The sequence below is a fragment of the Lentzea sp. NPDC004789 genome, from assembly GCF_053601075.1.
In genome coordinates, this window is record NZ_JBSGBE010000016.1 from 1 (window position 1) to 225,245 (window position 225,245).

221 protein-coding genes, 8 tRNA genes and 1 pseudogene (1 of these 230 running past the window's edge) are annotated in these 225,245 nt (G+C 69.3%); 88 read left to right on the forward strand and 142 right to left on the reverse strand.

The genetic code is table 11. From position 1 onward, the window contains the following. Positions 1–304: 304 nt before the first annotated feature. Positions 305–763 carry a nitroreductase family deazaflavin-dependent oxidoreductase gene (locus ACWEIJ_RS30950; RefSeq protein WP_449840782.1) on the reverse strand — a complete coding sequence of 153 codons (459 nt, stop codon included), beginning with the start codon at positions 761–763 and terminating at the stop codon, positions 305–307. 10 nt (positions 764–773) lie between these two features. Between ACWEIJ_RS30950 and ACWEIJ_RS30955 the strand changes: the two genes are divergently transcribed. The 4 genes from ACWEIJ_RS30955 (at position 774) to ACWEIJ_RS30970 (ending at position 5,605) form a co-directional block, all read left to right on the forward strand. After that, positions 774–1,760, forward strand: a complete 987-nt coding sequence (locus tag ACWEIJ_RS30955) for a lycopene cyclase family protein (RefSeq protein ID WP_449840783.1) — start codon at positions 774–776, stop codon at positions 1,758–1,760. Between the two features lie 54 nt (positions 1,761–1,814). After that, the gene (locus tag ACWEIJ_RS30960) at positions 1,815–3,491 is read left to right on the forward strand and encodes an EAL domain-containing protein (RefSeq protein ID WP_449840784.1); all 1,677 of its coding nucleotides are present in this window, start codon (positions 1,815–1,817) and stop codon (positions 3,489–3,491) included. Positions 3,492–3,645: 154 nt separating this feature from the next. Continuing rightward, the gene (locus ACWEIJ_RS30965) at positions 3,646–4,710 is read left to right on the forward strand and encodes a carboxylate-amine ligase (RefSeq protein WP_449840785.1); all 1,065 of its coding nucleotides are present in this window, start codon (positions 3,646–3,648) and stop codon (positions 4,708–4,710) included. Positions 4,711–4,804: 94 nt separating this feature from the next. After that, on the forward strand, positions 4,805–5,605 hold the full coding sequence (locus ACWEIJ_RS30970; protein WP_449840786.1) for an SAM-dependent methyltransferase: 801 nt from the start codon (positions 4,805–4,807) through the stop codon (positions 5,603–5,605). Here ACWEIJ_RS30970 and ACWEIJ_RS30975 read toward each other — a convergent pair. Genes ACWEIJ_RS30975 through ACWEIJ_RS30985 form a run of 3 tightly spaced genes read right to left on the reverse strand, consistent with a single transcriptional unit; the run spans position 5,602 to position 8,740 of the window. Beyond that, complete coding sequence (locus tag ACWEIJ_RS30975) at positions 5,602–6,432, reverse strand: UbiA prenyltransferase family protein (protein ID WP_449840787.1); 831 nt, start codon at positions 6,430–6,432, stop codon at positions 5,602–5,604. The genes ACWEIJ_RS30970 and ACWEIJ_RS30975 overlap by 4 nt on opposite strands. Beyond that, positions 6,420–7,520: a cytochrome P450 gene (locus tag ACWEIJ_RS30980; protein WP_449840788.1), complete on the reverse strand. Its 1,101-nt coding sequence runs from the start codon at positions 7,518–7,520 to the stop codon at positions 6,420–6,422. Before ACWEIJ_RS30980 ends, ACWEIJ_RS30975 begins: the two co-directional genes overlap by 13 nt. Beyond that, positions 7,517–8,740, reverse strand: a complete 1,224-nt coding sequence (locus ACWEIJ_RS30985; RefSeq protein WP_449840789.1) for a hypothetical protein — start codon at positions 8,738–8,740, stop codon at positions 7,517–7,519. The genes ACWEIJ_RS30980 and ACWEIJ_RS30985 overlap by 4 nt, the downstream gene beginning before the upstream one ends. 202 nt (positions 8,741–8,942) lie before the next feature. Between ACWEIJ_RS30985 and ACWEIJ_RS30990 the strand changes: the two genes are divergently transcribed. Beyond that, positions 8,943–9,353, forward strand: coding sequence for a CBS domain-containing protein (locus tag ACWEIJ_RS30990; RefSeq protein ID WP_449840790.1), 411 nt, complete (start codon positions 8,943–8,945; stop codon positions 9,351–9,353). Here ACWEIJ_RS30990 and ACWEIJ_RS30995 read toward each other — a convergent pair. From ACWEIJ_RS30995 to ACWEIJ_RS31060, 14 genes are all read right to left on the reverse strand, one after another. Beyond that, entirely contained in the window at positions 9,344–9,793 is a 450-nt protein-coding gene (locus ACWEIJ_RS30995; protein WP_449840791.1) for an NUDIX domain-containing protein, read from the reverse strand. The genes ACWEIJ_RS30990 and ACWEIJ_RS30995 overlap by 10 nt on opposite strands. Positions 9,794–9,806: 13 nt before the next feature. Continuing rightward, positions 9,807–10,217: a hypothetical protein gene (locus ACWEIJ_RS31000; RefSeq protein ID WP_449840792.1), complete on the reverse strand. Its 411-nt coding sequence runs from the start codon at positions 10,215–10,217 to the stop codon at positions 9,807–9,809. Between the two features lie 70 nt (positions 10,218–10,287). Further along, positions 10,288–10,364: transfer RNA gene (locus ACWEIJ_RS31005), tRNA-Ile, on the reverse strand. Positions 10,365–10,456: 92 nt separating this feature from the next. After that, a tRNA-Leu gene (locus ACWEIJ_RS31010) sits at positions 10,457–10,529 on the reverse strand. Position 10,530: 1 nt separating this feature from the next. Further along, positions 10,531–10,604 (reverse strand) — tRNA-Leu (locus ACWEIJ_RS31015). A 361-nt stretch (positions 10,605–10,965) separates the two neighbouring features. Continuing rightward, positions 10,966–11,574 carry a DUF6966 domain-containing protein gene (locus ACWEIJ_RS31020; protein WP_449840793.1) on the reverse strand — a complete coding sequence of 203 codons (609 nt, stop codon included), beginning with the start codon at positions 11,572–11,574 and terminating at the stop codon, positions 10,966–10,968. Between the two features lie 81 nt (positions 11,575–11,655). Continuing rightward, the gene (locus ACWEIJ_RS31025; RefSeq protein WP_449840794.1) at positions 11,656–12,048 is read right to left on the reverse strand and encodes a metal-sulfur cluster assembly factor; all 393 of its coding nucleotides are present in this window, start codon (positions 12,046–12,048) and stop codon (positions 11,656–11,658) included. Next, the gene (sufU, locus tag ACWEIJ_RS31030; RefSeq protein ID WP_030470337.1) at positions 12,045–12,485 is read right to left on the reverse strand and encodes a Fe-S cluster assembly sulfur transfer protein SufU; all 441 of its coding nucleotides are present in this window, start codon (positions 12,483–12,485) and stop codon (positions 12,045–12,047) included. The genes ACWEIJ_RS31025 and sufU overlap by 4 nt, the downstream gene beginning before the upstream one ends. Next, positions 12,485–13,762, reverse strand: a complete 1,278-nt coding sequence (locus tag ACWEIJ_RS31035; protein WP_449840795.1) for a cysteine desulfurase — start codon at positions 13,760–13,762, stop codon at positions 12,485–12,487. Before ACWEIJ_RS31035 ends, sufU begins: the two co-directional genes overlap by 1 nt. 26 nt (positions 13,763–13,788) lie before the next feature. Next, positions 13,789–14,562, reverse strand: coding sequence for a Fe-S cluster assembly ATPase SufC (gene sufC / locus ACWEIJ_RS31040; RefSeq protein ID WP_449840796.1), 774 nt, complete (start codon positions 14,560–14,562; stop codon positions 13,789–13,791). A 33-nt stretch (positions 14,563–14,595) separates the two neighbouring features. Beyond that, complete coding sequence (locus ACWEIJ_RS31045; RefSeq protein ID WP_449840797.1) at positions 14,596–14,910, reverse strand: non-heme iron oxygenase ferredoxin subunit; 315 nt, start codon at positions 14,908–14,910, stop codon at positions 14,596–14,598. Beyond that, positions 14,907–16,064, reverse strand: coding sequence for a Fe-S cluster assembly protein SufD (sufD, locus tag ACWEIJ_RS31050; RefSeq protein ID WP_449840798.1), 1,158 nt, complete (start codon positions 16,062–16,064; stop codon positions 14,907–14,909). The genes ACWEIJ_RS31045 and sufD overlap by 4 nt, the downstream gene beginning before the upstream one ends. A 1-nt stretch (position 16,065) precedes the next feature. After that, positions 16,066–17,520, reverse strand: a complete 1,455-nt coding sequence (gene sufB / locus ACWEIJ_RS31055) for a Fe-S cluster assembly protein SufB (protein WP_189259062.1) — start codon at positions 17,518–17,520, stop codon at positions 16,066–16,068. Next, the gene (locus tag ACWEIJ_RS31060; protein WP_449840799.1) at positions 17,517–18,215 is read right to left on the reverse strand and encodes a helix-turn-helix transcriptional regulator; all 699 of its coding nucleotides are present in this window, start codon (positions 18,213–18,215) and stop codon (positions 17,517–17,519) included. Before ACWEIJ_RS31060 ends, sufB begins: the two co-directional genes overlap by 4 nt. 124 nt (positions 18,216–18,339) lie before the next feature. On the opposite strand from ACWEIJ_RS31060, the gene mptB reads away from it, so the two are divergent. After that, the gene (gene mptB, locus ACWEIJ_RS31065) at positions 18,340–19,875 is read left to right on the forward strand and encodes a polyprenol phosphomannose-dependent alpha 1,6 mannosyltransferase MptB (protein ID WP_449840800.1); all 1,536 of its coding nucleotides are present in this window, start codon (positions 18,340–18,342) and stop codon (positions 19,873–19,875) included. A gap of 145 nt (positions 19,876–20,020) precedes the next feature. Here mptB and ACWEIJ_RS31070 read toward each other — a convergent pair whose 3' ends face one another. Further along, a complete protein-coding gene (locus ACWEIJ_RS31070) occupies positions 20,021–21,226 on the reverse strand; it encodes a DUF222 domain-containing protein (RefSeq protein ID WP_449840801.1) in 1,206 nt (401 codons plus the stop codon). A 424-nt stretch (positions 21,227–21,650) separates the two neighbouring features. Between ACWEIJ_RS31070 and ACWEIJ_RS31075 the strand changes: the two genes are divergently transcribed. Beyond that, positions 21,651–25,346: a patatin-like protein gene (locus ACWEIJ_RS31075; protein ID WP_449840802.1), complete on the forward strand. Its 3,696-nt coding sequence runs from the start codon at positions 21,651–21,653 to the stop codon at positions 25,344–25,346. On the opposite strand, the gene ACWEIJ_RS31080 is transcribed toward ACWEIJ_RS31075, so the two are convergent. Beyond that, on the reverse strand, positions 25,327–27,312 hold the full coding sequence (locus tag ACWEIJ_RS31080) for a glycosyltransferase (protein WP_449840803.1): 1,986 nt from the start codon (positions 27,310–27,312) through the stop codon (positions 25,327–25,329). The genes ACWEIJ_RS31075 and ACWEIJ_RS31080 overlap by 20 nt on opposite strands. Beyond that, positions 27,309–27,884, reverse strand: coding sequence for a DUF998 domain-containing protein (locus ACWEIJ_RS31085; protein WP_449840804.1), 576 nt, complete (start codon positions 27,882–27,884; stop codon positions 27,309–27,311). Before ACWEIJ_RS31085 ends, ACWEIJ_RS31080 begins: the two co-directional genes overlap by 4 nt. Positions 27,885–28,021: 137 nt before the next feature. Between ACWEIJ_RS31085 and ACWEIJ_RS31090 the strand changes: the two genes are divergently transcribed. Genes ACWEIJ_RS31090 through ACWEIJ_RS31100 form a run of 3 tightly spaced genes read left to right on the forward strand, consistent with a single transcriptional unit; the run spans position 28,022 to position 30,641 of the window. Next, complete coding sequence (locus ACWEIJ_RS31090) at positions 28,022–28,951, forward strand: ABC transporter ATP-binding protein (protein ID WP_449840805.1); 930 nt, start codon at positions 28,022–28,024, stop codon at positions 28,949–28,951. Continuing rightward, on the forward strand, positions 28,948–29,706 hold the full coding sequence (locus tag ACWEIJ_RS31095; protein WP_449840806.1) for an ABC transporter permease: 759 nt from the start codon (positions 28,948–28,950) through the stop codon (positions 29,704–29,706). The genes ACWEIJ_RS31090 and ACWEIJ_RS31095 overlap by 4 nt, the downstream gene beginning before the upstream one ends. Before the next feature lie 20 nt (positions 29,707–29,726). Continuing rightward, on the forward strand, positions 29,727–30,641 hold the full coding sequence (locus ACWEIJ_RS31100; RefSeq protein WP_449840807.1) for a COX15/CtaA family protein: 915 nt from the start codon (positions 29,727–29,729) through the stop codon (positions 30,639–30,641). On the opposite strand, the gene ACWEIJ_RS31105 is transcribed toward ACWEIJ_RS31100, so the two are convergent. After that, the gene (locus tag ACWEIJ_RS31105) at positions 30,620–31,714 is read right to left on the reverse strand and encodes an ankyrin repeat domain-containing protein (protein WP_449840808.1); all 1,095 of its coding nucleotides are present in this window, start codon (positions 31,712–31,714) and stop codon (positions 30,620–30,622) included. The genes ACWEIJ_RS31100 and ACWEIJ_RS31105 overlap by 22 nt on opposite strands. 9 nt (positions 31,715–31,723) lie before the next feature. After that, positions 31,724–32,188 (reverse strand): GbsR/MarR family transcriptional regulator, encoded by a 465-nt coding sequence (locus tag ACWEIJ_RS31110; protein WP_355455660.1) that lies wholly within the window; start codon positions 32,186–32,188, stop codon positions 31,724–31,726. Between the two features lie 126 nt (positions 32,189–32,314). Here ACWEIJ_RS31110 and ACWEIJ_RS31115 point away from each other — a divergent pair, with 126 nt between their 5' ends. From ACWEIJ_RS31115 to ACWEIJ_RS31125, 3 genes are all read left to right on the forward strand, one after another. Next, on the forward strand, positions 32,315–33,871 hold the full coding sequence (locus tag ACWEIJ_RS31115) for a CBM35 domain-containing protein (protein ID WP_449840809.1): 1,557 nt from the start codon (positions 32,315–32,317) through the stop codon (positions 33,869–33,871). Positions 33,872–34,024: 153 nt separating this feature from the next. Beyond that, a complete protein-coding gene (locus tag ACWEIJ_RS31120) occupies positions 34,025–34,615 on the forward strand; it encodes an RNA polymerase sigma factor (protein WP_449840810.1) in 591 nt (196 codons plus the stop codon). Beyond that, positions 34,612–35,151 (forward strand): hypothetical protein, encoded by a 540-nt coding sequence (locus tag ACWEIJ_RS31125; protein WP_449840811.1) that lies wholly within the window; start codon positions 34,612–34,614, stop codon positions 35,149–35,151. The genes ACWEIJ_RS31120 and ACWEIJ_RS31125 overlap by 4 nt, the downstream gene beginning before the upstream one ends. 97 nt (positions 35,152–35,248) lie before the next feature. Here the strand turns inward: ACWEIJ_RS31125 and ACWEIJ_RS31130 are convergent, their stop codons facing one another. The 7 genes from ACWEIJ_RS31130 to ACWEIJ_RS31160 form a co-directional block, all read right to left on the reverse strand. Further along, positions 35,249–35,827: a hypothetical protein gene (locus ACWEIJ_RS31130; protein WP_449840812.1), complete on the reverse strand. Its 579-nt coding sequence runs from the start codon at positions 35,825–35,827 to the stop codon at positions 35,249–35,251. Between the two features lie 516 nt (positions 35,828–36,343). Then, positions 36,344–36,511, reverse strand: coding sequence for a DUF397 domain-containing protein (locus ACWEIJ_RS31135; RefSeq protein WP_449840813.1), 168 nt, complete (start codon positions 36,509–36,511; stop codon positions 36,344–36,346). Then, complete coding sequence (locus ACWEIJ_RS31140; protein WP_449840814.1) at positions 36,508–37,344, reverse strand: helix-turn-helix domain-containing protein; 837 nt, start codon at positions 37,342–37,344, stop codon at positions 36,508–36,510. Before ACWEIJ_RS31140 ends, ACWEIJ_RS31135 begins: the two co-directional genes overlap by 4 nt. 87 nt (positions 37,345–37,431) lie before the next feature. Next, positions 37,432–38,049 carry an ATP-binding protein gene (locus ACWEIJ_RS31145; RefSeq protein ID WP_449840815.1) on the reverse strand — a complete coding sequence of 206 codons (618 nt, stop codon included), beginning with the start codon at positions 38,047–38,049 and terminating at the stop codon, positions 37,432–37,434. Continuing rightward, positions 38,030–38,581: a DUF742 domain-containing protein gene (locus ACWEIJ_RS31150; protein ID WP_449840816.1), complete on the reverse strand. Its 552-nt coding sequence runs from the start codon at positions 38,579–38,581 to the stop codon at positions 38,030–38,032. The genes ACWEIJ_RS31145 and ACWEIJ_RS31150 overlap by 20 nt, the downstream gene beginning before the upstream one ends. A 2-nt stretch (positions 38,582–38,583) precedes the next feature. Further along, complete coding sequence (locus tag ACWEIJ_RS31155; protein WP_449840817.1) at positions 38,584–39,003, reverse strand: roadblock/LC7 domain-containing protein; 420 nt, start codon at positions 39,001–39,003, stop codon at positions 38,584–38,586. Continuing rightward, positions 39,000–41,603, reverse strand: a complete 2,604-nt coding sequence (locus ACWEIJ_RS31160) for a nitrate- and nitrite sensing domain-containing protein (RefSeq protein ID WP_449840818.1) — start codon at positions 41,601–41,603, stop codon at positions 39,000–39,002. Before ACWEIJ_RS31160 ends, ACWEIJ_RS31155 begins: the two co-directional genes overlap by 4 nt. A 332-nt stretch (positions 41,604–41,935) precedes the next feature. Between ACWEIJ_RS31160 and ACWEIJ_RS31165 the strand changes: the two genes are divergently transcribed. Together ACWEIJ_RS31165 and ACWEIJ_RS31170 are read left to right on the forward strand one after the other, a co-directional pair. After that, complete coding sequence (locus ACWEIJ_RS31165) at positions 41,936–42,346, forward strand: DUF485 domain-containing protein (RefSeq protein WP_449840819.1); 411 nt, start codon at positions 41,936–41,938, stop codon at positions 42,344–42,346. Then, positions 42,343–43,920 (forward strand): solute symporter family protein, encoded by a 1,578-nt coding sequence (locus ACWEIJ_RS31170; protein WP_449840820.1) that lies wholly within the window; start codon positions 42,343–42,345, stop codon positions 43,918–43,920. Before ACWEIJ_RS31165 ends, ACWEIJ_RS31170 begins: the two co-directional genes overlap by 4 nt. On the opposite strand, the gene ACWEIJ_RS31175 is transcribed toward ACWEIJ_RS31170, so the two are convergent. The 3 genes from ACWEIJ_RS31175 to ACWEIJ_RS31185 form a co-directional block, all read right to left on the reverse strand. Further along, entirely contained in the window at positions 43,917–44,324 is a 408-nt protein-coding gene (locus ACWEIJ_RS31175; protein WP_449840821.1) for a hypothetical protein, read from the reverse strand. The two genes, ACWEIJ_RS31170 and ACWEIJ_RS31175, sit on opposite strands and share 4 nt — an antisense overlap. Positions 44,325–44,392: 68 nt before the next feature. Further along, positions 44,393–45,232, reverse strand: a complete 840-nt coding sequence (locus tag ACWEIJ_RS31180) for a hypothetical protein (RefSeq protein ID WP_449840822.1) — start codon at positions 45,230–45,232, stop codon at positions 44,393–44,395. Beyond that, the gene (locus ACWEIJ_RS31185) at positions 45,229–45,519 is read right to left on the reverse strand and encodes a hypothetical protein (RefSeq protein ID WP_449840823.1); all 291 of its coding nucleotides are present in this window, start codon (positions 45,517–45,519) and stop codon (positions 45,229–45,231) included. Before ACWEIJ_RS31185 ends, ACWEIJ_RS31180 begins: the two co-directional genes overlap by 4 nt. Positions 45,520–45,555: 36 nt before the next feature. On the opposite strand from ACWEIJ_RS31185, the gene ACWEIJ_RS31190 reads away from it, so the two are divergent. Continuing rightward, on the forward strand, positions 45,556–47,142 hold the full coding sequence (locus tag ACWEIJ_RS31190; RefSeq protein WP_449840824.1) for a DUF885 domain-containing protein: 1,587 nt from the start codon (positions 45,556–45,558) through the stop codon (positions 47,140–47,142). 81 nt (positions 47,143–47,223) lie between these two features. Continuing rightward, on the forward strand, positions 47,224–48,165 hold the full coding sequence (locus ACWEIJ_RS31195; protein ID WP_449840825.1) for a quinone oxidoreductase family protein: 942 nt from the start codon (positions 47,224–47,226) through the stop codon (positions 48,163–48,165). A 48-nt stretch (positions 48,166–48,213) separates the two neighbouring features. Here the strand turns inward: ACWEIJ_RS31195 and ACWEIJ_RS31200 are convergent, their stop codons facing one another. Further along, positions 48,214–48,723 (reverse strand): FKBP-type peptidyl-prolyl cis-trans isomerase, encoded by a 510-nt coding sequence (locus ACWEIJ_RS31200; RefSeq protein ID WP_449840826.1) that lies wholly within the window; start codon positions 48,721–48,723, stop codon positions 48,214–48,216. Positions 48,724–49,010: 287 nt separating this feature from the next. On the opposite strand from ACWEIJ_RS31200, the gene ACWEIJ_RS31205 reads away from it, so the two are divergent. The 3 genes from ACWEIJ_RS31205 (at position 49,011) to ACWEIJ_RS31215 (ending at position 51,376) form a co-directional block, all read left to right on the forward strand. Then, positions 49,011–50,015, forward strand: coding sequence for a hypothetical protein (locus ACWEIJ_RS31205; RefSeq protein ID WP_449840827.1), 1,005 nt, complete (start codon positions 49,011–49,013; stop codon positions 50,013–50,015). Between the two features lie 6 nt (positions 50,016–50,021). Then, the gene (locus ACWEIJ_RS31210; RefSeq protein WP_449840828.1) at positions 50,022–50,669 is read left to right on the forward strand and encodes a hypothetical protein; all 648 of its coding nucleotides are present in this window, start codon (positions 50,022–50,024) and stop codon (positions 50,667–50,669) included. 62 nt (positions 50,670–50,731) lie between these two features. Next, positions 50,732–51,376 (forward strand): HD family phosphohydrolase, encoded by a 645-nt coding sequence (locus ACWEIJ_RS31215; protein WP_449840829.1) that lies wholly within the window; start codon positions 50,732–50,734, stop codon positions 51,374–51,376. A 115-nt stretch (positions 51,377–51,491) separates the two neighbouring features. Here the strand turns inward: ACWEIJ_RS31215 and ACWEIJ_RS31220 are convergent, their stop codons facing one another. Both ACWEIJ_RS31220 and ACWEIJ_RS31225 read right to left on the reverse strand, forming a co-directional pair. Further along, a complete protein-coding gene (locus ACWEIJ_RS31220) occupies positions 51,492–53,483 on the reverse strand; it encodes a hypothetical protein (protein ID WP_449840830.1) in 1,992 nt (663 codons plus the stop codon). Between the two features lie 22 nt (positions 53,484–53,505). Continuing rightward, complete coding sequence (locus tag ACWEIJ_RS31225) at positions 53,506–54,429, reverse strand: heme o synthase (RefSeq protein WP_449840831.1); 924 nt, start codon at positions 54,427–54,429, stop codon at positions 53,506–53,508. A gap of 242 nt (positions 54,430–54,671) precedes the next feature. Between ACWEIJ_RS31225 and tkt the strand changes: the two genes are divergently transcribed. Genes tkt through pgl form a run of 6 tightly spaced genes read left to right on the forward strand, consistent with a single transcriptional unit; the run spans position 54,672 to position 62,822 of the window. After that, positions 54,672–56,762: a transketolase gene (gene tkt, locus ACWEIJ_RS31230; protein WP_449840832.1), complete on the forward strand. Its 2,091-nt coding sequence runs from the start codon at positions 54,672–54,674 to the stop codon at positions 56,760–56,762. Then, entirely contained in the window at positions 56,759–57,871 is a 1,113-nt protein-coding gene (tal, locus tag ACWEIJ_RS31235) for a transaldolase (protein WP_449840833.1), read from the forward strand. The genes tkt and tal overlap by 4 nt, the downstream gene beginning before the upstream one ends. Positions 57,872–57,896: 25 nt before the next feature. Beyond that, positions 57,897–59,483, forward strand: coding sequence for a glucose-6-phosphate isomerase (locus tag ACWEIJ_RS31240; protein WP_449840834.1), 1,587 nt, complete (start codon positions 57,897–57,899; stop codon positions 59,481–59,483). Further along, entirely contained in the window at positions 59,480–61,021 is a 1,542-nt protein-coding gene (zwf, locus tag ACWEIJ_RS31245; protein WP_449840835.1) for a glucose-6-phosphate dehydrogenase, read from the forward strand. Before ACWEIJ_RS31240 ends, zwf begins: the two co-directional genes overlap by 4 nt. After that, positions 61,018–62,046 (forward strand): glucose-6-phosphate dehydrogenase assembly protein OpcA, encoded by a 1,029-nt coding sequence (gene opcA, locus ACWEIJ_RS31250; protein ID WP_449840836.1) that lies wholly within the window; start codon positions 61,018–61,020, stop codon positions 62,044–62,046. The genes zwf and opcA overlap by 4 nt, the downstream gene beginning before the upstream one ends. Next, entirely contained in the window at positions 62,043–62,822 is a 780-nt protein-coding gene (gene pgl / locus ACWEIJ_RS31255; RefSeq protein WP_449840837.1) for a 6-phosphogluconolactonase, read from the forward strand. Before opcA ends, pgl begins: the two co-directional genes overlap by 4 nt. A 21-nt stretch (positions 62,823–62,843) precedes the next feature. Here the strand turns inward: pgl and ACWEIJ_RS31260 are convergent, their stop codons facing one another. After that, positions 62,844–63,254: a hypothetical protein gene (locus ACWEIJ_RS31260; RefSeq protein WP_449840838.1), complete on the reverse strand. Its 411-nt coding sequence runs from the start codon at positions 63,252–63,254 to the stop codon at positions 62,844–62,846. On the opposite strand from ACWEIJ_RS31260, the gene ACWEIJ_RS31265 reads away from it, so the two are divergent. Further along, positions 63,247–66,150 carry a substrate-binding domain-containing protein gene (locus tag ACWEIJ_RS31265; protein ID WP_449840839.1) on the forward strand — a complete coding sequence of 968 codons (2,904 nt, stop codon included), beginning with the start codon at positions 63,247–63,249 and terminating at the stop codon, positions 66,148–66,150. The genes ACWEIJ_RS31260 and ACWEIJ_RS31265 overlap by 8 nt on opposite strands. On the opposite strand, the gene ACWEIJ_RS31270 is transcribed toward ACWEIJ_RS31265, so the two are convergent. Continuing rightward, the gene (locus tag ACWEIJ_RS31270) at positions 66,138–66,527 is read right to left on the reverse strand and encodes a response regulator (protein ID WP_449840840.1); all 390 of its coding nucleotides are present in this window, start codon (positions 66,525–66,527) and stop codon (positions 66,138–66,140) included. The two genes, ACWEIJ_RS31265 and ACWEIJ_RS31270, sit on opposite strands and share 13 nt — an antisense overlap. A 194-nt stretch (positions 66,528–66,721) precedes the next feature. On the opposite strand from ACWEIJ_RS31270, the gene ACWEIJ_RS31275 reads away from it, so the two are divergent. The 3 genes from ACWEIJ_RS31275 to ACWEIJ_RS31285 all read left to right on the forward strand — a co-directional run bounded on the left by ACWEIJ_RS31275 (position 66,722) and on the right by ACWEIJ_RS31285 (position 69,451). Continuing rightward, complete coding sequence (locus ACWEIJ_RS31275) at positions 66,722–67,351, forward strand: DUF4360 domain-containing protein (RefSeq protein WP_449840841.1); 630 nt, start codon at positions 66,722–66,724, stop codon at positions 67,349–67,351. Positions 67,352–67,424: 73 nt separating this feature from the next. Continuing rightward, a complete protein-coding gene (locus tag ACWEIJ_RS31280; RefSeq protein ID WP_449840842.1) occupies positions 67,425–68,054 on the forward strand; it encodes a DUF4360 domain-containing protein in 630 nt (209 codons plus the stop codon). 134 nt (positions 68,055–68,188) lie between these two features. Further along, positions 68,189–69,451, forward strand: a complete 1,263-nt coding sequence (locus ACWEIJ_RS31285; protein ID WP_449840843.1) for a sensor histidine kinase — start codon at positions 68,189–68,191, stop codon at positions 69,449–69,451. On the opposite strand, the gene ACWEIJ_RS31290 is transcribed toward ACWEIJ_RS31285, so the two are convergent. Further along, a complete protein-coding gene (locus ACWEIJ_RS31290) occupies positions 69,448–71,055 on the reverse strand; it encodes a serine/threonine-protein kinase (RefSeq protein ID WP_449840844.1) in 1,608 nt (535 codons plus the stop codon). The genes ACWEIJ_RS31285 and ACWEIJ_RS31290 overlap by 4 nt on opposite strands. Continuing rightward, positions 71,052–71,813 carry a hypothetical protein gene (locus ACWEIJ_RS31295; RefSeq protein WP_449840845.1) on the reverse strand — a complete coding sequence of 254 codons (762 nt, stop codon included), beginning with the start codon at positions 71,811–71,813 and terminating at the stop codon, positions 71,052–71,054. The genes ACWEIJ_RS31290 and ACWEIJ_RS31295 overlap by 4 nt, the downstream gene beginning before the upstream one ends. A 79-nt stretch (positions 71,814–71,892) precedes the next feature. Between ACWEIJ_RS31295 and ACWEIJ_RS31300 the strand changes: the two genes are divergently transcribed. Then, on the forward strand, positions 71,893–72,738 hold the full coding sequence (locus ACWEIJ_RS31300; RefSeq protein ID WP_449840846.1) for a hypothetical protein: 846 nt from the start codon (positions 71,893–71,895) through the stop codon (positions 72,736–72,738). 145 nt (positions 72,739–72,883) lie between these two features. On the opposite strand, the gene ACWEIJ_RS31305 is transcribed toward ACWEIJ_RS31300, so the two are convergent. The 6 genes from ACWEIJ_RS31305 to ACWEIJ_RS31330 all read right to left on the reverse strand — a co-directional run bounded on the left by ACWEIJ_RS31305 (position 72,884) and on the right by ACWEIJ_RS31330 (position 76,965). Further along, positions 72,884–73,228 (reverse strand): RNA polymerase-binding protein RbpA, encoded by a 345-nt coding sequence (locus tag ACWEIJ_RS31305; protein WP_053738343.1) that lies wholly within the window; start codon positions 73,226–73,228, stop codon positions 72,884–72,886. A 65-nt stretch (positions 73,229–73,293) separates the two neighbouring features. Next, positions 73,294–73,539 carry a preprotein translocase subunit SecG gene (gene secG, locus ACWEIJ_RS31310; protein ID WP_355447351.1) on the reverse strand — a complete coding sequence of 82 codons (246 nt, stop codon included), beginning with the start codon at positions 73,537–73,539 and terminating at the stop codon, positions 73,294–73,296. Between the two features lie 95 nt (positions 73,540–73,634). After that, positions 73,635–74,423, reverse strand: a complete 789-nt coding sequence (gene tpiA, locus ACWEIJ_RS31315) for a triose-phosphate isomerase (protein WP_449840847.1) — start codon at positions 74,421–74,423, stop codon at positions 73,635–73,637. Further along, positions 74,423–75,616: a phosphoglycerate kinase gene (locus ACWEIJ_RS31320; RefSeq protein ID WP_449840848.1), complete on the reverse strand. Its 1,194-nt coding sequence runs from the start codon at positions 75,614–75,616 to the stop codon at positions 74,423–74,425. The genes tpiA and ACWEIJ_RS31320 overlap by 1 nt, the downstream gene beginning before the upstream one ends. A 20-nt stretch (positions 75,617–75,636) precedes the next feature. Then, positions 75,637–76,641, reverse strand: coding sequence for a type I glyceraldehyde-3-phosphate dehydrogenase (gene gap, locus ACWEIJ_RS31325; RefSeq protein WP_355447342.1), 1,005 nt, complete (start codon positions 76,639–76,641; stop codon positions 75,637–75,639). A 114-nt stretch (positions 76,642–76,755) separates the two neighbouring features. Continuing rightward, the gene (locus ACWEIJ_RS31330; RefSeq protein WP_449840849.1) at positions 76,756–76,965 is read right to left on the reverse strand and encodes a hypothetical protein; all 210 of its coding nucleotides are present in this window, start codon (positions 76,963–76,965) and stop codon (positions 76,756–76,758) included. Between the two features lie 123 nt (positions 76,966–77,088). Between ACWEIJ_RS31330 and ACWEIJ_RS31335 the strand changes: the two genes are divergently transcribed. Further along, complete coding sequence (locus tag ACWEIJ_RS31335; protein WP_449840850.1) at positions 77,089–79,443, forward strand: ATP-binding protein; 2,355 nt, start codon at positions 77,089–77,091, stop codon at positions 79,441–79,443. A 63-nt stretch (positions 79,444–79,506) separates the two neighbouring features. Here ACWEIJ_RS31335 and ACWEIJ_RS31340 read toward each other — a convergent pair whose 3' ends face one another. The 10 genes from ACWEIJ_RS31340 to ACWEIJ_RS31385 all read right to left on the reverse strand — a co-directional run bounded on the left by ACWEIJ_RS31340 (position 79,507) and on the right by ACWEIJ_RS31385 (position 89,938). After that, positions 79,507–80,886: an FG-GAP-like repeat-containing protein gene (locus ACWEIJ_RS31340; protein WP_449840851.1), complete on the reverse strand. Its 1,380-nt coding sequence runs from the start codon at positions 80,884–80,886 to the stop codon at positions 79,507–79,509. Positions 80,887–80,926: 40 nt separating this feature from the next. Continuing rightward, positions 80,927–82,288, reverse strand: a complete 1,362-nt coding sequence (locus tag ACWEIJ_RS31345; protein WP_449840852.1) for an FG-GAP repeat domain-containing protein — start codon at positions 82,286–82,288, stop codon at positions 80,927–80,929. 172 nt (positions 82,289–82,460) lie between these two features. Next, positions 82,461–83,447, reverse strand: a complete 987-nt coding sequence (gene whiA, locus ACWEIJ_RS31350; RefSeq protein WP_449840853.1) for a DNA-binding protein WhiA — start codon at positions 83,445–83,447, stop codon at positions 82,461–82,463. After that, on the reverse strand, positions 83,438–84,406 hold the full coding sequence (locus tag ACWEIJ_RS31355) for a gluconeogenesis factor YvcK family protein (protein WP_449840998.1): 969 nt from the start codon (positions 84,404–84,406) through the stop codon (positions 83,438–83,440). The genes whiA and ACWEIJ_RS31355 overlap by 10 nt, the downstream gene beginning before the upstream one ends. 5 nt (positions 84,407–84,411) lie before the next feature. Next, positions 84,412–85,269 carry an RNase adapter RapZ gene (gene rapZ / locus ACWEIJ_RS31360; RefSeq protein WP_449840999.1) on the reverse strand — a complete coding sequence of 286 codons (858 nt, stop codon included), beginning with the start codon at positions 85,267–85,269 and terminating at the stop codon, positions 84,412–84,414. A 658-nt stretch (positions 85,270–85,927) separates the two neighbouring features. After that, positions 85,928–86,515 carry an HDIG domain-containing metalloprotein gene (locus tag ACWEIJ_RS31365; RefSeq protein ID WP_449840854.1) on the reverse strand — a complete coding sequence of 196 codons (588 nt, stop codon included), beginning with the start codon at positions 86,513–86,515 and terminating at the stop codon, positions 85,928–85,930. Continuing rightward, positions 86,515–88,425, reverse strand: a complete 1,911-nt coding sequence (uvrC, locus tag ACWEIJ_RS31370) for an excinuclease ABC subunit UvrC (RefSeq protein WP_449840855.1) — start codon at positions 88,423–88,425, stop codon at positions 86,515–86,517. Before uvrC ends, ACWEIJ_RS31365 begins: the two co-directional genes overlap by 1 nt. Before the next feature lie 42 nt (positions 88,426–88,467). Beyond that, entirely contained in the window at positions 88,468–88,929 is a 462-nt protein-coding gene (locus ACWEIJ_RS31375) for a Rieske (2Fe-2S) protein (RefSeq protein WP_449840856.1), read from the reverse strand. 106 nt (positions 88,930–89,035) lie between these two features. Further along, positions 89,036–89,323 (reverse strand): Rieske (2Fe-2S) protein, encoded by a 288-nt coding sequence (locus ACWEIJ_RS31380; RefSeq protein WP_449840857.1) that lies wholly within the window; start codon positions 89,321–89,323, stop codon positions 89,036–89,038. Between the two features lie 120 nt (positions 89,324–89,443). Continuing rightward, on the reverse strand, positions 89,444–89,938 hold the full coding sequence (locus tag ACWEIJ_RS31385) for a hypothetical protein (protein WP_449840858.1): 495 nt from the start codon (positions 89,936–89,938) through the stop codon (positions 89,444–89,446). A gap of 381 nt (positions 89,939–90,319) precedes the next feature. On the opposite strand from ACWEIJ_RS31385, the gene ACWEIJ_RS31390 reads away from it, so the two are divergent. Further along, positions 90,320–91,753: a helix-turn-helix domain-containing protein gene (locus ACWEIJ_RS31390; protein ID WP_449840859.1), complete on the forward strand. Its 1,434-nt coding sequence runs from the start codon at positions 90,320–90,322 to the stop codon at positions 91,751–91,753. Continuing rightward, positions 91,753–92,229 (forward strand): hypothetical protein, encoded by a 477-nt coding sequence (locus ACWEIJ_RS31395; protein ID WP_449840860.1) that lies wholly within the window; start codon positions 91,753–91,755, stop codon positions 92,227–92,229. The genes ACWEIJ_RS31390 and ACWEIJ_RS31395 overlap by 1 nt, the downstream gene beginning before the upstream one ends. Here the strand turns inward: ACWEIJ_RS31395 and ACWEIJ_RS31400 are convergent. Further along, the gene (locus tag ACWEIJ_RS31400; RefSeq protein ID WP_449840861.1) at positions 92,224–93,873 is read right to left on the reverse strand and encodes a BTAD domain-containing putative transcriptional regulator; all 1,650 of its coding nucleotides are present in this window, start codon (positions 93,871–93,873) and stop codon (positions 92,224–92,226) included. The two genes, ACWEIJ_RS31395 and ACWEIJ_RS31400, sit on opposite strands and share 6 nt — an antisense overlap. Positions 93,874–93,923: 50 nt before the next feature. Here ACWEIJ_RS31400 and ACWEIJ_RS31405 point away from each other — a divergent pair, with 50 nt between their 5' ends. From ACWEIJ_RS31405 to ACWEIJ_RS31415, 3 genes are read left to right on the forward strand one after another with little or no spacing between them, the layout of a single operon-like run. Next, a complete protein-coding gene (locus ACWEIJ_RS31405; RefSeq protein WP_449840862.1) occupies positions 93,924–94,796 on the forward strand; it encodes an alpha/beta fold hydrolase in 873 nt (290 codons plus the stop codon). Positions 94,797–94,811: 15 nt separating this feature from the next. Beyond that, a complete protein-coding gene (locus ACWEIJ_RS31410) occupies positions 94,812–95,273 on the forward strand; it encodes a hypothetical protein (RefSeq protein WP_449840863.1) in 462 nt (153 codons plus the stop codon). Further along, positions 95,270–96,130: a hypothetical protein gene (locus tag ACWEIJ_RS31415; RefSeq protein WP_449840864.1), complete on the forward strand. Its 861-nt coding sequence runs from the start codon at positions 95,270–95,272 to the stop codon at positions 96,128–96,130. Before ACWEIJ_RS31410 ends, ACWEIJ_RS31415 begins: the two co-directional genes overlap by 4 nt. A gap of 39 nt (positions 96,131–96,169) precedes the next feature. On the opposite strand, the gene ACWEIJ_RS31420 is transcribed toward ACWEIJ_RS31415, so the two are convergent. Continuing rightward, complete coding sequence (locus ACWEIJ_RS31420; RefSeq protein WP_355447297.1) at positions 96,170–96,361, reverse strand: S1 RNA-binding domain-containing protein; 192 nt, start codon at positions 96,359–96,361, stop codon at positions 96,170–96,172. Between the two features lie 180 nt (positions 96,362–96,541). On the opposite strand from ACWEIJ_RS31420, the gene ACWEIJ_RS31425 reads away from it, so the two are divergent. Both ACWEIJ_RS31425 and ACWEIJ_RS31430 read left to right on the forward strand, forming a co-directional pair. Then, entirely contained in the window at positions 96,542–97,504 is a 963-nt protein-coding gene (locus ACWEIJ_RS31425) for a helix-turn-helix transcriptional regulator (RefSeq protein WP_449840865.1), read from the forward strand. Then, positions 97,501–98,418, forward strand: coding sequence for a sigma-70 family RNA polymerase sigma factor (locus ACWEIJ_RS31430; protein WP_449840866.1), 918 nt, complete (start codon positions 97,501–97,503; stop codon positions 98,416–98,418). Before ACWEIJ_RS31425 ends, ACWEIJ_RS31430 begins: the two co-directional genes overlap by 4 nt. Here the strand turns inward: ACWEIJ_RS31430 and ACWEIJ_RS31435 are convergent. Next, entirely contained in the window at positions 98,378–100,156 is a 1,779-nt protein-coding gene (locus ACWEIJ_RS31435) for a LamG-like jellyroll fold domain-containing protein (RefSeq protein WP_449840867.1), read from the reverse strand. The genes ACWEIJ_RS31430 and ACWEIJ_RS31435 overlap by 41 nt on opposite strands. Before the next feature lie 168 nt (positions 100,157–100,324). Here ACWEIJ_RS31435 and ACWEIJ_RS31440 point away from each other — a divergent pair, with 168 nt between their 5' ends. Further along, the gene (locus ACWEIJ_RS31440; protein WP_449840868.1) at positions 100,325–101,041 is read left to right on the forward strand and encodes a sulfite exporter TauE/SafE family protein; all 717 of its coding nucleotides are present in this window, start codon (positions 100,325–100,327) and stop codon (positions 101,039–101,041) included. Beyond that, entirely contained in the window at positions 101,038–102,006 is a 969-nt protein-coding gene (locus ACWEIJ_RS31445; RefSeq protein ID WP_449840869.1) for a hypothetical protein, read from the forward strand. The genes ACWEIJ_RS31440 and ACWEIJ_RS31445 overlap by 4 nt, the downstream gene beginning before the upstream one ends. On the opposite strand, the gene ACWEIJ_RS31450 is transcribed toward ACWEIJ_RS31445, so the two are convergent. The 6 genes from ACWEIJ_RS31450 to ACWEIJ_RS31475 all read right to left on the reverse strand — a co-directional run bounded on the left by ACWEIJ_RS31450 (position 101,951) and on the right by ACWEIJ_RS31475 (position 109,526). Next, a complete protein-coding gene (locus ACWEIJ_RS31450) occupies positions 101,951–103,564 on the reverse strand; it encodes an alpha/beta hydrolase (protein WP_449840870.1) in 1,614 nt (537 codons plus the stop codon). The genes ACWEIJ_RS31445 and ACWEIJ_RS31450 overlap by 56 nt on opposite strands. 117 nt (positions 103,565–103,681) lie before the next feature. Then, positions 103,682–105,283: an alpha/beta hydrolase gene (locus tag ACWEIJ_RS31455; RefSeq protein WP_449840871.1), complete on the reverse strand. Its 1,602-nt coding sequence runs from the start codon at positions 105,281–105,283 to the stop codon at positions 103,682–103,684. Positions 105,284–105,342: 59 nt separating this feature from the next. Next, complete coding sequence (egtD, locus tag ACWEIJ_RS31460) at positions 105,343–106,314, reverse strand: L-histidine N(alpha)-methyltransferase (protein WP_449840872.1); 972 nt, start codon at positions 106,312–106,314, stop codon at positions 105,343–105,345. Next, on the reverse strand, positions 106,311–107,036 hold the full coding sequence (egtC, locus tag ACWEIJ_RS31465; RefSeq protein WP_449840873.1) for an ergothioneine biosynthesis protein EgtC: 726 nt from the start codon (positions 107,034–107,036) through the stop codon (positions 106,311–106,313). The genes egtD and egtC overlap by 4 nt, the downstream gene beginning before the upstream one ends. 4 nt (positions 107,037–107,040) lie before the next feature. Continuing rightward, positions 107,041–108,330 carry an ergothioneine biosynthesis protein EgtB gene (gene egtB / locus ACWEIJ_RS31470; protein WP_449840874.1) on the reverse strand — a complete coding sequence of 430 codons (1,290 nt, stop codon included), beginning with the start codon at positions 108,328–108,330 and terminating at the stop codon, positions 107,041–107,043. Then, positions 108,327–109,526, reverse strand: a complete 1,200-nt coding sequence (locus ACWEIJ_RS31475; protein ID WP_449840875.1) for a glutamate-cysteine ligase family protein — start codon at positions 109,524–109,526, stop codon at positions 108,327–108,329. Before ACWEIJ_RS31475 ends, egtB begins: the two co-directional genes overlap by 4 nt. 168 nt (positions 109,527–109,694) lie before the next feature. Here ACWEIJ_RS31475 and ACWEIJ_RS31480 point away from each other — a divergent pair, with 168 nt between their 5' ends. Then, positions 109,695–110,252: a hypothetical protein gene (locus tag ACWEIJ_RS31480; RefSeq protein WP_449840876.1), complete on the forward strand. Its 558-nt coding sequence runs from the start codon at positions 109,695–109,697 to the stop codon at positions 110,250–110,252. A 189-nt stretch (positions 110,253–110,441) separates the two neighbouring features. Continuing rightward, entirely contained in the window at positions 110,442–111,806 is a 1,365-nt protein-coding gene (locus ACWEIJ_RS31485) for a S8 family serine peptidase (RefSeq protein WP_449840877.1), read from the forward strand. A gap of 48 nt (positions 111,807–111,854) precedes the next feature. Here ACWEIJ_RS31485 and ACWEIJ_RS31490 read toward each other — a convergent pair whose 3' ends face one another. Continuing rightward, positions 111,855–114,767 (reverse strand): PQQ-dependent sugar dehydrogenase, encoded by a 2,913-nt coding sequence (locus tag ACWEIJ_RS31490; protein WP_449841000.1) that lies wholly within the window; start codon positions 114,765–114,767, stop codon positions 111,855–111,857. A 187-nt stretch (positions 114,768–114,954) separates the two neighbouring features. After that, positions 114,955–115,107 carry a hypothetical protein gene (locus tag ACWEIJ_RS31495; RefSeq protein ID WP_449840878.1) on the reverse strand — a complete coding sequence of 51 codons (153 nt, stop codon included), beginning with the start codon at positions 115,105–115,107 and terminating at the stop codon, positions 114,955–114,957. 156 nt (positions 115,108–115,263) lie between these two features. Between ACWEIJ_RS31495 and ACWEIJ_RS31500 the strand changes: the two genes are divergently transcribed. After that, positions 115,264–115,857, forward strand: a complete 594-nt coding sequence (locus ACWEIJ_RS31500; RefSeq protein ID WP_449840879.1) for a TetR/AcrR family transcriptional regulator — start codon at positions 115,264–115,266, stop codon at positions 115,855–115,857. A gap of 31 nt (positions 115,858–115,888) precedes the next feature. Next, positions 115,889–117,169: a cytochrome P450 gene (locus ACWEIJ_RS31505; protein ID WP_449840880.1), complete on the forward strand. Its 1,281-nt coding sequence runs from the start codon at positions 115,889–115,891 to the stop codon at positions 117,167–117,169. 178 nt (positions 117,170–117,347) lie between these two features. Here ACWEIJ_RS31505 and ACWEIJ_RS31510 read toward each other — a convergent pair whose 3' ends face one another. Further along, positions 117,348–117,689: a hypothetical protein gene (locus tag ACWEIJ_RS31510; RefSeq protein ID WP_449840881.1), complete on the reverse strand. Its 342-nt coding sequence runs from the start codon at positions 117,687–117,689 to the stop codon at positions 117,348–117,350. A gap of 96 nt (positions 117,690–117,785) precedes the next feature. Beyond that, complete coding sequence (locus ACWEIJ_RS31515; protein ID WP_449840882.1) at positions 117,786–119,255, reverse strand: peptide MFS transporter; 1,470 nt, start codon at positions 119,253–119,255, stop codon at positions 117,786–117,788. 149 nt (positions 119,256–119,404) lie between these two features. Between ACWEIJ_RS31515 and ACWEIJ_RS31520 the strand changes: the two genes are divergently transcribed. Both ACWEIJ_RS31520 and ACWEIJ_RS31525 read left to right on the forward strand, forming a co-directional pair. After that, complete coding sequence (locus ACWEIJ_RS31520) at positions 119,405–119,968, forward strand: TIGR03086 family metal-binding protein (protein WP_449840883.1); 564 nt, start codon at positions 119,405–119,407, stop codon at positions 119,966–119,968. 85 nt (positions 119,969–120,053) lie between these two features. After that, the gene (locus ACWEIJ_RS31525) at positions 120,054–120,716 is read left to right on the forward strand and encodes a glycoside hydrolase family 75 protein (protein ID WP_449840884.1); all 663 of its coding nucleotides are present in this window, start codon (positions 120,054–120,056) and stop codon (positions 120,714–120,716) included. Positions 120,717–121,047: 331 nt separating this feature from the next. On the opposite strand, the gene ACWEIJ_RS31530 is transcribed toward ACWEIJ_RS31525, so the two are convergent. Together ACWEIJ_RS31530 and ACWEIJ_RS31535 are read right to left on the reverse strand one after the other, a co-directional pair. Next, entirely contained in the window at positions 121,048–121,509 is a 462-nt protein-coding gene (locus ACWEIJ_RS31530) for a GNAT family N-acetyltransferase (protein WP_449840885.1), read from the reverse strand. Then, the gene (locus ACWEIJ_RS31535; protein ID WP_449840886.1) at positions 121,506–122,006 is read right to left on the reverse strand and encodes a DUF4262 domain-containing protein; all 501 of its coding nucleotides are present in this window, start codon (positions 122,004–122,006) and stop codon (positions 121,506–121,508) included. Before ACWEIJ_RS31535 ends, ACWEIJ_RS31530 begins: the two co-directional genes overlap by 4 nt. Before the next feature lie 113 nt (positions 122,007–122,119). Here ACWEIJ_RS31535 and ACWEIJ_RS31540 point away from each other — a divergent pair, with 113 nt between their 5' ends. Continuing rightward, complete coding sequence (locus ACWEIJ_RS31540) at positions 122,120–122,956, forward strand: helix-turn-helix domain-containing protein (protein WP_449840887.1); 837 nt, start codon at positions 122,120–122,122, stop codon at positions 122,954–122,956. Beyond that, complete coding sequence (locus ACWEIJ_RS31545) at positions 122,956–123,114, forward strand: DUF397 domain-containing protein (RefSeq protein WP_449840888.1); 159 nt, start codon at positions 122,956–122,958, stop codon at positions 123,112–123,114. Before ACWEIJ_RS31540 ends, ACWEIJ_RS31545 begins: the two co-directional genes overlap by 1 nt. Before the next feature lie 54 nt (positions 123,115–123,168). Here ACWEIJ_RS31545 and ACWEIJ_RS31550 read toward each other — a convergent pair whose 3' ends face one another. Both ACWEIJ_RS31550 and pdxT read right to left on the reverse strand, forming a co-directional pair. After that, positions 123,169–123,918, reverse strand: coding sequence for a YebC/PmpR family DNA-binding transcriptional regulator (locus ACWEIJ_RS31550; protein ID WP_449840889.1), 750 nt, complete (start codon positions 123,916–123,918; stop codon positions 123,169–123,171). After that, complete coding sequence (gene pdxT, locus ACWEIJ_RS31555) at positions 123,915–124,547, reverse strand: pyridoxal 5'-phosphate synthase glutaminase subunit PdxT (RefSeq protein WP_449840890.1); 633 nt, start codon at positions 124,545–124,547, stop codon at positions 123,915–123,917. The genes ACWEIJ_RS31550 and pdxT overlap by 4 nt, the downstream gene beginning before the upstream one ends. A gap of 134 nt (positions 124,548–124,681) precedes the next feature. Between pdxT and ACWEIJ_RS31560 the strand changes: the two genes are divergently transcribed. Further along, complete coding sequence (locus ACWEIJ_RS31560; RefSeq protein WP_449840891.1) at positions 124,682–125,677, forward strand: Rieske 2Fe-2S domain-containing protein; 996 nt, start codon at positions 124,682–124,684, stop codon at positions 125,675–125,677. A 57-nt stretch (positions 125,678–125,734) separates the two neighbouring features. Here ACWEIJ_RS31560 and ACWEIJ_RS31565 read toward each other — a convergent pair whose 3' ends face one another. Then, entirely contained in the window at positions 125,735–126,112 is a 378-nt protein-coding gene (locus ACWEIJ_RS31565) for a PPOX class F420-dependent oxidoreductase (protein ID WP_449840892.1), read from the reverse strand. Then, entirely contained in the window at positions 126,109–126,702 is a 594-nt protein-coding gene (locus ACWEIJ_RS31570) for a dihydrofolate reductase family protein (RefSeq protein WP_449840893.1), read from the reverse strand. Before ACWEIJ_RS31570 ends, ACWEIJ_RS31565 begins: the two co-directional genes overlap by 4 nt. A gap of 84 nt (positions 126,703–126,786) precedes the next feature. On the opposite strand from ACWEIJ_RS31570, the gene ACWEIJ_RS31575 reads away from it, so the two are divergent. Next, positions 126,787–127,236 (forward strand): winged helix-turn-helix transcriptional regulator, encoded by a 450-nt coding sequence (locus ACWEIJ_RS31575; RefSeq protein WP_449840894.1) that lies wholly within the window; start codon positions 126,787–126,789, stop codon positions 127,234–127,236. A 63-nt stretch (positions 127,237–127,299) separates the two neighbouring features. Here the strand turns inward: ACWEIJ_RS31575 and ACWEIJ_RS31580 are convergent, their stop codons facing one another. The 3 genes from ACWEIJ_RS31580 to ACWEIJ_RS31590 all read right to left on the reverse strand — a co-directional run bounded on the left by ACWEIJ_RS31580 (position 127,300) and on the right by ACWEIJ_RS31590 (position 130,386). Next, on the reverse strand, positions 127,300–127,596 hold the full coding sequence (locus tag ACWEIJ_RS31580) for a hypothetical protein (protein ID WP_449840895.1): 297 nt from the start codon (positions 127,594–127,596) through the stop codon (positions 127,300–127,302). Positions 127,597–127,717: 121 nt separating this feature from the next. Next, positions 127,718–129,061, reverse strand: a complete 1,344-nt coding sequence (locus ACWEIJ_RS31585) for an amino acid permease (RefSeq protein ID WP_449841001.1) — start codon at positions 129,059–129,061, stop codon at positions 127,718–127,720. A 137-nt stretch (positions 129,062–129,198) separates the two neighbouring features. Beyond that, positions 129,199–130,386: a trans-sulfuration enzyme family protein gene (locus ACWEIJ_RS31590; RefSeq protein ID WP_449840896.1), complete on the reverse strand. Its 1,188-nt coding sequence runs from the start codon at positions 130,384–130,386 to the stop codon at positions 129,199–129,201. A 74-nt stretch (positions 130,387–130,460) separates the two neighbouring features. On the opposite strand from ACWEIJ_RS31590, the gene ACWEIJ_RS31595 reads away from it, so the two are divergent. Further along, a complete protein-coding gene (locus tag ACWEIJ_RS31595; protein ID WP_355447185.1) occupies positions 130,461–130,901 on the forward strand; it encodes an Lrp/AsnC family transcriptional regulator in 441 nt (146 codons plus the stop codon). On the opposite strand, the gene ACWEIJ_RS31600 is transcribed toward ACWEIJ_RS31595, so the two are convergent. The 3 genes from ACWEIJ_RS31600 to ACWEIJ_RS31610 form a co-directional block, all read right to left on the reverse strand. Next, positions 130,898–133,279: a BREX system ATP-binding domain-containing protein gene (locus ACWEIJ_RS31600; RefSeq protein ID WP_449840897.1), complete on the reverse strand. Its 2,382-nt coding sequence runs from the start codon at positions 133,277–133,279 to the stop codon at positions 130,898–130,900. The two genes, ACWEIJ_RS31595 and ACWEIJ_RS31600, sit on opposite strands and share 4 nt — an antisense overlap. A gap of 74 nt (positions 133,280–133,353) precedes the next feature. After that, positions 133,354–133,662 (reverse strand): AzlD domain-containing protein, encoded by a 309-nt coding sequence (locus ACWEIJ_RS31605; RefSeq protein ID WP_449840898.1) that lies wholly within the window; start codon positions 133,660–133,662, stop codon positions 133,354–133,356. Continuing rightward, positions 133,641–134,339, reverse strand: a complete 699-nt coding sequence (locus ACWEIJ_RS31610; protein ID WP_449840899.1) for an AzlC family ABC transporter permease — start codon at positions 134,337–134,339, stop codon at positions 133,641–133,643. The genes ACWEIJ_RS31605 and ACWEIJ_RS31610 overlap by 22 nt, the downstream gene beginning before the upstream one ends. A gap of 57 nt (positions 134,340–134,396) precedes the next feature. On the opposite strand from ACWEIJ_RS31610, the gene ACWEIJ_RS31615 reads away from it, so the two are divergent. From ACWEIJ_RS31615 to ACWEIJ_RS31625, 3 genes are all read left to right on the forward strand, one after another. Further along, positions 134,397–134,951, forward strand: a complete 555-nt coding sequence (locus ACWEIJ_RS31615) for a helix-turn-helix domain-containing protein (RefSeq protein WP_449840900.1) — start codon at positions 134,397–134,399, stop codon at positions 134,949–134,951. Positions 134,952–135,062: 111 nt separating this feature from the next. Then, positions 135,063–137,234, forward strand: coding sequence for an RNA polymerase recycling motor ATPase HelR (gene helR / locus ACWEIJ_RS31620; protein WP_449840901.1), 2,172 nt, complete (start codon positions 135,063–135,065; stop codon positions 137,232–137,234). A 114-nt stretch (positions 137,235–137,348) separates the two neighbouring features. Beyond that, positions 137,349–138,005 carry an LppU/SCO3897 family protein gene (locus tag ACWEIJ_RS31625; RefSeq protein ID WP_449840902.1) on the forward strand — a complete coding sequence of 219 codons (657 nt, stop codon included), beginning with the start codon at positions 137,349–137,351 and terminating at the stop codon, positions 138,003–138,005. A gap of 114 nt (positions 138,006–138,119) precedes the next feature. Here the strand turns inward: ACWEIJ_RS31625 and pdxS are convergent, their stop codons facing one another. Then, positions 138,120–139,013, reverse strand: coding sequence for a pyridoxal 5'-phosphate synthase lyase subunit PdxS (gene pdxS, locus ACWEIJ_RS31630; protein ID WP_449840903.1), 894 nt, complete (start codon positions 139,011–139,013; stop codon positions 138,120–138,122). A 244-nt stretch (positions 139,014–139,257) separates the two neighbouring features. On the opposite strand from pdxS, the gene ACWEIJ_RS31635 reads away from it, so the two are divergent. Beyond that, entirely contained in the window at positions 139,258–141,315 is a 2,058-nt protein-coding gene (locus ACWEIJ_RS31635; protein WP_449840904.1) for an elongation factor G-like protein EF-G2, read from the forward strand. Here the strand turns inward: ACWEIJ_RS31635 and ACWEIJ_RS31640 are convergent. Genes ACWEIJ_RS31640 through ACWEIJ_RS31650 form a run of 3 tightly spaced genes read right to left on the reverse strand, consistent with a single transcriptional unit; the run spans position 141,270 to position 144,694 of the window. Further along, positions 141,270–141,908 carry a class I SAM-dependent methyltransferase gene (locus ACWEIJ_RS31640; protein WP_449840905.1) on the reverse strand — a complete coding sequence of 213 codons (639 nt, stop codon included), beginning with the start codon at positions 141,906–141,908 and terminating at the stop codon, positions 141,270–141,272. The genes ACWEIJ_RS31635 and ACWEIJ_RS31640 overlap by 46 nt on opposite strands. A 9-nt stretch (positions 141,909–141,917) precedes the next feature. Beyond that, positions 141,918–143,399 carry a CoA-acylating methylmalonate-semialdehyde dehydrogenase gene (locus ACWEIJ_RS31645; protein ID WP_449841002.1) on the reverse strand — a complete coding sequence of 494 codons (1,482 nt, stop codon included), beginning with the start codon at positions 143,397–143,399 and terminating at the stop codon, positions 141,918–141,920. An 11-nt stretch (positions 143,400–143,410) separates the two neighbouring features. Beyond that, positions 143,411–144,694, reverse strand: a complete 1,284-nt coding sequence (locus ACWEIJ_RS31650; protein WP_449840906.1) for an aspartate aminotransferase family protein — start codon at positions 144,692–144,694, stop codon at positions 143,411–143,413. A gap of 107 nt (positions 144,695–144,801) precedes the next feature. Here ACWEIJ_RS31650 and ACWEIJ_RS31655 point away from each other — a divergent pair, with 107 nt between their 5' ends. Then, positions 144,802–146,394 carry a PucR family transcriptional regulator gene (locus ACWEIJ_RS31655; RefSeq protein WP_449840907.1) on the forward strand — a complete coding sequence of 531 codons (1,593 nt, stop codon included), beginning with the start codon at positions 144,802–144,804 and terminating at the stop codon, positions 146,392–146,394. A 30-nt stretch (positions 146,395–146,424) separates the two neighbouring features. Here the strand turns inward: ACWEIJ_RS31655 and ACWEIJ_RS31660 are convergent, their stop codons facing one another. Next, on the reverse strand, positions 146,425–146,883 hold the full coding sequence (locus ACWEIJ_RS31660) for a hypothetical protein (RefSeq protein WP_449840908.1): 459 nt from the start codon (positions 146,881–146,883) through the stop codon (positions 146,425–146,427). Positions 146,884–147,010: 127 nt separating this feature from the next. Here ACWEIJ_RS31660 and ACWEIJ_RS31665 point away from each other — a divergent pair, with 127 nt between their 5' ends. Genes ACWEIJ_RS31665 through ACWEIJ_RS31675 form a run of 3 tightly spaced genes read left to right on the forward strand, consistent with a single transcriptional unit; the run spans position 147,011 to position 148,938 of the window. Continuing rightward, positions 147,011–147,718: a MerR family transcriptional regulator gene (locus ACWEIJ_RS31665; RefSeq protein WP_449840909.1), complete on the forward strand. Its 708-nt coding sequence runs from the start codon at positions 147,011–147,013 to the stop codon at positions 147,716–147,718. A 59-nt stretch (positions 147,719–147,777) separates the two neighbouring features. Beyond that, positions 147,778–148,383 (forward strand): class I SAM-dependent methyltransferase, encoded by a 606-nt coding sequence (locus ACWEIJ_RS31670; protein ID WP_449840910.1) that lies wholly within the window; start codon positions 147,778–147,780, stop codon positions 148,381–148,383. A 51-nt stretch (positions 148,384–148,434) separates the two neighbouring features. Continuing rightward, the gene (locus ACWEIJ_RS31675) at positions 148,435–148,938 is read left to right on the forward strand and encodes a hypothetical protein (RefSeq protein WP_449840911.1); all 504 of its coding nucleotides are present in this window, start codon (positions 148,435–148,437) and stop codon (positions 148,936–148,938) included. Here the strand turns inward: ACWEIJ_RS31675 and ACWEIJ_RS31680 are convergent. After that, positions 148,919–149,620 carry a hypothetical protein gene (locus ACWEIJ_RS31680; RefSeq protein ID WP_449840912.1) on the reverse strand — a complete coding sequence of 234 codons (702 nt, stop codon included), beginning with the start codon at positions 149,618–149,620 and terminating at the stop codon, positions 148,919–148,921. The two genes, ACWEIJ_RS31675 and ACWEIJ_RS31680, sit on opposite strands and share 20 nt — an antisense overlap. A 155-nt stretch (positions 149,621–149,775) precedes the next feature. Here ACWEIJ_RS31680 and ACWEIJ_RS31685 point away from each other — a divergent pair, with 155 nt between their 5' ends. Genes ACWEIJ_RS31685 through ACWEIJ_RS31705 form a run of 5 tightly spaced genes read left to right on the forward strand, consistent with a single transcriptional unit; the run spans position 149,776 to position 155,773 of the window. Then, positions 149,776–151,284 carry an NCS1 family nucleobase:cation symporter-1 gene (locus ACWEIJ_RS31685; protein ID WP_449840913.1) on the forward strand — a complete coding sequence of 503 codons (1,509 nt, stop codon included), beginning with the start codon at positions 149,776–149,778 and terminating at the stop codon, positions 151,282–151,284. Continuing rightward, positions 151,281–152,123 carry a nitrilase-related carbon-nitrogen hydrolase gene (locus tag ACWEIJ_RS31690; RefSeq protein WP_355447128.1) on the forward strand — a complete coding sequence of 281 codons (843 nt, stop codon included), beginning with the start codon at positions 151,281–151,283 and terminating at the stop codon, positions 152,121–152,123. The genes ACWEIJ_RS31685 and ACWEIJ_RS31690 overlap by 4 nt, the downstream gene beginning before the upstream one ends. Next, positions 152,120–153,505, forward strand: coding sequence for a dihydropyrimidinase (gene hydA / locus ACWEIJ_RS31695; RefSeq protein ID WP_449840914.1), 1,386 nt, complete (start codon positions 152,120–152,122; stop codon positions 153,503–153,505). Before ACWEIJ_RS31690 ends, hydA begins: the two co-directional genes overlap by 4 nt. 14 nt (positions 153,506–153,519) lie before the next feature. Continuing rightward, positions 153,520–154,512 carry a TIGR03842 family LLM class F420-dependent oxidoreductase gene (locus ACWEIJ_RS31700; RefSeq protein ID WP_449840915.1) on the forward strand — a complete coding sequence of 331 codons (993 nt, stop codon included), beginning with the start codon at positions 153,520–153,522 and terminating at the stop codon, positions 154,510–154,512. 43 nt (positions 154,513–154,555) lie between these two features. After that, the gene (locus ACWEIJ_RS31705; protein ID WP_449840916.1) at positions 154,556–155,773 is read left to right on the forward strand and encodes a DUF4241 domain-containing protein; all 1,218 of its coding nucleotides are present in this window, start codon (positions 154,556–154,558) and stop codon (positions 155,771–155,773) included. 129 nt (positions 155,774–155,902) lie between these two features. On the opposite strand, the gene ACWEIJ_RS31710 is transcribed toward ACWEIJ_RS31705, so the two are convergent. The 8 genes from ACWEIJ_RS31710 to ACWEIJ_RS31745 all read right to left on the reverse strand — a co-directional run bounded on the left by ACWEIJ_RS31710 (position 155,903) and on the right by ACWEIJ_RS31745 (position 164,007). Next, complete coding sequence (locus ACWEIJ_RS31710) at positions 155,903–156,850, reverse strand: NUDIX hydrolase (RefSeq protein ID WP_449840917.1); 948 nt, start codon at positions 156,848–156,850, stop codon at positions 155,903–155,905. Between the two features lie 193 nt (positions 156,851–157,043). Beyond that, positions 157,044–158,156, reverse strand: a complete 1,113-nt coding sequence (locus ACWEIJ_RS31715) for a glycosyltransferase family 4 protein (protein ID WP_449840918.1) — start codon at positions 158,154–158,156, stop codon at positions 157,044–157,046. Next, positions 158,153–159,055, reverse strand: a complete 903-nt coding sequence (locus ACWEIJ_RS31720; RefSeq protein ID WP_449840919.1) for a phosphatidylinositol mannoside acyltransferase — start codon at positions 159,053–159,055, stop codon at positions 158,153–158,155. Before ACWEIJ_RS31720 ends, ACWEIJ_RS31715 begins: the two co-directional genes overlap by 4 nt. Beyond that, complete coding sequence (pgsA, locus tag ACWEIJ_RS31725; protein WP_449840920.1) at positions 159,052–159,654, reverse strand: phosphatidylinositol phosphate synthase; 603 nt, start codon at positions 159,652–159,654, stop codon at positions 159,052–159,054. Before pgsA ends, ACWEIJ_RS31720 begins: the two co-directional genes overlap by 4 nt. A 74-nt stretch (positions 159,655–159,728) precedes the next feature. Beyond that, positions 159,729–160,568: a helix-turn-helix domain-containing protein gene (locus tag ACWEIJ_RS31730; RefSeq protein WP_449840921.1), complete on the reverse strand. Its 840-nt coding sequence runs from the start codon at positions 160,566–160,568 to the stop codon at positions 159,729–159,731. A gap of 306 nt (positions 160,569–160,874) precedes the next feature. Next, positions 160,875–161,423 carry an HIT family protein gene (locus ACWEIJ_RS31735; RefSeq protein ID WP_449840922.1) on the reverse strand — a complete coding sequence of 183 codons (549 nt, stop codon included), beginning with the start codon at positions 161,421–161,423 and terminating at the stop codon, positions 160,875–160,877. After that, complete coding sequence (gene thrS, locus ACWEIJ_RS31740) at positions 161,420–163,426, reverse strand: threonine--tRNA ligase (protein WP_449841003.1); 2,007 nt, start codon at positions 163,424–163,426, stop codon at positions 161,420–161,422. Before thrS ends, ACWEIJ_RS31735 begins: the two co-directional genes overlap by 4 nt. Before the next feature lie 89 nt (positions 163,427–163,515). Beyond that, positions 163,516–164,007 carry a GNAT family N-acetyltransferase gene (locus ACWEIJ_RS31745; protein ID WP_449840923.1) on the reverse strand — a complete coding sequence of 164 codons (492 nt, stop codon included), beginning with the start codon at positions 164,005–164,007 and terminating at the stop codon, positions 163,516–163,518. Between the two features lie 140 nt (positions 164,008–164,147). Here ACWEIJ_RS31745 and ACWEIJ_RS31750 point away from each other — a divergent pair, with 140 nt between their 5' ends. Together ACWEIJ_RS31750 and ACWEIJ_RS31755 are read left to right on the forward strand one after the other, a co-directional pair. Then, positions 164,148–164,462, forward strand: coding sequence for a hypothetical protein (locus ACWEIJ_RS31750; RefSeq protein ID WP_449840924.1), 315 nt, complete (start codon positions 164,148–164,150; stop codon positions 164,460–164,462). Beyond that, the gene (locus tag ACWEIJ_RS31755) at positions 164,459–165,064 is read left to right on the forward strand and encodes a hypothetical protein (protein WP_449840925.1); all 606 of its coding nucleotides are present in this window, start codon (positions 164,459–164,461) and stop codon (positions 165,062–165,064) included. Before ACWEIJ_RS31750 ends, ACWEIJ_RS31755 begins: the two co-directional genes overlap by 4 nt. Before the next feature lie 140 nt (positions 165,065–165,204). Here the strand turns inward: ACWEIJ_RS31755 and ACWEIJ_RS31760 are convergent, their stop codons facing one another. The 6 genes from ACWEIJ_RS31760 to ACWEIJ_RS31785 form a co-directional block, all read right to left on the reverse strand. Continuing rightward, positions 165,205–166,752 (reverse strand): AMP-binding protein, encoded by a 1,548-nt coding sequence (locus ACWEIJ_RS31760; RefSeq protein ID WP_449841004.1) that lies wholly within the window; start codon positions 166,750–166,752, stop codon positions 165,205–165,207. A 245-nt stretch (positions 166,753–166,997) separates the two neighbouring features. Continuing rightward, a complete protein-coding gene (locus tag ACWEIJ_RS31765; protein ID WP_449840926.1) occupies positions 166,998–167,693 on the reverse strand; it encodes a FadR/GntR family transcriptional regulator in 696 nt (231 codons plus the stop codon). Beyond that, positions 167,693–168,460 carry a 3-oxoacyl-ACP reductase gene (locus tag ACWEIJ_RS31770; protein ID WP_109637790.1) on the reverse strand — a complete coding sequence of 256 codons (768 nt, stop codon included), beginning with the start codon at positions 168,458–168,460 and terminating at the stop codon, positions 167,693–167,695. The genes ACWEIJ_RS31765 and ACWEIJ_RS31770 overlap by 1 nt, the downstream gene beginning before the upstream one ends. Before the next feature lie 27 nt (positions 168,461–168,487). Then, a complete protein-coding gene (locus ACWEIJ_RS31775) occupies positions 168,488–169,840 on the reverse strand; it encodes an aldehyde dehydrogenase family protein (protein ID WP_449840927.1) in 1,353 nt (450 codons plus the stop codon). Then, positions 169,837–170,532, reverse strand: a complete 696-nt coding sequence (locus tag ACWEIJ_RS31780; RefSeq protein ID WP_449840928.1) for a gamma-glutamyl-gamma-aminobutyrate hydrolase family protein — start codon at positions 170,530–170,532, stop codon at positions 169,837–169,839. Before ACWEIJ_RS31780 ends, ACWEIJ_RS31775 begins: the two co-directional genes overlap by 4 nt. After that, on the reverse strand, positions 170,519–171,859 hold the full coding sequence (locus tag ACWEIJ_RS31785) for a glutamine synthetase family protein (protein WP_449840929.1): 1,341 nt from the start codon (positions 171,857–171,859) through the stop codon (positions 170,519–170,521). The genes ACWEIJ_RS31780 and ACWEIJ_RS31785 overlap by 14 nt, the downstream gene beginning before the upstream one ends. A 124-nt stretch (positions 171,860–171,983) precedes the next feature. Here ACWEIJ_RS31785 and ACWEIJ_RS31790 point away from each other — a divergent pair, with 124 nt between their 5' ends. From ACWEIJ_RS31790 to ACWEIJ_RS31800, 3 genes are read left to right on the forward strand one after another with little or no spacing between them, the layout of a single operon-like run. Then, positions 171,984–173,519, forward strand: coding sequence for an amino acid permease (locus ACWEIJ_RS31790; protein ID WP_449840930.1), 1,536 nt, complete (start codon positions 171,984–171,986; stop codon positions 173,517–173,519). After that, positions 173,519–174,418 carry an NAD-dependent epimerase/dehydratase family protein gene (locus ACWEIJ_RS31795; RefSeq protein WP_449840931.1) on the forward strand — a complete coding sequence of 300 codons (900 nt, stop codon included), beginning with the start codon at positions 173,519–173,521 and terminating at the stop codon, positions 174,416–174,418. Before ACWEIJ_RS31790 ends, ACWEIJ_RS31795 begins: the two co-directional genes overlap by 1 nt. Next, entirely contained in the window at positions 174,411–175,274 is an 864-nt protein-coding gene (locus ACWEIJ_RS31800) for a 3-hydroxybutyryl-CoA dehydrogenase (RefSeq protein WP_449840932.1), read from the forward strand. Before ACWEIJ_RS31795 ends, ACWEIJ_RS31800 begins: the two co-directional genes overlap by 8 nt. Here the strand turns inward: ACWEIJ_RS31800 and ACWEIJ_RS31805 are convergent, their stop codons facing one another. Beyond that, positions 175,275–176,162 (reverse strand): LysR family transcriptional regulator, encoded by an 888-nt coding sequence (locus ACWEIJ_RS31805; RefSeq protein ID WP_449840933.1) that lies wholly within the window; start codon positions 176,160–176,162, stop codon positions 175,275–175,277. A gap of 71 nt (positions 176,163–176,233) precedes the next feature. Here ACWEIJ_RS31805 and ACWEIJ_RS31810 point away from each other — a divergent pair, with 71 nt between their 5' ends. Further along, positions 176,234–176,638 carry a nuclear transport factor 2 family protein gene (locus ACWEIJ_RS31810; RefSeq protein ID WP_449840934.1) on the forward strand — a complete coding sequence of 135 codons (405 nt, stop codon included), beginning with the start codon at positions 176,234–176,236 and terminating at the stop codon, positions 176,636–176,638. Positions 176,639–176,678: 40 nt separating this feature from the next. Here the strand turns inward: ACWEIJ_RS31810 and ACWEIJ_RS31815 are convergent, their stop codons facing one another. The 6 genes from ACWEIJ_RS31815 to ACWEIJ_RS31840 all read right to left on the reverse strand — a co-directional run bounded on the left by ACWEIJ_RS31815 (position 176,679) and on the right by ACWEIJ_RS31840 (position 181,880). Then, a complete protein-coding gene (locus ACWEIJ_RS31815; RefSeq protein WP_449840935.1) occupies positions 176,679–177,263 on the reverse strand; it encodes a GTP-binding protein in 585 nt (194 codons plus the stop codon). Beyond that, positions 177,244–177,609: a DUF742 domain-containing protein gene (locus ACWEIJ_RS31820; protein ID WP_449840936.1), complete on the reverse strand. Its 366-nt coding sequence runs from the start codon at positions 177,607–177,609 to the stop codon at positions 177,244–177,246. The genes ACWEIJ_RS31815 and ACWEIJ_RS31820 overlap by 20 nt, the downstream gene beginning before the upstream one ends. Beyond that, positions 177,609–178,043, reverse strand: a complete 435-nt coding sequence (locus tag ACWEIJ_RS31825; protein ID WP_045312938.1) for a roadblock/LC7 domain-containing protein — start codon at positions 178,041–178,043, stop codon at positions 177,609–177,611. The genes ACWEIJ_RS31820 and ACWEIJ_RS31825 overlap by 1 nt, the downstream gene beginning before the upstream one ends. Next, positions 178,040–180,370, reverse strand: a complete 2,331-nt coding sequence (locus tag ACWEIJ_RS31830; protein WP_449840937.1) for a nitrate- and nitrite sensing domain-containing protein — start codon at positions 180,368–180,370, stop codon at positions 178,040–178,042. Before ACWEIJ_RS31830 ends, ACWEIJ_RS31825 begins: the two co-directional genes overlap by 4 nt. A gap of 218 nt (positions 180,371–180,588) precedes the next feature. Then, positions 180,589–181,494: a superoxide dismutase gene (locus tag ACWEIJ_RS31835; protein WP_449840938.1), complete on the reverse strand. Its 906-nt coding sequence runs from the start codon at positions 181,492–181,494 to the stop codon at positions 180,589–180,591. An 86-nt stretch (positions 181,495–181,580) separates the two neighbouring features. Then, positions 181,581–181,880 carry an aromatic-ring hydroxylase C-terminal domain-containing protein gene (locus ACWEIJ_RS31840; protein WP_449840939.1) on the reverse strand — a complete coding sequence of 100 codons (300 nt, stop codon included), beginning with the start codon at positions 181,878–181,880 and terminating at the stop codon, positions 181,581–181,583. Here ACWEIJ_RS31840 and ACWEIJ_RS31845 point away from each other — a divergent pair. Continuing rightward, the gene (locus ACWEIJ_RS31845) at positions 181,867–182,181 is read left to right on the forward strand and encodes a TetR/AcrR family transcriptional regulator C-terminal domain-containing protein (protein ID WP_449840940.1); all 315 of its coding nucleotides are present in this window, start codon (positions 181,867–181,869) and stop codon (positions 182,179–182,181) included. The genes ACWEIJ_RS31840 and ACWEIJ_RS31845 overlap by 14 nt on opposite strands. On the opposite strand, the gene ACWEIJ_RS31850 is transcribed toward ACWEIJ_RS31845, so the two are convergent. The 5 genes from ACWEIJ_RS31850 to ACWEIJ_RS31870 all read right to left on the reverse strand — a co-directional run bounded on the left by ACWEIJ_RS31850 (position 182,118) and on the right by ACWEIJ_RS31870 (position 185,958). Then, positions 182,118–182,960 carry a Scr1 family TA system antitoxin-like transcriptional regulator gene (locus ACWEIJ_RS31850; RefSeq protein WP_449840941.1) on the reverse strand — a complete coding sequence of 281 codons (843 nt, stop codon included), beginning with the start codon at positions 182,958–182,960 and terminating at the stop codon, positions 182,118–182,120. The genes ACWEIJ_RS31845 and ACWEIJ_RS31850 overlap by 64 nt on opposite strands. A gap of 120 nt (positions 182,961–183,080) precedes the next feature. Continuing rightward, positions 183,081–183,815 (reverse strand): hypothetical protein, encoded by a 735-nt coding sequence (locus tag ACWEIJ_RS31855; RefSeq protein WP_449840942.1) that lies wholly within the window; start codon positions 183,813–183,815, stop codon positions 183,081–183,083. A 50-nt stretch (positions 183,816–183,865) separates the two neighbouring features. Continuing rightward, the gene (locus ACWEIJ_RS31860; RefSeq protein ID WP_449840943.1) at positions 183,866–184,189 is read right to left on the reverse strand and encodes a hypothetical protein; all 324 of its coding nucleotides are present in this window, start codon (positions 184,187–184,189) and stop codon (positions 183,866–183,868) included. Positions 184,190–184,254: 65 nt separating this feature from the next. Next, on the reverse strand, positions 184,255–184,509 hold the full coding sequence (locus tag ACWEIJ_RS31865; RefSeq protein WP_449840944.1) for a hypothetical protein: 255 nt from the start codon (positions 184,507–184,509) through the stop codon (positions 184,255–184,257). 9 nt (positions 184,510–184,518) lie between these two features. Beyond that, on the reverse strand, positions 184,519–185,958 hold the full coding sequence (locus ACWEIJ_RS31870) for a PucR family transcriptional regulator (RefSeq protein WP_449840945.1): 1,440 nt from the start codon (positions 185,956–185,958) through the stop codon (positions 184,519–184,521). Positions 185,959–186,086: 128 nt separating this feature from the next. On the opposite strand from ACWEIJ_RS31870, the gene uraH reads away from it, so the two are divergent. The 9 genes and pseudogenes from uraH to ACWEIJ_RS31915 form a co-directional block, all read left to right on the forward strand. Then, positions 186,087–186,401: a hydroxyisourate hydrolase gene (gene uraH, locus ACWEIJ_RS31875; protein ID WP_449840946.1), complete on the forward strand. Its 315-nt coding sequence runs from the start codon at positions 186,087–186,089 to the stop codon at positions 186,399–186,401. A gap of 2 nt (positions 186,402–186,403) precedes the next feature. Then, entirely contained in the window at positions 186,404–187,264 is an 861-nt protein-coding gene (locus ACWEIJ_RS31880; protein WP_449840947.1) for an FAD binding domain-containing protein, read from the forward strand. Continuing rightward, entirely contained in the window at positions 187,255–187,716 is a 462-nt protein-coding gene (locus tag ACWEIJ_RS31885; protein ID WP_449840948.1) for a (2Fe-2S)-binding protein, read from the forward strand. Before ACWEIJ_RS31880 ends, ACWEIJ_RS31885 begins: the two co-directional genes overlap by 10 nt. Further along, positions 187,713–189,068 (forward strand): 8-oxoguanine deaminase, encoded by a 1,356-nt coding sequence (locus tag ACWEIJ_RS31890; protein ID WP_449840949.1) that lies wholly within the window; start codon positions 187,713–187,715, stop codon positions 189,066–189,068. Before ACWEIJ_RS31885 ends, ACWEIJ_RS31890 begins: the two co-directional genes overlap by 4 nt. After that, the gene (locus tag ACWEIJ_RS31895; protein WP_449840950.1) at positions 189,065–191,251 is read left to right on the forward strand and encodes a molybdopterin cofactor-binding domain-containing protein; all 2,187 of its coding nucleotides are present in this window, start codon (positions 189,065–189,067) and stop codon (positions 191,249–191,251) included. Before ACWEIJ_RS31890 ends, ACWEIJ_RS31895 begins: the two co-directional genes overlap by 4 nt. Before the next feature lie 19 nt (positions 191,252–191,270). Beyond that, positions 191,271–191,732: a nucleoside deaminase gene (locus ACWEIJ_RS31900; protein WP_449840951.1), complete on the forward strand. Its 462-nt coding sequence runs from the start codon at positions 191,271–191,273 to the stop codon at positions 191,730–191,732. A gap of 95 nt (positions 191,733–191,827) precedes the next feature. Further along, positions 191,828–193,234, forward strand: a complete 1,407-nt coding sequence (locus tag ACWEIJ_RS31905) for an NCS2 family permease (protein WP_449840952.1) — start codon at positions 191,828–191,830, stop codon at positions 193,232–193,234. Positions 193,235–193,287: 53 nt separating this feature from the next. Next, complete coding sequence (locus ACWEIJ_RS31910) at positions 193,288–194,370, forward strand: XdhC family protein (RefSeq protein WP_449840953.1); 1,083 nt, start codon at positions 193,288–193,290, stop codon at positions 194,368–194,370. Further along, positions 194,267–194,584: pseudogene (locus ACWEIJ_RS31915) on the forward strand (allophanate hydrolase-related protein); the annotation flags it as partial. The gene ACWEIJ_RS31910 and the pseudogene ACWEIJ_RS31915, both read left to right, overlap by 104 nt. Positions 194,585–194,653: 69 nt before the next feature. Here the strand turns inward: ACWEIJ_RS31915 and ACWEIJ_RS31920 are convergent. From ACWEIJ_RS31920 to ACWEIJ_RS31940, 5 genes are read right to left on the reverse strand one after another with little or no spacing between them, the layout of a single operon-like run. Beyond that, positions 194,654–195,283, reverse strand: coding sequence for a response regulator (locus tag ACWEIJ_RS31920; protein ID WP_449840954.1), 630 nt, complete (start codon positions 195,281–195,283; stop codon positions 194,654–194,656). Beyond that, on the reverse strand, positions 195,280–195,519 hold the full coding sequence (locus ACWEIJ_RS31925; RefSeq protein ID WP_449840955.1) for a hypothetical protein: 240 nt from the start codon (positions 195,517–195,519) through the stop codon (positions 195,280–195,282). The genes ACWEIJ_RS31920 and ACWEIJ_RS31925 overlap by 4 nt, the downstream gene beginning before the upstream one ends. Continuing rightward, positions 195,516–196,670, reverse strand: a complete 1,155-nt coding sequence (locus ACWEIJ_RS31930) for a sensor histidine kinase (protein WP_449840956.1) — start codon at positions 196,668–196,670, stop codon at positions 195,516–195,518. The genes ACWEIJ_RS31925 and ACWEIJ_RS31930 overlap by 4 nt, the downstream gene beginning before the upstream one ends. Before the next feature lie 9 nt (positions 196,671–196,679). After that, positions 196,680–197,405: an ABC transporter permease gene (locus ACWEIJ_RS31935; RefSeq protein WP_449840957.1), complete on the reverse strand. Its 726-nt coding sequence runs from the start codon at positions 197,403–197,405 to the stop codon at positions 196,680–196,682. Further along, complete coding sequence (locus ACWEIJ_RS31940) at positions 197,389–198,282, reverse strand: ABC transporter ATP-binding protein (protein WP_449840958.1); 894 nt, start codon at positions 198,280–198,282, stop codon at positions 197,389–197,391. Before ACWEIJ_RS31940 ends, ACWEIJ_RS31935 begins: the two co-directional genes overlap by 17 nt. Before the next feature lie 268 nt (positions 198,283–198,550). On the opposite strand from ACWEIJ_RS31940, the gene ACWEIJ_RS31945 reads away from it, so the two are divergent. Both ACWEIJ_RS31945 and ACWEIJ_RS31950 read left to right on the forward strand, forming a co-directional pair. Beyond that, complete coding sequence (locus tag ACWEIJ_RS31945) at positions 198,551–198,784, forward strand: hypothetical protein (RefSeq protein ID WP_449840959.1); 234 nt, start codon at positions 198,551–198,553, stop codon at positions 198,782–198,784. Next, positions 198,781–199,974 carry a hypothetical protein gene (locus ACWEIJ_RS31950; RefSeq protein ID WP_449840960.1) on the forward strand — a complete coding sequence of 398 codons (1,194 nt, stop codon included), beginning with the start codon at positions 198,781–198,783 and terminating at the stop codon, positions 199,972–199,974. Before ACWEIJ_RS31945 ends, ACWEIJ_RS31950 begins: the two co-directional genes overlap by 4 nt. Here ACWEIJ_RS31950 and ACWEIJ_RS31955 read toward each other — a convergent pair. Continuing rightward, a complete protein-coding gene (locus ACWEIJ_RS31955) occupies positions 199,967–200,557 on the reverse strand; it encodes a TetR/AcrR family transcriptional regulator (protein ID WP_449840961.1) in 591 nt (196 codons plus the stop codon). The genes ACWEIJ_RS31950 and ACWEIJ_RS31955 overlap by 8 nt on opposite strands. Before the next feature lie 80 nt (positions 200,558–200,637). Here ACWEIJ_RS31955 and ACWEIJ_RS31960 point away from each other — a divergent pair, with 80 nt between their 5' ends. Continuing rightward, positions 200,638–200,964: an antibiotic biosynthesis monooxygenase family protein gene (locus tag ACWEIJ_RS31960; protein WP_449840962.1), complete on the forward strand. Its 327-nt coding sequence runs from the start codon at positions 200,638–200,640 to the stop codon at positions 200,962–200,964. Positions 200,965–200,967: 3 nt separating this feature from the next. On the opposite strand, the gene ACWEIJ_RS31965 is transcribed toward ACWEIJ_RS31960, so the two are convergent. Then, complete coding sequence (locus tag ACWEIJ_RS31965) at positions 200,968–201,567, reverse strand: DUF305 domain-containing protein (protein WP_449840963.1); 600 nt, start codon at positions 201,565–201,567, stop codon at positions 200,968–200,970. A 170-nt stretch (positions 201,568–201,737) separates the two neighbouring features. On the opposite strand from ACWEIJ_RS31965, the gene ACWEIJ_RS31970 reads away from it, so the two are divergent. Next, a complete protein-coding gene (locus tag ACWEIJ_RS31970) occupies positions 201,738–203,150 on the forward strand; it encodes an LVIVD repeat-containing protein (RefSeq protein ID WP_449840964.1) in 1,413 nt (470 codons plus the stop codon). A gap of 9 nt (positions 203,151–203,159) precedes the next feature. Here ACWEIJ_RS31970 and ACWEIJ_RS31975 read toward each other — a convergent pair whose 3' ends face one another. The 8 genes from ACWEIJ_RS31975 to ACWEIJ_RS32010 form a co-directional block, all read right to left on the reverse strand. Then, on the reverse strand, positions 203,160–204,320 hold the full coding sequence (locus tag ACWEIJ_RS31975) for an MFS transporter (RefSeq protein ID WP_449840965.1): 1,161 nt from the start codon (positions 204,318–204,320) through the stop codon (positions 203,160–203,162). Then, the gene (locus tag ACWEIJ_RS31980; RefSeq protein ID WP_449840966.1) at positions 204,321–204,716 is read right to left on the reverse strand and encodes a VOC family protein; all 396 of its coding nucleotides are present in this window, start codon (positions 204,714–204,716) and stop codon (positions 204,321–204,323) included. A 7-nt stretch (positions 204,717–204,723) separates the two neighbouring features. Continuing rightward, complete coding sequence (locus tag ACWEIJ_RS31985) at positions 204,724–205,833, reverse strand: low temperature requirement protein A (protein ID WP_449840967.1); 1,110 nt, start codon at positions 205,831–205,833, stop codon at positions 204,724–204,726. Then, a complete protein-coding gene (locus ACWEIJ_RS31990; RefSeq protein ID WP_449840968.1) occupies positions 205,830–206,876 on the reverse strand; it encodes an ABC transporter ATP-binding protein in 1,047 nt (348 codons plus the stop codon). Before ACWEIJ_RS31990 ends, ACWEIJ_RS31985 begins: the two co-directional genes overlap by 4 nt. 2 nt (positions 206,877–206,878) lie before the next feature. Beyond that, complete coding sequence (locus ACWEIJ_RS31995) at positions 206,879–207,661, reverse strand: ABC transporter permease (protein WP_449840969.1); 783 nt, start codon at positions 207,659–207,661, stop codon at positions 206,879–206,881. Further along, positions 207,649–208,467, reverse strand: a complete 819-nt coding sequence (locus ACWEIJ_RS32000) for an ABC transporter permease (RefSeq protein ID WP_449840970.1) — start codon at positions 208,465–208,467, stop codon at positions 207,649–207,651. The genes ACWEIJ_RS31995 and ACWEIJ_RS32000 overlap by 13 nt, the downstream gene beginning before the upstream one ends. 95 nt (positions 208,468–208,562) lie before the next feature. After that, positions 208,563–209,684 carry an ABC transporter substrate-binding protein gene (locus ACWEIJ_RS32005; protein ID WP_449840971.1) on the reverse strand — a complete coding sequence of 374 codons (1,122 nt, stop codon included), beginning with the start codon at positions 209,682–209,684 and terminating at the stop codon, positions 208,563–208,565. Positions 209,685–209,773: 89 nt separating this feature from the next. Further along, the gene (locus ACWEIJ_RS32010) at positions 209,774–210,262 is read right to left on the reverse strand and encodes an HAD domain-containing protein (RefSeq protein WP_449840972.1); all 489 of its coding nucleotides are present in this window, start codon (positions 210,260–210,262) and stop codon (positions 209,774–209,776) included. Positions 210,263–210,296: 34 nt separating this feature from the next. Between ACWEIJ_RS32010 and ACWEIJ_RS32015 the strand changes: the two genes are divergently transcribed. Continuing rightward, positions 210,297–211,160 (forward strand): glycosyltransferase family 2 protein, encoded by an 864-nt coding sequence (locus ACWEIJ_RS32015; protein WP_449840973.1) that lies wholly within the window; start codon positions 210,297–210,299, stop codon positions 211,158–211,160. A 9-nt stretch (positions 211,161–211,169) separates the two neighbouring features. On the opposite strand, the gene ACWEIJ_RS32020 is transcribed toward ACWEIJ_RS32015, so the two are convergent. Both ACWEIJ_RS32020 and ACWEIJ_RS32025 read right to left on the reverse strand, forming a co-directional pair. After that, the gene (locus ACWEIJ_RS32020; protein ID WP_449840974.1) at positions 211,170–212,108 is read right to left on the reverse strand and encodes a hypothetical protein; all 939 of its coding nucleotides are present in this window, start codon (positions 212,106–212,108) and stop codon (positions 211,170–211,172) included. An 88-nt stretch (positions 212,109–212,196) separates the two neighbouring features. Continuing rightward, positions 212,197–212,769: a vWA domain-containing protein gene (locus ACWEIJ_RS32025; RefSeq protein ID WP_449840975.1), complete on the reverse strand. Its 573-nt coding sequence runs from the start codon at positions 212,767–212,769 to the stop codon at positions 212,197–212,199. A gap of 150 nt (positions 212,770–212,919) precedes the next feature. Between ACWEIJ_RS32025 and ACWEIJ_RS32030 the strand changes: the two genes are divergently transcribed. Then, positions 212,920–215,802 (forward strand): tetratricopeptide repeat protein, encoded by a 2,883-nt coding sequence (locus tag ACWEIJ_RS32030; RefSeq protein ID WP_449840976.1) that lies wholly within the window; start codon positions 212,920–212,922, stop codon positions 215,800–215,802. On the opposite strand, the gene ACWEIJ_RS32035 is transcribed toward ACWEIJ_RS32030, so the two are convergent. Together ACWEIJ_RS32035 and ACWEIJ_RS32040 are read right to left on the reverse strand one after the other, a co-directional pair. Then, a complete protein-coding gene (locus ACWEIJ_RS32035; protein WP_449840977.1) occupies positions 215,793–216,974 on the reverse strand; it encodes a helix-turn-helix domain-containing protein in 1,182 nt (393 codons plus the stop codon). The two genes, ACWEIJ_RS32030 and ACWEIJ_RS32035, sit on opposite strands and share 10 nt — an antisense overlap. Positions 216,975–217,077: 103 nt before the next feature. After that, positions 217,078–217,248 carry a hypothetical protein gene (locus ACWEIJ_RS32040; protein WP_449840978.1) on the reverse strand — a complete coding sequence of 57 codons (171 nt, stop codon included), beginning with the start codon at positions 217,246–217,248 and terminating at the stop codon, positions 217,078–217,080. 220 nt (positions 217,249–217,468) lie between these two features. On the opposite strand from ACWEIJ_RS32040, the gene ACWEIJ_RS32045 reads away from it, so the two are divergent. Continuing rightward, the gene (locus ACWEIJ_RS32045) at positions 217,469–218,092 is read left to right on the forward strand and encodes a hypothetical protein (protein WP_449840979.1); all 624 of its coding nucleotides are present in this window, start codon (positions 217,469–217,471) and stop codon (positions 218,090–218,092) included. Positions 218,093–218,134: 42 nt separating this feature from the next. Here the strand turns inward: ACWEIJ_RS32045 and ACWEIJ_RS32050 are convergent, their stop codons facing one another. From ACWEIJ_RS32050 to ACWEIJ_RS32095, 10 genes are all read right to left on the reverse strand, one after another. Further along, positions 218,135–221,227: an ATP-binding protein gene (locus ACWEIJ_RS32050; RefSeq protein WP_449840980.1), complete on the reverse strand. Its 3,093-nt coding sequence runs from the start codon at positions 221,225–221,227 to the stop codon at positions 218,135–218,137. Further along, positions 221,224–221,823 (reverse strand): hypothetical protein, encoded by a 600-nt coding sequence (locus ACWEIJ_RS32055; protein WP_449840981.1) that lies wholly within the window; start codon positions 221,821–221,823, stop codon positions 221,224–221,226. The genes ACWEIJ_RS32050 and ACWEIJ_RS32055 overlap by 4 nt, the downstream gene beginning before the upstream one ends. A 13-nt stretch (positions 221,824–221,836) precedes the next feature. Beyond that, positions 221,837–223,453 (reverse strand): tyrosine-protein kinase family protein, encoded by a 1,617-nt coding sequence (locus ACWEIJ_RS32060; RefSeq protein ID WP_449840982.1) that lies wholly within the window; start codon positions 223,451–223,453, stop codon positions 221,837–221,839. A gap of 2 nt (positions 223,454–223,455) precedes the next feature. Beyond that, a complete protein-coding gene (locus tag ACWEIJ_RS32065) occupies positions 223,456–224,046 on the reverse strand; it encodes a TIR domain-containing protein (protein ID WP_449840983.1) in 591 nt (196 codons plus the stop codon). Between the two features lie 161 nt (positions 224,047–224,207). Then, positions 224,208–224,279: transfer RNA gene (locus tag ACWEIJ_RS32070), tRNA-Val, on the reverse strand. Position 224,280: 1 nt separating this feature from the next. Then, a tRNA-Gly gene (locus tag ACWEIJ_RS32075) sits at positions 224,281–224,353 on the reverse strand. A 158-nt stretch (positions 224,354–224,511) separates the two neighbouring features. After that, positions 224,512–224,583, reverse strand: a tRNA-Val gene (locus tag ACWEIJ_RS32080). A gap of 1 nt (position 224,584) precedes the next feature. Beyond that, positions 224,585–224,656, reverse strand: a tRNA-Cys gene (locus ACWEIJ_RS32085). A 42-nt stretch (positions 224,657–224,698) separates the two neighbouring features. Beyond that, positions 224,699–224,771 (reverse strand) — tRNA-Gly (locus ACWEIJ_RS32090). 106 nt (positions 224,772–224,877) lie between these two features. Further along, a protein-coding gene (locus ACWEIJ_RS32095) for an SsgA family sporulation/cell division regulator (RefSeq protein ID WP_030466274.1) crosses the window boundary here: on the reverse strand, positions 224,878–225,245 show its 3' portion. The gene runs 58 nt beyond the window's last position; the window shows 368 of its 426 coding nt (coding positions 59–426); the start codon falls outside the window, past its right edge — the gene reads right to left on this strand; the stop codon is at positions 224,878–224,880.

The window sequence follows — 225,245 nt, forward strand, 5'->3', positions numbered from 1 at the left end:
CTTGCTACTCAAAGGAATACTCCTGACGAGGAGTATTCATATTACTGGCTGTGTTTCGGCACGCTGTTGAGTTCTCAAAGAACACGCGCTCACCGGATCCCAACTCCGTTTCCGGAGTTTTTCACTCGGGGCTTGTGTTGCTGAAGCTTATTTGATGTTTCTCGCCGGTGTCAAATCCGCCCCTGAGAGGCTCTTTGTTCTTCCGGCTTCTGCCAGGCCCGTTCCGGCTTGTTTTCCGGCCCGTGTCGCTCTGACTTGGAGAACATTACACGGGGGTGTTTCGATCTCCAAATCGGGGGGTCACCTAAGCCTCGGAACCACCGCTGACCTGCAGGTTCTCCACTAGGAAGACCGGATGCCGCGACGCCTCCGCCTCGAACGCCGAGACAGGGTCGCCGACGCGTGCGTCGAAGAACGGCCTGGTCACCGGCTCCTTCCGCACGTAAGCCGCCAGCACCGGCGCCGCGACGGCCGCGGAAACCTCCGTCAAACGAACCTGACGTGACCTGCGTCCCGTTCGCACGACCGCTGTGCCGGCCGCCCGTGCGTTGCGCACCCAGTCACGAACCCCGTACGGCGCGACGAACCACTCCTGCCCGTCGTGGCGCATCAGGCGGATGGGGATCGTGCGCTCCAAGCCGCTGCGGCGCCCACGGATCGTCAGCAGCACGTAGTGAGAAGGCGCGATGCCCAGCGAGACGGCGCGTGCGATCACGACGTTGCCGACGCGGCGGATGAGGGTCGATCGGTAGGTCTTGGCCACGGCGTCAATCATGGACCTCGTGTTCGACGTGCTCGTGATCGGCGGCGGCCCGGCAGGCCGCGCCCTGGCCCGCGCCTGCGCACGGGAAGGCCTCGACACCGCGATCGTCGACCGCCATCCCCATCACCTCTACACGGCGACATATGGCGCGTGGGCTGATGAGCTCCCACCACACACACCGACGAAGGCCGTCAGCACGACAGTTCGCGCCTACGCGCGCGAGGAGCACCTGATCCAGCGCACCTACGTGGTCCTCGACAACGCTCATCTGCACGAACTGCCCGAAGCTGTCACCGTGCTGCAACGCCCCGCACCGGCGCGCTACACGTTCAACGCCACAGGCGCGCGCAAGGGCCGTGCGGAGCAGACGGCGGTGGGCACTGTCATCGAGTCGGACGACACCGATACAACGCTGATGGACTGGCGCAACGGCGACACGTTCCTCTACCGGGTCCCGCTCGGCGGCGGTGAAGTCCTCGTCGAGGAGACCTGTCTGGCCCGTCGCCCCGGCATGCCGCTCAGCGAGCTCAGAAGCAGGCTGCACACACGGCTCGAACCGGGCCGACGAGAGGAACGGGTCCGGTTCCCTCTGGACGCACCGCGCGACAAAGGTCTGGCGTTCGGCGCGTCGGCGGGCTTCATCCACCCGGCGACCGGCTACAGCGTGGCCACCTCGCTGCAGCTCGCGCCGAAGGTCGCGCAGGCCGTCAAGGCGGGCGAGAACCCGGCACGCGTCATCTGGTCGAGAAGGGCGCGGGTGGTCCACGGGCTCCGGCGACTGGGCCTGGAAGCACTGCTGAGAATGGACGCCGACGAGAGCAGGGACTTCTTCGAACTGTTCTTCCGGCTGCCCGCTGACCTGCAGAAAGCCTATCTCTCGGGCCGGGAGGACGTCCGCGGGACGACAGCGGCGATGTCCGCCCTGTTCGCCTCGGCGCCACGTCACCTCAAGTGGAAGCTGCTGACCGACCGTGGCGCACCGGCGCCAAAGTGGTGAATTCCCGGTTAACCCGTCTAGCGCGGAGTCATTCGCACCTGCACGATTTGAGACGTGCCCGCATTGCTGGATGACGTCAGGTTCGCCTTCCAGCCGCTGTTCAACCTCAACACCGGCGGCGTTGTCGCGGTAGAGGCGCTGGCCCGCCCCCACGACGGAACTGTGCAGGACCTTCTGCAGGCCGCGTTCCAGGCTCGGCTGCTCAGCAACGCCGACGTCGGTCTCGCCTGTCGCGCGGTCCGCGCGGCGGCCGACTTCGACCTGCTGCTGCCGTTGCACGTGAACCTGCTCGCACTCACCGTGGCCGACAAACCGGAGATCATGTCGCCGCTGCACGGCGCGCTCCGCGAGGTCGGCAGGACGCCGTCGAGCGTCGTGATCGAGGTCGGCGAGCCGTACTCGCGGGCCGGCCGCGCCAGGCTCGCCAGAGGCCTCAAGACCTTGCGGGACAACGGTTTCCGCATCGCGCTCGACTGCGTGGGCGAGGGCGACGTGCCGCTCGGCCTGCTGACCAGCGCCGCACCGGACTTCATCAAGCTCGACCGCGAGATCGTCCGCACGTTGCCGGACGACGCCGCGCGTGGCGCGCTGGTGCGGTCGTTGGTGCACCTCGGCGAGTACACCGGCGGCCAGGTCGTGGCCGAAGGTGTGGAGACCGAGGCGGAGCTGACGTACCTGCGCAAGCTGGGAGTCGGGCACGCGCAGGGCAACCTGCTCGCGCCACCGCAGCGAAGACCGGCGGTGAACGCCCGCATCGCGCCGGAAGCCGTCACGGAGACCGGCGAGATCCGCCGCGGCAACACCGGCCCCAGGGTCACGGACTTCCTGCACCCCGCCACCACGCTGCCCGAGCACGCCACCAGCGAGGAGGTCCGCGAGGTGCTCGCCTCGCAGCCGTCCGTCACCGGTGTGGTGCTCGTCGACGACGAGGGCCGCCCGAAGTGGTCGGTGGACCGCAACCGGTTCCTGCTCGCGGTCACCGGGCCGTACGGACACGCCCTGCACGCCAAGCGCGAGGCGGCACGGCTCGCGGACAAGCCGCACCTCATCGGCACCGAGTCGTCGGCGCTCGACCTGCTCGACGTGGTCGCCCATGCGAACCGTGAGCGCACCAACGACGACCTCATCGTCGTGGACCACAACGAGCGGTGCATGGGTGTTGTGCGCGTTGCGGATGTCGTGCGCGGTGTCGCGGAGCTCAAGGTGGAGCAGGCGGCCGCGCTCAGCCCGCTCACCCGCCTGCCCGGCAGCGACGCGATCGCGAAGGAGGTCGACCGGCGCATCGGGACCGGCGAGATCTTCGCGGTCTGCTGGCTGGACGTGGACGGCTTCAAGCTGGTCAACGACACGGTCGGGTTCGCGGCCGGGGACGACCTGATCCGCGAGATCGGGCACGACCTGGCGGAGCTCGCGCACGCGTTCCCCGGCGTGCAGGTGGGGCACGTCGGCGGTGACGACTTCCTGATCCTCGCCGGGCTCGACGAGACGGTGCCGCTGAGTGCCCGTTTGCTCGACAAGCCGTACACGGCGGAGGGACGACACGTCACCCTCTCTCTTGCGACCCTTATCTGTGCTGCGGGGTCAGTGGGGTCGTATCGCGAGGTGTCGCGATTGCTGGCACCGGTCAAGGAGCACGCGAAGTCGCTCGCCGGGTCGAGCTGGGTCATGGGAAGGCCGGGCAGCGAGCGACGCGACGTGCTGCGCGGTGCCGAGCAACGTGCGGTGAGCTGAGAAGTACAACCGAACGCCTCCTGTGCGACGACCTGATCACTCATAGCATCGAGGTCGCTACTCAGCGCACAGGAGGTTCGGCGTGCAGGTCGGCAGCAGAACTCAATCGGTACCCGCACAACGCACGAGCGCGGACGGCCTCCTCACCGTTGGGGTGGAAGAAGAATTCGTTCTCGTCGAAGCCTCCACGGGCCACCTGGCCAACCGCGCCACCGAGGTGCTCGCCGGCGCCGACCGCTACCAGGTCGACCTGCAGCAGGAAATCGCGCAGTACCAGGTGGAATCGGCCAGCGGCATCTGCACGGACATGGGCGAGCTGCGCGACGAGCTGGCCGTCGCGCGCCGGGCGTTGATCGAACGGGCGGCGCGGCACGACGCGCGGCTCGCCGCGACCGGAACCCCCGTGCTGGGCCTGACGATGCCCACGCCGTTGACGAACTCCCCGCGCTACCACCGGATGGCGCAGGAGATGGGCGCGCTCACCAACGACCTCGCGATCTGCGGCTGTCACGTGCACGTGGGGCTGCCCGACGACGAGTCGAAGATCTTCGTGAGCAACCACCTGCGGCCGTGGCTGCCGACGTTGCTGGCGCTCGGGGCGAACTCGCCCTACTGGCTCGACGCCGACACGGGCTACGCGAGCTGGCGTTACGTGGTCTGGAACCGTTGGCCCACTTCGGGTGCGCCGCCGCACTTCGACTCCGCGGCCGAGTACTACGCGGCCAGGGAGGAGATCGTCGCGAGCGGCGCGGCGATGGACGCGGGGATGCTCTACTGGGACGTCCGGTTGTCCGCCCGCCACCCCACGCTGGAACTCCGCGTGTCCGACGTCGCGCCGACGGTCGAGGAAGCCGTCCTGATGGCCGCCCTGGTGCGCGGGATCGCCGCCACCGCACTGGCTTCCCGCACCGCGCCCGCACCGGTCCCGCCGCACCTGCTGAAGGTCGCCATGTGGCGTGCCGCGCGCGATGGCCTGGAGGGCTTCGGGATCGACCCGGTGACGGGTGCGCCGACACCCGCGTCGACGATCGCGGCGTCGTTGCTGCGGTGGATCCGGCCGGCGCTGGAGTTCTCCGGCGACTACGAGATGGTGAGCGACGGCATCGACCGGTTGCTGCTCGACGGCACGGGCGCGGCACGCCAGCGGAGGGCGTTCGCGCGCCGCGGCCGGCTCGACGACGTCGTGGGATTCCTGGTCGCGCAGACTGCTCCGGTCTGAGAACACGGAAATCCTTCGAGTGATGTTCACTCGATCGGGTACATCTCGCGTCTGCTTGGTGTGCGTCCAAGCCCAAATCCGGTAGTTAGTCCCCGTGGCCACCCCCATCTGGGCACCGGGAGTGAACGGTCCGGAGAAACCCAACACCGCGCGCGTCAGGGACTACTGGCTCGGCGGCACCCACAACACGGAGGCCGACCAGGAACTGGCGGCCCACCTCGTGTCCGCGGCACCGCACCTGCCGTACCTGTGCCGCACGCACCGCTCGTTCCTGGGCCGGATCGTCAGCAGGCTGACCGCGCTGGGGATCCGGCAGTTCCTCGACCTGGGCTCCGGCCTGCCCACCGCCGACAACGTGCACCTCGTCGCGCCCGACGCCCGCGTGGTGTACGTGGAGATCGACCCGGCGGTGGCGAGCGAGGGCCGCGCGATCGTCGCGGGCGACCCGCGGGTCTCGTACCTGTGCGCGGATCTCTGCGAGCCGGAGAAGGTGCTGGACTCGGCGGAGGTCCGCGGCACGCTGGACCTGTCCGAGCCGGTCGCCGTGCTGGTCCTGGACGTGCTGCACTTCGTGCCCGACTCCGCGGAGCCGCACAAGGTGCTGGCCCAGTACATGGACGCGTTGGCGCCCGGCAGCTACCTCGGGCTCTCGCACACCTGCCGCGACCCGTTCATGTTGGCCGCGGTGGGGCTTTTCGGTGCCATGTACGAGGATCAGCCGCTGCCGACGTTCACGTTCCGGTACCCGGAGCAGGTCGTGCAGTTCTTCGACGGCATGGAGATCCTGGCGCCGGGCGTGGTGCCGATCCCGTTGTGGGAACCGGATCCCGACGAGATCCAGGACCGCAACCCGGAGCACTTCCAGGGCTGCGGCGGCCTCGCCCGCAAGGTCTAGGCGAGCAACGGGATCGCGGCCAGCACGACCGTCGACGTCACCGCCATCGACATGCCGTAACGCAGCTGCTGCCGAGCCGTCGGCAGGTCGCGCGCGAGCAGGAACGCCGAGCACGCCGCGACGCCCACCGCGGCCCAGACCACCCCGAACCTGAACCACAGCCCACCGCCGACCAGCAGCAGCCCGCCGAGGGTCAGCTGCGTGGTCGCGTTGACCGCATGCGTTGTGCCGTAAACGACCGCGGGAGTCTTGGAGCCGACGCGCGCGTCACCCGCGCGGTCGGGAACGGCCCACCACAACGCCCTGCCGGTCGCGAGCGCCGCGACACCGGAGAACACCAGCCACACCGCCGGGTCGGCCTGTCCCCCGGCCGCCGCGTAGGCGGTCACGCTCGGCAACAACCCCGCGGCGATCGCCAGCACCACCGGCCCGGAGTAGCCGCGGCGCTTCAACCTGATCGGTTCGAGGTTGTAGGCCAGGTACAGCACCAGGATCAGCCCGACGCCGACCGCCACCCGCCACGACACGGCGATCGCCAGCGCCTCGGCGAAGATCATCTCGAAGATCGCCAGCGCGAGGACCCTGTCCGCGCCGATCTCCTGCACCGCCTGCGCCAGATGGCGTTTCTCCGCGGTGTGGATGTCGTTGCGGACGTCGGCGTAGGCGTTGAGCGGGTTGCCGGAGATGATCGCGACGAAGTTGGCGAGCACCGCGATCACCACGGCGAGGTCGAACCTCGTTGCGTAGCAGGCACCCCAGGCCGCGCAGCACGCGTAGTGCATGCCGAAGGGGTGTTCCAGTCGGTGCAGGTGGGTCAGCGCCGGCAAGTGGCCACCATCGCGAGGCTCGGCGGCGGCGCCATCGCGGCGCCCCGCAACTGGGGTGTGCAGGTCGTGGCGTTGAGGCGGATGCGCCGGTGCCGCAGCAGGGCGGTGACGATCAGCCGGATCTCCAGCAACGCCAGGTCTTTTCCCGGACAGTGGCGCACTCCCCCGCCGAACGGGAAGAACGCGCCCGGTGGTGGTTGCTCGCGGGCCGGGTCGAACGTGTGCGGGTGCGCGTAGGTCGCGGCACGGCGGTGCGCGAGGTAGATGCTCGGCGTGAGCACCATGCCCTCGGCGCTCATCCGGTTGCCGGCCAGCGTCGCCGGCGGGGACAGCCGCAGCGACTCCGTGATCGTCGCGTCGAGCAGGTCGGGGTCGTCGAGGACCTCGTCCGCGAGGCCAGGGGTGCGGTCGATCCAGAACACCGTCCACGCGGTCGCGCTCGCGGTCGTCTCGTGGCCGGCGAAGAGCAACGAGACGACCTGGTCGCGCAGGTCCTCCGGCGGCAGGCAGGCCGCCAGGGCGGGTGGTGGCGCGGTGGTGGCGCGGTGCAGCAGCATCCGGTCGAGGTGCGGGTCGAACCTCGTCGTGCCGGGCGTGAGGTAGCGGTGCGCGAGAGTGCGGACGCGGCTGCCGAGGCGGCGGTCCAGCCAGCGGGTGAACGCGCCGAGCAGCTCCTCGTCGTCGACGCCGAAGACGATGCGGCCGATGATCCTCAGCGTGAGCCCGCGCGTCCACTGGGCGAGCCCGACCGGGTCGCCGCTCGGCAGCTCGGCGATCGAGCGTTCGACCATCTCGTCGATGAGCTCGCGGTAGCGGTTGCCGCGCAACATCGGTGCGAGTGTGCGGCGGTACGCGGTGTGCTCGTCGCCGTCGAGCCAGAGCACGGAACGGTTGCCCAGCAACGGGCTCAGCGTGCGGCTCGGCGGGTGGCGCAGGTCGCGGTCGTGGCGGAACAACGCGGCCATCACGTCCGGGTGCCAGACGAGCCAGCGGCGGTCGGAGAGCTTCACCAGGCCGTCCTCGAAGTCCTCCACCGAGTCCAGGAACGGGAGCAGGTGCAGCGCGAACCTCAGCTCGGTGCGGTTCATCGGCACACCGCGCACGCGAGGTGCATCGCCGCCATGCCTTCCGCCTGCACGATTCGCGTCGGCGTGTAGAGGTCCTTGTCGTGCCACAGCGGTGGATGCGGCCGGTCGCCCCACTCGTGCAGGAACCGCGCGCCGCGGGTCATGGCTTCGCCGACGTCTCGCGTCGAATGGGACAGAATCCTGATGGCGTAGGCGGTTTCCTCGTAGGTGCCGGTCCATCTGCCCCACGAGCCGTCGCTTCGCTGCGTCCCCAGCACCCAGTCGACCGCCTTTTCGTTGCCCCGCAGGGCGTTCGTCACGCACGCGGTCGCGTAGTAGGGCGAGGCGTGCCACTTGTCCCGCCAGCAGCCTTCCGGTTGCTGCATGTCGCGCAGCCACTCCTCCAGTCGCCGGTCTTCGCCGAGTGCCTGCAGCGCGTGGGCGTTCGTGCTGGTGGACGGGGTGCGCTCGTTCGGGAAGCAGGCGAAGTGGCGGGCTTCCCGGTAGCGGCCCAGCGCCTCGGTCGGCCTCGGGCTGTCGCACAACGCGAGCGCGTGCAGTGCGGTGGCGGTGTCGTCGGCGTCGGCGGGAAGCCCTGGACCGCCGGCCGCGCCTTCCTCGGTGAACGCGGCTCTGATCCGCTCGGGCATCGGGTCGGGGACGTCGAGGCCCGCGGACCTCAGCGCGACGATGATCCAGGAACGTTCGAACAGCGGGACCGGAACGCCGGCGGGGACGGGACCGCCGTGTCTGCTTTGGACGGTCTCCAGGTAGTCGAGGCTCGCGCCTCTTCGCGGCCTCTGCAGCCAGACGGCGGTGGCGGCGGGACTGGCCGCGACGATGCCGTTGACGGCTCTGACCTCGGGACGGGGACCGAAGATCTCCAGGGTGTGCCACAGCTTGTCCGGGAGCGGCCGCTGTCTCAGCGCGTGCAACGGGCGCGGGTCGAGCGGGGTGCGCAGCCCGAGTCTCTCGGCGAGCGCGGGCACGATGAGCTCGACGGCGACGGTGTCCGGCAGCTTCAGCGGACGGCTCAACAGCTTGCGGAGTGCCTCCAGACCTCTGCGCGCCGCCGGGTGATCTCCGAGCGCGTCGACCGCGCTGAGCGTCGGGACCAGCGCGTACTCACCCGGCCCTCCCCACGTGCCGTCGGGGTGCTGGGTGTCGATGAGGAAGCGGATCCGGGCGTCGTGCCCGGTGAGCCACGGTGCCAGCGCGACGAGTCTGCCGGTCTCGTACACGGAGGGTGTAACACCGCTCCAAGGATCGTCGGTCAGTTGCGCTAACAGGCTCATCACGGCCCCCGTAGATAGCAACTGCGTAACCTCAGGGCCACAGAGAGTAGCACTCTGGACCGTTGAGCCCGCAAGGGTTTAGGCCGTTCAGCGGACCACCCTGCAGAGTGGTTTAGCCGAGCGGATGCTGTGGGACGGGAGGTGTGTTGTGACGACAGCGCGCGAGATCATGCACCCCGGAGTGCAGTGCGTGGACGAGGACGCGAGCCTCGTCGAGGCCGCTCGGATGATGCGCGACCTCAACGTCGGCTCCCTGCCGATCTGCGGCAGGGACGACCGGTTGCACGGGATCATCACCGACCGCGACATCGTGGTCAGGGCGGTCGCCGCGGGCATGGACCTGGCCACGACCAGAGCCGGCGAGTTCGGCGGCCACGTGCACTGGGTCGACGCTTCGGACTCCCTGGCCCACGTGTTGGAGACCATGGGAGACAACCAGATCCGGCGGCTGCCGGTGATCGAGAACCACCGGTTGGTCGGCATGGTGTCGGAGGCGGATCTGGCCCGGCACCTGCCGGAGGAGCAGCTGGCGGCGTTCGTGGAACGGGTCTACGCCTGACGGCCGTGTTCCAGGTAGCGGGTCTCGCCTGACTCCCTGGCTCGCAGCGCCTGGTCAACGCGCCGGGCGAGTCTGGGGATCAGGCGGGACTGAGCCTGGTCCGGGGTCACGAACTCGCACGACCTGAGCTCGGCCGCCTGGAGGCGGATCGCGGCCGGGTCGGTGATCAGACCGCCCTCGAAGACGAACAGGACGCGGTCGTCGTCGTTGTCGGGCGCCCAGTCGACGACCAGGAGCCTGCCCGGCTGTCGTTGCAGGCCGAGCTCTTCCTCGACTTCGCGCCTGCAGGCCTGCACCGGGGTCTCACCGTGCTCGATGACGCCGCCTGGGATGTCCCAGTTCGGCTTGTAGGTGGGTTCGACGAGCAGGAGACGGCCTGCGTCGTCGAAGAAGAGGCGCCGGCCGCGGAGATCGGTCTGCTGCGGTGATCCACAGCTCACCTTCGCACGGACCTCAGGTCCAGGGGGCGAAGTAGCGGTGGCCTCCGCAGCTCGTCCGGGAGGTGTCGACGAGGCAGACCCGGACCTCGATGTTCTGCGGTCGCCTGATGGGCGACGGCCCCGAGCTGAACGGTTCCGCGTCATCGCAGCGACGCGGCGGCGACGACTTCCACGGTTCGTCCATGAGGCTGTACTCGAGCATGATGTCGAGCCGCGACCCGCCGCAGTTCGAGCGCAGGTCACCGGTGACCTTGTAGGTGTCGTCCGACATGCGCCACACGGCGCCCTTGAACGTCACGTTCTGCCCGTCCGGCCGGTGCTCGGTGGAGAACTCGATGAGCCGCTCGACCTTCGGCCCGGCGTGGGTGGGCACGTCGCAGAGCATCAGGGCGATCGTCACCAGAAGTGTTGTGAGAGTCCGCATGTGCTCGGACGTTAGAAACCAAACGGGCAACCCGCTCGGTCCAGCGAACGCCCTTCACCCGAAGGTGGCGTGGTCGTCCCGCCAGGACTTGAACCTGGGACCTGCCGCGTATCAGACGGACGCTCTCTCCAGCTGAGCTACGGGACGGAGTGGAAGACGAGGGTGTCGAACCCTCCAGGGCGATCTTGCAAGGATCACCTGCGCGCCGGCGCGTCCCCCTTCGATGTTCAGTTGTCGAGTGCCCTCACCAGGATTCGAACCTGGACTGGACGCGTTCTGAGCGCGTTGCCTCTCCCGTTGGGCTACGAGGGCGTGCGGATCCGGGGAGTCGAACCCCGACTGTCATGGCCCTCAACCATGTGCCTCTACCAGTTGGGCTAGATCCGCTTCTTGCGTGCGATATTCAGTCGTGCGGCACCGACGGAAGGAGTCGAACCCTCGGGAAACGGGTTTGGAATCCGTTCCGCTTCCGAAGCTCGTCGGCATTCTCGGGTAGGGCAAAAGAAAAGCCGCCTGGGAATGTCCCCTGGCGGCTCCGAGGTCTTGACCTGCTACGAGGTCATGGCCTGGAACCCCACGCCAGCGCCAGCAGGCAACCGGCGAGGAAGGCGCGAATTCGCCATCCCGCGAGCTGAACCTTGGCAAGCATGTCGTCCTCCGTGTTGATCTCTGTCCGTCTTGCTGCGATCAAGTTATGCGAGCCGCACGAGCGGTCGCAACGCATTTATTCGCGCTCCCAGATAGTGGGTCAGAAGACCGGCTCACAAACATGTTTCCACTGCGAGCTTCCGCACACCGGGCAGTCCGCGCCGAACTTCACGCACCGTTCGAGCCCGCTCGCCCGTGCCGCCACAAAGCGCTCGTACGGCTCACGGGCAACGCGGCTGCCGTCGGTCACCATGCGCGGGATGGCCCAGCTGGACCACGCGTCAGCGGCCACGCGCTCGATCTGGGCTTCCTCGATCGACTTCCGCCCGCAGGCCGTGCACGAGCGCTGGTCCAGCCTCGGCGCGCCGAGGGTGAAGACACCGGCGACCTGCAGGAAGCGGTCCGGGGTCTGTTCGGCGGCCGCCGCCGTCGCCGCGGTGAGGTGGCTCAGCTGCTCGATCGACGTCGCCACCCAGGGGTCGCGGACGAGGGCGCGGTCGTTGAAGGAGCCCATGCCGCCGAAGGCGCCGCGGTGGTGGTCGGTGCGCCGGTGCGCCCGCCAGGTCGCGAGGTCCTCGCGCATCCACGTCTGCCAGTGCGTGTCGCCTGCTTCGCCCAGTGCGTCGACCAGCGCGGCGAGCGCGCGCTCGTACAGCTCGCTCGCCAGGCCCGCGGCGGTGGCCAGCACCGGCGGCGTGTCGTTCGCCATCTGAGCAATATCGCGCAGTGGTGCCGAGACGACAAACGGCGCGCACCCCGAGGGGTGCGCGCCGTTGTGAGCCTGGAGTGCTCAGACGGTGAAGCCCAACGCGCGCAACTGCTCGCGGCCGTCGTCGGTGATCTTCTCCGGGCCCCACGGCGGCATCCACACCCAGTTGATGCGGAAGTCGCTCACGAGACCGCCTCCCGCACCGCCGGTCAGGGCCGCGCGGGTCTGGTCCTCGATGACGTCGGTCAGCGGGCAGGCCGCGGACGTCAGCGTCATGTCGATGGTGGCGATGTTCTCCTCGTCGATGCGGATGTCGTAGACGAGGCCCAGATCGACGACGTTGATGCCGAGCTCCGGGTCGACGACGTCGCGCATGGCCTCTTCCACGTCGTCCAGCGCGGCGACGTCGGCCTTCGGCTCGAAGACCGGCATGCCCTCGGCTCCCCGGACGACCTCTTCAGAACCGGTGCTCATGCTGCTCCCTGGCTTCGTGCTACTGCGTCCTTGAACGCCATCCAGCCCAGCAGCGCGCACTTCACGCGTGCCGGGTACTTCGCGACGCCGGCGAAGGCGATGCCGTCCTCCAGGACGTCCTCGTCGGGCTCCACCTGGCCGCGGCCCTGCATCAGCTCGACGAACGCGTCCATCTTCTTGAACGCCTCGCCCACCGGCTTACCCACGACGAGGTCGGTCAACACCGACGTCGACGCCTGGCTGATCGAGCAGCCCTGGCCGTCGTACGAGACGTCCTGCACCACGTCGTCGACGACGTGCACGCGCAACGTCACCTCGTCACCGCAGGTCGGGTTGACCTGGAACGACTCCGCGTCGTACGGGTCGCGCAGGCCTCGGCCGTGCGGGTTCTTGTAGTGGTCCAGGATGATCTCCTGGTACATCTGCTGCAGCTGCATCAGGCCACCCCGAAGAACTTCTGCGCCTCGCGGACACCGTCCACCAGCGCGTCGACCTCGTCGAGCGTGTTGTACAGGTAGAACGACGCGCGGACGCTGGACTGGGCGTTCAGGCAGCGGTGCAGCGGCCACGCGCAGTGGTGGCCGACGCGGACCGCGATGCCCAGGCTGTCGAGCACCTGGCCGGCGTCGTGCGGGTGGACGCCCTCGATCTCGAACGGCACGGCGCCGCCCCGGTCGACCGCGTCCCGCGGGCCGATCAGCCGGACGCCCTTGATGCCGGAAAGACCTTCCAGCGCGGCAACGGTCAGCGCGTGCTCGTGCGCGTGGATGCGCTCCATGCCGACGACGCTCAGGTAGTCCACCGCGGCACCCAGACCGACGGCCTGGGACGTCATCGGCGAACCGGCCTCGAACCGCTGCGGCGGCGGCGCGAACGTCGAGCCCTCCATCTTCACCAGCTCGATCATCGAGCCGCCGGTGATGAAGGGAGGCAACGCTTCCAGCAGCTCACGACGTCCGTAGAGGACACCGATGCCGGACGGGCCGAGCATCTTGTGGCCGGAGAACGACGCGAAGTCCACGCCCAGCCGGTGGAAGTCCACCGGGCCGTGCGGCACGGACTGGCACGCGTCCAGCACGGTCAGCGCGCCGACCTTCTGCGCCGCGGCGACGAGCACGTCGACCGGGTTGATCACGCCGGTCACGTTCGACTGGTGCGTGAACGCCACGACCTTCGTCCGAGCAGTGATCACGCTGTCCACATCGGACAGGTCGAGACGACCGTCCGGGGTCAGCTTGAACCACTTCAGCGTCGCGCCGGTGCGCTGCGCGAGCTGCTGCCACGGCACGAGGTTCGCGTGGTGCTCCATCTCGGTCACGACGATCTCGTCGCCGGGACCGATGACGAAGCGCGCGGCCTCGGGACCCGAGGTCGCGGCGTTGCCCATCGCGTACGCCACGAGGTTGAAGCCCTCGGTGGCGTTCTTGGTGAAGACCAGCTCGCCGAAGTCGGCGCCGACGAAGTCCGCGATGCGCTGACGCGCACCCTCGTACGCGTCGGTCGCCTCTTCGGCCAGCTGGTGGGCGCCCCTGTGCACAGCCGCGTTGTGCTGCTGCAGGAACGCCTTCTCCGCGTCCAGAACCTGCGTCGGGCGTTGCGAGGTGGCGCCGGAGTCCAGGTAGACCAGGCGCTTCCCGTCACGAACGGTGCGAGACAGGATCGGGAAGTCCGCCCTCAGAGCGGTTACGTCCAGTGGTGCTGCGGTGGTGGTCACAGCGCCTCCTCTCAACACCTGCAACGTCAGGAAAGGGCTGCTGCTTCCGACTTCCCGGTGTACTTCACGTAACCCTCGGACTCGAGCACGTCGGCGAGCTCCGGACCGCCGGACTCGACGATGCGGCCGTTCGCGAACACGTGCACGAAGTCGGGCGAGATGTACTTGAGGATCCGGGTGTAGTGCGTGATCAGCATGACGCCGACCTCGCCGTTCGCCTTGTAGCGGTTGACGCCCTCGGACACGACGCGCAGCGCGTCGACGTCCAGGCCCGAGTCGGTCTCGTCGAGGATCGCGATCTTCGGCTGGAGCAGGCCCAGCTGCAGGATCTCGTGCCGCTTCTTCTCACCGCCGGAGAAGCCCTCGTTCACCGAGCGCTCGGCGAACGCCGGGTCGATGTCGAGGTCGGCCATCGCGCCCTTGACCTCCTTCACCCAGTGGCGGAGGTTCGGGGCCTCACCGCGCACGGCGGTGGCGGCGGTGCGCAGGAAGTTCGACATCGAGACGCCAGGCACCTCGACCGGGTACTGCATCGCGAGGAACAGGCCCGCGCGAGCGCGCTCGTCGACGGACATCTCCAGCACGTCCTCGCCGTCGAGCGTGACCGAGCCCGAGGTGACCTCGTACTTCGGGTGCCCGGCGATCGCGTACGACAGCGTGGACTTGCCGGACCCGTTGGGGCCCATGATGGCGTGGGTCTCGCCCGCCTTGATCGTCAGGTCGACGCCCTTGAGGATCTCCTTGGGGGCGTCCTCGCTGACGACCGAGACGTGCAGGTCCTTGATCTCAAGCGTGGCCATGGCTAGCAACTTCTCCTGGTGGTCCAACTGAAGTCAGTTCGTGGTGACGGTGACGTCGACGAAGACGTCGCCGTCACGGATGTCGACGGCGTAGACGTCGACCGGTTCGGTGGCGGGCAGCGAGGAGGGCTTGCCGGTCTCCAGGTCGAAGCACGACCCGTGCAACCAGCACTCGATCCCCTTGCGGGAGACCTCGCCCTCGCTCAGCGACACCGCCGCGTGTGAGCATTCGTCCGCGAGCGCGTGCACCCGCTCGCCCTTGCGCACCAGCACGATGCCGACGTCGTCGACGCTGGCGGCGAAGGGCTTGCGTTCGTCCAGTTCGGACAGTGCGCACACGCGAATCACGCCCCGACCGCCTCGAGCTCTGCCTCGATGGCGGCCTCGAGGCGCTCGCGCACCTCGGGAACGGCGATCTTCGCGATCAGCTCCTGGAAGAAGCCGCGCACGACGAGACGCCGTGCCTGCTCCTCCGGGATGCCGCGCGCCTGCAGGTAGAACAGCTGCTCGTCGTCGAACCGGCCGGTGGCGCTGGCGTGGCCCGCACCCTCGATCTCGCCGGTCTCGATCTCCAGGTTCGGCACCGAGTCGGCGCGCGCGCCGTCGGTGAGCACCAGGTTGCGGTTGAGCTCGAACGTCTCGGTGCCCTCGGCCGCCACGCGGATCAGCACGTCGCCGATCCACACGGTGTGCGCGCCCTCGCCCTGCAGCGCGCCCTTGTAGACCACGTTGCTGCGGCAGTTCGGCTGCGAGTGGTCGATGAACGGACGGTGCTCCTGGTGCTGACCCGCGTCCGCGAAGTACAGGCCCAGCAGCTCGGCGTCGCCGCCCTTGCCCGCGTACTGCACGACCGGCGTGATGCGCACGGCGTCGCCGCCCAGCGTCACGACCGTGTGCTTGATCGACGCGTCACGACCGAGCTTCACGTGGTGCTGCGAGACGTGCACGGCGTCGTCGGCCCAGTCGTGGATCGCGATCACCTGGAGGTGCGCGCCGTCCGCGACGAGGAACTCGACGTTCTCCGCGTACGCGCCGGAACCGCGGTAGTCCAGGACGACCGTGCCCTCGGCGAACTGCGACGCCTTGACCAGCAGGTGGCCGTAGGCGACCTGCTCGGCACCGGCACCCGTGACGGTGACGGTCGTGGGCTCGGACTTCGCGTCGCCCGGCAGCGTCACGACGGTGGCGTCGGAGAAGGACGAGTACGCCTGGGCCGCGATGCGGTCACCGGGCACACCGGCCTTGCCGAGGCGGTCGTCGTCACGACCGACCGTCTCGACGGTGACACCGGAAGCGGCGTTCACCTCAACGGCGGCCTTGCCGGTCGCCGCAGCGCCGCTGTGAAGGCCGGCGAGACGCTTGAGAGGAGTGAAGCGCCAGATCTCCTCACGGCCACCCGGCACCTCGAACGCGTTCACGTCGTAGGACGTGAAGTGCTCCGCGCGCGAGGCGACGGGAATGACAGCTCCGTGAGAGTGAGGTTGAGTCGACAGGGCGGCCATGTCAGCCGACGGCCCCTTCCATCTGCAGTTCGATCAGGCGGTTCAGTTCGAGGGCGTACTCCATGGGGAGCTCGCGCGCGATGGGCTCGACGAACCCGCGCACGATCATCGCCATGGCCTCGTCCTCGTTGAGGCCGCGCGACATCAGGTAGAACAGCTGGTCCTCGGAGACCTTCGAGACCGTGGCCTCGTGGCCCATCGCGACGTCGTCCTCCCGCACGTCGACGTACGGGTAGGTGTCCGACCGGCTGATCGTGTCGACCAGCAGCGCGTCGCACTTCACCGTCGACTTCGAGTGGTGCGCCCGCTTGTTGACCTGGACCAGGCCGCGGTAGGAGGTGCGGCCACCGCCGCGCGCCACCGACTTCGACACGATCGTCGAGGAGGTGTGCGGCGCCAGGTGGACCATCTTCGCGCCGGCGTCCTGGTGCTGGCCCTCGCCCGCGAACGCGATCGAGAGGACCTCGCCCTTGGCGTGCTCGCCCATCAGGAAGACGGCCGGGTACTTCATGGTCACCTTGGAACCGATGTTGCCGTCGATCCACTCCATGGTCGCGCCCTCTTCGGCCTTGGCGCGCTTGGTGACCAGGTTGTAGACGTTGTTCGACCAGTTCTGGATCGTCGTGTAGCGGCAGCGGCCGCCCTTCTTCACGATGATCTCGACGACGGCCGAGTGCAGCGAGTCGGACGAGTAGATCGGCGCGGTGCAGCCCTCGACGTAGTGCACGTAGGCACCCTCGTCGACGATGATCAGCGTGCGCTCGAACTGGCCCATGTTCTCGGTGTTGATCCGGAAGTAGGCCTGCAGCGGGATCTCGACGTGCACGCCCTTCGGCACGTAGATGAACGAGCCGCCGGACCACACCGCGGAGTTCAGCGCGGAGAACTTGTTGTCACCGGCCGGGATCACCGAGCCGAAGTACTCCTTGAACAGCTCCGGGTGCTCACGCAGACCCGAGTCCGTGTCGAGGAAGATGACGCCCTGCTCCTCGAGGTCCTCGCGGATCTTGTGGTAGACGACCTCGGACTCGTACTGGGCGGCGACACCGGCGACCAGGCGCTGCTTCTCCGCCTCCGGGATGCCCAGCCGGTCGTAGGTGTTCTTGATGTCCTCGGGCAGGTCCTCCCAGCTGGTGGCCTGCTTCTCCGTGGACCGCACGAAGTACTTGATCGAGTCGAAGTCGATCCCAGAGAGGTCGGCGCCCCAGTTCGGCATCGGCTTGAGGTCGAAGAGCTTGAGCGCCTTCAACCGGTACTCGAGCATCCACTCGGGCTCGTCCTTCTTCGCCGAGATGTCGCGGACGACGTCCTCGTTGAGGCCTCGGCGGGCGCTCGCGCCGGCAGTGTCCGAGTCGGCCCAGCCGAACTCGTAGTTGCCGAGAGACGCGATGGTCTCTTCCTGCGTGAGCGGAGACTGCACCGTGGTGGGCGTGCGCTGCTCGGCAGCGGCAGTCATGCGGGCTCCCCTCCATCATCTGGGCTGAGCTTTCCGGCGGAGCCGGGTTTGGGTGGTGAAACGTTCGGGATGTGCGTCGTGCAGACGGCATGGCCGCTTGCGATCGTCGCGAGGCGCTGCACGTGAGAACCGAGGAGATTCGCGAACGTCTCCGTCTCGGTCTCGCACAGCTGGGGGAACTCAGCCGCCACGTGGGCTACCGGGCAGTGGTGCTGGCACAACTGCTCGCCCACGCCGACGTGACGTGCCGACGCAGCGTAGCCCTCCCTGGTCAACGCGGCCGCAAGGGCCTTGGCCCGGTCAGCGGGTGTGGCATGGGCCACGATCGCCGTCCGGTGCCGGTCCACGAGCGCGTCGACACGACTCTGCGCGAACGCCCTGACCGCTTCCTCGCCGCCTGTCTGGGCGAGGAACCTGATCGCGGCGACCGCGAGGTCGTCGTAGGCGTGGCCGAACCGGGCGCGTCCGGCGTCAGTCAGCAGGAAGAGCTTCGCGGGACGGCCACGACCGCGTTGGGTCTGACGCGGAGCGTCCCTCGTGGTCGCCTCGCCGTCCGCGAGCAGTGCGTCGATGTGACGGCGCACGGCCGTGGGGCTGATGCCCAGTTCCTCGGCAACAGCTGCCGCGGTGACCGGACCCTGCTCCAACAGGAGCCTGGCGACAGCGCGCCGAGTCTTGCCGTCGTGCTGCTGCACGGCGTCAAGGTAGGTCTCGGCGTTTTTCACAACACCAGTGTTGCGTATTTAGCCGGAGGTCGCAAAGATCGCGGTCACAGGGTGACCTGACTCACGGCTGAACGTGGCTGGATACGCTGCCCGCATGCCCACTTCCGGCGGAGCCGTGACTCCGGAGAGCGACCTCTTGAACGGTCGAGAGCGTCGCCAGCTGGACATCGTCCGTCGTTGGGGCACCATCGGCGCGCTGCTGCTGACCGTCGGATCGCTCGGCGGTGGCGCCGCGCCCATCTACTCGCCGCTGTACGGCGTGCCCGTCCTCGGCCTTTTCTCGCGGATGCCTTCAGTCGCGATGGGGGTCGTCTGGACCGGCATCTTCATGATCGTGTCCGCCTGGCTGGCGCTCGGCCGGTTCGTGCGACCTGGGCGCGCGCGCCTGGTGTCACGCAGCCAGATGGACCGCACACTGCTGATGTGGACCGTACCGCTGGTCTTCTGCGTGCCGATGTTCTCGCGCGACGTGTATTCGTACTTGGCGCAGAGCGAGATCGCCGCACGCGGGCTGGACCCGTACGTTCTCGGACCGGCGAACGCCCTGGGCGTCGACCACGTCCTGACGCGCGGTGTGCCGAACATCTGGCGCGAGACCCCGGCCCCGTACGGACCGCTGTTCCTGGCGTTCGGCCGGTTCACCGCGATGGTGACCGGCGACCACGTGGTGTCCGGCGTGTTCGTGCACCGGCTGCTGGTGCTGTGCGGCCTGGCGATGATCGTGTGGGCGCTGCCGCGCCTGGCCGCCCGCTTCGGCGTGCCGCCCGTCGGCGCCCTGTGGCTGGGTGCGCTGAACCCGCTGGTGCTGTTCCACATCGTCATCGGCGTGCACAACGACGGCCTGGCCCTGGGCCTGATGCTGGTCGGCCTGGAACTCGCGATGCGCGGGCTCGAACCGTTGAAGTGGTCGTGGATCACCCTGGGCGCGGCGATCATCGTGTGCGGCGCGATGGTGAAGATCCCCGCGATGGCCGCGCTCGGGTTCCTCGGCGTGCTGGTGGCCCGCAAGCTCGGCGGTCAGCTCAAGCACCTGGCGCTGGTGGCCGGGGTGATGGCCGTGATCGCCGGAGTCGGCGTGGTGGCGATCTGCCTCGGCACGGGGTTCGGCTTCGGCTGGATCTCCACGCTGAACGTGGCGTCGACGGTGAAGTCGTGGATGTCGCCGCCGACCGCGCTCGGGTTCCTGGGCGCCGGCACCGGCATCATGCTGGGGCTGGGCAACCACACCGAATCGATGATCGCGCTGACGCGGCTGCTCGGGCAGGGCATCTCCGTGGTGATCACGATGGTGCTGCTGTGGCGCAGCTTCAAGGGGCGGATCAAGGCGATGAACGGACTCGGGGCGGCGCTGGGCGCGATCCTGGTGCTCGGGCCGGTGCTGCAACCCTGGTACGTGCTGTGGGCGGCGCTGCCGTTGGCCACCGCGGTCGTGGGGCCCAAGTTCCGGACGTTCGCGATGGTGACGTCGGCGGTCATCGCGGTGATCCTGCCGCCTACCGGGTCCGCCTTCGACGGGCGGGCTTACACGGTGCCGCAGGCCGTGGCCGGGGCGGTGATCACCTTCGCGGTGTGCGTGCTGATCGCCCGGAAGCGGGTCGGGCCGTTCCTGAAGTCCGATCCTGCTGCCTGATCGCTGACGGGGCCGGGTTGTCTCATCGCCGCTTCGCGACGATTGCGATTGGGGCTTGACTTCGAGCCTCAGGCGCGATGCTTTTCGGCCTTCAAAAGCCGGGCATGAGGAGCCCGGCCGATCCGAAAAGGCCGGGCGGTGGTGGTTACGCGACCGAGTTGATGACGTTGCGTCTCGGCTTCTGGTGCGGATCCAGCCACGCGGGCGCGTAGAACGTCGGTATGCCGTGCACCATTTTCACTTCCCACTCGCTCTGGTGAATGAGCGTGTGGTGGTGGCGGCAGAGCAGCACCGCATTCTTGACCGACGTATCGCCACCGTTCGCCCAGTGATGAATATGGTGCGCGTCGCACTGTTTCGGTGGTCTGCCACAGCCGGGGAACGCGCAACCCTTGTCACGGGCGACCAGGACCCGGCGGATTCCGGCGGGAAAGCTGCGGGTCTTGCGGCCGATGTCCATCGGCTGCGACTTCTCCCCCAGCACCAGCGGAATGATCCCCGCACCGCAGGCCAACTGACGCACCTGCTCAGCCGGTACGCGCTGACCGTTGTCGAGCATGCCCTGACCGAGCTTTCCGGCCAGGTCCTCGTAGCGCATCGTCACCGTCAGCGTCACCGGCTCACCACCGTGCTCGGGCAACTGGTCGGCGCGCAGCATCAGGTCCACCAGCTCCGCGAGCGCATCCCCTTGACGCTCGGCACGCGAGCGCGGGTCCGGGCCTTCCTCGGCCGTGGTGGGGCGGGGCTTGGCCAGCGGATCCAGCAGCGCCTCGTACTTGGCGCCGGTGACCTTGTCCAGCGTCGCCCGGATCTCCAGCTGGTCGCCCTTCCAGCGCATCACATGCTGGTTGACCGGCCGCACCGGTTCGCGGTCACGTGGTTCCGGATCGTTCTGAAGCAGCGCGTAGACCAGCTTCCTGCCCAACCCCCGCAACGCCACCGGATCGTGCTCGCGCGCGAGACCGACCACGGTCTGCTCGATCTCGGCGGGCAGGTCCTTCATGATCTCGGCGACCACCGCGACATGCTCGACCGACAACACACCCTCGGCCGCCGCCAACGCGGTCACCGCAAGCTCCGGCGCGATCTCACTCCCTGTCGGCGTGAGCCCCGACCCCAGCAGCGCGGCATTCGCCACCCACTGCTTGGCGGTATTCCGACTCCACCGCACCGCATGCTGCAACACGCCCGGCAAATCCTTGTAACCGAGTTCACTCGCGGCACCACGCCGGCCCAACTCAGCAATCTTGCGCATCACCGCGTGCTCACGAGCCCGAATCTCCGCCACCTCACCAACGAGACTGCTCAGCAGCTCGCCAGTGGAAAGAAGAGGAAGGTCGGATTCGCTCACGTGCTCTACTCTACCGCAAGATCACGAGACAATAACGGATAAATCCGTACACGAAAGCGTGAACCGCCCGCCCGAACCCTCACGCGAAGGCGAAGCCGAGCCCGAAAAGGCCCAATACCGACCCGGTAAGCGGTGATGACGTGCCCAGCCCACGCGATTGGGGCTTGGCTTTGGATGCGAGGTGCTACCGCGCTCGGATCGGCCGGGCTCTTTTCAGCCCGGCTTTTCAAGGCCGGCCAGCGCCTCGCAAGGGCCCCGAAGTCGAGCCCCAACCGCAATCGTCGCGAAGCGGCGATGACTTGACCCGGCTCGTCATCGGTCCTGAGACGCGACCAGCACACGGCATCCGGACCAGTAACCACATCCCTTCGGCGGACGACTACCTGGGCAGGGGGATGATCGACGCCGGAGGGGGTGGGGTGGCATGACCGAGCAACCCATGTCGCGCGAAGAGGTCCGGTTCGCCGTTGTGCTCAACGGCGGGGTGAGCCTGGCCGTCTGGATGGGCGGCGTCGTGCTGGAACTCGACCGGCTGACCAGGCCGGGCAGTGTGTACCAGCCGCTGCTGGACCTGGTGGGCTGCACCGCGCGGGCCGATGTCATCGCCGGTACGTCGGCCGGGGGCATCAACGGGGCCGCGCTGGCGTTGTCACAGGTCAACAAGAAGGCCGATCTGAGCAGGCTGCGGGATCTGTGGGCCGAGCAGGGACGGATGGAGCAGCTGCTCAGGACGCCGTTCCGGGGTGAGCCGGCCAGTTTGCTCAAGGGGGACGAGTTCTTCCTGCCCAGGTTGCAGGAGGCGCTGGCCCGTCTCACCACGGACTTCGAGCCCACCGAGGCCTACGAGCGACCGATCGACCTGCGGATCACCACCACGCTGCTGGGCGGGGTTCCCACCATCACCTACGACGACCTCGGGCAGCCGCTCACGCAGTCGGTGCACCAGGGCAGTTTCTCGTTCCGGCGCGACCCCTACGACTGGGTGGCGGAGGACACCAGGAACGACTTCACGGCCGACAAGTTGAACGAGCGCGTGCTGCAGCTTGCGCTGGCGGCGCGCAGCAGTGCCAGTTTCCCGTTCGCGTTCGAGCCGAGCTTCATCCCCGTCGGAGGTCAGGCGACGCCGGAGCGGCCGGACATGGCGGATGTCGCGAGCTGGGCCAACGGGGGTGATCGGAGCCGGTTCGCGGTCGACGGCGGGGTGCTGGTCAACACGCCCACGAAGGAGGCGTTGGAGGCCATTGACCGGATGCCGGCGGACGGGCCGGTGCGGCGGGTGATGTTGCTGGTGTTCCCGCACGCGGAGCCGCTCGGGTCGGAGCCGGTGGCGGACACCGTCGCCAAGGCGATGACGACGGTCAGTTCGGGCGCGAAGCTGTTGAGCGCCATGTCGAGTCAGGCCGGTCGCACGTACGTGGAGAAGATCGAGGAGCACAACCGGCGGGCCGCCAGCAGCAGGGGCGGGCGGATGGCGTTGCTGGAACGGCTGAACGCGGGCGGGCAGAACGTCGTCGACGAGGTGTACTCGTTGGCGGACAAGCTCTTCGGGCACTACGAGGACGCCGAGATCCGGCTCGCGGCGCGGCAGGCCGTGGCGCAGCAGTTCGCGTTGCCCAAGGGGAATCCGGCCAACTGGTCGTTCGAACGGGCGCGGCGGGCGGCGGAGAACGCGCAGCGCACGTGGAAGCAGACGCAAGGCGTGCTGCCGTACGTGCCCGGTGTGCGGTTGCCGAGCGTCGTGTGCCGGGAGGACGTGGGCTGGGAGTGGGGCATCGCGATGGCCGAACGCCTTGGTGCGTCGGCGCTCGACCTGCTCAAGCGGCTCGTGTGGGTGGCGCCGGACGGCAAGGCCGACCAGATCGCCAAGGCCCGGCGTGAGCTGCACCAGGTGCGTGCCGAACTGCGCAAGCTCAGGTCCGAGGTCTTCGCGTGGCAGCCGTCGGACTCGCTCGGTGAGGACTACTGGACCGGCCGGCTGGCGAGCTACCACGAGAACATGATCGACGGGCACCTCGGGCTGGACGTCAGGGCGCAGGTCGCCGAGATCGGCCGGATCGTCGGCGAGGCCCAGGAGGTCATGACCGAGCTCGACGAGTACCGGCTCAAGCTCGGCGGGCTCGGCTGCTGGCAGGCGCTGCTGACGCCGGTGGCCACGGCGCAGGAGGCCGGGCTGTCCGCCGCGGAGCGGTCGCTGAGCAGGCTGCTGGCCCTGGAGATCGCGGGCACGTGCCTGTCCGACGACTCCTCCACCGGACTGGACACGCCGGTCGAGCTGGTGCAGGTGTCGCTGCAGACGCGCAACGCGTTCGCCCAGCAGTCGATCACGGCCGACGACAAGGCGGGCGGGGCGTCGCTGGCGCGGTTCTCCGGGTTCCTGAAGCGGTCGTGGCGGGTCAACGACTGGATCTGGGGCCGGCTCGACGGCGCCACCATGCTGTGCCGGGTGCTGTTCGACCCTCGGCGGCTGCGCCGGATGGACATGCTCGGCCGGCCGGACGGTGACCAGCGCACGCCGCAGGAGCGGGCGGAGGCCGTCGTCAACAGCGTGATCAAGACGATGTTCGGGCCCGAGCTGCCGATGCAGGTCGCCGTGTGCGCCGAGGAGGCCAAGCAGGAGCTCGCGGGCATCTACGCGGCGGACCACGAGCTGTCGCCGTCGTCGATGAAGCTCGCCGAGCTGGCCGCGTGGGGTCTGCACTGGCGGATCATCTGCGACGAGCTGCCCCGGCTGCGGGCCGCGATCATCGCCGACCGCGGTGACGGCTCGGACAAGCGCTCACGGGGTGAGCTGTTCCTCGAAGAACACGAGGACCTGTTGCGGCGCCTGGAATATCCGCACGAGCACACGGTCACGCTGGGCATGGCGGCGCTGACCGCGTTCGACCGCGCCGGCATCGGCCGCGAGCCGCTGACCCAGGAAGCCGCGTCCGACCAGATGATCCGCACGGCCGCGACGGCCGCGGCGGTGGCGGTCACGGTCGCCGACTCCGAACGGTCGGGGCTCGCCGCGGTCCGGCCGGTCACCCGCACCATCCGCGGCGCCGCGCTGCTCCCCTACTGGACGATCACCGGCCTGACCAGAGGCGGGAACCTGGCGCAGTTCCTGGGACTGCTCGGTCTCGCGGTCGGTGGCGCGCTGGTCGTGATGGCGTTGTTCGGCGTCCTGCCGACGTGGGCCGCGGGACCGGGCGCCGCGATCGGCGCGGCCTGTCTGCTCGCCGCTTTCGGTTACGCGGCACTGAGAAGCGGCACGATGCTGCACGGTCTGGTGCTGCTGTCACCGGTGATCCCGTTGGCGGCCATCGCAGTCGACCGGTTGCCGGACGACAAGTCGCAGGTCACCACGGGCACGGTCACCATCGCCGGGGTGGCGCTGGTCGTCACCGCGCTGCTGGTCCTGGGCTCGCTGCCCGCGCCCGTCCGCACACCGCTCGCGGTGCTGGCCGGCTTCCGGCCGATGGAGATCATCGAGCGGCGCTGGAAGCAGGTGGCCGTGGTCGCGGTCGCGATGGCGCTGGTCTGGGCGATCTGGCAGTTCGAGCTGCACACCAAGCCCTGGCTGGTGATCCCGACTTCGGTCCTCTGTGGAGCGTTCGGCGTCTACAAGGCGCTCAGCGGGGGCAAGTCGCTGCAACGGTGGCGGCGGGTGGAGGGCGTGTGGGGCACGGAACCGGCCGAGCCGCCGGCCGCCGCGACCGCGGGCTGGGCCGTGGTCTACGGCCTCGGCTACCTCGCGCTCGCCGACGTCCTGCTGCTCATCCGGCCGCACGGCTGGGGCTGGACGACGGTGATCGGCACGGCGCTGGCGTTCGGTCTCACGCTGCTGCTGATCACGTCGTGGTACGTGCCGCGGGTGGAGCGCCACCGGATCAGCCGCCAGCTCGTCACCGAGGCGATTCCGGCGGTCTACCCGGACGACTGCGACATCAAGGCGATGCTGCGCGAACGGCTGGAGGGCCACGCGTCGCTGTACCGGTTCCTCATCGAGGGAGAGGGCGAGCACCCCTCAACGCTCACCCTCTCCCGCAACGGACAGCTCGTCGCGCAGCAGATCGAGCAGAAGCTCAGGCCGTCGACGCCTGGTCCGATCGCCAGGCCGGTCAGGCCGCCAACGCGATGACGGGCGCCGGCAGGCCCATCGCCCGTGCGTACAGGGCCTCGAAGCGCTCCAGGGTCGCCGCCAGCGCGTGGTGCGAGATGATCTCGCCGCTGGCGGCGCCCATCCGCGCCCGCATCGGGGCGTCGTGCACCAGCGTGTGCAGTCGCTGCGCCAGCGCGCTCACGTCACCGGGCTCGAACAGCCAGCCGTTGCGGCCGGGGTGCACGAGGTGCGGCAGCGCCATGGCGTTCGCGGCGATCACCGGCTTGCCCGCGGCCATCGCCTCCATCGTGGCGAGGCTCTGCAGTTCGGCGACACCGGGCATCACGAACAGGTCGGCGCGGGCGTAGGCGTCGAGCAGGTCGTCCTCGGACACGAACCCGTGGAACCTCACCCTGTCCGTGATCTCCAGGTCGCGGGCCAGCAGCTCCCACTCGGCGCGGCAGGTGCCGTCACCGACGATCTCGCCGAACGCGCCGGGCACGCGGGCCAGCGCGCGCAGGAACTCGTCGACGCGCTTCTCCTCGTCCAGCCGCCCGACGAACAACGCCGTGGGACGGTCGTTGTGCACCACGGAACGCTGGTAGCGGGCGATGTCGATGCCGCACGACACCGGCACCGCGCGCTCCGGGAAACCGCTGTCGTGCAACAACTGCACGGCCCGCGGCGTGGGCGCGGTGACGACGTCGGCCCGTCCGAACACGCGGGCCAGGTCGCGGTAGGCGAACTTGCGGGCCATGCCCTGCAGGAACGACGGCACGTGCGCGTGGCTGAACAGGTTCTCCGGCATGAAGTGGTTCGTGGCGAGCGTCGGAATGCCCTGCGCGACAGCGGAGTTCAGCACGAACCGGCCCACCACGAAGTGCGCCTGGACGTGCACGACGTCCGGCTTGAGCGACTTGACCAGCTCGTCGGCTTCGCGAGAGGCCTGCCACGGCAGGCAGAAGCGGAAGTCCGGGTAGAACGGCAGCCGGTGCGAGCGCAGCCGGTGCACCGTCACGCCCTCGATCTCGGTGGCCCGCGGCGAGTCCGGGGCGATCACGTGGACGTCGTGCCCGCGGGACGCGAGGCCGATGGCGAGGCGCTGGGCGAAGCGCGCGGCTCCGTTGACGTCCGGCGGGAACGTGTCGGCGGCGATGACGACGCGCAGCGCGCTGGAGGTGTTCACGGGAAGCTCCGATCGAGTAGAGACACGAGGTTGACGAGCGAGGGCGAACACACCGCTGGCTGCGGCGAGCGCGCAGGCGATCAGCGCGGCACCGGTCCACGGGGACAGGTGCGCGGCCTCGCCGAGGAGGAAGGCGCCGATGCCGACCGCGACCAGCGGGTCCACCACGGTCAGGCAGGCGACGGCGAGATGAGGGGGCCCGCCGGCGTAGGCGTGCTGGACCAGCCAGCCGCCCACGGCGAGCGAAAGAGCGATGGCGAGCACGGACACGAACTGCGCGAACCCGAACCCGCCCTGCTGCACCGCTTGGGAGACGGCTCGCATGAGGACGGACACGTACCCGTACGCGACGCCACCAGCCGAGGCGAACGCCACTGCCCGAACGCGCGCGTTCGTCGTGAGGGCGGCGATCACGCCAGGCACGGCGATCGCGCCGAGGACCACGAACCCAGCCGTGAATTCGGCGTCCGGTGCGATCTGGGTCGCAGTCGCGCTACCGGACGCGAGGAACACGAACGCGCCGACACCCGCGGTCGTGAGCAGGATCGCCGGCAGCTCGCGGAACCGCCGGTCCAGCAACGCGGTCATGCCGATCGCGAGCACGCCGACCGGCTGGACGACGGTGAGCGGCGCCATGCCGAGCGCGGCCGCGTGCACCCCGGCACCCGCGACGAGCAGGGCGAGCCCGCCCAGCCAGCGCGGCTGGGCGAGAACACCGACACGCGCACCGGTCTCGGCGACCGCGTCGTGCTGCAGCCGGGCCGCGAGGGCGAAGCACACGGCGCCGAACACGGCGAGCGTGATGGCCAGCATGGTCATGTCGTGCGCCTCACCTGTAGTGCCGCAATGGCGAAAAGAAGTCCGTAAAGGGACGCGAACAAAACGCGTTCGGTGAGCCCGCGCGCCTCGAATCCGGCGAACGAAACGTGACTCACCAGAAACGCCGCGCTCGACACACCCGCCGTTAATGCGATACCGAACAGAGCCGGAAATTTGCGGGCGATCAGCACTCCGGCCGCCGGCAGCGCCACGAACATGACCGCTCCCGCGTACCGGTGGATGTAGCCGGACATCGACGTCGGTGCCCCCGTCGGGTCGGTCGGGAAGATCGTCGACACCGTGAGCCCCGCGGACCAGACGCCGATCAGCCACTGCGCTGACCTGCCCACACCGCGCAGGTTGACGGCGAGCAACGCCGAAACGGCCGCGAGGCTGAGCGAAGTCGTCGCGAGCCACTCGGTGCCGTTGCGCACGAACACGTAGTCGCTGATCACGTCCGTGATCGGGTTGAGCTGCCCCGCCGACACCACATGCAGGTAGAAAATCGGGACGAGTGAGAACACCAGTCCCCCGACCACCAATCCCCGTCTTTTCTCCCCCAACTCGACCACGCCAGAAGTCTCTTGCGGCCGCGTTGATCAACCAATGGGGAACTCCCCCGAGCGAACCCTGAGGTGTCCCTGACTCCCGGGGGTAGGGCCAGCCCCACCAGGCGGGTGAAACCGGGCACCGCCTAGGCTGACCGTTCGTGAGCCCGAATCCCCAGCCTGCGGTGGAAGTCTCGGGGCTGGTCAAGAGGTACGGCTCGAAGACCGCCGTCGACGGCCTCGACCTCGTCGCGCAGCCCGGCACCGTTCTCGCCCTGCTCGGGCCCAACGGCGCGGGCAAGACGACGACCGTCGAGATCTGCGAGGGCTTCCGCGCGGCCGACGACGGCACCGTGCGCGTGCTCGGACTCGCGCCGGGAGACCAGGCGCTGCGCCCGCGCATCGGCGTGATGCCGCAGGGCGGTGGCGGTTATCCCGGCATCCGCGCCGAGGAGATGCTGAACCTCGTCGCGGCGTGCGCGGCCGACCCGCTGGATCCCAAGTGGCTGATCGAGGTGCTCGGGCTCTCCGGTGCGGTGCGCACGCCGTACAAGAGGCTCTCCGGTGGGCAGCAGCAGCGGCTGTCGCTCGCGTGCGCGTTGATCGGACGCCCTGAGCTGGTGTTCCTGGACGAGCCGACCGCGGGCATGGACCCGCAGGCACGCCGTCTCGTGTGGGACCTCGTGGGCGCTCTCAAGGACGACGGCGTGACCGTGCTGCTGACCACGCACCTGATGGACGAGGCCGAGGCGCTGGCCGACCAGGTCGTCATCATCGACCAGGGCCGCGTCGTGGCGCAGGGAACGCCCACCGAGCTCACCGCGAACCGCGCGGACGACCAGCAACTGCGGTTCCGCGCCCGGCCGGGCCTCGACACGTCGCTGCTGTCCGCCGCGCTGCCGGAGGGGCTGAAGGTGCGCGAGGCCACGCGGGGCCAGTACGTCGTGGAAGGCCTGATCGACCCGCAGGTCGTGTCGACCGTCACGTCGTGGTGCGCGCAGCAGGGCGTGCTGGCCGAGGAGCTGACCGTGGCCAAGCGCAGCCTCGAAGACGTTTTCCTGGAGCTGACCGGCAGGGAGCTGCGTTCGTGACCACCTTCGCTCCCGGCACGTTCAAGCCCGCGCCCGGCCGCGGGTCGCTGGCCCGCATGCTGTTCGTGCACGCCCGCACCGAAGCGCTGCTGACGTTGCGCAACGGCGAGCAGATCCTGTTGACCGTCATCATCCCGATGGCGCTTCTCATCGCGTTGTCGTTGATGTCGGTGATCCCGATGCCGGAACCGCGGGTGGGCTCGGCGGCCGCGCGGATCTTCGCGCTGGCGATCATCTCGTCCGCGTTCACCGGGCAGGCCATCGCGCTCGGGTTCGACCGGCGGTACGGCGTGCTGAAGCGGCTGGCCGCCTCGGCGCTGCCCCGCTGGCTGCTGGTCACCGGGCGGATCTGCGGTGCGCTGGTCGTCGCGGCGATCCAGGTCGCGTTGCTGGCGGTCACGGCGCTGGTGCTGGGCTGGAAGTTCCCGCTGTCCGGGCTGCCGTGGCTGGTGCTGCTGATCGTGCTCGGCACGCTGACGTTCGGCGCGCTCGGCGTGCTGCTGGGCGGGGCGTTGCGCGCGGAGATCGTGCTGGCGCTGGCCAACATCATCTGGTTCGTGCTGCTGATGGTCGGCGGTGTCGCCTTGTCGGTGCCGGTCGGATTCGTGCACCTGCTGCCGTCGGCCGCGCTGGCGCAGGCGATGGAAAGTGCTGTGGTGTACGGCACGGCGCCGGGCGCGGGTCCGGTCGCGGTGCTTCTGGCCTGGGGCGTTGTGGCCGGGGCACTGGCCACCCGGACGACTCGTCTTACCTAGCGAGACCTACCATCAAGGGCGTGTCGAAGCTGACCGCCCTCCTCGTGTCCTGGCAGCGCGCGCTCGCGATTGCCGTCGTCATCGCGCAGGCCGGAATCGCGGTCACCGGGTCGATCGTCCGCGTGACCGGCTCCGGTCTCGGCTGCCCGACCTGGCCCGAGTGCGTCGACGGCAGCGTCGTCCCGGTGCAGCACCCCGAGGTCGCGGCACTGCACCAGTGGGTCGAGTTCGGCAACCGGACGCTGACCGGTGTCGTCGGCGTCATCGCCGGCCTGTGCGTGCTGGCGGCGTGGTTCCACCTGCCGCGGCGCCGGCGGGTGCTCACGCTCTCGCTGATCCAGCTCGGCGGTGTGGCGCTGCAGGCGGTCGTCGGCGGCGTCACGGTGCTCACGGGCCTGGCCTGGTACACCGTGTCCGTCCACTTCATGATCTCGATGGGCCTGGTGTGGCTGGCCGTGCTGCTGGTCAGCTCGTTGCGCGAGGGCGACGGTCCGGCACGGCTGCTGGTGCCCGCGCCGCTGATGAAGCTCCAGGTCGTGATGGCCGCCGTGCTGGGCGCGCTGCTGCTCGCGGGCACCTGGGTCACCGCCGCCGGGCCGCACGCCGGTGACGCCTCCACGCCGCGGCTGGGCATCAAGGTGGCGGCGCTCGCGCAGGTCCACGCGGACCTGCTGTTCCTGTTCCTGGGCCTGCTGATCGCGGTCGGGTTCTTCACCCGCACCCGCGCGTACTGGACGCTCGTCGGTGTGGTGCTCGCCCAGGGCGCGCTCGGCATGATCCAGTACTGGACCGGTGTGCCCGAGGTGCTCGTGTCGCTGCACGTGCTGGGCGCCGGTGCGGTCGTCGTGGCCACGGCGACGTTGTGGACCTCCAGCCGCGAGCGGACCGTCGAGGTCGCCGTGCCCGCCGAAGATCAGGCGCTCAGCAAGGCCTGAGCCTCGTCCTGGGAGTTGTGCCCGGCCCAGTTCGCCGGTGTCGCCTCGTAGTTCGCGTCCTTGACGGTCGGGTCGGCGCCGGCGTCGAGCAGGATCCGGATGACCGGCAGGTGCCCGCGTTCCGCCGCGAGGTGCAGCGCGGTGACGCCCTCGCCGTGCATCGGGCCGCCGAAACCCGTGCGCTGGTTGGGGTTCGCGCCCAGGTCCAGCAACGTGCGGGTGGCGTTCTCCAGGCCGCACCACGCCGCCCACGCGAGCGCCGTGCCGCGGTAGACGTCCGCGTCGATGCGGGCGCCGCGCTTCAGCAGGTCGCCGAACACCTCGACCCGGTCGTTGCGGGCGGCCCACGACAGCGCCTCGTCGAGGACCTCCTGCGGGTCGTTCGTCGGCCACCAGCGCGGAAAACCGCTGTGCGGCCGGTAGTAGCCGCGTTTCGCCTCCGGTTCGGTGGCGAGGTCGAGGTTGCCGAGGCCGGCCGCGGTGCGCAGGTTCGGCGGGTCGACGCCCAGCAGTTCCGCGACGTCCCGGTTGCCCCAGAACAACGCGACGGTCAGCGGAGTACCGCCCTCACCGCGGGCTTCGAGGTCCGTGCGGGCTCCCGCGGCGAGCAGCATCCGCGCCATGGCCGGGAGGTTCACGCAGGCCGCCTGGTGCAGGGCGGTCCAGCCGTGGACGTTCTGGTGGTTCACGTCCGCGCCGTCCTCCAGCAGCACCTGCACGAACCGCTCGTCGCAGGTGGCGGACGCGAGGCCGAGCAGGTCGTTGCCGTTGGTACCGCTGGCTTTCACGAGCCACGGGTCCCGCATCAGGATCGCCTTGAGCTCACCGAGGTCGCGCGTCTCGATCGCCTGGTACGCGCGGGCGAACGGCCGGGGCCTGCGGATGTTGGCCTGCAGCGCCTTCCAGTCCTCACAGCCGTGCGCCTGGGCGAGGACGGTGTGCGCGCCCTCCTCCGTGAGCGGCACGTCGTCGAAGACCTCCAGGGCGCCGGGCGTCCCGTCCCACGCGGAAGCGAGCAGTCCCCTGGCTCGTTCCTCGTAGTACTCGATGTCGTCGCGAAACGGGTGCCACATGCACCCAAGCTACTTGGGCGACGCGGGCCTGCGCTCCCACAAAGCGGGAAGTTCCGCTGAGAGCCAACCGTAGAGGTGGTCGACGGTCCGCAGCCGCATCGCGCGCTCCGGGTCGCCGCTGAGCAGCCGCATGCCGTCGTCGGTGAGCGTCTGCACGCTCGCGATCGCGTTCAGCTTGCGCTGCACGAACTCCGACCAGGCCTTCTCGTTGATCCGGTACTCGGCGGCCTGCCTGCCGCGCCGGGTCCTCTTGGTCACCAGGCCGACGTTGACCAGGTACTTCAGGTTCGTGCTGATCGAGCCGCTGCTGGCTTCGAGCTCCTGGGACAGCTCGGCCGCGGTGCGCTCGACCGGCTGGCAGACCAGCAGGTAACCGAGGATGCGGCCACCGATCAGCGGAATGCCCTCCTCGGCGAAGTGGGCCGCGAACCGCTCGATCCAGGCCGAGAGGCGAGTTTCCCTGCCAACGCTCATCTGAGGCGATTCCTTTCGGTCAACACTGAAACTATCGTAGCGATCTTGTCAACGACTCCCTTGTCATCGGCAGGCAATGAGTTGACACTTGGTGCGCCGCCGCCCGGACGAAGGGCTTGGCTGACCATGATTCGAAGAGCGTTGCTGGCGGCACTGCTGATAGCCGGGATCACTCCGTCCGCGCCCGCCATGGCGTTGGAGAACGGACTGGCCCGCACTCCCCCGATGGGCTTCAACAACTGGAACTCCACCGGCTGCCGGGCCGAGTTCAACGAGGCCATGGTGAAGGGCATCGCGGACATCTTCGTGTCACGCGGCCTGAAGGACGCGGGCTACCAGTACGTGAACCTGGACGACTGCTGGGCCAAGTCCTCCCGTGACTCGAACGGCAACCTCGTGCCCGACCCGGTGCGCTTCCCCAACGGCATCAAGGCCGTCGCGGACTACGTGCACTCGAAGGGCCTGAAGATCGGCATCTACACGTCGGCGGGCACCAAGACGTGCAACACGGCCGGCTTCCCCGGCGGTCTCGGCCACGAGCAGCAGGACGCGAACCTCTTCGCGTCGTGGGGCATCGACTACCTGAAGTACGACAACTGCAACAACCAGGGCGTCGACGCGCAGCAGCGCTACAAGGCGATGCGGGACGCGCTGGCGCGCACCGGCAGGCCGATCGTGTACTCGATCTGCGAGTGGGGCCGCACCGACCCGAAGGTGTGGACCTGGGGCGCGGACGTCGGCAACCTGTGGCGCACCACCGGTGACATCTCCGACAACTGGTCGTCGATGATCGGCAAGGCGCAGGCGAACCGCGCGCTGGCCCAGTACGCGGGGCCGGGTCACTGGAACGACCCGGACATGCTGGAGGTCGGCAACGGCGGCATGACGGCGGTGGAGTACCGCACCCACTTCTCGCTGTGGGCGATCATGGCCGCACCCCTGCTGATCGGCTCCGACCTGCGCAAGGTCAGCGACGACACGTTCACGATCCTGGAGAACAGGGACGTGATCGCGGTCGACCAGGATCCGTTGGGGCGTCAGGGAACCGTGGTCTCGTCAGCTTCCGGCAAGGTCGTCTACTCGAAGGTGCTGGCGAACGGTGACCGCGCCGTGGCGCTGTCCAACGAGACGACGTCGACGGCCACGATCTCGACCACCGCGTCGGCGATCGGCCTCGGCGGCGGCTCGTCCTACACGCTGAAGGACCTGTGGTCGAAGCAGGTGCGGACGGTGCCGGGAACGATCAGCGCGTCCGTGCCGGCGCACGGGACCGTGCTGTACCGGGTGACGCGCGCCGGATCGGTGTCGCGGTACGAGGCCGAGTCCGCGGTGATCTCCGGCGGTGTGGTCGAGTCGAACCACGCCGGCTTCTCCGGGACCGGGTTCGTCAACACCGACAACGCGGCCGGGCCGTACGTCGAGTGGACCGTGAACTCCGCCGCCGGGGGCGCCGCGACGCTGTCCATCGGTTACGCCAACGGCACCACGGTCAACCGGCCGCTGGACGTGGCGGTCAACGGGGTGCTGGTGGGCGATGAGGTGGCGTTCGCCGCGACCGGGGCCTGGACGACCTATGCGGCGGTGCAGCTACCGGTGACGCTGCAAGCCGGGGAGAACAAGATCCGGGTGACGGCGACGACGGCGAACGGCGCGCCGAACCTCGACTACCTCGACGTCGGATAGGCCCTCACCTCGACGAGGAACGCCGGCCACGCGCCTGCCGACACCGGCAGACGCGTGGCCGGCGCCTGGTTCACGACTCGACGGCCCGAGCGCGGCAACGGCATCATCGGGCACCGGGTGGAACTACACCGCGCCGAGCGGACATGAGTTGGCATGGACCCAGTTGAGCCTGCGGAGACCGACGAGTCGCTGTGGCTGCGGACAGCCGCGGGCGACCCGACGGGCATGGGCGCGTTGTTCGAACGCCACGCGGACACCGTCTACAACCACTGCTTCCGGCGGATCGGGGACTGGAGCACGGCCGAGGATCTGACCTCGGTGGTGTTCCTGGAAGCGTGGCGGCAACGGCGCAGGCTGCGGCTGTCGGCGGCCGGATCGGTACTGCCGTGGCTGCTGGGAATCGCGAACAACGTGATGCGCAACCACACGCGGGCGCTGAGGCGGTACGAGCGGGTGCTGGCCCGGTTGCCCGCCGCGGCGACCGAGGTGGACCCCGCCGACGCGGCGGCGCTGCGCGTGGACGCGGAACTGGAGATGGCCACGATCCTGCCTGCCTACCGCCGGTTGCGGCGCGAGGAGCAGGACGTGCTGGCGCTGTGCGTCTGGACCGGCCTGAGCTACGAGGACGCCTCGATCGCCCTGGGCGTCCCCGTCGGCACCATCCGCTCCCGGCTCAACCGGGCTCGCCGGCACCTGCGCGAGCTGCTCGACCGGCCGACCACCTTGGAAAGGGAAATGCGATGACGGACTCCTTCGACCAGATCCCCATGGCACCGCACCGGCGTGCAGCCCGTGGCAGGCACCTCGTGACCGTCGTGGCCGAGCAGTCGACGCCCAGCCGCCGGGGTGTTCTCCGCTGGGCGGTGCCCGGCGCGGTGACCGCCCTGATGCTCACCGGAGGTGTGGCTGTGGCCGCTTACGTGGTGTCCCAGCAGGCCACCGTCCGCGAGCAGGTCCACTGCTACACCGAGGCGAACGTGAACGGCTACCACAGCGACGGGGCAGGCGCGACCGCCGAGGGCAAACCCGCCGACATCGCCGACGAGGCGGTGTCTCTGTGCCGGCAGCTGTGGGAGTTCGGCGTGCTGACCGAGGGTCCTGCCGCGGCGCAGGCGCCCCCGCCGCAGCAGGACCCGAAGGCGGGTCGACCCGCCGTCAAACGGGTCGCGCCCCCACTGGTGGCGTGCGTGGTGTCCGACGGGGTGGCCGGGGTGTTCCCCGGCGACGCGAGCACCTGCGCCCGGCTCAACCTCCCGGAGTTGCGCAAGCTCGACAGATGATTCCCCAGCGGCCGGCCCCGGGGAGCTCCCCAGGGCCGGCCGATTCTCACATCACGCGGCGTTTGCCAATCGCGTTAATCGCTTTGTTCGCAGAGGTCTACGACCAGTAGATGCACTCGGTGCGGTCGCGGTAGGCGCCCATGTCGGCGGAGGAACCGACATAGCCGAGCAGCAGCCCGGTGCAGTTGGAGTTGTCCCACATCCGCTGGTAGCAGTTGTTGTAGCCGGCGAACGAGCGGATGTTGTTGTTCCAGTTGACGCCGCCACTACCGGTGTAGTTCGGCAGCGGGGCGTAGTAGAAGTCGGTGTCCCCGGTGGTCGTGGTGCAGGCGTTCGCACCGGTGAACGTCAACGACGGGGTGCCGTAGTTCTCCCAGTAGTACTCGATGCCGATCACCACGGCCATCGCGCCGGGGCCCGTGGCGTTGATCTCCTGCGTCAGCTTCGCGTCCTGGACCGCGGCCCGCATGTCGGCCGGTGCGTTGGTCACCCGGCCGCCGGTGGCGAAGGAAATCGACTCGGTGGCGGTGTGGAAGCACCTCATCGCGCCGTTGCCCACGGACACGACGCAGTGCTGCGCGTCGCCGGTCGGGGCGGGCTTGCCGCCGCCGGCGGAGGCGGACGGCGCACCCACCACCCAGGCCAGGCCGAACAGCAGCCCGGCGAAAGCGGCCATGATCTTGGTTCTTCGTTTCGCGCTCATAATCCCCACAACTCCTGTGCATTGCACGGCGATGGATACGGGGAAACCACTCGCGGGAATACCGGCGCAAGGTACCGGAAGAATAACGGACCAAACGACTTATTCACTCGTTACGTGGAAAGATCCCCCGTGCTCGACAAACATCCAGCACGGCAAGTATCAACACGGATCGGAAGCCGAGGAATAGGCCAAACAGGTCGAATAAAATCCCAAAATCGCCGTTCCGACAGGGAACCGGGTGCACCCGTGGGATGATCGGGCGTGAATTACCAATAGTGCAGCCGACATGGCCCGGGCGACACGATTAATTCCGCGGTGCACGGATTAGTGCGGAAAGCAGACCCGCAGGCACCGGGGAAGGGTACTTCGACCCGGCCGGGTCCTGAAAACGCGAGGCGGGCGATCAGCGAACGTGCATGACCCGGCCGCGCGGGACCGGGGCGAGGCCCCGCGGCGGCGTCGGGTCGCAACGCGGCGGAGTGGCGCGTCCTAACGGGCGGAATCACCCTTCACCGCAGCGAGGAACGCCGACCACGACCCGGCGGACATCGGCAGGTGCGTCACCGGCGCCTTGCTGTCCCTGACGCCGACGCCGTGCCCCACCTCGACGCAGTTGTCACCGGTGCTGCTGTAGCTGCTCTTGCGCCAGCTGGTCATTGGAGGCCCTCCAAGATGTCGTCGATCACCGCCCTCGATTGTTCACGATCGAGGGCGACGGTCGCGAGGCGCTTCACCCTGTCCTCGTAGAGCGCGACGGTGTCCTTGTCGTCGAAGAACAAGCCGCAGTTCAGGCTCTCGACGTAGACGAGCGGCGGGTATTTGGGGAACCTCATCACCCGGAAGTCACCGGCGACACCCGCGTGGGCGCCGATCGAGCTGGGGACGACGTGGAAGTTGATGTACTTCCGCACCGACATCCTCATCAGGTGGGCCAGCTGCTCGCGCCAGACCTCCTCGCCTCCCACCGGCAGCCGGAGTGCCTGTTCGTGCACGAGGAACGTGAACGTCCGGCCCGGCCTGAGGATCTCCGCCCGCGCGACCCTCGCGGCCACGACCTTCGGGACGTCCTCCTTCTCGTGCGGACCTTCTTCAGCGACAGCATGTGCGTACTCGGTCGTCTGGAGCAGGCCGGGCACGAGGATCATCGACCAGGCGACGATCTCGGTGGCTTCCTTCTCGTGGTTGATGAGGGTGCGGAGCTGGTCGGGCACGCCGTCCTCCGGGAAGAGGAGGAAGCCCTTCTCGCCGGCCTCCAGGAACAACGCCTGCAGGTGCCTGCGCTCCCCCAGCGGGACCCGGCAGTAGGCCAGCAGCACCTCGACCTCGTGCGCGTCGATGCCGCCCTTGCCGTTGACCGCGTCCGAGATCTTCGACTCGTCCCAGTCCAGCTCTTCCGCGAGTTTGCGTTGCGTCAGGCCGGTCTGGGCGATGGCGGCGCGAAGGCCGTTGCCGAACTCGCGGCCCACGACGTTCGACTCTCTTTTGGGCATGCCGAAAAGCTAGGAGGCGCAAGCCTCCCAGCTCCATCGTTTCAGCTCAAAAAGCCCTGAAAGAGGCAGGCTTGGAAAAACTCCAAGTCAGCAGACAGGCGCGAGCGGGGTCGTTTCGTCAGGCCCTGGCCGACGGCGCCACCGGTCGAGCTTCGCATGCTCGGCCAGCGCGATCAACGTCTCGCGCACCGAGAGCCGGATGCGCGGGTCGCAGTTCACGACCGGCACCGCGGCGTCGATGCCCATGCCGCGGATGATCGCCTTCACGTCCGACCGGACGGACGCGTGCACGTTGTTCAACGCCAGCACGTACGGGATCCGGTGGTCCTCGAAGTACCGCATCGCGTCCACGGAGTCGGCCGGGCGCATCACGTCGAACAGCACCACGGCGCCCACGGCACCACGCACCACGTCGTTCCAGCCCGCCCGCGGGTCCTGCCACTGCGGGGCCACGAACAGGTGCAGCGCGAGGCCGGGATCGAGCCACACGCGTCCGAACTGGATGCGCACGAGCTCGGTGACCAAGCCCGCGCGCTCCGGTGGAAGTGCGGTCATCGTGAGGAGATCGTTCTCCACGATGGACCGGATGAAGGTGCTCTTGCCGACACCGAAGCCACCGGCGACGACGACTTTGGCCGAGGTCAGCTCCCGACCGGGAGGCCCAGGGGGCCCGAAGTCGGGAAATCTAGAGCCGACGTAGTCCACTCAGCACTCTCTCCATCAACCCGAGGTCCGGCGTGTCACCGCCCGCGGAAGCGGTCTGGTGCACGTCCACCAGACCTCGTTCCGCCATGTCGCCGAGCAGCACTTTGACGACTCCCAGCGGGAGGCGCATCAGTGCGGCCACCTCCGCGACGGATCGCGGCGAGCGGCACAGCTCGACGACGTGTTGGTGCTCAGCCTGCAACATACCGGCAGACTGCCAACTCTGATCATTGGCGGAGACAAGTGTCTCGATCTCGAGGTTGATGTTGGACCGTGTGCGCCCACCCGTCCAGGCATATGCACGAACGATCGAGGCGTCCTGAGCCTCCACGACGGACGGCTCGAAGACCGGTGCCGCCGGTTGCTGCGGCGGCACAACGGGAGTCGCTTCCCGCGCGGGCGCCTCGGACGCGGTGCGCGCTCGCCTCCTGCCCGAGTCCAGGGTGAACCCGTTCATCAGGTCGGCGAACGTCTGTTCCGCGGGCGGTTCCGCCCGCCTGCGCCGTCGGTGCGCGTCAGCGGCCGAACTCATGATCACCTCACGCTGTGCAGCTGCGCTCGCAGTTCGGGGGTGAGGATCTGGCCCACCTGGTCGACGACCACGGTCATCTCGTAGGCCACTTGACCGACGTCGCTGTCGGGGGCGGCCAGAACCGCCAGACAAGATCCGTCTCGAATGGACATGAGGAGCATGATCCCGTAGTCCATCTCGATCACGGTGCGCAACACTCCGCCGCCCTCGAAACAACGCGAGGCGCTCATCGTCAGTGATGTGACGCCCGCCGCGATCGCGGCCAGCTGGTCGGCGCGGTCCGGCGGCAGACCTGTCGACTTGGTGAGCAGAAGGCCGTCCACCGAGATCACGATGGCGTGCGCGACGCCCGCCACCCGATCGGTGAAGTTCGTGATGAGCCAGCCGAACTGGTCCACCTGACGCGACTGCGGCGTGCTCATGCCTTCTCCCCGTTCCCCAGGCCGTTCCCCCGGCCGTTTCCGTTCCCGTTGCCGCCCAACGGCATCTGGCGGATGCCCGTCTGGTAGCTGGCGAGAAAGCCTCGTGCCCGCTCCGGATCGCGCCTGGGCGCCGCCGCGGGGCGCGTGCCGTGGTCGGAACGTTCCGCGAGATCGGGGAGCAGGTTCTTGCGCGGCGCCCGTTTCGGCAACCCGGCATCCGTCTCACCGGCGTCCGTCGCGGGGTCGCCCGACTGTTCCCAGACGCCTCCCGCAGGCTTCTTGCCGAACCAGGAGGCCGCTACCGAGGGTGACGGCCCGGGCCGGGACGTCGGCTGCGAATGATCACCGTTGACCGGTTCGCCGGAGTTGTGCTCGGCGACGCCGCTTCCGGCGAACCAGGAGGACGTCGTCTCGACCGGAGTCGGCCGCGACTGGTGCTGGGACGGCGGCTGGCGCTGGGACGGCTCGTCGATCGCGGCGCCGCGGAAGGACGTCCACTCGGCCGACTCGCGCTGGTGCTCGATGGCGGGCGCCGGGGCGGGAGGCGCCAGGTTCGGGGTCTTCACGACCACGTGCGGCTGCTTGGCCGGGGCCAGCGCCGGCTTGGGCTGGGGCAGCGCGGCGTGCCGCGGCTGGGCCGGTGCGGCGGGCTCCTCCTGGACGCGGACGAGCTCGGACGGCACGAGCACGAACGCCCGCAGGCCCTCCCGGCCCTCGCCCGGCGCGCGCAGCCGCACGGTGATGCCGTGGCGGGCCGCGAGACGACCGACGACGAACAGACCCATCTGGCGCGATACCGGCACATCATCCTCTGTACCAGAGGAAAGTCGCTCGTTCGCTTCGGTGAGCTCCGCGGGACCCATGCCGATGCCCTGGTCGGCGACCTCGACGAGCACGGAGCCCTGCTGGTCGATCCGCGACCCGATCATGACCTGGGTGGCGGGCGCGGAGAACGCGGTGGCGTTGTCCAGCAGCTCCGCGACGAGGCGGACGAGGTCGCTGGCCGCGTAGCCGACGATCTCCACCGACGGCGTCGACTTCACCACGACGCGCTGGTAGTGCTCGATCTCCGACGCGGCCGCGCGCAGCACGTCGGCCAGCGGCACCGGCTGGTGGAACCGGCGGGCGACGTCGGTGCCGGACAGCACCATCAGGTTCTCGTTGTTGCGGCGCATGCGCGTCGCGAGGTGGTCGAGCTTGAAGAGGTTGGCGAGCTGCTCGGGGTTCTCCTCGTGCCGCTCCAGCTCCTCCATGAGCTTGAGCTGGCGTTCGACGAGGCCCTGCGAGCGGCGCGACAGGTTGACGAAGATGTTCTTCATGCCCGAGCGCAGCGACGACTGCTCGACCGCGGACCGGATGGCCTGCTCGTGCACGGCGTCGAACGCGCGCGCCAGCTGGCCGAACTCCTCGCTGGTGTGCACGGGCACCGGTTCGATCTCGGTGTCGGGCTTGCGGTCGGCGCGGATCGCGGCGACGACCTCCGGCAGGTGGTGGTGGGCCACGTCGAGCGCGGAGTGCCGCAGCTGGGACAGCGAGCGCAGCAGGTAGCGGCCGATGACGAAGCCGAGCGTGCCGGCGATGATCAGCATCGCGAGCAGGATGACCGCGGCGGCGCCCGCCTTGTTGGACGTGTCGTCCTGCAGCGCGGCGGCCGAGTTCGCGAGCTCGTCCTGCAGACCGCGGACGACCTCGTCCATGAGCCTCATGGTGGTGCCGGAGGCCTTGTTCCAGTCGTCGACGTTGATGCCGAACGACGGCGGCGGCTTCGGCTGCCCCGGACGCGTCGTCACCTGGACGCCGTCGGGCTGCGAAAGTGCCCGTTGGGTCAGCACCGTCCGGGTGGCGACGGCGGCGCCGGTGACGGTCTGCTCGTAGTTGCGGCGCTGGTCGGTCGTGCCGATGGCCTGGAAGTCGTTGATGCGGTCCTGCAGCCGGATGTCGGACTGCTCCAGCGACCGGGCCTCGGCGCCGAGCAGCCTGCCCCGGCCGATCCCGGCTAACACGATCGCGTACTGCTGCGAGATCTGCTCCTGCGCGATGACCATGTTGTGCAGCGCCAGCGCGGTGCCGGAGATGACCTGGTCGCCGAACTGGCTGATGAGCGCCTGTTCGAAGTCCAGCAGGGACTTCACGACCGTGGTGTAGCCGATGGTGCCGCTGTTGGGGTCGCCGTCGCCGCCCTGCGTGACCTTCTCCCGCAGGCCCTTCAACGTCTCCAGCTGGTTGCCCAGCTCGGCGAAGCGGTTGCGCGAGACGTCGCTCAGGCCTTCGGTGCGCTCGACGCGGCGGCGCACGGTCGCGGCGGCGCTGTCGGTGGCGCTGATCTGGTTCTGGAAGGCGCCGACACCGGAGCCGCTCGTGGTGCTCTGCGCGGCGAGCGTGCGCTCCTGCTGGACGCTGGAGATCAGCGGCGCGAGATCCGCCCGCAGACGAACCAGGCCCTGCATCTGCACGTAGTTGTTGGACCGGTCGACGTAACCGGAGATCTGCAGTGCGCCCGCGCCGATGGCCACGGCCACCGGCACCAGCAGCACGACGCCGAGCTTGACCGGCAGGCGCCAGTTGCGCCAGTCGCTGATCTTTCTCCACTCGACATTCACGAAATGATCCCCAAGGCGCGCTCGAAGTGCCCCACTATCGGCTACCTCCTGGCCTGGTGAATCCCCGCGACTTGAGACACCCCCAGCTCGATATCGCGATCAGCCGTATCGGGTGTGAGCGGATAGTAGGCCAGAGAGCGTGACGCGACAACGACCTGGGGCGTGTGCGAATGGTCACCGACGGTGACAGCCCACCTCATGGGGTGGTCCTGCGTCTCCTGGGGATTGACTCGCCGCCACGCGTGGTTACGCTGGCGCCCTCCATCCCGGCGCGGTCGCACCTCCGCACAGGCGCGCCGCCGAGTACTCCCCGTGACGAATGCGAGCGGTTGATGACGAAGGCGCTGCCCTCTGTGTCACGCCCGGCGACGCCCGGATTCGCGACCTTTGACACCGATCCTCACTCATTGCTGATCGATGGTGACGGTGAGCCTGATTTCGGTGCCATCCAAACGAGTGAGGATTTTCTTGCGCTGAAGCGGCGGGTGACGCGATTTATTGTCCCCGCAACGCTGCTGTTCCTCGCTTGGTACGTCACTTTCGTATTGCTTTCCGCCTACGCCGCGGACTTCATGAGCACGCCCCTGTTCGGAACGGTGAACGTCGGGTTGACGATGGGGTTCCTCCAGTTCGTCACCACCATCATCATCACGATGGCGTACGCCCGTTACGCCAAGAAGAGGCTCGACCCGCAGGTCGACAAGGTGCGCGAACTCGCCGAAACCGCTGAGGAGCTCGCGTGACCGGGGCGAACACCGCGATCAACCTGTCCGTCTTCGGCATCTTCGTGCTGCTGACGCTCTACATCGTCTACCGCGCCTCCACGCGGAACGTGAGCGCGTCGGACTACTACGCGGCGGGCAGCAGTTTCACCGGCACCCAGAACGGCATCGCACTCTCGGGTGACTTCCTCTCCGCCGCGTCGTTCCTGGGCATCTCCGGCGCGATCGCGGTGAACGGCTACGACGGCTTCCTCTACTCGATCGGCTGGGTCGTCGCCTGGCTGATCGGCCTGATGCTGATCGCGGAACGGCTGCGCAACACCGGCCGCTTCACCATGGGCGACGTCATGGCGTTCCGCATGCGCCAGCGCCCGGTCCGCGCCGCCGCGGCCAACGCGACGCTGGTCATCTCGCTCTTCTACATGATCGCGCAGATGGCCGGCGCCGGCGGTCTCATGGCGTTGCTGCTGGACGTGCACAGCGCCGCGGGCCAGGCGATCATCATCGCCGTCGTGGGCGTCGTTATGGTGCTGTACGTGCTGGTCGGCGGCATGAAGGGCACCACGTGGGTGCAGATCATCAAGGCCGTGCTGCTCCTGCTGTCGGTGTCGCTGCTGACGATCTTCCTGATCGGCAAGTTCGGGTTCGACTTCTCGGCGATGCTCGAGCGCGCGACGCAGAAGTCGCCGCTGGGCGGGGCCGTTCTCTCTCCGGGTGTGAAGTACGGCTCATCGGGGCTGACGAAGCTCGACTTCCTCTCGCTCGCCCTGGCCCTCGTGCTGGGCACCGCGTCTCTGCCGCACGTGCTGATGCGCTTCTACACCGTGCCGAACGCTCGCGAAGCACGTCGGTCGGTCGTCTGGGCCACGTGGCTCATGGCGATCTTCTACTCGTGCACGCTTGTCATCGGTTTCGGCGCGATGGCACTGGTCGGCACCGACAAGATCACCGGTGCCCCCGGTGGCGAGAACTCCGCGGCGCCGCTGCTCGCGTTCCAGGTCGGCGGCACGGTGCTGCTCGGCATCGTGTGCGCGGTGGCGTTCGCCACGATCCTCGCCGTCGTGGCCGGCCTCACGCTGACCGCGTCGGCCTCGTTCGCGCACGACGTGTACGCGAACGTGATCAAGCACGGCGAGGCCGACCCGCGCGACGAGGTCCGGGTCGCCCGCATGACCGCGGTGGGCGTCGGTGTGCTCGCGATCGTCGGCGGCATCGCGGCCAACGGGCAGAACGTCGCCTTCCTGGTCGCGCTCGCCTTCGCACTGGCGGCGTCGGCGAACCTGCCGACGTTGCTCTACTCGATGTTCTGGAAGCGGTTCAACACGCGCGGCACGCTGTGGAGCATCTACGGCGGTCTCACGTCGTGCGTGCTGCTCATCGCCTTCTCCCCGGCGATCTCCGGCTCGAAGTCGTCGGTGTTCCCGGACCTCGACTTCGCGTACTTCCCGCTCTCGAACCCCGGCATCGTGTCGATCCCGCTGTCGTTCCTGGCCGGGTTCCTGGGCACGATCCTCAGCAGGGAGCCCGCGGACCCCGCCAAGCAGGCGGAGATGGAGGTCCGCGGGCTGACCGGCATCGGGTCGGGCCTGCATTAGGGAGCGGCGACCTTCCAGGTGATCTTCACGCGGCCGTCGTCGACCTTCGCGATCTTGGCGAACCCCGCGCGGTCAAGGTTGAGGTCACCGGACTTCGGGCCTTCGGCGACGTCGACGATCAGCACCTTGAGCTTGCCCTTGGGGCCGGTGACCTCGACCGTGACGCCGCAGTTCGGGCTCTTGTCGCCCTTGCCGAACTGCGGGCGGTTGAGGCCGGTGATGAACTGCTTGGGCAGCTTGGGCAGGTGCTCGCTCTTCGGGCAGGCGACGACGTCGAAGTCGGGTTTGTAGTCGTCGGTGAAGGTCGCGAAGCCCTTGTAGGTGGCGGTGCCGAGGTTGCCCGCGTACGGGGGTGCGGCGACGGCCGCCACGGCGAGGACGACTCCGGTGAGCGCTGACAGCACGGTTCCTCCAGGGGAATCGGGGATGGAAAACGTTTTCCGACGCTATCCCCGATTTCCTGGAAGCGGCCTTAACGAGACGCGGTTCGCCTGATTGCCGCACTCAAACGAGATGCGGCGTCTTCACCGGTGTGCTTCAAGCCGAGCGACGGCTCGGTCAGCTCCAGTTCGAGCAGCAGCGGTTCGCCGTCAGGACCCGCGACGACGTCCACGCGGGCGTAGAGGAAGTCCTGGCGCCGCAACGAAAGCAGCTCGGCGGCGGCGGCGAGGGCCTGGTTCGCGAGCTCGACCTGACCACGGTCGGGCTCGATGCCGCGCAGCGTCTCCTCCAGGTACAGACCCGACTCGGCCAGGCCCTGCGTCAGCATCGGTCCTTTGTGGAACGAGTGGGAGTACTCGCCGGCGAAGAACACCAGCGCGGTCTCGCCGTGAGCGTCCACACTGGACTGGTACGGCTGCACGAGTGCTTTGGCGCCAAGGGCTTCGAGGTGCGCCAGGGCCTCGGCGTGGTCGGTGAACCGCGCGGCGCCGCGCGAGCCCGCGCCGATGGCGGGCTTCACCACGAACTCGCCGTCCGGGAAGTGCGGCGTCTCCCCCGGCGCCACGACGGCGGTGGGCACGACGGGGACACCGCGGCCGGCGAGCGCGACCAGGTAGGACTTGTCGGTGTTCCAGCGGACCACCGGCACCGGGTTCGCCAGCGCGGGCACGCTCTCGCACCAGGCGAGGAACTCGTCGAGACGCTCGGGGTAGTCCCAGGTCGCCCGCAGCACCACGAGATCGGCGTCGACGGGCTCGCCCCACGGCTGCCAGACGACGTCGACCCCGTCCCGGTGCAGTGCCTCGACGAGCGCGTCCTCGTCGCCGTCTCCCTCGGGCAGGGCGGCGCAGGACGCGAGGACGACTCTCATGACCGCATCGTGGCCATCTTGCGGCGGTGGGCCGGGCCGATCTTCGTGGCGGCGGTGGTCTCGCGGTCCCATTCGGCCTGCTCGACGTTGTCGGCAGCCTCGACGGCCTTCGTCGCGGCCTCGACGTCCTTCGCCATCACGTCGCCCATGGCGCCGTCCGCGCCGACCAGCACGATCCGCGCGCCGGCACGGCCGATCGGCTCGACGACGGCCCTGACCGCGGTGCCCGGCTTGCCGTGGGCCTTCACGAACTCGGCGATGCGCTTCTGAGTGGTTTGATCAGACACCCCCACACTGTAAAACCAGCGAGTAGGTTCGGTCGGGTGACCACCGACACGCTCGCGTCGTTCCTCTCGTGGTACTTCGACCACCACCCCGCTCACGCCGCCCAGGTCGGCTCGATCGAGCACTACTCGACGTTCGGGGACCTCTCCGCCGCCGCGTTCGAGCAGCGGGCAGGGGAGACGGCCGCGTGGCTCGCGCGGCTGGAGCCGTCGCCCCCCTCGGTGGACCGCGATCTCGCGCTGTCGGTGCTGCGCGGGTCGATCGCGGCGGAGACGTGGCCGGGCTGGCGGCGCGATCCGCACGAGTACTCCGGGATGGTCTTCTTCGGACTGCTCGCCCCGTTCCTGCACCGGTTGCTGCCGGAGGACGAGCTGGTCGCGTCCGTGGTCGCGAAGCTGCGCGAGGTGCCGTCCGTCTTCGCCGCCGCGGAGGCGAACCTCGACGCGTCGCTGGCGTCGCCGCTGGTGGTGCAACGGGCGTTGGGACAGGTGCGGACCGGGCGGTCGTTCGTGCTGGACTCGCTGCCGCGGCAGGTGTCCTCCGAGGACCTGCGCGCACGGCTGGCGGAGGCCGCCGTGCCCGCCGCCGAGGCGTTCGACCGGCACACGGCGTTCCTGGAGGACTTCGCCGTGCGGGCGAGCGGCGACTGGCGGATGGGCGAGAAGCTCTACTCGACCCTGTTGCAGGACAAGGAGATGCTCGGCTACGGCGCGCCCGAGCTGCACCAGCGCGGGCAGGACGCCTACGCCGCGCTGGAGGCCGAGCTGATCGAGCTGGCGGGGTCCCCCGACTGGCGCGCGGTCATGAGCTCGCTGCAGGACGACCACCCGCCGACGCTCGAGGCGATGCGCGCGGAGTACGAGGCGGAGACGTCCAGGGCGCGCGCCGCGCTCGTCGAGCACTCGCTGGTGACGCTGCCGGAGGGCGAGGAGTGCCGCGTGGTGCCGTCGCCCGCGTTCCACCGCGAGGTCCTGTCGGTGGCGAGCTACGTCGGACCGCCCGCCCTGACTTCGTTGCGGGTAGGCCACTTCTTCGTGCCGTTCACGCCGGACGGTGCGACCGCCGAGCAGGTCACGCAGCGGCTGCGCACCAACGCGCGCGCCCAGATCCCGACCATCTCGGTGCACGAGGCCTACCCCGGCCACCACTGGCACGCCGCGTGGGTGGCGGCCCAGGAGGGGGCGCATCCGCTGCGGAAGGTGTTCCGGACGCCGTACTTCTCCGAGGGCTGGGCGCTGTACGCGGAGAAGCTGCTGCGGTCGGTCGGCTACTACACCTCGCGCGCGGCCCTGATGGGCCACGTCGAGGCACGGCTGTTCCGCGCGGCGCGGATGATCGTCGACACGGCGCTGCACTGCGGTGACATGACACCGGCCGAGGCCGAGGCGTTCATGGTGTCGCGGACGGCGCTGACGCCGGGCACCGCCGTCGGCGAGGTGAAGCGGTACTGCGCGGTGCCGACGCAGGCGCCGTCGTACCTGACCGGGGCGCTGGAGATCGACCTGATCCGCGACGACTACCTGGCCGCGGGGCTGGGGTCGGTGCGGGACTTCCACGACCGGATCGCGGGCTCGGGCGCGCTGCCGCTCGGGCTCGCGCGCCGCGTGGCGCTCGGCGAGGATTGAGCGGTGGTTCCCACCTGGTGAGAGGGGGAACATCGAGGTCGCGGCCTGGGTTGACCGGGTTGAGTCGATCAAGGAGGACAGATGCCCAAGGCAGTGGTGGTGCGTTCGGCCGGTGGCCCCGAGGTGCTGGAGTACTCCGACGTGCCGTCGCCGGTGCCCGGTGACGGCGAGCTGCTGGTGCGGGTGGGCGCGGCCGGCGTGAACTACATCGACACCTACCAGCGCAGCGGGCAGTACCAGGTGCCGTTGCCCACCGCGCTGGGGCTGGAGGGCGCGGGCGAGGTCGTCGTGTCCAACTCCCCCGACTTCGCCGTCGGTGACCGGGTGGCGTGGATGTCCGTGCTGGGCAGCTACGCGTCCGAGGTCGTGGTGCCGGCTTCCGCCGCCGTGCGGGTGCCGGACGGCCTGGACGTCGAACTGGCCGCCGCGGCGCTGCTGCAGGGGATCACCGCGCACTACCTCGTCTTCTCGACCTATCCGGTCAAGGAGGGCGACCGGGTGCTCGTGCACGCGGCGGCCGGTGGCGTCGGGTTGCTGCTGACGCAGTGGGCGAAGTCGAAGGGGGCGTTCGTCGTCGCGACCGTGTCGACCGACGAGAAGGAGGCGCTGGCCCGCGAGGCCGGGGCCGACCAGGTCCTGCGGTACGGGGACTTCGCGGCGCAGATCGACAAGGTCGACGTGGTCTACGACGGGGTCGGCAAGGACACGTTCGACCAGTCGCTCGCGTCGCTGAAGCCGCGCGGGCTGCTCGCGTTGTTCGGAGCCTCGTCCGGGCCGGTGCCGCCGGTGGACCCGCAGCGGCTGAACGCCGCCGGGTCGGTGTTCCTGACCCGGCCGTCGACCGGTGCCTACCTGCTCGACCGCGCGGAGTTCGAGTGGCGCGCCGCGGACCTGTTCGGGGCGATCGCCGACGGGACGCTGAACGTGCGGATCGGCGGGCGCTACAAGCTGGAGGAGGCGGCGCAGGCGCACACGGACCTGCAGTCGCGCCGGACCACCGGGAAGCTGCTGCTCCTGCCCTGAGCGCGCGGGTGCGGCCCCCGGACCTCGCGGTCCGGGGGCCGCGCCGTCTCACGCCGCCGGGGTGACCTTCACGCCGTCGATCACGAACACGAGCGTCTCGTTGGCCTTGATGCCCTGACCGCCCTTGCCGTAGCCCTTGGCCGGCGGCACGACGAGCAGGCGGCGGCCCTTCTCCTTGAGCCCGACGATGCCCTCGTTCCAGCCGTCGATGACGGGCGCCTGACCGACGTTCTCCACGTCGAACGGCTGGCCGCGCTCGAAGGAGCTGTCGAGCACCTTCTTGTCCGAGAACGTCGTCAGCTGGTAGTTGACCGTGGCCGTCGTGCCCGCCTTCACCTCGGCGCCGGTGCCCTGCACCAGGTCCTTGATGATGAGCTGGTCGGTGGGCTTGCAGGCGGGGATCTCGACCTTGGGCGCCGCACCGAAGTCGCCGCTGACCTTGAAGTCGTCGGCCTTGCACGGAGTCGACGGGTCGGAGGGCTGGGCCGAGCTGCCGCAGCCCGCGAGGCCGGTGGCCGCTGCGAGCGCCAGGGACGCGATGAGCAGGACGTTGCGCATGGTGGGGCAGCGTATTGGAGAACACCGCCAGTGGGTGCGTTCGGGTAGGTGGGTCACCCTCACCCGACACGTCCGGGGCAGCTCGCGACAGGCCGTCACCGAAGTGCACGGATACGGGCGGTCGAAGCCGCTCAGGGGCGGTTATTCCACTGCTAAATGTCGCACGAATAGCAGCTTCCTTATCTTTTGACCGACGCGTACAGTAACTCCGCGCACTTGATCGGACACCGAGCGCATTCGTCCGTTCGGGTAGCGGCCGATGAGGTGACCCCCAGGAGGTGGGACACGTGTCCGCGGAGGCCGGAGGCATCCGCAGCAACCTGATCCAGGAGTTGTTCTGGACTCGGACCGGGTTGCTCCTCCTCATACTCGTGGTGACGTCGGGAACCAGCCTGGCCATTTCCGGTCAAATGGATTCCGGTACAGCCAGAAACATCCTGACCGCACTGGGCACCGGCACGCTCATATCGGCCGTGGTGAGCTTCACGCAGACGTTGGTCACGTCGAAAGCCGCGCAGAAGGCTCTGCTCGCGCCGGTCGTCGAGGAGAGCCGCAAGGCGCTCAAGGAGCTCAGCGAGCAGTACCGGGCGCTGGACCGGGAGTTCTTCCCCAGCCACGTGTTCGAGCCGACGGCCGAGCCGTCCCCCGTCTTCAACCAGCTGATGATGCAGGACCTGGAGCGGACGCGGCTGTACGGCTTCCGCGGGTTCGCCGGGCGGTACGCGGCGGGCAGAGTTTTGCTGTCGCAGACGGAATGCGAGCTCAGAGCCGTGCTGGCGGACCCGCGCGACGACAACGCGATCAGCGGCCGCGCGCGGTACCTGCTGCGCAACGAGGGCGCGGACGGCGACTACGACGAGATCACCGCACAGCTCAAGGAACAGATCCGCATCGGGCTCGTCGGGCTGTTCGTGGCGCGCAGCCGGTGCAGCAGGATCGACGTCACGATCGTTTCGGATCCACCGCTGGATCGGCTCGAACTGTTCGACGACTGCGCCTGGATCACGCTCTACAGCAACACCGCCGGAGTGCCCCGGCCGTATCCGCGAACCCTCAGGTTCACCGAGAGCTCGTTCCTGTACGCGATGGAACGCGCCGAGTTCCTGCGGATCAGCAATTCCAAGGCCGGGTACCACTTCGTCATCACGCCGGGGACGTCCAGAAACGACTTCCTGGCGTTGTTCGAGAAGATCACCGGCGAGACTCTCACCGACGACGGATACCGCGAACTCGAGGACAAGTTCCACGCATTCCGTCGCGAATTCTCCGCATCCGCTCAGTTGAGGAGCTGATCGATCTTGCTAGCCGAGTTCACCGGGTTGTCCGCGCTCGAGGAGCTCGCCGCTCGGGTGCAGTGCGCCGAATTTCCCGTCGTGGACCACTGGACCGATGTCGGTGAGTGGTTCCGCGAGTGGGCGGCCCGGCCGGAGCTGCGCAAGGAGCTGAGGGCGCACCTGGACGGGCTCACGCCCCAGCAGGCGACCTGGGTGATCGCGCACTCCCGCGAGACCACGACGCACTTCGCGTGGTGCCTGCGCGACCAACAGGACGAGGCGTTCACGTTCTGGCTGCACGAGTACAAACCGCTGTCGGACTGGCGGGCCGGGTACGCGGACTCGGTGCACAACCACCGCTACCACTTCTGCACCACCATCCTGAGCGGCGCGTACCTGCACGAACGCTTCGCCGCCCGGCTCGGCGTCGGCGGGCGCACCGTCATCGGCACGGAGCTCACGAACCGCACCCAGTGCACCGAGGGCACCACGGGCACGTTGCTCGCGCACGAGTTCCACCGCATCCCGCGCGCGGCCGACGGGACGATGACGTTCCTGGTCAAGTCCCGCGCCGTCACGCCGTGGAGCCTCAGCTACGACCCGGACACCGGGATCAGCCACCGGCACGTGCCGGTCGAGGACCGGCTGGAGGATCTGACGAACCACCTGTAGAAGCCCCGCGCGGGCGGGCGTGACACGCCTACCATCAGCCCACCCGGTGGGAGGGGCTGATGATGCGTACGCGCACAACGATTCCGAGGTCGGTCATCGCGGACGTGGAGCAGCGCGTGAGGCGGCTGTGCGAAGACCTGGCCGCGAAGCTGCAGTTCCACGGCTGGCACCACGTGAGCTTCGTCCGCGACAAGGCGGTGCACTTCGCGCGGCGCAACGGCGCCGCGGAGGACATCTGCGAGGTCGCCGCGCTGGTGCACGACCTGAACTACATGGTCCGCCGCAACTCGTTGCCCGCCGACGGCGAGGCACTGCGCAGGAAGATCCTCTTCATCTCCGGTGTCTGCCTCGGCGACATCGAGTGGGTCGAACGGATCGTCGTCGAGGCGGAGATGCGCACCCGCCACCGCGACATCTCGCTGGAGGCCCAGGCGCTGTCGGACGCGGACACGCTGTTCAAGGCACTGCCGGTCACTCCGGTCGTGCTCGCGCACAAGTACCTGCAGGAGAACGGGATCACGCTGCGCGAGCTCGCGCACAAGATCGTGGGCGAGCAGGTGTCCAAGGCCGACGAGGGCTACTACTTCTACGACGCGGAGGCCGCCGCGACCTACTCGAAGTGGGCCGAGACGAACCTCCTGCTGTGGCAGCACATCGTCGAGTCGCTCGACGACCCGTGCGTCGAGGAGCTGCTCACCAGGGTCTAACCGGCCCCGTGCGGACCGGCCGCGAGCTCGGCGGCCGGCGCGGCGAGTGCTCCCGGCACGTCCGCGGTCTCGCACCACCAGGCCGGCTGAACCGCTGGCATCAGCCGCCCGCGGTTCAGCCGGCACGCACGCGCAGATCCGCTCCGCCGTGCAGCGTGTACGCGAGGCCCATGATGTTGCCGCGGCTCAGCATCTCCCAGCGGGTCAGCCGCAGCGCGTCACCCGCGCTGAACCCGGCCGCGAGCCGCGCCAGCACCATGCCGGTCACCCAGCCAGCCATGTCCTGCGGCACGGCCACCTCCGGGCTGATCACCGCCGACGCGCCGCCGTCCACGAACGGGCGCACCAGGCCGGGCATCGGTGACGTGCCCACCACGACCGGCTTGCGCGTGGGCCAGTGCGGACGCGGCCACACGCCCTCGCGGTCCCAGCGTGCGATCTCCTCGGCGTCGAGGAACCCCTCGCGGAAATGCAGGTGCACGACGTCCATGACCTCGTCGGCCAACGCGCGTCCCAGCTCCGAGGGGCTGACATACGCCGACGACACGACCTCGGGCGGAAGCATCGACATCAGCTCGGTCACGTGCCGTTCGGTCAACGCCCGGTCCATGCCCGCGTCGACCGCCATCGACACCTCGAACGGCCGCGGGCGTGCCGACACGAACGGCACCAACGGCCCGACCGGCTGTTCCAGCACACTCGACAGGCCCCAGAAACCGAAGGGGCACAACACGTTCCCGCTGTGGTCGGACACCGGGCAGTGCGCGGGCACCTCTCCCCCGGCCCCGAACGGCCCGAACTGCCCCACCGACGCGCACAGCCGGTACGGCCCGTCGGTGAACGGCAGGTCGTAGATCAACGACCACGGCACCGGGCCGGGCGTCTCCTCGGCGATCATCAGCCCGGCGGGGCGCACCCGCGCCAGCCGCCGGATCCGGTCGGCCAGCGCGCTGTCGCGGAACAGCCGCGAGTACAGCGCCGAGCCCTGCCGGGCGAGCGCGGCGAGATCCGCGCAGAACGCCGGGAAGTCCTTGCCGTACCAGGGATCCAGCCCGGAGGCCACCGGGAACGACCGCGGCAGGTCGCCGGAGTCCAAGCTGATCCACGACGGCACGCCACCGGCGGCGACCAGCGCCCGTTCCCCGAGCACCAGGATCGACGCGACCCGCGACGACAGCGGTTCGAGGTCGGCGAACGTCCGCGACAGCCGCAACCGCGTGATCGCCTCGGCCTCGCCCGCTCCCACCGGCAGCACCACGCGCTGGACGTGCACCGGCACGACACCGGAGTAGATGACCAGCTCACCGCTCCACGGCACGGACGCGTACGGCGTGGTGACCGGGAAGCTCACCCACGGGCTGGAGCCCTCCGCCGGCAGCACGAACGACTCGGCCTGCACGCCACGGCCGTTCATGCCGAGCACGGCCCGCAGCTCCAGGTCGCCCGGCAGGCGGGCCGGGTGCTGCCCGACGTGCACCCACACCTCGTAGTCGGCGCCGGGCCGCAACGCCCCGGCGATGCCTTCGGTGGCGCCTGGAAGCGCGACCACGACGGTGACCGCGCGGTCGTCCGGTGCGGGCGGCTGCGGCAGCGTCGTGTAGCGGACCAGCCGGCGCCGTTCCAGCTCCCGGAACTGCCAGAGGACGTCCTCGACCCGTCCCTCACCGGTGCCGAGGGGCTCGGCGAGCACCACGTGCGGCGCGCTCCACCCGATCAGCACGCAGGCCTGGTCGACGCCGGGCACCCACGTGTGCACGGCGGTGAACAGCACGACCGGCCGGCCGAGACCGCGCAACGCCTGCACGACCGGTGCCGTGTCCCACGAGCGCGTGTCGTGCAACGCCACCACGTCGCCGGGCACGTCGGTGATCGACGGCAGCTCCGCGGCCGACGGGAAGTGCCGCAGATCGAGCACGGCGAACCGAACCACCCGAACGGACGTGGGGACCGCGGTGGAGGCCGCGTGCCCGACCGCGAGCCCGGCGCTGACCTGCGCCCACCCGCCGGGATCGGTCACGACGAGCAACGACTTCGAGGGCGTCAGGGCGGCGACGAACTCCAGCGGCGTGCCTTCGCCACCGGAGACGGTGAACTCAACGGGCGCCACAGCCGTACGCCTGGAAGTGCAGCTAGAACGGCCAGGCAAGCACCGGCAACCCGACCACGGCGTCCACGGCGAGGCCGCAGAAGACGAGCATCAGGTAGAGGTTCGACATGTGGAAGAACTTCATCGTGTTCGTCGACCCGCCGCGGCGAACAACGTTGTGCAGCTTGTGCGCGAAGACCGCGAACCACACGCCCGACACCGCCGCGACGGTCACGTAGATCCAGGACGTGACGGGAGCGAGGGCGAGCGTGCAGACGACGGTGATCCAGCTGTAGATGACGATCTGCCGCGTCACCTGCTGAGCTGTGGCCACCACGGGCAGCATCGGCACACCTGCTCGGGCGTAGTCCTCCTTGAACTTCATCGCGAGCGCCCAGGTGTGTGGCGGAGTCCAGAAGAAGATGACGCCGAACATGACGAGGGCCGGCCACTGCACCGTGCCCGTCACCGCGCTCCAGCCGATGATGACCGGCATGCACCCCGCCATGCCGCCCCAGATGATGTTCTGGGAGGTCCGGCGCTTGAGCACCAGCGTGTAGACGAAGATGTAGAACAGGATGGTCGCCACCGCAAAGGCGGCCGACATGAGGTTGACGAAGATCCACAGGAACGCGAACGAGACGACGCCGAGCACGATGCCGAAGATCAGGGCGTTGCGCGGCGGGATGGCGTTCTGCGCGAGTGGCCGGGCCGTCGTGCGCTTCATGACCGAGTCGATGTCGGCGTCGACGAAGCAGTTGAGGGCATTTGCCGACCCCGCGGCGAGAGTGCCGCCGGTGAGCGTGCAGGCGATCAGCCACAGCGGCGGGAGGCCGTGCTGGGCCAGGAGCATCGCCGGGATCGTGGTGATCAGCAGGAGCTCGATGACCCGCGGCTTGGTGAGAGCCACGTAGGCGCCCACTACCTGACGAGGCGACCTGGCAGGGGCCTCGAGGACGGCACTCATCGTGTGAACGCTCCTCGCATCGCAGAGGTGTGAAAACCAGCGACTGATGGTAACCGCGCAAAGAATTCACAGCCCGTTCGGGTGCTGGTGTGCCTCGGCACACACCCACCTGAGACCTTTCAGAGCAACATCCGAATCTCTCAGGACTAGGCTGGCCGGAGGACGAGGGAGAGATGCGGGTCAGGCCGTTCGGGATCGATCAAGCCTGCCCGCCCGAGCTACAAGAGTGGAGCTGTAAGTCCGTGACCGTCACCGACGACATCACCCGGCTCACCAAGGCCGATCTGCCTGACGACTGGACGGAGCTGGACAAGCGCGCCGTCGACACCGCGCGCGTGCTCGCGGCGGACGCCGTGCAGAACGTCGGCAACGGCCATCCCGGTACCGCGATGAGCCTCGCCCCGCTCGCGTACACGCTGTTCCAGCGCGTGTTGCGGCACGACCCCGCCGACGCGGACTGGATCGGCCGCGACCGGTTCGTGCTCTCCGCGGGCCACTCCAGCCTGACGCTCTACATCCAGCTGTTCCTGTCGGGCTACGGCCTGGAGCTGGACGACCTCAAGACGCTGCGCAAGTGGGGCTCGAAGACGCCGGGTCACCCGGAGCACGGCCACACCAGGGGCGTCGAGATCACGACCGGCCCGCTGGGCTCGGGCCTCGCCTCCGCCGTCGGCATGGCCATGGCCGCCCGCCGCGAGCGCGGCCTGTTCGACCCGGACGCCGCGCCGGGCACCAGCCCGTTCGACCACCACATCTACGTGATCGCCTCCGACGGTGACATCGAGGAGGGCGTCACCTCCGAGGCCTCGTCGCTCGCGGGCACGCAGCAGCTGGGCAACCTGGTCGTCTTCTACGACGACAACAAGATCTCCATCGAGGACGACACGACGATCGCGCTGTCCGAGGACACCGCGAAGCGCTACGAGGCCTACGGCTGGCACGTCCAGGTCGTCGAGTCCGGCGAGAACGTCAAGGGCATCCTCGAAGCGGTCGAGAAGGCCAAGGCCGTCACCGACAAGCCGTCGTTCATCCTGCTGCGCACGATCATCGGCTACCCGGCGCCGAACAAGCAGAACACCGGTGCCGCGCACGGTGCCGCGCTGGGCGTCGACGAGGTCAAGGCCACCAAGGAGATCCTCGGCTTCGACCCCGAGCAGACCTTCGAGGTCGCCGACGAGGTCCTGGCGCACGCCCGCGAGGTCGTCAAGCGAGGTGAGCACGCCAAGGCCGAGTGGCAGAAGTCCTTCGACGCGTGGGCCTCGGCCAACCCGGAGAACAAGGCGCTGCTGGACCGCCTGGTCGCCCGCGAGCTGCCCCAGGGCTGGGACGCCGACCTGCCGTCCTACCCGGTGGACGCCAAGGGCCTGCCGACCCGCAAGGCCTCCGGCGAGGTCATCAACGCCCTCGCCAAGCACCTGCCCGAGCTGTGGGGCGGTTCGGCCGACCTGGCCGAGTCGAACCTGACCACCATCAAGGGCGCCAAGTCGTTCGGCCCGGCCGAGATCTCCACGGGCATGTGGAGCGCCGACCCGTACGGCCGCGTGCTGCACTTCGGTGTCCGCGAGAACGCCATGGGCATGATCCTCAACGGCATCGCGCTGCACGGCCCGACCCGCCCGTTCGGCGGCACGTTCCTCGTGTTCTCCGACTACATGCGCCCGGCGGTGCGCCTGGCCGCGATCATGCAGGCCGCCGTCACGTACGTGTGGACGCACGACTCCATCGGCCTGGGCGAGGACGGCCCGACGCACCAGCCGATCGAGCACCTCGCGGCACTGCGCGCGATCCCGGACTTCGCGGTGGTCCGCCCCGGTGACGCGAACGAGACCGCGTTCGCCTGGAAGGCCGTCATCGAGCAGCTCGGCCCGGTCGGCCTCGCGCTGAGCCGGCAGAACCTGCCGACGCTTCCGGGCACCTCCGCGGAGGGCGTGAAGCGCGGTGGTTACGTGCTCTTCGGTGACGAGAACCCCGAGATCGTGATCATCGGCACTGGCTCTGAGCTGCAGGTTGCCGCCGAAGCGGGGAAGGTTCTGCAGGGCGAGGGCGTTGCAGTGCGTGTGGTGTCCATGCCTTCCATCGACTGGTTCGAGAAGCAGGACGCCGAGTACCGCGAGTCCGTGATCCCGGCGTCGGTCAAGGCACGCGTCGCCGTGGAGGCCGGTATCGCGCAGCCGTGGTACCGCTACGTCGGCGACAGCGGCGAGATCGTGTCGATCGAGCACTTCGGCGCCTCGGCCGACTACCAGGTTCTGTTCAAGGAGTTCGGCTTCACGACGGAGAACGTCGTCGCCGCGGCGCGCCGTTCGCTGGAGCGAGTGAGGGGTAACAAGTGAGCAAGGAGAAGCTGGACGCTCTGTCCGGCGCGGGCGTCTCGATCTGGCTGGACGACCTGTCGCGTGAGCGCCTCACCAGTGGCAACCTGGACGAGCTGATCCGCGACTGGAACGTCGTCGGGGTCACGACGAACCCGACGATCTTCGCGGGCGCCCTGTCCAAGGGCGAGTCCTACGACGAGCAGGTCCGCGAGCTCGCGAACCGGGGTGCCGACACCGAGGCGACCATCCGCGAGGTCACCACGACCGACGTGCGCAACGCGTGCGACAAGTTCCGCGAGATCTACAACTCGACGAACGGTGTGGACGGCCGCGTCTCCATCGAGGTCGACCCGCGGCTGGCGTTCGACACGGACAAGACCGTGGCCGAGGCGCAGGACCTGTGGAAGACCGTGGACCGGCCGAACCTGCTGGTGAAGATCCCGGCCACCGAGGCGGGCCTGCCGGCGATCACGAAGACGATCGCCGAGGGCATCTCGGTCAACGTCACGCTGATCTTCTCCGTCGAGCGCTACCAGAAGGTCATGGAGGCCTACCTCGACGGCCTGGAGCAGGCCAAGGCCAACGGCCACGATCTGCGCTCGATCCACTCCGTCGCGTCGTTCTTCGTGTCCCGGGTGGACACCGAGATCGACAAGCGGCTCGACGCGATCGGTTCGGACGAGGCGAAGGCCCTGCGCGGCAAGGCGGCTCTGGCCAACGCGTGGATCGCCTACGGCGCGTTCGAGAAGACGTTCCAGGGCGAGCGCTGGGAGGCCCTCAAGGCCGACGGCGCCAACGCGCAGCGTCCGCTGTGGGCGTCGACCGGCGTCAAGGACCCCAGCTACTCCCCGACCCTCTACGTCGACCAGCTCGTCGTCGCCGACGTCGTGAACACGATGCCGGAGAAGACGCTGCACGCCGTCGCCGACGCGGGCAAGATCACCGGTGACACGGTCACCGGACGCGCCGCTGAGGGTCAGGAGGTGTTCGACCAGCTCGCCGCCGTGGGAATCGACCTGCAGGACGTGTTCGTCGTCCTGGAGACCGAGGGCGTCGAGAAGTTCGAGAAGTCCTGGGAAGAGTTGCTCGAGACGGTGACGAACCAACTGGCTCAACTGAAGGGCTGATCACGAAGTGACCTCCGTCGAAATCGTGAGGTCACCGAACGCCGACCAGGTCAGCACCATCGCTGCTGACCTGGTCGCGGATTCGGTGCCGAGCAAGCTGACCGCGCAGGACCCGACCCTGTGGGGGCCGGAAGCCGAGTCCGAGGCGAGCATCCGTCTCTCGTGGACGACGTTGCACGAGACGTCCCGGGCACTGCTCCCCGATCTCAAGGCTCTGCGCGAGGAACTGCACGCCGAGGGCGTCGACCGCGTCGTGCTCGCCGGAATGGGGGGCTCGTCGCTCGCCCCCGAGGTGATCACGCGGACCGCCGGCGTCCCGCTGGTCGTGCTGGACACCACCGATCCCGCCCAGGTCGCCGACGCGCTCGCCGGTGACCTCGAGCGCACCGTGATCGTGGTGTCGTCCAAGTCCGGTGGCACCGTCGAGACCGACAGCCACCGGCGCATCTTCGAGAAGGCCTTCACCGACGCGGGCATCGACGCCGCGTCGCGCATCGTGGTGGTCACCGACCCCGGTTCGCCGTTGCAGCAGGCGTCGGAGGAAGCGGGCTACCGCAAGGTGTTCCTGGCCGACCCGCACGTGGGCGGCCGTTACTCGGCGCTGACCGCGTTCGGCCTGGTGCCGTCCTACCTGGCCGGTGCCGACGTCGAGGCGCTGCTCGACGACGCGGCCGAGGAGGCCAAGGTCCTCGCGGAGGACTCGGCCCGCAACCCCGCGGTCGTGCTCGCCGCGATCTTCGGTGCCGCGCACGCGCACGGTGCCGAGAAGGTCGTGTTCGCCGACACCGGGTCCGGCATCAAGGGCTTCGGCGACTGGGCCGAGCAGCTGATCGCCGAGTCGACCGGCAAGAACGGCACCGGCCTGCTGCCGGTCGTCGTCGAGGGCCCCGGCGCACCCGGCTTCGTGGACGCGCGTTCGGATGCCACGACCGTCGCGATCGGACCGGCCACCGGGTCGGCGAACGTCGCGGTCGAGGGTCCGCTGGGCGCGCAGTTCCTGCTGTGGGAGTACGCGACCGCGCTCGTCGGCCGGGTGCTCGGCATCAACCCGTTCGACCAGCCCGACGTCGAGGCCGCGAAGAAGGCCGCCCGCGCCCTGCTGGACGCGCCGGTCGCGTCGGCGTCCGAACCGTCCTTCGTGGACGGACCGGTCGAGGGCCACGGCACGGACTGGGCGCCGCGCGAGGTGAACACCGTCGCCGAGGCACTGGCGGCGCTGGTCGAAGTTGCGCCCGACCACGGCTACATCTCGGTTCAGGCGTACCTGGACAGGATCGACGACGCGTCGTTCGAGCTGCTCCGCGCGGAGATCGCGAAGAGGACGCACCTGCAGACCACGTTCGGCTGGGGTCCGCGCTTCCTGCACTCGACCGGCCAGTACCACAAGGGCGGTCACCAGAACGGCGTGTTCATCCAGATCACCGGCGAGTCCGGCGACGACCTGGAGGTGCCCGGCCGCCCCTACACGCTGGCCCAGCTGCAACTCGCGCAGGCGCTCGGCGACGGTCAGGTGCTGGCCGAGCACGGTCGCCCGGTGCTGCGGCTGCACCTGTCCGACCGCATCGCAGGTCTGGCCCAGCTCGTCGAGGCAGTCCAGGAGGACGGCTCGTGACCACATCCGACAAGTGGCGCAACCCGCTGCGGGACGCGGCGGACAAGCGCCTGCCGCGCATCGCGGGCCCGAGCGCGCTGGTCATCTTCGGTGTCACCGGTGACCTGTCGCGCAAGAAGCTGATGCCCGCGATCTACGACCTCGCGAACCGCGGTCTGCTGCCGCCGGGCTTCGGGCTCGTCGGCTTCGCCCGCCGCGACTGGGCCGACCAGGACTTCATGCAGGTCGTGCACGACGCGGTGAAGGAGCACGCTCGCACGCCGTTCAACGAGCACGTGTGGTCGCAGCTCGCCGAAGGCATCCGGTTCGTGCAGGGCACGTTCGACGACGACCAGGCGTTCGACAACCTGGCCTCGTGCCTCGCGGCGCTCGACGCCGAGCGCGGCACGGGCGGCAACCACGCGTTCTACCTGTCGATCCCGCCGGGCGCGTTCCCGACGGTGATCAACCAGCTCAAGCGCGCGGGCCTCGCCCAGCACTCGGCCGACCAGTGGCGCCGGGTCGTCATCGAGAAGCCGTTCGGCCACGACCTGAAGTCGGCCAAGGAGCTGAACCGGACGGTCAACGAGGTCTTCCCCGAGGAGTCGGTGTTCCGCATCGACCACTACCTCGGCAAGGAGACCGTCCAGAACATCCTGGCGCTGCGGTTCGCGAACCAGCTGTACGAACCCATCTGGAACTCGAACTACGTCGACCACGTGCAGATCACCATGGCCGAGGACATCGGTCTCGGTGGCCGCGCCGGCTACTACGACGGCATCGGCGCGACGCGCGACGTCATCCAGAACCACCTGCTGCAGCTGCTCGCGCTGATCGCGATGGAGGAGCCGGTCTCCTTCAAGCCGGCGGACCTGCGGGCGGAGAAGGTGAAGATCCTCTCGGCGACGCGTCCCGCGCAGCCGTTCGAGGAGACCACCGCGCGCGGCCAGTACACCGGTGGCTGGCAGGGCGGCCAGAAGGTCCCGGGTCTGCTGGAGGAGGGCGGTTTCTCGCCCGAGTCGAAGACCGAGACGTTCGGCGCGATCACCTGCGAGGTCAACACCCGCCGCTGGGCCGGGGTGCCGTTCTACCTGCGCACCGGCAAGCGCCTGGGCCGGCGCGTCACCGAGGTGGCCGTGGTGTTCAAGCGGGCGCCGCACCTGCCGTTCGACGACACGGCGACCGAGGAGCTCGGCCAGAACGCCCTGGTGGTCCGGGTTCAGCCGGACGAGGGCGTGACCATCCGGTTCGGCTCGAAGGTGCCGGGCAACACGATGGAGGTCCGCGACGTCACGATGGACTTCGGCTACGGCCACTCGTTCACCGAGTCGTCGCCGGAGGCCTACGAGCGGCTGCTGCTGGACGTGCTGCTCGGTGAGCCGTCGCTGTTCCCGAAGAACGACGAGGTCGAGCTCTCCTGGGAGATCCTCGACCCGGTGCTCGACTTCTGGGCGCGCAAGGACGAACCCGCACTCGAGAAGTACAAGGCAGGAACCTGGGGTCCGCCGTCGGCGGACGCGATGACCGCCAGGACCGGAAGGCACTGGAGGCGTCCGTGATCATCGACCTTCCCTCGACCACCACCTCGCAGATCAACTCGCGGCTGGTCCGGCTGCGGGACGAGGGCGGTGCGACGACGCTCGGTCGCGTGCTGACCCTGGTCATCGTGACCGAGGACGGCCAGCGCACCGACGCCGCGATCGACGCGGCCAACGACGCCTCGCGCGAGCACCCGTGTCGCGTGATCGTCGTGGCCCGCGGCGCCCGCCAGGCCGCGCCCCGGCTGGACGCGCAGATCCGCGTCGGTGGCGACGCGGGTGCTTCCGAGGTCGTCGTGCTCCGTCTGTACGGAGAGCTGGCCAAGGAAGGCGCGTCCTGCGTGATGCCGCTGCTGCTGCCGGACACCCCGGTCGTGGCGTGGTGGCCGTTCGACGCGCCGGTGTCGCCGTCCAAGGACCCGATCGGCCAGCTCGCCCAGCGCCGCATCACCGACGCCGCCGCCGAGAAGAACCCGATCAAGGCCCTGGAGGCCCGCCGCGCCCACTACGCGCCGGGCGACACGGACCTGGCGTGGACGCGCCTGACCCTGTGGCGCGCCATGCTCGCCGCGTCGCTGGACCTGCCGCCGTACGAGAAGATCGTCGAGGCCGAGGTGACCGGCGAGGCCGACTCGCCGTCCACCGACCTGCTGGCCGCGTGGCTGACGGACAAGCTGAAGGTCCCGGCCAAGCGCTACAAGGCGACCAGCGGTGAGGGCATCGTGCAGGTCAAGCTGGACCGCCCGTCCGGCGCCGTCGACCTGATCCGCCCGGACGGCAAGGTGGGCACGCTGTCGCAGCCCGGCCAGCCGTCCCGGCGGGTCGCGCTGCAGCGTCGTTCGATCCGCGACTGCCTGGCCGAGGAGCTGCGCCGGCTCGACCCGGACGAGGTCTACGCCGCCGCACTGAAGTCGCTGTCGAAGGTCGCGAAGGGCCGCGCGCCCTCCGCGACGAAGCCCGAGGAGGCCTCGCCCGAGTCCTCCAACGGCAAGGCCGCGGCTCCCGCTCCCGCTGCCAAGAAGTCCAAGGCGAAGGCGAGCTCGTGAGCAATCCGCAAGTTGTGGTCCACCGCGACGGCGACCTCCTGGCCGCCGCCGCGGCGGCCCGCCTGGTGACCCGCATGGTCGACGCCCAGGCCGCCCGCGGCTACGCGTCCGTCGTGCTGACCGGCGGCCGCACGGGCACCGCGGTCCTGGAGCACCTGAACCGCAACGGGGCCCGCGACGCCGTGGACTGGTCGCGCGTCGACCTGTACTGGGGCGACGAGCGCTTCCTGCCCTCGGGCCACCCGGACCGCAACGAGACCCAGGCCCGCGCCGCCCTGCTCGACCACGTGCCGGTGGATCCCTCGCGCGTGCACGTGATGGAGCCCTCGGACGGCAAGTTCGGCGACGACCCGGAAGCCGCCGCCGAGGCCTACGCGTCACTGCTGGCCTCGTTGGCGCGCCCGGAGGACCACGGCGACGTGCCCACGTTCGACGTCTGCATGCTGGGCGTCGGCGAAGAGGGCCACGTGGCCTCGGTCTTCCCCGCTTCTCCTGCCGTGTACGAGAAGGAGCGGACCGTCGTCGCGGTGCGCAACTGCCCGAAGCCGCCGCCCACGCGCGTCTCGCTGACCTTGTCGTCGGTGCGGTGCGCGCAGGAGGTCTGGCTCATGACCACCGGTGAGGCAAAGGCCGCCGCGGTGGCCATGGGGCTGACCGGGGCCGGCGAGGTTCAGCTGCCGGCCGCGGGGGCGACCGGGCGGCGGCGGACGTTGTGGCTGCTGGACGACGCGGCCGCGTCGAAGGTGCCGGCGTTGTTCAAGCCGCCGCTGGCGTGACCGTTCCGGTTCGACCGGCCCTCAAGGCATTGGCTTTGGGGGCCGTTTTCTTCGGAGGTTCACCGCGGCTGCCTCGGCCACCTCGGGATCGAGATCGCCGGTCAGCCGCTGGTACGCCCTGACCGGCAGATCCGGACGGGACGCCAGTGCGAGTCGCACCGACCTCTCGGTGTGCGTGGTGAGACGGAAAATGGTGACGGGCGAGGTGGCCGGGTTCTCCGCCAAGAACACGTCGGGGTGGATCATCTCGTCCTCGCACACGAGGAATGCGGAGTCGTCGTCGTCCGGAGAAGCGGTGTTCACGAGCAATTCCCCCAGGTAACGCGGCAGGCATTCCTCTCGACAACGCGTATCATCCCGAATCGCGTTCAGTAGCGGGGGTTTTGTGGCGAACGGCAGTGCGAAGCGGCGTCCCACCATCGGGATGATCACCGCGGGCCCGCTCATCGAGCTCGCGGGCGAGCAGTGGCGTGGTGTCAGCGACGGTGCGCAGCACCTCGGGTGCGACCTGCTGTGCTTCGTGGGCAACGAGCTGGACCACCCGGACCTGCACAAGCGGCGGGCGAACACGGTGTACGACCTGATCTCGCCCAACCGGATCGATGCGCTCGTCGTGTGGACCACGCGCGTGGGGCAGCTCGTCGGGTCCAAGGGCATGCACGAGTTCGTGAAGCGGTACGCGCCCATGCCGATGGTGAGTGTGGAGACGTCCCTCGCGCAGTGGCCCACCATCATGATGGACAACCGGGACGGCATGAAGCAGGCCGTCGACCACCTCGTCGAGGTGCACGGGAAGCGGCGGATCGCGTTCGTGCGAGGCCCGCAAACGCATGCGGGGGCGCAGGAGCGGTTCCAGGGGTACCTGGACTCGTTGCGCAAGCACGGGATCGCGTTCGAACCCGAGCTCGTCACCATGCCCGGCTCGTTCATCTGGGAGCCCAGCGGCGCGGCCGACGCGGTGCGCAAGATGCTCATGAGGCTGCAGGAGCCGCCGGACGCCATCGCGGCCGCGAACGACGACTACGCCATCGGGGTCGTGTCCGCGTTGGAGGAGCTGGGTTTCCGCACGCCGGAGGACATCGCGGTCGTCGGGTACGACAACCACACCAACGTTCGCACGCACGACCTCGGCTACGTCACGGCCACAGGTGACTGGCCGCCGGACCGGGTGCGGCGCGAGGTGAACATCGACGCGGCGACGCCCGCGTTCACCACCGTGCGCGCGCCGTTCCACGAGATGGGGGTCAGGGCCGCGGAACTGGCACTGGCCCTCGTCGAGGGCAGGCCGACGCTGCCGCGGCAGACCATGCCGACCGAGCTGATCGTGCGGCGGTCGTGCGGCTGCCTGCCGTCCGGGCTCGGCGACCACGCGCCCGCGCACGGCCGGTTGAACATCTCCGAGTCGGCGACCGCGGCGACCGTGGCCGACCACCTGCGCGGCTCGCTCGGGCCGCCGTCCACCACGCTGCCGGAGGGCTGGGCCGAGCAGCTCATCGTCGAGTTGATGGCGGCGGGCCGAGGGGAAGTCGAAGGCGCGGAGTTCCTGAAGCTGCTCGCCGAGTACATCCGTGCGAGTGCGCGCGCCGGGTGCGAGCCCGAACGGTGGTGGCCGCCGCTGTTCGACCTCCACCGGTTCGTGACGGCCCGGATCAGCGACGCCACGCTCGTCAACGACCTGTGGTTGCGCGTGCAGCTCCTTGTCGGCGATGCGTTCGCCACGGAGGCACGGTTCAAGTACCTCTCGCACGAGCGCCACGAGCAGACGGTGCGCGAGGCAGGGCAACGGCTCATCGCGTCACGTGACGTCGACGAGCTGACGGCCGCCCTCACCGAAGAACTCCCGCGCCTCGGCATTCCCGGCTGTCACGTCATGGCGTACGACTCCCCCGGCATGGCGCGCGCGCTCGTGCGGTACGAGGACAACCAGCTCCAGGACCACGTGAGCACGCCGTTCCCGGCCATCAACCTGACGCCGTACCCGTTCCACCGCGGCCAGCCGTTCAGCGCCATGTGCGTTCCGCTCTACACCGACGAGGACCACCTCGGGTACGCGATCTTCGAGCAGGGCCCGGAACCCGGCTGGATCTACGAGGCGGTGCAGCAACAGCTCAGCAGCGCGCTGCGGGGCATCAGGCTCATGCAGGAGCTGAAGGACGCGCGCGCACGGCTCGAAGAACGCGTCGGTGAAACGGAAGCGCAGCTGCGGCACGCGCAGAAGATGGAAGCCATCGGCAGGTTGACCGGCGGCATCGCGCACGACTTCAACAACATCCTCACCGTCGTGAACGGCAACAGCGAGATGCTGCTGCGCCGCACCCCTCAGGACGACCCGCGCCGCACGGCCATCGAGGACATCCGGCACGCCGGCGAACGGGCCGCGAACCTCACCAGGCAGCTGCTCGCGTTCACCCGCCAGCAGGTCCTGCACCCGGAGTCGCTCGACCTCAAGCACAACCTCACCAAGGTCCACTCGATGCTGCGCACGCTCGTCGGCGACCGGATCGAGCTGGAGCTGGACCTGCCGGAGAACGTGGCACGGGTGTGGGCGGACGCGGGCCAGGTCGAGCAGATCCTGTTCAACCTCGCGGTGAACTCCCGTGACGCGATGCCCGACGGCGGCAAGCTCACCATCGAGATCGCGGACGCCACGCTCGGCCCCGGCGACACCGGCCGGATCGTCGGCGTCCGGCCCGGCGAGTACGTCGTGATGCGCGTGCGGGACACGGGTGCGGGCATGGCACCGGACGTGCAGGCGCAGGTGTTCGAGCCGTACTTCACCACCAAACCGGTCGGCAAGGGCACCGGTCTCGGCCTGTCCACGGTGTTCGGCATCGTGCAGCAGTCCGGTGGCCAGATCGAGCTGATCAGCGCGCCCGGCAGGGGCACGACCATCGAGGTCTACCTGCCGGTGCCGCACGACCGCGACGGCACGCCCGAAGCGCCGTGCGCGCGCCGCACCACCTCGCACCAGGGAGCGGGCACGGTGCTCCTGGTGGAGGACGACGGCCAGGTGCGGATCATGACCCGCCGGTCGCTGGAGAGCGCGGGCTACGCGGTGATCGAGGCGAGCGACGGGCAGGAGGCGCTGCAGCTCGCCACGGCCCACCGCAGCACGATCGACCTGGTGCTGACCGACGTCGTGATGCCGAAGATGGGCGGCCCCGAGCTGGTACGGCTGCTGCGCTCGACCGGTGCCGCGCCCGCCGTCATCTACATGTCCGGCTACACGACCGACGAGGTCCTCGACGACGAGGTGCTGATCACCAAGCCGTACGTGGAGAGCGAGCTGCTCGAACGCGTGCGGGAGGCGCTGCGTCAGGACGCCTGAGCACGACGCGCGACGGCGGCGCGGACCGTCTCGTCCAGCGCCTCGATGCGGAACGGCTTCTGCAGGTAGCCCGCGACGTCGTGGCCCGCGAACCGGCGTTCCAGCAGCGTGCGGTCGTGGCCGCTGGTCAGCACGACCGGCACGGTGAGGCCCTCCCGCACCAGCTCGGCCAGCACCTCCTCGCCGGACAGGCCCGGCATGCTGTGGTCGAGCAGCATCGCGCTGATCTCCGCGCTGCGCTCGCGCAGGATCGCGATCGCCTCGGAACCGTCGCTGGCCTGCAGCACGGTGAAGCCGAGCTCTTCGAGCAGGCTGACGGTGTACCTCCGCACGGGGTCCTCGTCCTCGACCACGAGCACCAGCCCAGCTTGCGACATGCGCGTCAGTATGCCGGAAACTATTCGTGCCCTCAGCACCAGGTCGACAACTATTTCCGGTAATTCTTCACGAACTGCTCCATCAGGATGACATGGGCCATTTGGATCACACCATTGGTTGAGGGTCTGCGCTAACCTTCGCGGCACCGCTGCCGCTCCACGCTGAGAAAGAGGCACCAGGAAAGGCCAACTTCATGCGTAAAGCGACGGCAGCAGCCGCTCTGGCCGTGCTGTTCACATTGTCGTCCACACCCGCACACGCCGCCGAGGTGATTCCTTCGGACCGCGTGACGATCGACGTGGTGATGGTGAACGGTTCCGGGTGCAAGCAGGGCACCGCGGAAGTGGTCGTGGCATCGGACAACACCTCGTTCTGGGTGATCTACAGCGACTACCTGGCCCAGGCCGGTAACGGTGCCAGCCCGACGGAGATCCGCAAGAACTGCCAGCTCACCCTGCAGATCAACTCGCCGCAGGGCTACTCGTACGGCATCGCGGAAGCGGAGTACGCGGGCTACGGACACCTTGAGCGCGGCGCGACCGGGTCGCAGTCGGTGAATTACTACTTCCAGGGTCAATCGGCCACCACCACGTGGAAGCACTCGTTCACCGGACCGTTCGACGACAACTGGTCGATCACGCACCGGACCGAGTTCTCGGAGATCGTCTGGGCGCCGTGCGGTGAGAAGCGGAATCTCAACGTCAACAGCTCCCTGAAGGTGGACAAGGGAACCTCGGACGCCAATGCAAACAGTTTCCTGACGATGGACTACACGCGCGGGGAAGTGCGCACGCTGCACCACTTCTCCTGGAAGCGCTGCTGATTTCCACCCAGGCCGCCGCCTCCCTGCTCAACCGCCGCCGCCCACCCTGCGAGTTGTGTTGGAAAGGTGTCCCATGATCAACGCGGTTGCCGCTGCCCTGCTGGCCTCAGCGATCGTCATCCCGCCCGGCGCGCCGAACGACACGCCGCCGCCCGACCACATCACGATCGACATCGTCACGATCAACGGCTCGGGCTGCCCCGCGGGGACGGCAGCCGTCGCGGTCTCCGAGGACAACAAGGCGTTCACCGTCACCTACAGCGACTACCTGGCCCAGGTCGGCGTCGGTGCGAAGCCGACTGACCTGCGCAAGAACTGCCAGCTCAACCTGCGGGTCAACGTGCCGCAGGGCTTCACCTACGGCATCGCCTCAGCGGACTACAGAGGTTTCGCACACCTGGAACAGGGGGCGTACGCGGTCCAGAAGGCGAACTACTACTTCCAGGGCATGTCGCAGACCGAGCAGATCTCCCACCGGTACAACGGCCCCGTCAGCGACGACTGGCAGGCCACCGACACCACCGAGATCGCCGCCATCGTCTACTCGCCGTGCGGCGAGAAGCGGAACTTCAACATCAACACGGAGCTCCGGGTCTACGGCGGTACCTCCAACACCACCACGACCACGAGCTTCATGACGATGGACTCGACCGACGGCAGCCTCGAAACGACGTACCACTTCGCCTGGAAGCACTGCTCGTAACCACCTCCGCGCGGCTACCGCACACGCCCGATGCGTGTGCGGTAGCACATAAGTGAGCCGAGCGCCGTACCAATCCGTGTGTCCGACCGTCTGCACTCTGTGACGGGGCAGGTCGGGGCAAAGGGGCAGCAGTTATGCCAACCGCGACATACGCGCAGTACGGTGAGGGCCGGAAGGCTCACAAGGGAGGTCGGATCCTGACCGCCACGCTGCTTCCGGCCAGACGCGCCGAGGGCGCGGAGGCCGGCTCGCGCTGGTCGCTGCGCGGCGACCGCCGACAGCTCCTGATCGACCTGGGGCTGATCCTCGTCGCGCTGCTCGACGTCTGGCTGAAGTCGCAGTGGATCAAGGCGCTGCCGCCGGACCCGAACTTCCCCGCCGTCGAGCCGTACCAGGAGTGGTTCAACTGGCTCGCGGTCGCCGCGCTGGTCGGTCGCCGCCGCTTCCCGTTCGTGGTGCTGGTGCTGACCATCCCCGGCTTCTTCACCGGCTGGGCGCAGATGGCCGCGATGATCGCCCTCTACACGGTCGCGCGCCGGTACATCACCGGCTGGCAGACCGTCGTGGCCGGGGTGCTCGTGTGGTCGTGCCGCTTCATGACCTGGCCGCCGTCGGAGTTCACCAAGACCCCGATCTCCGGTCACTTCCACTCGGCGATCTACGGCTTCCTGGTGATCGGCCTCCCGATCGCGATCGCCCTGCTGGCGCACGCCCGGCAGGAGCTGGCCGACCGCATCACCGAGCTCGCCGAGTCGCGCGAACGCGAACGTGTGCTGCACGCGCACGCCATCAGGGCCGACGAACGGGCAAAGCTCGCCCGCGAGATGCACGACGTGGTGTCGCACCAGGTCAGCCTCATCGCGATGCAGGCGGGCGCGCTCCGCATGGCCGTGGCCGACGCCGAGCACAAGCAGGTCGCGGGCACCATCCGCACGTTGTCGACCCGCACTCTCGACGAGCTCCGTCAGCTCGTGTCCGTCCTGCGCACCACCGACGACAGCCAGCCGGGCGTCGACGAGCTGCCCGAGCTCGCCGCCGACGCGGGCTTCGAGGTGTCCATGCAGGTAAAGGGCCCCGTCGACGACCTGGCCGCACCGGTGGCCGGCGCGGTCTACCGGACGGTCCAGGAAGCGCTCACCAACATCCGCAAGCACGCGGCCGGGGCGAGCGCGACCGTCCTCGTGGACGCCGACGATGACGACGTGCTGGTCGAGGTGCGCAACACCGCGGGGTCGTCCTCACCCGCCCAACCGTCGCTGCCCAGCGGCGGTCACGGACTGGTGGGTCTGCGCGAGCGCGCCGCACTGCTCGGGGGCGAGTTCTCCGCGGGCCCCACCGAGGACGGCGGCTTCGTCGTGATGGCGTCGTTCCCGAGGCAGCGCGGCGGTTCGAACTAGCGGGGCCTGGACGCGAGTGAGGCGCTGATCGCCGCCGCCGCACCGAGCACACCGCACGTCAACGCGACCGACATCGTCGGCTCGTGCTTCAGCAACACGGAGATGAGCAGCCACACGGCCAGGCCGAGCCCGAACCCGAGCGGCACCGACACGATCACCGCGGCCAGTCCGGTCTGCCGCCGCCGCAACGCCCGCAGGTTCGACTCCAGGTACGCGAACGTGAAGAGCAGCAGCAACGCCGAGCCGGTGCCCATGATGCTGAGCCACGGCGTCCGGTTGGAGCCGAGCAGGAACACCCCGTCCGGCCCGTCGGTCTTCGCCGTCACCACGCCGCCGACGATCCACCGCGTCGCGCCGGGGAGCACGAAGCCCGCCGGCCCGTGCTCGGTCACGTCCGCGAGCGGAATCCCCGCCAGTGTCACGGAAAGCCGGGTGCCCACGACGTTCACGGGGTCGGCGAGGTCCTGGGTGATGACCTTGCCGGGCTGCCCGCCAGCCACGAACGGCACGACCGCCAGTGCCAGCAACGCGAACGCGGCCACCAGCCACAGCGCCCACGGCGTGGACGGCGGCTTGAGCACCGACGCGGCCGGCACCAGCGTGCTGCTGCCGCTCAGGCGCGCGGCCGGGATCGGGTCGACCAGCGTGGCCCGGATGGGCTGCTGCGTGAGCGACACGGTGTCGCGCTCGACCGGCCGCAGCGAGGGACGCGTGGACGACGCCGACACCTGCGGCGCGAGGTGCACGGGCATGCCGAGCCGGGGCAGCCAGTCCGCCCCGAACAGGTGGCCCGCCGCGCCCGCCAGGTCGATCGCGAACGTCTCGGCGTTGCGGTAGCGGGCGTCCGGGTCCCGCGCGATGCTGCGCATCACCACGCCCGCAAGGGGTTCCGGCACGTTCCGCAACGGCCGCGGGTCCTGGTACACCCGCTTCTGGATCATCGCGATCGGCCCGCCGCCGCGTTCGAACGGCAGGTCGCCGGACAGCAGCTCGTACAGCACCGTGCCGGTCGCGTAGACGTCGGCGGCGGGCGTGAGCGCGTTGCCCATCGCCTGCTCCGGCGCGATGTAGGCGGGCGTGCCGAGCACCGCGCCGCCGTGCGTCACGAGCGTCGCGCCTTCCGACACGACCTGCGAGATGCCGAAGTCGGCCACCTTCACCAGGCCGTTGGAGGTGAAGAGCAGGTTCTTCGGCTTGACGTCGAGGTGCAGCACGCCGGCCTCGTGCGCCGCGTGCAGCCCGGACAGCGTCGCCAGCACGAGCGCGCACGACTGCTGCGCGGTGAGGCCGTCGGTCGAGAACCGCGACCACACCGTGCCGCCGTCGAGCCGTTCCATCACCAGCAGGTGCTCGCCCTGCTGCCGCACGTAGTCGTAGACCGGGACGATGTGCGGGTGGTCGAGCCGGGCCAGCAACCGCGCCTCGTGCTCGAAGCGCTCGCTCATCCGCGGGTCCTCGGCCACCGCGTGCGGCAGTCGCTTGATCGCCACGGGACGCCCGAGCTGACGGTGCACGCCGCCGTAGACGACGCCCATCCCGCCCTCGCCGATCTGCTCGCCGATCGCGTACTGCGGCAGAGCGGCGACCACACTGGACAAAGTCACCGTTGAATCCTCACGGTATCCACTTCGGACGGTTGCTGTTCACCCGGATGCGGTGTCACATAGCCGAGAAGCAACGCCGCGGCGGCCGCGCCGACGATGAACGGGATCTCCGCCGTGGGCGACGGCGCCACCAACCGCAGCACCGACAACGAGATCACCGCGACGAGCCCGGTCCCGATGCCGGCCGGCAGGAACCGCATGGCCCGCTGCCAGCGGTTCGGGGGCAGCCGGCGGCGCGCCAGGGCGATCAGGGCACCGGCCCACGACAACCCCGTCAGCACCAGCACTCCCAGCCCGAACGCCCCGTACACCGACCAGAGCGAGCCTCGCACGTCCCCGGTCGTCTCCACCGACGCGATCGTTTCCCGTTGCTGATCAATGACCTCAACCGTGACCGGAAGGAGACCGAGCGCCTGCGTGCCCAGGTCCGACGGCTCCAGCGGGAACGAGCGGCTCTGCTCCGAGTGCGGCGCCACGTCGAACGGAACCGTTGTGTCGTAGGCGAAGAAGGTCAACGCGAGCGCCGTCCCGCTGATCCGCACGGTCTTCACGTGCTGCGGCGTGTTCGTGTTGTTGCGGACCGTGACGGCCACCTTGGCGGTCTTCGCCGGGTCGAGCACGAGGGTTCCTACGCCAACCGGCCTACCGTCCACATCGGCCTCCAGCAGAACGGACCCGTCCTGTGCGGAGGCCGTTGACGGCAGCAGCATAATTCCGCACCACAGCAGTAAACCTGCACCGGCCAAGCGACGTCTCACTAGCGCACCTTAGGTTCTGATCCGGGGAGAGGGAATGCGGTCTTCAGACTTACTCGTGGCTGTTGCAGCCGGTGTTACGGTGCTGAGCGCCACACCGGCGGCAGCCCAGACGACCACGCCGGTACCGCCGGCCGTGGTGACCGCGGCGCCGCAGCCTGCCACAGCGGGCGGCAACATCACCATCTCCTGGAACAACTTCCGGCCGTGTCGCATCGTCGGCCCCATCACCTTCACGCTGGACGGCGCGCAGGTCGCCTCGGCGGCCTCGGCCGCGAGCGGGTCGGTCGGGGCGACCGTGCCCGCGAGCACGACCGCCGGGTCGCACACCATCGACGCGTACAACAGCTGCAACAAGGTGTCCACGGGGCTGCGCGTCGTCGTGCCGCCGCCGCCCACCACGACCCAGCCGCCCGTCACGCAGCCGCCGGTGACGAACCCTCCGGTGACCAAGCCGCCCGTGACGCGCCCGCCGGTCACGACCACGACCACTCCCCCGGTGACCACCACGACCACGGACACGCCGTCGTCGTCCTCGCAGACCCCGTCCTCGGCCACCACCTCGTCCGACCCCGGTGACGGCGTGCTGGTCCTGGACAAGGACAACATCCAGCCCGGCGAGGACCTGACCGCGACCGGCACGGGCTGCCCGAACGGTGCCGACGTGACCCTGCGCTCGCTCGGTGAGGAGGTCGGCAAGACCACCGCGAACGACAGGGGCGAGTTCACGTCGCCGGTGAGGTTCGCGAACATCGAGCCCGGACGGCACGTCGTGCGCGCGGAGTGCGGCATCGTGCTCGTCGGCAACGTGGACGTGACGCTGTCCAGCTCGTCCGGCGGCACGACCAGCACCCTCGTGATCCTGCTGTTCTTCCTGCTGATCGGCGCCGCAATGCTGCGCCGCCAGTTCACCGGCCTGCGCCGCTAGCCGCACGCGGGGCCCTTTCGTACTCCAGGAGAGTACGAAAGCTCCCCGCGTGCACTCGACAACGCGAAAAAGACACGCGAAAGGCCCCCTCGCGGCGAGGGGGCCTTTCGCGTTGAAGCTGTTGATCTGTGTGACCGAGCCAGGTCTACGGCTCTTCGCGCTGGCGGCGCAGCTTGGCGAGAGCCTCTTCGAGGATCGCCTCGCCGTCCGCGTCGGAGCGCCGCTCCTTCACGTACGCAAGGTGCGTCTTGTACGGCTCGTTGCGCGGAGGCGCGGGTGGCGTCTGCTCGTCCCGCCCTGCCGGCAGGCCGCAACGCGGGCAGTCCCAGTTCTCCGGAATCTCCGCGTCGACCGCGAAAGATGGCCGGGACTCGTGACCGTTCGCGCACCAGTACGACACCCGACGGCGGGGCGCGGACTCGCCGCGCTCCGACTCACCCATCGGGCCTGCGCCGACGCGGGTACCGCGAATCGCGTTACCACCGGACATCGACCGTTACACCCCCACCAAGTGGTTACCCCAAGCCCCGAAGGGCTTCTGCCGCTGAACGGAGATCAGCTGCCCGCGCCGGGCAGCTTGATCAGCAGTCCGATGCCCACGATCGCGATGACCCAGACCGCGCCGACGAACAGCGTCAGACGGTCGAGGTTCTTCTCCACGACGGAGGAACCGGACAGACTCGACTGCATGCCGCCGCCGAACAGCGAAGAAAGGCCGCCACCACGACCGCGGTGCAGCAGCACGAGCAGCACCAGCAGCACGCTGGAGACGATCAACAGGATCTGCAGGAACAGGACCATTTCTTCCTCACTGACAGGCAGCCGACGCCATAGAGTACCTGTTCGACTGCCGAACGTGTGCAACCACTTGGGTGTGCGGGTTTATTCAGATCAACTTAGGGTAGAGGTCCGCCCGCGGCCAGGGCGCACAGCTTGGTGAATTCGTCCGCCTGAAGGCTCGCGCCGCCCACGAGAGCGCCGTCGATGTCCTTCTGCTGAATCAGTTCACCGATGTTCGACGACTTCACCGAACCGCCGTAAAGCACCCGGACCACGGCCGCGGTCTCCTCGCCGTACTTCTCCGCCACGAACGAGCGGACCAGCGAGCACACCTCCTGCGCGTCGGCCGAGGAGGCGGTGCGGCCCGTGCCGATGGCCCAGACCGGCTCGTAGGCGAACACGATCTTGGCGACCTGCTCGGCCGTGAAGCCCTTGAGCCCGTCCTCCAGCTGCTGGCGCACCAGCTCCAGGTGGCCCTTGGCCTCGCGGGTCTCCAGCTTCTCGCCGAAGCAGAAGATCGGGGTGACCTCGACCTTCAGCGCCGCCTTGATCTTGGCGTTGACCAGCGCGTCCGTCTCACCGTGGTACTCGCGGCGCTCGGAGTGCCCGACCACCACGTAGTGGCAGCCGAGCTTGGCGAGCATCGGGCCGGAGACCTCACCGGTGTAGGCACCGGAGTCGTGCTGCGAGATGTCCTGCGCGCCGTACTTGATCAGCAGCTTGTCGCCGTCGACCAGCGTCTGGATGCTGCGGATGTCGACGAACGGCGGGAGAACGGCCACCTCGACCTTGGCGAAGTACTTCTCCGGCAGGGAGAAGGCGATCTTCTGCACGAGGCCGATCGCTTCGAGGTGGTTGAGGTTCATCTTCCAGTTGCCCGCGATCAGCGGGAGCCGGGCTGCCATCAGGACTCCAAAACGCTGATGCCGGGGAGTTCCTTGCCTTCGAGGAACTCCAGGGAGGCACCGCCGCCCGTGGAAATGTGCGAGAAACCGTCCTCGGGCAGACCCAGCGCGCGCACCGCGGCCGCCGAGTCGCCACCGCCGACGACGGTGAACGCCTCGGACTTCACGAGGGCCTCGGCGACGGCACGGGTGCCGCCGGCGTAGGTCTCGATCTCGAAGACGCCCATCGGGCCGTTCCAGAACACGGTCTTCGCGTCGGCGAGCTTCGACGTGAACAGCTCACGCGACTTGGGCCCGATGTCGAGGCCCATCTTGTCCGCGGGGATCGCGTCGGTGCCGACGACCTCGTGCTCCGGGGAGCCGAACTCGGCCGTGACCAGCACGTCGACCGGCAGCACGAGCTCGACGCCGCGCTTCTCGGCCTCCGCGAGGAAACCGCGCACCTGGTCGAGCTGGTCTTCCTGCAGCAGCGACGTGCCGACCTCGTGGCCCTGGGCCTTGAGGAACGTGTACGCCATGCCGCCGCCGATCAGCAGCTTGTCGACCTTGGTCAGCAGGTTCGCGATGACACCGAGCTTGTCGGACACCTTCGCGCCGCCGAGCACCACGACGTACGGGCGCTCCAGGTCGTCGGTGAGCTTGCGCAGCACGCCCAGCTCGGTCTCCACGAGACCGCCGACGTACGCGGGCAGCTTCTTCGCCACGTCGTAGACCGAGGCCTGCTTGCGGTGCACGACACCGAAGCCGTCGGACACGAACGCGTCCGCGAAGGCCGCCAGCTCCTCGGCGAGGGCAGCGCGCTCGGCGTCGTCCTTCGAGGTCTCGCGGGCGTCGAAGCGGACGTTCTCCAGCATCACGACGCCACCGTCGGTGAGCGCCTCGACGACGGCCTTGGCGGATTCGCCGACCAGGTCGTTCGCGAGCGCCACCTCGGAGCCGAGCAGCTCACCGAGGCGAGCGGCGGCCGGGGCCAGGGAGAACTTGGGGTCCGGCTCGCCCTTGGGGCGGCCGAGGTGAGCGGTGACGATCACGCGGGCACCCGCGTCGGCGAGGGCCTTGATCGTCGGCACCGACGCGCGCACGCGGCCGTCGTCGGTGATCTTGTCTCCGTCGAGGGGGACGTTCAGGTCGGCGCGCACCAGGACGCGCCGACCCGCGACACCCTCCGCGAGCAGGTCGCTGAGAGTCTTCACTGACTTTCCGTTCCCGCTGATCAGATCTTGGACGCGACGAGCTTGACCAGGTCCGCGAGGCGGTTGGAGTAGCCCCACTCGTTGTCGTACCAGCCGACGACCTTGACCTGGTTGCCGATGACCTTGGTCAGCGGCGCGTCGTAGATGCACGAGTGCGGGTCGGTGACGATGTCGGCCGACACGATCGGGTCGGTCGAGTACTTGAGGATGCCGGCCAGCGGGCCCTCGGCGGCGGCCTTGTACGCGGCGTTGACCTCGTCCACGGTGACCTCGCGCTTGAGCGTGACGGTCAGGTCGGTGGCCGAGCCGGTGGGGATCGGCACGCGCAGCGCGTAGCCGTCGAGCTTGCCGTTGAGCTCCGGCAGCACCAGGCCGATGGCCTTCGCGGCACCGGTCGAGGTCGGCACGATGTTCAGGGCGGCGGCGCGGGCGCGGCGCAGGTCCTTGTGCGGCGCGTCCTGCAGGTTCTGGTCCTGCGTGTACGCGTGGATCGTGGTCATGAGGCCCTGCTCGATGCCGAAGCTGTCGTGCAGGACCTTGGCCAGCGGCGCGAGGCAGTTCGTGGTGCAGGACGCGTTCGAGATGACCGTCTGCGAGCCGTCGTACTTGTCCTCGTTCGCGCCGATGACGATGGTCAGGTCCTCGCCCTTGGCCGGCGCGGAGATGATGACCTTCTTGGCGCCACCCTCGTCGACGTGCTTGCGCGCGGCGGGGGCGTCGGTGAAGAAGCCGGTCGACTCGACGACGACGTCGACGCCGAGGTCCTTCCACGGCAGAGCGCCGGGGTCGCGCTCGGCCAGGGCCTTGATGACCTTGCCGTCGACGGAGATGCCCTCGTCGGTGACCTGCACGTCGGCGTCCAGACGACCGAGAATGCTGTCGTACTTCAGCAGGTGAGCCATGGTGGCGACGTCACCGAGGTCGTTGAACGCGACGATCTCGATGTCGTGGCCGCCAGCCCTCACGGCGCGGAAGAAATTGCGCCCGATGCGACCGAAACCGTTGACACCTACACGAACCGTCACGACGGACTCCTTGCGTTCGACTGGCAGGAACACGCCCACCCTATCTGTCGAACTGCGCCGCTGGTCACACGGATAGTGCGTATCTCTTGATCGAGCCAGAAAAATGGCCCCTGATTAGGCCGTTCGGCGGCGCAGGGCGCGGAGCATCCAGAGGTACGCGCTCAGTTCCTCCGCGGCCTCCGCGGCGGTGCGGCACGCCTCCGGGCTGTGCTCCCGCGCGTCCCTGCCGACGACCGCGACGATGCGCGCGATCCACTCGTCCACCACCTCCCGGTCCTGCGGCGGCACGAGCGAGGCGTTCGGCTGTCGGATTGGTGCAGTCATGACCGGACCTCCTGGTTGGTGGCGGCGGCACCGGCCCGGATCATGTCCACCCTTCGAAGGACCCTTCAATACCCCGAAACAGCGGGTGTTACGGACCGTTACGCGCCGGTACGGTCATTCCTCATGACGGCCAATGCCGCCTGCGTGACATGTGGAAACCCGCTCAACGACGCGATCCCCGGACGGCGTTACTGCTCCAACGCGTGCCGCCAACGTGCGTACCGGGAGCGCAGTTCGGCACGTGACGAAGCGCCACATGACTCGGCCCTGCCCACGCCTCTCGACACGTTCGTGGGCCGCCGCGAGGAGCTCGCGGCGCTGGCGCGGCTGGGGTCGGAGCACCGGCTGGTGTCGCTGGTCGGTCCGGCGGGGTCGGGCAAGACCAGGCTCGCGGTCCAGCACGTGACCAGACGCGCAGATCAGGTGTGGTGGACGGCCCTGGCGTCCGCGTCGGACGTGGTGCAGGCGATCTACCACGCCGTCGGTGCGCACCCGTTGCCGAACCGCTCGGTGCGCGACGCCGTGATCGCCGAGATCGACCAGCACCGGCGTCCGCTGCTCGTGCTGGACAACTGCGAGCACGTGCTGGCCGAGGTCGCCGACGTGGTGTCCGAGTTCCTGGCCTGCTGCCCCCGGCTGCGCGTCCTGGTGACGTCCCGCGAGCCGCTGCGGCTGGCCGGTGAGCAGGTCTTCGCGCTCGGCGAGCTGGAGCTGCCGCCCGCCGGAGCGAGCGTCGCCGAGGCCCTGCGTTACGACGCGGTGCAGCTGTTCAGCGATCGTGCCGTCTCAGTGGACCGCTCGTTCGAGGTCGACCCGTCGAACGTCGCGGACGTCGTCGCGGTGTGCCGGTCGCTCGACGGCATGCCGCTCGCCATCGAACTGGCCGCGCGCCGCATCACCGTCCTGTCCCCCGCCGACGTCCTGGCCAGGCTCGGTGACCGGCTGGCGTTGCTGACCGCGGGGCCGCGCGCGTCCGACGACCGGCATCGCACCCTGCGGGCGGCGATCGGCTGGAGCTACGACCTGCTGCCGGAGGCCGAGCAGGAGGCCTGCCGCCGGCTCGCGGTGCTGGGCGTGCCGTTCGACCTGGGCGTCGCGAGTGCCGTGTGCGACGTGCCGGACGCTCTTGACCTGTTGACCAGCCTTGAGCAGAAGTCCCTGTTGGTGGTCGAACGGTCCTCCGGCCACACCACGTTCCGTCAGCTGGAGTCGATCCGTCTCTACTGCCGCGAACGCGCCGTGGAGCACGGTGACGTCCCGGTCGTGGCGGACCGCGTGGTGGACTGGGTGTGCTCGGTCGTCGAGCCCGAGATCTCGTCGTTCTTCCCGGCACCGCGGGTCGTGCTGCGGCTGGACCGCAACATCGGCCTGGTCGAGCTGGCCGCGGCGCGCACGGCGGAGACCGGGGACTGGCACCGGCACGCGCTGACGATCGTCGCCACGGCCTGGACCTCGACCCCGCGCGGGCCGCGTGGCGCCCCCACCGAGCTGTTGCACCGCGCGCTGTCCCAGCCGATGCCGCCCGCGTACCGCAGCGTGCTGACCGTGCTCGCCGCCATGCACCACCGGGTGCGCGGTGGCTGGCACGTGACGCGGCGCTTCGCCCAGGAGTCCGTGGCGATCGAGCGGGCCAGTGCGTCGCGGCCCGGCGCGCTGGCCCGCGCGCTGGAGGTGCTGGCGTCGGCCGAGGCCCACACCGGCAACCCCGAGCTGGCCTGGCAGCTCTTCGACGAGGCCGTCGAGCTCCTGCGCGGCTCCGGCGACAAACTCGCGCGTGGCGTCCTGTTGAACTCCTACGGCTGGACGTTGCTGCAGCACGGCGACCCGGAACACGCGGCCCCGCTGGTGCGCGAGGCGTTGACGCTCGTGCGGCTGGAGGGCCCGCCGCACCTGCTCAACCCGGCCCTGCACACCGCGGGCGCGATCGCGTTGGCGCGGCAGAGCTACCCGGAAGCCGTCGACCTGTTCCGGGAGAGCCTGGAGGTCGGCTCGGAACACCCGATGGACCAGTTCTACGACCTCGAAGGCCTGGCGCTCGGGCTGGTGGGCGTCGGTTCCGACGACGAGCGCGCGTTGTCGTTGCTGACCGCGGCCTCGGTGGTGCGGACCCGGTTCGACTTCCGGGCCGAGCCGTACTGGCAGGCGTTGCTGGACGAGGCGCGGTCGGTGTGCCGGACCCGGATCACGGCCGGGCGGTTGCGCGCCGCGGAGTCGACCGGCGAGCGGATGTCGTTGGCACAGGCCGTTTCCTACGCCCTGACGTCCCGTCCCGTCACCGAGGACGACGACGGCGTGATCTCCGCGCGCGAGCTGCACGTCGCCACGCTGGTCGCGGAGGGGCTCACGAACCGGCAGATCGGGCAACGGCTGGGGATCTCGCCCCACACCGTCGCCCGGCACGTCACGCACGCCCGCACGAAGCTGGGCCTGCGGTCACGAGCCCAGCTCGCGGTGTGGGCGGGCCGCCAGACGCCCTGACAGCACGCTGCCCGCACCTGAGCACAGGTGCGGGCAGCGGTGTTCCTGGTGGACCGAGTCAGGTCAGCCGAGGTCGGCGAACTCGACGCCGGTCGGGTCGGTGGTGCCGGCGTTGCCGATGACACTCGGAGCCGCCCACGAACCACCGAACGCGTTGTTGTTCTGCCACGCCGTCAACGAACCGTCAGCGTTCACACGGATCAGATCGTCCCGGCCGTCGGCGTTGAGGTCGCCGAACCGCACCCTGCTCTGCTCAGTGGTGCCCACGTTGCCGACCGTCACCGGAGCCGCCCACGAACCGCCCAGCGCGTTGTTGTTCTGCCACGCCGTCAACGAACCGTCAGCGTTCACACGGATCAGATCGTCCCGGCCGTCACCGTTGAGGTCGCCGAACCGCACCCTGCTCTGGTCGGTCGTGCCCACGTTGCCGACCGTCACCGGAGCCGCCCAGCTGCCACCCGCCAGCACACCGTTGTTCTGCCACGCCGTCATCGAACCGTCCGTGTTGACCACGACGAGGTCGGCCTTGCCATCGCCGTTGAGGTCCGCCAGCCGCACACGGGTCGCATCGCCGCCACCGGCGTTCCCGACCGTGACCGGCGTCGCCCACGAACCGCTGAGCGCGTCCTTGTTCTGCCACGCCGTCATCGAACCGTCGGAGTTGACCCGCAGCAGGTCCGCGTTGCCGTCACCGTTCAGGTCGGCGAGCTTCGACCGGAACTGCTCCGTCGTGCCGATGTTGCCCGCGGCGGCCGGGGCGTTCCACTTGCCGGCCAGCGCGTCGGTGTTCTGCCACGCGGTGAGCGAACCGTCGGCGTTGACCCGCAGCAGATCCGCCTTGCCCCCCACCGCGTCGGACACGCCGACCGGCCGGATGTACTTGACCACGTAGTACCCCTGGGACGCCGAGAAGGTTCCGACGGCCGAGGTGATCTTCGTGGGGACGACGTGCGAGCTGCCGGCGAACTGGGCCTCGTCGCCGCCCTGCCCGCCGTAGTTGCCGTTCTGGATCCACGCGGTCCCGTCCGAGTTGACCGCGGTGACGAGGCCGACGTGGTCGATGTCCGCGGCCGAGTTCGTGTCGCTGAACACCGCCGCGTCGCCGACGTGCGGGGTGTCGCTCAGCGTGCCGGCACCTGCGCCGTAGCTGTAGAAACTGCGAGCGGCCGGAGTGAGGTTCGCGGTGTTGATACCGCCCGCGTTCATCCAGACCCACTTCGCGAAGTCCGCGCACCAGTACTCCGGTGTGCCGCTGTGCCCGATGCAGCTGCTCAGGAAGTACCGGCCACCGAGGCTGTTGGTGTCGCACGCCATCTTGCCCTGGTTGGCGTTGGCGAGGTCGGCGATCTGCTGCCCGGTGGCGGCGTACGCCTGGCCGGTCAGGAGGAGCGGGCTGAGCACGACCGCACCGAGCATTCCGCTGATCGTCTTGGCGAGCTTCATGACGTTCTCATTTCCGAGTCGGGAGAGTCAGGTGGACGGATCAGCCGAGGTCAGAGAACTCGACCCGGGCCGGGTCGGTCGTGCCCGCGTTTCCGATGCCGGCGGGGGCGGCCCACGATCCGGCGGAGGCGTTGTTGTTCAGCCAGGCGGTCAGGCCACCGTCGGCGCCCACCCGGATCAGGTCGGTCTTGCCGTCGGCGTTGAGGTCGGCGAACTTCACTCCGGCCGTGCCTCCGGCACCGGCGTTGCCGACAGCGGCCGGCGCGCTCCACGAGCCGCCGAGCGCGTTGTTGTTCAGCCAGCCCGTCATCCCGCCGTCGGGAGCGACGCGGACCAGGTCGGCCTTGCCGTCACCGTTGAGGTCGGCGAACCGGACCTGGCTCTGGTCCGTGGTCCCGACGTTGCCCGCGGTGACCGGAGCACTCCACGAGCCGCCGCCCAGCACGTCGTTGTTCTGCCAAGCCGTGAGCGAACCGTCCGTGTTGATCACAATGAGATCGGCCTTGCCGTCACCGTTGAGATCGGACAGTCGCACCCGCGTCGAGTCGCCGCCACCCGCGTTGCCCACGGTGACCGGCGCCGACCACAACCCACCCAGAGCGGCGTTGTTCTGCCAGGCCGTCATGGAGCCGTCGGCGTTCACGCGCAGCAGATCGGCCTTGCCGTCACCGTTGAGATCGCCGTACTTCAGCCGCGGGCTCTCGGTCGTACCCGCGTTTCCGGCGAAGGCGGGAGCGCCCCAGGAACCGCCCTCCAGCACGCCGTTGTTCTGCCAGGCCGTCAACGAACCGTCGTTGTTCGCACGCACGAGGTCGGCCTTGCCGAACCTCGCGCTGCCAGGCCACAGGTAGTTCGCGATCTTCACCGCGTCGGAGGCCTGAACGCCGTACCGGTAGCGGAGGGTTTCATCGGGTCGCTGCACATCGGCGGCCACATCGCCGACAGCGGCCGTGTTCCACGCGCCGTTCGGGTAGAACCGCGTCATCGTGTCGAGGAACTTGTCCGTGGCGATCTGCGGGTTCGTCCGTTCCGCGACGCTGCCCCAGCTGTCGCGCTGCTGGAACAGGCCGACCGAGTCCCGGTCACCGCCGTCGAGGTTGGCGTTGCTGGACTCGACGATCGTGGTGGCGAGGGCGATCGCGGCCGCCCTCTCGTTGAAGCCTCTGGCCTTCACCCGTTTGACCACTTCACGGGCACACGAGGTGTTGTAGGCGGTCATGGCGCCGCGCATCTTGGCGGTCAGCTGCGGGTTGAGGGCCGTGGCGTCCGACGCGTCGGCGGCGGAGGGCCCGCTGGACGTGCAGGGCAGCGCGTTGGCCGCCTGTGCGGCACCGGTCCCGAGCAGACCGAAGGACAACGTCGAGACGGTGAGAGCGGCGAGGACTCCGCTTAGACGATTCATCAGGTTCCCCCAGGCGATTCGGTGTGTCTTGCTCGATGGGGGAACAATCGGGGGCCGGCCTGCAAGCCCTCTGCAAGCAGCCTGTACAAGATCCTCTAGTCGGCCTGCAAGCGCCTGCAAAGCAAATGGCCCGCAGCCGATCGGCTGCGGGCCATCTGGATCAACGGTGCTGTCAGACCTCGGCTTCGAGCATGTCCGCGGTCACGGCGGACTCGGTGTCCGGCAGGCCCAGGTCCTTCGCGCGCTTGTCCGCCATGGCGAGCAGGCGCCTTATGCGGCCGGCGACCGCGTCCTTGGTCATCTGCGGGTCGGACAGCTGGCCCAGCTCCTCCAGCGACGCCTGGCGGTGCGCGAGCCGGAGCTGACCGGCCGCGGCCAGGTGGTCGGGTGCCTCCGGGCCGAGGATCTCCAGGGCGCGGGCCACCCGCGCCGCGGCGGCGACGGCCGCGCGGGCCGAACGCCGCAGGTTCGCGTCGTCGAAGTTGGCCAGGCGGTTGGCCGTGGCGCGGACCTCGCGCCGCATCCGGCGCTCCTCCCACGCCAGCACGCTGTCGTGCGCGCCGAGCTTGGTCAGCATCGCGCCGATGGCGTCGCCGTCCCTTATCACCACGCGCTCGGCGCCGCGGACCTCGCGCGACTTCGACGAGATGCCCATCCTGCGCGCCGCACCGACCAGGGCGAGAGCCGCCTCCGGGCCGGGACAGGTGATCTCCAGCGACGAGCTGCGACCGGGTTCGGTCAGCGAGCCGTGCGCGAGGAACGCACCACGCCACGCGGCCTCCGCGTCGCACACACCACCCGACACGACCGGCGCGGGCAGGCCGCGGACCGGCCGTCCGCGCGGGTCGAGCAGACCGGTCTGGCGGGCGAGACCCTCACCGTCCTTGACCACGCGGACGACGTACCGGGTGCCCTTGCGCAGGCCGTTCGACTGGATCGTGAAGACCTCGGCGTGGTGACCGTAGAGGGCCTGGATCTCCTTGAGCAGCCTCCGAGCGGCACTGCCGAGGTCCAGCTCCGCCTCGACGACCACGCGGCCGGACACGATGTGCAGGCCACCGGCGAACCTCAGCAGCGAGGACACCTCCGCGCGGCGGCAACAGGTCTTGGATACCGCGAGCCTGCTCAGCTCGTCCTTGACCGCCGACGTCATCGCCACGGGCTTGTCCCTCCCACTCCGGTCTCATCGACCACCTGCCTCAGGCAACCGGCCAGTGCCTCCGGATCATGCCGCTCGGCGGCGTCCGGTGCGGCGATCTTGGCCAGATGCGTCCGCGCACCCAGTGCCGAGGCGGCTCGCGTCAGCCGGTCCGGGGTGGGGACCGAGTCGACGTCGGCGATCACCGCGTCCACCTTCAGCTCGGGTGCGTGTTCGCAGACTACGTCCAAATGGCGCTCCGGAGAGAAACCGGCGGTTTCGCCCGGTTGGGGGACAAGATTGAGCACGAGGACCTTCTTCGCCCGCGTGCGGACGAGCGCGTCGTGCAGTTCGGGCACCAGCAGGTGCGGCAACACGCTGGTGAACCACGATCCAGGACCGAGTACCACGAGATCTGCGTCAAGTACAGCCTGTACTGCTTCCGGACAGCCGACAGGTCGCCCGTTCGGGGCAGTCAGCCGGATGCGCTGCACGAGCCCCGGCGTGGTCGCGATGGCGACCTGCCCCCGGATGCGCCGCACGTCCTTCTCGTCCTCGTCCAACCCGGTGACGTCGGCCTCGATGTCCAGCGGCTCGTTCGACATCGGCAGCACCCGCCCCCGCACGCCCAGCAGCCTGGACGCCGTGTCGAGCACCGCCACCGGGTCGCCGAGCTGCTCCAGCAGCCCGGCGATCACCAGGTTGCCGACCGCGTGGCCGGCCAGCGCACCCGTGCCGCCGAACCGGTGCTTGAACAGCGACGTCCACAGCCGGCTCTGCTCGTCCTCCCCCGCCAGCGCCGCCATGGCCTTGCGGAGGTCCCCCGGCGGCAGCAGAGCGGACAGCTCACGCCGCAGCCGCCCCGACGAGCCCCCGTCGTCCGCGACGGTCACCACGGCCGTCACGTCGTCAGTGACCCGTTTGAGCGCACTCAGCGTCGCGTGCAGCCCGTGTCCGCCGCCCAGTGCAACAGCCTTCAACTTCGTCACTCGCGTCCCAGATCCCTGTGCACGACCTTGACGGCCACGCCGTCCTCGCTCGCCAGCCGCGCGGCCAGCTCCTCGGACAGGGCGACGCTGCGGTGCTTGCCACCGGTGCATCCGATGGCGAGCGTGAGGTACCGCTTGCCCTCCCGGCGATAACCGGCACCGATGAGCCGGAGCAGCTCGTGGTAGCGGTCGAGGAACTCGTCGGCCCCTTCCTGGCTGAGGACGTAGTTGCGCACCTCGCCGTCGAGCCCCGTCTGCTCGCGCAGCTCCGGGATCCAGAACGGGTTGGGCAGGAACCGCACGTCCATGACCAGGTCCGCGTCCATCGGCAGCCCGTACTTGTAGCCGAAGCTCAGCACCGTGACCCTGGTGCGCGTGGCGGCCTCGGTGCCGAACGTGTCCTCGATCTTCGCCCGCAGCTGGTGCACGCTCAGCGCCGAGGTGTCCAGCACCAGGTCGGCTTCCTGCTTGAGCGGCGTGAGCAGGATCCGCTCGGCCTCGATGCCGTCCTGCAACCGCCCGTCCGCCTGCATGGGGTGACCGCGCCGCACCGCCTCGAACCGGCGGATCAGCACGGCGTCCGTGGCCTCGAGGAACAGCACCCGCGGCTTGTACCCGCGAGCGTCGAGGTCCTTGATGATGGCCGCCAGGTCCTCGGTGAACGCGCGGCTGCGCACGTCCATGACGACCGCGACCCTGGTGATGGCCCCGCGCGCCTGCGCGCCGAGCTCGACCATGGTGGCGATGAGCTCCGGCGGCAGGTTGTCCACGACGAACCAGCCGAGGTCCTCCAGGCACTTGGCCGCGGTGCTGCGGCCCGCACCGGACAGCCCGGTCACCACGGCGACTTCGATGCCGGACTTCTCCGCGTTCACGACTACGACTCCGTTACCTGTTCATGAGCTGACGCTCTCGGGCTGTGTTGGGGGCCGCGCCACGACCGGGCGCGCCCTGGGGAGAGTCTCCACCGGCCCGGCGTGTTCGCGCGGCAGGTTCGGCAGTTGGGACGTCCGCGCCGGGTGCCGAACCGGTTGTGCCCGATCCTCGCTCGGAGGTCGGGCGCGCGCAGGCTGGGGCGACCGCTGCGGAAGTGGAGGGTCTCGGCGCGGGTCGGGGTGCCGGCGGAGGGACGCGGCATGCCGGGTCCGGGTGCGGGCGGAAGATCGCGGCACGCCAGCCCCCGCACGGACGGCCTGCCGGGGCTGAGGGTCGAGCGGGCGGAGGATCGCCGCGCGGGTCCGGATGCGGGCAGAGGATCGCGCCGCGGATCCGGGTGCCGACGGCCTGCCGCGACCTGAAGGTCGAGCGGGCGAGTGCGGTCGGAGGCGGCCGGCCACAGCGCGCCCGTGCCACCGCCACGGTGAACGGCACACACGCTGACGAGCCGGTACGGCTGTCCGGTACGGCTGGTCGCGAGGAACCGGGTCCGGCCGAACTGGGCCCGGCTGGCTTCGCGGGCTGGCCGGAGGCCATCGCTGGGCGGGCGGGGCGCGGGCTGCGGAGGCATCGCGGTCACGGCGTCACCGGGTAGCTCGACTGGAACGCCAGTCTGGCGTCGGCGCTGGACGCGAGGCGGTCCAGTTCGTCGTCCAGGGCCATGAAGACCTCCCACGGCTCCTGGCCGGAGGCGGCCGCTAGGCGGGCGGTCAGGAGTTGCTCCAGGTCTGGGACGCGCTTGGCCTTCCACACCTTGTCGGCGACGCTGACCAGGAGTTCTTCCAGGCTCGACGCCGGGGTCCAGGAGGCGTGGGTGCGGGCGAAGCGGGCCAGGCGTTCGTCCACGCCGCGGGCGCGCAGGAGGGCGTGGCCTGCCGGTTCGTGTTGTGAGCCGGGGGCGGACAGCTCCTCCGGGTGCTCGACCTTGCCGATGTCGTGGGTGGCGGCGCCGTACAGGGCGGCTTCGCGGTCGAAGGTGGCGGTCGGGTGGTGGTGGGAGAGCCAGTCCGCGAGTTGGCAGGCCACGTCGTGCACCGCGCGGAGGTGGGCGACCAGGCGGGGTGGGGCCTGCAGGTCTTCCAGCGGGGCAACGGCTTCGGCGGGGAGCGGGCGCAGGCCGGCGTCTTCGGTCAGGGCCTGGTGTGCGCGGGGTGAGAGCGGCATCAGGGCTTTGCCTCCGGGGAGGACGGCGCGGCCAGTGTTGCCACCACGGCCTCCGCGGTGCGGCGGCCCACGCCGGGCACGCCGCTGATCTCGTCCACTGTGGCCTGCCGGAGTTTGCGGACCGAGCCGAAGTGCTTGAGCAGGGCGGCTTTGCGGGTTTCACCGAGGCCCGGTACCTCGTCCAGCTCGGACGCCGTCATGCGCTTCGAGCGCTTCTGGCGGTGGTAGGCGATGGCGAAGCGGTGGGCCTCGTCGCGGACGCGCTGCAGCAGGTACAACGCGTCGCTGGTGCGGGGCAGGATCACCGGGTCGGGCTCGCCGGGGACCCAGACCTCCTCCAGGCGCTTCGCGAGACCCACGACCGCCACGTCGGTGATGCCCAGTTCGGCGAGGACGTCGGCGGCCGCGGCGGCCTGGGGTGCGGCGCCGTCGACCACCAGGAGGTTGGGCGGGTAGGCGAACTTGCGCGGTTTGCCGGTGTCCGGGTCGATGCCGGGGTTGGGGCCGCCCGACGCGGTTTCGCGCAGCATCGCCTGGAAGCGGCGGCGGACCACCTCGGCGATCGAGGCCACGTCGCCCTCGGTGGCGGCCTCGCGGATCGCGAAGCGGCGGTACTCGGACTTGCGGGCCAGGCCGTCCTCGAAGACCACCAGCGACGCCACGACGTCGGTGCCCTGCACGTGGCTGATGTCGATGCACTCGATGCGCAGCGGAGCCGTGTCCAGCGCCAGCGCGTCCTGCAGTTCCTGCAGCGCGGCGGAACGGGCGGTCAGGTCGCCGGCGCGGCGGAGCTTGTGCTGAGCGAAGGCCTCGGAAGCGTTGCGCGCCACGGTTTCCATCAGAGCGCGCTTGTCGCCGCGCTGCGGAACGCGCAGCACCACGCGGGAACCGCGCTGTTCGGACAGCAGGTCTTCGAGAGCCGGCGCGTCGTCGGGCAGCACGGGCACCAGCACCTCGCGCGGGGTGCTTTCGGTGTTGTCGCCGTAGAACTGCATGATGAACTGGTCGACCAGCGCCGCGTCGTCGACCGCCTCCACCTTGTCCAGCACCCAGCCGCGCTGGCCGCGCACCCGGCCGCCGCGGACGTGGAACACCTGGACCGACACCTCCAGCTCGTCCTGCGCGAACGCCATCACGTCCGCGTCCGTGCCGTCGCCCAGCACGACCGCCTGCTTCTCCATCGCGCGGCGCAACGCGCCCAGGTCGTCGCGCAGGCGCGCGGCCCGTTCGAACTCCAGCTCCTCGGCCGCCGCGGTCATCTCCCGTTCCAGGCGGCGGATCATGTGATCCGTCTTGCCCGCCAGGAAGTCGCAGAAGTCCTCGACGATCGCACGGTGCTCGTCCGCGGAAACCTTGCCCACACACGGCGCCGAGCACTTGTCGATGTACCCGAGCAGACAGGGACGCCCGATCTGGTTGTGCCGCTTGAAAACTCCGGCGGAACAGGTGCGCGCCGGGAACACGCGCAACAACAGGTCGAGCGTCTCGCGGATCGCCCACGCGTGCGCGAACGGACCGAAGTACCGCACGCCCTTCTTGCGCGGGCCGCGGTACACGTGCAGCCGCGGGTAGTCCTCGTGCAACGTCACCGCCAGCACCGGATACGACTTGTCGTCGCGGTACCGGACGTTGAACCGCGGGTCGAACTCCTTGATCCAGTTGTATTCGAGCTGCAGCGCCTCGACCTCGGTGGTGACCACCGTCCACTCGACGGAGGCCGCCGTCGTCACCATCTGGCGGGTGCGCGGGTGCAGCCCGGCGAGATCCGCGAAGTACGAGTTCAGCCTGCTGCGCAAGCTCTTCGCCTTGCCGACGTACACGACCCGGCCACCGGCGTCGCGGAACTTGTAGACGCCGGGAGCCTCGGGAATCGTGCCCACCGCGGGGCGGTACGTCGAAGGATCTGCCACGCCGTCAAGACTAACGACGGGGTCTGACAAAAGCGGAAAGGGTCAGGCGAGCACCACTTGGTCGCCGTCGACCTTCACGGCGACGGCGCGCAGACCCGCCGTCGCGGGCCCCTTCTTCACCTTGCCGTCGGCGGCACCGAACTGGCTGCCGTGCGCGGGACAGGTGATCGTTCCGGCGGTGGGTTCCGCGACCGTCGCGCCCTGGTGCGGGCACGTCGCGTCGTAGGCCTTCACCTCGGACGCGGACACACGGGCGACGACGATCTTCTTGCCACCGGGTGCGTCGACCACGGCGCCGCCGCCTTCCGGCACGTCCGCGAGCGCGACCAGCTTGGTGCCGGAGGAGCCCGTCTTGGATCCGCTGCCCTGGGTGGGAGTGGAACCGCTGGGACCGGTGCCCGCTGAACCGGAACTGCACGCGGTCACGAGGCCACTGGGCACGGCGAGGGCAACGACGATTCCGCACAGCGCCGCCCGCCTGCTGACCGGGCTTTCGGTGTTCACGACCGTTCCTCCGTGGTGGTGGGTGTCCGGGTTCACACCACAGCATTACGCGAAGCGGTCAGCGAGAGTTCAGCGCGAGGCCCAATGCACAGGAACCTCACAGGTCTCAGGACAACACCAGATCTTCACCTGAACGGGCGATGGCCACCTCGGTCAGCCCCGAAGTCGCAGGTCCTTTGCGGACGGCGCCCGTCGAGGGGTCGAAAGCGCTCCCGTGCAGCGGGCAGGTGATGACACCACCCGCGGGAGGGTTGACCAGCGAGCCCACGTGGGGGCAGGAGGGGTTGAACGCACGGAATTCACCCGATCGAGGCTGCACCACCAGCAGCTGGGCGTTGCCGGGCATGTCCACCAGCACGCCACTGCCCACCGGCACGGACGCGGCGGAGGCCACGCGGTCCCCTGGCCGGGCGGTCCCGACACCGCCCGTCTTGCGAGGAGCAGGCTCGCCACAAGCACTCAGAGCAGCGAGCCCGCACAACAACAACGCTGAACGACGATCCACGAGCACCGATTATCGGCGCTGGTCCTCCGCGGCGGCCGTCCGGGCCAGTGCCAGCACGGCGGTGAACGGCGGGAACCAGTGCCGCGAGTGCGACGGCGGGTTGGCCCACCGCAGCGATCCGTACCTGGTCATCGTGGGCGGCAGCGCGATCCGGTGCGGGGATCGCACGAACTGGACCTCCGGCGGCGCCTTGAGGTGCGTCGGCAGCAACGCCACCAGCTCGGCCAGGAAGATCCAGTGCTCGCGGGGGCCGGGGATGACGGTCACGGGACCCGCGAGCATGCGCGACTTCAGATCGGCCAGCACTCGCGACCCGATCCGCGCCGGCATCGCCAAAGCTGTCGTGGCGGGGCCCAGGGGTAGGAACACACCCTGCTCGGTGACGTTCACCTGCCAGCCGAGCAACCGGTAGCCGGCCACGGCCTCACCGATCGCCCGATCGTGTCCCCTGTTCTGTGGGATCCCGGCACTTCCCGTGCCGGTCTCCGCGGTCGTGATGCTCATCGGCGGTCGTCCTCCCCGGTGGTGGGTCAGGCACTGGCAGAGCCACGGGGATCGGCCCGCGACCTGCGATGTGCAGGGTGCGGCGCGGTTCGCGCCAACACCACTCGGCCGCTGCATGAGCTTCATGCAGCGGACGCATGAAGCTCATCCGCCGCACGGGGGTACCGGCACTGCGACACGCGAATCCATTACGTCTTATGCATGAGATGGATGGACTGACGATCACGGCTCCGTACACTGGGAAAACGCTCAGTGACGGGGGCGATGCCGATGGACACCGCAAGACCCAGATCCAGGCGTGCTTGCCCGTGTGGAGCGTTCATCGCCGCCGACAACACCGATCGGCTGTGTCACCGGTGCCGCCGCAACGCCCGTTCCGACGTGCACGGACCCCCTGCCGTCCCGGATGACTTCTGGGACCACCCCGCGATCACGGCGGCCTGCACCGATCGCGACATGGGTGCGCTCATCTCCGCATACCGGCACCACCCGCGGCACCTCAGCCGGATCAGCCAGGACCGCATGGCGGGCTGGCTCGGCATCAGCCAGGCGCAGCTCTCGCGTTACGAGTCGGGCGAGAACCAGATCGACCGGCTCGACCGGCTGCGCCACTTCGCGCTCGTGCTCGGTGTACCGGGCGAACGACTGTGGTTCGACCGAGTCGTCATCCCAGCTCAGGTGGGCTCCCCCGAATCCGGCCCGCCAGATGTGCTCGCCGCCCCATGGGAGGCGACGAGCATTGCCCGTTCGGTCGAGGAGACGGCGAGGAGCGACTTGGCGATCAGCAGACGAGCGGCGCTCACCGGAGCTGCCGCGGTAACGGTGGGATCCGCACTGGTCGAGCCACTGCAACGGTGGTTGCACCCCCTGCAGAACCTGTCGAAGTGGTCGTCGCACGCGGCGATCAGCGAGGAGGAGCTGCTGGCCCTGCAGCGCGTCGCGGACGGGCTGCGCGGCTGGGGCGGCCGGGGCGGGTACGGACTGGCGCGCAAGGCCGTGCTGGGTCAGCTCGACGAGCTGGCCGAACGGCTGCAGCGCGCGCCTGCGGGCCCGACGACGGAACGGGCGTTCTTCATCGGCGCCGAGCTGTCCAAGGTGGCGGCGAGCATGTCGTTCGACGCGGGGCTGCACAACGCGGCCCAGCGCTACTACGTGCTGGCCGTCCGGATGGCGAAGGCAGGCCACAACGACGGCTTCGCGGCTCTGTGCCTCGCCGCGATGGCCCGGCAGATGTTCGACCTCGGCAGGCCGGAGGACGGACTGGAGCTCGTGCAGCTCGGCCAGTACGGCACCCGCCGCACCGGCACGCCGACGCTCAAGGCGCTGCTGCTCACACGTGAGGCGTGGGCGTACGCGCAGATGGGCAGGGTGCGCGAGTTCCACCAGGCCGTGGGCATGGCACAGGACAGCTTCTCGCAGCGGGACGCGGACACCGAACCGCGCTACCTGCACAGCTTCGACGAGGCCGAGCTGGAGGGCGTGATCGGGGCGCGGTGCCGCGACCTCGCCATGCACGACCCGGCTCAGGCCGTGTTCGCCGAGCAGCACATCCGGCGGGCACTGGAGCTGCGAGACCCGTCGAAGGTGCGCAACCGCGCGTTCGACGTGATCGGACTGGCGCGCACCAAGATGGTCGCGGGAGACCCGGAGGCGGCGTGCGGGTTGATCAACGAGGTTCTGCCGACGGCGGCGAAGCTCTCCTCGGGGCGCGTGCTGCGCAAGCTGGAGGACTTCGCCAAGGAGGCGGCACGGCACCGCCACATCCGCGCCGTTCAGGAGACCCGCGACGCGATCAGAGCGATCCGGACGGCTTGATGCGGATCGGGATCACCGGACACACCAACCTGGTGCCTGAGTGCATCCCGGCCGTGCAGGCCGCGATCGCCGAGGTGCTCGCGGAGTTAGGACGGCCACTGGTCGGCGTGACGTGCCTCGCGCCGGGCGCCGACCAGGTGTTCGCACGGGCCGTGCTGGAGCTGGGCGGACAGGTCGAGGTCGTGCTGCCCGCGCTGGACTACCGGGACAAGCTCAAGCCGCACCAGCTGGCCGAGTACGACGAGCTGCGCGCGGCCGCCACGGTCGTCAGCGTGTTGCCGCACATGTCGTCGGGACGGCTCGCCTACGTGGCCGCCAACGAACGCATGCTCGCGTCGGTCGAGATGCTCGTGGCGGTGTGGGACGGGGTGCCGGCGCAGGGCAAGGGCGGGACCGCGGACGTGGTGGAGCAGGCGCGGGCCTCGGGCGTGCCGATCCACGTGGTGTGGCCGCCGCAGGCGCGCCGCAAGTCATAGCCGGCCGAACGAGAGCATCGCCGTGGTGCCGCCGACGATCTCGCCGCGGGCCGGTTCGAGCGCCTGCCGCGCGGTCTCGGCGAGCACCTCGTCGGCACGCTGCTCCGCGATGCGTGCCGTGATCCACCACAGCACCTCGTAGTAGTGGTCCGCGCGCGGTGCCGGCACGTCCCGGTCCGCCATGACCAACGCCTCCGCCCACGGCCGGTACGGCCCCCAGTCGAGCGTCAGGTCGGGTGGACGGCCCGTCGACAGCAACGCCAGCGGCAGGAACCCGGCCGCCACGCCCGGCATGGCCGAGAGGTCCAACGCGCGGTAGCCGGACTCATCCGGCGCGAGCATCAACCGGAACCCCGCGGTGAACACGCGCGCCAGCGGCGTCTCGTGGATCTCGGCGAGCTGCTCAACCGCGTCCGCATGACGTGAGGCCACCCCGAAAGCTCCGACCGCCGAGTGCGCCTGCATCGCCACGAGATGGCCGAGGATCTCGTAGGCGGGCAGGTCGTGCCGGGCGGACACCTCGATCAGCTCAGCGGCGATCAGCGCCCGTTCCGCGGACCGGCCGGGCTGCTGGAACGACTGCACGAACCGCGCGTTCAGCGCCACCGCGAGTACGGCCGGATCGCCGAGCTCGCGGGCGAGCCGTTCCGCCTCGACGGCCGCCTCCGCAGCCCACCGGTCCCGCGTCCCGCGGTGCTCCAGCGCGATCGTGGCGAGCAGCCGCGCCCGCAACGCGACCGGAGCGTCCTCGGGGAGGAGCCGCAGCGTGCGCCGAGCCGTCGCGACCAGGGCCGCGGACTGCGCGGGGTCGTCGCTCACGGTCCAGTTCGCCGGCACGTCGTAGGCGGTCAGGACGCGAGCGGTCAGCAACGGGTTGCCCAGCCGTTCGGCCTCGGCGACCGCGGCGAACCGCCCGGCCTGAGCCAGCGCCAGACCGCCGGTCAACGCCGCTTCTCCCGCGACCACACTCGCGGACCGCAACCGCGCGTACGAGCCACCACGCCGGGCCACGGCATGGCGAAGGATGTCCGCCTCGGCCCGGTCGAGATCGGGCAGCGCGTCCAGCCCGAACCGGTCCACCAGCCGAGCCCTGGCCTCGCGCAGCACGGTCAACGCCTCGACCTGGCGCCCGTCCTGGAAGAGCGCGTGCGCCAGCAGCACCTGCGCCTTCTCCCGCCACGGATGCGCCTCGGCGAACGATGAAAGCTCTCCGACCAAAGACGCCCCACGGCCTTCATCGAGCAGGGCGCGCGCACGCAGCTCCAACAGCCGAGCGCGCTCCTGCAGCACCCACGGCGACGGGTCGAGGTCGGCGTAGGGCTCACCCCAACCGACCGACGAGGGCGACTGCTCGAACCGCCACACGTCCACGTCAGGGACCTTCAGCGCATACCCGCGACCGACCGTCGCGATGGCGGCGGACCCCAACGCGGCACGCAACTCCGACACGAACGTCCGCACCGCGCCGACTGCGCCGGCCGGCGGGTCCTCCCAGAGGTCGTCGATCAGCACGTCGAGCGAGACGACCCGCCCGCCTGCGGCCACGAGACGACCGAGCAACTCACGACGGCGTTTGCTGCCCACGGCCACAACACGACCATCGGTGCCAACGACCGTGACCGGCCCAAGCACCCTGATCTGCACGGACGTGGATGCTAATCGCCTGCTGATCGGGCCGCCCGATGCTGGGCGGCATGAAGCTCAACACCGTCGTCACCGGCGAAGGCTCCCCGATCGTCCTGCTGCACGGCTTCCCGCAGACCCACCTGATGTGGCGGCACGTCGCGCCGAAGCTCGCCGAGCACCACACGGTCGTCTGCCCCGACCTGCGCGGCTACGGCGCCAGCGGCAAGCCGCGCACCGGCTACGACAAGCGCACGATGGCCCAGGACGTGATCGACCTGGCCGACGAGCTCGGCCTCGGCACGTTCGCGCTGGTCGGACACGACCGGGGCGTGCACGTGGCCTTCCGCGCCGCCCTCGACCACCCGGACCGCATCAGCCACCTCGGCCTGCTCGACAGCGTCCCGGCCCACGACACCTGGAACGTCCTGCACGGCCGCGAAGCCGCGGTGGCCTTCCACCTGTACCTGCTGGCCCAGCCGGGCGACCTGCCCGAGCAGCTGGTCACCAACAGCTCCGACGCGTTCTTCGGCCACTTCCTCGACGTGTGGTCGCGCAGCCCGTTCCCCGAGGACGTCCGGGCCGAGTACCTCAAGGCCGCGCGGGACTCGATTCCGTCGATCATCGAGGACTTCCGCGCCCTGGCGACGATCGACGTCGAGCACGACCGCGAGGACCTCGAAGCGGGCAGGAGGCTCACCGTGCCCGTCGCCGTGATGCAGCAGGACTGGGGTGGTCAGCTCGGCTTCGACCCCACCGAGCTCTGGCGCAAGTGGACCACCGACCTGCGCTTCACGACCACCGCGGCCGGTCACTTCGTGGCCGAGGAGGCACCGGACGAGGTCGTGCGGCTGATTCGTGACCTCGTTGCTCCGGTTGAGGGAAGTTCGTCGGCAACCGGACCAACTCCGCCCACCGGTCTGGCGGCGGAGAGGGCTCGTTGATCACGATTTCTGGGCATGGCAGCCGAACCGTTCGCCCGCTTGGCCGACCGCCAGCACGCACTGCGAACAGCACTACGAGCACTGCAGGCGGCGGGACCCGGCAGCCCTGACTTCCCTGCTCTGCTGGCCGAGACCGACAAAGAGGTCGAGGCCGTCATGCGCGCCCGCCGCGACGTCGAGGCGGCCCGCCTGACCGTCCCGAACCGGGCGATCGCGGCGGGCACCGCCGTCGCGGCCCTCGTCGTCGTCATCGGCTGGTTCGACGGCTGGTCGCTGCTGTCCGTGCTGCTCGCGGTCGCCGTGGCGGCGGCCGTCCTCGTCGATCCGGTCGGCCGCCGGATCTGGGAGCCGCGGGCCAGGACGGCGGCCATCGCGGCGGCACTGCTCGCGGTCCTGCTGACACCATTGGCGAACGGCTGGGCGACGCTGGCCGTCCTGGCGGGCGTCGCGTGGTGGGCGTGGAGGACCTTGCGATGATGAACATCGATCCGGTGAAGGCGCTGGACGACAAGGTGGAGCGCCTCAAGAAGGACCTCAGGTCGCTCGGCGAGCGCGTCGACAATGCGCAAACCGACGCCGCACAACAACAACTGAGCACAACGAACCAGATCCGCGACACGACGCGCAAGATCGCCAAGACCAACGACCGGGTCACCGAGCTCGCCGAGAGCGTGCACCGGCTCGAACGGCTGCTCGTGGCGCTCAACCGGAAGGTCCGGGCGAGCGAGACGCAGAAGGCCGACTTCGACACCTGGCCGGAGATCGAGAAGTCGCTGCTCGCCAGGATCCTCGCGGGCCAGGAAGCCTACGCGCGCAAGACGTTCACGCCGCAGGAGGCCAAGGACACCCGCAAGGCCATCGCCGAGTACGACCGGGCCGCGCTGGCCGCGATCGACGCCGCCGAGGCGCTCACCACGCTGCCGCCGAACGCGGAGTCGTTGTGGCGCAAGAAGTACCGGCAGTGGCGCGTGATCACGACCAAGGAACGGCCCGAGGCACCGGACGACGACGTGCACGCCGGCGACACCGCCGCCAAGTCGGCGGGCAACGAGGCCGTCGGTCAGGCACGCGAGCTGATCCGCGCCCGCATCGAGGACGCGGTCGCGCGCGACCTGCTCTTCCCGGCGTGGTTCGAGAACATGCTCGGACCGGCCGCACCGCCCGGCAAGGCCGACGATTGGCTTTACACCGCAACGGATGTCGTGTTGTACCGGCTGCTGCACGACGTGACGAGCCCGGCGAACGCGCTCGGTCCCGCACCGCAGGAACAAGGGCATCGCCGAAGCCTCCACGACCGGTTGATCGTGGAGTGCGCGGAGTACCGGAAGCCATGACGAACTCGGGCAGGGCGCCTCTGCCCGAGCACTCATGCCTTAGGCCAGCTCAAGGCTGAACCGCTGCTTGTCGGCGTCCACCATGAGGACCTTCACCTGCACGGTCGAGCCGACCTCGGCCTGCTGGCCGTGCAACAGCCCGTGTGCACCGGCGGGGTGCTCGATGAACGAACCGAACGGGACGGTCGAGACGACCTTCCCGGAAAAGACGTCACCAACGTTGGGAAGCATTGCGCATCACCTCCTCTCCCACGCGCATCTCCAACTCGAGGAGCGCGGGATCCGGAGGGGCCCTGATCAAATCAGGGCCGGGCAACCGTTCCGCTCACGGCACAAGGCCGACCCGGCAGTCATGTCGCAAACATTAGCCACCACAGGCCGTTGTCCGCAATGGAATCTAGAATTCGTCACATGCTGGAGACGTCCGCACGGCTGCTGAAGCTCCTGTCCCTGCTGCAGGTGCGGCGCGACTGGACGGGTCCGGAGCTCGCCGACCGGCTCAGCGTCGACGTCCGCACGATTCGCCGTGACGTCGACAAGCTGCGCAGTCTCGGCTACCCCGTCACGTCCCTGCCCGGCGCGACGGGCGGCTACCAGCTCGGTGCCGGCGCGGAGCTGCCACCGTTGCTGCTCGACGACGACGAAGCCGTTGCGGTGGCGGTAGGGCTCAGAACCGCCGCCAACGGCACGATCGCGGGCATCGAGGAGACGTCGGTCCGCGCGCTCACGAAGCTCGAACAGATCCTGCCGAACCGCCTGCGACGACGCGTGCAGGCACTGCAGGCGCACACCACTCCCCTGCACAACGAAGGCCCGACGGTCGACCCGGAGACGCTGACGATCATCGCCGCCGCCTGCCGGGACCACCAGCAGCTGCGGTTCACCTACCCCCCAACGCAAGGCGAGCCCGCGAAACGGCTCGTCGAGCCGCAGGGCCTCGTGCACACCGGGCGCCGCTGGTACTTCGTCGCCTGGGACGTGTCCAAAGAGGACTGGCGCACGTTCCGCGTCGACCGCATCCCGGACGAGCCGACGCCGGCCGCCCGGTTCACGCCCCGCGAGCCACCGGCCGAGTCGCTGGGCGAGTTCGTGTCGCGCCAGGTCTCGTCGAACGTCTACACCTACCAGGCGGTGCTGACGATCCACGCACCCATGCAGGCAGTCGCCGAACGCACGTCGCCCATGTCGGCGGCGCTGGAACCGATCGACGACAGCTCCTGCCTCATGCGCACCGGAGCCGACTCGCTCGACCGGATCGTGTTCCACCTGATGTTCCTCGGCCACGAGTTCGAGGTGCACGAACCACCGGAGCTGAGGAACTACGTGCAGGAGGCCATCAACCGGCTGCAGAACGCGGTTAGAGTGCGGGAGTGACAGTGGACTTCGCGACCGCGGCGGACCCCTTCCGGCGGGAACTGCTCGCGCACTGCTACCGGATGCTCGGCTCGCTGCACGACGCCGAGGACCTGGTGCAGGAGACGTACCTGCGCGCGTGGAAGGCCTACGACCGGTTCGAGGGCCGCTCGTCGGTGCGCACCTGGCTGTACCGCATCGCCACCAACGTCTGCCTCACCGCGCTCGACACCCGCACGCGCAGGCCGCTGCCGTTCGACCTGTCCACCGGTTCCACGCGGGAGGACCCGCTCACCCAGGACCACGAGATCCCGTGGCTGGAGCCGTTCCCGACCGACCCGGCGGCGATCGTCACCGAACGCGAGTCCACCCGGCTCGCGTTCGTCGCGGCACTGCAGCACCTGCCGCCGCGGCAGCGCGCGGTGCTGATCCTGCGCGACGTCCTCAAGCTGACCGCCGCCGAGACCGCCGACCAGCTCGACATGACGGTGGCGGCCGTCAACAGCGCCCTGCAACGAGCGCACACGCAGCTCAAGGACCTCTCCGAGGACAAGATCACCGAGCCCGCCGACGCCAAGCCGCTGCTCGACAGGTGGGTCAAGGCGTTCGAGGCCAAGGACATCCCGGCGATCATCGCCATGTTCACCGAAGACGTCGTCTGGGAGATGCCGCCGTACCCGCAGTGGTACAGCGGACCCGAGATGGTCGCGTGGCACCTCACGAACCAGTGCCCGGCCGTCCCGCACGGCGCGCGCATGATCGCCGTGGAGGCCAACGGCCAACCCGCGTACGGGCTGTACCTGAGGGAGGACGACGGCGTGTTCCGGCCGTTCAACCTCCAGGTGCTGGAGGTCCGCGACGACCGGATCACGCACGTCTCGTCGTTCTTCGACCTCAGTCTGTTCCCGAAGTTCGGGCTGCCTTCGACCGCATGAACTCGGAGGTGTCCAGCGGCCGGTCCACCACCCGCATGTCGCCGATCCAGCCGTACAACGACTTCTCCACGTTCTTGTTGTACGCGTAGGCGCCCACCAGCCACGGGTCACCGGCGGTCGAGATGCCGCGCGCGGGGGTGGACGGGTTGCGCAGCAAGCGGGAGCCGTCGACGTACAACGTGGTGTGCACGCCGTCGTTGACCACCGCGACGTGCCACCACGTCTCGTAGGTCATCTCGTGGCCCCAGTTCGTGGACAGCCCGGGCAGGTTGCGCGGGAACACCGCCCACTGCAGCGAGCCGCCGCCGGCGAGGTTCAGCGTGGCGATCGGCTCGCTCGGGTCGTCCCCGGTCTTGCCGGCCGCCGAACCGGGCGCGAGCTTGGTGAACAGGCCGCACCACGGGTGGTCGAAGTCCTTGGGCAGCTTGAGGAACAGCTCGATCGTGTAGCCGCGCTCGAACGTCATCCCGTTGATCGGCGCACCGTCCACAGTGGTCAGATAGCCGTTCTTGCCGAAGTACAGCGAACGGTGTGACGGCGCGAACCGGTGGTGGTCGTCCCCGGCGGTCAGCGTGCCGGTCTGCCTGAGGTCGTTCCCGTTGCCCGACAGGTCCTTCAGCCCCTCGCCGAGCCGCCAGTACGCGACGGTTCCAGGGATCACGACCTCGCGCGCCGGCTGGACGGGCGGCAGCACCGGCGGGTCGAACCGGGCGAACCGCTGCTCGAAGTCGATCGGCACGCTGAAGCGGTCCACCGGTCCGGTCAGCTCGATCTCCTTGCGCTCCAACGGGTTGAGCGTCCGCTTGCCGAGCAGCCACGGCGACAGCGTCCGCACGTCGATCGTCTTGCGGTCGAGGTCGAAGTGGTACAGCCGGATCATCGCGCCGCCGCCGTAGTAGCGGTCCTGGTAGTTCGTGATGTGCACGTGCACGTCGTTGCCCGCGGCGTTGCGCATCGTCGCCCGTGCCGGCGGCCAGAAGTGCCCGTTCAGGGTCAGGAAGATCTGGTCGTTGTCCTTGATCAGCTCGTCCCACAGCTCGCGGCCGTAGTCGGACATCACCGCGGCGCCGTTGCCGCCGTCCTGGACCAGCTCGTGCGTGGTGAGGACGACCGGCAGCTTCGGGTGCTGCTTCAGCACGTCGCGCGCCCACGCGAACCCCTTGGCGGACATGCGCCAGTCCAGCGCCAGGACCAGCCACTCCCTGCCCGCCGCACGGAAGACGTGGAACGAGTTGTAGCCGTCCGCGCTCGCACCGCGGAACGTCGGCGAGTGCCGGAACCGCTGCGGCCCGAACTTGTCCAGGTACGGCGTGCGGCCGCGCTGGTCGTCGGTGCGCGAGTCCGGCAGGTCGTGGTTGCCCGCGAGCACGCTGTAGCCGATCCGGCGCCGGTCGAGCACCTCGAACCGCGCGCTGATGTCGTCGATCTCGCCGGCCTGCCCGTTCTCGACGAGATCACCGAGGTGGCTGATGAAGACGATGTTCTCGGACCGCTGGTGGTCGATCAGGTACTGCAGCGTCGCCTTCATCGGCGCCGAGTCGCCTCGGTCGAGGTCGAACATGTACTGCGTGTCGGGGATCACGGCGAGCGTGAACCGCCGTGCCTCACGGTCGGGACGGCCACCGCGCCCATCCTTGGCGACAACGATGTCAGCTTGCGCCGAACCAGGCGTGACCAGGGCGGCAGCGGCGGCGGTCGCACCGGTGCCGAGCAGGAAGGAGCGGCGGGAGGCGGTCATGGCGCGGAGCGTAAGCGGGCTTTGCCAACACCAGGCGAACAGCGAACGAACCCCTGGTCCGCGCCAAATGTACGCGGGGAGCTTTCGTGCACCAGGAGCGCACGCGGGGCCCCCGCGTACTCCAGGAGAGTACGAAAGCTCCCCGCGTACTCGATAGCATCGCTAACTATGTCTTGGGGGATTGCGGCTGCCGGGCTGGTGGTGGCGCTCGGCGGACTGCTGCAGGGGTTGATCGGCTTCGGCCTGGCGTTGGTCGCCGTACCGCTGATCGCGCTGCTCGACCCGACGCTGCTGCCGGTGCCGGTGCTGATGGTCGCCATCGCGCACGCCTCGATGTCGCTCGCCCGCGAGTTCGGCCACGTCGACTGGCGCGGCGTCGGCTGGGCGATGCTCGGCCGCCTGCCGGGCACCGCGGTCGGCATCTGGATCGTCGACGCGCTGAACCCCAGGGGGTTCGGGCTCGTGGTCGGCGGCTCGGTGCTGGGCTGCGTGCTGCTGTCGATCACCGCGTGGCGCCCGCAGCCCCGGCCGAGGTCACTGGTGACGGCGGGGTTCGCGAGCGGCTCGTTCGGCACGGCGACGTCGGTGGGCGGCCCGATGGTCGCGCTGCTCTACCAGAACCAGTCGGGCCCGCAGGTCAGGGCGACGCTGGCGGCGTTCTTCGTGCTCGGCTCGGGAGTTTCAGTGCTCGGGCTGGTCGCGGCCGGGCACGTCACCGCGCACCAGCTGTGGACGGGGCTCGCGCTGATCCCGTTCCTGGTGGCGGGATTCCTGCTTTCGGGGCCGTTGCGACGGAAGTTCGACGCGGGCGGCATCCGGACGCCCATGCTGGTCGTGGCCGGGACGAGCGCCGTCGTGCTGATCGTGAGGAGCGCACTGCTGTGAACTGGGGGACGATCGTCTTCGGGGCCGCGCTGGCCGCGCTCGCCCTGATCAACGACCAACTGCACTGGTTGCCACCACTGCAGTTCGCCGCGCTGGCGGTCGCGGTGCTGCTGGTCGTCGTGGCACCACGTCCCGCCTGGGTCGCACTGGTGATCGCCGGGCTCGACGCGTACTCGGTGCGCTCAGTGTTCCTGATGGTCGACTTCCAGCACATCGACACCGTTTGCCTGAACGGCAGCAGCATCTGCAGCGGCACGCTGCCCGACTGGTACGACCCGATGGAGCCGTTCTACTCCCCTGGTGTCACCAGGTTCTTCCTCGACCTGCCGATCGTCCCGGCGTGGCTGGTCGTCGCGGCCGTGCTGGGCTGGGCGATCCGGCGCCGCAGCTGGCGCACGGCCGTCGCGGGCGCCGTGTACGGCCTCGCGGTGGTGCTGCTGCCGTTCGACGCCCCGATCGTGCTGTTCGCCGCCGCGGCGGCGGCTGTGGGACCGCGCAAGGACGTCCGCTACCTGGCCGGCGTCGGGATCCTGGCGCTCGCGCTGGTGGACCAGCAGGGCCCGTGGACGTTGATGGTCACGATCGTCGCCATCGCGGTCACGCTCGGACTCGGCATCTGGGCGCTGGTGAAGAAGGACGGCGTCAACGGTGCCGTGGCCCTGGTGGCGCTGGCCTCGGCCTCGCTGACGCCGTTCCTCGGTGCGGGAGTGCTGCTGGCCGCCTCGCTGGTCAGGCGACGCGCCTGGCTCGGGCTCGCCGTCGCCACCGCGGTGGTCGGCGTGGCCTGGTCGACAGCGCCGCCCGCGCCGGCGAAGACGGGCATGCAGTGGCTGTCCCAGGATCAGCTGCCGGCCCGGTCGAGCGGACCGAGCCCGGCGGTGCTGATCCTGGTCGCCACCGCGATGTCGATCAGGCGAACGGCTGGACGTTCGGCTGGAACACCGAACCCTCAGCCGGCGGAATGAGGTCCACCAGGTACTTCGCCACCGCCGCGTCGGTCGCGGCCGAGCGGCCCAGGATGCAGTGGCCGAACGAGTCGACGCTGATCAGCCGCGCGTTGCCGAGCTCCTTGGCCATGCGCTGCGCGAACCGGTACTGCGTGGCCGGGTCGTAGTAGTTGCCCACCACGACGACCGGGTTCGGCGTCTTGCGGTGCCACGGGCCGATCCAGCGGTCCGGGTGGCGCGTCGGCCACGTCGGGCAGGTCAGCAGGTCCGAGGCGGCCTGGTAGCGGCCGAACGTGGGCGACTCCTTCTCCCACTTGGCGGCCGTCTGCGCCCAGAAGCGGTTCGTGCGGGCGAACGGCTTGTCGGTGCAGTTCACCGCGTAGTACGAGTCGTCGGCGGTGTACGGGGTCTCCGGCAGCGGGTCGACGTCCACGCGGCCGCCGCCGTTGTTCAGCGGCGCCGGGAGGTCCACAACGGACTGGACCGAGAAGGCCGTCGCGGCGGACGGGTTGAGGGCGTTGTGGATGCTCTGCAACCACTGCACCAGGGCCGCGAAGCGCGGCACCGAGTACAGGTCGCCCGAGACGCGGCCGATCATGTCGGCGAGCGAGACCTTCGAGCCGTCCGGCAGCGTGGCCGGGCCCTTGGCCAGCGCGACCTTCATGGCCTCGAACTTCTGCCGGGCGTTGCCGGCGAAGGCGCACTTGGCGGCACCGGCGGTGTCACAGCGCTTGAGCATCGCGTCGAGCGAGATCTCGAAGCCCTGGGCGCGCTCGCGGTCGTACTCGGTGCCGTTGTTCAGGCGCAGCTGAGGGTCGACGTTGCCGTCGATCACGATCGCGCGCGACTTCTGCGGGAAGATGTTCGCGTACGTCGAGCCGATCAGCGTGCCGTAGGAGAAGCCGACGAAGTTGAGCTGCTTGTCGCCGACGGACTCGCGCATGATGTCGAGGTCGCGCGCGACGGCCTCGGTCGACATGAAGTTCAGCAGCGGACCGGCGTTGATCTTGCAGTAGTCCGTGTACGCCTTGGACTGCCGGATCGAGCTGGTGATCTCCTCCGTGGTCCTGGGCAGGGCGTACCAGCCCTCGTTGACCGCGTCGGCCTCCTCCTTGGTGCGGAAGCAGCGCAACGGGGCGCTGCGCGCGACACCGCGCGGATCGAAGCCGATGACGTCGAACCGGTCGAGCACCTGCGGCTGGAAGTAGTTCTTCGAGACCGCGCCGCGGATCAGGCCGGAACCACCGGGGCCACCGGGGTTGAGGAAGATCGAACCGATCTTGTGCGCCGGGTCGTTCGCGGGCCGCTTCATCATGGCGATGCCCGTCTTCTCCCCGCGCGGACGCGAGTGGTCGACCGGCACCTCCTGCACGGCGCAGGTGAGCCTGGCCCGTTCCTCGGGCGTCACCGAGGCGGGCAGGGTGGCGAGCACGTCGGCCGCGCACTGCCCCCAGGCAGCGGGTCTGACGGCGGAGGCCTCGGCCTGGGCACTCGCTGTGCCCAGGCCGGAAACGACGGTGCCGAGCACGAGCGCGGACGCGAGTGCGAGGCGGACGGAAGCTTGGGATGACGTCACGGATGCACCCCATCACCGACCGTGCACCGTTTGTACCCGTCGTTCGGAGGGTTGTGTCCCGATCACGTCTCCGCGGTGGCGGCACTTTCCCAGTGCCGCCACCGCGTTCGGCGCAAATCAGGCGAACGGCTGCGCGTTCGGCTGGAACACCGCACCGGCCACGGGCGCGGTGAGGTCGACCAGGTACCTCGTCACCGCGGCGTCGGCCCCGGCCGAGTCGCCGAGGATGCAGTGACCGAACGCGTCAACGCTGATCAGCCGCGCGTTGCCCAGTTCCTTGGCCATGCGCTGCGCGAACGCGTACTGCGTGGCCGGGTCGTAGTAGTTGCCCACCACCACGACCGGGTTCGGCGTCTTGCGGTGCCACGGGCCGATCCAGCGGTCCGGGTGGCGCGTCGGCCACGTCGCGCAGGTCAGCAGGTCGGACGCGGCCTGGTAGCGGCCGAAAGTCGGCGACTCCTTCTCCCACCTGGCCGCCGTGCCCGCCCAGTCGCGGGTGGTCCGCGGGAACGGCTTGTCGGTGCAGTTCACCGCGTAGTACGAGTCGTCCGCGGTGTACGGGGTGTCGGGCAGCACTCGCACGTCCGCCTTGCCACCGTTGTTGCCGAGCGGCTTCGGGGCGTCCACAACGGACTGAGCGCTGAACGCGGCGGGGTGCTGCGCCAGGTGGATCGACTGCAGCCACGCGGTGAGGGCCTTGAACGTCGACGGGCTGTACAGGTTGCTGGACGTCCTGCTGACCACGTCGGTCAGGGTGACCGCGGTGCCGTCCGGCAACGTCGTCGGCCCCTTGCGCAGCGACTCGCGCAGGTCGTCGAACTTCTTGCGGGCACCACCGGCGAACGCGCACTTCGCGGTGCCGACGGTGTCGCAGCGCTTCAGCATGGCGTCGAGCGAGATCTCGAAGCCCTTGGCGCGCTCGCGGTCGTACTCGGTTCCGTTCGTGAGACGCAGCTGCGGGTCGACGTTGCCGTCGATCACGATCGCGCGCGACTTCTGCGGGAAGATGTTGGCGTAGGTGGCGCCGAGCAGGGTGCCGTAGGAGAAGCCGACGTAGTTGAGCTGCTTGTCGCCGACGGCCTCGCGCATCACGTCGAGGTCGCGCGCGACCGCCTCGGTCGACATGAAGTTCAGCAGCGGACCGGCGTTGATCTTGCAGTAGTCCGTGTACGCCTTCGACTGCCGGATCGAGCTCGCGATCTCGTCCTTGGTGGTCGGCAACGCGTACCAGCCGACGTTCACCGCGTCGGCCTCCTCCTGGGTGCGGAAGCAGCGCAACGGCGCGCTGCGGCCGACACCACGCGGGTCGAAGCCGATGAGGTCGAACTTCTCCAGCACCTCCGGGGTGAAGAAGCTGGAGCCGTACGCGCTGTAGATCAGGCCGGCGCCACCGGGACCACCGGGGTTGATGAACAGCGAGCCGATCTTCTTCGCCGGATCGCCCGCCGGGCGCTTCATCATGATCACGCCCGTCTTCTCCCCGCGCGGACGCGAGTGATCGACGGGCACCTCCTGGACGGCACAGCTGACCTTCTCGCGCTGGGATGCGGGGATCTCCGCGAGCACGTCGGCCGCGCACGGCCCCCAAGCGGCAGGTCTGACGGTGGTGGACTGGGGCTGCGCCTGTGCGGCACCCGCGCCGGAGATGACGGTGCCGAGCGCGAGCGCGCCGGCCAGCGCCACACGCGCGGCACGCGTGAATGCGGGAGTTGACGTCATCGCCACAGCCCACCACCGACGGTGCACCGGTTGTACCCGTCGTTCGGAGGGTTGTGAACCTAGCCGGCCTGAGCAAGTGAGACGGCGAACCGCCCCTGCGCGTCGGTCCACCAGCGGTGCAGGGAGAACCCCGCGTCCTCCAGCTCCTGCCGCACACCGTCCTCGCGGAACTTGGCCGACACCTCGGTGCGCAGTTCCTCACCTGCGCGGAACTCCACGGTCAGCCCGAGCTCCGCGAGCGTCACGCGCATGTCCCGCTTGGCGCGCAACCGCATCTCGATCCACTCCTGCTCGGCGTTCCACAACGCCACGTGCTCGAACGCGTCGACGTCGAAATCGCCACCGACTTCGCGGTTCAGCACGTTCAGCACATTTCGGTTGAACTCGGCCGTAACGCCCTGCGCGTCGTCGTACGCGCGCACCAGCGTCTCCGGGTCCTTGACCAGGTCCGTGCCGAGCAGCAGCCACTCCCCCGGCTGCAGCACGTCGCGAACCGTGCGCAGGAACTTCTCCCGTTCCTCCGGGATGAGGTTGCCGATCGTGCCGCCCAGGAACGCCACCACGCGCGGCGACTCACCCGGCAGCAACGACAGGTGCTGCGTGAAGTCGCCGACCACGCCGTGCACGCGCAACCCCGGGTAGTCCGCCATGATCGCGTGCGCGGCCTCGGTGAGCGCCGACACCGAGACGTCCTGCGGCACGAACTCCTGCAACGTGCCGTGCTCGCGCAGGGCGCTCAGCAGCAGCCTGGTCTTCTCCGACGACCCGGAACCCAGCTCCACCAACGAGTGCGCCCCGGTCGTCGCCGCGATCTCGCCGGCGCGCGCGGCCAGCACCTCGCGTTCGGCGCGCGTCGGGTAGTACTCGGGCAGCCTCGTGATGTCCTCGAACAACGCGCTGCCCACCGCGTCGTAGAACCACTTCGGCGACACCCACTTCGGGTCCGCGGTGAGGCCCGCGCGCACGTCGGCACGAAGCGCGTGTGCGGCGTCCTCCGGTTTGAGATGAACGTCCAGCACCGGCTCGGTCATATCTGTCGAACCTCCACAGTGGATGGAGCGGCGGTGACCACGTGCCGGTCGGGGATCTCCCACCAGCCCGGGTCGTCGTCAAGCGGTTCGGACGCGAGCGTCACGCTCTGTCCTTTGTCGAGCACCCACAGGGCGTGTGTCCACGTCGTTCCCACGAGCACTCTTCCGTTGGTCAGCAAGAAGTTCAGGCGCGACTTCGGCGCCGCGTCCGCAACCTCCCGCACGAGTTCAACAAGCGCCTGGCCCGGGTTCTTCCCGGCTTCCAGACGACGTCTCAGCACCGCCCACAGCAGCGCGGAGTCGGTCGGTGCGTCCAGTGTGAGCAGATCGGTCACCGGCAACGTCTTCGCGAGCTCGGCGACGGTGTGCGGCCATCCGTCGACGCGACCGTTGTGGCTGAACAACCACGTGCCGTCGGTGAACGGCGCGCACGCCGCGTCGGCCACCGGCATGCCGGTCGTGGCGCTGCGCACCGCGGCCAGGAACGCCGCCGACTCCACACCGGCCAGCTGCCTGAGGTTCGCGTCGCTCCACAACGTGCCCGCACGCCGGTACCGCACCGGACCGGGGAACCAGCCGACGCCGTAGCCGTCGACGTTCACCGTTCCGCCGGCCCGCATGTCCCGCGGCGCGTACGACTGGTGCTCCAACGAGTGCGGTGCGTCGTAGAGCAGGGCCGCCAAGGGCACGGCGGTGCCCAGGTACGCCAGGTGGCGGCACATCGGGCTAGGCGTCCCTGGCGCAGCGGAAGCCGGCGAAGATCTGCCGTCTGATCGGGTAGTCCCAATTGCGGAACGTCGCCCGGATCGCCGACTTGTCGGTGCCGAACGAGCCGCCGCGCAGCACCTTGTAGTCCGGTCCGAAGAAGACCTCCGAGTACTCGCGGTACGGGAAGGCCTCGAAGCCCGGGTAGGGGTGGAAGTCCGTCGAGGTCCACTCCCAGACGTCACCGATCAGCTGGTGCACACCGCTCGCGGACACGCCCGCCGGGTACGCGCCGACCGGGGCCGGGCGCAGGTGGCGCTGGTTGAGGTTGGCGTGCTGCTCGGTCGGGTCCTCGTCGCCCCACGGGTACCGCCGCGAGGTCTGCGTCTCCGGGTCGAACCGGGCCGCCTTCTCCCACTCCGCCTCGGTGGGCAGCCGCTTGCCCGCCCACGTCGCGTACGCCTGCGCCTCGTGGAAGCACACGTGCACAACGGGTTCGTCCGGCACGATCGGTTCGGTCACGCCGAACGCGGTGCGCACGAAGCCGTTGCCCTCGCGCTGCCAGAACCGCGGCGCCACCAGCTTGGCCGTGGTGCGGTGCTCCCAGCCCGCGTCCGTCCACAGGCGACGGTCGTCATAGCCGCCGGCCAGGATGAACTCGGCGTACTCGGCATTCGTGACCGGTGTCGTGTCGATGAAGAACGAGTCGACGTGGACGGCGTGCGCGGGACGTTCGTTGTCCAGCGCCCACGGCTCGTCCGACGTGCCCATCTCGAACGGTCCACCCGGGATGAACGCTTCCGTTGCCGGCACGAGGTTTCCGTGCGGCGGCAGCGGTGCGTGCAGGACGGGTTCGCCGGTGCGCAACTGGTGCGTGGCGAGCATCGTCTCGTCGTGCTGCTGCTCGTGCTGCACGATCATGCCGAACGCGAACCCGTTCTCGACGAGCCGGCGGCCCTGCAGCGGCACCTTCTCCAGCACGTCGAACACCTTGCCGCGCACGTCCCCGACGTACTGGCGGGCTTCGCGGGGGTTCAGCAGCGGTAACTCGGGCCGGACCGACCGGCCGTACTTGAACGCGTCGTAGTACTCGTCGATGTCGCTCCTGACCGGTTCACGACCGCCGACGTCGCGAACGAGCCAGAGCTCCTCCTGGTTGCCGATGTGCGCCAGGTCCCAGACCAGCGGCGACATCAGCTTCGAGTGCTGCCGGACGAGGTCGTGCTCGTCGACGGCATCGGTCAGGGCGGTGGAACGCGCGCGCGAACGCAACAGTTCCTCCGCAACGTGCTCGCGGAGTTCTTCCGTCACAGCTTCCCCTCAAGCTCGGAGCTGATGGCGCTGATCTGATCGTGTGAGAGACCGGTGCGGTGCAACGACTCGATGCCGAGGGCGACCACGTCCCGTGCCGCTCTGGCAATGCGTTCGTCCGCCATCCCGTGCCGCGCGGCGACGAGCCACCGCCCGGCCGCCCGTTCCGTCGCCGCCAGCACACCGTCCACCACGGACGGATCGCTGAACAGCGCGACGAGCAGCGCACTCGGCGCGATCCACCCGCCGGGCGCGGGCGTGTCGAGGTATCTGATCTCGATGTAGCCGCGCGGCCGCACCGGCGGGAACATCGTGGTCAGGTGGTAGTCGAGGTCGTCGCTGGTGGGGCTGCGGTCGAGCGCGCCGTCGATCCAGTCGGCGAACGAGAGTCTGCGCGGCGGGATCCAGCTCGGGCTCGGTCCGCGCACGACGATCACGGGCGCGTCGATCACCCGCCGGGCGTAGGCGGCCGCCGGATCGGCGCACACGGCGCTGGGCCTGGTGCGCACGGGATCGGTGCCGTAGAGCGTCCGCATCCGGGCCGACGCCCAGTCGCGGTGCATCCCGCCGATGCTCGGCGAGTTCGCGAACAACGCGATCAGCACCGGCCCGAGCTGGTGTACGGCGGCCCACCGGTCCCGCAGGTGCTTCTCCTCGCCGAAGTCGAGGCACACCTGCAGCCCGGCCGTGTTGCACATCATGGCGATGCCGTCGGCGCCGACGTCGCCGAACGCGTGCTCCATCGCCGCGTAGCGAGGCACCCGCAGCATGCGCGTGGGGCTGCGGTGCTGGTCGGCGCCGCGGTCGCCGAGCACGAGACCGTGGTCCGCCAGCATGGCGGTGAGCTGGGAGATGTCTTCCGCGACCGTCCGGAAGAGGTCCGGGAGGCTGGTGCAGGGAGGAGTCGAGATCTCGACCTGCCCGCCGGGTTCGACGGTCAACGGGGTGCCGCTGGGCAACGGCCGCTGGGGGCTGTCCGGCACCAGCGTGGGCGGCGCGTGCTCTCCGAGAGCCGCGGCCAGCCGGTTGCGATCCAGCTGCTGAGCAGGGTCTTCCGCGTGGTGAACGGTCCATTCGAGCTCCACGCCGTAAAGCCGCGGAGGTCCGTGCTTGAAACAGACCGAGGCCACGTACGCCTCGGCCTCGGCGCGGTCGGCGAACATCGCCGGCGCCGGTTGGTCACGCAACGCAGTCACGCTGCCACACTCCCCGTGATCGAATGGCGCGTCCGACGCTACACGCGGGGTCTGACAGTTGCACGCTCGCAAATCCTTACAGATCAAGGATCTGCCCGTGTGCACGCGTGCGCGCAGGTGAAATTCTCCTGACTTCCTTGGCAGACCTCCAACTCATACCGTGATCGCATGACCACGTGGCGCTTACGAGCCCAGGGCCTCGCCGGAGCCGTCGCCGCGGAGGGCGTCCTGCGCACCTCCGTGTGGCGCGAAGCCCTCGAAGTGACTCCGCGGCACGCGTTCGTGCCGATTTTCTACCTGCGGCGGCCGGACGGCACGTGGGCGGAGACCACCGCCGCGGACGACGGCTGGCTCGCCGCCGTGTACCGCAACGAGCCGCTCGTCACCGACCCGGTGACGCTGGCCTCCTCGGCCAAGCCGGGTCGTCTGGTGCGGATGCTCGAAGCCCTCGACGTGCGCGACGGGCACCGGGTGCTGGCGACCGGTTGCGGCTACCTGGCCGCGCTGCTCGCACACCGGCTCGGCCCGGACCGGGTGTTCACGCACGGCCTGGAGGAACACGCGCCGTTCGACCGGATCATCGCGCTCCGCTCGACGACCATCCCGCGGGCCTGGGCGAAGCAGGTGCGCGAAGGAGGTCTCGTGCTCGTCGACCTCGAACCGGGCGACCTCGTGCTGCTCACCCGGCACGCCGATCAGCTCGTTCGCACCGCGGAATTGAACTAATCTCGGCGACGAGCTCGCGTTTCCGCCGCGCGTGAACACTCATTCGAGACGCGTTCACAAGGGAGAACAATGCCGAAATTTCGGCTCGGACTCGCCGCGGCGGTAGCGCTTACCGGAATCGGTGTCCCCGCACAAGCCGCCGAAGACACGTTCATCGTGGTCCTGCGGGAGCACATTCTCAGCACAAAAGTGACATCTCAATACGACGTGCACGTCCGCGACACGTATTCGTCGGCGCTGAACGGGTTCAGCGCCACGATGACCGCGCAAAAAGCCGCACAGCTGGCCAAGGACCCGAACGTCGCGATGGTCGAGCGCAACAAGATCCACCGCATCAGCGACGCGCAGAACAACCCGCAGGCGTGGGGCCTGGACCGGATCGACCAGCGCACCCTGCCGTTCGACCAGACCTACTACTACTCAACGGACGCGGCGAACGTGCACGCGTACGTCGTCGACACCGGCATCCGCGCGACGCACCAGCAGTTCGAGGGCAGGGTCCAGGAGGGCTTCGACGCCATCGACAACGACACCAATCCCGACGACTGCCACGGCCACGGCACGCACGTCTCCGGCACGATCGGCGGCAAGGACTTCGGCGTCGCCAAGAAGGTCGCGCTGCACGGCGTCCGCGTCCTGGACTGCAAGGGCTCCGGCACCACCGAGCAGGTCGTCGCGGGCATCGACTGGGTGACCAGGAACGCGATCAGGCCCGCCGTCGCCAACATGTCCCTCGGCGGCGACGCCGACGACGTCCTGGACGCGGCACTGAGGAACTCCATCGCGGCAGGCATCACGTACGCGGTCGCCGCGGGCAACAGCAACGGCGACGCGTGCACCCAGTCGCCCGCCCGCGAGCCGAGCGCCATCACGGTCGGTGCGACCGCACGGGACGACAGCCGCGCCTACTTCAGCAACTACGGCACCTGCCTGGACCTCTTCGCGCCCGGCCTCGGCATCCTGAGCAGCTGGAAGGACTCCAACACGGCCACGCTGAACGCGTCCGGCACGAGCATGGCCTCACCGCACGTCGCGGGCACCGCCGCGCTCTACCTGGCCAAGCACCCCGCGGCCACCCCGCAGGAGGTCCGCGACGCCCTCGTCGGCCAGGCCACGCCCGACAAGGTCACGGACCCCGGCCCCAGCTCCCCCAACAAGCTGCTCTACACCGACCACGGCATCGTGCCGCCGCCGCCCACGCCCGGCTGCGGCCGCAAGACCAACGACAACGACGTCGAGATCCCGGACGCCGGCGAGTACGTCGGCACGGCCATCCGGTACGCGGGGTGCAAGGGCAACGCGCCCAAGGCCACCAAGGTCGAGGTGGCGATCAAGCACTCCGCCCCGGGCGACGTGCGGATCGAGCTCGCCGGCCCGAGCGGCCGCACGTACCTGTTGAAGGCCAACGGCACGGGCACCAGGTTCCAGCCGTACTACACCGTCGACCTCTCCGGGGAAACGAAGAACGGCACGTGGCAGCTGCTCGTGCGCGACCGAAGTGAAGGCGACGTCGGAATCCTCGACAGCTGGGCCATCACCCTGCCGAAGAAGTGAAGCGAAAAGGCGGGGCCCGCGAAGGCCCCGCCTTTTCCTAGCCGATCGTCACGCCGCGGCGTTCGACTGAGCGCGCAACACCGTGTTCGCGGTGGAGGCGTTCTTGATGGCGGTCTCGATCTGCGCCATCGTCGACGACGAGGTGATTCCGGGCACGGTGGCGGTGTTCAACGCGTACAACGTGAACGTGTACGGGTGAGTGGAACCGCCGGGGCACGGACCGAAGTACTTCAGCGCACTCGCTCCGCTGCCCATCGCCTTCTGCTTCGCCGTGCCCTGGTTGGGCACGTTGAAACCGGCACCGAGGTTCTCCGGCAACGAGGTCGTCGCACCAGGAATGTCCCAGATCGCCCAGTGCAGCTTGTTGCCGTTGTTCGCCTTGTCCGCGAACACGATCGCGTAACCCTGCGCGCCAGAGGACGCACCCCACGCCAGCGGCGGGGACGGGTCCTGACCCGCCGTGCCGTCACCGGCGCACGTGTACTTGGCGGGCATCATCGCGTTGTCCGCGAACGCCGACGACGTCAGCTTGAAGCCGCCGCCCCCGCCGCCCGAGTACTGGATGTCGATCAGCAGGATGCGGTCGTTGTTCGCGGTGCCGTCCTTGTCCGTGGTGGTGGTCAGCCAGATGTCACCGTCGTGGTCGACCTCGACCGTGCGCAACCGGTCGTAGGTGCCCTGGAAGTACACCTTCTGGTCGACCAGCGTGTCGCCGTCGATCCGCATCCGGTAGACGCGCTGCCCCACTGTGGTGGCCACGAACACGTAGTCGTTGATGATCGTGAGGCCGGAGGGCGAGGCCTGCGAGGTCGACCAGGTCTTCTTCGGCGCGATGTAGCCGGAGCAGTCGCCCTGGGTGCCCTCGCACTTGGGCCAGCCGTAGTTGCCGCCCTTGACGATCAAGTTGACCTCGTCCTGTGAGGAGTCGCCGAACTCGGCCTCCCACAGCCGGCCCTTCGAGTCGAAGTCGAGGCCCTGCGGGTTGCGGTGGCCCTTCGACCAGACGGCGTTGCCGAACGGGTTGTCGGACGGGATCGAGCCGTCCAGGTTGATCCGCAGGATCTTGCCGTTGAGCGAGTTGTTGTTCTGCGGGTTGTTGTCCGGGTTCTGCGCGTCACCGACGGACACGTACAGCTTGCCGTCGACCGGGCCGTACCGCAGGCGTCCGCCGTTGTGGTAGCGGTTCTTCGCCAGGCCCTGCAACAGGATCTGGTACGAGCTCTGCACCAGCGCGCCGTTCTCGTACTTGATCCGGATGACGCGGTTGCCCTCGGACGCCGTGTGGTAGACGTACAGCCAGTGGTCGGTGTTGAACGACGGCGCGATCTCCAGGCCGAGCAGGCCGCCCTCGCCGTTCGTGCCGACCGCCTGGCTGATCTTGCCCGCCAGCGTCTTCTGCCCGCTCTTGGTCAGCCGGTAGATGTTGAACGTGTTGCGCTCGCTGAACAACGCGGAACCGTCCGGCAGGAACACCAGGCCCCACGCCACGTCCACACCAGACGCGATCGTGGACACCGCGCCGGGATCGGGCGTACCGGACGGCCCACCGGCCGCCGGGGTCACCTTGATCTCGTTGGAGAGCCCCGACCTGTTGCCCTTGGCGTCCTTGGCGAGCACCCGGAACGCGTACTCGGTGCCGGCGGTCAGCCCGGCCACCGTCGCCGAGGTGGCGCTGCCGTCGGCGGTCTGCTTGGCCTCACCGTTGACGTAGATGTCGTACCCGGTGACGCCCACGTTGTCGGTGGAGGCGTTCCAGGCGAGGTCGACCGAGGTCGCGGTCTTGCCGGTCGAGCGCAGGTTGCCGGGCACCGTCGGCGCCTCGTTGTCCGGCGGGGCCGGCTGGGTGCGGCCGAGGACGTTGTTGGAGGCCTGCGAGACGTTGTTCGCGGCGTCCTTGGCGAACACGGTCCAGTCGTAGTCCGTGTCCGGCTGCAGACCGGTGGCGGTCGCCTCCAGGACGTTGCCGACGCTCAGCACGTGCTGGCCGTGCTGGTAGATCTCGTAGCCGGTCACGCCCACGTTGTCCGTGGCCGCCTCCCACTTCAGCGACACCGTGGTGGCCGTCGAGGAGACGAACTGCAGGTTCTTCGGCGGGGTCGGCGGCTCGTTGTCCACCGGGCCGAGCCGGACCGCGGAGATCTTGTCCGCGTTCGGGCCGCCGTTCGCGGTCGTGGCGGTGGCGCGGATCTTGTTCGCGCCCGCCTTGAGCGTGACCTTCGCGGTTCGCGTCTGCCACGTCGTCCACGCGCCGGTGCCCGGGAACGACACGGTCTGCGCCGCACCGCCGTCCACGGTCACCGAGACCGGACGGTCGACCGTGGTCCCGTTGGCGTAGCGGAACGTCAGCTCGTGCTCGCCGGCCTGGTCCGCGGTGAGCGTGTACTCGACGTACGAGCCCACCACGTTGTCGTAGTTGACGAAGCCCGTGCCGGAGAACCCGGCGTGGTTCGACTCGACGACACCCTGACCGATGGTCGCGTTCTCCGCTTCCTGCTCCAGCGCGGGAGCCGCGTCGGTCTGCTCGACTTCGAGGTAGTCGAGGTTCGGGCCGCCCGTGGCACCCGTGGAGGTCAGCCTGATCTTGTTGGCGCCCGCCGTGAGCTGGACCGTGTCCGTGACCGAGGTCCACGTGGTCCACGCGCCCGTGGCGGCGAACGCGCGTTCGTCGACGGCCAGGGACCCGTTGACGTTCACGTCGACCGGGCGGTTCTCGGTCGTTCCGTTGGCGTAGCGGAAGGTCAGCTTCGCCTCGCCCGCCCTGGCCGCGTTGACGGTGAACTCGACCGAGCTCCCCGCCACGTTGTCGAAGTTGACGAAGCCGGTGCCGGAGAACCCGGCGTGGTTCGACTCCACCACGCCCTGGGAGATCGTCGCGTTCTCCGCTTCGTACCTGACGGGCGCCGCGTGGGCGCTCTCGGATACCGACATCACTGCGATGGTCGTCGCGAACGCAACACCCATCGTGCCGAGCGCGCGTAACGCCCGGCCTCTGCTCGGTGCCACTGTTGTGCCTCCCACGAGACGGGTAGGGGGATCACTCCATGCGGCGGCGGGTTCAGTTATTGGATAGAAACTTTCCTATCTGTCGCGCAGATCACACCATCGCTTGACTTCGTCTGTCAATCCCCCGCGACGTGCGGGAAAGCGCTTACCGGTCCCGGTTCTGCGCGAGCGCGGCGATCAGGTCGGAGACCGCGCGACTCACCAGCAGATCGACCACATGGACGCCTGTGGACTCACGCCGCTGCCACCCCAGGCGCTCCGCGAGCGTCGACAGCTTGACGATCTCCTGCGTCTCCATGGCGCTGGAGGATATTGGTGACCGCGCGGCCGTCGGCGCAGGCCCGGCCGATGATCCACACGAACGAGTCGGCCCCTGAAAAGATCACACAGATGGAGCCGTCCAATCCGTACGTACGGATTGGATTTCCCGCTCCCGCCCTGCGACCATCTACCGGTGCCCAGGGTGAGCCAGGACCACCTCGACGCCCGCCGCCGTCAGATCCTCGACGGCGCGCGTGCCTGCTTCGCGCGCCACGGCTACGAGGGTGCCACGGTACGCCGCCTGGAGGAGGCGACGGGCCTGTCCCGCGGTGCGATCTTCCACCACTTCCGCGACAAGGAGTCGCTGTTCCTCGCGCTGGCCGAGGACGACGCGCTGCGCATGGCCGACGTGGTGGCCGAACAGGGTCTCGTGCAGGTGATGCGCGACCTGCTCGACGAACCGGAGAAACGGGACGAGGAGCACGCGGCGGACTGGCTCGGCACGCGCCTGGAGGTGTCGAGAAGGCTGCGCACCGACCCGGACTTCCGCGCGCGGTGGGCCGAGCGCAGCGAGCAGCTCACCCAGGCCACCCGGCAGCGCCTCATCCGTCAGCGCGAGGCCGGCAACCTGCGGGACGACGTCGATGTCAGCGTCCTGACGAACTTCCTCGAACTGGTCCTCGAAGGACTGGTCTCGCACCTCGCCATGGGCCTTCCGGCCGACGACCTGGAGCCCGTGCTCGATCTGGTCGAAGAAACCGTCCGGAGACACCGCCGAAGCTCTTGAAGCTTCTTCACGTAGCCCGCACTGTGGACGCATGTCCACGCTGAAGACCGCCGCCCAGTTCTTCGCGGTGCGCACGCTCGTCCGCGGCTACGCGCTGCTCGGTGACCCGTACGCCGGTGTGATCGTCGCGCCGCCGGACCGCGACCCGTACCCCCTGTACGAGAAGGTGCGCGCGAAGGGCGACATGGTCCGCAGCAGGATGGGAGCCTACGTCACGCCGTCGCGCGAGATCTGCGACTCGGTGCTGCGCGACAACCGGTTCATCACGATGACGTTCGACGAGGCGTCGCTGGTGCCGGTCAAGCTGGTCAAGGACGGCGAGAAGATCGTCAACCCGGTGCAGGACTCGTTCCTGATGATGAACCCGCCCGACCACACCAGGTTGCGCAAGCTCGTCCAGCCGTTCTTCACGCCGCGCGCGTTGAAGGACCGCACCGAGTCCATCCAGAAGATCGTCACCGGCTACCTGGACCGGCTCGACGGCCGGTTCGACGTCGTGAGCGAGTTCGCCGCGCAGGTGCCGATCCAGGTCATCGCGGACCTGCTCGGCGTGCCCGACAGCGACAAGGAGATCTTCGCCCGCTGGGGCAGCTCACTCGCGGAGACGCTCGACGGCGTGTGGTCGTACAAGCAGCTGAAGAACCTGCACGCCACCATCATCGAGTACAACGACTACATCGACGTCCTGATGGACGAGCGCCGCCGCAACCCGCAGGACGACCTCGTCAGCCACCTCGTGACCCAGCACGCCGACCTCACCCGCGAGGATCTCGTTGCCACCACGGGGTTGTTGCTGTTCGCCGGGTTCGAGACGACGGTCAACCTGATCGGCAACGGCGTGCTGAAGGCGTTCGAGAACCCGCACACCGTCGCCCCGCTCGCGCAGAGCCCCGAGTACGCGGAGGGGTTCGTCGAGGAGGTCCTGCGGCTCGACCCGCCCGTGCAGTACACGATCCGCTGGCCGAAGGAACGCCTGGAGCTGGCCGGTGTCTCGCTGCCGAAGGGCATGCCGGTGATGCTCATGCTCGCGGCGGCGAACCGCGATCCGCGGGTCTTCTCCGACCCGTTGAAGTTCGACCCGACGCGGTCCAACGCGCGCGAGCACCTCTCGTTCAGCGCGGGCATCCACTACTGCATCGGCGCGGGCCTGAGCCGCATCGAGGGCGCCCTCGCGTTGCACGAGTTGTTCAAGCGGTTCCCGAACCTCGCGCCGGACGGTCCGGTGGCGCGCAGGAGGTCGAAGCTGATTCGCGGTGCGTTGCGACTTCCGGTTCGTGCGAACGAAACCAAACGATCACTGGCGGTGAACTAGAGCTGACTTGGGGCGAAATCCGTCGCGGCACGTGCCCGACTTCACCCGGCTGGAGCAATGTTCGTGCCCCAATGACACTTCTCCGTAGTGCATGCTTGAAAGCAGAGAGGGAGACCCGCCGCACCGCCGCCGCGACGGGCCTCCCTCTCGCCTTGTCACCACTTCTCCGCGCCGGCGATCAGGCCCTGATCCACACCCACCGGTAACCCTCGGAGTCCTCCGAACCCCAGGTGACCCGCGCCGAGTTGTGCGTGCCGCCCTCACACCTGCTGCCGCCGTACGTCTGCACGTCCGGCGTGCCGAACCGGACGACCTCGACGCTCGAGTACTTGCCGGAGGAGCCGATCAGGCACCGCCCGTCGACCCGGATGCTCTTCACCCAGTCCACCTGGTAGCTGACCGCCACGCAGGCCGTGTGGCCACCGACCTGGCAGGCCTCGGCGGCGGCCGGCCCGGCGGCCACCACCACCGCACCGGCCGCCAACGCGACAGCCCCGACGAACACCTTTGCCCGACCCATTTCCTCGCCTTTCTCGCAGCCGATCCCCACCACCGAAGTTACGGAGCAAACGGCACGAAACAGACGAATTGCGAGCAATGAGGAAGACTTCCCGTGCTATTCGACGCCCGACATGAGCTTGCGGATCATCGGCGCACCGGCGGCCAGCGCGGCGCCGAGCACCACGGCCGCACCGCCCAGCGTGAGGAAGTAGGCCGACGGGCTCGTCGTGTAGAACTTCACGAGCTGCGCCGCCACACCGGTACCGGCCGAGGTCGCGAGGAACCACAGGCTCATCGTCTGCGACGCGAACGCCCTGGGCGCCAGCTTCGTCGTGACCGACAGGCCGACCGGCGACAGCATCAGCTCACCGGCGGTCATGATCAGGAACATCACCACGAGCCACAGCGGCGTCACCTTGCCGCCGGCCGCCGAGTTGCTCGCGAAGTACATGAGCACGAACGACAGACCGACCAGCACGAGCGCGCCCGCGAACTTGCGCGGCGTGGACGGCGCGCGGTCGCCGAGCTTCACCCACAGCAGCGCGAACACCGGCGCCAGCGCGATGATCATGATCGGGTTGATCGACTGGAACCACGCGACCGGGAACTCCCAGCCGAACACGTGGTTGTCGACGTGCGAGTCGGCGAACTCCGCGATGACCGACGCGCTCTGCTCGAAGATCAGCCAGAACATCGCGGCCGCGATGAACAACGGGATGTACGCGATGACGCGCGGCTTCTCCTCGGGCAGCGTCTTCTTGCTGCGCAGCATCACGGTGAAGTACGTGACCGGCAGGACGATCGACATGATGCTGATCATCAGGATGACGCCCTCGACGCCACCGAGCAGGTACGACACCACGCCCAGCGCGGCGATCGCGACCGCGATGCCGCCGATGAGGCCGTAGACGCGCCCCTTCTCGGCCGCGGGCAACGGGTTCGGCGGCACGGCGGCGGACCCGCGCAGGTGCTTGCGGCCGAGCTGGTACTGGATCAGGCCGAGCGCCATGCCGATCGCCGCGACCGCGAAGCCCGCGTGGAAGCCGATGCCGGCCGCGAGCGCGCCGGTGATCAACGGCGAGACGAAGCCACCGATGTTGATCGCCATGTAGAAGACGGTGAAGCCGGCGTCGCGGCGCGTGTCGTGCTTCTCGTACAGGCCGCCGACGACGGTGGAGATGTTCGGCTTGAGCAGGCCGGTGCCGAAGACGATGAAGACCAGGCCGAGGTACACGCCCGCGATCCCGATCGGCAGCGCCAGTGCGATGTGACCGCACATGATCAGGATGCCGCCGTAGAACGTGGCGCGCTGGCCGCCGAACACGCGGTCCGCGAGCCAGCCGCCGGCGACACCGGACATGTAGACCGCGGTGCCGTAGATGGCGACGACGGACAGCGCGAGCGCCTTGTCGATGCCGAGACCGCCGTGCGACACGGCCGTCCACAGGTAGAGGCCGAGGATGGCCTTCATCCCGTAGAACGAGAACCGTTCCCACAGTTCGGTGAAGAACAGCGTGGACAGGCCTCGGGGGTGCCCGAAGAAGCCCTTGTCCTGGCTGGAGATGCTGGCGCTAGGGGCGCTCACGTCATCGTCCTCTCGTGTCAACTTCTGTCACGGCGGATTCGGTGGAGGCTACGCCGAACGTTCGTACGGCCAGTAATCGAGGTTGCGTCCAAGTGGCCCAACTCTCGTGCCGGGGTGCGCGATTGAGCGGGATTTGATGCACTGCTGACATGGACTTGATCCAGGCGCACGGACTGGCCATGACGGAGTTCGACCGTCGGGTGCGGGAGATCGCCCCCGACCAGTGGGTGCTCGGCACCCCCTGCCGCGAGTGGTCCGTCAGAGACCTCGTCGGACACCTGGTGTACGAACAGCTCTGGGCCCCTGAGTTGCTCGCGGGCTGCACGGTCAAACAGGTCGGGGACAGGTTCGACCACGACAACCTGGGCGACGACCCGCTGGTGTCCTGGGTGGTCGCGGCCGCGGCGGCGCGCGAGGCGTGGCTGGAGCCGTCGGCGTTGACCAAGCAGGTGAGCGTGTCGTTCGGGACCATCGACGCCGAGGAGTACTGCTGGCAGATGACCACGGATCTGGCCGTGCACGCGTGGGACCTGGCGCGGTCCATCGGTGCCGACGAGCGGATCGATCCGGACCTCGCCTCAACGGTCCTCGCCTACGTGGAGCGGAATGCCGAGGAGTGGAGCAAGACTCCGGCGTTCGACTCACCGGTACCGGTCGCCCTGGACGCCGACGACCAAACCCGACTAATAGGACTGTTGGGACGTAAGCCCTAGCCTCTTGACGCCTGTCACTTAAGTTGCGCAAAGTAGTGCCACCGCCGCTTTCAGTAAGGAAAGTTACCTGTCGAAAGAGGTGGCAATGCGCAAGCTCGCCCCAGGGCTTTTCGCCGTGTCCGCGCTCGTGGCTTCCGTCCTGGCCTCCCCCGCCGCCCAGGCCGCCGGTCCGAGTGCCTCGCAGTTGCTCGCCAAGCTCACGTCGTGCCAGCAGATCTCCAGCGGCAAGTACCGCAGCGACACCGAAACCGCCGCGAACATCCCGGTCTGCGGCAAGAACGGTGCCGTTTGGTACAAGGCCGACCTGGACGTCGACTGCGACGGTCAGGTCACCAGCAAGTGCAACAAGAACACCGACCCGTGGTTCCAATCCGACACCGCCTTCCACGACTCGAAGGGCAAGCCGCTGGTCGCGGACAAGCTCCCGTACGTGGTCGTGCCGTCGGCCAGTGGCACGTGGGACTACCGCAAGTTCGGCATCCAGGGTGGTGGCGTCGTGGCCGTCATCTACAACAACAAGGTCGAGTACGCCGTTGTCGGTGACACGGGCCCGACGAACATCATCGGCGAGGCGTCCTACGCCACCGCGGCGGCCCTGGGCATCAACCCCGACCCGAAGAACGGCGGGACCGACGGCCCGGTGCACTACATCTACTTCAAGAACTCGAAGGTGTCGCCGATCGAGGACCACGCGAAGGCCACGTCCACCGGCGAGGCCCTGGCCCAGCAGTTCCTCAACAACAACTGAGTGCTTGAAGCGCCCCGCCCCGCATCCCCCTCTGCCTCCTGCGAGGCGGGGCGCTCCTCCCCCGATCGCGACTGCCCGGATCCCCCCGGACCGGTCGGCCGCAGTGCATTTCTACAGGTTGATCGTTGTCCGGTGTCGGAGCGTGCTGACTGGACAACGAGCTCCGGACAACGTTTTGGTCTCTCACACGCGCCAGCCCCGGCGCCGGATGCGCCGGGGCTGGCGGGTGCCGGACGGATCAGCCGACGTGTGATCGACGTCCGCACCGGTGGTCGGTCATGGGTGGACCGCTTCCGAAGCGTGCCAGGCCGTCGTGTCCGGCCTCTGAACGTCAGGTGACCTTCTTCTCGAGTGTGACGCACCTGATGCCCACGGCGTCGAAGTGCTCGCCGGACTTCACGAACCCGGCGCTCTCGTACAACCGCAGGTTCTCGTCGCTCTCCGCGCCCGTGAACAGCCAGACGACCTCACCGGGCGCCAGCGCGCAGACCGCTTCGAGCAACCGCCGCCCGAGCCCCCTGCCCTGCTGGTCCGGCGCCACCGCGAGCCGTGCGACCTCCATGCGCGCGCCGTCGACCTTCCCCCTGACACTGCCCACGAGCCGATGCCCGTCCCACGCCCCGAGCGCGGGCATACCGGACTCGACGTGCTTCCTGATCTCCTCGACCGTCTCGACGAGCGGCGGCAGCTCCCACGCCCCGTACCTCCTCGCCTCGGCGAGATAAGCGGCGCGCTGGATCGTCATGACCTCGCCGGCGTGCCCCGGTTCCAGCGGTCCGATGTGGACGGTCATGGCCCGGTGACCCCCGGCGTCCAGCTCTCCGGCAGCCCGCTCTCGGTGAGGATGATCTGGTGGTCGTGGAATCCCTCCGGCGCGTCCGACTGCCACGGCCACTGCCCCTGCGGCGTCGGCACGATGATCTGCACGGCCGCGAACTCCGACCCGTCGTAGAGCAGGTACGCGCTGCCGAAGAACTCGGGGTAGAACCCCTTGTAAACCCGCTCGAACGTGACCGGCACGCCCTCGAAGAAGTCGTGGTACAGCTTGCCGGGCAGGAACCGCTCACCACCGCTGGCCCGCTGCACGTACATGTTGATCAGGTTCTCGCCCATGCCCTGCGGCAGCCCGATCACCACGGCCTCCGCCACCCCGAACCGCCGCCACGCCCCCACCGAGAACACGTAGCCCGCGCCCTCGGCGTCCGGGTTCACGACGATGTTGGTGTGGCCGTGCCGGTCGGCGGCCGAGAGCAGCCGGGCACGCAATGCGATGTCTTCGTCGGAAAGCACGGCATCCACCCTACGCAGCGAAACAGCTTGGAGCTTCTCCAAGGCTCCCACCTTCAGGCAGATTTGGCCGGAAACAATGGAGTGCGAACGGGTTCGACTCCTAGCGTTCCTCCATGCCCAAGAGATCGTCCAGCGTGGTGGGCCGCGAGTTCGGCAACGGCGTCCGTGCCGCCATCGAGCGCACCGGACTCACCCAGCGCAAGCTCGCCGAGCTGCTCGGCTGGCAGGAGGCCAAGATCTCCGACCTGTTGGCCGGCAAAGGCGGTGTGAACAAAGAAGAAGTCATCGCACTGCTCGCGTACTGCCGCACGACCGCAGAAGAACGCGACCGCCTGGTGGCGCTGTTCCTGGAGTCCGGGGAGAAGGGCTGGCTTCAGTTTCCGCAGGACGGCGTCCCTGACCAGGTCCACACCTTCATCGAACACGAGAAGAAGGCCAAGAAGATCATCGCTTGGTCGCCGACCCTGGTCCCAGGCGTACTTCAGATTCCCGAGTACGTCCATGTCGTCACCGAAGCCTCTCCGGTGATCGAGGCCGACGACGTACCCGCCGTCGCCGCGGCGAGGAGCGCACGGTCGAAGATCCTCGACGGCAGCCGCCAGTTCATCTTCTACGTGCACGAGTTCGCGCTGCGGCTGCAGGTCGGCGGCGTCGAGGTGTGGCGGGAACAGCTGGCACATCTGTTGAGAGTGTCGGTGCGAAGGTACGTCAGCATCCGTGTCATCCCGGCGTCAGCCGGAGTGCACGCGGGCACGGCGGGTGGCTTCTACGTCATGGAGTTCCCGAAGTACCCGACCGTCGTCTACCTGGAGACCCTGAACCGCTGCCTCTTCCTCGACGACGTCGAGACCGTCGAGGTGTACGAGACCACTCTCAAGAAGCTCGCTGCCGTTGCTTTGGATGAGGAAGAATCGAGGGCGGTGATCGACAGCATCTTGGAGGGCCTCTGATGACCGTCTGGCGCAAGAGCAGCTACAGCGGTAGCGGCGCGGACTGCGTGGAGATCGGTACCGGCGTCGGCATCCGGGACAGCAAGGCGCCGTCCACCCACCTGCCGGTCTCCCGCGAAGCCTGGACCGCGTTCCTCAAGCTGGCTCGACGCGGTTGAGCTCCAGAACGCGAACGCCGGCCCCGCGGGACCGGCGTTCGTTGCGTGCGGGTCTCAGCCGACCTCGGCCATGACCTCGTCCGACACGTCGAAGTTCGCGAAGACGTTCTGCACGTCGTCGCAGTCCTCCAGCGCGTCGATCAGCTTGAAGATCTTCTTGGCGCCCTCGGCCTCCAGCTGCACCGACACCGACGGCAGGAAGCTCGACTCGGCCGACTCGTAGTCGATGCCCGCGTCCTGCAGCGCCTTGCGCACTCCGATCAGGTCGCCCGCCTCGGACACGACCTCGAAGGCCTCGCCCAGGTCGTTGACCTCCTCGGCACCGGCCTCCAGCACCGCCAGCATCACGTCGTCCTCGGTCGTGCCCGCCTTCGGCACGATCACGACGCCCTTGCGGCTGAACATGTACGCCACCGAGCCGGGGTCGGCCATCGAACCGCCGTTGCGGGTCATCGCGGTGCGGACCTCGGTGGCGGCGCGGTTGCGGTTGTCGGTGAGGCACTCGATGAGCACCGCGACACCGTTGGGGCCGTAGCCCTCGTACATGATCGTCTGCCAGTCGGCGCCGCCGGCTTCCTCGCCGCCGCCGCGCTTGCGGGCGCGCTCGATGTTGTCGAGCGGCACCGAGTTCTTGCGGGCCTTCTGGATCGCGTCGTACAGCGTCGGGTTGCCATCCGGGTCCCCACCACCGGTGCGGGCCGCCACCTCGATGTTCTTGATCAGCCGCGCGAAGAGCTTGCCGCGCTTGGCGTCAATGGCGGCCTTCTTGTGCTTGGTGGTCGCCCACTTGGAGTGGCCGCTCATTTCTCCTCCGAACCAGTCAAACCACGAACCATGTCCACGAACAGGCGGTGGACGCGCTCGTCCCCCGTGAGCTCCGGGTGGAACGCCGTGGCCAGCACGTTGCCCTGCCTGACCGCGACGATCCTACCGGCGGCGTCGCCCGCCTCGGCCGTAACGGGCACCGTAGCGAGAACCTCGACGTCTCCGCTCACCGCCTCCACCCACGGCGCACGGATGAACACGGCGTGCACCGTCTCACCGGCCAGGTCGAGGTCGGTCTCGAACGAGTCGATCTGCCGCCCGAAGGCATTGCGCCGGACCGTGACGTCCAAACCGCCGAGTTGGTGCTGGTCCTCCCGGCCGTCGAGCACGGTGTTGGCCAGCAGGATCATGCCCGCGCACGACCCGTACGCGGGAAAGCCCGCCTTGATCCTGGCCCGCAGCGGTTCGAGCAGCTCGAAGTTGTCCAGCAGCTTGCTGATGGTCGTCGACTCGCCGCCCGGGATCACGATGCCGTCCAGCTCGTCGAGCTCCTCGGGACGGCGGATGGGGCGTGCGGTGACGTCGCACTTGGCCAGTGAGATCAGGTGCTCCTGGACGTCGCCCTGCAGGGCGAGCACGCCGATGACGGGTGGGGCAGCGACAACCATGCCCACCAGCATATTTCAGGCGCCGGGGACTCCTGACAGCGGTCGTCCCTGGGCGTTTCAGCCCAGCGCGCGGTGATCGTTTTTCGTCCCGACGGACGTCGATCCTGCCGAGTTAACGACGTTAACTCAGCGGGGTGTCCAGCATCGACGACCACATGACCACCCTGCCCCGCGATCCGCGCGCCGACGAGTACCCGATGCCGTTCGTGCCGCACGGCTGGTACGCGGTTCTGCGCAGCGTCCAGCTCCCCCGCGGGAAGGTCGTGCCCCTGCACTACTTCGGCCGAGCCCTCATCGCCTTCCGCGGCCCCGACGGACGGCCCGCCGTGCGCGACGCCCACTGCCCGCACTACGGCGCCCACCTCGGCGTCGGCGGGAAGGTGGTGGACGGGCAGGTCGAGTGCCCGTTCCACGGCTGGCGGTTCGGCGCGGACGGCCGCTGCACGTACGCGCCGTTCGCGGCCCGGCCGCCGAAGGTGTCGATCGACGGGTTCGAGGTCCGCGAGCACAGCGGGCTGATCTTCGTCCACACCGGCCCCGACGCGCCGGCCTGGGAGGTGCCGGAGATCCCGGAGGCCACCGCCCGCGAGTTCGCGCGGCCCATCGACGACGTGCAGACCGCGCGCATCCACATCCAGGAGATGCGCGAGAACATCGTCGACGAGTCGCACTTCCACTTCATCCACGGCCAGAGCGAGCCGCCGGTGCAGAACCTGGTGGTGGACGGGCCGTTCGCCGAGGTCCGCGGCCGGTTCGGGCGGCGGGTGCTGGCCTGGGAGGTGGACAACACCTTCGACGTGTTCATGTACGGCCCCGGCGTGATGGTGGTGCGCGTGTTCGGCAAGCTGCTCTCGCTGACCGCCATCGCGCTCACCACGCCGATCGACGACCGCACGAGCGAGCTGCGGATGCTCTACCACGTGCGCAAACCCGCCGGGCTGCCGTTCCTCGCGCCGCTGCTCAAGCTCGTCTTCCGCACGCAGGCCCTGGGCGAGGTGCGCGAGGAGGTCCGCATCTGGGACCACAAGATCCACCAGGCCCGCCCGGTGCTGCTGCAGCACGAACGCGGCATCAAGGCGCTGCGGCGCTGGTACGCCCAGTTCTACCCCGCCGACGCCGCCGGTTCGTGACCGCACGCGGGGACCTTTCGTGCGCTCGGAGAGTACGAAAGCTCCCCGCGTACTCCATCAGCCCGCACTCTGCCGATCCGGTTCGATGAGCAGCACGACCCGCACTTCGTCCCGCGAATACGGGCCGCCGATGTACTTGGTGGCGATTCGGTCGACGATCTCCCACGCGGCGTCGCCCTCCAGCCACTCCACGACCCGACCGCGGACGACGACCGGGTGGAACGGGTTGTCCGCGGGCGTCAGGGAGAACGCGACCCGCGGGTCGCGGCGCAGGTTGCGGGCCTTCTGACTGTGCGGGCCGGTCATGATCGCGATGTGGTCGCCGTGCGTGCCGACCCACACGGGCACGGAGTGCGGGCTGCCGTCGGGCAGCACGGTGGCGAGGTGGGCGAGCGCGGTGGTGTCGAGCGCGGCGCGGACTTCGGGCTTGATCATCGCTGGACCTCGTAACGGAGGTGGGTGACGCCGGGCGCGGGGACGGCCTCGACGAGGTTCAGGCGCACGTGCGTCGGCAGCGCCTGGAAGAACGGGCGTCCCCCGCCGAGCAGGATCGGCACCTGGTGCAGGACCACCTCGTCGACCAGACCGGCTTCGAGGGCCGAGGCGAGGACTCCGCCACCCATGAGGCCGACGTCCTTGCCCTCGGCCAGTTCGAGAGCGGCCTTGATCGCGTCCTCGATGCCGGTGGTCACCAGGGTCTGGCGAGAGGTGATCTCCGGCGCCGGGCGGTGGCTGAGCACGACCACCCTCGCGCCCGGATGCGGGCTGCCGCCGCCGAAGTGCTCGGAGTCCTCGTAGGTGTTGCGTCCGGCCACCACCGCGCCGACCCGCGCGGCGAGGAAGTCGAAGACCTTCGCGCTGGGTTCGCTGAGCTTGAAGCCGTCGAACACCTGGCTGGGCGTGTCGCCGTCGAAGTACCAGTCGAAGAGCATGCCGCCGTCGCCGAGCCCGCGGCCGGGACCGGGTTCGCGGCCCGTGATGTACCCGTCGGCCGAGACCGAGTGAGCGCTGATCACCTTGCCCATTGGCTTCCCCTCAGTTGAGTTCCTTGAGGGAACCCTAGCAGCCGTGAGTTCCCTCAGGGAACCCCAATTGCTAAAGTCGTGGGCATGCAGCGAACGGACTTCGGCAAGATGGCGTGCTCCATCGCCCGCACGCTCGACGTCATCGGCGAGCCGTGGTCACCGTTGATCCTGCGGGACGTGTGGGTCGGCATGAGCCGGTTCGAGCAGCTCCAGGCCGATCTGGGCATCAGCCGCAAGGTGCTGACCGAGCGCCTGAACCACCTCGTGGACCACGGCGTCCTCGAACGCCGTCCCTACGACAACCGCCCGCGCTACGAGTACGTGCTGACGCCCAAGGGCACCGAGCTGGTCGACCTGCTGATGGTCATGGCCGGGTGGGGCGACCGGTGGCTCGCGGGCGAGGCGGGGCCGCCGGTCCTCTACCGGCACCACGCGTGCGGGGAGATCAGCAGCGTCGACCTGAGCTGCGCCCACTGCGGCAAACCGATGCACGCGCCCGACGTCGACGTGCTCGCCGGCCCCGGCTCGGCCTAGCCGCCGAGTGCACGCGGGGACCTTTCGTACTGCACGAGAGTACGAAAGCTCCCCGCGTGGCGTTCAGTGCTCGTCGTAGTGGCCGTCGTGAGCGGCGTGCCGGTGTCCGTCGTGCACGTAGTCGACGTGGTCGGCGTGAGGGACCGCCACGTGACCGCACCCGTCGCCGTGCGCGTGGTCGTGCGCATCGTGTGCGGTGTGGCCGGACGGTTCGCACTCGTCGAAGTGGCCGTCGTGTTCGCGGTGCAGGTGGCCGTCGTGCACGTAGTCGACGTGATCGCTGTGCGGCACCCCGACGTGCCCACAACCCTCGCCGTGGACGTGGGAGTGCTCGACGTGCTCAAGGTGGCTCGTTGTCATGGGGTCAGGCTGCGCCAACGCGTCGTTCCGCGCGTGCCGGGCCGCCCGGCCGGGTGACACCCGAAAGCCGCGAGCCGCCCCCTTCGTGAGGGGACGGCTCGCGATCATCACCGAACCACGGTCAGTCGACGGTGACGAGCTGCTCCTGCGCGGATCCGACCGGCCGGCGCGACTTCACGAAGCGCCATCCGAGGAACAGCACGAGAGCAAGAACGGGAATCGACCAGAACGCGATCTTCTCCGCCGTGCCGGCGAACGCCATCTGCCCGATCACGAGCGCGAGGAACACCAGCGTTCCCCACGACGTGTAGGGCGCGCCGGGCATCCGGTACGACGGCCGCTCCACCTGGCCCGCCAACGCCTTCTTGCGCAGCTTCATCTGGCAGATGATGAGCGTGGCCCACGTCGAGACGACACCCAACGACGCGATGGCGATCGCGATGTCGAACGCCTCCTTGGGCACCAGGTAGTTGAGCACCACGCCGAACAGGTACGCGGCACCGGTGAAGAGGATGCCGCCGTACGGCACGTGCCGGGAGTTCATCTTGCCGGTGAACGCCGGCGCCTCGCCCTTCTGCGCCAGCGACCGCAGGATGCGGCCGGTGGAGTACAGGCCCGAGTTGCACGACGACAGCGCGGCCGTCAGCACGACGGCGTTCATGATGTCGCCGACGGCCGGGATGCCCAGTGCGGAGAACACGGTCACGAACGGCGACTCGGTGCCGGTGAAGTGGTCCCACGGCAGCAGCATCGTCAGCAGCAGCACGGAACCGACGTAGAAGATCGCGATCCGGTACACCACGCCGTTGATGGCGCGCGGCATGATCTTCTCGGGGTCCTTGGTCTCGCCCGCCGCGATGCCGACGAGCTCGATGGCCGAGTAGGCGAAGACGACGGCCTGCAGGGTCATCAGGGCGACGCCGAAGCCGTGCGGGAACAGGCCGCCGTGGCCGAGGGTGTTCGACACCGACGCCGTGGTGCCGCCGATGTCCGCGGCGCCGATCACCAGGCCGATGCCGGTCACCAGGAACACGATGATGGCCGTGACCTTGATGACGGAGAACCAGAACTCCAGCTCACCGAACAGCTTCACGGACAGCATGTTGATCGACACGAGCACGACCAGGGCCACCAGCGCGGTGATCCACTGCGGCGCGTGGGGAAACCACTTGTGCATGTAGATCGCGACGGCGGTGATCTCGGCGATGCCGGTCATCGCCCAGTTGACCCAGTACATCCAGCCGGACGTGAAACCCGCCCACGGGCCGATGAACTCGCGGGCGTACTCCACGAAGCTGCCGGCCACCGGGCGGTGCAGCACGAGCTCGCCCAGCGCGCGCATGACGAAGAACGCCGCGAGGCCGCACACCGCGTAGGACAGGATCAGCGACGGCCCCGCGGTGGCGAGGCGTCCGCCCGCACCCAGGAAGAGGCCGACGCCGATCGCGCCACCGATCGCGATCATCTGCACCTGACGCTTGCTCAGCGCCTTGGTGTAGCCGTCCGCATCAGTTTCCAGAGAACTCACGAGGGGTTCCTTCCGAAACGGAAAAATGCTCGCGTCGGAACCTCCCGCGCCCCGACGCGCTGTTGCCGGGGACCTTAGTGAGTGGCGGTCATCACCAAGTAATCAGTTGGGGAAGGCTTAACGTAAGGGACATCACACAGGGCGGCGTTCAGGTCCTCCCAAATGTCGTCGACGTGCTCAAGTCCAACTGAAATGCGCAGCAAATTCTCGGGAACGCCCGATGCGCGCAGTTCTTCGCCGGGTACCAGCCGATGGGTGAGCGCCCACGGGTGCTCGATCAGGGTGTCGACCGAGCCCAGCGAGACCGCGGGCGTGACCAGCCGGAGCCGCCGCACGATCGCGGTCGGGTCGCCGTGCACGCCGAACGCGATCATCGCGCCGGTCCCCCGCAGCTGCACCGACGCGGACGGGTAGCGCACGAACTCCACGGCGTCGTGCTCGGCGAGCCGCACGGCCAGCACGGCGGCACTGCGCGAAGCCGCCTCGATCCGCAACGGCAGCGTCGCCAGCCCGCGGTGCAGCAGGTAGCCGCCCAACGGGTGCAGCACGGCGCCGGTGATGATCCTGACCTGCCGCAACGCCGCCGCGCGGTCCTCGGAGCAGGCCACCACACCGCCGAGCACGTCGCCGTGCCCGCCGAGGTACTTGGTGCCGGAGTGCAGGACGTACGAGGCGCCGTGCAGGGCCGGGTTCTGCAGGATCGGCGTGGCGAAGGTGTTGTCGACCATGACCGGCACCGCCCCAGCCTGCCGCACGACGTGGTCGATGTCGACCTGGTCGAGGTTCGGGTTGGCCGGCGTCTCGACGACGACGAGCCCGGTGTCCGGCCGGATCGCGGAGGACACCAGACCCGCTTCAACGTAGGTGGTGGAGACGCCCAGCAGACCGGACGACAGCAGGTGGTCGGTGCCGCCGTAGAGCGGCCGCACGGCCACGACGTGCGGCTTTCCGGCCATCACGCACGCCGCCTGGATCACCGCGGTGACCGCGGCCATGCCGCTGCCGAACGCGACCGCGGCCTCGGTGTGCTCAAGCCCCGCGAGGGCCTGCTCGAACCGGGCGACCGTCGGGTTGTGCAGCCGTGCGTACACGGGCGACGACGCGTGCGCCGCGCCCGTGGCCCACTCACCCAGTGCGGCCCCGCCGAGCGCCTGGTCGGGCACGGGGTAGGTGGTGGACAGGTCGATGGGAGGTGCGTGCACGCCCAGCTCGGCGAGGTCGTCGCGGCCGCCGTGCACTGCGATGGTCTCGATGCGCGTCATGGCCGGAATGGTGGAGACTTCCTCGTCGGAACGGGTGCTCAACCGCAATGGATTCGACAGAACGGAGATTCACCGTGCTGGATTCGATCGACGAGGCGATCGTGCGGGAGCTGCGGAAGGATGCGCGGCTGCAGAACAAGGACCTGGCCGAACGCGTGAACGTCGCGCAGTCGACCGCCGTGGTGCGGCACCGGGCGTTGCGGGAGCGCGGGGTGATCACCGGCTACCACGCCGAGGTCGACCTGAGCGCGCTCGGCCGGCCGGTGCAGGCGATGCTCGCGTTGAAGATCCGTCCGCACACGAAGGAGATCGTCGACCCGTTCATGGCTTACGTGCTGTCGTTGCCCGAAACTCTTGCGCTTTCCCACGTGACCGGTCCGGAAGATTTCCTGGTGCATGTCGCGGTATCGGACGTCGGACACCTGCAACGGCTCGTGCTCGACAAATTCACCAGCCGGCGAGAGGTGACAGAGGTTCACACCAATCTGCTCTTTTCGCACGTGCGCAAGCACTAACTGGCGAGCCGCAATGCGGGGGCGAGCTGATCACGTCCGTCAATGCCGAGTTTGCGATAAACCTTGGTCAGGTGGATCTCGACGGTGCGCAGTTGCACGAACAGCGCGGCGGCGATCTCCCGGTTCATCTTGCCCTCGGCGGCCAGCGCGGCGACCCGTCGTTCGGACTCGGTGAGCCCGGCCGGTCCGGCGGCCAGCTCCTGGCGGATCTCCTCGGCGAGGTCCTCGACTCCGCAGTCGTCGGCGAGGTCCACGGCGATCCTCAGCTCGGCGCGGGCGGGCTTGACCCGTCCGGCCAGGTGCAGTGCCCGGCCGAGCGCGAAGTGGCTGCGCGCCCGTTCCAGCAGGGCACCGGTCTTGGCGAGGAGTTCGACCGATTCCTCAAGCAGCGCAATGCCTTCGACGCCTTTGCCGATGCCCTGTTCGCGCAACACCGCGGCCAACGGCAACACCGCGCCGCACGCGCGCGCGAGCCGTTCCTCAGCGGCGAGGTGGTCTCCTCCGAGGGGCAACCGCCACGACGTGCTGTCGCAACCGCGCGCTCGCAGCCGTTCGCCGCAGTCGAGCAGGTCCCGCACGCCGTCCTTGCGCCGCTCGGCCGCGATCCGCACCCGTCCGCGCGCGGCCAGCAGCGCCGGTGCCCCGAACAGGTCGGGCACCTCGCCCGGCACGACCTCGAACACCTGCGCCGCCACCTCGGCCTCGCCCATGTCCAGCAACGTCAGCGCGAGCCCGGTCAGCGCGGCGAAGACCGGCGTCGACCACCGTGCCGCCCCACAGCTTTCGAGGGTGGCGAGCGCCTCGCGGGCATCCGACTCGGCGCCCGCCAGCCGTCCGAGGTCCCGCAGGCACGCCGAACGTGCCGTGAGCGCCGCCGCCACGCACGGCCGGTGCTGCCACCTCCGCGCGATGGTCAACGCACGGTCAGCACGCGCGTAGGCGGCCGTCAGTTCGCCACGCATCCTCAGGAAACCGATCGCCCGCAGGTACGGGTCGAACTCCGCCGGCGTCGCGGGCACGACGTCCGGGTCGCCGGCCTCGTCCGGCTCGAACTCCGGTTCCTCCCCCAGCAACGCCAGCAGGCCGGGCAGCGCGGGGTGCGCCGGATCGGCCTCGCCCAGGTGGTCCACAGCCGCCGGGACGTCCACATAGGACTCCGCCTCGCCCAGTTCCGCCAGCAGCGCACCGGATCCCGGCTCGGTCATGGCCCGGCGCAGGTAGCGGACGGCGTCGGCGACCCGGTTGCGAGCGCGGGCCCGTCTGGCGGCCGACACCAGCACCTCGGTCGCCCACTCCTCGTCCAGCGGCCGGGTCTCGACCAGGTGCTCGGCCACCGCCTCCGCCGAGGCGCCGGTCTCGACCAGCAGGCGAGCCGCGGCGGAGTGCAGGTCCTGACGTTCGGTGATGGTCAGTTCCTCGCGAAGGGTGTTTCGCACCAACGGATGCACCAACTCGCCGTCAGCCGACAGCAGCCCCATGCGGTGCAACGCGGCGATCGTGCCGGCGAGCTCGCACGGTTCGATGCCGATCAGTTCGGCGACGCGCGGCAACGTGACCTCGCCACCCAGCACCGCCAGCGCGTGCAGGGCATCGGGCGCGTGCGGGGCGAGGCGGCGCAGCCGGACGTTGACGGTCGGCAGCAGTGCGGGCGCGGTCTCACCGGGGTACGCCCGGATCAGGTTGAGCAGCAGCAACGGGTTGCCGCCCGCCTGCGCGCGGCAGAACGCCACGAACTCCTCGCCGACCGCCTGCCCCAGCTCCTGCTCGACCAGCGCCCGCACGCCGTCACCCGACAGCTCGTCCAGCCGGATCTCACCGGTGCTCGCGGCGAGCAGCTCCTCCAGCGTCTGCGGCCCGGCGCACACCTCGCCCGCGCCGATGCCGGCCAGCGCGAACACCGGCAGGTGCTCGATGCGGTGCGGGAGGGTGCTCAGCCACTGCAACGAGGGCTGGTCGGCCCACTGCGCGTCGTCGACAACGATGGCCACGGGCCGTTCGGCGGCCATGCGCGCGAGGGCGCGGTGCAGAACGTGCAGCTCGGGCAACGTCACGGGCCCAGGTTCGGCGAGTGCGTCGGACTGCCCCAGCGCGGCGGCGATGCGCGGCAGGTGCCGTGCCTCCTCGCCGGGCCGCACGCACACGAACAACCGGCTGACCAGCCCGAACGGCAGCTCCCGTTCGAGATAGCTGCCCCGCGCGGCCAACACCGTGAACCCGCGTTGCGCGGCCAGCTCCCGCGCGGTGGTGAGCAGCGCCGTCTTGCCTGCTCCCAGCCCGCCGGTGGCCACCAGGAGGTGCCCGTCACCGCCTGCCGCCGCGGTCAGCGCCTCGGCCAGCTGAGTCGTCTCCCGGTCCCGCCCGACCAGTCCAGGTTTCACGCCCATGGGTCCATCTGAGGCCTGTCGCCCATCGGGCGCCTATCGCGGAGACATCGCACGCCTGGTGGAGGGCATCACGCCACCCCGGCGAGCCTCAACCCGGCCGTCGTGGCCGCGGCCAGCACGATCACCGCGACGAACGGCGCCTTCCGCCACGCCGCCAGCCCGCCCACCAACACACCCGTAGCGAGCGCCCAGCCCCCGAAGTGCTTCCCACTGGTCAACGCCGTGACCGCGACCAGCGCGAACAGCAACACGGTCGCCGATGCCGTCATCAGCTCGTTGACCTTCGCAGGCAGCGTCACGCGGTCGCGCAGCAAAGGCCCGGCGAACCGGATCGCGAACGTGCCTGCGGCGAGGATCAGGACTGCGGCGACGGGCACGACTCCTCCTTCTTCGTGGTGCGGAACGCGAACAGTCCGGCCAGCGCCAGCAGCACGGGCACGCCCGCGGGCAGGAACGGCGTGGTCGCGAGCGCTATCACGGCGCCGACCAGGGCCGCGTTGCGCGTGGCCGCGTCCTTCAACGCGGGCAGGGTGAGCGCCAGCATCGCCGCCGGGAACGCCGCGTCCAGCCCGAACGCCGCCGTGTCGCCGATGACCTGGCCCGCGAGCGCGCCCACGAGCACGGCGATGTTCCAGCAGAAGAACAACGACACGCCGCACGCCCAATAGGCCGCACGCGCTCTCGCGGGGTCCTTCTGCGACATCGCGAAGGCCGTCGACTCGTCGATGAGCAGGTGGCTGCCGACGACGCGGGCCAAGGGGCTCTTGCCCAGCACGTCGCCGACCGCCAGACCGAACGGCAGGTGCCGGGCGTTGAGCACGAGACCGGCCAGCACCGCGGCGGCAGGGCTGCCACCGGCGGCGACGATGCCCACCGCCATGAACTGCGAGCCGCCCGCGAAGATCAGCAGCGACATCAGCACCGGCAGCCACCACGGCAGGCCGGAGCCGACCGCGATCGCGCCGAAGGAGGCACCGGTCACCGCGGCACCGAGTGCCACTGCGGCCACGTCACGCAGGAGCACAGCATCAAGGGTTCGCCATATCGAACGCATCACCCACTACGATGAACACCTGAACGGGTGTTCGTCAAGACGAACGGATGGACTTCTGTGTCGAACGCACCACTCGAACTCATCGCGGCCAACCTCCGGCGTGAGCGCGAGCGCACCGGCCTCTCGCTGTCCGAGCTGGCGAAGAAGGCCGGAATCGCGAAGTCGACGCTCTCCCAGCTGGAGTCGGGCACCGGAAACCCCAGCGTGGAGACCCTGTGGGCACTCGGGGTGGCGCTGGGCGTGCCGTTCGGCAGCCTCGTCGAGCCCGCCGTGCCGCGCGTCCAGGTGATCCGCGCCGGCGAAGGCCCGGTCATCTACTCCGAGCGCGCGCACTACACCGCCACGCTGCTGGCCGCGTGCCGTCCGGGCACCAAGCACGACATCTACTGGATGACCATGGAACCGGGCGGCGCCCGCGAATCGGATCCGCACATGCCCGGCAGCGTCGAGCACATGATCGTGGCGTCTGGGCGCTGCCTGGCGGGACTCGCCGACGACCCGGTCGAGCTCGGGCCGGGTGACTACATCGTCTATCCCGGCGACCTGCCGCACATCTGCAAGGCGCTGGAACCGGGAACGACCGCGGTGCTGGTCTCGGAGCACACGGTGTGACGCCTTTTCTCCCCACTCAACCGTATAGCAGAGAGGGGGCCTTGCCACAAGGCCCCGTGCGTCGTTCACACTCATCGCCCTATGCCGGAAAACAGGCGCTGTGGGGAGCACGTGGGGTACGAAGAAGAACTGCAGTCCGAACGCGACTACGTGGCCGGGCTCTACGCACGGCTCGATGCCGAACGCGCGCGCGTGAAGGCGGCGTACCAGTCTGCGCTGGGTGGCACCGGCGAGACCGCGATGGAACGGGACAACGAGGTGCGGGCCCGGCACCGTGAGATGAAGCGGCTCAACGTCGCCGACTACGGGCTGTGCTTCGGCCGGTTGGACAGCGTCGACGGCGACGTCTCCTACATCGGCAGGATCGGCCTGTTCGACGAGGAGAACGACTTCGAACCGGTGCTGCTGGACTGGCGTGCGCCGGCGGCGCGGCCGTTCTACACCGCCACCGGCGCGCGGCCGGAGGGCATGGCGCGGCGCCGCCAGTTCCACACCCGCCGCCGCGCGATCGTCGACTTCACCGACGAGGTCTTCGGCCGGCTCGGCGAGGAGCACGGCGACGTGGCGCTGCTCGCGGCGTTGAACGCGCCGCGCGGCGAGGGCATGCGCGACATCGTGGCGACCATCCAGGCGGAGCAGGACGCGATCATCCGGCTCGACCACCCCGGTGTGCTGGTGATCGAGGGCGGTCCCGGCACCGGCAAGACCGTCGTGGCGCTGCACCGCGTCGCTTACCTGATGTACACGCAACGAGAGCGCATGGAACGGCACGGCGTCCTCGTCGTCGGCCCGAACCCGGCGTTCCTCAACCACATCGGCCGCGTCCTGCCGTCGCTGGGCGAGTCGGACGTGGTGTTCACGACCGCCGGCGGTCTCCTGCCGGGCCTGCGCACCTCGCTGGAGGACGCGCCGGAGGTCGCGGCGCTCAAGGGTTCGCGGAAGATGGTGGACGTGCTGAAGGCCGCGGTGGCGGACCGGCAGCGGCTGCCCGGCTCGCCGATCCCGATCGGCATGAAGGACGTCGTCGTCGAGATCAACGCCGAGACCGCGGAGTGGGCCAGGCAGGAGGCGCGCGACAGCGGCCTGCCGCACAACGAGGCCCGCAAGGTGTTCACCGAGATCATCACGTACGTCCTGACCGAACGGGCGATCGGCCGGATCGGCAAGGGCTGGCTGTCGCGGTCGGACAAGCAGGGCTGGGAGGACATGCGCTCCGGTCTGCTCAAGGACCTCGCCGACGACGACGCCTTCACGAAGGCGCTGGACGAGCTGTGGCCGTTGCTGACCCCTGAACAGCTGCTGGGCTCTCTGTACTCGTCCCCCGAACGCCTCGCGGCGGCGGGCGCCGACCCGTCGCTGCACCGCGTTCAGGGTGAGGCGTGGACGGTCTCGGACGTGCCGCTGCTCGACGAGCTGCACGAGCTGCTGGGCCGCGACGGCCGGGAACAGGCGGCCGACCAGGCGGCACTGGCCGAGAAGCAGGCCGAGGCCCGGTACGCGGCGGAGGTGCTGGACAGTCTCGTCGGCCGCCAGGACCACATGGACGACGAGGACCACCTGTTCGCCACGGACCTGATGTACGCGGAGGACCTGGCCGAGCGCTTCGACGAGCACGACACCCGCACGCTCGTCGAGCGCGCCTCCGCCGACCGCGGCTGGACCTACCGGCACGTGGTGGTCGACGAGGCCCAGGAACTGTCCGAAATGGACTGGCGAGTGCTGATGCGCCGCTGTCCCGGCCGTTCCTTCACGGTGGTGGGCGACCTGGCTCAGCGCCGTTCGTCGGCGGGCGCCTCGTCGTGGGCCGAGATGCTCGACCCGTACGTGGCGGGCCGCTGGATCTACCGCTCCCTGACGGTCAACTACCGCACGCCGGCCGAGATCATGGCGGTCGCCGCCAACGTGCTCGCCGAGTTCGCCCCGGACGTGCAGGCACCAGAATCCGTGCGCGCCAACGGAATCCAACCGTGGGCACGGCAGATCACCCCGGACGAGCTGCCGGCCGCGATCGAGGAGTTCGTGGCGGCGGAGGCGTCGTTCGAGGGCACCAGCGTGATCATCGGCCCGCCCGGCGTGCCCGGCACCGTGCCGGCGTCGGAGACCAAGGGCCTGGAGTACGACTCGGTGCTCGTCGTCGCGCCGGAACGGATCCTGGCCGACGGACCGCGCGGTGCGGCCGAGCTGTACGTGGCGCTGACCCGTGCCACGCAACGACTCGGCGTGCTGCACCACGAGCCGTTGCCCGCGGCGCTGTCCGGTCTCGCCGAGACGGTGCGCACATGATCCGTTCAGCGGTTCGGGAAGACCCCGGCCGGCCCTAGGATGGGAGGAAGTCTGGGGGGACTGCTCGTGTCGGCCAGACGATCACGTTCACGTCCGCGCCGAACGGGGGCCTTCATGACGACTCCACCCACTCCACCGGACGGACCCGGCGAGCCGGTCAACCTGTGGGCAGCGCCCGCGGGCCCGGCCGCCGGTCCGTTCCGCCCACCCGCGCCGGCCACCGCGGGCCCGCCGTCGCGAACGTCCCGCGTGGTACTGACGATCGCGGCCGTTCTCGGCGTGCTGGTGCTCGGCACGGGCGCCTCCGTCATGTTCCACGCCTTCGTGAAGCACGGCGGCCTTCAGGTCGCCGACACCACCACGCCGTACGGGAAGGCCGGCGACTGCGTGAAGCTGACGGGCGTCTCCGCCTACCCCAAGTACGAGAAGGTCTCCTGCGACGCGGGCGTGCACAACTACACCGTGGGCAAGGTGCTGGGCTCCAAGAGCGAGAAGTGCGGCGAGGACCACAGCGCGTACACGAAGTTCAGCACCGACGACATCCGCCTGTGCCTGATCCCGGTGTTCGTCGAAGGCCAGTGCTACGACTTCTCGTTCGTCGCGGTCGACCCCGAGCTCAAGCCGAAGGAGTGCGGGAAGTACGCCGCGGTGCGGGCGAAGGTGCTCGCGAACACCGTGGACAAGGCCGCGTGCGGGGAGTCGCCCGCGCTGGCGCTGGCGTACCCGGAGATCAAGACCACCTACTGCTTCACCGACACGTACGGCCGCTGACAGCCGGCACGGTCATGCGCCGATCATGGCAGCAGCACGAGCCCGGCGCTGACCTGGTCCGGGAACGACGAAGGCGCACCGCACGAAGCGATGCGCCTTCGTCAGGAAAGCTGATCACCAGCCGCGCTCGGCCAGCCGGTGCGGCTCGGGGATGTCGTCGACGTTGATGCCGACCATGGCCTCACCGAGACCGCGCGACACCTTGGCGATGACGTCCGGGTCGTCGTGGAAGGTCGTGGCCTTCACGATGGCCTCGGCGCGCTGGGCCGGGTTGCCGGACTTGAAGATGCCGGAACCGACGAACACGCCCTCGGCACCGAGTTGCATCATCATGGCGGCGTCGGCCGGGGTCGCGATGCCGCCCGCGGTGAAGAGCACCACCGGGAGCTTGCCGTTCTGCGCGACCTCCTTGACCAGCTCGTACGGCGCCTGGAGCTCCTTGGCGGCCACGTACAGCTCGTCCTCCGGCAGGTTCTGCAGGCGGCGGATCTCGGCGCGGATCTTGCGCATGTGCGTGGTGGCGTTGGAGACGTCACCGGTGCCGGCCTCGCCCTTGGAGCGGATCATCGCCGCACCCTCGGTGATGCGGCGCAGGGCCTCGCCGAGGTTGGTCGCGCCGCACACGAAGGGGACCGTGAAGGCCCACTTGTCGATGTGGTTGGCGTAGTCGGCCGGGGTCAGCACCTCGGACTCGTCGATGTAGTCGACGCCCAGCGAGGCGAGGACCTGGGCCTCGACGAAGTGACCGATGCGGGCCTTGGCCATCACCGGGATCGAGACGGCGTTGATGATCCCGTCGATCAGGTCGGGGTCGCTCATGCGGGCGACGCCGCCCTGCGCGCGGATGTCGGCGGGCACGCGCTCGAGCGCCATGACGGCGACGGCGCCAGCGTCCTCCGCGATCTTCGCCTGGGTGGCGTCGACCACGTCCATGATCACGCCACCCTTGAGCATCTCGGCCATGCCGCGCTTCACGCGGGCGGTGCCAGTGACCTGATCAGTGCTCACGGGCCAACCTTTCACGAGGGAAGTTTCGGTGAACCCATCCTACGTCTCACGTGGCCACCTCACCCAAGCCACTGACGCCCGGAACCAGAAGGCCACTTGCCGATCAACCGCAGGTCGTGACCCCTGTCACGTACCCGGAAGTGAAACGGCCTCATGAGCGCGGACGAGTCCAGTCGGGTCTGTGCACTTGTACCGCGACGGGAACGGGTGTGAGATCGAACACTACGACTTGACGGAGGTCGCCATGGGAAGCAAGAACTCCGACAACTCAGCCCCGGCAGGCGCGGTCGCTGTGGACGACCCGGCCAAGGTCCGCAACGTCGTGCTCGTGGGCCCGTCGGGCGCGGGCAAGACGACGCTCACCGAGGCCCTGCTGGCCGCCACCGGCGTGCTGACCCGAGCGGGTTCGGTCACCGAGGGCACGACCGTCTGCGACCACGATCCGGCCGCGGTCAGGCAACAACGATCGGTGGGCCTCGCCGTGGCCCCGATCCAGCACGGGGACATCAAGATCAACCTGATCGACACCCCCGGATACGTCGACTTCGTGGGTGAGCTCAGGGCAGGACTACGGGCCGCGGACGCGGCCCTTTTTGTTGTCAACGCCTTCGAAGGCGTTGATCCGGCCACCGTCGCGTTGTGGGAGGAGTGCGCTCTCGTCGGCATGCCGCGTGCCGTCGTCATCACACGCACCGACCACCACCGTGCCGACGTGATGACCGAAGTGGTCGCGTGCCAGGCCGCGTTCGGTGCCGGCGTCGTGCCGTTGTACGTGCAGGAGGGTGACCGGCTCGTCGGCCTGCTGACCGAGGGCGACAACTACCCGGAGGAACGCGCCGCGCTGATCGAGGGGATCATCGCCGAGAGCGAGGACGAGACCCTCATGGACCGCTACCTGGCGGGCGAGGAGATCGACCAGGACACCCTCATCGCCGACCTGGAGACCGCGGTCGCACGCGGCTCCTTCCACCCGGTGATGCCCGTGTGCGCCGCGACCGGCATGGGGCTCAACGAACTGTTGGACGGCATCGCGCGCGCGTTCCCGTCACCGCTGGAGCACGAGCTTCCGTCCGTGACATCGGTGGACGGCATCCCCCAGCCCCGCATGGCCCCGGATCCCGGAGGGCCGTTGGTGGCCGAGGTCGTCCGCACCGCGGTCGACTCGTACGTGGGACGCGTGTCGCTGGTCCGCGTCTTCTCCGGCACGCTGCGCCCGGAACGCCCGGTGCACGTCTCCGGTCACGGCATGTCCGACCGCGGCCACGAGGACCACGACACCGACGAACGCGTGGCCCACATCTACTCCCCGCTCGGCGCCTCCCTGCGCGAGGTCCCGTACTGCGTGGCCGGCGACCTGTGCGCGTTGACCAAGCTCACCACCGCCGAGACCGGTGACACCGTCTCCGCCCCCGAGCAGCCGTTGCTGATGGCGCCGTGGGACATGCCCGAACCGCTGTTGCCCGTCGCGGTCGTGCCGCGCACCCGCAGCGACGAGGACAACCTGGCCCGCAACCTCAACCGCCTGGTCGCGAGCGACCCGACCCTGCGCCTGGACCGCAACGCCGAGACGCACCAGATGGTGCTGTGGTGCATGGGCGAGGCGCACGCGGACGTCGTGCTGGCCAGGCTGCGCGCGGGCGGCGCGGAGATCGACACCGAACCTGTGCGCGTACCGCTGCGGGAAACCTTTGCGGGCGCTGCGAAAGGCCACGGCCGGCATGTGAAGCAATCTGGAGGTCACGGGCAGTACGCGGTGTGCGACATCGTCGTCGAGCCGCTCCCGCGCGGCTCCGGCTTCGAGTTCGTCGACAAGATCGTCGGCGGCGCGATCCCCAACCAGTTCATCCCGTCCGTCGAGAAGGGCGTGCGCGCACAGCTGGAGAAGGGCCTGCACGACGGCACCCCGGTGGTCGACGTCCGCGTGACCCTGGTCGACGGCAAGGCCCACTCCGTCGACTCCTCCGACGCGGCGTTCCAGACCGCGGGCGCGCTGGCACTGAAGGAGGCCGCGGCCGCCGGGCGCACCACGTTGCTCGAACCGATGGACGAGGTCGCGATCCGGTTGCCCGACGAGCACATGGGCACCGTGCTGGGCGACCTGTCCGGACGGCGCGGCCGGGTGCTCGGCACCGAGGCCGACGAGGGCGGGCGGACCGTGATCCGGGCCGAGGTGCCGTCGTCGGAACTGCTGCGGTACGCGATCGAGCTGCGCGCGATGACGTCCGGCACCGGCACGTTCACGCGCCGCTTCTCCCGCTACGACCCGCTGCCGGAGGCGCTGGCCGCACGCGCGAGCAGGTAGGCCCGGTCGCTCGCGTGCTCGACGCGCGAGTCCGGGGCGCGGTAGAGGCGGGCCGTCACGGCGAGGCCCGCCCCCGCCAACGCGCGCGCCTCCCCGTCCGGGTCGAGGAACCGGAAGGTCAGGTCGACCTCTTCGTCCCACCACCGCGTGAGGGTTCTCGCTTCGCCTGCTCGCGTTTCCGCGTCGCGCACGTGGAACGCGATCAACGCGTGCCCACCGGGTCGCAGCACGCGTGCGAACTCGGCGTAGGCCGCCGCGCGTTGGTCCGCATCGAGGTGGATGACCGCATACAGACACACGAGCGCCGAAGCCGAGTGCGTCCGGAACGGCAGGGCCGTCATGTCGCCGGCACAGGTGAGAACCGAGGCGTGCGCGCACATCTGCGGTGACAGGTCCACGCCGACTACGGGCACCCTGTCGGCCAGGTAGGCCGCGACATGGCCCGGGCCGCAGCCGACGTCGAGCACCGGGCCGTCCGCCAGCTCGGCGACGGCGTCGAGCAGGACGCGGTCCAGCGGCTTGCCCGCGAGCTCGCCGCTCAGTTCGGTCGCGTAGCGCGCGGCCACGCGGTCGTACGAGCGGCGAGTGCTCACCGGACCACTCTAGGTGTTCTGCGGGAACCCCAGGTTCACGCCACCGTGCGACGGGTCGAGCCACCGCGACGTGACCACCTTCGACCGGGTGAAGAAGTGCACGCCGTGCGGCCCGTACGCGTGCGCGTCACCGAACAGCGACTCCTTCCACCCGCCGAACGAGTAGTAGGCCACCGGCACGGGGATCGGCACGTTCACGCCGACCATGCCGACCTCGATCTCGTTCTGGAACCGCCGGGCCGCGCCACCGTCGTTGGTGAAGATCGCGGTGCCGTTGCCGTACCGGTTGGCGTTCACCATCTCGACGGCGTCCTCGTAGGTGTCGCAGCGGACCACCGACAGCACCGGGCCGAAGATCTCGTCGGTGTAGACCGACATGTCCGTGCCGACGTGGTCGAACAGCGTCGGCCCCAACCAGAAGCCGTTCGCGTCGCCGTCGATCGGGTGGTCGCGGCCGTCCACGACCAGCGACGCGCCCTCGGCCACGCCCGCGTCCAAGTAGGACGTCACCTTGTCCCGGTGCACACCGGTGACAAGCGGGCCCATCTCACACGACGGTCCGGAGCCGACCTTCACGTCCGCGATCCGAGACTTGATCTTCGAGACCAGCGAGTCGCCGACCGCGCCCACGGCCACGACCACCGAGATGGCCATGCAGCGCTCCCCCGCCGAGCCGAACCCGGCGGACACCGCGGCGTCCGCGGCCAGGTCGAGGTCGGCGTCGGGCAGCACGACCATGTGGTTCTTCGCGCCGCCGAGGGCCTGCACGCGCTTGCCGTGCGCGGTGCCGGTCTCGTAGACGTACCGGGCGATCGGGGTGGAGCCGACGAACGAGATCGCCTTCACCGTCGGGTGTTCGAGCAGCCGGTCGACGGCCACCTTGTCACCGTGCACGACGTTCAGCACGCCGTCGGGCAGCCCGGCCTCGGCGAACAGCTCGGCGATGAAGATCGACGCCGACGGGTCCTTCTCCGACGGCTTCAGCACGACCGTGTTGCCGCAGGCGATCGCCGTCGGCACGAACCACAGCGGCACCATCGCCGGGAAGTTGAACGGCGAGATCACGCCGACCACGCCCACCGGCTGCTGGATCGAGTAGACGTCCACGCGCGTCGAGGCGTTCTCGCTGAAGCCGCCCTTGAGCAGCTGCGGGATGCCGCACGCGTACTCCACCGACTCCAGCGCCCGCTGGATCTCGCCGCCGGCGTCCGACACGACCTTGCCGTGCTCGGCGCTCACGATCGCCGCGAGATCGCCCTTGCGCGCGTTCAGCAGCTCGCGGAACTTGAACATCACCGTCGAGCGCTGGGCCAGCGAGGCGTTGCGCCACGACGCGAACGCTTCCGCCGCGGCCGAGACGGCAGCGTCCACTTCGGACACCGACGCGTACGCGACCTGCGACGCCACCTTGCCGGTCGACGGGTCGTAGACGTCGCCGAGCCGTTCCGGTGCCTGGTCCCAGGGCTTGCCGTTGATCCAGTGTTGAATCATTTTGGGCTTGATCACGCCTTCTCCACCGCCTGAGCCAGAATCCCCAGCGCCTCTTCGAGCTCGTCCTCGGTCAGCGTCATCGGCGGCGCCAACCGGATCACGTTGCCGTACAGGCCGCCCTTGCCGACGAGCAGGCCGCGCGCCTTGCACTCGTTCAGCACCGCGGTCGCGGCACCGGGGTTCGGCTCACCCTCCGGGCCGACGAGCTCGATGCCGACCATCAGTCCCTTGCCGCGCACGTCACCGATGACCGGGTGCTTCTCCGCCAGTTCGCGCAGGCCCCCGAGCAGGCGCGAGCCCAGCTTGGCCGCGTTGGCCTGCAGGTCGTGGTCGAGCAGGTAGTTCACCGTGGCGAGCGCGCCGGCGGTGGAGACCGGGTTGCCGCCGAACGTCGAGATCGAGTTGGCGTTGATCGCGTCCATCAGGTCGCCGCGTGCGACCACGCCGCCGATCGCGAGGCCGTTGCCGAGGCCCTTGGCGAACGTCATCGCGTCCGGCACCACGTCGTGCGCCTGGATGCCCCAGAAGTGCTCGCCGGTGCGGCCCCAGCCGGTCTGCACCTCATCGGAGATGAACAGGATCCCGTACTCGTCCAGGACGTCCTTGAACGCGCGGAACAGGCCGTCGGGCGGCGAGGTGAAGCCGCCGACGCCCTGGATCGGCTCGGCGATCATGCACGCCACGTCGCCCGACGTGGTGGTCTCGATGATCTCGCGCAGGTCGTCGACGCAGGCCTTGATGTAGTCGGTATCGGACAACGACTTGAACGGCGAGCGGTAGCGGTAGCCGCCGTGCACCCAGCTGACCTTGATCGGCGACAGCGCGGACGCCGACCAGCCGCGGTTGCCCGTGATGGCGATCGTGGCGAACGCCCGGCCGTGGTAGCTGTTGCGCAGGGCCAGGACCTGCTCGCTGCGCCGCGCCGTGGTGGCGAGCATCAGCGCGGTCTCGTTGGCCTCGGTGCCGGAGTTGGTGAAGAAGACCTTGGCGTCCGGGATGCCGGAGAGCTCCGCGATCTTCTCGGCCAGCTCGACCTGCGACTTGATCAGGTACAGCGTCGAGCTGTGCAACACACCCGTGTCGAGCTGCGCGCGGATCGCGTCGCTGATCTCCGCGACGTCGTAGCCGATGGCGTTGGTCAGGATGCCCGCGAAGAAGTCCAGGTAGGTCGTGCCCTCGCGGTCGGTGACCCGGCGCCCGCTGGCGCTCGCGATCTCGATGGGCTCGTCGTAGTAGAGGGCCAGCCACTTCGGCATCACCGCGCGGTGTCGTGCCAGCAGCTCCTTGTGGGCCATCTCGTCCTCCAGGGGTTAACTCCTGGAGGACGAGTCTGCTGTGGCGCCCGGTTCGCCGCCATGCACAACCTGTACCCGGATCGGCTGTTTGGCATTACGTTGTGTCCATGTACCCGACCGTCGCCGAAGTCGTCGCTCTCCCGGTGATCAGGCAGGGAAAGCCGCGTCTGGTGGCCGGATCGGCCGGGCTGGGCCGCCGGGTCCGGTGGGTGCATGTGGCGGAGATCGCAGACATCGCACCGCTGCTGCGCGGCGGCGAGCTCGTGCTCACGACCGGCGTGATGCTGCCCGAGTCCGGCCTCGCCCGCTACGTCGAGGAGCTGGCCGCCGTCGGGTGCGCCGGGCTGGTCGTCGAGCTGGGGCGGCGGTGGCGCGACGACGTGCCGGCCGCGCTCGTCACCGAGGCCGAACGGCACGGGTTGCCGCTGGTCACGCTGTCGGAGGAGACGAAGTACGTGGCCGTCACCGAGGCGGTCGTCGGTCTGATCGTGGACGCGCAGCTGGCCGAGCTGCGGGCCGCGGAACAGGTACACGAGACGTTCACGTCGCTCACGGTGGCCGGCGCGGAGCCCGCCGAGGTGCTGCGCGAGGTGGCGCGGACGTCCGGGCTGCCCGTGGTGCTGGAGACGCTGGGCCACGACGTGCTGGCCTACGACGCGGCCGGGCACGACCCGGTGAAGCTGCTGGACGACTGGGCGGCGCGCTCGCGGGCGGTCACCGTGACCGAGCGGACCGCCTACCACCCGGCGTCCGGCTGGTTGATCACGATCGTCGGCGCGCGCGGGGCGGACTGGGGACGGCTGGTGCTGGTGTCGCCGGAACCTCCGCCGCACCGGCACGTCGTGGTCGCCGAACGTGCCGCGTCCGCGTTAGCCGTACATCGGCTCGTGGCGCGTGATCGGGAGTCGTTGGAACGGCAGACGCACCGAACGCTGCTCGCCCAGTTGCTCGGCCAGTCACCGCAGTCGCCCGACCTCGGCGCACGGGCCGCCGCGCTGGGCGTGCCGCTGGAACGACGGCAGCTGATCGGGGTGGCGATCCGGCCGGTGACCGTGCTGCACGGGCAAACGCTTGCGACGCAGGAGGTTCTGCGTGACCTCGCCGAGGCCACCGCGCTGGCCGGGCGGCGGGTGACGGTCGCGGCGCTGGTCGGCGTCGTGGACGACACGTCGGTGCGCGCGCTGCTGTCGGTGCCGATGACCGTTGGCGTGGAAGGGGTCCTGCGCAAGGTCGCGCGCGAGATCCACCGCACGGCCGCGTCGACCGTGGTGATCGCGGTGGGGACGACCGTGACGTCCACAACGGACGTTCGGCGGTCGCTGGGCGAGGCCGCGCACGTGGCCGGTGCGGCGTTGCGGGCGCCGGGATCCCAGCTGTACCACCGGCTCGACGACGTGCGGTTGCGCGGGCTGCTGCACCTGCTGCGCGAGGACGAGCGGGTGCGGGCGTTCGCGGACCGCGAGCTCGGACCGTTGCTGACGCGGGACTCCGCGCAGGGTTCACGGCTCGTGGAGCTGCTGCGGTGCCTGTGCGAGAACGGCGGCAACAAGTCGGCGGCCGCTACGGCCGCGCACCTCTCCCGTACGGCCTACTACCAGCAGCTGGCGCGGATCGAACAGGTCCTGGGCGTGTCGCTGGAGGACCCGGAGTCCGTGCTGTCGCTGTACGTCGCCCTGCTGGTGCACGAAATGGGCCCGTGAGCGCGCACGGGCCCATTTTCGGCGTGCGACTCAGCCGTTGATCGTCGGCAGGGTGCCGGAGAGAACGGTCGGGTTCGGCACGACGCCGTTGGTCGGCAGGTCGGACAGGCTCGGCGCCTTCAGACCACCGACGTGCGCGCTGTCGGCCAGGCCGTCGACGTTCGGCAGGCCCGGCAGCGTGCCGAGCTGGGGCGCGATCGGGTTCGGCGCGGTGCGCTCCTGCGCGGCCGGGACCTCGGGGGCGTCGGGGGCCTGCAGGTCACCGGCGACGGGGGCCTTGACCTGGCCGAGCTTGAGCGCGCCCGCCGAGTCGAGGGGGTTGGCGTGCGGGATGGCGTGCTGGGTGGCGTCGAGCACCTTGTCCGCGCCGACCTCGGGAACGCCGCTGTTCAGGTGGGGCGCCTCGACGGCGCCGGCCGAGCCCGCGAGCAGCGGGGCGGCACCGGCGGCGAGCAGAGCGGCGGCGCGGAACAGTCCGGAACGAGACACAGTTTTCCTCAATCTGGTTTGGGGACCGATCTTCGTTTTCATCGGCGCATTTGGTTCGGCCATTTATCCGCTCGATCGTGTGATGAGGACTTGAACCTCACGTGGCGGGAGGTCCTACGGTCGTCATGTGACCCGTTGGAGCATCGGTGACCTGGCCAAAGCGAGCGGACTGACCGTCCGCACGCTGTACCACTACGACGAGATCGGACTCGTGGGCGCATCCGAGCGCACGACCTCCGGTCACCGTCGGTACACCCCGGAAGACGTACGTCGCCTCTATCAGGTGAGATCGCTGCGCCAGCTCGGTCTTTCCCTGGAGGAGGTCCGCGCGGCTTTGTCCTCATCGGACTCGCTGCGCCCGCTCTTCGAGGCCCAGCTGGCCGCGCTCACCGAGCAGGCCCGGCAGGTGGACGCGCTGCGGTCGCGGATCGCCGCACTGCTCGACGGTCACACCACCGAATCCCTTCTGTCCACTTTGGAGATGATGTCCGTGTACGAGAGCTACTTCACCGCCGACCAGCTCAACGACCTGCGCTCGCGAGCGGCCTCGCTCGGCACCGAGGCCGTCGAGGCGCTGAAGGCCTCCTGGCTGGAGCTGGTCAAGCAGCTGCGGCAGCACATGGCCGACGGCACGCCACCCTCGGACCCGCGCGTGGTCGAGCTGTCGCGCCAGTGGGACGAGCTCGGCGCGAAGTTCACCGGCGGCGACCCGGCGATCCAGGCGGCGGCGCAACGGTCGTGGGAGGAGAACAAGACGGCGATCAGCACGCAGATCGGCTGGCCCGCCGAGGACGGCCTGATCGACTACGTCGGTCAGGCACGCGCGGCCCGGTGACGTTGCCGAATCGGCAAAATCGCCGGGTGAGGCCGGCTCGGGCTCGGTAGAAGTGGGTCATGCCCTCTGATGACCGTCGCCTGCAGGCCGCCAACCCGACCGGGTGGTTCGAAGATCTCTACGCGGAGGCCGAAGCCGGCACGGCCTCCGTCCCGTGGGACCTCCCCCATCCCCAGCAGCACCTCGTCGAGTGGGCCCACGAGGCCCCGGACGGCCTGGGCCGCAGCGCTCTGGTCGTCGGGTGCGGCTACGGCCGCGACTCGGAGTTCCTCGCCTCGCTCGGCTACGACGTGACGGCGTTCGACATCTCCCCCACCGCCATCGCGGCCGTCCAGGCGCGCTACCCGAAGTCGAAGGTGTCCTACGTCGTCGCGGACCTGCTCGACCCGCCCGCCGAGTGGCACCGCGCGTTCGACCTGGTCGTGGAGAACATGACCGTGCAGGCACTTCCCGTCGCCAAGCACGCCGCGGCCATCGAGAGCGTGGCTTCACTGGTCGGCTCGACGCTGCTCGTGCTGGCCGTCGCGCGCGACGAGGGCCCGGAGCCGGACGGCCCGCCGTGGCCGCTCACGCGCTCGGAGATCCTCGCGTTCGAAACCGGTGGCCTGACCGCCCGCCGCGTGTTCCGCGACGAGTCCCGTTGGCTGGCCGAGTTCGGACGCTAACTGGCCATGAACTGGCCACTTATGACTGAGATCTGCCGAATAGCGTGAATCATGCTCGTTCGTCGGCTGATCGCCCGTTTGCTCGACTGGCTGCTGGTGCTGGTCGTGGCGTGGCCGTTGGTCCACGAACCCGTGCTGGTGGTGCTCTGCGCGGCGGTCTACGACGCTCTGCTGCTGCGCTGGAACACCCTCGGCAAGGCCCTCACGGGGCTGCGGGTCGTGGGCCCCGCGTCCGGCCTCGGCCTCAGACGGGTGCTGGCCCGCACCCTGATCACGACCGCGCTGCCCGGCGCGGGCGTCGTCCTGGTGCTGACCGGTCTGGGCTGGCGGGAACCGGCGCTGATGGCGAGCCTCGGCTGGCAGCAGCCGTGGGTCGTCATCGGCGAGCACCTGCCCGTCGGCTCCGCGGGGTGGCTCGCCTCGTTGCTGATGGTGGGCGGGTTGGCGTTGCTGGCGCTGTCCGCGGTGGAGACGCTCGACCTGCGCGGGACGCGGACGTGGCACGACCGGAAGGCCGGCACGGCCGTGGTGCGCCTCAAAGCCTCGATCCGATGAACCGCAACGCGTCCGGCAGCACCCGCCGCCAGTAGCCGCCGTCGTGCGCGCCGTGGTCGAACGACCCCTGCCCGCCCACCGCCCGCGTCAGGTCCTGCGCGGCGTCGTGGAACGGGTCCTCCTGCCCGCACCACACCGCGACCGGTGACTTGATGCTCGCCGTGTGCCGCAACGGTTCGTGCTGCGCCCACACCTCCTCCGACGCGAAGCCGTTGATCGTCTGGGCGTCGGCCCACGTCGGGAACAGCGCCGGGCTCACCGCCGCGACGGCCTTCAACGGCTGCCGGGACGCGAGGTCGAGCACGCCGAAGCCGCCCATCGACACGCCCAGCGCCGCGTCGAACGGCACGGGCGGGGTGAGGTTCACCCAGTAGTCGTCGCCGCCGTCGAGCACCGCGCACCGGAACTTCGCGCCGTTGAGGAACTGGGGCAGGCCGAGGTCCTGCCACCACGACACGCTGCCGCCGCGGCCGTGCAGCACGAGCACGGCCGGGCCGTCCGTGCCCATCCACACGCCCCACGGCGTCGGCTGAACGGGTACTCCCGGCACGTCCGGCACCACGCCGTCCGGGCCGGTCCAGCCGAGCAGTCGGCGGCCGCGCGGAGTCAGCGCGCCGTACGTCCCCAGTGCTCCGACCAGGCCCGCGCCGCCCAGCAAGACCGTCCGTCGTGGAATCCCCATGCCGTCCAGTGAAACAGAACGTGCGCACAATGTGCGCCGATCATGACAAGCGTGGACACTTTGACACTGCCAGACCTGCGGCACCGGACCCAGGATTCACCGATGGAAACCGACCGCGTTCGCCGTGTTTCAGCAGCGTAACAGGGGGTTGAACGATGGCAGTCGAGTCCTCTCCGCCCCAGGTCACACCTGACGGTCGCGTCGAGCTGAGCGACGTGAGTCCCATCCGGGACAGCAGGTTCTTCAACCCCGAGCTGGCGCCGGTGCCGATCGAGCAGCGCACCTGGACGACCTACAACTTCTTCGCGCTGTGGATGGGCATGGCGCACAACATCCCCAGCTACACGCTCGCGGCGTCGTTGATCGCCCTGGGCATGGACTGGGTGCAGGCGTTCCTCACCATCACCCTGGGCAACCTGATCGTGCTGGTCCCCATGCTGCTCAACAGCCACGCCGGCACGAAGTACGGCATCCCGTTCCCCGTGTTCGCCCGCGCGTTCTACGGCGTCCGCGGCGCCAACCTCGTGGCGTTGCTGCGCGCGTTCATCGCGTGCGCCTGGTTCGGCATCCAGACGTGGGTGGGCGGCAAGGCGCTGCACGTGATCATCGGCAGGCTGGCCGGTGAGGGCTGGAGCAAGGCCTCCGTCGTGGGCGGTCAGCCGTGGACGTTGTGGTTGTGCTTCTTCGGGTTCTGGGTCGTGCAGATGCTCGTGATCTGGCGCGGCATGGACGCGATCCGGCGGTTCGAGAACTGGACGGCGCCGCTGGTCAGCATCGGGTTCCTGATCCTGCTGGGCTACGTGCTGGTGAAGGCGGGCGGGTTCGGGCCGATCCTGCACTCGGGCAGCAAGCTCGGCTGGGGACCGGAGTTCTGGAAGGTCTTCTTCCCCTCGCTGATGGGCATGATCGCGTTCTGGTCGACGCTGTCGCTGAACATGCCCGACTTCACCCGGTTCGGCGGGTCGCAGCGCAAGCAGGTCACCGGGCAGATCCTCGGCCTGCCGACCACGATGTCGTTCATCGCGATCGTGGCGATCCTGACGACGTCCGGCGCGCAGGCGATCTACGGCGAGGCGATCTGGGACCCGGCCGACCTCGCGTCCCGGTTCGACAGCACGCTGCTGGTGCTCATCGCGCTGATCTCGCTGGTGCTGGCGACGATCTCGGCGAACCTCGCGGCGAACGTCGTGAGCCCTTCCTACGACTTCTCGAACGCGTTCCCCAAGCGCATCACGTTCGCGATCGGCGGCCTGATCACCGGGGTGGTCGGCATCCTGATCCAGCCGTGGCGGCTGATCTCCGACCCGAGCATCTACATCTTCGCGTGGCTCGGGTTCTACGGCGGTCTGCTGGCCTCGGTGGCCGGGGTGTTCGTCTCCGGGTACTGGGTGATCAAGAAGACCCGGCTGGAGCTGGGCGACCTCTACCTGGACGGCAGGGGCGCGTACTGGTTCAACGGCGGCTGGAACTGGCGTGCGGTCGCGGCGACGCTCGTGGGCTCCGTGCTCGCGGTCGGCGGCGCCTACGGCGGGCCGTTCCCGGCGGACGGGCTGATCCCGTTCCTCAAGCCGCTCTACGACTACAACTGGGTCGTCGGTTTCGTGGCCGGCTTCCTGGTTTTCCTCGCTCTCAAAGACAACACGGCAAAGGAGACGACCAGGTGAGCAACATCATCCGGGCGGCGCTCGTCCAGCAGAAGTGGACGGGCGACAAGGAGTCGATGATCGCCAACGCGGTCGAGCACATCCGCACCGCCGCTTCCCAGGGCGCGCAGGTGTTGTGTCTCCAGGAGCTCTTCTACGGCCCGTACTTCTGCCAGGTGCAGGACGCCGACTTCTACTCCTACACCGAGGCGATCCCGGACGGCCCCACGACGGAGCTGATGAAGGAAGTCGCCGCGCAGAACAACATCGTGCTGATCGTGCCGATGTACGAGGTGGAGCAGCCCGGCGTCTACTACAACACCGCGGCCGTGATCGACGCGGACGGCACGTACCTCGGCAAGTACCGTAAGAACCACATCCCGCAGGTCAAGGGGTTCTGGGAGAAGTTCTACTTCAAGCCCGGCAACCTCGGTTACCCCGTGTTCGACACGGCGGTGGGCCGGATCGGCGTCTACATCTGCTACGAGCGGCACTTCCCGGAGGGCTGGCGCGCACTGGGGCTGGCGGGCGCGAAGATCGTGTTCAACCCGTCGGCGACCTCGCGGTCGTTGAGCGAGTACCTGTGGCGGCTGGAGCAGCCCGCCGCGGCCGTCGCGAACGAGTACTTCGTCGGCGCGATCAACCGGGTGGGCGTGGAACCGTTGGGCGACAACGAGTTCTACGGTCAGACGTACTTCGTCTCGCCGCGCGGCCAGCTGGTCGGCGAGGCCGCGTCCGACACCGAGGAGGAGCTGGTCGTGCGCGACCTGGACCTCGACCTGCTGACCGAGGTCCGCGACACCTGGGCGTTCTACCGCGACCGCCGCCCGGACACCTACGAGGGCCTGGTGACGCCATGAGCGTGTTGATCCGCAACGGCCTGGTCATCAACGCGACCGGCTCGCACGCCGCCGACGTGCTGATCGAGGGCGAGCACATCGCCGCCCTGGTGACGCCGGGGTTCGAGGTGCGGGCCGACGAGGTGATCGACGCGGCCGGGAAGTACGTGATCCCCGGCGGTATCGACGTGCACACGCACATGGAGATGCCGTTCGGCGGCACCCAGTCCGCGGACACGTTCGAGACCGGCACGACCGCGGCGGCGTGGGGCGGCACGACCACGATCGTCGACTTCGCGGTGCAGCCCAAGGGTTCTTCGCTGCTGTCCACTCTGGACAAGTGGCACAGCAAGGCCGACGGCAACTGCGCGATCGACTACGGCTTCCACATGATCATCTCCGACGTGAACGACGCGTCGCTGAAGGAGATGGAGTCGTGCATCGCGGCCGGGGTGAACAGCTTCAAGATGTTCATGGCCTACCCCGGCGTCTTCTACGCCACCGACGGCGAGATCCTGCGCGCCATGCAGAAGGCGCGCGAGACCGGTGCCACGATCATGATGCACGCCGAGAACGGCATCGCGATCGACCAGCTCGTGGCCCAGGCGCTGGCGTCCGGCCTGGGCGACCCGGTGCAGCACGGCCTGACCCGTCCGCCGGAGCTGGAGGGCGAGGCCACCTCGCGCGCCATCCAGCTGGCTCGCGTGACCGGTTCCCCGTTGTACATCGTGCACCTGTCGGCCGCGCAAGCGCTCGACGCCGTCACGGCTGCTCGGGACACCGGCCAGAACGTGTTCGCGGAGACGTGCCCGCAGTACCTGTACCTGTCGCTGGAGGACCTCGCGCGTCCCGGTTTCGAAGGCGCCAAGTACGTGGCTTCACCTCCGTTGCGCCCCAAGGAGCACCAGTCGTCGTTGTGGCGTGGTCTGCGGACCAACGACCTCTCGGTGGTCAGCACCGACCACTGCCCGTTCTGCTTCAAGGACCAGAAGCAGCTGGGCCTCGGCGACTTCTCCAAGATCCCCAACGGTATGCCCGGCGTCGAGCACCGGGTGGACCTGCTGCACCAGGGCGTCGTGAAGGGCGAGATCACCCGTGAACGCTGGGTCGAGATCGCCTCCACCACCCCGGCCCGCATGTTCGGCATGTACCCGCGCAAGGGCGTGATCGCACCGGGCGCCGACGCCGACGTGGTGATCTACGATCCGGCGGCGACGCAGACCATCTCCGCCGAGACCCACCACATGGCCGTGGACTACTCGGCCTACGAGGGCTTCGACGTCACCGGCCGCGTGGACACCGTGTTCTCCCGTGGCCGCAAGGTGATCGCCGACGGCGCCTACCACGGCTCGACGGGCCACGGCCGCTTCGTGTCCCGCGACCTCAACCAGTACCTCGTGTAGAGAAGGGCGTTCCCGTGGACTTCGGCATCGTGCTGCAGACCGACCCGCCTGCGCGGGACGTGGTGGAAGGCCTCCGCGCCGCCGAGGACTGCGGCTTCCGCTACGGCTGGACGTTCGACTCCTGCGTGCTGTGGCAGGAGCCGTTCGTCATCTACTCCCAGGTCCTGGCTGCCACCCGGGACCTGGTCATCGGCCCCATGGTGACCAATCCGTCCACAAGGGACTGGTCGGTGACGGCGTCGCTCTTCGCCACGCTGAACGACATGTTCGGCAACCGCACGGTCTGCGGCATCGGCCGGGGCGACTCGGCCCGCCGCGTGATCGGCCAGAAGCCCGCCTCGCTGGCCACGCTGGGCGAAGCGATGCACGTGATCAAGGAACTGGCCGAGGGCCGTTCCGTGGAACACCACGGCACAGCGGTGCAGATCCCGTGGGTGCGCAACGGAAAGCTCGAAATGTGGATGGCGGCCTACGGGCCTCGCGCGTTGAAGATGGTCGGTGAGCAGGCCGACGGCTTCATCCTGCAGACCGCCGACCCGGACATCGCCCGCTGGACCATCGGTTCCGTACGGGAAGCCGCCGCTGCCGCCGGCCGCGACCCGTCCGCGATCACGATGTGCGTGGCCGCTCCCGCCTACGTCGGAACCGATCTCTCCCATCAGCGGGATCAGTTGCGGTGGTTCGGCGGCATGGTCGGCAACCACGTGGCGGACCTCGTCGCCCGATACGGTGATTCCGGCGTCGTGCCCAAGGCCCTGACCGACTACATCAAGGACCGCGAGGGCTACGACTACTCCCACCACGGCAAGGCGGGCAACCGGTCGACCGACTTCGTGCCGGACGCGATCGTCGACCGCTTCTGCCTGGTGGGACCGGAGTCCGCGCACGTCGAACGGCTGCAGGAGCTCAAGGAGATCGGCGTCGACAACTTCGCGCTGTACCTGATGCACGACGAGAAGGACAAGACGCGCGACGCCTACGGCTCCTCGATCATCTCAGCGGTCTAGCACCCTCCGAAAATTGTCAGACCCTCCCCGTAACGTGCCCCACATGACCAATTCGCTGTCCGTGGTGCACTGCGAGGGCTGGAACCCGTCCTCGCGCGAGATCGTGGGTCGGCTCCCGGTCGCGGTCGCGCAGCAGCGTGACCGCGCCGGTGAGCAGTACGCGTTCTGCTTGGTGGAACCGGAGTCCAGACGTGTCGTCAGAGTCGGCGAGATCGCCTGGGCCGCGGGCTTCGCCCGGCTGTGGTTCCTCGACGCGCTAGGCAGACGCGAGCGGGTGGTCGAGTACCGCGTGCTCGACGGCCGGTTGTTCCGGCTGAACAGTCGCCAGTGGACGTACGCGACCGCCGACCAGGCCGAGTTCGACGAGAGCACGGGGTACTCGTCGCAGTCGTACTCGCCGAGCGGCCGCTCGGAGTTCGCCACGAAGGTGGTGGGCGAACACGCCGGCATGTTCTACCACCAGCCGACCGTCGACGTGGCCGACCTGTTCAGCGAGGTGCCGCGCTTACCCGACTGGGCGTCGTTCGCCGAGGTGCCGCCCGGCGTCGCGCTGGTGCTGGAGGACCCGGCCGAGGAGTCCGCCGAGCCTCCGTGGCGTCCGGCCACACCGCTCGCGGCCGACGGCATCGAGGCCGCGTTCGCCCCCGGCCGTCGCTGGACGGTATCGGGCCGCACGGTGGTGACCGAGGTCGCGGACGCGGGCATCGTCCGGATGCCGAGCGGCCAGGTCATCGCCGCCGAGCCCAGCTTCCTGAACGAGGACCTGGAGCCGTTCACCGTCTCCGTGCCGCCTGGCGACTACCGGGTGGAGCTGGGCCTCATCCGGTTCGAGGACGACCCGGCACACGTCCGCGTCACGGCGGCCAAGCTCGTGGTGTCCACCGAACCCGTCGCGACGTGGGAACCGGCCCTGGAGGCCGGTTCAGACCCACGGCTGCTCGGCGACAGCGAGTACTACGGCTTCGGCGTCGACGCAGGCACGGGCTGCTTCGTCGACGCCGCCGCCCGCGAGGCGTTCGAGCGCATCCTCGACTGGGAGACCGCCGAGGCCGCCCTGCTCGAAGACATCGCGGGCGCCCGCACGGTCGTGGTGCCCGATCCCGAGTCGGGAGCAACGCTGGTCGCGTACGCCACGGGCTGGGGCGACGGCTCCTACCCGACCTGGATCGGCCGCACCGCGAGCGCCGAGGTCGCCTGCTTCGTCTCGGACATGCTGATCCTGCGCCACCTCACACCGGTGGCCGAGGAGGTGATGAGCTGACGACTCCCGTCAGCGAACCGTCCTGATCCGGCCGTCCTACTCGCCGAGGTCGCCTGCTTCATCCCGGACACGCTGATCCTGCGCCACCTCACACCGGTGACCGGGGAGGTGATGAGCTGACCACTCCCGTCAGCGAACCGCCCTGATCCGGCCGTCCCACTCGCCGGTGAGCTCGGGCAGCAGCTCGGCCAGCTGCACCGGGTACACGGTGTCCTCAGTGGACTCCAGCTCCGCCGCGCTCCACCACCGGTAGCCGGAGATGCTGGTCTCCTCGACGTCGTTGAACCCCGAGGTGTCGACGTCCAGGCTGTCGACGGTGGCGTGAAAGAACCACTCCTCGGCGTCGAACGTCTCGCCGTCGAAGCTGAACACCGCGCGCCGACGCCAGACCGGCCCGACCAGCTGCTCCGGGCTGAGCTTCAGCCCGGTTTCCTCGAAGGCCTCGCGGACGGCGGCGTCGCGAAGCTCCTCGCCGTCCTCCACCCCACCGCCGACGGTGAACCAGAAGAGCTCCTGAGGGCGGGCCGGGTCGAACCCCTGGAAGAGCAGCACGCGGCCAGACGCGTCGGTGAGCACCACGCGGGCGGACGGCCGCGGCCTGAGCAACACGGCGTCGGACGGCGACGCGGGCTCGGCGATCTCGAAGTACGACGGCTGCGGCGCGGTGCCGGCCAGCCGCAACCACCGGACGATGCGGCGCCGCCGCTGCAGCAATGTGTCACGCACAGCGTCGTTGTGCACGCGGCGGGCAAGGACCACGCGCTCCTCCGCGTCGGCCAGCTCGGCCGCGAGCGCCGACGGCAGCTTCGTGCGGTCCAGCGCGCCCAGCAGGCCGGAGAGCTCGTTCTCGGCCAGTTCGCGCTCGGCCCGCGAAGCCGACTCGGCACGGGACGCGGCGGCGGACAGCTCGGGGTCGAGCAGCGCGCGGGTCACCACGGCGCGGCGGGCCAGGGCGGCGTCCAGGGCGGCCCAAGCGGCGTCGGTGCGGACGTGCAGGCGGTCCAGGCGGTTAGCGATGGCGAGGATCCACGCGGCCAGCAGAAGCGTGACCAGGACGACGACGAGCGCGGTGGTCATGGCCGAGCCGCCCGGTGTGGAACGGCGGCAAGGCGGTCGACGGCAAAGTGGCCGGCGGCAAGGCGGTCGGCAGCAAGGCAGCCAGCCGCGGAGCGACCGGCAGCAAGGTGGCCCGCGGTCAAGTACCCGGTCATGCCGCGCTCAGCCCGTGCGGACCGGCAGCGATCGAGGCCGGCGACGACGAACATCGCGGTCACGCCTCACTCACCCGGCGCGGATCGGCGGCGATGGCCGTCTCGTACACCCGCAGCACCTGCCCGGCCACCACGGACCAGTCGAACGCCTGCACCCGCTGCGAAGCCAGATCCACGTACTCGGCGCGCAACCCGGAGTCCCGCAACACCGAGCGCAGGGCGTCCGCGAGCGCGGCGGCGTCCCCCACCGGGAACAGCACCCCGGCCTTGCCGTCGTCCAGCACGCGCCGGAACGCGTCGAGGTCCGAGGCCACCACGGCGGTGCCGGCGGACATGGCCTCGGTGAGGATGATGCCGAACGACTCGCCGCCGGTGTTCGGGGCGACGTAGACGTCCACCGACCTCAGCATGCGGGCCTTCTCCACGTCGTCGACCTGGCCGAGCAGGTCGACGCGGGAGGCGAAAGGGCCGTCGAAGGAGGACTCGCCGCGGCCCACGACCAGCAGCCGCAGGTCGGGGAACTCGGCGGCGATCAGGCCGAAGGCCTCCCACAGCACGGGCATGCCCTTGCGCGGCTCGTCGTAGCGGCCCACGAAGCCGATCGTGCCGCCCGGGCGCGGGTAGCCGTCCAAAGTGGACGCCGAGGCGAAGAAGTCGACGTCGACGCCGTTGGGGATCTCCACCGCGTCGCCGCCGAGGTGCTCGACCTGGACGCGGCGGGCCAGTGCGGAGACGGCGATGCGGGCGGTGACCTTCTCCAGGAACGGTTGCAGCACGCCCTGGAACGCCGAGAGCATCTTGGAGCGCGGGGTCGAGGTGTGGAAGGTGGCCACGATCGGGCCGTCGGCGACCATCAGGGCCAGCATCGACAGCGACGGCGCGGTGGGCTCGTGCAGGTGCAGGACGTCGAACGAGTGCTCGTCGATCCAGCGGCGGACGCGCGCGTAGGAGACCGGGCCGAAGGACAGGCGGGCCACCGAGCCGTTGTACGGGATGCCGACCGCGCGGCCCGCTGAGGTGACGAACGGCGGCAGGGTCTGGTCGTCGTCGGCGGGGGCCAGGACGTTGACCTCGTGCCCGAGGCCGATCAGGGCGCGGGCGAGGTCGACGACGTGGGCCTGCACTCCCCCTGGCACGTCGAAGGAGTACGGGCAGACGATGCCGATCTTCACCGCGAGAGCCTCCTGGCCAGTGCGGCACGGCGGCTCGCGGGCAGGTCGGCCAGCCAGAGCTTCTGCAGCATGTGCCAGTCGGCCGGGTGGGCGGCGATGTCGGCGGCGAACACGTCGGCTACCGCCTGCGTGGCCGCCTGGACGGTGCTCACCTTGATCGGCGGGTGGATGCGGAAGTGCCAGCCGTCGTCGGTGAACCAGCAGCCCACCGGCAGCAGCGCGGCGCCCGTCGTCGCGGCCAGATGCGCTGGGCCCGCGGGCATCAGGGTCTGCTCGCCGAAGAACGTCACCGGGACGCCGGACGAGGTCAGGTCGCGGTCGGCCAGCAGGCAGACGACCTTGTTCGCCCGCAGCCGCTCGGCCAGCACCGTCGCGGGTGGACGGTCGCCGCCGTGCAGCGGCAGCACCTCGAACCCGAGGGTCTCGCGGAACTCCACGAACTTCCGGTACAGCGACTCCGGCTTCAGCCGTTCGGCCACGGTCGTGAAGGTGCCGGAGTGGCCCACGAGCCAGACGCCGGCCATGTCCCAGTTGCCGCTGTGCGGCAGAGCGACGACCGCGCCCGTGCCCTCTTTCAGCGCGGCGTCGAGGTTCTCCACGCCGCTGATCATCGAGTCGCACTTCTCGTAGACCGCGCGCAGGTCCATCGACGGCAGCCGGAACGCCTCGCACCAGTAACGCGCGTACGAGCGCAGCGAGTCGCGCACGAGCTCGTCCAGCTCCTCCTCGCCCGCCCGCGGCACGACCCGGCGCAGGTTCGTGCGCAGCTGCCGGACGCCCTCGCCGCCGCGGCCGGCCGCGTAGTCGGCACCGACGCGGAACAGCGCGCGCGCCCACTTCTCCGGCAGCAGGCGGATCAGCCGCCACCCGGCGGTGTATCCGGCGGTCGCGAGGTTCACGCGGCCTCCCGTGCGGACTTCGCCACGGCCAGGATCCGCTGCAGCACGGTCGCCACCGTCATGACCGCGAGCAGCCACAGCGCGATGTCCATGAGGTGCGGCACGCCCAGGCCCTGCACGCCGGCGCCGACCAGCGCGACGATGAAGCGCTCGGCCCGCTCGGCCAGACCGCCGTCGGCGCTGAGCCCGGACGCGTCGGCGCGCGCCTTCACGTACGAGATCACCTGCGAGGCGACCAGGCAGATGAAGCCGGCCACGGCCGTCCAGCGCGCACCGGTGTCGAACGCGTACCAGGTGAGCGCCGCGAACAGCGCCCCGTCCGCGATGCGGTCGCAGGTGGCGTCGAGCACGGCGCCGAACTTCGTCGGCCCCTGCGCTCGGGCCATCGCCCCGTCGATCAGGTCGAGCAGCACGAAGAACGTGACGAGCGCGCAGCCGAGGAACAGCTGCCCGCGGGGGATGAACCACAGCGCGCTGGCGACGGCGCCGGCCGTGCCGACCACGGTGACGACGTTGGGCGTGAGGCCACGCGCCAGCAGCCACGCCCCGATCGGATCGGTGACGCGCGAGACGGACGCGCGAGCGAAGATGTTCAGCATGGCGTGTCGCAGCCTAGCTGGACTGCTGAAACGCGCTGCTCGCGGGTGAGGCGGCACCCGCGAGCGAACAGGGTTCAGCCCAGTCGCCGGTGATCTTCGGCGATCCGCTTCAGCAACGCCTGCAGCTCCTCCCCCCGCACCGCCAGCCGTTCCAGCCGCCCGAACAGCGCGAGGTACTCGCGCACGTCCAGGGGGTCGGTGATGGTGGCGTTGCCGGTGAGCACGCTGACCGTCACCACGCGCTCGTCGTAGATCTGGAAACCGTGCAGGGCGACGACGTTCGCGTCCGCCGACCACGGCACCACGCACAGCCGGACGTTCGGGCGGCGCTGGATCGCGACCAGGTGCTCGACCTGTTCCGCCATCAGCTCCGCCGACCCCATCCGCCAGCGCAGGGCGCTTTCGGTCAGCACGAACACGAACTGCTTCGCCAGATCGTCCATCCGGGCACGCCGTATCCGCAGCGCGGCCACGGCGGCCTCCTGCTCGGACTGCGGCATCGTCCCCAGCACGATCCGCAGGTAGGACTCGGACTGCAGCAACGAGGGCACCAGGTTGACCTGGAAGAACCTCGATGTCGCGGCCCGCGCCTCCACGCGGCTGATCGTCTGCTGGTGGCGGTGCGCTCCGCGGTGCAGCACGACACGGCGGGTTTCCGCCTCGGCGTGCAGCGACCTGGCGAGTTCGACCAGTTCGATGCGCGTCTCTCTCGTCGCGGCCAATTCTGCGACGAGACGCTCCACGTCGGTGACAGACGGGAGCAGCATGCCGTTCTCGATCTTCGACAGCTTGGACTGGCTCATCCCGGTGGCACGGGCGGTGGCCGTGCCGGTCATCTTCGCCTCGGTGCGCAACCGGCGTAACTCACGCGAAAGCCGTTCTCTTGCTAATCGCGAACGCTCAGGTGCGGTCATGTTCGCACCGTAACCATCTGCACACGTTGAGACGATCGGCCATCGGCGGGGACTTGACTCGCAGTTGACACCTCCAGGTGGGTGATCTCACCTACCTGGAATCGTTTTGTACTGCCGTTACGTCTCGATCGGTTGACCAGAAACACCCGAAAGTTGCAACCGAACCATTCCTTGCCACGTGGAAACCGTCCGGATTGTCCCACCCGGACAACAAGGGGTGGTTTTTGTCACTCTTTTGTCCACTAATTGGTACGGCTTTCAATCACACAGTTCGCTAAACGCGGCGTTTAGCGAATGTGCGATTGGTCAGTCGACGGCCTTCCAGCCCTCCGACAGCAGGTCACGGGTCTCCCCGAGCAACTGCGGCAGCACCTTGGTGTGCCCGATGACCGGCATGAAGTTCGCGTCCCCGCCCCACCGCGGCACGACGTGCTGGTGCAGGTGAGCGGCGATCCCGGCCCCCGCGACGACGCCCTGGTTCATACCGACGTTGAACCCGTGCGGCGCCGCCACGTGCCGTGCCACCCGCATCGCCTTCTGCGTGAACGCGGCGAACTCCGCGGTCTCCGACAGCGTCAGATCCGTGTAGTCCGGCACATGCCGATACGGCAGCACCATCAGATGACCGGGGTTGTACGGGTAAAGGTTCAAAACAGCGAAGACCTCGGCACCGCGCGCGATGATCAGCCCGGCCGAGTCGTCGAGCTCGACAACGCGGCAGAACGGGCATCCCTCGGGTTCATCGCCGAGTGCCTTGCCCTCACCCTTGACATAAGACAAGCGGTGCGGAGTCCACAAACGCTGCAAAGCGTCGTGAACCCCGACACCGTCCTGTTCCGAAAACTCAGACGTCACGAGAGCAGTTCCGCGGTGGGCGACGCGTTCTCCCGGCGCTGCACCCAGTCGACGATCTGCTCGACCGCCCGCTCCACCGGCACACCGTTGATCTGCGTGCCGTCGCGGAACCGGAACGAAACCGCGTTCGCCTCCACGTCCTTGGCGCCGGCCAGGAGCATGAACGGCACCTTCTGCATGGTGTGGTTGCGGATCTTCTTCTGCATGCGGTCGTCGGACGCGTCCACGTCGACCCGGATGCCCTTCTTGCGCAGCACCTCGCGCACCGCGAACAGGTGGTCGGCGTTGTCGCTGGTCACCGGGATGCCCACGACCTGCACCGGCGCGAGCCACGCCGGGAACGCGCCCGCGTAGTGCTCGGTCAGCACGCCGAAGAACCGCTCCACCGACCCGAACAACGCGCGGTGGATCATGACCGGGCGCACGCGCGAGCCGTCGGGCCCGGTGTACTCCAGCTCGAACCGCTCCGGCAGGTTGAAGTCGAGCTGGATGGTCGACATCTGCCAGGTGCGGCCGAGCGCGTCACGGCACTGCACCGAGATCTTCGGGCCGTAGAACGCGGCGCCGCCGGGGTCCGGCACGAGCTCCAGACCGGAGTCGCGGGCCACCGACGCGAGCGTCTCGGTCGCCTCCTCCCAGATCTCGTCCGAACCCACGTACTTCTCCGGGTTCTTGGTCGAGAGCTCCAGGTAGAAGTCGTCCAGGCCGTAGTCGCGCAGCAGGTCCAGCACGAAGGTCAGCAGCGAGGTCAGCTCGTCGCGGATCTGGTCCTTGGTGCAGAAGATGTGCGCGTCGTCCTGCGTCATGCCGCGCACGCGGGTCAGGCCGTGCACCACGCCGGACTTCTCGTAGCGGTACACCGAGCCGAACTCGAACATGCGCAGCGGCAGCTCGCGGTACGAACGGCCCCTCGACTTGAAGATCAGGTCGTGGAACGGGCAGTTCATCGGCTTGAGGTAGTAGTCCTGGCCGGGCTTGCGGACCGTGCCGTCCTCATTCAGCTCGGCGTCGAGGTGCATCGCCGGGTACATGCCGTCGCGGTACCAGTCCAGGTGACCGGAGACCTCGAACAGGTTGCCCTTGGTGATGTGCGGCGAGTAGACGAACTCGTAGCCCGCCTCGGTGTGCCGCTGCCGGGAGTAGTCCTCCATGGCCTTGCGGATGATGCCGCCCTTGGGGTGGAACACCGCGAGACCGGAGCCGATCTCGTCGGGGAACGAGAACAGGTCCAGCTCCACGCCCAGCTTGCGGTGGTCGCGGCGCTCGGCCTCGGCCAGGCGCTCCAGGTACGCGTCCTGCGCCTCCTGCGACTCCCACGCGGTGCCGTAGATGCGCTGCAGCTGCGGGTTGTTCTCGTTGCCGCGCCAGTACGCGGCGGCCACGCGGGTCAGCTTGAACGCGGGGATGTGCTTGGTGGTCGGCACGTGCGGGCCGCGGCACAGGTCGCCCCACACCTGCTCACCGGTGCGCGGGTCGAGGTTGTCGTAGATCGTCAGCTCGCCGCCGCCGACCTCCATGACCTCGCTGGTGTCGACGTCGCTCTTGATGTCGACGAGCTCCAGCTTGAACGGCTCGGACGCCAGTTCTGCCTTGGCCGCGTCGACCGACTCCACCACGCGGCGGGAGAACCGCTGCGAGCCCTTGATGATCTGCTTCATGCGCTTCTCCAGCGCCTGCAGGTCCTCGGGGGTGAACGGCCGCTCGACCTGGAAGTCGTAGTAGAAGCCGTCCTTCACGGGCGGGCCGATGCCCAGCTTGGCCTCGGGGAACTGCTGCTGCACCGCCTGCGCCAGCACGTGCGCGGCGGAGTGGCGGATGACGCTGCGGCCGTCCTCGGTGTCCGCGGCGACGGCCTCGACCTCGACGTCGACCTGCGGGGTCCACGACAGGTCGCGCAGGTGGCCCTCGGCGTCCTTCACGACCACGATCGCGTCGGCGCCCTTGCCGGGCAGTCCGGCCTCGCGCACGGCCGTGCCCGCCGTCGTCCCAGCCGGAACCACCACGCGGGGCGGGTTCTGGGCGAGGGCTGGACGCGACTCGGACACGATGACTCCTAGTTCGATCTTCTGGGCTGGAAGTTCTGGTTTGCGGATCAGATGTTATCGGTGCTCAAAACCGACATGACGATCGCGTCGTGGAAGACGCCGTCCCAGAGCAGGGCGTCGCGCAGACGGCCCTCCTCGCGGAAGCCGAGCTTCTTGTACACGTGGATCGCCCTCTCGTTGAACTCGTACACCTCCAGATCCACCCGATGGAGGTCGCGGACGTTGAACGCGTGGTCGAGGACGTGCTTGATCGCGGCGGTGCCGTAACCCTTGCCGAACCCGTCCCAGAGCGCGATCCGCATCCCCGCGGACCGGTTGGGCGGGTTGATCGTCAGCACGACCTCGCCGATGAACCGGCCGTTCTCGGTGATGGCGCGGGTGTAGCGGTCCGGGTCGTTCAGGGTCCGCTCGATGTACGCCTCGTAGTCCTCCAGGGTGAACGTCGCGTGCGTGCCCGTGAGGCGGTTGACCTCGGCGTTGTCCGGGCCGCCCGCGAGCATCTGCGGAGCGAACTCCCTGCGGAGGGGTACGAGTTCCATGTCTCCATCGAACCCGGTGCCCGCAACTCCTTTCCGGAGCGGCGCTACGCAGCCGGTTCTAGGTGGTTTTTCGGATGCGTCTCGGTGGGCAGGGCGAGCAGAGTGTGTGCCCAGCCTGCCGCGCGTTAAGGAGCACCGTCATGCACGACCTGGTGGTCGAGTGTCCGGTCCGCCTCACCGAGTCCAACCGGGACGAACTGCGCCTGCTGTACGCCGACCTGCGCGACCACTACGCGCGCCGCGACGCCCGTGACGGCACGCGCACGACGTTGCACTTCGTGTGGTCGGGTGACCTCGACCCGGAGCTGTTCGGCGCCACCTACGCCGACCAGCGGCACATCTTCACCGCCTCCCGCCCGGTGCTCAACTCCGCGAAGCACCCCGAGGGGCTTCAGGAAACGAACAGGTGGCTGTCAGGCTCAGCTCAGCCGAACGGCGCATCGTTGAGGACATGAGCGAGCAGGGACAGGCGCCTGGACCGCAGGAGCCGTCGCCCCGGGACGGGGCGCAGAACGTACCGCAGGCGGCCCGGCCTGCACCGGAGCAGGCAACCACCCCGCTGCCCGCCGACGCACCGGCCACGCCTGGTCAGCAGCCCACCGCCGAGTACCCGGCGGCGGAAGCACCCGCCGGCCGGCCCGGCGAGGCGGTGCCCGGAGCACCCGCCGCGCATCCGGAGCCCGGAGCAGAAGCGCCTCCCGCGCCGGGACAGCCGACGGCGACGGCCGCCGAAGCACCCGCCGCAGCGTCCGGAGCACCCGGCCCGCATCCGGCGGCGGCAGCGGTCCCTCCAGCCGCGGCACCGGCCGCCCGTGGCCGCGTGCGGCGGTTCGCCGGTCACCGCGCCACGCAGCTCGTCGCCGTGGGCCTGCTGGGCCTCGTGCTCGGCGGCGGCATCGTGGGCGCGGTCGCGGCCAACCGCTTCGACCACCGCCCCGGCCCCGGTCACGTCCGGATGTACGACCGCGGCCAGGATCGGGGTCAGGATCGGGGCGGTTTCGACCAGCGCGGCCCGTTCGGCGACCAAGGCAACCGCGGCGACCGCCCCCAGCGGTAGCCCACCGACCGAGCGCACGACGCGCGTTTCTGCCCCAATCCCCGACGACGCGCGTCGTGCGCTCCCCGAAAGCCAGGAACGCACGCCCCCGCAGGATTAATCCCCCTCGTCCCGCGGTGGCGTGCGTTCCGCCCTAAACCTCACTGGGAGTGCTGCGGTCCCAGCCGGATCGCCAGCAGCTGCCGCCGCAGCACCTTCCCGGTCGCGTTGCGCGGCAGTTGCGGCACGACCACGACCTCGCGCGGGACCTTGTGCCGCGCCAGCCGGGTCCGCACGAACTCGCGCAGCTCCCGCACGTCGATCCGCGCGCCCGCCACCGGCACCACGAAGGCGCGCAACCGTTGCCCGTACTCGGGATCCGGCACGCCGAGCACCGCCGCGTCGCGCACCCGGTAGTGGGTCATCAGCAGGTTCTCCACCTCGACCGGGTACACGTTCTCGCCGCCGGACACGATCATGTCGTCCTCGCGGCCGTCGAAGTACAGGCGCCCGGCGGGGTCGAAGTGGCCGAGGTCCCCGGTCGCGACGAGGCCGTCGATGCTGTCCTTGCGCGTGCCGTCGGTGTAGCCGTCGACGGTCAACGAGCCGCGCACGTAGATGCGGCCCGTCACGAACGCACGGGTGATGCGGTTTCCGTTGTCGTCGTACAACCTCACGATGCAGTTGTGCGGTGGCATGCCCACGCACGACGGTGCGGCGGCCAGGTCCGCCGGCGTGGCGACGGTGGCGACCGCGACCTCCGTGGAGCCGTAGAGGTTGTAGAGCACCGGTCCCAGCGCGGCCATGGTGCGCTCGACGAGGTCCGGGGGAAGTGCCGCGCCGGAGCAGAACACCACCCGCAGGTGCCGCAGGTCGAACGAGTCCAGCACGGACCGGTCGAGCTCCATGATCCGCTGCAGCATCGTCGGCACCAGCACGATCGTCGTGCACCGCTGGCCCTGCACCGACCACAGCGTCCGGCGCGGGTCGAACCGCCGTTGCAGCACCGCGCGCGATCCCAGCGACAGCGCGAGGGTCAGGTGCGAGTAGCCGACCGCGTGGAAGATCGGCGCGGCGATGAACGTCGACTCCCCCGCCTGCATCGGGATGCGGTCCAGGAAGTCCGACGCCGTCAGCACCGACTTGATCTCGCGGTAGGTGCCCTTCGGCGTGCCGGTCGTGCCGGACGTCAGCTGGATGACGATGCCCGGCTCGCGCGGCGGTTCCAGCTCTCCGCGCGGCGCCTTCGCCACCAGCTGGTCGAGGGTCGGCGTGCGACGGTCCAGGCCGTCGCGCGACCACGCGAGCCACCGCGGGATCGACGGCGGCAGCTGGTGGAACAGCGGCGTGAACTCCTCATCGTGAATGACGACCATCGCGCGTTCACGTTGCAGGAGATCGAGAACGACCGGAGCGCCGAAGCCGGTGTTCACCAGCAACGCGCGCACGCCGAGCTTCGCGCACGCCAGCAGGGTTTCCACCATTCCGCGGTGGTTGCGGCACATCACGGCGACGACGTGCGTGTGCTGCACCCCCAGCGCGCGCAGTCCCTGTGCGATCGCGGTGGAACGCCGGTCCAGTTGCCGGTAGGTCACCGAACCGCGTTCGTCGACGACGGCGACACCGTCCGGGTTCAGCCGGACGGAACGGCGCAACGCCGTGACGTTCGGCCCCCAGACCTTGACCTCTTTCAACGCCTGCACGGACATCTTCAAGTTCGTGAGACTCACCATGCCCGCGGCGGACAAGACACGGAGTGAGTGCACCCGGCCCATGGCGTCGCGAAACACCTTGCGCAACCCTGGCATCAACAGCTCCTCGCGCTGCAAGTCCCCGAGGTATTCGGACGGTAACTGTCCGCAAGCCCCACGCCAAGAGTTGTTCCATGCGGAATGTGCATGACAACGCGACAATCGGACCTGTAAACGTTTTCATGTTACGGCGGTCTGACCGGTCAGACCAAAAAGCCCCGCAGCAACGACGCCGTGCCGTCGAGGTGCTCCGCCATCGCCTGCCGCGCCGAGGCCGGGTCTCCGTCCAAAATGGAGGTGATGATGCGCTCGTGCTGGGCGTTGGAGTGGGCGAGGTTCGGTTCGAGCAGCGGGATGGTGTCGAGCAGCTCGTTCACCCGCATCCGGGAGTCCGCCACGGCCGCGGTGAGCGCCGCGGAGCCGGTCGCCTCGGCGATCGCGAGGTGCAGCCGCGAGTCCTTGCGCCGGTACTCCGCCAGCGACGCGGTCGAGGCCTCGTCCAGCCGTGCGCGCAGCCCGCGGCGTTCGGCCGGGCCGAGGGAACGGCCCGCCGCGGTCTCCGCGGCACCGGTCTCCAGGACTTTCCGCAGCGTGAGCATGTCGTGGATGTCGCCGAACTCCTTGCCGGGCGCGGACTTCGGGATCACGTCGTTGACGAACGTGCCGCCGTACCGTCCCCTGCGGGACTCGACGTAGTTGTTCTCCTGCAACGATCTGATGGCCTCGCGCACGGTCACCCGGCTCACCCCGAGCCGGGTGGCCAGCTCCCGTTCGGACGGCAGCCGCTCACCCGGCACGACGACGCCGAGCCGGATGGCCTGCATGAGCCGTTCGACGGTCTCTTCGAAGGCGTTGCCCGCCCGCACGGGGCGGAACAACGCCTCCTCCGCGTGTTCCATTAGAGCGGCGTCACGTACGCGCCGGCGATGCCGCCGTCCACGAGGAAGTTCGACGCGGTCATGAACGACGAGTCGTCGGAGGCCAGAAACGCGACCGCGGCGGCGATTTCCTCAGGTTCGGCGAACCGGCCGAGCGGGACGTGGACGAGGCGCCGGGCGGCCCGCTCGGGGTCCTTCGCGAACAGCTCCTGCAGCAGCGGCGTGTTGACCGGGCCGGGGGAAAGCGCATTCACCCGGATGCCCTCGCGCGCGAACTGCACACCGAGCTCACGGGACATCGCCAGCACGCCGCCCTTCGACGCCGTGTAGGAGATCTGCGACGTCGCCGCACCCATCGTCGCCACGAACGACGCCGTGTTGATGATGGAACCCTTGCCGTTGGCCTGCATGTGCGGAATGGCGTACTTGCAACACAAATAAACCGACGTCAGGTTCACCTTCTGGACACGCTCCCACGCCTCGATGCCCGTCGTCAGGATCGAGTCGTCGTCGGGCGGCGAGATACCCGCGTTGTTGAACGCGATGTCCAGCTTGCCGTAAGTGTCCACAGTGGTCTGGAAAAGGGCCTTGACCTGTTCCTCGTCGGTCACGTCGACCTGGACGAACAGGCCGCCGACCTCGTCCGCGGCCGCCTTGCCCGCGTTCGGGTCGACATCGGCGACGACGACCTTCGCGCCCTCGCTCGCGAACCTGCGCACGGTCGCGAGTCCGATGCCGCTGCCGCCACCCGTCACGACGGCCACGCGGCCCTCGAGTCGCTGCACCATCTCTGTTCTCCTCAGGTTCGCCTGAAATCAGGTAGCGATGAAGACGTTCTTGACTTCGGTGAAGGAATCGAGTGCGTCCGGACCGAGCTCACGGCCGAGCCCGGACTGCTTCACCCCACCGAACGGGGTCCAGTAGCGAACGGACGAATGCGAGTTGACAGACAGATTTCCGGCCTCGACCGCTCGCGACACCCGGATGGCGCGGCCGACGTCCCGCGTCCAGATCGAACCGGACAGCCCGTACTCGGAGTCGTTCGCGATCCTGATCGCGTCCGCTTCGTCGGTGAACGGCAGCACGACGACGACCGGTCCGAAGATCTCCTCGGTGACCGTCGCGTGGTCCGCGGGCGGCGTCAGCACCGTCGGCGGGAACCAGAATCCCGGACCGTCCGGCGCCGAGCCGCGGAAGGCGACGTGGCTGTCGTCTGGTACGTAAGACGCCACCTTGCCGAGGTGCGCCGCGGAGATGAGCGGCCCCATCTCGGTCGCCTCGTCGCCGGGCGAGGCGACCTTCACGCCCTTGACCGCGGGCTCCAGCAGCTCCATGAACCGGTCGTAGACGCTCGCCTGCACGAGGATCCGCGAGCGCGCGCAGCAGTCCTGCCCGGCGTTGTCGAACACCCCGTACGGCGCGGTCGCCGCCGCCTTCTCCAGGTCCGAGTCCGCGAAGACGATGTTCGCCGACTTGCCGCCCAGCTCCAGCGTCACCCGCTTCACCTGGTCCGCGCAGCCCGCCATGATCTGCTTGCCGACCCCCGTCGACCCGGTGAAGACGACCTTGCGCACCAACGGGTGCGTGACGAACCGGTTGCCGACGACGCTGCCCTTGCCCGGCAGCACCTGGAACACGCCCTCCGGGATCCCGGCCTCCAGGGCCAGCTCACCGAGCCGGATCGCGGTCAGCGGCGTCAGCTCGGCGGGCTTCAGCACGACGGTGTTGCCGGCCGCGAGAGCGGGCGCGAAGCCCCACCCGGCGATCGGCATCGGGAAGTTCCACGGCACGATCACGCCGACGACGCCGAGCGGCTCGTGGAACGTGACGTCCAGGCCGCCGGGCACCGGGATCTGCTTGCCGAACAACCGTTCCGGCGCGGCCGCGTAGTAGTGCAGCACGTCACGGACGTTGCCGGCCTCCCACCGCGCGTTGCCGATGGTGTGCCCGGAGTTCTCGACCTCCAGCAGTGCCAGTTCCTCGCCGTGCGCGTCGACGAGCTCCGCGAACTTCCGCAGCAACCGGCCGCGGTCGCCGGGAGCGACGTGCCGCCAGCTCTCGAACGCCTGTTGCGCCCGGACGATCGCCGCGTCCGTCTCTTCGAGAGAGGTGTGCGGAACAGACCGCACGATCTTCTCGGTGGCCGGGTTGATGACGTCAAAGGTCACGACGCTTTGCTCCTTGCCGCTGCCACTAGCGCTTCGAACAACCTCAGGTCCTCGATGTCCTGCTCGGGGTGCGACTGCACGCCGACGACGAACCGCGCGCCGTCCAGTTCGACGGCCTCGATGGTGCCGTCGGGCGCGGACGCGGTGACGCGCAGCCCGTCGGCGACCCGGTCCAGCGACTGGTGGTGATGGCAGTGCACGTTGGTGCGGTCGCCCAGGATCGCGTGCAGCTGCGTCCCGGGAACGACCGTGACGTCGGTGTGCCCGAACACGCCCTGCCCCTCGGTGTGGCCCTCGACGTGCTGGTGCAGCGTGCCGCCCAGCGCCACGTTGAGCACCTGCATGCCCCGGCACACGCCGAGCACCGGCAGGTCGAGCTTCAGCGCGGCCTCGGCCAGCGCGAACTCGGCCTCGTCGCGGTCGCGGCGCGGTTCGCCGGTCAGCGGGTGCGGTTCGGCCCCGTAGGTGGCGGGGTCGAGGTCCGCGCCGCCCGCGAGGACGAGGCCGTCGAGGAACCCGATGGTCTCCGCGGTCCAGGTGCCGACGGGCGGCAGCATGACCGGGTTGCCACCGGCCTGCGCCACGCAGTCGAGGTATCCGCGGTGCAGCACGGCGGCTTCCACGTCCCAGAACCCGAACCGCGTGCGTTCCAGGTAGGTGCTGATGCCGATGAGGGGCTTAGAGGCGCTCAAACCCGCGTACCTTCTCCCAGTCCGTGATCGCCGCGTCGAACGCGTCGAGCTCGACCTTGGCCGCGTTCAGGTAGTGGTCGACGACATCCTTGCCGAACGCCTCCCGCGCGAGCTCACTGGCCGCCAGCAGCTCGGCCGCCTCGCGCAACGTCGTCGGCACGGTCGGCCGGTCCGAGGCGTAGGCGTTGCCGACGAACTCGTCCTCCAGCGCGAGCTTCTGCTCGACTCCGTGCAGTCCGGCCGCGATCAACGCCGCCACCGCCAGGTACGGGTTCACGTCACCGCCGGGCACCCGGTTCTCGAACCGGAGCGACTGTCCGTGACCGACCACGCGCAGCGCGCACGTGCGGTTGTCCCGGCCCCAGGCCACCGCGGTCGGCGCGAACGAGCCCTTCACGAACCGCTTGTAGGAGTTGATGTTCGGCGCGAGGAAGTAGGTGAGTTCGCGCAGCGCGGCCAGCTGGCCGGCCAGGAAGTGCCGCATCAGCTCCGACATGCCGTGCCCCTCGGCGAACACCGGTTCGCCGTCCTTCGCGCGCACGGAGAGGTGGATGTGGCAGGAGTTGCCCTCGCGTTCGTTGTACTTCGCCATGAACGTGAGCGACTTGCCCTGCTGCGCCGCGATCTCCTTGGCACCGTTCTTGTAGATGGCGTGCTGGTCGCACGTCCGCAGCGCCGTCGTGTAGCGGAACGCGATCTCGTGCTGGCCCGGGTTGCACTCGCCCTTGGCCGACTCGACGACCATGCCCGCGCCCGTCATGCCGTTGCGGATGGCCCGCAGCAGCGGTTCGACGCGCGCGGTGCCCAGCAACGAGTAGTCGACGTTGTACTGGTTGGACGGCGTGAGGTTGCGGTAGCCGGCGTTCCACGCCTGCTCGTAGGTGTCGTCGAAGACGATGAACTCCAGCTCGGTGCCGACGTAGCACTCCAGGCCGAGCGCGGCGAGCCGGTCGAGCTGCTTGCGCAGGATCTGCCGCGGTGAGGCGACGACCGGGTCGCCGTTCTCCCAGACGAGGTCGCACATGACGAGCGCGGTGCCCTCCTGCCACGGCACGCGCCGCAGGGTCGAGATGTCCGGCTTCATCACGAAGTCGCCGTACCCGCGCTCCCAGCTGGACATCTCGAAGCCGCTGACCGGGTTCATCTCGACGTCGACGGCGAGCAGGTAGTTGCAGCCCTCCGCGGCGTGCCCGAGCACCTCGTCGAGGAAGTACCGCGCCGCGCACCGCTTGCCCTGCAGACGGCCCTGCATGTCCACGATCGCGACCAGGACGGTGTCGATCTCACCGGTGTCCACGGCCTCGCGCAACTCCTCGACGGTCAGCATCCCGCGTTCCTCCAAAGGTATGTCTGCGAGCCATTGGCCGCACCATCTTGACACCATCAGGTGACTCGCGCCACCCTTCACCACCGTCTAATGGACTGGACGGAGTCCAAATGGGAGGACGCCGATGAGTCACGAAGCAGACAGTCCCGCCACCTCGCGCTCCGCCGACGAGCAACGCCTCCACGAGCTCGGTTACGCACAGGAGCTGGCCCGGACCATGTCCGGGTTCTCCAACTTCGCCGTGTCCTTCACGATCATCTCGATCCTGTCCGGCTGCCTGACCCTGTACGGCTTCGGCATGAACACCGGCGGCCCGGCGCTGATCGTGTGGGGCTGGCCGTTCGTCGGCCTGATGACCCTGATCGTCGGCCTCGCGATGGCGGAGGTCTGCTCCAGCTTCCCGACCGCGGGCGGGCTGTACTACTGGGCGGCCAAGCTCGCACCGAGCAACGGCGCCGCCTGGTCGTGGTTCACCGGCTGGTTCAACTTCCTCGGCCAGGTCGCGGTGACGGCGGGCATCGACTTCGGCGCGGCGTTCTTCATCAACGCCTTCCTCGACCTGCAGTTCGGTTTCGCCGCCACGCCGCCGAACACCATCCTGATCTTCGGCATCGTGCTGGTGCTGCACGGGTTGCTCAACACGTTCGGCGTCAAGCTCGTGGCGCTGCTCAACGACGTCAGCGTGTGGTGGCACATCGTCGGCGTGATGGTCATCGTCGGCGCGTTGGTGATCCTGCCGTCCGAGCACCAGTCCGCCTCCTACGTCTTCACGACGTTCGTCAACAACACCGGCTGGTCTTCGGCGTTCTACGTCGGCCTGCTCGGACTCCTGCTGGCGCAGTACACCTTCACCGGCTATGACGCCTCGGCCCACATGACCGAGGAGACGCACGACGCGGCCCGCAGCGGCCCGCGCGGCATCGTGATGTCGATCGTGGTCTCGCTGATCGCGGGCTGGGTGCTGCTCGTCGGCATCACGTTCGCCATCCGCGACTACGACGGCGCGATCAACAGCGCGACCGGCGTGCCGCCCGCGCAGATCTTCATCGACGCGCTGGGCGTGACCGGCGGCAAGCTGTTGCTGCTCATCGCGATCGGCGCGCAGCTGTTCTGCGGCATGTCCTCGGTGACCGCGAACTCGCGGATGATCTACGCCTTCTCGCGGGACGGCGCGCTGCCGGCGTCCTCGATCTGGCACAAGATCAACAAGCGCACCCGCACGCCCACGAACGCGATCTGGCTGGCCGCGGGCGGCGCGTTCGTGCTCGGCCTGCCGTACCTGTGGAACGCGACGGCGTACGCGGCGGTCACGTCGATCGCGGTGATCGGCCTCTACATCGCCTACGTGCTGCCGACCCTGTTGCGGCTGCTGCAGGGCGACCGGTTCGAGCGCGGGCCGTGGCACCTGGGCCGGTGGAGCAAGCCGATCGGTGTCGTGGCGGTCGCCTGGGTCGTGTTCATCACCGTGCTGTTCATGCTGCCGCAGGCGTACCCGGTGACGGCGAAGACGTTCAACTACACGCCGATCGCGGTGCTGGTGGTGCTCGGGTTCGCGGGCATCTGGTGGCTCGCGTCGGCGCGGAAGTGGTTCACCGGCCCCAAGGTCCAGGGCACGCCGGAGGAACTGGCGGCGATCGAACGGGAGCTGGACTCGATCTGATGCCGCGCGCACTGATCCTCGGCGGCACGGGCCTCATCGGCCGTGCCGCCGCCCGGCGTCTGCGGGCGAGCGGGTGGACCGTCGACGCCCCCGGCCGGGAGGTGGACCGCGACGATCCCCAGGCCCTGGCGCGCGCCCTGGGCGACGGGGCCGACCTCCTGGTCGACTGCCTCTGCTACACGGCGGCGCACGCCAGGACGTTGCTCCCGTTGGCGCGCAACGCGACCTCGACGGTGATGATCTCCGCCAAGGCCGTCTACGCCGACGACGAGGGCCGGCACGTCAACTCCGCCGAGCCGCCGCGGTTCGCCGGCCCGGTCACCGAGGACCAGCCGACGATGGCACCCGGCGACATGGACTACCAGACGCGCGAGGGTTACGGCGCCAACAAGGTCGCCGCCGAGCACACGTTGCTCGACAGCGGACTGCCGATCACCGTGCTGCGACCGTCCAAAGTGCACGGAATCGGCAACAAGCGCCCGCTGGAGAAGTACTTCGTCGAACGCGTCCTCGCCCGGCATCCGGTGGTGCTGCTGGCGTCGCGGGGCGAAGGCGTCGACCACCCGACGGCCGCGGCCAACATCGCCGCGCTCATCGAGACCGTCGCCGCCCGGCCGGGACGGCGCGTGCTCAACGCGGCGGACCCGGACGCCCCGAACGGCCTGGAGATCTCCCGGATCATCGCGCGGCACTTCGGCCACGACTGGCGCGAGATCCTGCTGGACCACGACAAGCTCGGCCGCCACCCGTGGCACCGCGGGTTCGTCCTCGACACCTCGGCGGCTCAGGCGCTGGGGTACCGCCCGGCCGGCGACTACGCCACCACCGTCGCCGAGACCCTGGACCGGCTCGGCACGGAGCTTCGAGCAGTTCGTGGCAGGATCGGGCGTTGTGAGTGACATTCAACGTGTGGGAGTCGTCGGTTCCGGCCTCATGGGCTCCGGAATCGCCGAGGTGAGCGCCCGCGCCGGCCTCGACGTCATCGTCGCCGAGGTCAACGCGAGCGCGGCCGAGGCGGCGCAGGGGCGGATCGCCTCGTCGCTGGCCAGGGGCGTGAAGGCGGGCAAGCTCAGCGAGGCCGACCGCGACGCGGCGCTGGGACGCATCCGGTTCACGACCGACATCGGCGAGTTCGCCGACCGTCAGTTCGTGGTCGAGGCGGTCGCCGAGAACGAGCAGATCAAGACCGAGGTCTTCACCACCCTCGACAAGGTCGTGAAGGACTCCGACGCGATCTTCGCGTCCAACACGTCGTCCATCCCGATCATGAAGCTGGGCATGGCCACCGGCCGTCCCGAGCAGGTCATCGGCGTGCACTTCTTCAACCCGGTGCCGGTGCTGAAGCTGGTCGAGATCGTGCCGTCCCTGCTGACCGGCGCCACCACCCAGGTCCGCGCGGAGGCGTTCGTGCGCGCCACGCTGGGCAAGGAGGTCATCCGCTCCCAGGACCGCGCCGGTTTCGTGGTCAACGCGCTGCTGATCCCGTACCTGCTGTCCGCGATCCGCATGCTGGAGTCCGGTTTCGCCTCCGCCGACGACATCGACAACGGCATGGTGCTCGGCTGCGCCCACCCGATGGGCCCGCTGCGCCTCACCGACCTGATCGGCCTCGACACCACGAAGGCCATCGCCGAGTCGATGTACGACGAGTTCAAGGAGCCGCTGTTCTCGCCGCCGCCGTTGCTGCTGCGCATGGTGGACGCGGGCCTGCTGGGCAAGAAGTCCGGCCGCGGGTTCCACAACTACGCCAAGTGATCAGGGCCGCCGCCGGACCAGCACGGCCAGTTCGGCGGCGGCGTCCCTGAGCAGCTCGACGAACGCCTCGGCCGGCCGGTGCTCCGGCCGGCAGGCGACCGCCGTCACGCGCACCGCCGCCGGGTCGTCGATGCGCGTGACGGCGACCGACGGCGGCAGTGCCGGCACGACCAGACCGGGCACGACCGTGACCCCCAGCCCGGCCGAGACCAGGCCGAGCTTCGCGACCCAGTCCCGCGCCACGTAGGCGATCTCCGGCTCCTCACCGGCCCACGCACCGAGCAACGTCGTGCCCGGCTCGGCGCTGCCCGCGATCCACCGCTGCCCCCGCAACGCCTCCCCCGTGACACTCGGCTGCCCGGCGAACGGATGCCCGAGCGAGGTCGCGACGAACAACGGGTCCTCCAGCAGCGGCGTCACCTCGACCCCCTCCGGCGGCACGGCCTCGGTGACGACGGCGAGGTCCAGCCGCCCGCGCGCCACGGCTCTCACGAGGCCGGGACTCTGCCCCTCGCGCAACGTCACGCGCGTCGCCCTGCTCAGCGCCGCGATGGCGTGCGGCACCAGCACCGCCATCGCCGTGGAGAACGCCCCGACCCGCAACCGCCCGGCCGGCCGCGCGGCGATGTCCTGCAACTGCTGCTGGACCGCGTCCAGCTCCCCCAGCACCACTTCGGCGTGCCGGACGACCACCCGCCCGGCGTCGGTCAACCGCACCCCGCGCGCCTGCCGCTCGAACAGCGCCTGCCCGGCCGCCTGCTCCATCAGCGCGATCTGCCGCGACACGGCCGGCTGCGTGTACCCCAGCCGTTCCGCCGCGTGGGAGAACGACCCGTGCCGACCGGCTTCCCGGACCACCCGCAGCCCCACGACCGTGAACTCACCCATGCGGGAAACTGATACCACACATGCGAGACTGTCGTTTGTCGCATAGCTCGCCGGCTCCTAGCGTGATCGGCATGGGAGCAACCGAGAACAAGAAGCAGATCCAGGCCGTCTTCGACCGGATGGCGCTGGGCCACACCACCGCGCTGAGCGAGGCGATGGCGGACGACTTCCGCTGGGTGATCGCCGGCGACTGGTCGTGGTCGGGCACCTGGGGCCCGAAGAAGGTCGCGCTCGGCGGCCTGCTGCGGCCGTTGATGGCCCAGTTCACCGACTACCGCTGCGAAGCCGATCTCGTCCTGGCCGACGACGACCGCGTGGTGGTGCAGGCCCGCGGCCACGGCACGACGACGCGGGGTGAGCGGTACGAGCAGACCTACTGCTTCGTCCTGCGCATGGCGGACGGGAAGATCACCGAGCTGGTCGAGCACTGCGACACGGCGCTGGTGGAGCGGGTGCTGGACCGCCCGGCGGCCTGACGCCTGGACCGCGGCTTCGGGCCGCCGTCGCGCCTGGTGCTCAGACCGCGGCCTCCAGCCGGTTCATCGAGTGCTGGATCAACCCGACCAGCACGCCCTTCGACGACTCCCGGTCCCGCGCGTCGCACAGCACCACCGGGATCGCGTCGTCGAGGTCCAACGCGTGCCGCACCTCGTCCACCGTGTACAGCTGCGCCCCGTCGAAGCAGTTCACGGCGACCACGAACGGGATCCCGCGGTGCTCGAAGAAGTCGATCGACGGGAACGACGAGTCCAGCCGCCGCGTGTCGACCAGCACGACCGCGCCGATCGCCCCGGTCGCGAGCTCGTCCCACATGAACCAGAACCGGTTCTGGCCCGGCGTGCCGAAGAGGTACAGCACGACGGTCGTGTTGATGGTGATGCGGCCGAAGTCCAGGGCGACCGTGGTGGTGTCCTTGCCCTCGACGCCGGCGAGGTCGTCGACGTGCACGCCGGCCTCGGTGAGCAGTTCCTCGGTGCGCAGGGGCGGGATCTCGGAGACCGACGCGACCATGGTGGTCTTGCCGGTGCCGAACCCGCCCGCGATGACGATCTTGACCGCGGTCGGCACGGTCAGCTGGTCGTCAGATCCCACGAACACCATCCAGTACGGCCTGCAGGAGATTCCGGTCGGGAATCTGGGGGGAGGAGTTCTGCACGAGCACGTCACCGCGCTCGATGAGGTCCGACAGCAGGACCTTCACGACCACGAGCGGCACGTCGAGGTAAGCGGCGACCTCGGCGACCGACAGGGGGCGTGCGCACAGCGCCATGATCTCGCGATGTTCGACCGTCAGCGACGTCTGGTCGGACGCAAGCGAGGAGGCCCGGACCTGCGTCACGAGGTGGAGGTCAGGCGCGTTCGGCCGGGTGCGGCCGCGCACCATGGCGTACGGCCGCACGAGCGGCCCCGCGGCCTCGTCGTACCACCAGTCCTCCCGCGCGGTCATCAGCGTGACTCGCGTGCCGTGGGCACGGTCGCCTGTTCTGCGCGCGGGGCCGACGAGAGGTAGGTGCCCACTCGCTTGACCAGCATGTTCATCTCGTACGCGATCATGCCCATGTCGGCGTCCTCCTCGCCCAGCACGGCCAGGCACGCGCCGTGCCCGGCGGCCGTCACGAACAGGTAGGCGTGCTCCATCTCGACGATGGTCTGCCGCACGGCGCCGCCGCCGAAGTGCCGGCCGGTGCCGCGGGCGAGCGACTGGAACGCCGACGCCATCGCCGACAGGTGCTCGGAGTCGTCGCGGGAGAGGCCCGCCGAGCGGCCGAGCAGGAGTCCGTCCGCCGACAGCACGACCGCGTGCCGGGCGCCGACCACGCGCTGGATGAGGTCTTCCAGCAGCCAGTTCAGTTCGCCGTGCTGGCTGGTGTTGTCCTTCATGACGAGGGGGCTCCTTCTGATCTCCAGTCGTCGGTCAGCCGGGCGTCGCGGGTGCCGCGCTGGAACGCGGCGAGCCCGTCTCGGATCCGCTCGGCCGGCCTTTCGCCGGTCATCGGCTCGGCGTGCGGCATCTCCTCAGCGGACTGCATGAGCTGCGGCGCGAGGTTCTGCCGCTTCTTCCTGCGGGGAAGGGGTGCCTTCCCGTCCTGAGGAGTCACCACGGGGGGTTGTTCGTCCACCGATGCGTCTGTTGCGGAAACGGCTGGGGTGGCCGTTGAGTTCAGTGCCGCCCGCACCTCGGGTGCGAGCGTCACCGGAAAGCTCGGGTGTTCCTCGACGTGACCGTGGTGCTGGTCGTGGAACGACCGCACCGGCATCTGCGTGGTCTCGGTGATGTCGCCCGCGGTGCTGTGCGGGGCGACGATGTTCGGCGGCAGCACGCACAGCGCGACCGTGCCGCCGTAGGGCGAGTCGCGCAGCTCCACCTTGATGCCGCGCCGTGCGGCGAGCCGGGCGACGACGAAGAGGCCGAGGCGGGACTCGCCGCGGAACGCCATCGTCTCGAAGTCCGGCGGGTTGGAGAGCTTCGCGTTGGCCTGCAGGCGTTCCTCCTGCGTCATGCCGAGGCCGTGGTCCTCGATCTCGATCACGATGCCGTGCGGCACGGCGCTGGAGTGGATGATCACCTCGGACCGCGGCGACGAGAACGCCGTCGCGTTGTCGACGAGCTCCGCGAGCAGGTGGATCGTGTCGGCGACGGCCACACCGACCAGCGCGCGGTCGGGCACCGGGTTGACCTTGACCCGGACGTACTGCTCGGTCTCGGCGACCGCGGCGCGGATGACGTCGCTCAGCCGCACCGGCTTGCGCCACTGCCTGCCCGGCTGCTCGCCGGCGAGGATGATCAGGTTCTCCGCGTTGCGGCGGGCCCGCGTCGCCAGGTGGTCGAGCTGGAAGAGCGAGTCGAGCTGGTCGGGGTTCTCCTCCTCGCGTTCCAGCTTGTCGAGGATCTTGAGCTGCCGGTGCACGAGCCCCTGGTTGCGGTGCGCGATGTCGAGGAAGACCCGGTTCACGCCCTCGCGGGCCTGCGTCTCCTTCACCGCGGCCGCGACGGCCGTGTACTGGGCGGTGTTGAACGCGTCGGCGACCTGGCCGATCTCGTCGTTGCCGTAGTCCAGCGGCGGCATGTCGCGGTGGATGTCCACCTGCTCGCCGCCGCGCAGCCGCGCCACGATGTGTGGCAGCCGTTCCTGCGCAAGCCGCAGCGTGTCCTCCCGCAACGACGTCAGCCGCGTGACCAGCGCCCGCGACACGAGCCGGTTCGAGATGCGCAACGCCAGCACGATCCCGACGACCACCGCGAGCAACGCGATGAGGCTGCCGATCAGCACGGCGGTGAACCGGCTGTTGGCCTTGTCGAGGCCGAGGATCGCGCCGTCCTGCGCCTGCTGGGCGGCGATCCGCACGAGCTTCTCGTGCACCGGGCCGGCCGCCGCACGCCACTGCTGCTCGGTGACCGAGGTGTCGCCGTTGATGATCCGGCCTTCGAGATCGAGCAGCGCCCGGTACTCCGGGCTGGTGCGCAGCGCGTCGTACTGGCTGCGCGGCTCCTGCAGCGCGAACGGGATCGTGGCGTCGACACTGGCGTGATAGGCGCCGACGAGCTTGACGAACTCAATGCGTTCGGCCGGGGTGAACTTGCCGTTGAGCAGCCCGCGCGAGCCGATCGTGGCGCCGCGGGACATCCAGTCGGCCGCCTGGAAGATCGACACGGCCTGCAGGTTGGCCTGCCCCGCCTCCGCGTCCGGCACGAGGCGCGCCTGGTGGCTGAAGAGCGCGACGCCCGCGTCCATGAGGCTGTTGTAGTAGTCGTAGACCGCCTGCGGGTTCGCGGTGCGGGCCTCGACCTGGCCGCGTTGCTGCGGCAGTTCGTTCAGCAGGGCGTTCAGCACGTTCACGCGGTCGACGACGTCCTGCGGCGAATTGCCCGAAAGTTCCGCGAAGACGTCTTTCATCTTCCGCAGCGACTCGTCGGTCTGCCCCTGCTGCGTCTTCAGCGCGGCCACGTCCACGCCGGGCGCCTTGCTCAGCAGCACGAGGCTCAGCTGGCGCTCCTTCTGCAGTCCCGCGAACGCCTCCGCCGACGGGGTCGCCATGTCGCGCACGCTCGACGCGATCGAGCGCATGTAGAAAGCGTCGAAAACGGTGTACGAGGAGAAAACGGCCCACATGACCAGCAACACGACACTGGGCACGACGACCACTCCGGCCAACCGCGACCGAATGGTCCGGTAGTTGGTCGGTGTGTAACCGCTCTTCTCGTTCACAGCGCTCTCACGGTCTCCTGTGTCCCACGGCTAGCGCTGCGGGTAACCCGAGTCACTCCTTCGGCTGCAATACGGTAACAAGTGGAGATCATCGTTACCCAATGACAGCGATCACACGCAGTACGCGGTTGGCAGGCTACCCAGTCGAGTGAGCCCCGCAACACCCGGTCCGGGGGTTCTTGGTATGCAGGAACCCCCGGACGGGCTAGTTCCGCGACTCAGTTCCGCGGTCGTTCGACAGCGACGACGGTGTAGGTCGTGTCGGGCGTGGGCGGCGTGCTGAACCGGGCATTCGGCAGGTAGAGGCGCTTGCCGAACGCCGCGACCGTCGTGGGGACGTCGAACCGCGGGTCCGTGCGTTCCGCGACGAGCGTCGCGCCGTCACGGCCGAGCGTGTATCGCGCGACTTTGTTCAGCCTGTTTTGCACCACGTACAACTGCCGCCCCTCGCGCAACAGACCGTCACCATTGACAAGTGTTTGACCACTCAAATTGATGTTCGCCGTCTGCCCGGTACGAACATCAATACGAAAGAGCTTGCCGGTGTTGCTCTGCACGGAGATCAACCCGCCGCCGAACCCGGTGACGATGCCGTTGAGGTTCGTCGCGCCAGGCGTCACGACAAGATCACCGGTGAGCGGAAGAGCCCGGAACGGCTTGAGGTTCAACGGCACCTCGTAAAGCACCGCCTTGCGCGAGTCGGTGAACCACGCCGACCGGTCCGTCAACACCACGTCGTTGACGAACGTGTCCGTCGTCGCGAACTGGAATTTGGCCAGCAACGCGCCAGTGCGGGTGTCATAGACGCGTGCGTCGCCACCAACACCGCCGGCGACCCACAGTCTCTTGCGCGCATCGACCTTCATGCCGAGCGACGGCGTGCCCGGCCCCTTGGCGAGCACAGCGCCGCGGCCGGTGCGCAGGTCCGCCGCGTAGATCGACCCGTCGGCCCGCGACCCGAAGTAGGCCGTGGTGCCGCTGATCGCGATGCCTTCGGGTTGCCACCCGTTGGGCAGCGAGAACTCCGTCGGGAAGTGTGTGGACGCGTCTGCGGTGGCCGGCGTCGCGGCGGTGAGCGTGACGCCCAGGACCGCCGCGAACAGGACACCGAGTCTGCGGTACATGCCGCCTCCTAATCGGATCGGGAGCACCCTCCGATCCTTCTCCAGCAGGTCGGCAGAACCGGAGTTTTCTCAGGAATCCGACATCTCTACAGCTCAGCGGGCGGGCCGAGCCAGGTGGTCAGCGCCGTGCGGAGACCGCCGGTCTCGCCGAGCGCGGCCCACGCGATGTAGCCGTCCGGGCGGACCAGCGCGGCCATCGGCTGGTCCGGGAACGCGACCGGCCGCGCGGCCACCACCCGGACGCGGTCACCCCACGGCGCGGCGACCGCGGCGGCGCCCGAGTCCACGTCCAGCAGCACCGCCCGTCCGTGGGCGAACCACGGCCCGAACAGCCTGTGGTGGGCGGAGCTGTGCCTGTCGGTGTTCGACGGCATGGACCTGAGCACCGACGAGATGCTGGGCGAGCTGGGCGACCGGGAGGCGGCCCGGCGGTCGGGCCTGAGCCACGAGCAGTGGATGGAACAACAGGGCGAGTACGGCCCGGCGATCATGAACAGCGGCCTCTACCCGAGGTTCACCAGGGTGATCATCGAGGCCGAGACCCCGCACTCCCCCGACCGCCAGGACCGGGGGTTCGAGGCGGGGCTGGACCGGGTGCTGGACGGCCTCGCCGCCCACCTGCCCTACAGCTCGGCGGCGGCCTCGGCGATGAGCTCCAGCGACTCACCGGGACCCAGCGCGACCTGACGCAACCCCGCGAACCGCTGCGCGCACAACTCCGTCAACCCCGGCTCCTCCACGTACTCACCCCGCAGGAACGTCTCCAGATACGCCACGTCGTTGTGCTGACGATGCGGAAAGCTCAGCAACGTGAACGGCGACCCCATCGCCGGATACGCCCCCGTGCCGCGCGGTATCACCTGCACGCTCACCGTCGGATGCTCGCTGACCTCCATCAGGTGCAGCAGCTGCGCCTTCATCACCCGCGGGCCGCCCACCACCTGCCGCAGCACCGCCTCCGGGAACACCGCCTGCACCGCCAGCGGATCCTTGTCCGCCAGCCGCGTCGACCACGCCTCCCGCGCCATCGCGAGCCGCGCCGTCCGCACCGGATCATCGGTCTGCAGCGCCGCCTGCGTGTACCCCGACAACTGAAACACCGAAGGCACCAGATCCGTCGTGAACACCCGCAGCAACGTCGACTCGAACACCAGATTCGCGAAGTCCGCCGCCGGATCAAAACCCACATCGCTGTTGAGCGCGCGCCTGCGCAACCGCTCCGCGTACTGCGCCTGCAACACCACGGACTGCCATTCCGCGGTCGGCACCTTGTACACGTAACCCAGCGCCATGATGTCCACCGCCGCCGACGGCTGCACCGCGTTCTCCATCATCGACAGCTTGGCGCTGCTGAAACCCACGCGCTGGCCGGCCTCGGTCAGGCTGAGCTCCCGCTCCGCCCGCCACCCAGCCAACCGCCGCCCGACAGCGCGCTCGAGCGCGGTGGCCCGGAAATCCTTCGGCATGACGCGAAGGATATGACCAATTCGGATTACCGAATGGGACCACCCGCTGTGGACAACCCTTTAACGGGTGAGTTTCCCGTTTATCGCGGACCTGTGGCGTTGAACGCACAATTCGCATTGTTAGCGTTTTGTGCGCGCATGGGCACGCACGAGCTCATGGAACCTGAACGCGTCGCCGACCTCCGTCAGCAACGACTTCTCGACCAGGTCGTCCAGCGCGTCCTCGACGTCGCACTCGGGCTCCCCGGCGATCGCCGCCGCCACCGGGACGCCGAACGTGCCGGGCTGCCACGCGCACAGCCGGTAGAGCCGCGCCTGCCGTTCCGGAAGCTCCACATAGGACAGATCGAGCAGCTCTCCGAGGCGCCCGTCGTCGGCGAGGGGTGCCAGGTGAATCTCGTGCGCCTGCGGAAGGTTCAGCTTCGAACGGCTCGTCACGAGCACGGTGCCGGACGCGGGCAGCAGCGGCGTCACCTGCTCGGCGGAGTCCGCGTTGTCCAGCAACAGGGTGAACTGCCGTCGCGCGGTCAGGCTGCGGAACACCGCCGGACTTTCGTCAGCCTCCACATCGCTCAGGCCGAACGCCGCGAGCAGATCGCCGAGCGGGTCGCGCACGGCCAGGTCGACGTAGAGCTGGTCGCGCGATCCCCTGTCCTGCAACCACTTGAGCGCCAGCGCGGTCTTCCCCACCCCGCCGGGCCCGCTCACCACCGTCACCCCGCCCGGACGGACGGCCGCGAGCTCGTCGCCCCTGCCGACGAAGTGCCGCGGCGCCGCCGGTGGCCGGAACTGCGGCGGCACCCCGGTCCGGTACCGGATCGCCGCGGTGGTGGCCCTGGTCAGAACGTCACTCATCACCCGTACCTCCCCAACAGGTTGAAGCTACGGGCTTTCCCCTTCTTGCGTCAGGCGGCCATCGAGTGATCGCACGACAGCGCCGCACCCATTCGGGAAGTCGCGGACTTCACCTGCCGTCCGTTGATGATGATCTTGCACGTGAGCTCGCCGTGGACGCCCTCCAACCGGATGACGATCCGCCCCTTGCGCGCGCCCATGCGCTCGAACGGAAGCTCGGGGTTGCGCAGCGTGCGTTCGTCCTCGCCGGGAAACGAGTAGGTCAGCCGGTCGGTCGTACCCGTTCCCTCGACCACCACGCGGATTTCGGGCCGTGCCGCGCAACCGGTGCCTCCGGCCAGCAGCAGGCCCACGAGTAAGACGGCGGTCTTCATGCCCGAACGGTAAGAAACGGCAGCGTGCGACGACATCAGCCAGAAGGCTCAAGACGCATCAGCCCTCAGACTGACAACCCGAGCTCCCGCAGGCACTCTTCCAGCCGCATCCGTTCGAGGTTCCGGTCCATGCCCTCCGGCACCGAGCGCAACCGGTGCTCGACTCCCAGCGCGTCGCAGGCCTGCACGAGCAACGCGTCGTAGGCCTGGCGGGTGGCGATCTTCTTGACCGCCGACGTACCGGGCTCGAAGTTCACGAGCGTCCGGCGCACCCGGCGGAGGTCCGCCGCGATGCGTTCGATCGGCCGACGCTCCGACACGCCTTCAAGCTACCCCGCCTGCAACGCCAGGAAGAGGTCCACGCGCGCCTCGAACTCGGCCAGGTCCACGCCGAGCAGCTCCTCGACCCGGCCCACCCGGTACCGCAACGTGTTCACGTGGACGTGCAGCTTTCCCGCGGCCGCTGTCCACGACCCGGAGCAGTCCAGGAACACCTTCAGCGTTCCGATCAGGTCCGACCCGTGCTCGGCGTCGTAGTCGAGCACCGGCCCGAGCAGCCTCCGTCGCAACGACGCCCGCAGCTCCTCCGGCACGCCCGCGAGCAGCAGCTGGTGGAGCGCGATCTCCTCGCCCGCCACCACGCACGTGCGGCCACTGCGTCGTTCGCCGAGCTGCCGGGCGTGCGTGGCCTCCTCCGCCGCGCCCCGCAGCCCGCGCGACCCGACCGGCGAGCTGATTCCGACGAGCACGCGTGCGGACCCGAGGCCGGGCTCCATCACCCGCATCGCCTCGCGCACGTCGTCCGGCGTCGAGTCGTCGGCCCTGGCGATCGCGTAGACGGTGTCGCCGACCGGCGTGACGAGCGCGGCGGGCAGGGCTTCTTCCAGCACCGCGGCCGCGAGATCGGTCCGCGGGTCGGAGGTCACCGCGCTGATCACCCGCAACCGGGCGTTCTCCAGACCCGCCGCCGCGAGTCTCGACTCCACGTCCGCGGACCCGGCCAGCACCGCGGTCACCAACGGGCCCGCGGTGCGGTTCTCGATCTGCCGGCCCTGCGCCTGCCGGAGCCGTTCCAGCGCCACGAGCGACGCCAGCTCTGCGGCGGCCTCCTGGGGCGGTTCGCCGCCCACCACGAGGATCCAGCTGGTGAGCCGCGTGCCGCCGCGTTCGGAGACGGGCACGAGCGTCATGCCCCTGACCGTCTTCGGCAACCGGTCGGCCTGCAGGAACTCCTTCACCAGCGCCGCGCGGTCGGGCAGCTCCCCGCCGGCCACCACCCGCCCGGTCGTCGACAGGACCCAGCACGGCGCGCCCAGCTCGTGCCCGCCCGCCAGCAGCAACGCGGGCAGGCCGGAGCCCTCCGCGACCACGTTCAGCAACCGGCGGTGCCGGGACAGCCCGACCAGTTCCATCGACACGCGCTCGGTGATCGTCGCGAACGACAGGTCGACCGGCACCTCCAGCAGCGGCACGTGGTGGCGTGCGCAGGCCTCGACGAGGTCCGCGGGCAACGCGCGGTTCTCGGTCTCGCTGGCCGCCAGACCGGCGACGCGGGCCGAGGCGAGCGAGCGGACGAACGTCTCGGAGTCCTGCGGGCCGTGGTGCCAGAGCAGGCCGGACAGCACCAGCTCACCGCCGGACAGGTACCGGCTGGGGTCGGGCAGCTCCGTTCCGTACACGCGGGTGACGGTGCGGTCGAGCTGGTCTTCACCGGTGTGCAGGCTCAGGCGCAGTTCCGGCATCTGCAGCAACGTCCGCAGCAGCAACATGAGAGGTCACTTTCGTCCATTCGTGTTTGTAGGAAAGCACAAATTCGTTACGTGTAGGAACCTGCTGATTCATGTGCTTCCGCCGTAGTGGAGGGGAGCCGCGGCTCTGTGTACTGACTCACAACCAGATGGGAGGGCGAGTGACGATCTCCACGCACGTGCTGGACGCGGCACGCGGCAGGCCGTTCGCGGGCATCACCGTGTCGCTGCAGCGCCGCGACGGGACCGAGGTGAGCTCCGCGGAGACGAACGCCGACGGCCGGATCACCGGATGGGGTGATGGCCTGGAGGCGGGGGTCTACCGGCTGGTCTTCGACACCTCGCAGGCCGCGCCGTTCTTCCCCGAGGTCGTGCTCACGTTCGCCTACTCCGATCCGGCGCAGCACTACCACGTGCCGCTGCTGCTGTCGCCGTTCGCCTACTCCACCTACCGAGGTAGCTGACGATGGACTTCCTTCGACCGGAAACGCTCGCGGAGGCGTTGGAGCTGAAGGCCTCCCGGCCGGACGCCGTGCCGATCGCCGGCGGCACGGACGTGATGGTGGAGCTCAACTACGACCACCGCAGGCCGGCCGCGCTGCTGGACCTCACCCGGATTCCCGAGCTGCAGACGTACTCCGACGGGCTGCGGATCGGGTCGGGCGTGCCGTACGTGCGGATCATCAACGAGCTGGGAGACCGGCTGCCGGGCCTCGCGATGGCCTCCCGCACGGTCGGGTCGCCGCAGATCCGCAACCGGGGCACGGTCGGCGGCAACCTGGGTGCGGCCTCCCCCGCCGGCGACACGCACCCGGTGCTGCTGGCGTCGGACGCGGTCATCGAGGTGGCCTCCGTGCGCGGGACGCGGATGATCCCGGCGGTCGACTTCTACCTGGGGGTCAAGCGGAACGCCTTGGAGCCGGACGAACTGATCGTGGCGGTGCACCTGGCGCCTGCCAAGGGGCCACAACAGTTCTCCAAGGTCGGCACGCGCAACGCCATGGTGATCGCGGTGTGCTCGTTCGCGATCTCGCTGTTCCCGGAGGAGAACCGCGTCGGCGCGGCGGTCGGGTCGGCGGCTCCCACGCCGCGCCGGGCGCACGAGGCCGAGGAGTTCCTGGCTTCCTCGCTGGACTTCTCCTCGCCGAAGCCGTTGCTGGACTCGGTGAAGCGGGAGTTCGGCGAACTGGTGTCGCGGGCCGCGTCGCCGATCGACGACGTGCGCGGGTCGGCGGCGTATCGCAAGCACGCCTTGGCCGTGATGGCGCGGCGGACTCTCGGTTGGGCGTGGCAGGAACTCTTGGACGGGGAGCAGGCATGCGCGTGAACCTGACGGTCAACGGCGAGCAGCGCCAGGCCGACGACGTGTGGGAAGGCGAGTCGCTGCTGTTCGTGCTGCGCGAGCGGCTCGGGCTGCCCGGTTCGAAGAACGCCTGCGAGCAGGGCGAGTGCGGCTCCTGCACGGTGTACCTGGACGACGTGCCGGTGTGCGCGTGCCTGGTCGCGGCCGGGCAGGCGCAGGACCGGGAGGTGCGCACGGTCGAGGGGCTCGCCGACGGCGACGCGCTGGACCCGGTGCAGGAGGCGTTCGTCGAGGCGGGCGCGGTGCAGTGCGGGTTCTGCACGCCCGGTCTCGTCGTGGCGGCGCACGACCTGCTGGAGCGCGTGCCGGCGCCGTCCGACCCGGAGATCCGCGAGGCGCTCGCCGGGAACCTGTGCCGGTGCACGGGCTACGAGAAGATCCTGGACGCCGTGCGATTGGCGGCTTCGCGCCGATGATCGTTCTCGACCGCTGCGCGGTGTCCACTGTGGATCAGGCCGGAACCGAACACGCCTCCGGTCACGTGGTCGTGTCCTCCGACGGGCGGATTCAGTCCGTCGCCTCGGGTCCGGCACCGCGGCCGTACGAGTCGCACACCTACGTCGACGCGTCGTCGTGCCTGGTCACGCCGGGGCTGATCAACACGCACCACCACCTGTACCAGTGGGCGACGCGCGGGCTCGCCCAGGACGCGACGCTGTTCGAGTGGCTGACCACGCTGTACCCGGTGTGGCGCGGGCTGGACGACGCGGTCACGCACGCGGCCGCGTCCGCCGGGCTCGCGAAGCTGGCGCTGACGGGCTGCACCCTGGCCGCTGACCACCACTACGTCTTCCCGTCCGGTGGCGGTGACGTGTTCGACGCGCTGGTGTCGGCCGGGCGGCGGGTCGGGATCCGGCTGGAGGCGATCCGCGGGTCGATGGACCGCGGGCAGTCCGACGGCGGGCTGCCGCCGGACAACCTGGTCGAGGACACCGAGGCCGCGCTGGTCGCGACCGAGCAGGCGATCGGTGACCACCACTCGACGGCTTCTGATGCTCTCGTGCGCGTCGCTGTGGGGCCTTGCTCGCCGTTCTCGGTGTCACGTGAGCTGATGACCGGGGCCGCTTCTCTCGCACGTCGTCACGGCGTCCGGCTGCACACGCACCTCGCCGAGACGCTGGACGAGGAAGAGCAGTGCCTGGCGGAGAACGGCTGCACGCCCACCGAGTACGCCGAGCAGCTCGGCTGGCTGGGGCCGGACGTGTGGCTCGCGCACACCGTGCACCTGTCGTCGGACGCGGTGAAGCGGCTCGGCGCGACCTCGACCGGGTCCGCGCACTGCCCCACGTCCAACGGGCGGCTGGGCACCGGGATCGCGCCGGTGCGGGACCTGCTCGACGCGGGTGCGCCGGTCGGGCTCGGCGTCGACGGCGCCGCGTCCAATGAGGACGGTGGGCTGAACGTCGAGCTGCGGGCGGCGTTGCACCAGGCGCGGCAGCGGGGCGGGCCTCGTGCACTGGACGTCCGGCAGGCGTTGTGGATGGCCACGATGGGTGGCGCGCGGTGCCTGGGCCGCGACGACGCGCTGGGCTCGATCGAGCCGGGCAAGGTCGCGGACCTCGCGGTGTGGGACCTGTCCGGAATGGACTACGCGGGGATCGCGGACCCGGTGGCGGCGCTGGTGCTCGGCACCCCGCCACCGTTGAAACTGTTGATCGTGGGCGGCCGGGTCGTCGTGCGGGACGGGGTTCTGCGGACGGCGTCGACCGACGAGCTGGCGCGTGACCTCTCCGCCGCCAGCGCCAAGCTTCAGGAGGCAGCGCGATGACCCTCACTCCCGCCGAACTCACCTCCGCGGTGTCGGGTGGCATCGGGACGTCGCCGCAGCGCCCGGACGGCAACCTGAAGGTGCGCGGCGAGTTCGCCTACGCGTCCGACCTGTGGCACGAGGACATGATCTGGGGTTCGACCCTGCGCTCGCCGCACCCGTACGCCCGGATCGTGTCGGTGGACCTGACCGAGGCGCTGAAGGTGCCGGGCGTGTACGCGGTGCTGACGCACTCGGACGTCCCCGGCCGCAACCTGTACGGGTTGGAGCACAAGGACCAGCCGGTGCTGGCCGTGGACGTCGTGCGCTACCAGGGCGAACCGATCGCGCTGGTCGGCGCGGACCACCCGGAGACCGCGCTGCGGGCCATGAAGAAGATCGTCGTGGTCTACGACGTGCTGGAACCCGTGGTGGACATGGAAACCGCCGTGGACGACACACCTTTGCACCCCGGCGGCAACCTGGTGCGGCACGTGCCGATCCGGCGCGGCTCGCAGGACGTCACGGCCGATGTCGTGGTCACCGGCCGGTACGAGGTCGGCATGCAGGACCAGGCGTTCCTCGGTCCGGAGTCCGGTCTCGCCGTGCCCGCCGACGACGGTTCGGTCGACCTGTACATCGCGACGCAGTGGCTGCACGTCGACCGCGCGCAGGTGGCGTCCGCGCTGGGCCTGCCGGAGGAGAAGGTCCGGCTGACGCTGTCCGGCGTCGGCGGCGCGTTCGGCGGCCGCGAGGACCTGTCGATGCAGGTGCACGCGTGTCTGCTGGCGTTGCACACCGGCAAGCCGGTCAAGATGGTCTACAACCGCGAGGAGTCGTTCTACGGCCACGTGCACCGGCACCCGGCCGTGCTGTACTACGAGCACGGCGCCGACCACACCGGCAAGCTGGTCTACGTCCGCACTCGGATGTACCTGGACGGCGGTGCCTACGCCTCCTCGACGCCGGCGGTCGTGGCGAACGCGGCGACGCTGGGCATCGGGCCGTACGAGGTCGACAACGTGACCATCGACGCTTACGGCGTCTACACGAACAACCCACCGTGCGGCGCGATGCGCGGATTCGGTGCTGTGCAGGCAGGTTTCGCCTACGAGTCCCAGATGGACAAGCTGGCGGAGGCGCTGGGCATGTCGCCGGTGGACATCCGGGTGCGCAACGCGATGACCGAGGGTTCCGTGATGCCGACCGGTCAGGTGGTCGACTCCGCCGCACCCGTCGCCCAGCTGCTGAAGCTGGTGCAGGACAAGCCGTTGCCCGCCGGCACCTCGTCGGACATCCGCGAGCTGCCCGGCGGCGTGTCCAACACGACGCACGGCGAGGGCGTGGTGCGGGGTGTCGGTTATGCCGTCGGCATCAAGAACATCTGCTTCTCCGAGGGCTACGACGACTACTCGACCGCCCGCGTCCGGGTGTCGATGGTCAACGGTTCGCTGGCCGCTGCCGTGCACACCGCCGCCTGCGAGGTGGGCCAGGGGCTGGTGACGATCATGCAGCAGATCGTGCGGACCGAGCTGGGCATCGAACGCGTGACCGTGCTGCCGATGGACACCACGATCGGCAACGGCGGTTCGACCTCCGCCTCCCGCCAGACGTACGTGACCGGTGGCGCGGTGAAGGCCGCCTGCGCCGCGGTCCGGTCGCGTTTGGACGGCCGGACCGACATCGGCACCGAGGTGATCGACGAGACCGTCGAGTGGCGGCACCGCGCGACCGAGCCGTTGGATCCCGAGACGGGACAAGGGAACGCGCACGTCCAGTACGGGTTCGCCGCGCACCGTGCGGTGGTCGACGTGGACGTGGAGCTCGGCCTCGTGCGCGTGGTGGCACTGGACTGCGCCCAGGACGTCGGCAAGGCGCTGAACCCGCAGGCCGTGGTGGGCCAGATCCAGGGCGGTTCCGCCCAGGGCCTCGGCCTCGCGGTGATGGAGGAGATCCAGACCTCCGGCGGCAAGGTGCGCAACCCGTCGTTCACCGACTACCTCATCCCGACCGTGCTCGACATGCCGCCGATGAGCATCGACGTGCTCGAACTCGCCGATCCCCATGCCCCGTACGGCATCCGCGGCGTCGGCGAACCGCCCACCATCTCGTCGACCCCGGCGATCGTGGCGGCGATCCGCGCGGCGACCGGCCTGGCGCTCACCCGCGTCCCGGTCCGCCCCGAACACCTCACCGGTACCTGATCTTCTGGAGTTTGTTGCCGTGAACGCACATCTGCTCGCCACCATCGACCTGGCCACCCGCAACGTGGCCTCCGGCGGCGGCCCGTTCGGCGCGATGATCGTCCGCGACGGTTCCGTGATCGCCACCGGCGTCAACCAGGTGACGCCCACGCTCGACCCCACCGCCCACGCCGAGGTCGTCGCGATCCGCGCGGCCTGCCAGGCGCTCGGTGACTTCAAGCTGACCGGCTGCACACTGATCTCCTCGTGCGAGCCGTGTCCCCTGTGCCTGTCCGCCGCGCTCTGGGCGCGGGTGGACAGGGTCGTCTACGCCGCCGACCGCCACGACGCGGCCGCGGCCGGGTTCGACGACCGCGAGTTCTACGAGCTGTTCAGCAAGTCCCGTGATGACTGGGACCTGCCCGTGCACCAGATCTCCACCGGCGAGGACAACGCCCCGTTCACCGCGTGGCTGTCGCTCGCAACTCGTATCGATTACTAAACGGCCAAAAGCTGTCTAGCTGACCGGAGCTTGCATTTGCTTAAACGCGTTCCGGCGTTGGAACGCGCCCACCGGCATGGGAAAGGCCGTCCTTCATGACCCAGTTGCGGAGCCGGACGTCGACGTCCGCCCTCGACCAGTTCTTCCGCATCACCGAACGCGGCAGCACGCTCGGCCGCGAGGTACGGGGCGGCATCACGACTTTCGTCGCGATGTCGTACATCGTGCTGCTGAACCCGTTGATCCTCGGCGCGTCCGCCGACATCACCGGCGCGAAGCTCACCATCGCCGAGATCACCACGGCGACCGCGCTGGCCGCCGGCGTGATGACCGTCCTCATGGGACTCGTCGGCAACGCACCGCTGGCGCTGGCCGCGGGTCTGGGCGTGAACGGCGTGGTGGCGTTCCAGATGGCGCCGACCATGACGTGGGCCCAGGCCTTCGGGCTGGTGGTGCTGGAGGGCCTGTGCATCGTGCTCATGGCCGTCTCCGGCGTGCGCGAACGCATCATCAACGCGATCCCCGAACCGTTGAAGATCGCGATCACCGTGGGCATCGGCCTCTACATCGCGTTGGTGGGCCTGGTCTCCGCGGGTTTCGTGACCCGCACGCCGGACGCGGCCGGGTCCACCGTCCCGGTGCGCATGGGCGTCGACGGCCACCTGAGCGGCTGGCCGATCGTGGTCTTCTGCCTGGGGCTGCTGCTGATGATCGTGCTGATGGCGCGCGGCGTGCCCGGTGCGGTCCTGATCAGCATCGTCGTCGCCACCGTCGTGGCGGTGGTGGTGAACTCGGTGTTCACGGTGCACGGCTGGGGGCTGGTGACGCCGTCGCTGCCGTCGTCCCTGGTCGGCTCGCCGGACTTCGGGCTTTTCGGCCGGGTGGACCTGTTCGGCGGCTTCGTGTCGGCGGGGGTCATCGCCGCGACGATCTTCCTGTTCACCCTCGTCCTGTCCGGCTTCTTCGACGCCATGGGCACCATCACGTCGGTGTCCGACGAGGCGGGCCTCACGCGTGACGGCCGAGTGGAGGGCATGGGCAGGATCCTGATGGTCGACGGCGCCGGTGCGATCGCCGGTGGCCTCACGGGGTCGGCCCCGAACACCGTGTTCCTGGAGTCGGCGGCGGGCGTTGGCGAAGGCGCCCGCACCGGTCTGGCCTCGGTGGTCACCGGCGGCCTGTTCCTAGTGGCACTGCTGTTCACCCCGCTGGCCACCGTCGTGCCCGCGCAGGCGGCGGCTCCCGCACTGGTGGTGATCGGCGGGCTGATGATGACCCAGATCCGCCGAATTCCTTGGCACGAAACGGACTTCACCATCCCGGTGTTCCTGACCGTGGCCATCGTCCCGTTCACCTACTCGATCACCAACGGCATCGGCGCGGGCCTGCTGTCCTACGTCGTGCTGCGCATCTGCAAGGGCCGTTGGCCGGGCTGGCTGATGACGGGCCTCGCGCTGATGTTCGCCGTGTACTTCGGCGTGGACGTGATCACCGGCAAGTGAGGCCGGGTTCGGCCGGGCGGCCATCCGGCCGAACCTCTCGAACTGGAGGTTCGATGCGCGACCTGGCAACGACTCTGCTCTCGTGGGACCGCTTCGCGGTCGCCTCGGTGGTCGCCGTGCGGGGCAGCGCACCACGTCCGGTGGGCGCCGCGATGGCGGTCGGCCCGGACGGTCAGGTGATCGGCAGCGTGTCCGGCGGGTGCGTGGAGGCCGAGGTCTACGACCTGGCGTGCGAGGTGCTCGGCACTTCGGTGTCCACTTTGGCCACCTTCGGCTACTCCGACGACACGGCGTTCTCCGTCGGGCTGACCTGCGGCGGCTCGCTGGACGTCCTGGTGCAACGGGACAGCCCGTCGTTGCGCGCCGCCCTTCAGGCCTCTGTGGACGGACACCCGGTGTCGGTGCGCTTCTCGGCCGGCGACCGCGTGTTCACCGAGTCCTGGCTGCCCGCACCGCGCCTGCTGGTGTTCGGTGCCATCGACCACGCCGCCGCCGTCGCCGAGATCGGCCGGTTCCTCGGCTACCACGTGACGGTGTGCGACGCGCGCCCGATCTTCGCTACTCCCGAACGCTTTCCGGCCGCCGACGAAGTCGTGGTCGACTGGCCGCACCGCTACCTCGCCTCCACCCGCACCGACTCGTCCACGGCCGTCGTGGTGCTGACCCACGACCCGAAGTTCGACATCCCGGTGCTGGTCGAGGCGCTGGACCGGCCGCTGGCGTTCGTGGGCGCCCTGGGTTCCCGCCGCACGCACGCCGAACGCCTGGAACGCCTGCGCGAGGCGGGCGTGCCCGAGCCGGCTCTTCGGCGCCTTCGGTCGCCCATCGGCCTGGACCTCGGCGGCCGCAGCCCCGCCGAGACCGCGGTGTCGATCGCCGCCGAACTGGTGGCGCTGCGGCACGGCGGCACCGGCCTGCCCCTGTCCTCGCTGTCCTCCCCCATCCACCGAGACCAGGAGAGTCATGGCACTGATCTTTCTCAACGGCGGCGGCATGCGGGGCGGACCGCTGCACTCGCAGCTCCAGGGCACCCCGATGGTGTGCCGGGCCCGCAGTGCGCCCAGGTACCGGTACTTCTCGGTGCGGGACAGGTTCCCCGCGATGCACGAGTCGGGCTCGGCCTCGGTCGTGGGTGAGCTCTACGACCTGCCGCTGAAGATCCTGCGCGACCACCTCGTCCCGGCCGAGCCGCCGGAGCTGGAGATCGGCGTCATCGAACTGGAGGACGGCAGCGCCGCCCTGGCCACCGTCCTGCGCGACGCGGTCGTCGAACCGTTGCTCCGATCGGGTGACATCCGGGACATCTCGTATCTCGGGGACTGGCGGGAGTTCCTTCATCTCGAGGGGTGAGGGAGTGGCAAGGGGGAGTTGCCGCAAGCGGCGGGACCAACCGAAGTGGTCCCGCCGCGGGGGATCACCTCAGCGGTCCTGACCGCGTCCCCGCAACAGCCCGCGTTCGTACGCCACCGCGACGGCCGCCGCCCTGTCACCCACGCCGAGCTTCGCGTAGACGTGCAGCAGATGCGTCTTCACCGTCGCCTCGCTGATGAACAAGGCCGCCGCCACCGCCCGGTTCGTTGACCCCCTGGCGACCAGCGCCAGCACGTCCAGCTCCCGCGCCGACAACGGCTCCAGCACTGGCTCTCGCACCTGCCCCAGCAGCCGCGTGGCCACCGCGGGCGACAGCACGGCCTCACCCGCGTGCGCGGCCCGGATCGCCCGGTGCAGCTCGTCGCGCGGCGTGTCCTTGAGCAGGTAGCCCGTCGCGCCCGCCTTGATCGCGGGCAGCACGTCGCGATCCGTGTCGTACGTGGTGAGCACCAGGACGCGGCACGGATGGGGACGCAGCCGTTCGATCGCGGACAGGCCGTCGGACCCCGGCATGCGCAGGTCCATCAGAACGACGTCCGGCTCCAGCGCCAGGACGACCGCGACCGCCTCGTCACCGGACGCCGCCTCGCCCACGACCTCGAAGTCCGGGCACGCCAGCATGCCGCGCAGACCGTCGCGGACGACGGGGTGGTCGTCGACGATCACCAGCCGGATCACGCGGGCACCCGCAGTCCCGCGCAGTCGCCCAGGCCTGCCGCCATCACGTCGCTCGACCTCCGCCGCATCGCTCCCACCGTGCCTGTCGCGCCTGGATCGGCGCCGAACAGCGCGCGTCCGCCCGGCGTCGACCCCACCCCGGTCATGCCGGCACCCGCGCCGAGATCGCCGTGCCCGCCCGGTTCCGACTCCACGAACAGCGCGAGTCCGCCCGGCGTCGACCCCACCCCGGTCATGCCGGCACCCGCGCCGAGATCGCCGTACCCCCGCCCGGTTCCGACTCCACGAACAGCGCCCCGGACAACCGGTGCACGCGGTGGCGCATCGCGGTCAGCCCGAAGCCCGACGAGGGCCGCTTCAGGTCGAAGCCCACGCCGTCGTCGCGCACGTCGAGCGTCACCACGTCCTCCATGTAGGACAGGGTCAGGCCCACGCGGGACGCGGAGGCGTGCTTCGCCACGTTCGCCAGGGCTTCCTGGGTCATGCGCAGCAGCGCGACCTCCACCTCCGGGTGCATCACGCGCACGGCGCCGGTCAGCGTGACCGACACCGGCACGCCGTAGACCGCGGACCAGCCCGACGCCACCTCGTCCAGCGCTTCGGGCAGGGCCGCGGAGTCCAGCGCGGGTGGGCGCAGGGCGTGCACCGAGCGGCGGGCCTCGGCCAGGTTCGCGCGGGCCAGGTCGGCCGCCACGGACAGGCGGCGTTCCCAGTCGGACTCGGAGGCCGCCGACAGTTGCGTGATGATGCCCGTGAGGCCCTGGGCCAGCGTGTCGTGGATCTCGCCGGCCAGGCGGTGGCGCTCGTCCTGCACGCCTGCCTCGTGCGCCTGCACCAGGAGCTGGGCGTGGAGGCCCTCGTTCTCCTCCAGCAGCTCCTTGCGCAACCGGGCCTGTTCAGTTGTCACGTGGCCGACGAACGTGAACGTGCACGCCACGACCACGAACACCATCAGCAGCAACCAGAAGGCAGGTGCCTCCCCCGCGGACGGGTAGCCGCCGAACAGCGACAGGGTCGCCAGCACGGCGGTCAGCGCCACCACGAAGAACATCCAGCGGCCGCGCAGCAGTTCGCTCGCGTAGATGTAGATCGCGTACGACACCGCGCCGAACACCTGCTCGCGCAAGCCGAGCACCGCGTAGAGCACGACCATGCCACCGACGAACACGGCCATCAGCTCCGCGCGGTCGCGCCACGCGGGGTGCAGTGTGAACCACCACAACATCCACGCGTAGGCGAACGCCACCACGCCGTAGGTGATCCAGCGCTCCGAACCGGAGTGCACCGTGAAGATCGAGTACAGCACGGTCGTCACGGTCAGCACGAAGTACGGGATCACATCTGCGGCGATAGCGGCCCTGCGCTCCCACCTGTCCAACGCGGCCATGTCCACGAGCTACTCCCAGCGGAACGATCTGGCCGCGACGGTACCCGCCACGAGGCTCACGAGCCCCATGATCGCAAGATGCCTCCAGTCCGGCGCGGTGCCGAGCCACGCCTGTTGCAGTGCCTCCACACCGGGAGGCGAGTAGGAGCCGATCTTCTGCACCACCGAGGGCAGCATGAACCGCGGCAGGTACACGCCGCCGAAGAACATCAGCAGCATGAACACCGCCGTCGCCCAGCCACCGGCCGCCCGCGCGGTCGGGGCCAGTGCGGCGATCACCAGACCCAGCGCGAACGTCCCCGCGCCTCCCAGCACCACGGCACACGCCAGGCCTAGTGGATGGTGAGGCAGGTCGACGCCGAAAACGACGTACCCCACCAGGATGGTGAGCAGCACCGACAAGATCGCCGCGGCGGAGTTGACCACCATCTGGCCGGCCAGCAACCGCGCCGGATGCATCGGCGTCGTGGACAACCGGCGCAGCACACCCTTCTCTCGGTAGGTGGCCACCACTGTCGGCACCCGCTGCAACCCGATGAACGCCAACGTGAACACGACCAACGACGACATGTAACTGTCGATGAACCGCACCCCGCCGAATTCCGGCGCGGGCGTCCGCAGTCCCGGAATCGCCCCCAGACCCAGCAACAGCAGGCAGGGGAACACCACCGAGAACAACGAGTTCAGCCGATCGCGGACGAACAACCGCGCCTCGACCTCAATGATCCGCAGCACCACTACCCCCGGTCAGCTCGACGTAGGCGTCGTCCAGCGAAACCTGGTCGACGCGAAGCTGGCGCGCCACGATCTGCTTGCGCGCCAAGAAGGAGGTCACCGCGTGCAGCAGGTTCTCCGACCCGCTGACCACCAGCTGCTCTCCCGCGAACGACACGTCGCCGACCTCCGGCAACGCCGACAGCGCCGCCACGTCCACCGCGGCGGAGGGCACGAACCGGACCCGCGTCGAACCGTCCACACGCGACACCAGCCCGGCGGGTGTGTCCAGGGCGGCGATCCGCCCGTCGCGGAACACCGCGACCCGGTCGCAGAGCCGCTCCGCCTCCTCCATGAAGTGCGTGACGAGCAGGATCGTCACGCCCGCCGACCGCACGTCCTCGATCACCGACCACGTGTCCCGCCGCGCCTGCGGATCCAGCCCGGTCGTGAGCTCGTCCAGGATCGCCACCCGCGGCGACCCGATCAGCGCCAGCGCGATCGACAACCGCTGCTTCAACCCACCGGACAGCCGCCCGAACTCCGCCCGCAGGTGCGGGGTCAGCCCCAGCCGCTCGGACCAGTCCACCGGCGCCGGGTAGAACGACGAGAACAGCGCCAGCGCCTCGCCCACCCGCAGCCGTTCCGGCAGCTCCGACGCCTGCAGCTGCACCCCGATCGCGGCGCGGACGTCCGCGGGACGCCGCCCGAGCACCGACACGCTGCCCCGATCCGGCGTCCGCAACCCGGCCACGCACTCGACGGTCGTCGACTTGCCTGCCCCGTTCGGCCCCAGGATGCCGAAGATCTCCCCCTCGGCGACCTCGAACGACACCGAGTCCACCGCGACCCGGGGTCCGTACCTCTTCCCGAGGTCGCGCACTTCGATGATTGCCATGCGACCAGCCTCGGCGAACGCCGGCCGAAGATCATCGATCGGGCGGCGACACCGGCATCAACCGATCGGTTGATGCCGGTGCTCCACCATGGCCGCGAGAGGATCCAGTTGATAGGCGCCGCCTATGGCTCGTCATCGTGTGTCTGATGCGCAGAACGACTCAAGTCGCGTACGTTCTGCTCATGTGGCAGTACGCCTTGTGGGGGCTCCTCGGTGCCGCTGCCAACCGTGCGGTGCTGTTCATCGAAGCCGCGCAACGGGTCAAGGGATGGCCTTGGAAGCGTCCAAAGGGCCCGGAGGAGGCGTCTACGCCGCGTCGATCGTGATCCACCTCGGCATAGCGTCCGCCACGACCGCAGCGCTGGCCACGACCTCCGTCATAGCCAGCGGCTTCGTGGCCTTCAGCGCCGGCGCCGCCGCGCCCGTCGTGGTCAAGAAAATGGCCCGCTACGCCGAATCTCTCGTTCCCTCCGGCGACGAGTCAGCAGGACGGTCGTCGTGACGTCGGACGGCCCGGGCCGACGGTTGATCGCCGCGCTCGCCGACTCGACCCCGGCCTTTGCCCCGGCGCCGAAACCGCTCGGGAACAGCCGCGGTGGGCGACTCCTGTCCGCTCTCGCCGACTCGACGCCCGCATTGCGCGCGGAAGGTGGTTCGGACGCGACCACGAGCGTTGACGCTGATGAAACCGTCGGCACCGCCGACCGACCACCACAGCCCACAACAGTCGAAGTTGCCGCGTTGGCCGTGGTCGCCGACAACGTCGCCCTGCTGGACCCTGCCGAGCGAATCGCCGCCAGGGCGTGGTTCCCCGCCGACACGCTGCAGAGCGTGCGCACGGTCGCCGAATTCGCCGCGAGCGCGGCGGAACTCGTCCACGAGTTCGATGTCGACATCGTCCGCACCCGTGATCGCGCCGGCCAGCTCGCCGACAACCTCGCCCGCGACTTCTCCATCACGGTCACCATCGCCCGCGGCCGTGTCCTGGATGCGACGTTCGCCCGTGATCACGTCAGCGACATCGCCGGCCGACTCGCTGACCACATCAACCGCGCGCGGGGCCTCGCCCGCTCTCTCACGCGGGCGGACCACGGCGTCGGCAACCTCGCCGATGCTCATGAACTGGAGCGCACTCTGGCCAGCGCCTTGACCATCGCGCTCGCCGTCGCCGACGAGACCGACCTCGACCTCGAGATCACCCCGGCAACGTCCTACACCGTCACGGTCGCAACCGGTGGTGATGCGAGCAGCGATGCCGCCACTCGCGGCCCCACCCCCGCCGGTGTCCCCGACATGGACGCCGCTCGCGGCCGAGCCACCGACCTCGACCGCCACTTTGCGCGCGAGCTCGCCGGCGCCATCGGCAGCGACCGCCGCAGGGCAAGGGCACTCATCGTCGTGGACGAGCAAGACCGCGATTTCGCTGCCAGCCGGGCGTTGTTCAGCGCCGAGCTCGCCGCGGCGATAGGTCGCCTGCTGGAGGCTCTGACAGACATGACGGGCGCAGATCTCCGAAGTGCGGATCTGCGGGGAGTCCCTCTGACGGGTGTTCGCTGGTCGTCCAGCACGCTCTGGCCACCAGCGCGCGAAGAGCTGATCCGGCGAGACTCCGTCGAACTCTCGGAGGGTGCGGGCCTGTACGAGATCCGGCCAGGAGGGCTTCACGCCGACGCCCTGGTGCCGTTCAGCTGATCCGCTGGTCCAGCCCGTGCACGACCTGGTCGAGCAACGTCTGGATGACCGCCTCGTTGTGCTCGGTGCGGCCCGGCGTGATCATGCGCGAGGTTGCCTCCACCATGGCGTGCACGAGCATCGCCCGCAGCTCCGCCCGCTGCACTCCGGCGGTCCGGAACACGCCGACCAACGGCGCCAGCAACCGTTCGTGCTCGGCGCGGATCTGCTCGCGCGAGGTATCGGGCAACGCGTGCGCGGACAGCGCGACCACCGCGCCGTGGCTGCCGTCGGTGATGATCGCGAGCTCGGTGCGCAGGTACGCCTCGATCTTGGCCGGCACGGACGTGGCGCCCTCGACCGCGTCCTCCAGCTTGTCCGCCCACTCGGGCAGGGCGTCCGACACGATCGCGGCGACCAGCTCCTCGCGCGACCGGAAGTACTCGTAGAGGCTCGGCCGCGACAGCCCCACGCGTCTGGCGAGCGACGCGAGCGTCAACGCCTCCGCTCCCTCGGTCGCCACGATCTCGCGCCCGGCGTCCAGCAGGGCGCGCAACCGGTTGGCGCGGTGCTCCGCCACGGTGTCAGCGCTGATCCTCGGCACACCGGGATCGTATCGCGCTTGATTTCCCGACGGTGTGTTGGAATAGTTCCCGACAGAGCGTCGGAATCAAGGAGAGTCTCATGTTCATCGCGACGAACCGGCTGTTCGTGCCCGCCGAACGGGCGGAGGAGTTCGAGGCCCACTTCCGCAGCAACATGCGGACGTTCCTGCCCGGCGTGCCCGGTCTGCTGCGCAGCACGCTGCTCAAGCCGACCCGCGAGGACCAGCCGTACGTGTCGGTCAACGAGTTCGAGTCCGAGGAGCACTTCCGCGCCTGGGTCGCGTCCGACTCGTTCCGCGAGGCGCACAAGCGCAACCGCGGCATCGCCCGGCACGTCACCGGCAACGCCGTCGAGACCTTCCAGCACGCGGAGGACCTGGTGCTGCCCCTGCAGCGCGCCGAGTAGTGCTCACAACGCGGGAAGCAGGGCCTTCATCCGGTTGATCTCGTCGGTCTGGACGGCGATCACGTCGTCGGCCATCTCCTCGACCTGAACGTTGGTGCCGGCGGACTTCACGTCCGTCGCCATCTTGATCGCACCCTCGTGGTGCTTGATCATCAGCTCCAGGAACATCCGGTCGAAGTCCTTGCCGCGCGCGGCACCCAGCGCGGTCAACTGCTCCTGCGTGGCCATGCCGGGCATCGAACCGTGATCGCCGTGCGAGCCCATGTCGTTGTTGACGCGCTGCCACTGCTTCATGGCACCGATCTCGGGCTCCTGGCTGTACCGGATCCGGTCGGCCAGGCCCTTCACCGTCGCGTTCTCCGCCCGGTCGGGCGCGAACCGCGTCATCGCGAGCGCCTGTTCGTGATGGACGATCATCATGGCCACGTAAAGGCGGTCCGCGTCGTTCGGCGGTGCCGCGACGGCGCCGGAGACGTCGGCGGGCGCCAGCGTCTGCGCGGTCCCACCGGGTGTGTCCGGGGCGATGACCGGTGCGGCCTCCGGCTCGGAAGTGCAGCCCGCCAACGCCGCTACCAGCGCAATCACCGCGACCCCAGAACGCATGAACCAGACAATACCCTCCGAAAGACGCTGGCCCTTAGCAAAGCGAAACGGTCATACTCACCCTCACCAGCCCGTAATGAGGGGGTAAAGCTGTGACTTCACGCGCAACGGCCCGGCGGCGCAGAGCGCCGTTGGCGATTCTGGGGGCGCTCGCGCTGACGTTGTCAACGATGACGGCACCGGCCCTGGCCGAGCCCGACCTTCCCGCCGACGGGGCGGGGCTGTCGCAGGCCCAGCTGGAGGCGCGGGCCGACGGGTCCACCGGCATTCCCGGCGAGAACGAGGTCAGCCGGAGCCGCAACATGGTGAAGGTCGGCAGCCTGCCCAAGCAGGCGCCGTTCGACACCACCTCGGCGCTCAACACCGACCTGGCGTTCCAGGACAACTACGCTTTCCTGGGGAACTACAACGGCTTCACCATCTACGACATCCGCAACCCGCGGAAGCCGAAGATCGTGAGCCAGGTCCTCTGCCCCGGCTCGCAGAACGACGTCTCGGTGTACGGGAACCTGCTGTTCCTGTCGACCGACTCGTCCCGCAACGACAACTCGTGCAACAGCGTCTCGCAGCCCGCCTCCGTCAAGGAGTCGTGGGAGGGCATCAAGGTCTTCGACATCAGCGACAAGAAGGCCCCGAAGTACGTCGCGGCCGTCGAGACCGACTGCGGTTCGCACACCCACACGCTGGTGCCGGCCAAGGATCGCAAGAGCGTCTACCTCTACGTCTCGTCCTACTCGCCCAACGCGGCGTTCCCGGACTGCCAGCCACCGCACGACAAGATCTCGATCGTCAAGGTCCCCGTGCGCAACCCGGCGCAGGCGTCCGTGATCAAGGCCCCCGTGCTGTTCCCGGACGGCGGCAACAAGGGCCGGCCCGGCGACATCGACACCGGCTACACCTCGGCCACCACCGGTTGCCACGACATCACCGTCTACCCGCAGCTCGACCTCGCGGCGGGCGCGTGCATGGGTGACGGCGTGCTGTGGGACATCTCCGACCGGGAGAACCTGGTGGAGCTGAACCGGGTGCAGGACGACGCGCACTTCGCGTTCTGGCACTCGGCCACGTTCAACAACAGCGGCACCAAGGTCGTCTTCACCGACGAGCTCGGTGGCGGCGGCGCGGCGACGTGCAACGAGAAGATCGGCCCGAACCGCGGCGCGAACGGCATCTACGACATCGAGGGCAAGGGCAAGAACCGCAAGCTCGTGTTCAAGTCCTACTACAAGATCCCGCGGATGCAGGCCGACACGGAGAACTGCGTCGCGCACAACGGTTCGCTCGTCCCGGTGCCCGGCAAGGACATCATGGTGCAGTCCTGGTACCAGGGCGGCATCTCGGTGTGGGACTTCACGAACTCCGCCAAGCCGCGTGAGATCGGCTTCTACGAGTACGGCGTGCAGCCCGGCAACGTCGTCGGCGGCACGTGGTCCACGTACTACTACAACGGCTACATCTACTCGTCGGAGATCCAGCGCGGCTTCGACGTGATCGACATGCGCGACCCGCGCACGTTCCCGGCGAAGTTCTTCCGCACGGACGAGCTGAACGTCCAGACGCAGGGCAACTTCTACCGCTGGTGACGCCCGAGCTCAGCGCGGCTGCCGTCGTTCGGCAGCCGCGCTGACCGCGGTCAGGACCAAAGTCACCGCGACACCACCGAAAACCGCCCAGATCGGTGAACCGACGTCCAACGCCCACGCGGCGACCACGGCCGTCAACCCGTACCCGGCGCCGGTCACCGCGTACATCATCGAGAACCCGGCCGCGTGCGCGCCGACCGGAAGCCGTTCGCGCAGCACCAGACTCCGCGTCACCAGCACGCCGGACTGGAACAGCCCCGCCGCCAGCAACGCGCCCGCGATCCCCGGCAGGTTCGGGAACAACGCCACCGCGCCGACGCACGTCGCGGTGATGACGAGCAGCACCAAACCCTGGGTGCGCAACGATCCCGGCCACGGCCGCAGCCCGTACAGCACCGCGCCCAGCGCACTGCACGCCGCGAACCCCGTGAGCAGCGGCCCGATCCAGCCGATGCCGATCCCCCGGTGCTCCAGCAACGCGGGCAGCACCAGTTCCGCGACCGCCAGCTGCGCCAGCGCCGCCGCGCTCACCAGGTAGATCGGCCACGCCGAGGCGACGACCCGTGGCTTCGCCGTGCCGGAGCGGGACGTCACGTGCCCGCGGGGCAGGATGAACACCAGCCACGCGGCGACGCAGATCAGGCTGACCGACACCACGACGGGCGCACGCCGGTCGACGCTCAACGCCAGCACGGTGACCAGCGCGGGCGCCACCGCCCACACCACCTGCGTGATCATGGCGTCGAAGCCCATCGCCTTGGGCACCAACGCGTCCGGCACCAGCCCGAGCAGCATCGCCCGCAGCCCGCCCGGTGTGGTCGACGGCCCGGCGCCCGCGACGAACGCCGCGATCACCAGCACCGTCACGTTGGTCGTCAGTGCCAGCGTCGTGAACGCGCCCGCCCCCACGACCAGCCCGGCCGCGAGCTGGCCGCGCATCCGGGACGGGTCGAGCAGCAGCCCCAGCAGTGCCGCGCCGAGGATCTCGCCCAGCACGTACACGGCGGTCAGCGACGCCGCCAGCACGTAACCGCCGGGCAGGCCCCTGGTCAGGAACACCATCATCAGCGGCGTCATCGACATCGGTAACTTCGCGGCGACCGTGACCACGGCGCACGCGAGCACGTCCCGGTTCGCGAGATCGCGATAGCCGGCAGCGGAGATCGTCATCTACTCGCCCAGCTCCTGGAACAACGTCAGCTGCAGTCCCGCGGGCGCCTTCAACCTGGCGTTGAGCGAGTTCCACGGCGTGCGCGTGGGTTCCGCGATCACCTCGGCCCCCGCGGCTTCCAGCTCACGGGTGGTCGTCGAGGAGTCGTCCACCTCGAACGCCACCCGGATGTGCCCGGCGACCCGCTGACCCACCTCGACCTGGTCGATGAACTCGGCGTGCGGCGGGTCGGTGATCTCCAGCGTGGCCCGGCCCGCCTCCAGGATCGTGACCCGCCCGCCGTCGGACGCGAACGCCGCCCGTTGCTCCAGGCCGAGGACGTCGCGGTAGAAGCGCAGGGCCTCGTCGTAGTCGGCGGCGGTGACGACTAGGCGGAGTTCACGAACACCGGTCATGCGCTGATCATCGCACCAGCCGTGTGAGGACCACGACAACCGCCGCGATCGCCGCCGTCACGTGGATCGGTGCTGGTCCGAACGTCGCAGCTAGCACTGCGACCGAACCGAGCGGCAGCAGGTACTTGCGCGGCCCCGCCTGGCCAGGACAGTCCTGCACGTACCAGACGCACAGGAAGAAGATCGCGAGCGGTACCGTCGTGAACGCGGCAATGGCCGTGCCCGGCGCGTGCGAGAGGTGCAGGTCGTGGTCGACGCTCGCCGCCAGCCCGGCACCGAGCGCGGCGATCGAGCCGAGGATGAACAGGTGCGCGTAGCCCCACAGGAACGCCTTCTTCATCGAGTGCAGGTGGGTCGGCGCCTCGAAGTAGATCCACCACACCGAGAACACGATGATCAGGCCGGCCGCGGCGAGCGAGACCAGGTTGATCCCGCTGTCGAAGCCCTGCTGGAACGCCGTGGTGGCCGACAGGATCGACTCGCCGAGCACGATCAGCGTGAACAGCCCGTGCCGTTCGGCGATGTGGTGCGGGTGCCACGTGGTGGCCGTCGCCCGTTCCGCCCACATCGGCACCAGCAGCTCGCCGATCATGAAGAGCACCCACAACGGCAGCTGCAGGTTCGGCGGCGCGATCAGCACCCACAGCACCCAGAGCACCTGCATGCCGGCGATGCCGATGGCGTACCGGCGCGTGCAGTTCCTGTGCGAGGGGTTGTCCCGCGACGCCCTCAGCCAGTGCGCGACCATCGCGAGCCGGATGACGACGTACCCGCTGACCACGATGCGGTAGTCGTCGTACTCGAAGACGCGCGGGATGCCGGACGCGATGATCAGCACGCCGGCGATCTGGACCATCGTGATGATGCGGTACAGGGTGTCGTCGTTGTCGAACGCGCTGGCGAACCACGTGAAGTTCAGCCACGGCAACCACAACGCGAAGAACGCCATGCAGAACGCGAGCACGCCGTGCCCGATGTGGTTCTCGGACACGGCGTGGTGCAACGAGGCGGCGGCCTGGGCGACCGCCACCACGAAGCTCAGGTCGAACAACAGCTCCAACGGCGTCGCGACCCGGTGGGCCTCCGCCGTGTCGCGCGCGAGGAGCTTTCTGATCATCCAGGTACCACCATGATCCTTGACTCGCTGAGGTCGAGCGCCACCCGCGTCCCCGCCTGGAAAGCCGCCGCCTGGTTGGACGGCTGATCGACCCGCAGGATCTGCTCGCCCACCTTGACGGAGATCCGCGTGACCGGCCCGAGGAACGACTGGGTCAGCACATCTCCGACGATCTTGCGCTGTATTGAATCATCTTGGGCGTCGCCGTCGTGCGCGGAAACCCCGATGTCCTCCGGCCGCACGATGACCCGCACGTCGCTGCCGGACGGCTGGTCGTGCTCGGCGGCGACGGTCACGCCGTTGACGACCACGGCGGCGCCCTCCGCCCTGGCCTCGATGCTGTTCGTGACGCCGACGAACTGCGCCACGAACGCGGTCTTCGGTTCCCGGTACACCGCGGACGGCGTGTCCAGCTGCTCCAGGCGGCCGTGCGACATGACGCCGACCCGGTCGGACACGGCGAGCGCCTCCTCCTGGTCGTGCGTGACGAACAGCGTCGTCATGCCGAGCTCCGTCTGGATGCGGCGGATCTCGTCGCGCAGGTTCACCCGGACCTTGGCGTCCAGTGCGGACAGCGGCTCGTCCAGCAGCAGCACGCGCGGCTGGATGGCCAACGCGCGTGCCAACGCGACGCGCTGCTGCTGACCACCGGACATCTGGTGCGGGTAACGGCCACCGAGGTGCGAGAGCCCGACCAGCTCCAGCAGCTCGCCGGCCTTCTTGGCGTCGGCCTTGCGCATCTTCAGGCCGAACGCGACGTTCTGCGCCGCGGTCATGTTCGGGAAGAGGCTGTAGGCCTGGAAGACCATGCCCATGTCCCGCTTGTTGGCCGGCACGCGGGTGATGTCCTTGCCGCCCACGGTGACCGTGCCGGAGTCCGCGGTCTCGAAGCCCGCGACGATCCGCAGCGCCGTCGTCTTGCCGCAGCCCGACGGGCCGAGCAGCGACACCAGTTCGCCTTCCGCCAGGTCGAGGTCGAGGCCGTCCAGCGCGGTGTTGCCGCCGAACGACTTGCGCAGCCCCTTGAGTTCCAGATGACCCATTTTCACTCCTCGACCACGGTCTGACGGCGCCGTTGGCCGACGTAGGAAAGTGCGAACAGAAGGACGAACGCGAAGAGCAGGCACAGCAGCGACACCGCGATGGACACGCCCGCGTTGCGCTTGCCGAGCAGGTTGACCTGCACCTGCAGCGTGTCGAAGTTGAGCAGCGACGCGATGGTGAACTCGCCGAGCACCAACGCAACGCTCAACAGCGACGCACCGATGAGTGCCACGCGGATGTTCGGCACGACGACCTTCCACAACACCGTGAACCACGACGCGCCGAGGCTGCGCGCGGCTTCGGACAAGGTCTTCAGGTCGATCGCCGCGAGACCGGCGTCGATCGCGCGGTACGCGAACGGCAGCACCAGCACGGTGTAAGCGAACGTCAGGGTCAGCGGCGAGTCGCCGAGGAAGTAGTTCACCCACGCGTAGAGCGGCGCCATGCCCACCACGAGCACGATCGCGGGGATCGCGAGCGGCAGCAGGCACAGGAACTCCACCAGCCGCTGCAACTGCGGGAGCCGCAACCGGATCCACGCCATCGTCGGCACGAGCAGCACCAGCATGAGCACCGCTGACGTGACCGACAGCAGCAACGAGTTGACGAGCGCTTCCATCAGCCCGTCGTCGTCGACGATGGACGTCCACGACTCCAGGCTGCGGCTGCCGCCCTTGCCCCGCGTCGAGAACTCCGCCATCGCGATCAGCGGCAGGACGAAGTAGACGCCCACCACCAGCAGGATCACCGTGCGCAGAACGCGTTGCTTCACTAGCGAACCCACTTGGCCACCCTCCGCTGCAGCAGCACGTTCACGCCCATCGCGATGCTGACGACGATCACCATGCCGAGGCCGAGCGCCTTGCCGAGGTTCTCCTGGCCGAGCACGACCTCGCCGGTGAGGAAGCCGCGGATCTGCAGCGGCACGATCGGGCTGCCCTGCGAGACAAGCGCCGCGGCCGTGGCGTAGGCGCTGAAGGCGTTGGCGAACAACAGCAACAGCGCACCGAGGAACGGCGGCGTGAGGATGGGCCCGCCGACGTGCCGCCAGTACGTCCAGCTGGTGCCGCCGAGGCTCGCGTTCGCTTCCCGCCACTGTGGACGGAGACCGTCCAGCGCCGGCAGGAACACGATGACCATCAACGGGATCTGGAAGAACGTGTAGACGAGCGTCAGGCCGGGCAGGTCGAACAGCCACGCGCTGCCGGCGAAGATGTCGATGCCGACGTTGTCGCGCAGGAACTTCGTGACCAGACCCTCGAAGCCGATCGTCGCGAGGAACGCGAACGCCAGCGGCACGCCACCGAACTGGGCGAGCACACCGGAGGCCGCGACGACGACGCGCCGCAGCATGCCTTCTGGGTTGCCGACCGCGACGGCCCACGTGAGCAGCGCGCCGAAGACCGCGCCGATCACCGCCGTGAGCGCGGACAGCTCGATGCTGCGCACGAACGCGTCGAAGACGACCCCGGTGAACAGGGTCGTGAGGTTGTCGAGCGTGAGCCCGCCGTTCGAGTCCTGGAAAGCGCCGAACAGCACCAGGATCGTGGGGTAGACGAGGAAGATGCCGACGAACGCGAGGAACGGCACCGCGACGAGCCAAGCGGCCGCAGATGGCCGACCGGCGGCCCCGCTCCTCTTCGGAGCGGAACCGCCGGGCGTCGTCGCTACGGGAGCGACTGAGGTCATCCGATGGCCTGCGCCCAGGTCGCGGTGAGAACGGCCTTGGCCTTGTCGGCCTGAGCCTGCGTCTGGAACACCTGCTTGCCGTCGGTCTTGGGCAGCTTGTCCTTCGCGGCCTTGTCCGCCTTGTCACCCATCTTGTCCAGGCGAACCGGGCGGGACATGCCCTTCAGGTAGAGGTTCTGGCCCTCGTCGGAGTAGAGGAACTCCTGCCACAGGCGCGCGGCCGCGGGGTGCGGCGCGTCCTTGCTGATCGCCTGGTTGTAGTAGGCGCCGAGCTGGGCCTCCGCCGGGACGACGACCTTCCAGTCCATCTTGCCCTTGAGCTTCTCGGTCTGGGCGGCGTTGGTGTAGTCCCAGTCGATCACGACCGGCGTCTGGCCGGACTCGATCGTCGCGGGCGACGGGTCGACCGGCTGGAAGTTGCCGGCCTGCTTGAGCTGCTTGAAGAACTCGACACCGGGCGCGATGTCGTCGGCGGAACCACCGTTGCCCAGCGACGCCATGACCACGCCGTTGAACGCGGCACCGGCCTGCGTCGGGTCGCCGTTGAGCGCGACCTTGCCCTTGTACTCGGGCTTGAGCAGGTCCTTCACACTCGTCGGCGCCGGCACCTTGGCCGCGTCGAAGCCGATCGACATGAAGCCGCCGTAGTCGCCGTAGTACGCGCCGTCCGCGTCCTTGAGCTCCTTGGCGATGTCGTCCCAGGTGCTGACCTTGTAGGGCGCGAACAGGTCCTTGTTCGCCAGCGCCACGTTCAGACCGAGGTCGAACACGTCGGGCGCGCGGTCGTTGCCCTTGAGCTGCTTGGCGGCGTTGATCTCTTCCTGGCTGGACGCGTCCGGCTGCGCGGAGTCCACCTTGATGCCGTACTTGGCCTCGAAGGCCTTGATGATCTCGCCGTAGTTCGCCCAGTCCGGGGGCAGCGCGATGACGTTGAGCTTGCCCTCCTTCTTGGCGGCCTCGACCAGCTTGTCCATGCCACCGAGGTCACTCGCCGACTTGGCGGTTCCGGCGGCTGTGGTCTGCGTCTCCTTGGCGGGCGGGGCGCCGCAGGCGGCCACCGCCAGCACCAACGCGCCGACACCAATCAGTTTCGTGGTGACGTTCCCTCGCTTCAGCACAGGCGGAGGATTCGCGCGGGATGCTTTCGTTGTCAAGCCAGCCGCGCCGGTTGAGACCTTCTCGACTCCTACGGTGAATTCTCGACTGCCTACGGGTTGCGACTGAATGCTTTCCGTGCTTCGTCCAAGTGGCGTTCGGCGAGGCCGGTCGCGGGGTCCACGTGGACGAGCGCGGTGGTCAGGTGCCGTCGCTTGTGGACGAAGTCCCGGTTCCTCTCGCGGTGCAGCCCGAAGTCGTCGTCGAACCACACCAGGGGCCGCTCGTAGGCGTACCGGGCGACGGCGGGGTACTTCCAGCCGTGGTCGTCGCGGAACTCGATCACCTTGAGCGGCGGGAGGCCCAGGCGCGGTCCTATCTCGGCGTTCGCCCGATGCGACCAGCTGGTGGCCCACGCGAGCTCGGCGCCGGTCTCCTCGGCCAGCCGTCTCAACTGGTCGCCGTGCCGCGGGTCGAGCCACACGCGGAGCTTGCGCCACCAGCCGACCTTGATGTCGAACGGCCGGTAGCCCGGCGGCTTCGGGTCGGCCGCCCACGGGTTGAGCGGCCCGTCCACGTCGATCACCACGAGTGGTCTCATCCGCCCAAGACTGCCGTGTCCGTACCCTTTGCGGGTGCGTTTGCTCATGACCCTGCTCGTCCGCGACGAGGCCGACGTCGTCGCCGCGATGATCGAACACCACCTCGCCGCGGGCGTGGACCTGGTGATCGCGACCGACAACGGTTCCGTCGACGGCACGGTCGAGATCCTGGAGGCCTACCGCGACGCGGGTGTGCTCGAACTGCACCACGAGCCGGCGCAGGACTACGAGCAGGGCCGCTGGGTGACCCGGATGGCCCGCCGCGCCGCCGAGCTCGGCGCGGACTGGGTGATCAACGCGGACGCCGACGAGTTCTTCTGGCCCGCCTCGGGTTCGCTGAAGGACGTTCTCGGCGCCGTCGGGCCCGAGTTCGGCGCGGTGGAGATGCGGCGCGACAACCTGGTCGCCGATCCGCGCGTCGACGGCGGCTGGGTGCACCGCCTGGTCGTGCGCGACACCGCGTCGTTGTCCCCGCGTGGCACCCGGATCGGACCCAAGACCTGCCACCGCGGCGACCCCGACGTGACCGTGGAGCAGGGCAACCACGCCGTGTCCGGGCCGCGCCTCGGCCCGATGACCACGGCCGGCCTGGACATCCTGCACGTGCCGGACCGCGGCTACGACCAGTACCAGCGCAAGATCGCGAACGGCGGCGCGGCGTACGCGGCCAACACTCGCCTCGCTGCGGGCGTCGGCTGGCATTGGCGGGAGGACTACGAGCGCCTCCGCGACGGCACGCTGCACCGGACGTACCTGGACCGGCAGCCCGACCTGGCGGCGGGGCTGGCCTCGGGCGTGCTGATCGGGGACACCCGGCTGCGCGACCGGCTGACCGCGCTCGACCCGGTGGTGCCGTGGGCCTTCCAGGCGGTGACCCGCGCCGTCTCCCCGGCGTGAACCGTCCGCTCAGGACGCGCGCCGCGCCGAGCACACCGCCGACCCGCCCCACCGGGCGCCGTACAGCAGACCCGGCAGCAACCGCCGGAACCGCAGGTGGATCTCCCCGGCCCGATCGGGCGTGTGCTGGCTCCCGCTCGGCTCGGCATCGGCCCGCTGCAGCACGCCGTCGAACGTGCGCACCAGCCGCTTGCGGTCGTGCTCGAACCGCACGCGCAGGTCGAAGACCTCGCACGGCCGTTCGGGCACGTGCAGCACGCACGGGTGCATGACGTCACGGCTCAGCAGCCGGTACCGGATCGCGAAGTCGTGGGTCTCGCCGCGGGCCAGCGGCTCGGCGGGCAGCAGGGTGAAGCCGGGACGGTCGTGCGTGGCGGAGCGGTCCCGCAACGTGCCGCCGTAGAGCAGGTGCACGTCCACGTCGCGCCTGCGCACCGGGAACACCGCGGCGAACTCCAGCTGGTCGACGCCGTCCTGGTCGACCACGACCTGGTAGCGCTCCAGCACCTCGGGCTGCCCCTGGTCGAGCACGACGGCCACGGACAGCTCGGCGGTGTGCCAGCCGCCGGTGGTGCGGCGCGTGGTGGTGGCGGCCAGTTCCGCCAGCTGGTCGACGGCCTCGTCGACGCGCCGTCGCACGGTGCGGGCGTCGCGGTCGATCGCGGCCGCCACCCAGTTCACCCGTTCCTGGTAGAGCGGGTGGCGGACGTCCGGGATCAGGCCGAACGCCGCCCGTGCCGGAAGCTGCAGGTCGTCGGGGAGCTGCTCGGCCAGCTCGGTCAGCCTCGTGATCAGCTTCTGCCTGGCGGCGGACTGGCCGTCGGCCCTGGTGATCCCGCACGCGGCGGCGAGGTCCGGGCCGAGGCGGTCCGCGATCCGCCCGTGCACGCCCCTTCCCTTCCGAAGTTTCTTCAGCTCACGGACCAGTTTCGCGTGCGTCGTCGTCATCTCCGCTCTCCTCCCCTTGCGTGCTCACGTGCGGCGGAGGCAGGTTGCGTCGAGCATGTGGACGAGAAGTGGACACGCCGTGGATCGGTCACACGTGGTCCGGACGCAGGGTCGTTCGTGCCACCGAGGAGACCAGCGCGATGCCGACCCGGACGCCGTCACGGCCGAGGAAGACGCGCGTGGTGCCGATGCGGTCCAGCGTCGCCGGGTCGACGGCGCCGAGCCCGAACGCGATGATCTCCGGACCCGACGCCGCGGCGGTGAGCTGCGCCAACGCCTCGGGCCACGCGGGATCGGTCGCCCTGCCGTCGGAGATGAAGAACAGCACCGGCCGGCGCACCCGGATCCGCTGCGCTTTCAGATTTCGCACGTCGCGGTCGATGGTGACGCGCAGAAGAGTGAACGCGGAACCGAAGTCGGACCCTGATTCCTGGCGCGGTGTAATGATTTCCGGCGGGTCGAGCGCGGCCCGCAGCGGCTGCACCACCAGCGGGCTCTCCGCGAAAACCACCACGCAGAGCCGAATCTGCACGGCGGCCCGCCGATCGGCGTGCACCGCACCGCGGAACTCGCGCATTCCGGCGTTGACCTCGTCGATGTGGTCGGCCATCGAGAGCGATACGTCGCACACCACGTAGCAGGGCAACACTTCGCGCACCATCCGTCTCCCCCTCAGCACCATGCGTGACAAGGGGAACGGTTACCGGATCGTGTTGATCGATCGTGGACAAAAAGCTGATTCGGTGACACACCAAAGGGCCCTTGCGCGACATTCCTCCAAGACAGAAGCTCGAACACCGAGGAGGACGGCGTGGAGTTCCGAATGCTGGGTCCGCTGGAGGCGTGGCACGAGCACACCTCGGTTTCCTTGGGCGACCAGCAACAACGCTTCATCCTCGTCGTACTTCTCCTGCACGCGAACAAACCCGTGTCACCCGAACGGATCACCGAGATCGTGTGGCCCGACCAGCCGGAACGCAAGACGCTGGTCCGCGGTTACATCAACAAGCTGCGCAAGGCGTTCGAGGCCACCGACGCGTTGATCGACACCACTCCCACCGGCTACGTGCTGCGCGTCGACGAGAACCGGATCGACACCGTGCGGTTCGACCGGCTGCGCGAGCAAGCCGCCCGGGCCGTGCAGGACAACGACCAGCGCAAGGCGGTCGATCTGCTGCGGGCCGCGGTCGCCCTCTGGCGCGGCCGGTTCCTGGAGGACATCGACATCGACCGCGTCGGTGGCGCCGACGTGATCGACCCGGCCGAGAGCTACGCCGACGCACTCGGCGACCTCGCCGAACTGGAGCTCCTCATCGGCGACCACAGGTCGGCGCGCGACCGCATGCGCCGCGCCCTGCCGACCGATCCGATCAACCAGAAATATGCCGAACTGCTCATGCGCGCTCTGATCGCGGGCGGCGACGGCGTGGGCGCGATCCGCGTCCACAAGACCACCTGCACCGCGCTCGGAGAGGCCGGGTACGAGCCGGGATCGGTGTTGCGCAAGCTCGCCGCACGGGCGGAGCGCGGCGAGCCGGTCAGCTCGCTGCCGTCCCGGCCGGGCGGCTTCACCGGCCGCACCGGCGAGCTGGAGAAGATCGAGGCCGCCACGGCGGGCACCGGTGAACGCCGCGCGATGTGGATCAGCGGCGCACCCGGCGTCGGCAAGACCGGTCTGGCCGTGGAGGCCGCGCACCGCCTGCGCCACCGCTTCCCGGACGGCCAGATCCTGCTGCGCCTCAACGGGTTCACGCCGAACGTGGCACCGATGTCCGTGTCGGACGCGCTGACGCAGCTGCTCACCGAGCTGGGCGTGCCGGCCGAGCAGATCCCGGACACCGTGGGCCGCAAGGTGACGGTCTACCAGTCCCAGCTGTACGGCACGAAAACCCTGGTGGTGCTGGACAACGCGGTCTCACCCGAGCAGGTCCGGCCGCTGTTGCCCGAGGCACGCGACTGCTTCGCCGTCGTGACGAGCAGGCGGATGGGCGAGCCGGACATCAGCGAGCACGTGCGGCTGGGCCCGCTGCCGCCGAGCGACGCCACCGCGTTGTTCCGCAGGCTGACCGACCCGGTCCGCGGTGGCAGACCGGCGGACGTGGCGGGACTGGTGAAGCGCTGCGGGTACCTGCCGATGCCGATCACGATCGCGGCGGCGGCCTTGCGCAGGCACGACAAGTGGTCGTTGAAGCACCTGCTCGACCTGATGGACGATAACGTGCCGTGGCGGCAAGACGGTGCCGCCGCCGTGCACGCCTCCTACCGGCTGCTCGACGAACGGCAGCAGGAGGTCTTCCGGCTGTTCGGGCACCTGCCCGGCCCCCACGTCGACCTCGTCGGCGCGGCGGCGCTCGCCGGCCGCGACGTCGCCGAGACCCGCAAGCTGCTGGACGACCTGCACGAGGTCTGCCTGCTGGAGGAGATCGCGCCCGACCGCTACCAGATGCTCGACTCGGTCAAGGAGTTCGCGGCACTGGAACACGCACCGGCGGACGCTTTGGTGCGGCTGCTGGACTTCTACCTCGTCACGCTCGCGAACGCCGTGCGGGCCGCCTACCCGTTCGACCGGACCATCCAGCCCTCGGTGGACCGCGAGAGCCCGCTGGGCCTCACGTTCTCCAGCGAGGACAAGGCATTGGCGTGGATCACCGCCGAGCGCGACAACCTGATGGCCGCGATCCGGCACGCCGGACCCGACCACGCGTGGCGGCTGGCGGCGCTGATCTGGCGGCACTTCAACACCGCCAACCGGTTCCAGGACTGGATCGAGGCCGTCGAATCCGTGCACGCGGAGGACGACAACGGCCAGGCGCACGTGCTGCTGCACCTGTCCGCCTCCGTCAACCGGCTGGGCCGGCACACCGAGGCGCACGAGTTCGCCGAGCAGGCGCTGGGCAGGTGGTCCCGTCTCGGCAACGTGGCGGGTGAGGCCGCGGCGTTGTGCATGCTCGCCATGTCGTCGATGTCGCTCGGCGACCACGACGAGGCCATGGCGCACTTCGAGGCCGCGCTGCCGAAGTACGAGCAGTGCGACGATCTCCGCGGCCGCGCGCACGCGTTGAGCATGCTCGGTTTTCTCAACGAGCAGCACCGCCGGTACGAGGTCGCGTTGCGGCAGAACGAGGCCGCCGTGGAGATCCTCCGCAAGATCGGCCACCAGCAGGGGCTGGCGCACGCGTTGAACAACCTCGGCGCGAACCGGCAGCACCTCGGGTTCCTGGAGGAGGCCATCCCCGACCACCTGGAGGCGCACGACATCGCGGTCGAGCTCGGCGACGCCTGCGTGGCCGCGTACGCGCTGACCAACATCGCCGACGCCCACCGGCTCGCGGGCCGCCTCGGCGAAGCCCTGCACCACCACGAGCTGGCCGCCGCTGCCGCCGCCGACGTGGCAGACGCGGACCTGCGCGCGAGGCTGTTCCATGACCGGGCCGCCACCGCTCGCGACGGCGGCGACCTGACCGCGGCGCTGCGGCTCTACCGGTCACTGCTCGACGTGGCCTCGGGCAACCGCATGCACCAGGCGCGCGGCGAGATCGGCGTCGCACGGATGTTGCACGCCCTGCGCAGGCATTCCGAGGCCGTACCGCACTGGGACGCGGCCGAGGCGTTGCTCGCGCGGCTCGACCGGCGCGAGGCGGAGGAGGTGCGGGCCGAACGCGCGGAGCTGACCTGTGCGTGCGGTCAGCGGTGACCCAGAAGTCGTTTCAGGTCGGGAACGATCTCCCGCACCGCGCCGTGGTTGTGCCATCTGCCCAAGGTTCTGCTCAGCTGCCGCAGATCGGCCCTGATGGTCGCCGAGTCGACGTGCGCCACGTCGTCGACCATGGCGGCGAACGTCCGGCAGCTCTCGTCGACCTCACCCGACAACGCGCGGGCGAGCGACCTGCGCGTGCCGAAGCGGGCCCTGACCCGGCGTGAGGAGGCCGGCACCGTCGCGAGGTGCCGGTCCAGCACCTCCGCGGCCTCGGCGTTGAGCCCGAGGTCGCACAACGCCCATCCCCGGTCGAGGTCCAGCGGATCGGGCGCGCTGGAACCGAGCGCCGGGTAGGGGCTCTCCGGCTGGGCGGCGGTCAGCAGCGTCCTGGCGCGGTCGAACGCGATCTCCGCGGCGTACCGGTCTCCCGCGAGCGCGTGGCCCTGCGCCTCCCGCCGTGCGGCCAGCGCGAGCACGCGTGCGCCGGCCCGGCCGATCCACTGCGCCTGCCGGGCCAGGTTGATCGTCGCGGTCGCGTCCTGCCGGTAGAGCGCGAGCCCCGACTCCCGCACGAACGCGTAGCTCGCGATGTCCGGATCCCCAGCCGCGCGGGACAGTTCCGACGCGTGCCGCGTCCACGACAACGCACCCTGCTCGTCGCCGGCCTCCTGGCTCATCCAGCCGGTGTACTCGGCGATGCGCGCGGCGAGCCGCAGCAACGTCGTCCCCACCGGCCCGGTGTTCTCGCGCGCGAGCCCGTGCACCGTGTGCTGCAGGGCTTTCAGCGGTTCGAGGACGATCACCGGGCTGGCGTGCAGGCCCAGCCCCCGCAGCTGTTCGAACGAGGTGCGCATCCCGATGATCACCTGCTCGTCCGGCACCGGCCGCGGGCCACCGGCGAGCGCACCGGCACCGAGCGCGGTTCCGGTGACCGGCAGCTGGCCCCGGCCGAGCGCGGGAGAGGTGAGCGCCGCGGCCTCGACCAGCAGGCCACCGACGTCCAGCACGCCGTCGCAGAGGCGCGCCACCGTCGGCGTCGGCGGTTTGACGTCGTTCTCGATCTTGCTGAGATAACCCTTGCTGTAATGGATCAGCTTTGCCAGCTGCCCCATCGACAACCCCGCGGCAATGCGGTGCTCCCGCAGCAGCTCACCAAAAGTTCCGGTCACGACTGCCTCCCGCTCCGGCGTGCTCCGAGTACACCATCCACGACCCGCCGGCCGCAATCGCCCCAGCCATTCTTCCGAATGGCCGGGGCTCTTTTGCGCTAACTCATCCGTACCACGGGTTGCCGCCGCCGTCGGGGGTTTCGGTGGTGGTCGTGGGAGGTGGCGGCGTGTCGTCCGCGTTGGCGGCGACACCACCGGAAACGGACGCGGCGACGGCGAGCGCGGTCACCAGCGTGACGGTGCCGGCCACGAAAGTGGACACGATTTTGGACATGACGAATCCTCCGAAGGAAATCTGTGCTGATTTCGGAATTCCGCCCGCCGTGCTGCGGGCTACTTCGAGGATTCATCTGCGAAAACGGCCGAACCAGGTGTTTCCCGTTGCCCACCGAGGTGGTCAACACGTCCACTCCTCATCCACTTCTGGTCAACACCGGACGTGGATGCTGCCCGCGCGACCGGCCACCGGCCGGTCTTCGAGGAGGAGGTTTCGAGTGATCGAGTCCGCGACCTACGACATCGCCGTGTCGTTCGCCGAGGAGCAGCGCGACGTGGCCGGCGAGGTGGCCGAGGCGTGCCGGCAGCGCGGCCTGACCGTGCTGGAGGGCACCGACCTGCCGGAGGCGCAGGTGCGCTTCCTCGTCCCGTTCGTGTCCACTGTGGACGATCTGCTGGCGCAGAACGGTGACGAGCACGTGCTGCCGGTCCTGACCGGCGAGGTCCCGTCGCCGCCGCACGTCACGTACCTGCGTGCCGACGAGGGACTGGTGGACGCCCTGGTGAGCAGGGTCGAGGCGGCGGAAACGGCGGGCAGGGACCGGGTGACGGTCGCCGACGTGGTGGCGGCCGCTCCCGCGGCACCGCCTGAGCCGGAGACCCCGCTGCTGCGGGCACTGGCCGAACAGTTCGCCGCCGCGTCGCCCGAGCTCGCCAAGCGCGGCCTGTCCGGCACCGTGCACCTGGGCGACACCACGGTCGCCGTGCGGGTCGAACGGTCGGGCGACACGGTCTACGCCCTGCAGGTCGAGGGCGACGAGACCGTGAACTTCGTCGTCCTCGGCGGCACCGCGGAGCTGTTCCCCACGCTGTGCCAACGCATCGAGGACATGCTGCGCTGACATGCGAAAGGGCGGTGCCCCTCGGGGACACCGCCCTTGTCGTCACTGCTGCCGGGCTCGCTCGATCACTTCCTCAAGCCGCAACGGACTCGGTGGATGGTGGCTCAGGCACAACGGCGCCCGCATCCGCCGGAACCCGAACGTGTCCCCGGTGACGTAGAACCGCCCGCGCTCCAGCCGCGAGAAGTCCGCGATCGAACTCCCCTTGGCCCGAGCCATGTCCACGGCCGCGGCGATCTGCGCCGGACTGTTGAGCCGCCCGAAGAACTGCGTGGTGGCGTTACCGGTCACCTGGTTGTGCACGCCCTTGGGCGCCTGCGTGGCCAGCAACAACCCCAACCCGTACTTGCGAGCCTGCGACGCCAGCAGAATCGTCGTCTGCGTGCTAGCGGTGACCCCACCCGACGGCGCGATCGTCTGCGCCTCGTCCATCACCATCAGCCCACCGAGCGGCCGGTCCACCGCCGGGTTCCGCTTGATCCAGGCGAACACCTCCAGCTGCAACTGGCTGATGAACCCCTGCCGCTGCTCGTCCGACGGCAACCCGACGAAACTGATGACCGACACCCGCGCCCGCTTGCCCGGCGACGGCGCCAGCAACATCCCGGGATCGGTCGGTTCCCCCTGCCCGCCGAGCAACGGGTCGTTGACCATCGCGGCCCGCAACGTCTCGGCGAGATCAGCCGCCGTGGCCGCCGCCGACTGCAGCTTGCTGACCCCGTCCGGCAACTCGGCCAGCAGATCCACGAACCCGTTGAGGTCACGCCGATCCCCGCGCGCATACCGCTTGAGCGCCTCCTTGAGCACCGCCCGCCCCCTGACCGCGAACTTGGTCCCGTTCGCAATCCGCGCGTGCGGCACCAACCGCGCCACCGCGGCCTCCACCGCGGCGGAGAACTCGTCCTCGTCCTCCCGCACCTCGGCGAAGTCCGGCAGGGGATGAAAACTCAACGGCCGGCCACTCGCCCTCCCGGGCGTCCACACGACGACCTCGGTGCCGGCGAGGTACTCCGCGGCCTTCGCCTCGTCCCCAGGCCGCCACTCCCCCGGCACCTCGGGCCAGGCATCACCCAGCCGCGCCAGGTCGTTGTTGGGGTCCAGCACGATCGCCGAAACCCCTTGCAACGCACACTCTTCGACGATCCGGCGCAACAGCACCGTCTTCCCGCTGCCGGACCCCGCGAACACGATCGCGTGCTTGCGCAACGACTCCAGCTCGATCCGGACCTCCCCGTCCATCCCGAGCACGATCTCACCGGCGCGCTCGGCCTGCGGCGGCGGCGGACGCGTCTCCTGATGGCTCGCCGCGGTCCGCACCCTGCTCCCCGCCGGGTCCGGCAAGATCACCTGCAGGAACGTGTTGCTGCTGGCGGGTTTGCGCGCCACCAGCCATGCGAGCAACTGGTGCGACTGCGAGGACCACATCTCCTTGAGCGCGCTGAACGTGCGCAGATCCTCGTCGGACACGTCGATGCTCTTGCCGCCGCGCTTCTCGAACTCCGCGACCTCCCCCTTGGTCTTCGCCCCGGTCCAGCCCTTGGACCCGTTCCGGATCAGAACCAGATGTCTGCCACGCCCGTCCTCCGCGGCCGCACGAGCGTCGCGCAGCCTGCGCAGCACCCTGTTGCCGTGGCTGCTCGCGATGAGCCGGAAGACCCAGCGCTCCTCGACATCCCGCTCCTCGTCCACGGTGTGGCGAAGGCTCGCGTGCAGACTGTTGTCCTGAGACTGCGGCTCGGGATGCCACGCGAGGTCGTCGTTGCCGATCTCCGTGACCCACGACCTCAACCCTGCCAGCAACAACGACGGCATCACGTCGTCCTCGTTGTGCGGCCTGACGTCAGCGGCGGCGAGCGCGGCCTTCTCCCTCAGTCTGGCGAACTTGGCGTCCAGCTCGGCGAGGTAATCCGGCTCAAGACCTGCCTGTGCCACGGGTGCGGCGGTCGGCGCGGGTGTCTCCTCGGGCTGTGTCTCCTGGAACGAGCGAAGCTCACGGATCTCGCCGTGCAGACACGCCTCCGCGTGCGAGTGCACGCGCTTGAGCAGCGTGCGCGGGGTCTCTGCCTGCCAGTCGTCACCGAACGCTTCGTCAGCCACCGGCCAGGTCGGATGCGGCGGAGTGATCCCACGACTCCGGTAGATCACTCCGAGCCACTTCTCGACCAGCGTCCTGGCGATCGCCGGGTCCATGATGGCGCCGAGGATCGGAGTCGTCGTGAACCTGTCGCCGACCGTGTCGCTGGCGGCCATGCCCAGCTTCTTCCAGGTCGTCGGCAAACACGCGACGATGGTCAGAGTTCGCCTGGTGAGCTCACGCAGCTGCATCAACCCGTCCGAGATGAGCGCGATCTCCCGTGCCTCCTCCGGGCTGATGTCGTCTTCGATGAGGTCCTGGGTCTTGTTGACCACGGTGTCCAGCTGGTCGATCGCGATCACGCACGGACCGGTCATCGCCAGAACGCGGGAGATGTCCCGGACCAGCTGCTGCGCGGACTTCGATCTCGTCGACAAACCCCACGCCCGACGCTCCCCCGCCGCGTCGTCGAGCCCTTCGAGGTACGTGCGGCCGATGGCGGTGTGTGTGGACGCGTAGAGCACCAATGCCCGAATCACGTCTTCACACTCGCTCGCGATCCGCGCGTCGACCTTCCGCAGCCCACCGAGGAGAACGACCAGGTGGTCGGGCGAGAGCGGCGCCTCGTTCACGATCGCCTTCGTGACTTCCTCGGACACGTCAGCACCCCGGCACAACTGCCGCAGCAGCACGATGAGCTGCAGCTCGCCACCGTCGTGGCTTCTGAGCAGCTCACTGCGCATGGCGTCCGCGACGTCCTCCCAGAACATCGCGGCCGAAGTGACCTCGATCAGGAAGAAGTAGCCGCCGGTGTCCTGCACCATGCTGCGCACCGTGCCGAGCAGATGGGTCTTGCCCACGCCCTTGCGCCCCTGCAGGACGAGTCCGATCGGATTGGAACCGGTGCTGTCCCTCGCATCCGCGATCGCCGTCCTGATGCGGTGTTCCGCTCTGGTGTGCAGACCGTCCACGTGAGACGGCGAGGTGCGCCAGACATCGTCCGGGGTCTCGGCGGAGTTGAACCGCAACGCGGCCAGCGCCTCCCGGAGCTGCGCGGTCATGACTCCTCCATGGCCACGAGGTGCAGGTCCTCGCTGCCGACGCGGAGCGCCGCAGCGTGGTCGTCGGCGGTGAGCACCTTCGTGTTGGACTCGGGCGCCAGGTGGACGGTGCCCGTCTTCATCATCTTCACCAACGCCTTGTCGACCTCGCCCTTCTCCGCACCGTTGAGCCGCGGCCGGATGCGGGCGAGCCTGATCCAGTCCTGCGGCTCGACGGCCAATTCCTCGTAGACCTCCCGGATCAACGACTCCAGGTCGCGGGACCGGATCACCTCCACGAGCGTGCCGCGCGCCTCGTGGTGCAGGATGAACTTCCTCAGCAGACTGAACGCGGCGCGTGCGTGCGAGGGCGTTCTCGGCGGCAGCTCGCCCCGGGAGAGATCCTTCAGACATCGGGCGATGCCTTCATCGGTGATCTCGTGAACCATCGGCTTGACGGTCTCGTCCGTCCGGATCAAGCCGGCTTTGTTCAACTTGTCGCGAGCAGGTTTGTCCAGCCTGACCTGCTCTTTCAGCTCCGTGTTGAGCATCTTGCGGTTCTCCAGCATCAACACCATCAGTGCCGCGAGCTCAGGGGCACCAAACTTCTCCGGCATCACGCCGCCTTTCTCAGTCGGTGAACGCGTTGAGTCGTCGATCGATCCGGGCGAGCAGGTCACGCACGGCGGAGCGCAGTTCCGCCGGCATCACAGCCTGGGTGCCGTTGCCGTGCGCCTTGCTGATCAGTGCCAGATCAGCCGTGTGATCAAGCAGCAACTCCATGTCGTCGCTGTCGAGCGCCGCCGTGATGCCGTGCACGGTCTCCTGGACAAGCGCGAAGCGGCCGGCGTAGGGCATCTCGTCCGGAAGACCGCGCAGCGCGGTGGCCGCCGCCATCAATGCCTCGTGGTTCGCTTCGTGTCCGGGAATCCCCTGAATGAGGGCGCGGAGCTGCCGCGCGACCAGCTCCGGCCGTGAGCCGAGCTCCAGATGCCGCAGGTTGCGCAGGAAGCCCGGTAGCCGATCTCGGTCGGTGCTTCTCGACAACACGCAGAACAACTGACGTTGGTCGCCTTCCGGCCCGATCGCGTGCCGCAGGAAACGTTCCGCTTCGGTGATCTGCCATCGGCTCGCCTCACCGTCCACCAGGAGGCACAGGTGCTGTGCTGGTTCCCCTGCCTGTTCCAGGATCTCGGGGTCACCGGAGACGGACCGCCCGGCCCGCACGCCGAGCACGTTCAGTTCGGAGATGAGTTCCTCGGTGGCCTTCAGCAACGTCCGGGGACTGGACACCAGCAGATCGAGGTCGAAGTCCCGGTGGTGGTTGCGCGCGGCTGCGACGTACGCGTCCCGGTTGTCCTCCAGCACGTCGGTCCGATCGAACCCCTGCGCGACCACCGCCGCGATGGTTTCGAGCGCGTACGAGATCTGGTCTGGTGACGGGACCAGCTCCTCCAGCACCGGCAGCTGCTCGCCGAAGCTCCAGTAGGAGACGTAGGGGACCGTCAGATGCCGCAGCATCAGGTCCTCGGGCACGCTCTTGACCAACCAGTTCTCGAACAGCGGAGCGACCACCGCGGCGCACTTGCGTTGCCACTTCTCCGCGCGCTCGTACTCCACCCGGTTGTCCAGGCGCGACAGCACGGGAAGCACGGTGTGCCGAGGCCGGTCGTAGGGCAGCCGGTCTCTGGCGTCGTCGGCCCGCCGGGTGATGTCCACCACCTCGTCGAGGTTCTGGTCGTTCGCGGTGAACAGCACGACCAGACGGTCCGGCAGATGCGCCGTGCAGATGCCCGCGATGTCGGAGATGCCGGTCCTGCTGTCGATCAGCACGAAGTCGTGGTCGGCGGTCCAGCGCTCCCGGCACACTTCGAGGAAGGTCGCGAAGCCCCGCCGGTACAGGTCTCCCCAGTTGATCGCCTGCATCCGCCCCATGTAAGAGCGGTCCATTCTTCCTGCGGCCAGCAACGAGAGTCTTCCGCTGCCCGTTACATCGACTTCGAGGGCGTGGGAGGTAGGTTGCTTCGCACCGCTGAGAAAGTCGTGAGCGAGATCGATCACTCCGCCTTTGGGCGCCTCCTGGAGCACCGGCGCGAAGTAGTGGTGCAGGCCAGGAGCTTCGAGATCCCAGTCGATCGTCAGAACCCGATAACCCCATCGCGCGAGCAAAACCGCGATGTTGGCCATGGTGAAACTGCGCCCGACGCCGCCCTTGTACGAGTAGAAGGTGATGACCGTCCCAGCCATGGTCAGAACCTCGGTATCTGTGGTGGCGGCAGGAGCGGGGGTTCTGGCGGGTCGATGTCGGGCCAGTCCGACTGCCAGGGCGGTGCCGACTTGGCGAGCCGGACGAGATCGGCCGCAAGATCGTTCACCCGCGTGTGGAATCGGAGGTATTTCCGACTCTGCTGATACACCGGATCGGGGTGGGCCACGTCCTTGAAGTCCACCCATGACCGTTCCCTCTCCTCCGCCGGAAAGTTCTCCGAATCGGAGTAGAGGATCGGATAGATCAGCCCTTGAGAGACCTCGACGCTGGCGATTCCCAGCATCTGCTCCCTGGCACGCATGCTCTTCTGCTCGGCCATGCACCAGCGCGACCGGTAGTACTGCGGCGTCAGCAGCTGAATCATGATCTTGCTGTGGCGCAGGGCGTCCTGCAGGTTCGACGGCCAGTGCACGCCGCGCTCCATCGTGCGGTCGACGTATACCGTCGGTGTTGGCGCGTATTGGTCGGCCAAGCATTCCTTGAGCTTGTCCAGGAAGTGGTTCAACAGCCACTTCTGGACACTGCCATATCGGCAGTAACTGATGAAGAAGTCGTACTTGTAGCCGGACACAGCGCACAACGGTAGAGGCGCCACCCCGGTCGATAAAAGACAAAAAAGTGGGCATTTTCGGCCGTTGCGACCAAAAATTGGACAAAAACTGGGCGGCACCCACCGGACCGCGAACAGCAAGAAGCCCTCGATCAGGTTCGATCGAGGGCTTCCGGAGTGAGTGGACGATACTGGGATTGAACCAGTGACCCCTACCGTGTCAAGGTAGTGCTCTCCCGCTGAGCTAATCGTCCGAGCGGATGACGAGACTCGAACTCGCGACCCTCACCTTGGCAAGGTGATGCGCTACCAACTGCGCTACATCCGCGTTGCTCCCCGGTTTCCCGTGGTGCGAGAGGAACTTTATCCGACGGGCCCCCGAAGTTCCAAATCGGCTGATCTTGAGCCTGACCGGGGCCGCCGGTCAGGCCTGAAACGCCAGCGGAGCCAGGTGCGTTGTGCACCTGGCCCCGCTGGTGATCCTCATGGACGATACTGGGATTGAACCAGTGACCCCTACCGTGTCAAGGTAGTGCTCTCCCGCTGAGCTAATCGTCCGAGGCGGAGACGGGAATCGAACCCGTGTACAGGGCTTTGCAGGCCCTTGCCTAAGCCACTCGGCCACTCCGCCAGGAGCATGAGTCCTCAGTGGATGCCCACAGGGGACTCACAGAGCGGATGACGAGACTCGAACTCGCGACCCTCACCTTGGCAAGGTGATGCGCTACCAACTGCGCTACATCCGCGTTCATCACTGACTTCGTGATGTTGAAACAACCTTATACGAGGGGTTCAACCGGGTTTCACCGGGGGTACCCGCACCGCCTTCACGGGCCCCCTACCTCGGATGATTCAGCTCAGGTCGTTCGAGATGAGGTGCGTGAGCGCCTCGTCGACGTTGACCCACAGGTGCTCGTTGCCCGGCACGACGACGTCGTAGGTCCGGTCGAGGAAGTCAGCGAGTTCCTGGGCGGACGCCTCGAACATGGCGTGGCCGGACGGCGAGCTCAGCTCGATCACGACGACCTCGGGGTCGTCGGCGGCAGGACGGATCCGGACATCGCCGTCACCGGCATCGGCGATCAGACCGTCGGCGAGCAGATCGCGGGCGAAAACCCACTCGACCCAACCGGCACGGCCGGTGCGGAACGCGGCCACGACCGCGTACGGGTCCTTCGTGTCGTATCGAAGCTCCACCTGGACCGGGACCGCGGGGGTCC

Bases quoted from the DNA above. Each gene is read 5' to 3' on its own strand.
- ACWEIJ_RS30955 (WP_449840783.1), top strand. From the start codon at position 774: ATGGACCTCGTGTTCGACGTGCTCGTGATCGGCGGCGGCCCGGCAGGC.
- ACWEIJ_RS30980 (WP_449840788.1), bottom strand. From the start codon at position 7,520: ATGAACCGCACCGAGCTGAGGTTCGCGCTGCACCTGCTCCCGTTCCTG.
- ACWEIJ_RS31000 (WP_449840792.1), bottom strand. From the start codon at position 10,217: ATGCGGACTCTCACAACACTTCTGGTGACGATCGCCCTGATGCTCTGC.
- ACWEIJ_RS31020 (WP_449840793.1), bottom strand. From the start codon at position 11,574: ATGGCGAACGACACGCCGCCGGTGCTGGCCACCGCCGCGGGCCTGGCG.
- ACWEIJ_RS31025 (WP_449840794.1), bottom strand. From the start codon at position 12,048: ATGAGCACCGGTTCTGAAGAGGTCGTCCGGGGAGCCGAGGGCATGCCG.
- sufU (WP_030470337.1), bottom strand. From the start codon at position 12,485: ATGCAGCTGCAGCAGATGTACCAGGAGATCATCCTGGACCACTACAAG.
- sufC (WP_449840796.1), bottom strand. From the start codon at position 14,562: ATGGCCACGCTTGAGATCAAGGACCTGCACGTCTCGGTCGTCAGCGAG.
- sufD (WP_449840798.1), bottom strand. From the start codon at position 16,064: ATGGCCGCCCTGTCGACTCAACCTCACTCTCACGGAGCTGTCATTCCC.
- sufB (WP_189259062.1), bottom strand. From the start codon at position 17,520: ATGACTGCCGCTGCCGAGCAGCGCACGCCCACCACGGTGCAGTCTCCG.
- mptB (WP_449840800.1), top strand. From the start codon at position 18,340: ATGCCCACTTCCGGCGGAGCCGTGACTCCGGAGAGCGACCTCTTGAAC.
- ACWEIJ_RS31075 (WP_449840802.1), top strand. From the start codon at position 21,651: ATGACCGAGCAACCCATGTCGCGCGAAGAGGTCCGGTTCGCCGTTGTG.
- ACWEIJ_RS31080 (WP_449840803.1), bottom strand. From the start codon at position 27,312: ATGACCATGCTGGCCATCACGCTCGCCGTGTTCGGCGCCGTGTGCTTC.
- ACWEIJ_RS31105 (WP_449840808.1), bottom strand. From the start codon at position 31,714: ATGTGGCACCCGTTTCGCGACGACATCGAGTACTACGAGGAACGAGCC.
- ACWEIJ_RS31110 (WP_355455660.1), bottom strand. From the start codon at position 32,188: ATGAGCGTTGGCAGGGAAACTCGCCTCTCGGCCTGGATCGAGCGGTTC.
- ACWEIJ_RS31115 (WP_449840809.1), top strand. From the start codon at position 32,315: ATGATTCGAAGAGCGTTGCTGGCGGCACTGCTGATAGCCGGGATCACT.
- ACWEIJ_RS31120 (WP_449840810.1), top strand. From the start codon at position 34,025: ATGGACCCAGTTGAGCCTGCGGAGACCGACGAGTCGCTGTGGCTGCGG.
- ACWEIJ_RS31125 (WP_449840811.1), top strand. From the start codon at position 34,612: ATGACGGACTCCTTCGACCAGATCCCCATGGCACCGCACCGGCGTGCA.
- ACWEIJ_RS31130 (WP_449840812.1), bottom strand. From the start codon at position 35,827: ATGGCCGCTTTCGCCGGGCTGCTGTTCGGCCTGGCCTGGGTGGTGGGT.
- ACWEIJ_RS31135 (WP_449840813.1), bottom strand. From the start codon at position 36,511: ATGACCAGCTGGCGCAAGAGCAGCTACAGCAGCACCGGTGACAACTGC.
- ACWEIJ_RS31140 (WP_449840814.1), bottom strand. From the start codon at position 37,344: ATGCCCAAAAGAGAGTCGAACGTCGTGGGCCGCGAGTTCGGCAACGGC.
- ACWEIJ_RS31150 (WP_449840816.1), bottom strand. From the start codon at position 38,581: ATGAGTTCGGCCGCTGACGCGCACCGACGGCGCAGGCGGGCGGAACCG.
- ACWEIJ_RS31155 (WP_449840817.1), bottom strand. From the start codon at position 39,003: ATGAGCACGCCGCAGTCGCGTCAGGTGGACCAGTTCGGCTGGCTCATC.
- ACWEIJ_RS31165 (WP_449840819.1), top strand. From the start codon at position 41,936: ATGACGAAGGCGCTGCCCTCTGTGTCACGCCCGGCGACGCCCGGATTC.
- ACWEIJ_RS31180 (WP_449840822.1), bottom strand. From the start codon at position 45,232: ATGAGAGTCGTCCTCGCGTCCTGCGCCGCCCTGCCCGAGGGAGACGGC.
- ACWEIJ_RS31195 (WP_449840825.1), top strand. From the start codon at position 47,224: ATGCCCAAGGCAGTGGTGGTGCGTTCGGCCGGTGGCCCCGAGGTGCTG.
- ACWEIJ_RS31200 (WP_449840826.1), bottom strand. From the start codon at position 48,723: ATGCGCAACGTCCTGCTCATCGCGTCCCTGGCGCTCGCAGCGGCCACC.
- ACWEIJ_RS31215 (WP_449840829.1), top strand. From the start codon at position 50,732: ATGCGTACGCGCACAACGATTCCGAGGTCGGTCATCGCGGACGTGGAG.
- ACWEIJ_RS31225 (WP_449840831.1), bottom strand. From the start codon at position 54,429: ATGAGTGCCGTCCTCGAGGCCCCTGCCAGGTCGCCTCGTCAGGTAGTG.
- ACWEIJ_RS31265 (WP_449840839.1), top strand. From the start codon at position 63,247: ATGATCACCGCGGGCCCGCTCATCGAGCTCGCGGGCGAGCAGTGGCGT.
- ACWEIJ_RS31270 (WP_449840840.1), bottom strand. From the start codon at position 66,527: ATGTCGCAAGCTGGGCTGGTGCTCGTGGTCGAGGACGAGGACCCCGTG.
- ACWEIJ_RS31275 (WP_449840841.1), top strand. From the start codon at position 66,722: ATGCGTAAAGCGACGGCAGCAGCCGCTCTGGCCGTGCTGTTCACATTG.
- ACWEIJ_RS31280 (WP_449840842.1), top strand. From the start codon at position 67,425: ATGATCAACGCGGTTGCCGCTGCCCTGCTGGCCTCAGCGATCGTCATC.
- ACWEIJ_RS31285 (WP_449840843.1), top strand. From the start codon at position 68,189: ATGCCAACCGCGACATACGCGCAGTACGGTGAGGGCCGGAAGGCTCAC.
- ACWEIJ_RS31305 (WP_053738343.1), bottom strand. From the start codon at position 73,228: ATGTCCGGTGGTAACGCGATTCGCGGTACCCGCGTCGGCGCAGGCCCG.
- secG (WP_355447351.1), bottom strand. From the start codon at position 73,539: ATGGTCCTGTTCCTGCAGATCCTGTTGATCGTCTCCAGCGTGCTGCTG.
- tpiA (WP_449840847.1), bottom strand. From the start codon at position 74,423: ATGGCAGCCCGGCTCCCGCTGATCGCGGGCAACTGGAAGATGAACCTC.
- ACWEIJ_RS31330 (WP_449840849.1), bottom strand. From the start codon at position 76,965: ATGACTGCACCAATCCGACAGCCGAACGCCTCGCTCGTGCCGCCGCAG.
- ACWEIJ_RS31335 (WP_449840850.1), top strand. From the start codon at position 77,089: ATGACGGCCAATGCCGCCTGCGTGACATGTGGAAACCCGCTCAACGAC.
- ACWEIJ_RS31340 (WP_449840851.1), bottom strand. From the start codon at position 80,886: ATGAAGCTCGCCAAGACGATCAGCGGAATGCTCGGTGCGGTCGTGCTC.
- ACWEIJ_RS31345 (WP_449840852.1), bottom strand. From the start codon at position 82,288: ATGAATCGTCTAAGCGGAGTCCTCGCCGCTCTCACCGTCTCGACGTTG.
- ACWEIJ_RS31365 (WP_449840854.1), bottom strand. From the start codon at position 86,515: ATGCCGCTCTCACCCCGCGCACACCAGGCCCTGACCGAAGACGCCGGC.
- ACWEIJ_RS31385 (WP_449840858.1), bottom strand. From the start codon at position 89,938: ATGAGCATCACGACCGCGGAGACCGGCACGGGAAGTGCCGGGATCCCA.
- ACWEIJ_RS31395 (WP_449840860.1), top strand. From the start codon at position 91,753: ATGCGGATCGGGATCACCGGACACACCAACCTGGTGCCTGAGTGCATC.
- ACWEIJ_RS31405 (WP_449840862.1), top strand. From the start codon at position 93,924: ATGAAGCTCAACACCGTCGTCACCGGCGAAGGCTCCCCGATCGTCCTG.
- ACWEIJ_RS31410 (WP_449840863.1), top strand. From the start codon at position 94,812: ATGGCAGCCGAACCGTTCGCCCGCTTGGCCGACCGCCAGCACGCACTG.
- ACWEIJ_RS31415 (WP_449840864.1), top strand. From the start codon at position 95,270: ATGATGAACATCGATCCGGTGAAGGCGCTGGACGACAAGGTGGAGCGC.
- ACWEIJ_RS31420 (WP_355447297.1), bottom strand. From the start codon at position 96,361: ATGCTTCCCAACGTTGGTGACGTCTTTTCCGGGAAGGTCGTCTCGACC.
- ACWEIJ_RS31425 (WP_449840865.1), top strand. From the start codon at position 96,542: ATGCTGGAGACGTCCGCACGGCTGCTGAAGCTCCTGTCCCTGCTGCAG.
- ACWEIJ_RS31435 (WP_449840867.1), bottom strand. From the start codon at position 100,156: ATGACCGCCTCCCGCCGCTCCTTCCTGCTCGGCACCGGTGCGACCGCC.
- ACWEIJ_RS31440 (WP_449840868.1), top strand. From the start codon at position 100,325: ATGTCTTGGGGGATTGCGGCTGCCGGGCTGGTGGTGGCGCTCGGCGGA.
- ACWEIJ_RS31455 (WP_449840871.1), bottom strand. From the start codon at position 105,283: ATGACGTCAACTCCCGCATTCACGCGTGCCGCGCGTGTGGCGCTGGCC.
- egtD (WP_449840872.1), bottom strand. From the start codon at position 106,314: ATGACCGAGCCGGTGCTGGACGTTCATCTCAAACCGGAGGACGCCGCA.
- egtC (WP_449840873.1), bottom strand. From the start codon at position 107,036: ATGTGCCGCCACCTGGCGTACCTGGGCACCGCCGTGCCCTTGGCGGCC.
- ACWEIJ_RS31480 (WP_449840876.1), top strand. From the start codon at position 109,695: ATGACCACGTGGCGCTTACGAGCCCAGGGCCTCGCCGGAGCCGTCGCC.
- ACWEIJ_RS31490 (WP_449841000.1), bottom strand. From the start codon at position 114,767: ATGGGTGTTGCGTTCGCGACGACCATCGCAGTGATGTCGGTATCCGAG.
- ACWEIJ_RS31495 (WP_449840878.1), bottom strand. From the start codon at position 115,107: ATGGAGACGCAGGAGATCGTCAAGCTGTCGACGCTCGCGGAGCGCCTG.
- ACWEIJ_RS31505 (WP_449840880.1), top strand. From the start codon at position 115,889: ATGTCCACGCTGAAGACCGCCGCCCAGTTCTTCGCGGTGCGCACGCTC.
- ACWEIJ_RS31510 (WP_449840881.1), bottom strand. From the start codon at position 117,689: ATGGGTCGGGCAAAGGTGTTCGTCGGGGCTGTCGCGTTGGCGGCCGGT.
- ACWEIJ_RS31520 (WP_449840883.1), top strand. From the start codon at position 119,405: ATGGACTTGATCCAGGCGCACGGACTGGCCATGACGGAGTTCGACCGT.
- ACWEIJ_RS31525 (WP_449840884.1), top strand. From the start codon at position 120,054: ATGCGCAAGCTCGCCCCAGGGCTTTTCGCCGTGTCCGCGCTCGTGGCT.
- ACWEIJ_RS31530 (WP_449840885.1), bottom strand. From the start codon at position 121,509: ATGACCGTCCACATCGGACCGCTGGAACCGGGGCACGCCGGCGAGGTC.
- ACWEIJ_RS31540 (WP_449840887.1), top strand. From the start codon at position 122,120: ATGCCCAAGAGATCGTCCAGCGTGGTGGGCCGCGAGTTCGGCAACGGC.
- ACWEIJ_RS31545 (WP_449840888.1), top strand. From the start codon at position 122,956: ATGACCGTCTGGCGCAAGAGCAGCTACAGCGGTAGCGGCGCGGACTGC.
- ACWEIJ_RS31550 (WP_449840889.1), bottom strand. From the start codon at position 123,918: ATGAGCGGCCACTCCAAGTGGGCGACCACCAAGCACAAGAAGGCCGCC.
- pdxT (WP_449840890.1), bottom strand. From the start codon at position 124,547: ATGGTTGTCGCTGCCCCACCCGTCATCGGCGTGCTCGCCCTGCAGGGC.
- ACWEIJ_RS31565 (WP_449840892.1), bottom strand. From the start codon at position 126,112: ATGATCAAGCCCGAAGTCCGCGCCGCGCTCGACACCACCGCGCTCGCC.
- ACWEIJ_RS31570 (WP_449840893.1), bottom strand. From the start codon at position 126,702: ATGGGCAAGGTGATCAGCGCTCACTCGGTCTCGGCCGACGGGTACATC.
- ACWEIJ_RS31575 (WP_449840894.1), top strand. From the start codon at position 126,787: ATGCAGCGAACGGACTTCGGCAAGATGGCGTGCTCCATCGCCCGCACG.
- ACWEIJ_RS31580 (WP_449840895.1), bottom strand. From the start codon at position 127,596: ATGACAACGAGCCACCTTGAGCACGTCGAGCACTCCCACGTCCACGGC.
- ACWEIJ_RS31585 (WP_449841001.1), bottom strand. From the start codon at position 129,061: ATGATCGCGATCGGTGGCGCGATCGGCGTCGGCCTCTTCCTGGGTGCG.
- ACWEIJ_RS31590 (WP_449840896.1), bottom strand. From the start codon at position 130,386: ATGACGCGCATCGAGACCATCGCAGTGCACGGCGGCCGCGACGACCTC.
- ACWEIJ_RS31610 (WP_449840899.1), bottom strand. From the start codon at position 134,339: ATGCGTTCGATATGGCGAACCCTTGATGCTGTGCTCCTGCGTGACGTG.
- ACWEIJ_RS31625 (WP_449840902.1), top strand. From the start codon at position 137,349: ATGACGACTCCACCCACTCCACCGGACGGACCCGGCGAGCCGGTCAAC.
- ACWEIJ_RS31635 (WP_449840904.1), top strand. From the start codon at position 139,258: ATGGGAAGCAAGAACTCCGACAACTCAGCCCCGGCAGGCGCGGTCGCT.
- ACWEIJ_RS31645 (WP_449841002.1), bottom strand. From the start codon at position 143,399: ATGATTCAACACTGGATCAACGGCAAGCCCTGGGACCAGGCACCGGAA.
- ACWEIJ_RS31650 (WP_449840906.1), bottom strand. From the start codon at position 144,694: ATGGCCCACAAGGAGCTGCTGGCACGACACCGCGCGGTGATGCCGAAG.
- ACWEIJ_RS31655 (WP_449840907.1), top strand. From the start codon at position 144,802: ATGTACCCGACCGTCGCCGAAGTCGTCGCTCTCCCGGTGATCAGGCAG.
- ACWEIJ_RS31670 (WP_449840910.1), top strand. From the start codon at position 147,778: ATGCCCTCTGATGACCGTCGCCTGCAGGCCGCCAACCCGACCGGGTGG.
- ACWEIJ_RS31675 (WP_449840911.1), top strand. From the start codon at position 148,435: ATGCTCGTTCGTCGGCTGATCGCCCGTTTGCTCGACTGGCTGCTGGTG.
- ACWEIJ_RS31680 (WP_449840912.1), bottom strand. From the start codon at position 149,620: ATGGGGATTCCACGACGGACGGTCTTGCTGGGCGGCGCGGGCCTGGTC.
- ACWEIJ_RS31685 (WP_449840913.1), top strand. From the start codon at position 149,776: ATGGCAGTCGAGTCCTCTCCGCCCCAGGTCACACCTGACGGTCGCGTC.
- hydA (WP_449840914.1), top strand. From the start codon at position 152,120: ATGAGCGTGTTGATCCGCAACGGCCTGGTCATCAACGCGACCGGCTCG.
- ACWEIJ_RS31705 (WP_449840916.1), top strand. From the start codon at position 154,556: ATGACCAATTCGCTGTCCGTGGTGCACTGCGAGGGCTGGAACCCGTCC.
- ACWEIJ_RS31710 (WP_449840917.1), bottom strand. From the start codon at position 156,850: ATGACCACCGCGCTCGTCGTCGTCCTGGTCACGCTTCTGCTGGCCGCG.
- pgsA (WP_449840920.1), bottom strand. From the start codon at position 159,654: ATGCTGAACATCTTCGCTCGCGCGTCCGTCTCGCGCGTCACCGATCCG.
- ACWEIJ_RS31730 (WP_449840921.1), bottom strand. From the start codon at position 160,568: ATGACCGCACCTGAGCGTTCGCGATTAGCAAGAGAACGGCTTTCGCGT.
- ACWEIJ_RS31745 (WP_449840923.1), bottom strand. From the start codon at position 164,007: ATGGAACTCGTACCCCTCCGCAGGGAGTTCGCTCCGCAGATGCTCGCG.
- ACWEIJ_RS31750 (WP_449840924.1), top strand. From the start codon at position 164,148: ATGCACGACCTGGTGGTCGAGTGTCCGGTCCGCCTCACCGAGTCCAAC.
- ACWEIJ_RS31755 (WP_449840925.1), top strand. From the start codon at position 164,459: ATGAGCGAGCAGGGACAGGCGCCTGGACCGCAGGAGCCGTCGCCCCGG.
- ACWEIJ_RS31760 (WP_449841004.1), bottom strand. From the start codon at position 166,752: ATGTCCGTGCAGGCGTTGAAAGAGGTCAAGGTCTGGGGGCCGAACGTC.
- ACWEIJ_RS31765 (WP_449840926.1), bottom strand. From the start codon at position 167,693: ATGGAACACGCGGAGGAGGCGTTGTTCCGCCCCGTGCGGGCGGGCAAC.
- ACWEIJ_RS31770 (WP_109637790.1), bottom strand. From the start codon at position 168,460: ATGGTGCAGCGACTCGAGGGCCGCGTGGCCGTCGTGACGGGTGGCGGC.
- ACWEIJ_RS31785 (WP_449840929.1), bottom strand. From the start codon at position 171,859: ATGCTGACCGTCGAGGAGTTGCGCGAGGCCGTGGACACCGGTGAGATC.
- ACWEIJ_RS31790 (WP_449840930.1), top strand. From the start codon at position 171,984: ATGAGTCACGAAGCAGACAGTCCCGCCACCTCGCGCTCCGCCGACGAG.
- ACWEIJ_RS31795 (WP_449840931.1), top strand. From the start codon at position 173,519: ATGCCGCGCGCACTGATCCTCGGCGGCACGGGCCTCATCGGCCGTGCC.
- ACWEIJ_RS31805 (WP_449840933.1), bottom strand. From the start codon at position 176,162: ATGGGTGAGTTCACGGTCGTGGGGCTGCGGGTGGTCCGGGAAGCCGGT.
- ACWEIJ_RS31810 (WP_449840934.1), top strand. From the start codon at position 176,234: ATGGGAGCAACCGAGAACAAGAAGCAGATCCAGGCCGTCTTCGACCGG.
- ACWEIJ_RS31815 (WP_449840935.1), bottom strand. From the start codon at position 177,263: ATGGTGTTCGTGGGATCTGACGACCAGCTGACCGTGCCGACCGCGGTC.
- ACWEIJ_RS31820 (WP_449840936.1), bottom strand. From the start codon at position 177,609: ATGACCGCGCGGGAGGACTGGTGGTACGACGAGGCCGCGGGGCCGCTC.
- ACWEIJ_RS31825 (WP_045312938.1), bottom strand. From the start codon at position 178,043: ATGAAGGACAACACCAGCCAGCACGGCGAACTGAACTGGCTGCTGGAA.
- ACWEIJ_RS31835 (WP_449840938.1), bottom strand. From the start codon at position 181,494: ATGTACCGCAGACTCGGTGTCCTGTTCGCGGCGGTCCTGGGCGTCACG.
- ACWEIJ_RS31845 (WP_449840940.1), top strand. From the start codon at position 181,867: ATGGACCTGAGCACCGACGAGATGCTGGGCGAGCTGGGCGACCGGGAG.
- ACWEIJ_RS31850 (WP_449840941.1), bottom strand. From the start codon at position 182,960: ATGCCGAAGGATTTCCGGGCCACCGCGCTCGAGCGCGCTGTCGGGCGG.
- ACWEIJ_RS31855 (WP_449840942.1), bottom strand. From the start codon at position 183,815: ATGAGTGACGTTCTGACCAGGGCCACCACCGCGGCGATCCGGTACCGG.
- ACWEIJ_RS31860 (WP_449840943.1), bottom strand. From the start codon at position 184,189: ATGAAGACCGCCGTCTTACTCGTGGGCCTGCTGCTGGCCGGAGGCACC.
- ACWEIJ_RS31870 (WP_449840945.1), bottom strand. From the start codon at position 185,958: ATGTTGCTGCTGCGGACGTTGCTGCAGATGCCGGAACTGCGCCTGAGC.
- uraH (WP_449840946.1), top strand. From the start codon at position 186,087: ATGGGAGGGCGAGTGACGATCTCCACGCACGTGCTGGACGCGGCACGC.
- ACWEIJ_RS31880 (WP_449840947.1), top strand. From the start codon at position 186,404: ATGGACTTCCTTCGACCGGAAACGCTCGCGGAGGCGTTGGAGCTGAAG.
- ACWEIJ_RS31885 (WP_449840948.1), top strand. From the start codon at position 187,255: ATGCGCGTGAACCTGACGGTCAACGGCGAGCAGCGCCAGGCCGACGAC.
- ACWEIJ_RS31890 (WP_449840949.1), top strand. From the start codon at position 187,713: ATGATCGTTCTCGACCGCTGCGCGGTGTCCACTGTGGATCAGGCCGGA.
- ACWEIJ_RS31895 (WP_449840950.1), top strand. From the start codon at position 189,065: ATGACCCTCACTCCCGCCGAACTCACCTCCGCGGTGTCGGGTGGCATC.
- ACWEIJ_RS31905 (WP_449840952.1), top strand. From the start codon at position 191,828: ATGACCCAGTTGCGGAGCCGGACGTCGACGTCCGCCCTCGACCAGTTC.
- ACWEIJ_RS31910 (WP_449840953.1), top strand. From the start codon at position 193,288: ATGCGCGACCTGGCAACGACTCTGCTCTCGTGGGACCGCTTCGCGGTC.
- ACWEIJ_RS31925 (WP_449840955.1), bottom strand. From the start codon at position 195,519: ATGACCGGGGTGGGGTCGACGCCGGGCGGACTCGCGCTGTTCGTGGAG.
- ACWEIJ_RS31930 (WP_449840956.1), bottom strand. From the start codon at position 196,670: ATGGCCGCGTTGGACAGGTGGGAGCGCAGGGCCGCTATCGCCGCAGAT.
- ACWEIJ_RS31940 (WP_449840958.1), bottom strand. From the start codon at position 198,282: ATGGCAATCATCGAAGTGCGCGACCTCGGGAAGAGGTACGGACCCCGG.
- ACWEIJ_RS31945 (WP_449840959.1), top strand. From the start codon at position 198,551: ATGGCCTTGGAAGCGTCCAAAGGGCCCGGAGGAGGCGTCTACGCCGCG.
- ACWEIJ_RS31960 (WP_449840962.1), top strand. From the start codon at position 200,638: ATGTTCATCGCGACGAACCGGCTGTTCGTGCCCGCCGAACGGGCGGAG.
- ACWEIJ_RS31965 (WP_449840963.1), bottom strand. From the start codon at position 201,567: ATGCGTTCTGGGGTCGCGGTGATTGCGCTGGTAGCGGCGTTGGCGGGC.
- ACWEIJ_RS31970 (WP_449840964.1), top strand. From the start codon at position 201,738: ATGACGGCACCGGCCCTGGCCGAGCCCGACCTTCCCGCCGACGGGGCG.
- ACWEIJ_RS31975 (WP_449840965.1), bottom strand. From the start codon at position 204,320: ATGACGATCTCCGCTGCCGGCTATCGCGATCTCGCGAACCGGGACGTG.
- ACWEIJ_RS31980 (WP_449840966.1), bottom strand. From the start codon at position 204,716: ATGACCGGTGTTCGTGAACTCCGCCTAGTCGTCACCGCCGCCGACTAC.
- ACWEIJ_RS31985 (WP_449840967.1), bottom strand. From the start codon at position 205,833: ATGATCAGAAAGCTCCTCGCGCGCGACACGGCGGAGGCCCACCGGGTC.
- ACWEIJ_RS31990 (WP_449840968.1), bottom strand. From the start codon at position 206,876: ATGGGTCATCTGGAACTCAAGGGGCTGCGCAAGTCGTTCGGCGGCAAC.
- ACWEIJ_RS32010 (WP_449840972.1), bottom strand. From the start codon at position 210,262: ATGAGACCACTCGTGGTGATCGACGTGGACGGGCCGCTCAACCCGTGG.
- ACWEIJ_RS32020 (WP_449840974.1), bottom strand. From the start codon at position 212,108: ATGACGACGACGCACGCGAAACTGGTCCGTGAGCTGAAGAAACTTCGG.
- ACWEIJ_RS32025 (WP_449840975.1), bottom strand. From the start codon at position 212,769: ATGGTGCGCGAAGTGTTGCCCTGCTACGTGGTGTGCGACGTATCGCTC.
- ACWEIJ_RS32040 (WP_449840978.1), bottom strand. From the start codon at position 217,248: ATGTCCAAAATCGTGTCCACTTTCGTGGCCGGCACCGTCACGCTGGTG.
- ACWEIJ_RS32050 (WP_449840980.1), bottom strand. From the start codon at position 221,227: ATGACCGCGCAGCTCCGGGAGGCGCTGGCCGCGTTGCGGTTCAACTCC.
- ACWEIJ_RS32055 (WP_449840981.1), bottom strand. From the start codon at position 221,823: ATGCCGGAGAAGTTTGGTGCCCCTGAGCTCGCGGCACTGATGGTGTTG.
- ACWEIJ_RS32060 (WP_449840982.1), bottom strand. From the start codon at position 223,453: ATGGCTGGGACGGTCATCACCTTCTACTCGTACAAGGGCGGCGTCGGG.